The following is a 223,716-nucleotide window of genomic DNA, read 5'->3' on the forward strand; positions in this document are numbered from 1 at the left end:
ACAATCTCTTTGGGCTTCGGTCACTTGTTGGCCATCCTTGGCCCTCCGTTTTCCAAACATAACGGTGGACCAGTTCAGTTGGGGAGGCTCAACTTTCTGCGGAACTTGCACCTAGATGGTTATGCTTTGGACCTCGTTGGAGTTGCGGCCATTGTTGCCAATGCGCCTGAACTCGCCGCTGATGTCAGCAACCCTAAGAGACTCAGAACGGGATCTGGCTGCCTTGGCGCGAGAAATATCTGGGGGTCTCCCAACTTAGGCTTGGGAATTTCGAAAATGCTGTGGAAGCCTATCAGGGCGCACCAGCTGCAGGTGCGCCCATCAGTGCCCCATCACTTTTATTCCAAACGGTCTCGCGCGATCACCTGGGCAATTGGGAAGAGGCAGAGCAGCTTATCGAAGAACTGAAAAAATTATGGCTTCACTTTCCGTTCCAATTTGTCGTGGACAGGATCTTTCGTACCGACAGCAAAACGCGAAACTCAGTTCTTGAAACACCAAGTAGATACTGACGAAACTTGTTAAGAGGATTACCTAAATCAGCGTTCAAATTTCTGGTGGCAAAGCCCTGCTCGAATCAAAAATGTTGCGCTGAGCACGAGTGGTTGGTTTTGGGAGCTTCACATCGCTATGCTGAAGGCCCTTTCAAGCAGCAAGAATGTGAAAGTTGCTACTGATCATTTCGTGAATGCGAGCGACAGGTTTGTCGCGCGTTGCAGAGAATACGCTCTGCAGCGAAACTCGCAGGCGCAGCGAACGGCAGCTTCGACTGGCTGCAGCGCGGCGACCGAGTGTTGTGCTCAACGGCAGCTATGGGCCAGAAAGCGGCCATGAGCCTTTCATTTGATGACTCTCGAATGATAGCTCAGAACCAACTTTGATCGATGCTGTTCTTTGTACCAATGGCTGCTATTCATCAGGTGACGTGCCTTGCAAACCCGCGATAATGCCACGAAAGTCGCCGACCAAGTTGGACGTAACAGATTGATTCCTGGGGCTATCTCACATCAACAGAATTTCGACGTTATTCTGAGTGGAGCAAGAAGCCTAAGCCCCCAAAAGAAAAGAGACCCATGGGCCTCTCTCCATAAGCTTAGCGCCTTACATCATCTTTGCTTCCTGCGCGCAACAAACCCTGTCAAAGCAATTGCAGTTAGGAGCAAAGGAAGCCCGGCAGGGACTGGAACAGGCGAAATAGCCACATCGTATGTGGAGCCAGCGGAGCCGGATAAACCTTTGATCGAAAACGTGTAGGAGCCCGCCGCTATGTTGGAAAAAATGGACGTTCCTGCCACGATGTTGCTCGTGAAATTCACCGATGTTGTCGTAGTGCCATCGTAAAGCGAGAACCGTGCCTCACGGTCGGCTTCATTGTTCTCGGAACCCTGACTACAGTCGCTGCCGTCGAAGCCTTCACAATCATCGATATCTAGCCCGTCCAAACCTAATAGGTTCACGAAATCCAAATTGAAATTCTTTAGAGATGTAAATGAAAAAGCGTCTACTCCATCGACGATCCTACCGGCTATACCGATAGTCCCGGTAATGAGGCCAAGAGCTTGAGTGCCGTTGACGTCGCCTACAGCATTGCCGTTACCCCGGTTTTTATTGCTTTCAATGATCAGAAAGTCCGGTTGAACAGTTACGGCCGAAGCCGAAGTTCCTGCGGCAACACCAGAAATCGCTATGGCTGAAGCTGCCAGAATCTTCAATTTCATTACACCCTCTTAATCGTTACGCTTTTATTTGCCGCTAGGCGAAACTCACTTGCTACTGTGCCAAGTGCCACAAATGCTCCCCGGAACAACTATTTCGGGAGGAACTCTCAGAGGCTACAAAGACATGTTTCTGCCTTAAACCCAACATTTGTTCACAGTTTCGTCGGATTTTGCGTTGAATTTGGGTGGTCAACTAAACAAAGTTTTAGTTTGAGGGCAATTTGTGCTCAAAGGGAAACAATTCGGTAAAGATTCGTCCAACTTGCTTCCACTCCTGCAAAGGACTTTGGTGTCTCGCCGTTTATTGGTTCTGAAGCCGTGCATTGTACGGCAGCTATCGTAGCTTCGAACCAATGGCGGTTGGTCCGCTTTGCGTTGGAAGCCCATTTTGGTCGCGGCGTAAAAATGGGCAAAAGGTCAGCACCGCCAACTTTGGGTACAGCGTCGATCTCGCGGGCGTATCAAATGGCTGGTTCGGTTAAGTCTGGTGTTCCCATTACTAATCCTCCGAACCGCAAAGCCCCCCTACAAAGACAACCCGGCGCTGGCGAGGGACAAAATAACAGGATGCTGTGCGGCCTTTGAGATTTGCCACATGCCCTGAGCCGTCGTTGATCCCACTTCAGTCTTTCGCTCTTGCGGCAGGTCGCAGACCGCACATTCCGGACGTTCAAAGCCCGGTGTCGGATGGCCGATAAGCGGACTTTGCCGCCTTTCGGTTGCCCTTGCTGAATGTCCGCATCTCCAATAATGATCCGACGCTTCGCCGGGTCAGTTGGTGACGACGGGGATCGCCACCCTGTAGCGTGGTGGTCAGGGTATTCCGAAATGTGCCTCACTCAGCTTGTTGGGGCTTGCGTTTAGGGAAGCGTGAAAAAAGTCGACCATCGGTTACTGCAAAGCCCAAAGCAATGATGGCAAATCCAATCCACGCATTCGGCTCCATCTTTTCACCCAGGAAAACAACACCCAAGCCAATAGCAAATGGAGGGATCAGCAACGTAACTAAAAGAAGGTTGGCGGCACCGGCTCGCGCAAGGATTGCGAAATAGAGCACATAGGCCAATGCTGTTGATAATGCGGCCATCCCAATGAGCGCCGCCCATACACCTGTTGACAGAGCCAAGTTTGGCGGGCCATCCATCACGAGAACAATAGGGATCATAAGCACTGTGCTGCCGATCAGCATACCAAGTGCATTCACATGTGGTGGTTGGCCAGAAAGAGCAGTTTTGCCCCAGACACCGGCAAAAGCATAAGAGAGCGTCGCCCCAAGGATAGCCAGCTGTGCCAGATTGCTCGGATTGAACTCAGTTAATGCACTTGGCCCCATAATGAACGCCACCCCTAAAATACCTAGGGTAGCACCTGCTACTTTCTTCGGAGTCAGCGGCTCGTCCTTAAGAAGCAAACCCGCCACGACTGCTGCGAACATTGCTGTCGTGGCATTCAGGATTGAGGCCAGCCCGCTGTCGATTTGCGTTTGTCCCCAGAAGATCAACGAAAAAGGGATTGCGTTGTTGAGTGCTCCCATTACGAGGTAAGCGCCCCATACGCGAGGGGTGCGTGGGACACTCAGTCCTTTGAACATGACGATTAGCGCAAGGATAGGAACCGCCCAAACAACCCTGTGCAACGTAATTGTAAGTGGTGGCACCTCGGACAGTGCAACCTCGCCAAAGAAGAACGACCCGCCCCAAACAGCCGCGAGCAGAAGCAGCATGACGCTGGCTCTCAAATCCATCGTTGGCAGGGTTTGCGTTGTCATATCTAACTCTTCCGTCACTAGCGTTCCAGCTAACGGACTAGCTTGGGCAACCCTGATACCGCGACCCGTTTCTTGCGGAAAAGGCCCTGTGCAGGACAAAGCGCACCACGCAATCCCAAGTTTGCATCTTCTCTGACGCATCGATGGTCGATGTATTAAGGGGCCCCATGAAGAAAAAACCGAGACTCCTGACCTGACCAGAACCGAGTATTGGAGCAATACAATCAAGATGAGCTTGTCCAAGTTTTTCATCCTGTGCGTTTTGCAGGATAAAGAACTGCACGGCAATGAAATCGCCAAAGAGGTCGAACGCCGCACCAAAGGTTGCTGTACGCCAAAAGAAGGCACGATATATCCGGTGCTTAAGCAATTCATAGATGGCGGTTACGCGACACTCGAACCGGAGGTTGTATCTGGTCGTGAGCGAAAGATTTACGCTGTCACTGAAAAGGGCCGGAAGGCCTTTCAGGCCGCATTGGCAGAGTGGATGAAAATCAACCGTTGCTTGCAGGACTGTTCCTGATGGCTGCAAAGTAGGGAAAATTCCAACTTGAAGCTTTGATGCTCGATGCATCGAAAGGCAAAGTTACGGATATTTTAAGCTTCAGAATCTGTCCATTTGTTCACCGCGTTACAGCCCTGCTGGAAGCCAAGAACATTCCCTATGAGCTGGAATTCATCAGCTTGAGCGGCAAACCGCAGTGGTTTTTGGATGTATCGCCCAATGGGCAAGTGCCTGTATTGATAAAAGAACGTGGAGACGCGCTTTTCGAGAGCGACGCGATTTTCGAGTATCTTGAAGAGACGTATCCCGCTCTCCAGCCTGGACTTTCGCTGGAACAGAAAGCCCATAACCGTGCCTGGGGCTATCTGGCGAAAAAGAACTATCTGGTGCAGTGCGCGTCGAAGCGCAGCGCCGACAAAGATGTGTTGACGGAACGGCGTATCAAACTGGATCAGGCCTTTGATCGCATCGAAAAACAGCTGGGCGACACGCTGTTCTTTTCCGGAGATTCGATCAGTACCGTGGATGTATCCTGGCTGGTTTTGCTGCAACGCGCGGCCGTCATCGAGAAATACAGTGGCTTCGACTTCATTGGCAACCGCCCGAAACTGAAAGCCTGGCAACAAAAACTGATGGAGCCCGGCTTGGCAGAAAAGTCCGTTGCCCACGGGTTCGGGGAAGCTTTCAAGGCATTCTACCTGTCTGACCATACCCATCTTGACCGCACTGCCGCGGAAGTGGCTGCGTAAAGGACAACCCTCACGAGCAAATTTGATCAGGCACCCAACAAAACCGGCGACCACTTTGTGCGTCACAATCCCAAACAACTGAACATGTTCTTCGGCACCGATGATGTTGTGCCCCTATGGGTGGCAGGCATCAATCTGCCGTTAGCCACACCAATCACAGAGGCTTTGCAGTATGTCTCGGGTTGCGATCAGTTTGCATACGAGTTCAACTATGAAGGTATTTTCAAGGCGATCTCAGATTGGCACGAACGCCGCAATGACCTGTCGCTAGATCCTGAAACTTTGTCGCTTTTCCCGGTGTGTTGACCGCAATTTCGCTGATCATTCGTGAGGCGACCGATGAGCGCGATACTGTGTTGATGCAAACGTCGGCCTATCACCAGTTTGGCAAGGTCATTACCTCTGCGGAAGTCGCGAAGGGAAACTTCTGAGCCCCGCTCGTCGCCGTGCTTGTATTGATCGTTTTCGTGCGGAGCTGAATGTCTCGGAACGCCGTGCATGTCGCGTTCCGAGGCAACGTCGATCCACACAGCGTAAGGTACCGCTTGGTCGACTTGATGAAGAACGGTTGGTGGCCGAAATGATCGAGCTGACCCGGCAATTTAGCCGATACGCCTATCGTAGGATCGCGGCTCTGCTGAGAGATGCCGGTTGGCATGCGAAAGTCAAGCTGTTCTTGCTCTACCTCTTTTTTGCGGCAACCGGATAAATGGCAGCGGGTTGGGTCTTTGGATTAGTCGGTTAGCATTTCGATACCTGGTGTCACTACAGAAGCCGCAGAGGCGTTCTGAACCAGAATTTGGTGCCGACGCCACGAAGGATGGCTTCGTTTCGCATGGCCGACTTCGGGCAACGCTTTGATCTCGCGGGCCGAGTACCTGAAGTGAACACAGCGGTCAAAATTTCAAAAAAAGCAATTTGTGTCTGCTACTGATTGATCCGAGTAACGCGAAGTTAGTGTGGCATTGAATTGTTAGCGACATATTCAGCTATAGCTGCCCGGCTGCCACCTTGCCAGATCTGGGTCAGCCACCCGGTAAAGGATTCTGAAAACTGTGTGCCGCGGCCAAAATCACCACAGTACAGGCTTTGCTCAAGCCATAGTCCTGGATCGGTTCTGGCCGCCAACGCGGTTTCAAATAGGTTTTCCCAAAGGGGGTCATTTGGAGAGATTTCGGAGCCATCTTCACGAACTCCTGCACACATCCGGCACCAGAATGCTTCGGCCAGCGCGAGCCCGTTTACAGAAGAGCCGGACGCAAGTGCGTCGCGCAGCGAAGGCAGCAGAAACCCTGGATGTCGTGCCGATCCGTCGAACGCGACCCGTCGCGTTGTATCGTGAATTGCTGTGTTTGCAAATCGCCTCTCAACCAATCCAAGGTACTCTTTCGCGGTCGTTCCCGGGACGGCTTCGACATGAGGCAGAATTTCTTCAGCTTGAGCTTTTCTGAAGAACGCCAAGATGTCCGGGTCCTGCATGCAGTCTGAAATCGTCGGGACATTCAAAATTTCCCCGACATTTGCGAGCAGTTGGTGGCCTCCGTTCAAAATGCGCAGTTTCATTATCTCATAACTATGAACGTCGTGGGTCAACGTTACCCGAACTTGTTCAAGCGGCGGCCGCCCGGCGCAGAAGTCATCTTCGATCACCCACTGGCGAAAATTCTCGTGCGAGACGGGTGCGCGATCATCTACGCCAAGCGCGTGGCACTGCGATACAACTTGGTCAGTTGTCGCGGGCACGATGCAGTCCACCATAGAATTGGGGAACGCGCCGTTCTGGTCGATCCAGTCGGCCAGTTCAGGGTCGGACATGCGCGCCAAGCCAACGACGCAGTTCCGCAGGATGGTCCCATTGCCCTGAAGGTTGTCACAGCTCAATGCAGTAAAAGGTTTGACGCCATTTGCACGACGCTGCTTTAGCGCTGAGACAATAGAGCCGAAGGCCGTGCGCGGCTGGTTGGGGTTTGCCGCATCGTAACGAATATCATTGTGGTCAGTGTTGAACGCACCGGTGTTGGAGTCCAGATAATACCCGCCTTCGGTAATTGTTAGTGAAACGATACGGATGGATGGGTCGGCCATTTTCCGGATTAGAGCGGCATTGCCTGCCTCAATCGGCAAGTAGTCAATCATCGGACCAATTACCTCGGCGGATACACCTTTCGGATCCAGCTCGATCAGTGTTGTTAGACAGTCCTGCTCAAGTAGCTTCTCTCGCATCTCGGCGTCGTAGTCTCGCACACCAGCCCCGATGATCGCCCAGTCAAGGGCCTGCCCCTGCTGCATCAGCTGATGAACGTACCAGGCCTGATGCGCCCGATGAAAATTGCCGAGTCCGATATGGACAATACCCGGCGCGAGGCCGGATCGCTCATATGTAGGGTACCTGACAGTCGCGGGTAGCTCTGAAAGGCTACCAAGTTTCAGCCGTGTTGTAGGTATTGCGTGCGCCAGAGGGTCCATCAGCTCATCCAGTTTCCGCCGTCGACATTGTAGGTTTGCGCGACGATGTATTTTGCCTCGTCCGAGGCGAGAAAAACCGCCATCCCGGTCAGGTCATCGGCCCGGGCCATGCGGCCATAGGGAACCTCGGCCGCGACCTCGAGCTTTTTCTGTCCGGGCGCTTTGCCTTCGTGTTTGGCAAAAAACGCGTCGACCCCGTCCCAATGTTCTCCGTCCACAACGCCCGGTGCGATGGCGTTCACGTTGATCCCTTGCCGGATCAGGTTCAGCCCCGCTGATTGAGTCAGAGAAATGATCGCGGCTTTGCTGGCGCAGTAGACCGCGACCAAAGGTTCTCCGCGCCGTCCGGCTTGCGAGGCCATGTTGATGATCCGGCCTTTGGTGCCGTGCTCGATCATATGGCGTGCCACGGCTTGCATGGTGAACAGAGCACCTGCGACATTGATGTCAAAGACGCGGGCGTAGTCGGAGCGCTCAATTTCGACAATAGGAGCAGCGGTGAAAATTGCTGCGTTGTTGATCAGGATGTCGATGGGACCGAAATGCGCCGCTGTACATGCGACAGCTTCGTCGATGCTTTGCTGATCGGTCACATCCATTTCGACAGCCAAGGCGGCCTCGCCGATTTCAGCCGCTGCAACTTGTGCCCGCCGACTGTCAATGTCGGCAATCGCGACACGCGCGCCCTCTGCCACATAGGCCTGGGCAAAGGCCAATCCTATCCCGCGCGCGGCCCCAGTGATAAGGGCAGTTTTACCAGTCAGTCGGGTCATTCGATCCGCAAACCTTTTGCGTCAAACCGGTGGATGACATCGGCGCGTGGGGTCAGGTGGATGCGATCCCCATGGCGGAAACCAACTTCGCCATCTGCGCGGACGGTGATTGTTTCAGCCAAACCAGTTTCGTGAACATGGAAGAATGTGTCCGAGCCTAGGTGTTCAGAGACGCTGACGACCCCAGACCATTCACCTTCGGTTTCTGAAACTGCGATGTGTTCCGGGCGGATGCCGATGGTTTGGGCGCCGTGTTTTGCGGCTTCTGGACCTTCGATGAAGTTCATCTTGGGTGAGCCGATGAACCCCGCTACGAACAGGTTGCGCGGTGTGCGGTAGAGTTCTAGCGGTGAGCCGACCTGCTCGATCACACCGGCCTGGAGAACGACGATCTTGTCGGCCATTGTCATCGCTTCGACCTGGTCATGGGTGACGTAGATCATCGTCGTAGCGAGGCGTTCGTGTAATTCGCTGATCTCCAGCCGCATTCCGACGCGCAGCGCAGCGTCGAGGTTGGACAGCGGTTCGTCGAACAGGAACGCCGCCGGTTCGCGGACAATCGCGCGACCAATTGCAACGCGCTGACGCTGCCCGCCGGAAAGTTGACCGGGGCGGCGGTCCAGATAATCGGTGAGGTTCAGGACACTTGCCGCTCCCTCGACGCGTTTGTCGATTTCAGCTTGATCCAGTTTCGCCATGCGAAGCGGAAAGGCGATGTTCTTGCGCACCGTCATGTGCGGGTACAAAGCGTAAGACTGGAACACCATGGCCAGACCGCGCTTGGCAGGCGGCACGTCGGTGGCATCAGATCCGTCAATGTCGATGGAGCCCGAGGTGATATCCTCCAACCCCGCGATCAGGCGCAGAAGTGTGGATTTACCGCAACCCGAAGGTCCGACGAAGACTGTGAATTCGCCGTCCTCGATTGTCAGGTCAAGCGGTGGAATGACCTCAACGTCGCCGAAGCTTTTGGTCACGGACTTGAGTTGAATACGTCCCATGAGGAGTGCTCCTTATTTCACAGCGCCGAAGGTCAGGCCGCGGACAAGTTGTTTCTGGCTGAACCAGCCAAGGATGAGGATTGGCGCGATCGCCATGGTCGAGGCTGCACTGAGCTTGGCAAAGAACAGGCCCTCGGGGCTGGAATAGCTGGCGATGAAAGCGGTCAGCGGGGCGGCATCGACAGCCGTTAGGTTCAGCGTCCAGAATGCCTCGTTCCAGGCCAGGATGAAGTTCAGAAGAACTGTCGAAGCGATGCCTGGCACGGCCATGGGCGTCAGAACATAGAGGATTTCCTCTTTCAGCGTCGCACCGTCCATCCGCGCGGCTTCAAGAATTTCACCGGGGATTTCACGGAAGTAGGTGTAGAGCATCCAGACGATGATCGGCAGGTTGATCAGCATCAGCACCACAACCAGACCGCCGCGTGTGTCCAGCAGCCCCAGGCGGATGAACAGCAGGTAGATCGGATAAAGCACGCCCACTGCAGGCAACATCTTGGTCGACAGCATCCACAGCAGGATGTCCTTGGTACGCTTGGATGGCACGAAGGCCATTGCCCACGCTGCAGGCACTGCGATGATTACGCCAAGAATGGTTGATCCGCCCGCGATGATTACTGAATTCCACAGAAACCGCATGTAGTCGGATCGCTCCTGCACGATGGCATAATTCTCAAGCGTCCAGTCGAAGTTCAAGAACAGGGGAGGGCTGGCAATGGCCTGCGCCTCGGTTTTGAAGCTGGTCAGGATGGTCCACAGGATCGGGAAAAAGATCAGCAGACCTATTGCCCAGGCGATAGCCGTGTTCAGTGATTTGCGTTGTGTCGTGACGGCGCGGGCCATGGTCGTTCCTCCTCACGCGTCCAGGTTTTTGCCGACGATGCGCATCAGGAAGATGGCAACGATGTTGGCAAGGATGATTGCGTAGACACCTCCGGCTGATCCAAGGCCGACATTCTGGCTTTCCAGCACGCGCTGGAAGATCAGGTAGGTGAGTGTGCGGGTGCCGAAGGCGCCGCCGGTGGTCACGAATATCTCGGCGAAGATCGACAACAGAAAGATCGTCTGGATCAGAATCACGATGGTTATCGCGCGGCTGAGATGCGGCAGGACGATGTGGTAAAATCGCTTCAGTACCGGGGCACCATCCATTTCGGCCGCTTCCAGCTGCTCACTGTCCAGCGATTGGATCGCGGTGAGCAGGATTAGCGTCGCAAAGGGCAGCCACTGCCACGACACGATCATGATGATCGAGGTCATCGATGCCTCAGAAAGCCAAGATATCGGTTCGGCTCCAAAAAGGCGCCAGAGGTGGGCAAGCAAGCCATTTACGGGGTCCATGAACATGTTCTTCCAGACCAACGCAGACACGGTGGGCATAACAAAGAACGGAGCAATCACTAGGATGCGGACAACGCCCTGACCCCACATAGGTTGATCCAGCAGCATGGCCAGCAGGATGCCCAGAATTACTGTGATCACCAGGACGCCGCCGACGATCACCAGCGTCGCTTGCACCGCGGGCCAGAAAGAGCTTGAGGACACGAACCGGACGTAGTTGTCGAATCCGACCCAGCCCAGGTCACCACCACGCAGGGGCAGGTATTTCTTGAAGGAAAAGTACAGCGTCATCGTCAGCGGCACGAGCATCCAGCCAAGTAGCAGGACCACTGCAGGTGCCATCATCAGGCGCGCGACGGATCGGGAGTGTTGAGTTGCCATAACGCAAACCCTCTCTGTTCAGGCGTTACCCAGCCTGCGAGAAAAACGCGAATTGTGGAAGGGTTGGAGGCGGGGGGCAGACTTCTGCCCGCCCGCGGGGAGAATGCCTCAGTACCCTGCGGCTTCCATTTCTTCGGCAGTGAAGGCCTGCGCTTTCTCCAGCGCTTCTTCCACAGATTGTTGTCCGGCATAGACTGCCGAGAACTCTTGGCTCACCTGTGTGGCGATACCTGCAAACTCCGGGATTGCTGCAAACTGGATGCCAACATATGGCACCGGCTTTACCGTTGGATTGTTCGGGTCCGCCGACAGGATCGAATCCAGCGTCATCTGGGCGAAAGGCACCTTCAGATACTCGGGGTTTTCATACAAAGAGGTGCGTGCTCCCGGTGGCACGTTGGCCCAGCCTTCGTTTTCGGCCACTAGTTCGATGTATTCTTTCGATGTTGCCCATTCGATGAACTGCTTGGCGGCATCCTCTTGCTGCGTGCCTGCAGGAATGGCCAGCGCCCATGCCCAGAGCCAGTTGGAGCGCTTGTCGACACCTTCTGCATTCGGGGCTAACGCAAAACCGACCTTGTCCGCCACGGTCGAGTCGTCAGGATTGGTCACGAAGGACGCTGCAACGGTAGCGTCGATCCACATGCCGCATTTGCCCTGCTGGAACAGCGACAGGTTTTCATTGAATCCGTTGGTGGCATAACCCGCTGGTCCGGATTCGGCCATCATGTCCACGAAGAAAGTCAGTGCTTCGTTCCATTCAGGCTGGTCAAACTGGGGCTTCCAGTCTTCATCAAACCAACGTGCGCCGAACGAGTTTCCGGTCACGGTGATGAAAGCACCGCCTTCACCCCAACCGGCCTTGCCGCGTAAGCAGATACCGTTGATGTCATTGTCGCGGTCCGTCATCGCCGCTGCCGCCTCGCGGATGAACTGCCAGGTTGGCGCTTGCGGCATTTCCAGGCCTGCTTTTTCCATCAGGTCTGTGCGATACATTATCATCGAGCTTTCGCCGTAGAACGGAGCCGCGTACAGTGTACCGTCATTGCTTAGTCCGTTGCGCATTGCAGGCAGGATGTCATCCACATCGTATTCATCGGATAATCCTTCCAGAGGCACCAACCAACCATTTGCGCCCCAGATGGGCGTTTCGTACATGCCGATGGTCATGATGTCGAACTGACCGCCTTTGGTCGTGATATCGGTGGTGACGCGCTGACGCAGCACGTTTTCTTCCAGCGTCACCCACTCGACATCAATGCCGGTCGCTTCGGTGAATTTGTCAGTATAACCCTGCATCCGGATCATGTCGCCATTGTTAACTGTGGCGATTGTGATGGATTGTGCGTGGGCCGCGGCCGTGGCGACGAATGTCAATGCAGTCGCCGCGTGAAGTGCGTGCTTCAGATACATCCCTGTCCTCCCTGAGCTTGGATGTCATGCAGGGAGCGTAATGCGTAAGTTGTCGCGCCGTCAATAAAAACTTTACGCGCGTTAAAAATAGCTGGTCACGCAGAGTCCCTTAATACGAGCCTTGCCGGGAAAAGTATTTCAGTTCGAGAGTTGAATTTTCCACCATTTTCAATGAGTTCGAACAATGTTTCGACACTTCGTCCGGCTACATTGTCGTAGTCATGCGCAGCCGTTGTCAGCGACGGGCAGGTGAATTTTGCGAACGGATGATCGTCATTTGAGGCGACCCGCAGCGTGCAGTCTTCTGTTCGACCGACCCGAATCCCCTGTTCGAAGCAGGCTGCAAGAAAGCCAATGGCCAGCCGGTCATTGCTGCACAATACCGAGTCAGTCCGTAGTTGACGCTCTTCCAGAACTTTGAGCGCGCCTTTGTGCCCGATCTCTTCAAACGCCCATCCTTTGCCGTCGACTTTGATAATTTGAGGCTCGAACCCTAGACGCTCCATCACTTCAACATAGGCCTTTCTTCGTTTGTTGGCGTTCGGGTTTGCAGGAGTGCGCATTTCAAAGAAAGACGGGGGTTCGCCCGTCCGGGTCATGTATTCCACGGTCTGCGACACAAAGCTGAAATTGTCTGACCCGATGAACGCGGCCCCCAGTCCATCAAGATTGCTGTCAAACAGGACAGTCGGAACACTGGCACAAAACTTCTCGATCGCTGAGCGGTCTGAAATTCGTCCTAGTGGTGCCAACAAAACCCCGGCAGGCTTCATAGATTGCAAGCCGTCCAAAATATCGTTTTCCAGCTTTTGTTCTCCGTGAGAGCTGAACAGGGAAGGGCGATACCCAGCCGCGATGCAGCTCTGCTCCAGATAGCGCGCGATTTCGGCAAAGAACGGATCAGCCAGATAGGGCACGACAATGCCGATGTTTTTGGTCAGCTTCCTGTTCTGGTTCACAGCATAGATATTCGGGCGATAGTCAAATCGCTCAAGCGCCTCTTCGATGCGGGCCCGTGTCGTTGGGCGAACGCTGTCGGGATCGTGGAAGTATTTAGACACCGTGGGTCGCGAGATGCCGCTGAGGGCTGCGAACTCTTCCATGTTCTTTATCTTAGTCATACCAGTCTGCCTGCCGATCTTAGCCGCCTTGATCTTATCATACTTTTACATATTCTTTGCGCGCGACAAGAAAATCAATGGCCATACAAGTTCCGTGAATATTGTCAGAAGAACCTGTCTTGAGACGGGAAGGGGCCTTCGTAGCTTCAGATCATGAATAAACGATTGCCATTTTGGTCCTTCAAAACGTCGAAGGCCTTCCGCATGAGCGTGGCATCAAAGTGAGCCAAGAGACAGTGCGCTACTGGTGGAACTATTTTAGCCCGGTGTTCGCACCGGATGTATTGTACGTGATCATATAGCGCGTACTCAAAATCGAGAACGCTTGTCGACGAAGTGTTTGTGAAGATCAATGGAAAACGGCACTACCTGTGGCGTGCCGTCGATCATGAGGGCGAGGTGTTGGAGTCGTGGTCACTAAAACGCCGAAACAAGTAGGTGGCATTGAAATTACTCAAAGAATTGATGAGCCGAAACGGTAACATAGATTAAGGTTTCCCTGATCGCTTCGCATCATATCGGGTCTGGCTCAGACAAGTTTGCGCCTGCGGAAAACAGCAAACGGGCAAGTGATTTAACAATCAGGCTAAGAACTCGTACCGGCCATTCCGACGACGAGAGCGCGATGCCGCGTTTCAGGCACAATCGCAGCTTGCAGAAATTCGCCGCAATTCACTCTTCTTTCTACAGCCACTTCAACCAGGAACGATCCTTCACCAACCGACCGCTTTCAAGCGCAGGAGTTCCACAGCTTTTGCCGAGTGGCGTGAACTTGATGCGGCCTATAGGGCAGCTCTACAGGCCGAGCTGAGACTGGTTCGAATTTGTCTGACAGAGCCCACCGAAGTGAAGGTGACAAAGACCTTCGAAATTGGTGCATCTCCAGCCGATTGGCCAACTATTAATACGCGGGTGGTGTCAGCCCCGCCTGGAACCAACTGACAAGTGTCACCATGGAATAGACCGGCAGGCCCGTCGCCTTCTGAATATCCACCGCGTAGGGGCACATATTTGTGCATTCCAGAACAATTGCACCCAGCTCGGGGTAGTTTGATTGCAGCGCGAGAGCGGCCTCGACATTGTCTAAGCGGGCATTGTCCACATCGAGCGACACCTCGTTTTCAAGAATGGCTCGAGTAAACTCGCGGCCACCTTCGGTGGTGCCGATCGGGGTGTTTTGCGGTACGTGCGCAGCCTGCAAGTGATCCTGGGTAAGCGTGGATGCCGAGATGGTCAAGACCCCGGCACGCTTGCCCGCTGGAAGTGTGCGGTTCACCATTTCGACTTGCATGAGCGAGGATGTGACGACAGGTACCGGTACAGCCTCGGACAGTTCTTTTTGGAACAGGGAAAGAAACCCGCAATTGGTGGTGACTCCGTCCACCCCATCCTTGACCAAATCCTGGGCCGCTTCGATGAACGCATCCAGCATGCCTTCGGCCTTATGACGAACGACCCGTTCGGGTGAGGCATCACGGACAATGCGATACATTACTGGGAATGGCCATGTCTGCGCATTGCCCATATCGCCGGGGATACGGGGAAATCTTGCGTCCAGCATAAGGATGCCGACCGATGCGCCGTAAATGGATTTTCCACCCTGTGCGATCATGCCTGTGCCTCTTCGATTAGGCGGGTCGAAATGACTTCGGACCCTTCCATGTAAATGCTGGAGATGCCGCGACGCACGGCGTCCTGCACCTGATCCATCCGCTTGGCGATGTGAACGCCCAATACACGCGCCGCCTCGTCTGCGTTGCGGTCCAGTAGGGCCTGCATGATCTGTTTGTGCTCGTCTTTTGAACGATGAAGTCGATCCATGCTCATCGATATCCAGCGGATATAGCGGATGCGTTCGTTGATGCGGGTCAGGGTTTGCAGCAGTTCCGCGTTGCCGGACAGTTTTGCTATGCCCAGATGGAACGCTTCGTCTCGGCTAACGGCTTCCTCGACAGTCAGGCCGGTGACGTCGATGCCGGTTGCGAAAAGCGCGTCGCGCAGCGCCTGCAGCTCCTCGTCGGTTGCCTTTGTGCAGGCCGCCCCAACAGCAGCCACCTCGATGATCTTGCGCATCTCGAACAGGTCGAACACGGTCTGGGCATCCAGCGGACGGCAGAAAAAGCCCTGACCCGGGCGAAAATCGAAAAGCCGTTCGGCAACCAGCCGGTTCAGCGCTTCCCGCAGCGGTGTACGGCTGACGCCGAGGTCTTTGGACAGGGCCACCTCATTCAGGCGGTCGCCGGGCCGCAGACGGAACGAAACAGCCATCGCTTTCACCTGATCATAGATGTCGTCAACGCGTGGACCTGCCATGAACTCTGCCCTTTTTCCGGTGCTCCACAGGTGCCACAGGCTGTTCTTGAAATCAATATACAAAACTGTATACAGTTCTGAATGCAGGTGTGAATCGAAGGAATCTCTAACCATGACAGGGACGAACTATCTGACCGGGGCTGAGGCAATGGTGCGTATGCTAGAGGCGCATGGCGTGAAGCATATGTTCGGCTTGTGCGGAGATACCACGCTGCCCTTCTACGATGCGATGGCGCGGATGGATCATGGTATTCAGCACATTCTGACCCGTGATGAACGGCACGCGGCCTATATGGCAGATGGTTATGCGCGCGTAACCGGCAAACCGGGCGTTTGCGAAGGGCCTTCTGGTGGCGGTGCGACCTATATCCTGCCGGGGGTGGTCGAGGCCAACGAAAGCTCAGTACCGATTCTTGCGATCACCACGGATGTGGCGACGACCAGCCGGGGCAAATATCCTTTGACCGAGCTGGACCAACCTGGGTTGTTCCGGCCTCTTGCCAAGTGGAATGCCTCGCTGGACGACGCGGCACGGCTGCCGGCAATGGTGCGGTCAGCGTTCCGGGCAATGACAACCGGCACACCCGGTGCGACCCATCTGGCGCTGCCGTTTGATACTCAGAAGGCGCAGGTGGATGAGGTCGAGATCTGGGCCGACGCACGACACCGCAGTTATCCGGCAGAGCGGGCCGGACCCGATCTGGATGCTATTGAAGCTGCGGCAGAGATACTGGTCAAATCCAAATCTGCCGTGGCCGTCTGTGGCGGCGGCCCGGTCTTGTCCGGGGCCGAAAGCGCATTGCATCGCGTCGCGGGTTTGCTGGATATGCCAGTGGCCACAACGGTTTCGGGGCAGGGTTCCATCGCCGAGACCGACCCGCTGGCCCTGGGGGTCGTCGGGTCGAATGGGGGTGTTCCCGCGACCCGCGCCGTGATCGATCAGGCAGACGTGGTTCTGTTCATCGGATGCCGTGCCGGGTCGGTAACTACAGAACGATGGAGGAGCCCGGCTCGTAATACCACCATCATCCACATAGACAGTGACCCGATGGTGATCGGTGCGAACTATCAGACCGAAGTGGCCATCTGCGCCGATGCTCGTCTGGCGCTGGAGGCACTGGCAAAAGCCTTGGAAGCACGGCAGGACTTGCCAAGCTTCGGCGGCGAAGTTAAGGCTCACGCAGCATGGGAGGCCAAGATGGCCGCGTTCGCCCCGCTAGCCGCAAGCCGTGAGACCCCGATCCGGCCTGAGGCCGTCATGGCCTCACTGATGGGCATCCTCGATGATGATGCGATTGTCGTCGCCGATCCTGGTACACCTTGCCCATATTTCAGCGCGCATTACCGTTGGCGCAAATCTGGGCGGCACTTCATCACCAACCGGGCGCATGGGGCGTTGGGGTATTCGCTGGGCGCGGCGATGGGCGCGCATGTGGGCCGCCCGTCCGTCAAGACACTGTCTGTCATGGGTGATGGGTCGTTCGGGTTTACCTGCGGCGAGTTTGAAACCATGGTGCGGCACAAGATGCCGATCACCTCGATCGTGTTCTCGAATTCCGTCTTTGGCTGGATCAAGGCTGGCCAAGAATCCGGGTTCGGCCAGCGGTACTATAACGTCGATTTCAACCGCACTGACCACGCAGCGGTTGCGTCTGCCTTTGGGGTCAAATCATGGACGGTCAAAGACCCCGACGACCTGCCCAAAGTATTGAAACAAGCCGTCGAACATGACGGTCCCACGCTGGTCGATATCCACTCGCAACAACTTCACGAGGCAGCAGCACCCGTTTCGGAATGGGTTGCGTAAGAGGCGATTGACGGAGTCAGCTGAGCCAAAAACTCCTTCGCGATGGTCGAAAGGGGTCGGCCCTTGGCCGTGATGATAGCGAGGTCCAGCATGACTGCGGGCCGGAAGGGGCGGGTTTGATATCCGCTCTCTCCGTCAAAGTTGACCGTAAACGGATCTATCATTGCGACGCCCATGCCCTGTTTTACGAAACTCAGCAGGTTCTCAGAAAGATGCGTGTGAATCTGAGTTCGCCATTTGCGCCCGGCGCTATGAAAAATGTCACGGGTTCTGCGATGGGTCTGGTGCTCGGGGCCCATGACGATGAAGGGCTCGTTTTCCAGAACCTCCGGCGTCAGCACGTCGTGTTTTGCAAGTGGGCTGTCTTCGGGAAATGTCGCCAGCGTTTCGAATTGAAATACCTGATAGTTCAGCGTGTCGTGCAGGATCGGCATCTCGACAATACCGATCTCAAAAAGGCCCGAGATCACCCATTCCTGAATCTTCGACGAGTATTGCGACTGAAAGCTGACCGCCAGATTTGGGCGACTCTTGGCAAATCGCGCGATTTCTCGGGGCATGAATCCGAACGAGAGCAAATGAGGAGCAGCGACCTGTAACTGACCCGGGTGCTTGTTCTGCAGGTCCGTCACAGCCTGCGCCACATGATCCAACCCGCGCACCACTGTGTCGACTTCGTGATAGAGCAACTCGGCCTCAGGCGTCGGCAGTAGGCGGCCTCTGTTTCGTTCAAACAGCGGCAACCGTGCCTCACGTTCAAGCTGTGCCAGAAGGTTGCTGATCCCCGGTTGCGAGATGCCCAGAACCGAGGCCGCACCGGTCACGGTTCCGGTCTCCATTATGGCGTGGAATGCTTGTAGTTGGCGAAACCTCAGGGGCATCTGATAGCATCACTTTTTCTGATGAACGCTCAAATATATAGTATTTGAAATGATATGCCGGTCAAGGCAGGCTTCTTTTCATCAACAGGGGATGAAATGAGCGATCTGAACCAGAAAATCATTGGGTTTGATCTGTGGCATCTGAAGCTGCCGGTTACGTCGCGGCGGGACCACGGAATTGGCTCTGTGGAAGGCACCTGCGAGATTGTCGTCCTGCGGTTAACGGCAGAGGACGGATCAGAAGGGTTCGGAGAGGCATCACCGTGGTCAGTGTTCACCGGCACGCCCGAAGCCAGCTATGCAGCGTTGGATCGCTATCTGCGACCGCTTGTTGTGGGGGCAAAAATTGGTGATCGCGCAGCAATCATGGCATGTGCGGCGTACGCTGTGGCGCATTGCACCGAAGCCAAAGCAGCGTTGGAAACCGCTCTTCTGGATCTCGCTGGCCGTGTATCTGGTGTTCCGGTCTGGTCTCTGCTGGGTGGTCGCTGCCGCGACGCGATTCCACTCAGCTGTTCGATTGCGAACCCTGAGTTTGCACAGGATATCGATCTCATGTCTCGGCTGAAGGAGGATGGCGTTCGGATCGTAAAGCTCAAGACCGGGTTCAAGGATCATGCGTTCGACATCATGCGACTGGAGCACATTGCGCAGAATTATCCGGAATTCTCGGTACGGGTGGACTATAACCAAGGGCTCGATATCGAAGAAGCTCCGGCACAGGTGCGAGACGCGGCCCAGTTTAATCCGGACTTTATCGAACAGCCGGTGCGCGCGCATCATTACGGTATGATGGCAAGGTTGCGGCAGATGGTCGACGTGCCTCTGTTAGCTGATGAAAGCGTCTTTGGCCCCGAAGATATGGAGCGCGCCGCGCGTGAAAAGATTTGCGACGGTGTGTCGGTGAAGATCATGAAATCGGGTGGATTAACACGCGGCCAAACGGTCGCCCGTATAGCAGCGGCGCATGGTCTGATGGCCTATGGGGGCGACATGTTCGAGGCTGGTCTTGCGCATCTGGCGGGTACCCACATGATCGCGGCGACCCCTGAAATCACGCTTGGATGCGAGTTCTATCAAGCCTCGTATTTCCTGCAGGAGGATATTCTGGAAGAGCCATTTCAGATCAAAAACGGCCAAGTTGTCGTCCCTACAGGGCCCGGGTTGGGCGGCAGGCCCGATGTAGCAAAGCTGAATCGTTATGCCACAGCCAAGGCCGTGGCGGCATGAGCGAAAAAAAGACCATAGCCATTATCGGCGCCGGTATCGTAGGCGTCTCTGCAGCGGTCTGGCTGCAGCGTGACGGTCACGATGTGATCCTGATCGACAAGGCCGGGCCGGGTGAAGGAGCCTCGCATGGTAATGGCGGGGTTCTGGCCTCCTGTTCCATCGTGCCGGTGACAGTTCCCGGCCTTTTGGGCAAGGCACCAAAGATGTTGTTCAGCCCGTCTCAGCCTCTGTTCCTGAAATGGGGATACCTGCCCAAGCTGATCCCGTGGCTGAAAAAATACTTAAGCCATGCAAACGCCGATGATGTCGCGCGGATTGCAGCGGCCCTTGCGCCGATAGTTGGAGACAGCTTGAACGATCACAAGGCTCTGGCTTCTGGCACAGCTGCGGAAAAGTGGATCGTACCGTCAGATTACCTGTTCCTTTACAATGACCGCACCCAATTCGAAGAAGATGCCTTCGGCTGGAGCATTCGGCGCAAGCACGGGTTTGAGTGGGATGAATTGGAAGGCAAGGCTTTCCATGACTACGACCCGGTCTTCAGCCCGGACATCGGTTTCGCCGCCAAACTGTCTGAGCATGGACATATCACGGATCCTGGGCGCTATGTGAAGGACTTGGCCACACATGTCGAGGCGAACGGAGGCCGGGTGATCCGCGCCTGTGTCGAAGATGTCGTGCGTGAAAAGGGCCGCGTCACGGGTGTGCGTGCGAATGGCGAAACCATCCCATGCGACACAGCCATCATTACGGCAGGAGTTTGGTCTGGGCCTTTGGCAAAACGGTTGGGTATTTCTGTCCCGCTTGAAAGCGAACGAGGCTATCATCTTGAATTAGTGGCCCCTTCTGCAATGCCGCGCAGTCCGGTTATGGTCGCGTCGGGCAAGTTTGTTGCCACGCCTATGGACGGGCGGATACGCTTGGCGGGAATTGTAGAGTTCGGAGGGTTGGAAGCTCCGCCCTCGCGCGCACCGTTCGAGTTGATGCGCAAGAATGCGCGCGCGGCTCTTCCGGGTGTGACATGGAAGGAGGAAGTGGAATGGATGGGGCACAGGCCGGCGCCGGCGGACTCGATCCCGATCATCGGCGATGTTCCGGGGATTGACGGCGCGTTCATGGGGTTTGGTCACCATCATATCGGCCTGACGGGCGGGCCCAAAACTGGGCGTCTTCTGGCACAGATGATCGCGGGCAGAACCCCGAACGCCGATATGAGCGTCTACGCACCCTCACGTTTCGCAACATAATAATAGGCTGATGACAAAATGGCAGCTCAATATTCAATAGGGAGAATGTGATGAAAAAACTAACAAACCTTCTGACGGCGACGGCCCTTACGGCCGCCTCAGCCGCACCTGCGCTAGCCGAGAAGTGGGACATGCCGATGGCCTATGCCGCGTCAAACTTCCACTCGGCCACGGGCGCGGAATTCGCCAAGTGCGTGACCACCGGCACCGGTGGTGAGATCGAAATCGTCACGCATCCCTCGGGCTCGTTGTTCAAAGGCGCCGACATCAAACGCGCGATTCAGACCGGGCAGGCTCCGATCGGGGAGCGCCTGCTGTCCGGCCACCAGAATGAAAACGCGTTGTTCGGGTTTGACTCGATCCCGTTCCTAGCCACGTCCTTCGATGACAGCGAAAAGTTGTGGCAAGCCGCCAAACCCTCGCTTGAAAAGCTGCTGGCAGAACAGAACCTGACCCTACTCTACGCTGTGCCGTGGCCGCCGCAGGGGCTGTACTTCAAGAATGAGGTGAACTCGGTCGCCGATATGGAAGGCATCAAATTCCGGTCGTATAATAACGCGACCTCGCGTCTGGCCGAGCTGACGGGGATGCTGCCGGTGACCATTGAAGCAGCTGAAATCAGTCAGGCATTCGCCACCGGAGTTGCAGACTCGATGGTGTCCTCAGGTTCGACCGGCTATGACCGCAAGGTATGGGAAAGCCTGAACTATTTCTATGAGGTCGACGCCTGGTTGCCGCGCAATTACGTGATGGTGAACTCCGACATTTGGTCTGGCGTGTCCGACGCCAATAAGAACGTCATCAAAGCGTGCGCGGAACTGGCAGAATACGCTGGCAACTGGCGGGCCAAGGAATACACCGGCTTTACGCTACAAGGTCTGCGCGATGGTGGAATGACCGTTGGTCCTGCGTCCGATCAGATGGTTCAGGAACTGAAGGAAATCGGCGTCACCATGACCAATGAATGGCTGGAAGCCGCAGGCGACGAGGGCAAGGCCATCGTCGATGCATTCAATTCGTCGCAGTAACTGCACGCGGGCGGCGGTTTTTTCGCCGCCCTTAACCCATCCAATCATAACTTAACGGGGACGGTATGGCGGTATTGCGAGGGCTTCGGTCCGTACTGGATTTCATCTATTTGGCAGCAGGAGTTCTGGCGGCGCTCAGCCTGATTGCCATTCTGTTGCTGATCGTGGTGCAGATGCTGGCGCGCTGGACCGGAGAAGTCTTTCCCGGTGCACCTGATTATGCTGGGTATGCGATGGCAGCTGCCTCGTTTCTTGCCTTTGCCAATGCGTTGAACCGCGGCAGCCATATCCGTGTTTCGATCTTGCTGAACGCAGTTCCGGAAGGCGCGCGGCGCATCCTTGAAATCTGGTGTTTTGCCATCGGCTCCGCGGTTATGTGGTACTTCTGCTGGTACGCCTATCGCTTCGTCTACTGGAGCTGGAAGTTCAACGATATTAGCCAGGGGCAGGACAAAACCGCGCTTTGGATTCCACAATCCACCATGCTGATCGGCGCCGTGATCCTTGCAATCGCTCTGACCGATCACCTCATCCACGTCATCTTCAAGGGCGATCACCGCATCGTCCGCGATTTGGCTGATCAGAGCCACGGGGAATAAGAGCATGGAAAACCTGTCTGTCATCATACTCTTCCTCTTTGTTCTCTTTACCCTCCTCGGAACTGGTGTTTGGGTCGGTCTTGCCCTGATGGGCGTTGCCTGGGTCGGGATGGAGTTGTTCACGACCCGCCCCGTGGGCGACGTTATGATCACGACCATCTGGTCAGCGTCCTCGTCCTGGACCCTGACAGCGCTGCCCATGTTCATCTGGATGGGCGAGATCCTTTATCGAACGCGATTATCCGAGGATATGTTCAAGGGTCTTTCCCCTTGGATGGCTCCGCTGCCCGGCGGACTGGTGCATACTAATATTGTAGGCTGCACGGTATTCGCTGCCGTCTCGGGCTCTTCCGCTGCCACCCTGACCACGGTCGGCAAGATGTCGATCCCCGAGCTGCGTAAGCGAAAGTACCCCGAGCGTATGATCATTGGCACTCTTACGGGGGCGGCCACGCTCGGCCTAATGATCCCGCCATCTCTGACGTTGATCGTCTATGGCGTTACGATCAATGAATCGATCACCAAGCTGTTTTTTGCAGGTATCCTGCCGGGCCTCGTGCTGGCCGCGATGTTCATGGGATATGTCGCGATCTATTCCAAGTTTGGCAAGGACTGGAATCCGAACCAGGAAGGTAAGCTGACCTTTTCCGAAAAGCTCAAGAACTCTCGTTTTCTGTTGCCTGTTATCTTGCTGATCGTGGTTGTGATCGGTTCGATGTATCTTGGCTATGCCACCGCGACCGAGGCTGCTGCCTTTGGCGTGATCGGAGGATTGCTGTTGGCCGCAGGGCAGGGGTCGCTGACATGGAAGACCTTCACTGAAAGTCTGATGGGCGCTACTCGGACCAGTGCGATGATTGCGCTGATCCTTGCAGGTGCAGCGTTCCTGTCGCTTTCAATGGGCTTTACCGGCCTTCCACGTGGGTTGGCCGACCTGATCGCCGGGTGGGAACTGACCCGGTTCGAGCTGCTGATGGTCCTGCTGGTGTTCTACATCGTTCTGGGTTGTTTCCTCGACGGCATTTCCTCGGTTGTGCTGACCATGGCGGTGGTTGAACCGATGATCCGCGATGCCGGGATAGACCTGATCTGGTTCGGTATCTTCATCGTTGTCGTTGTCGAAATGGCACAGATTACGCCGCCGATTGGGTTCAATCTGTTCGTGATGCAGGGAATGACAAACCATGAGATGAGCTATATCGCCCGCGCCGCGATCCCGATGTTCCTGATCATGGTGCTGATGGTTTTTATCCTGATCTGGTTCCCTGACCTCGCAACGTGGTTGCCCGAAAACCTGCGCGGGACACCGGGCGGGTAAGGTGGCGCAGTGAAACTGCTGCTCTGGGCGGCGCAAAATGGCCCTTACGTTCTGGTCTCTGGACTGGTCGTGGGGTTGTTGCTGCCGGGACTGGCCGAGCCAATGCGGCCTTTGCTCCCGCCTCTAGTTGCTCTTCTGTTGTTCGTGACCATTCTACGGATGGAGCCAGCGGCCATTCTGGGATCTTTGGCGGATCTGCGTCAGGTCACAACAACAGTTGTCGGGTTTCAGGTTCTAATGCCACTTGCCGTTCTCGCAATAGCGATTGCCGGGGGATGGACGGGAACGGCGGTCATTTTGTCATTGCTGATCATGACCGCCGCGCCCTCGATCTCAGGCAGTCCGAACCTTTGTATGATGATGGGGTATCCCGCCGAGCACGCGATGCGTCTGGTTGTGGTCGGGACAGCCGCGTTGCCCCTGACGGCTCTGCCGGTTTTCTGGCTTATGCCTGAGCTTGGAGATTTATCGGCGGTCCTGAAGGCTGCGTTAAAGCTGTTTCTGACGATTTCTATCGTGACGCTTGTTGCCGTCGGGCTGCGCCTGACCCTTCTAAGCAATCCTTCGCAAACAACGCTGTTGAAACTTGAAGGGTTGGCTGCGATCACGTTGGCAGTTTTCGTCATTGGCTTGATGCCGTCGGTCAGCACAACGGCGTTGAATGATCCGTGGCTTGCCGGGTTCTGGATCGCCTTCGCCTGTTTCTTGAATTTTGGCGCTCAGATCGCCACCTTACGACTTGCACGCAATCGCTTGCGTCCGGCTCAAGCGACCGCAGTGTCTCTGATCGCCGGAAATCGCAACATTGCATTGTTCTTCGTGGCTCTGCCGCCCGAGGTCACGGCGCCGATCATGGTGTTTATCGGTGCCTATCAGATTCCGATGTACCTGACGCCTTTGGTCATGCGCCGGATGTATTGTACGTGATCATATAGCACGCAATCAAAATCGAGACCGCATGTCGACGATGTGTTTGTGAAGAACAATGGCGAACGGCACTACCTTTGGCGTGCCGTCGATCATGAGGGCGAGGTGCTGGAAGCCGTGGTCACCAAAACGCCGAAACAAGTGGGTGGAAAGAAGAAAAACTGATGAGGCGCCACGGTGCTGCCGGTGAAGTCGGTTCAAGTCGTTTTGCGCCATATCGCACCGCGACCAGAGAGCTTGGTGCCAAGGAAAAACAAATGACGGTCAGGCGGTTCAACAATCGAGTTGAGAATTCACACTTGCCGTTCCGGCGAAGCGAATACGCAATGCAGCGTTTCAGGCACTTGCGAAGTTGGCAGATATTTGCCGCAGTACATTCCTCCTTCTTCAACCAGGAAAGATCTCTTGCCAGCCAAGACACTTTCAAGCTGATACGGTCCGCAGCTTTTGCCGAGTGGCGTGAACTTGGCGCGGCCTATAGGGCAGCTCTACAGGCCGAGCTGAGGCTGGTTCGAATTTGTCTGACAGAACACAGCCAGAAGAGGTCAGCCCGACCGAAGGCGAGCTGGCAGAGTTTCCGCCTGAACTTCAGATATGCAGGGCTTGACCCAGAGCCTTCAGACAAGCTTCTTGCAGGCCTTCGGACTGGGTCGGGTGGGCGTGGATGGTTGCGCCGATGTCCTCAAGGCAGGCACCCATTTCGATGGCAATCGAGAACGCAGCCGACAGCTCCGACATCTGCGCGCCGACAGCCTGAATGCCCACAACAGCATGGTCGGTTTCGCGCCAGACCACGCGGACAAATCCGTCTTCACGTTCGCATGTCATGGCTCTGCCATTGGCCGCCATCGGAAAATCGGTTGCGTTTGTGCCGTCAATCTCGCCGGGCAGAGCGCCACAGGTAACGATCTCGGGGTCGGTGAAGCAGACTGCCGGAATCGCGCGTTTGTCCCACGCGACGGTGTGGCCCGCGATATGTTCGGCGACCATTTCGCCCTGCGCCATGGCGCGATGGGCGAGCATGGGTTCGCCTGTAACGTCCCCGATTGCATAGATGCCCCGCATCGAACTCTGACAGGTCTCGTCGATCCGAATGAACGGACCGTCCATTGTAAGCGACAGTTCCCCAACCCCGATACCATGGGTGCGTGGGCGGCGACCAACGGTCACCAGCACCTTGTCGGCGGCAACATTGCCCTGATCCGTGGCCAAAACACCATCGGAAAAGCCTTGCGCCCTGGTGTCGGTCATGACCGTGACACCCAGTGCCGACAGACGTTTCGTCACCGGTTCGGTCAGCGGTTTGTCATAGGTGGGCAGTATACGGGCCTCGGCCTCTACAACTGTGACCTTGGTGCCCAGTTTGGCAAAGGCCGTGCCCAGTTCCAGCCCTATGTACCCGCCGCCAACAACGGCAAGGCTTTCAGGTACGTCGCCCAGCGCCAGCGCCTCGGTTGAGGACAGTATATCGCCGCCAAATGGCAGTGAGGACAGTTCAACAGGGGCCGAGCCTGTGGCGATGACGATATATTCGGCGCTGATTTCGCGGCTTTCTCCCTCGGTATCTGTGACCGACACCGTCTTGCCGTCCAAAAACCGAGCACGGCCTGAAACAAACCTCGCGCCAGCCTTTTTCATCAGACCCGAGACACCGGTATTCAACCGTCGGACGATACCGTCCTTCCAGGCGACGGTCTTGGCGAGGTCGATTTTTGGGGCGGCAGCGGTGATGCCCAGCGGGCCGTCATTGACCGCTGTGATCCGGTGAAACTCGTCGGCCGCGTGGATCAGCGCCTTAGAGGGGATGCAGCCCACATTCAGACAGGTGCCGCCGGGATCGGCCTCGTCGACTATTATCGTGTCGATGCCCAACTGACCCGCACGAATGGCGCAGACATAGCCGCCGGGACCAGCGCCGATGATCAGCAGCTTACATTTCAGGTCCGACATTCAGCCCTCCACAAACAACATGGCCGGGGTTTCCAGCAGGGATTTCAGTTTCTGCACGAAGACAGCCGCGTCCCAGCCGTCGACCACACGATGATCGAAGCTGCACGAGATGTTCATCATCTTGCGCGGCTGGAACTGCTGACCATCCCAAACCGGGCGGATCTGCATCTTGTTGACACCCACAATGGCTACCTCGGGATGATTGATGATCGGTGTGGTGGCCAACGCACCCAGCGGCCCGAGCGAGGTTATGGTGATGGTACCGCCCTGCAATTCCTCGCGCTTGATCGTGCCCTCGCGGGCAGCCTCGGCCAGGCGGGTCAACTCGGCGGCATTGTCCCAAAGGCTACCCGCTTCGGCGTGGCGGATTACCGGCACGTTCAGCCCGTTTGGCGTCTGGGTGGCGATGCCCACATGCACGCCACCATGGCGATGGATGACGCCGGCCTCATTATCGAAACGGGCGTTCAATCCGGGCTGTTCGCGCACCGCTTCAACAATCGCGCGCATCAGGAACGGCAGCATTGTCAGCTTTGGCCTGTGGCCCTTGTACTTGTCATTCAGCGCCACCCGCAGGGCGTCGAGAGACTCGATTTCGACCTCTTCAACGATGGTGATATGCGGGATCTGGCGTTTCGAAAGCTGCATTTTTTCGGCAATCTTGCGGCGCATGCCGATGACGCGCACCTCTTCAATGCCGGTATTGGCGCCACGGGTGATCTGACCCTGCTGAATGCCGCCCGAAGCAATCCACTGATCCAGATCGTTGTGGCTGATCCGCGAGGCCGGACCGGACCCCGGCACCTGGCGCAAGTCGATGCCTTCTTCACGGGCACGAGCGCGTACCGAGGGTGAGGCCAGCGGCTTGGTGCCTTGGGCGCGCGCCACCGCAGGTGCGGCCCGTTCGGGTGCTTTTGCGGGTTCAGGCTTGGGCTCGACCTTCGGATCTGGTTCAGGTTCCGGCTCAACGTCGGTCGCCTCGGCCACGGCAGGCGCATCGCCTTCGTTGCCCTCTCCGTCGACTTCAATGCGGATCAGAGTGGCGCCAACGGCCATCAACTCGCCGATCTCCCCACCCAATTCCAAAACCTTGCCAGCGACGGATGAAGGCACTTCGACTGCGGCCTTGTCGGTCATCACCACAGCCAGAATATCGTCTTCCCTGACTATATCGCCAGGCTTGACCTGCCATTCGGTCAATTCGGCTTCGGCGATACCCTCGCCGATGTCCGGAAGACGGATGATATGTACGCCCATGGTTCAGTCCTCCATGACGGTTTTGAGGGCTTCACCCACCCGCATTGGGCCCGGGAAATACTGCCATTCCTGGGCATGCGGATAAGGTGTGTCCCAACCGGTGACCCGGATAATTGGTGCTTCGAGGTGATAGAAACACTCCTCCTGCACAAGGCTCAGCAGCTCGGCGCCAAAACCGCAAGTGCGCGTGGCTTCATGCACAATCACGCAGCGACCGGTTTTCTTGACCGAGGCGGTGATAGTTTCCAAATCCAATGGCATGAGTGTCCGCAGGTCGATTACCTCGGCGTCAATGCCGGTTTCTTTTGCGGCGGCCTCGGCCACGAAAACCATGGTCCCGTAGGCCAACACGGTCACGTCCGCCCCTTCACAGGTGACCTTTGCCTTGCCCAGGGGCACGATTTCATCCCCTTCGGGTACGTCGCCTTGGGCATGTTTTTTCCAAGTTGTCAGCGGCTTGTCATGGTGCCCGTCAAACGGCCCGTTATAAAGTCGCTTTGGTTCCAGAAAAATCACCGGATCAGGATCAGCGATCGAAGCAAGCAACAGACCCTTGGCATCCACCGGATTTGACGGCATCACCACCTTGAGGCCCGACACATGGGTGAACAGCGCCTCCGGGCTCTGGCTGTGGGTCTGGCCGCCGAAAATTCCACCACCCGTGGGCATGCGGATGACAAGCGGGCAGGTAAAGTCGGCGTTCGAGCGGTGGCGCAAACGCGCGGCCTCACTCACGATCTGGTCATAGGCGGGATAAACATAATCGGCGAACTGAATCTCGATCACCGGCTTCAGACCATAGGCGGCCATACCGATTGCGGTGCCGACGATGCCGCTTTCGTTGATCGGCGCATCAAAGCAGCGGCTCTTGCCGTATTTTTCCTGCAAACCGGCGGTGCAACGAAAAACACCCCCGAAAAACCCTACATCCTCGCCGAACACCACCACACGGTCATCGGCGGCCATAGCCACGTCATGGGCATCACGAATGGCTTCTATCATTGTCATTTGAGCCATCTCTCAATACCCCGCCTGCTGGCGCTGCCGGACCAGATGCGGCGGCATTGTTTCATAAACACCCTCGAACATGTCACGGGGCGATGGAGCCTTGCCGTCGCCCAGGGTACCGACGCTTTCGGCCTGTTTCTGCGTCGCAATGACCTCATCCATGATTTCGGCCTCAGCCTGTGTATGGCGCTCGTCGGACCATTCGCCGATCGTGATCAGATGCTTCTTCAGGCGTTCTATCGGATCGCCGAGCGGCCAGGCGCTGGCTTCCTCACCCGAACGGTAGGCCGAAGGATCGTCCGACGAAGAATGCCCGCCCGCGCGGTAAGTCACATACTCAATCAAGGTTGGGCCCAACCCCCGACGCGCGCGCTCGGCGGCCCATTTGGCGACTGCGTGAACGGCCAGATAGTCGTTGCCATCGACACGAAGCGAGGGGATACCAAACCCGTGGCCGCGCGCGGCAAATGTGCCGACACCACCCCGCGCGATGCCCTGGAAGGTCGAGATAGCCCATTGGTTGTTGACGATGTTCAGAACCACCGGCGCTTTGTATGTGGAAGCAAACACCATCGCCGCATGAAAATCGCTTTCCGCGGTTGAGCCGTCGCCAATCCAACCGGCGGCGATCTTGGTATCCCCAGAAATGGCTGAGGCCATGGCCCAGCCCACCGATTGCACAAATTGCGTGCCCAGATTGCCTGAGATCGAAAAGAACCCGTGTTCTTTCGAAGTGTACATGATTGGCAACTGACGACCGTGCAGCGGGTCATCGGCATTGGAATAGATTTGGTTCATCATCGTCAGCATCGGATAGTCTACTGCAACCAGTAGTCCGGCCTGACGATATGTCGGGAAATTCATGTCACCGGGTTGCAACGCACGAGCAAAGGCACAGCTGATCGCCTCTTCGCCCAGGTGCTGCATATAGAAACTTGTCTTGCCCTGGCGTTGCGCCATCAGCATGCGCTTGTCAAAAGCGCGTAGGGTCAGCATATGGCGCAAGCCGGTACGCAGTTCATCAGGCGTCATTGCCCCTGCCCATTCACCGACGGCCTGTCCCTCTTTGTTCAGAACCCGAACAATCGAAAAAGCCATGTCACGAATGTCATCCGCCGCCACGTCGACCGGCGGCCGCGGAACCTCGCCCGCTCGGGGAATTTCGAAATCCGAGAAATCCGGTGTATCGCCTGGTCGGCAGCCCGGTTCAGGAACGTTCAACGACAGCGGTTTGGTTTTTTCGCTCATGCTGCACCCTCTTGGCGGCGGTCACGGACGTTATTTAGAGTTTCATCGACTATCTGGGCGGCGACCTTTGTGGTCGATTGGCCGGTGCGTTTCGAGGTTGCGAGGATCTCTGCAATTCGCGTGGCGACCTCCTTGAGCCTGGCCTGGCGATATGCCTCACCTACCTTGTGTATTTCACCTGCCACGCTGATGATGCCACCCGCATTGACCACATAATCGGGCAGATAGCGAATTCCGCGCGCGCCAAGGGTTTCGGCAACCGCGTCTTCAGCAAGTTGGTTGTTGGCCGCGCCACAGACCAGACGCGCCGTCAGTCTCTGCGCGCTGTCATGGGTCAGAATGCCACCCAGAGCACAGGGCGCAAAAATGTCCATCTGTGCGTCAAATACTTGATCCACAGGGCAGATATCTGCACGCAGCCGGTCGCGGGCCTGGTCAAGCGCGGCTTGATTGATGTCTGACACGATCAGCGAGGCACCTGCGGCATGCAGTTTTTCCGCCAGGCTCATCCCCACATGGCCCAATCCCTGAACCAGCACGCGACGCCCGGTCAGATCGTCGCTCCCGAATACGTCTTTTGCGCCGACATTCAGGCACTGAAAAACCCCTTCGGCGGTAAAGGGGGAAGGGTCACCGCTGCCATGCTCCCCACCTTCGAGGCCAACTGCGAAATCCGTCTCCTCGGCCACAATCCGAATGTCTTCGGGTGAGAAACCCACATCTTCGGCGGTATAGTACTGCCCCTCCAGCGCGTCGACCGCGCGACCAAAGGCGCGCAGCATTGCCGGGGTTTTGTCTTTACGGGCATTGCCAATGATCACCGATTTGCCACCGCCCAGCCCGAGTCCGGCCATAACATTCTTGGCGGTCATGCCGCGTGCCAGCCGCAACACGTCTTCACGAGCAGCTTCCCGGCTCTCGTAAGCCCACATTCGGCAGCCTCCCGCCGCCGGGCCGCAAACTGTTGAGTGCAAACAGATATAGGCCTGTAACCCGCTACTGGCATCCTCAGCAAAGATCAGGCGCTCATATCCGGGTGGCGGGGTTTCTTCCGTGATGATCAGGGGCATGGTTTCTCTTTTTTAGAAGGGCGGGGCGTAATCACTTCGATCCGTTAGGATCATTTCTTCCAGCCTATTATCCTGCGCTGGGTTGAAAAACCGCTTATCCAGGGTATTCTAAAGCAAACTTGGTGGATTACACTACAAAAATTAGGTTTCATAGTGCCTTACACTACAGATCAAGTAGATCGAGAGATTCTTCGTGCACTGCAAGAAGACGGGCGTATGTCATTGGTCCAACTTTCGGAACGCATTGGCCTGTCCGCCACACCTTGCAAACGCCGGTTGGCGCGTCTTGAGGAATCCGGGCTTATCTCGGGTTACAGCGCCCGCATCGACCGTAAAACGGCGGGCTTTCCGATCACGGCTTTCGTCTCGGTCGAACTCGAGAGGCAGGACGCAGAGAAAGTGGCAGACTTTCAGCGCCAGGTCGCGCTGTTTGACGAGGTAGTGACCGGAACGTTGATGACCGGCGCGCAGGATTTCCTGTTGGAAGTTGCAGTTGAAAGCCTGGAAGAGTTTGAAACGTTCCTACAGACAAAACTAATGCGGTTGCCGGGCTTACGCGTGGTGCGTTCACGGTTCGCGCTGCGTCAATTCATCAGCCGGGCGCGCATCCCGTATTGAAGGTCGGGATCGGTAAGACTCGGCTGCTCAAAGGGACAAGACACCTTTGCGTCACAGATCAAATTGACGGGTTAGTTTTCGAATGCGCGAGGTTCGACTTAACTTAAGCAACTCATAGGGAGATTGATGAACTTCGCGCTCGACAAACCCTTCTTTAAGACCTGGTTCGTGGAAGCTGCAGTGCAGCAATTGCGGGTATACTCAAAGTGGAAGTGGCACTTCGACGAAGTGTTTGTGAAGATCAATGGCGAACGGCGCTACCTGTGTCACGCCGTTGATCACGGGGCGAGGTTCTCGATTCCGTGGCCCCAAAACATCGAAACAAGCGAGCGGCATTGAAATTCTTCATACAATTGATGAGTCGACACGATACTGCTGGTGAAATCGTTTCAGATCGCTTCGCGTCATATCGCGCGCGCTCAGAGAGCTTGGTGTCAGGGAAAAACAGCAAACGAGCAGGCGGCTCAACAATCGAGTTGAGAACTCACACTTGCCGTTCTGACGAAGAGAATTCGCAATGGAGCATTTCAGGCACATGCGAAGTTTGCAGAAATTTGCCGCAGTACACTCCTCCGTCTTCAACCATCTCAACCAGGAAAGATCTTTCACCAGCCGAGACACTTTCAAGCTGAACCGCGCCGCCGTTCTGGCCGAGTGGCGTCAACTTGGCGCGGGCTAAAGGACAGCTCTACTGGCCTGGCTGAGGTTGGTTCAAATTTGCCTGACAGCACCGTCTGCTTTGGATCAGTTGCGAAGCAGCATCCCGGCGCTTGGGTATTGTCCGCAAAAGGCAGATTGCGTTGAGTTCGGTTCCTTCGTTTGCTTTGCTTAAACTGGGTGGCGATTACTACACCGATCCAGACTGAAGCAGCTTCAGAAACTACTAAATCAGATCGCATCTTGTATTTGGTTGGCAGTTCACCAAAATCGGCGGTCAAGTCTCGAAACTTTGTTTCGTTTTTATTGCGAAAAACGAAACATCATGACAGCGCAAGCGCGATAGTTTAGGTGTTCACAATAACCAAAAAACAAAAGTCTCGGTGAAATCCGTGGAACAAGTTGCCTTTACGTTTGAAATGGGTGTGGTTTGCGTGTTGTTAGCCTTCACCGTCTTCCTGTTCGTTTCAGAAATTGTCAGAATTGACCTCTCAGCCATACTGGTTCTGGTTCTCGTCGGTCTTCTCAGCTACGCACCGGGGCTTGAGAATCTTGCGGATGTTACGCACCTGTTCGATGGATTCGCTTCGAACGCTGTGATTTCTATAATCGCGGTCATGATTGTCGGTGCTGGTTTGGACAAAACCGGTATCATGAACAAGGTTGCTGCGGTCATTCTCAAATATGGTGGCACAGCTGAAAACCGGGTATTGCCGATCGTTTCAGGTACGGTCGGGGTTATTTCTTCATTCATGCAGAATGTCGGGGCGGCTGCGTTGTTTCTGCCAGTCGTCAGCCGCATTTCCTCGAGGTCCGGAATACCCCTATCCCGCCTGCTGATGCCCATGGGGTTTTGCGCAATCCTTGGCGGCACGATGACAATGGTTGGCTCATCTCCGCTGATCCTGTTGAACGACCTGGTCCAAACTGCAAATGAGGGCCTGCCCGAAGGCCAGAAAATTCAACCTTTCGGCCTCTTCTCGGTGACGCCAATCGGTGCGGTCTTAATCCTGACCGGGATCGGGTACTTTCTGCTGTTGGGACGCTGGGTACTGCCCGGAGATGCCGGATCTGAAAATACAGGCACAGGGCAAGGTACGCAGGAATACCTGCAGCGGGTTTACGGGTTGCAGGCGGATGTTTTCGAGGTAATCGTGCCGGAAAAGAGCCCGCTGGTTGGGCAGATACTGGCTGACATAAACCATGAAAACCATCTCTACATAATATCCACATTTTATCGCGGCAAAACTTCTATGGTCCAGGTCCTGACGGCCGAGATCGCTGCCCCGTGCAGGCTTGCCATCATAGGAAATCGCCTGGTTGTCGAGCAGTTCGCAGAAAAATTCGATCTGACTGTTCTACCTGAACTGGATATCTTCGTCGAAGAATTTGCACCAACAAATGCTGGAATAGCCGAAGTCGTTGTGACACCTGACAGCAAGCTGATCGGGAAATGCCCCCGCGAGCTTTTGTTTCGCAAGACATATGGCATGTCACTGCTCGCTATTCACCGAGGAGAAGAAACGCTCAGCCATGTAGAGACTGAAACGCATGAGTCCACTCAGATCGGGCTAGAAGAATTTCACGCTGGTGACATGCTTGTTGCACATACAAGGTGGGACAACCTGATGCGGATTAAACGGGACCCTGACTTTGTGGTCGTGACAACGGATTTTCCGCAAGATGAATTGCGACCACAGAAGGTCGGTTGGGCTTTGGCCTTTTTTGCGATTTCGCTGTCACTGATACTGTTTACCGACGTTCGTTTATCCCTTTGCCTTCTGACAGGTGCAGCCGGAATGATGCTCACGCGTGTACTCAGTGTCGATGAGGCGTATCGAGCGGTGGGATGGAACACGGTTTTTCTGCTGGCATGCCTTATACCGCTGGGACAAGCGGTGCAAAATACTGGTACTGCGGCGTGGATCGCCCAGCAAATCATGATCATTTTGAACGGTTGGCCCATTTGGGCGCTTCAAGCTGGCGTCGCGATACTGGCCACGACGTTTTCACTGGTTATGTCAAATGTCGGAGCCACTGTCCTGCTTGTGCCTCTTGCCGTTTCGATTGCGGTAGCCGCTGGCGGTAACCCAGCCGTCTTTGCGCTAACTGTTGCGATTTCGACCTCGAACAGCTTCATCATACCCACCCATCAGGTAAACGCACTGATTATGGGGCCGGCGGGTTATAAGGTAATGGACTTTGTGCGATCCGGAGGCGTTATGACCGTTCTGTTCCTGGTGGTTTCCCTGCTGATGCTCAACGTGATTTACTGAACATCCTGATCGGTCTTGTCAGAAGGCCTCTTGAGCCGGGCAGAGTGCCTCCGCAGCCTCTGCGCATGACTAAACGATCACCATTCAAACACTTAATAACCAACCCCGAGCTTAAGCGATTATATCGGTGCAAGGCCTCTCGTTGGCAGCCTTCCGAAGGTGGACTCCCGGCTTTCGAGAGCATTCTGAGCCGTTGCGGGTTGGCGGGCATTCTGAGCAGAAATGGCCGCGAGAAGGCGCTGCGTGCTGTCGTTGAGTTTGGTCATGGAATACGTCCCATCTTGGTTTCGGTGATGGGGAAGCCGGTTCGAATACCCAAAAATATTCGGGGTTTTATAGCCGATTTCCGGGGGGCAACGGAAGGAAGGGAAAGGGGGTGCCAGGCTCAGGAACCAGCAGCAATCGAGCCGCTGTTTGTGCTCTCCGGATGTGCTACACCGTAGCACGCTCGAATCGAAAACCCCCGGAAACGCCGTGAAATCCGAGGAAATCGTGCTACACGACATTTAGAAGTGCATGGAGTTAACGCTTTGAAAGATAACGCACAAAAAGCGGCGCGTTTAAGCGTGGCACCCATGATGGATTGGACCGACCGCCACTGCCGCTACGTGCACAGGCTACTGAGTGGACAAACCTTACTCTATACCGAAATGGTAACGGCTCCGGCGCTGGTGCGGGGTGGCGCGATGCACCTGTTGGACTACAACCCACAAGAGCACCCGGTTGCGCTGCAACTGGGTGGTTCCGACGCGCAGGAACTGGCACAGGCGGCGCGGTTTGGGGCGGATGCGGGCTATGACGAGATCAACCTGAATTGCGGTTGCCCCTCGGATCGGGTGCAATCCGGTACGTTTGGGGCGGTACTGATGAAAATGCCGGGGCGGGTGGCGGAATGTGTCTCCGCAATGCGGGAAGCGGTGGATGTCGACGTAACCGTGAAATGTCGCATCGGCGTGGATGAACAGAACCCCGAAGAGGTGCTGCCCGCGTTTCTGGAACAGATCCGTACCGCGGGGTGCCAGCGGGTGACAATCCACGCGCGCAAGGCATGGCTGCAGGGGCTCAGCCCGAAAGAGAACCGGGATATTCCGCCCCTGGACTATGATCTGGTGCTCCGGATGAAGGCGGCGTTTCCTGATATGCATATCTCGATCAACGGTGGCGTTGTTTCGCTGGATGAGGCGCGAACGCATCTCGATGCGGGGCTGGATGGCGTCATGATCGGGCGAGCCGCCTATCACCAGCCGACCGATATTCTTGCCGAGGCTGACACTGTGATCTTCGGAACAGGGCAAGTGACTGACCCGACTGAAGTTGTTCAAAAAATGGTGCCCTATGTCGAAAGCCACCTTGCCGATGGGGGGCGGTTGCATCAGATCACCCGTCATATGCTGGGCCTGTTCGCCGGGCGTCCCGGCGCGCGGGCGTGGCGGCGAGCCTTGTCCGAAGGCGCAGTACATGAGGGCGCTGGCCCCGAAGTGATGCTGCGGGCGCTGGAGCACGTGGCGCCTTTGGCCGAGGTTTGAAGGAACGAAGATCGGTAAGGGGGAAAGATGCCCGAGACGATGTTGCTGGCCCAGATGCTGGGCCTATTGCTTGTGATCGGGGCGCTGGCCGGAGTGCTGGCCGGATTGCTGGGCGTTGGCGGTGGAATCGTGCTGGTACCCGCGTTTTTCTATGCGTTCCAGACGCTTGGATATGGCGGCCCACAGCTGATGCAGCTGTGTCTGGCGACGTCTTTGGCGACGATCATTGTAACCTCGATTCGTTCCGTGCTGGCGCATAACAAGAAAGGCGCGGTGGACTGGGATATTCTGCGCGGCTGGGGGCCGGGCATTGCCGTGGGCGCAATTATTGGCGTGCTTGTGGCCACGGCGCTGCGGACCGAGGCGCTGCAGGCGCTGTTCGGTATTCTTGGGATGGTCATCGGGGCCTATCTTGGGTTGGGAAAATCCGAGTGGCGGCTGGGTGATGCAATGCCCAAGGGCATCCGCCGCGCGGTGCTGTCCCCATCAGTGGGCTTTCTGTCGGTGCTGATGGGGATCGGAGGTGGCAGTTTCGGTGTGCCGCTGATGAGCCTGTTCAACACGCCGATCCACCGCGCTGTGGCCACGGCAGCCGGGTTCGGCGTGATTATCGCGGTTCCTTCTGTTCTGGGCTTTCTGTTCCTGGATATCGCACCGGAACACCGCCCACCGTTGACCATCGGTGCGGTCAATCTGGTTGCCTTTGCTATTGTCGTCGCCATGACCATGATCACCGCGCCCTGGGGGGTGAAGCTGGCCCACGCCATGGACCCCAAACCGCTCAAGCGCGTCTTTGCAGTGTTCCTGACGCTGGTCGCCCTGAACATGTTACGAAAGGCGCTGGGATTATGAGCGATTTTCACGAAAAGGGCTGGATCAAGTTTCCCTACGACCCCGTGCTGGCGGATTGGGTGGGGCACGCTTTGCTGGCGGCCCGCGCCTCTGTCACTGACCCGACCCATGCACAATGGATGGATTGTGAAGGGACGTGGTTCATCGGTGTGGACGCATTGGACAACGACATTCAAGGTCGGGTCGGGCAGTCAGGCGCTCTGTCCGGGCAGGCCATGGACTACATCACTCAACAGTACGGAGAGCTGCCGTTGCACAAGGGGCAGGTCTCGGTGATCTATCCCGGCTATCCGCAGCCTCGGCGGGGTGAAAGCGAAAGCGCAGCGCGGTATCGCCTGAAACGGGACGCGGCGCATGTGGATGGGTTGCGCCCGATGGGGCCGGACCGTCGTCGGCGAGTGGATGAGCCTCATGCCTGGATACTGGGCATTCCCCTTACGGACGCCAGCGTGGATGCTGCACCGCTGGTGTTGTGGGAGGGCAGCCACCAAGTCCTGCGCGCCGCGTTTGCCCGTGCATTGGACAGTCATCCCGACGACAGCCTGCATCAGGTCGATATCACCGACATTTATCAGGCGGCCAGGCGCGAGGTGTTTGATACCTGCACGCGCATCGAACTGCCCGCCAAACCTGGCGAGGCCTATCTGCTGCATCGTCATTGCTTGCATGGGGTGGCACCGTGGGGTGCGCATGCATCGGCCGGGCCGGATGGACGGATGATCGCCTATTTCCGCCCAGAATGCGCTGGGGGAGTAGCCGAATGGATCGAATCCGCCTAACGTCCTGCCATTATTACGGTTTGGAGGCTTTGCCAGATGATTACGGTCCACAGAAATTCCGACGGCGCGCTGCTCGAGGTTGAGCTGTCCGGCGAAGTGACCAGCAAAGATTACAGTGAAGTTCTGGTTCCCGCGATTGAGTCCGCGCTGGCCGACAATGACACGGTGCGCCTGCTAGCCGTGGTTCAGCCCGAGTTCAAAGGCTACGACCTGGGCGCTGCTTGGGCGGACACCAAGCTGGGTCTCAGCCATTGGCGTGGGTTCGACCGGATAGCCGTGGCTGCGGATCAGGGCTGGGTGCAGACCGGTATCCGTCTGGCTTCTCCGATCCTGCCATGCCCGGTTCAGGTCTTCGAACTGTCGGAACTGGAGGCCGCACGCCGCTGGATGCGCGAGTCATTGGGAGCCATCCATGTAATCGACCTGGGCAGCCCCTGTGTTCAGGTCAGCCTGCTGGGAAAGCTGGACCCTGAGGAATATGCGCGCGCCGAGCTGGATCTGGACAATCTGCTGGTCGGCAAAAACGGTTTTCGGTTGCTGGTTGATCTGCGCGAATTCGATGGCTGGCAGGGACTTACGGCGCTGGCGTCACACTTCCAATTGGTGCGCAAACACGCCGGGTTGTTGAACCGCGCCGCCATCGTGGGGGACAAAACCTGGCAGCATATCGCGCAGAAAGCGGCCAGCCATATTCTGGGGACGCGCACCCAGTTCTTTCCCTCGGAAGAGATCGAAAACGCCAAATCCTGGCTTGCCGCCGGATGAGGCGGTAAAGGGAGGCTTAAACTGACGTGAGGGTAAGCCGCCTTATTCTTGACTGGTTGGTCAAAAAATGACTACACAGAGCGTGTTCTTCCGCCGTACCACTTCGGAAGGACGCAAATTCTGAAGCGCGCCGCTGTGGACTGCCACTCACTCACCACAAGTGTTCGAACTTGTCCCCCTCGAAGTTCTTACCAGCCTGCAGCGGCGCAGGTTCAGTCCAGACGGATTTCCAGAAATAGTTAAGTGTTATTCACACGCGCGGAACGACCACCGCGGCGCTTGGCCAGACGGGGTTTGCGCGAGGGCAGTTGATCCATGATTTCTGCACGTTCGGTGCTGTCCATTTTGGACCAGCGCGAAATCTCATCAATCGTGCGAAAGCAGCCGGTGCAGATGCGTTCGGTCGGGTGTACGACACAGATTTGGACGCACGGGCTTTCAACCTCGTTCCTTTTCCAAACCATGTCGGTCATTGGCGTACTCCGTCCGTTACAGAAAGCGCAGCCGATCCAGCGCTCCTTGCAGAATATAGCCTGCGGCAACGTGATCGATAACCTCTCCGCGACGTTTTCGTGTCGTATCCGCCTCTAAAAGCGCTTTTTCGGCCGCAACGGTGCTGAGCCGCTCGTCCCAGAAACCGATCGAAACTTCGGTCAGGCGCGACAGGTTGCGGGCAAAGGCGCGGGTCGATTGGCAGCGGGGGCCTTCGGTTCCGTCCATGTTTTTCGGCAGGCCGAGGATGACGCCACCGATCTCGCGGTCGGCGATGATTTCAAGCAGGCGGGCGGAATCCAGCGTGAATTTCTTGCGCCGCACGGTTTCCAGAGGGCTGGCCACGCCGCGCATTCGGTCCGACACCGCCACGCCAATGGTTTTTTCCCCTAGATCCAGCCCCATAAGCGCGGTCGTCGGCGGCAGCGCGGTTGCGAATTCCTCGAACGCGTCGTGGATCATTGTGCGATCCCGGCCTGTAATGCGGCGGCGTCGATCAGTTCAAGAGCATCGGCGTTACCTGCAAAGACTTCCATCGCCTCGTTTTTGATATCGATGGCGCGTTGACCTTCGCCCAAAACGCCAAGGGCTGCGATCAGACGGGCCCATTCCTCGGGCGAGCCACCTTCGCTGGCAAGGCGTTCAGACAGTTGGTCGACCATGCCCCTGATCATCTCTTGCCGCTCTTCCGGAGTCAGCGCGGCGGCGGCATCAACATCATCCTGACTGGGACCGGTGGCAGCGGGGGCGGGGATGTCCGGCGCGTTGAATACACCCGCGCGGAAGGCCAGCTCGTCCAGTTGCGCGCGGATGGCCTCCGCCCATGGTGCGCCGGCAGGAGCATCGCGCAGGGCATCGACCCAGACTCGGTATCCAACGTCGGGGCGCCCGATCTGAACCATCATCTGCCCCAAATAATACTGGGCCGGACCATGACGCGGGTCGCGCTGCAGTGCCTGCTTCAGCGCCTCTTCCGCCTCGGGCGACACATAGCCGCCCGCGGACAGGATCAGCATCTCGGCCAAATGCGAATATGCATCGGCCGGAACCTCATCGCCGGACAGTTCAATCACGCGTTTCTGTGCTTTGTAAGCGGCCGGAAAATTGCCTGCATTCGCCTCGTGCTGCGCCAGCAGGATATGGCCCTGCAGGTCGTCCGGGCGTTCTGCAACAGTGTCACGCAATTGCCCCAAAAGATTGGCATAACTTTCGTCCAGCTGCGGCAACTCGGCGGGTTGCGCTGCGGCTTCGGCCTCGGCCTGGCTGGGGCGGTCGGCACGCAGAGCTTCGGCCTGTTCCTTGCGCAGGGACAGAGGCTGATCCGGAAGACCGGCGGCACCCATCTGGCGGTACATTTCAGCACCGCCGCCCACTACGATCATAGCTATGACAACAAAGGCGGCAATGGTGGCCCATACCGGTGCCCCGGCCTGTTTGGTTCCGGCCTGCATCTGTGCGTCTGCGGCCAGAATGCGACGCGAGATTTCAGTACGGACCCGTTCGGCATCGGCCTCGCCGATCACACCGCGCGCCAAATCCTTGTCAACGCCAGCCAACTGTTCACGATAAACGCGCAGGTCATATGCCGCTGCGGGTTCGCGTGTTTTGCGACCACGCAGCAAAGACAGGCCCAAGATCAGCGCCGTCAGCAGCGCGGTTAAAATTGTGACGACCAGGAACGACATAGCTACTCCGATATGGCTGCCCTGACTTAGACCTCTCGGCGGGGCGAAAAAAGGGGCAAATGGCCGCGCGAGGACGTCATGTCGCAATAATCGGGCGGATGTCGCAATAGTTCGATATTGTGGCGTTGTGTGGCAGGGCTAAACTGTCCGCACGCGGCATACCTGCGCCAATCACCGAACCGGATGGATTCGCTCATGAAACACTACTCAGCCTTTGCTGTGGCGCGGGAGGCCCTGCGCTATCACACCGGGTGGGAGCGCGCGTGGCGCTCACCCGAACCCAAGAAACGCTATGACGTCATCATCGTTGGCGCTGGGGGGCATGGTCTGGCGACCGCCTATTACCTTGGCAAGAATTACGGCATCCAGAACGTTGCCGTCATCGAAAAAGGCTGGCTGGGCGGCGGTAACACCGGCCGGAACACGACCATCATCCGGTCGAACTACCTGCAGGATCCGTCGGCAGCGATCTACGAAAAAGCGCGCGGCCTATATGAAGATTTGAGCCAAGATCTGAACTATAACGTCATGTTCAGCCCGCGCGGTGTCATGATGCTGGCCCAGACCCAGCACGAAATTCGCGGCTACCAGCGCACGGCGCACGCCAACGCTCTGCAAGGCGTCAAGACCGAGTGGATCGGCCCCGAGCGCGTGAAGCAGTTGGTGCCGATTATCAACATCGACGGCCCGCGCTATCCGGTTCTGGGCGCGCTGTGGCAGGAACGCGGTGGCACCGCCCGTCACGACGCCGTGGCCTGGGGATATGCACGTGCGTGTTCGGCCATGGGGATGGACATCATCCAGCAGTGCGAAGTCAAAGGCATCCGTTCGGATAACGGCCGGGTTGTCGGCGTTGACACCACCAAAGGTGCCATCGACTGCGACAAGCTGGGCATCGTGGTCGCGGGCCATTCCGGTCAGTTGGCCGAGATGGCGGGCTTCCGTCTGCCGCTGGAGGCGATCGCGCTGCAGGCGCTGGTGTCCGAGCCGATCAAACCTTGCATGGACGTGGTCGTGATGGCCAACACCGTGCACGGATACATGTCTCAGTCCGACAAGGGCGAGATGGTGATCGGCGGCGGCACCGACGGGTTCAACAACTTCACCCAGCGCGGCAGCTTCCACCACATCGAGGAAACCGTCCGCGCACTGGTCGAGACCTTCCCGATGATCTCGCGCCTGAAGATGCTGCGCCAGTGGGGCGGGATCGTGGACATGACCGGCGACCGCTCGCCCATCCTGTCGAAAACACCGCTGCAGGGCTGCTTTATCAACGGCGGCTGGGGTACCGGTGGCTTCAAGGCAATCCCGGGGTCCGGTTGGGGCATGGCACAGCTGATGGCCACCGGCCATTCACCGCTGACCGAGGCCTTTTCGATGGACCGCTTCAAAGAAGGCCGCTTCATCGACGAGAGCGTTGCCGCCGGGGTGGCACACTAAGGGCTCTGCCCAAGGTGGCCAGCTAACAAAATTCAGGTCGGCCCATGTGCCGACCGACCGCCAAAAAGGATGACCATATGCTGATCCTGAATTGCCCGTATTGCGGCGTTGATGCCGAAGAAACCGAACTGGCCGCTGGTGGTGAGGCGCATCTGAAGCGCTTCGGTCCAGGCTCGTCGGATGACGATTTCCACGATTACCTGTTCATGCGTGAAAACCCCAAAGGTGTTCACTTTGAACGCTGGCGCCATGCGAATGGCTGCGGCAAGTGGTTCCACGCCGCCCGCTGCACGAACACTCTGGAAGTGTTCGGCACGTACTCGGCCCAAACCACTGAGCCGCCGCAAGAGATCAAGGACGCCATCACCGCCAAACGTCCGGGATGGACATGGAGAGAGTTTTCCTGATGCTCCGTCTTTTCAAAAATACTCCCGCCGGAGGCTTTGAAGCCTCCACCTGCGAAAGGTCCGCAAAATGAGCACCCGTCTCGCAAAACAGGGCCGGCTGATTAACCGGTCGAAACAGGTCACTTTTACCTTCAACGGCACCTCGATGCAGGGCTATGAGGGCGACACGCTTGCCTCGGCCCTGCTGGCCAACGATCAGATGATGGTGGGCCGGTCGTTCAAATACCACCGTCCGCGCGGTGTCGTCGCCAGTGGTGCCGAAGAGCCGAACGCTTTGGTCGGTCTGGGGCAGGGCAACCGGTTCGAGCCGAACCAGCGCACCACCACGACCGAGCTGTTCAATGGGTTGACGGCGATCTCGCAGAACCATTGGCCGAACCTCGAGTTCGACATCGGCGCGGTGAACACTGTATTCGCGCGCTTCCTGCCGGCCGGGTTCTACTACAAGACGTTCATTCATCCGAAACCGTTCTGGAAACACGTCTACGAACCCTTCATCCGTCAGTCCGCTGGTTTGGGCAAAGCGCCCGACAAGGACAGCCGTGACGCGGACACCTATGAGCACTTCTACCACTTCACCGATGTTCTGGTGATCGGTGGCGGTGTGGCTGGCCTGCAGGCCGCGAAAGTTGCGGCGCAATCCGGTGCCAAGGTCATGCTGATCGAGCAGACCGCGCATTGGGGTGGCCGTGCTCCGGTTGATGGCGGTACTATCGACGGTGAGCCTGTGGATAAGTACGTGGAACAAGTGGTTTCCGAACTGGAAGCAATGGACAATGTCACCCTGCGCAATCGCTGCATGGGTGCAGGCGTCTATGACCACGGCTATGTGCTGGGCTATGAGCGCCTGACCGACCACACCCCGGGCGTCCAAGGTCCCCGTCACCGCCTGTGGCGCATTCGCGCCAAGCAGGTTGTGACCGCCACCGGTGCTATCGAACGTCCGCTGTCTTTCGCGGGCAACGATGTGCCCGGCGTGATGCTCGCCGCGGCCATGCGCGATTACGTTGTGAACTGGGGCGTAACCCCGGGTGAACGCGTGATCGTCGCCACCAACAACGACGACGCCTACCGGACCGCGATTATCCTGAAACAGGCCGGAGTGGACGTTCTTCGTATCGTCGATGCGCGGACTGCGGCGGGTCCGCTGGCTGAAGAGGCGCGTCAACTCGGAATCCGTGTCGATCCGGGCAAAGCTATTGCCAAGGTCAAGGGCGGCAAGCGCGTTAAAAAGGTCGCGCTGTGCAATCAGGAAGGCATCGGCGGCGCTCGCGAAGAAGTTGAATGCGACGCGGTTGCCATGTCGGGTGGCTGGTCTCCGGTCGTGCACATGTGGTCGCATTGCGGTGGTAAGCTGATCTGGGATGAGGCAAACGCCCATTTCCGCCCTGATCCCTCACGTCCACCTCTGGGAGCAGATGGCGAAGGGTTCGTTCTGGCAGCTGGGGCGTCGAACGGTCCGCTGGCATTGGGTGAAGTTCTGGCCGACGCGCATGCTTCCGGTAAGGCGGCAGCCAAGGCGGCTGGCTTCAAGCCGAAGAACACCAAGGCTCCGCAGGGAGAAACCACGGCAGAGGCCGCGATGGAGCCGGTCTGGCTGATGCCTGCCAATGCCGAAGTCCAATTGCGCATGAAGTCCTGGTTGGATTTCCAGAACGACGTCAAAGTCTCTGACGTCCAACTGGCGGCGCGCGAAGGCTATGAGAGTGTCGAACACACCAAGCGTTACACCACGTTGGGTATGGCGACCGATCAGGGTAAGCTGAGCAATATAAACGGCTTGGCAATCCTTGCTGATGCACTGGATGCGGAGATTCCCAAGGTTGGAACCACCACATTCCGTCCTCCTTACACGCCCATCTCACTGGCGTCGATTGGCGGCGAGGCACGTGGTGATGTGTTCCAGCCGATCCGCCGCACGCCGATGCATGACTGGCACGACAAGAACGGCGCCGATTGGGAGCCGGTCGGACACTGGCGCCGGACTTATGCCTATGTCCGCCCCGGTGAATCCGTGCATGACGCCGTGAACCGCGAGGTAAAGAACACTCGTGAAAACCTCGGCTTGCTGGATGCTTCAACGCTGGGCAAACTGATCGTCAAAGGCCCGGATGCTGGTAAGTTCCTGGACATGTTGTACACCAACATGATGTCCACGCTGAAGGTCGGCAAATGCCGCTATGGTCTGATGTGCTCGGAAAACGGTTTCCTGATTGACGACGGTGTTGTTGCCCGTATCGATGAGGACACCTGGCTGTGCCACACAACCACCGGTGGATCCGAGCGTATCCATGGCCATATGGAAGAGTGGCTTCAGACCGAGTGGTGGGACTGGAAAGTCTATGTCGCCAACGTGACCGAGCAATACGCTCAGGTTGCCGTGGTCGGCCCCAACGCCCGCAAGGTGCTGGAGAAGTTGAACGCGCAAGCGGGCGGCGGCATGGATCTGTCGAAAGAGGCGCTGCCCTTCATGGAATGGCGTGATGGCAAGATCGGTGCGTTCGATGCGCGGGCCTACCGCATCTCGTTCTCGGGTGAGCTGTCCTATGAAATTGCGGTCCCTGCATCTCAGGGTCAGGCGTTCTGGGATGCGCTGATCGCGGCAGGTCAGGAATTCGGTGTCATGCCTTACGGCACCGAGTGCCTGCACATCCTGCGGGCCGAGAAGGGCTTTATCATGATCGGGGACGAGACCGACGGCACCGTGATTCCGCAGGATCTGGGACTGCACTGGGCACTGTCCAAGAAGAAAGAGGACTACCTCGGCAAGCGCGCCCATTCGCGCACCCATATGGCCGATCCGGACCGCTGGAAACTGGTGGGTCTTGAGACTGTGGATGGTTCCGTCATCCCGGACGGCGCTTACGCAGTCGGTGACGGCGTCAACGCCAATGGCCAGCGCAACATGATCGGGCGTGTGACCTCGACCTACTATTCGGCCAACCTGGGCAAGGGCATCGCCATGGGCCTGATCAAACACGGTCCCGACCGCATGGGCGAAATCGTCGATTTCCCGGGCACGGATGGTAAAACCTACAAAGCCAAGATCGTAGACCCGATCTTTTTTGACAAAGACGGGGAGAAGCAGAATGTCTGAACCCATAAGCGCACTGAACCACGCCAGCTATGACGGCATCGCCAAGATCGAGGAATGCGGCCTGCAGGGGATGATCACCTTGCGGGGCGATCTGTCCGACAAGGTACTGGCAAAGGCCGTCAAGGACGCAACCGGGCAGAAAATGCCCGGTCAGCGCGAAGCTCTGGTCAACGGCGATACCGGCGTCTGCTGGATGTCCACTGACGAGTTGCTTGTGCTTGTTTCTTACGCCGAGGTCGAGGCCAAACTGGCCGCAATGAACAATGCGCTTAGCGGCACACATGCGCTCGCCGTCAACGTCTCAGACGCGCGTGCGGTGTTCCGTATCTCGGGCGCAAACGCGCGTGAGGTCATGGGCAAGGTCGCGCCGGTCGATCTGTCGGCCGAGGCATTCCAGCCCGGCCAGATCCGCCGCTCGCGGCTGGCGCAGATAGCGGGCGCGTTTTGGATGGATGATGCCGAAACCTTCCGCGTCGTCTGTTTCCGCTCGGCCGCAGATTACGCGTTCAAACTGCTGAAGGTTGCGGCGCAGCCGGGCAGTGAGGTCGGGGTTTACTGACCTTACGATGTGTCGCCCAGAATTAGGACCGCCCGGACACTTCGGGCGGTCTTTCTTGTTTCCGAGCAGTCTTAATCTTGTAAAAACCCTCTTTCAACACTGAGTTGGTCGGTGGAATCGCGTTGCACCTAATTGGAGAAAGTGGTTCTTTGGCTTCGCGCAATGCGCGACAGAAAGTTGTTTTGGGGGAATGTCGAAAATTAAAGAAGTTGGACTGTTCATAAATGCAGCCATCTTCGCAGAAGAAATATAACACAGTACGGAAAAGTCTTGTTGGCCTCTTCGCAGACAAGAATCGAACTACATGAAATCACAGATAAATGCGACCCAAAGTGCGTGCGCAAACAATAGAAACGAGGTATACTTAATGAAGCGCATGTCCCTTATTCTGGCTTTTGGCTTGTGTACGACGGCAGCCCACGCGGCGGTACAGAGTTACGAGTGCGACCTGCGCAGCACAAAGGATCAGGGTTGGGTTCCAGACAAGGTTTATCTGAGCGTAGATGCGGAAAACAAACGTGCGCGGGCCTATGATGGCGCTGTGCGCGCTTCAAACGAACTTGCAGGGATAAAGGCGAATACTCCAGTTGATGCGCAGTTCAAGAAGACGCGGAAAGGTGAGTACCGATTGTCCTGGCGGGTTACCCTGCGCGCACTCGCTACAGGCGATTACCGGGTCAGTTACACGGCGACGCTTGATCCAGAGCGAAATACCATAGGTTTGAAGGTCGGTTTCCCGCAGGCCAACGTCTCGACCCGCCCTTATGGCAAAGGGGTGTGCAAGCCGATTGCCGGAGACGTTCTGTATTAAAGAAGGCGTATGCTGGCGGGTGAAAGAGGTTTTTTAACCCGTTAGCAAGAACGTTTCAAAGCCGGACACAGCCGGGTCGCGCGTCAAGCTTTCAAAGCTGACACCTGATTGGGTGCCGGACTTGCAATCGGAATAGAACGAAAGGAGGTCCGCGATTTCCTGCATGCGGGCCTTTCGTATGTCTGGTTCAAGTAAACCGCCGTGGGTCGAGAGATACAGTGCGGGGCGGTGTTCCCTCAACCACGGGATCAGCGTTGGCAGCACTGTAAACTCCGCGCCCTCGATATCCATCTTCACCAGCGACACGCCAGACAGATCGTTTGTGGTCGCGAACTGATCCCACGCAATGGTCAACGCATCAGACCCATGCGGGCCGTCATGCAGGAGGGAACTGGTGGAGTCGCCCGGCTCTCCGCGCACCGAAGCCATGCGGGCCACGCTGAACCGGTCTGACAGCGCCACCCCAAAGGCCGAGACGTTGCGAATGTCGTTCAGATCAAGATTCCACGCCAGATGCCGGAATGCGGTGGGGTCGGGTTCGAAACACCAGACATGTCGTGCCTTGCGGGCACCGTACAGGACTGTGGGGCCTATCCAGGCACCGATGTCCAGATAATCACTGTCCGGCGACAGATACTTGTCCAGCACCGCGAAGGTTTCCGGCTCCCATGCACCGGCAGAGGCCTTGCGCCAGAATTTCGAGTGATATGGGTCCAGACGAAACGGCTCATTGTTCAGATTGCCCGCATAGTATCCGCGGGCGCGGTAGAACATTTTGCGCGCCTGTGTCAGCATCGCCTGCCTCCGGGTTTTATGATCTCTGCCCTTGACCTGCGGCGCTTGCCAAAGCATTTAACCCTTGGGAACCGCAACTTTTATTTTACAGGGGGCCGAGATGGCTTTTGAACTTCCTGATCTTCCTTATGCACATGACGCGCTGGCAGCCAAGGGTATGTCCGCGGAAACGTTGGAATATCACCACGACCTGCACCACAAGGCCTATGTCGACAACGGCAACAAGCTGATCGCCGGCACCGAGTGGGACGGCAAGTCGCTGGAAGAGATCATCGTTGGCACCTATGACGCAAACGCTGTTGCGCAGAACGGTATCTTCAACAACATCAGCCAGCTGTGGAACCACAATCAGTTCTGGGAGATGATGGGCCCCGGTGGCAACGCCATGCCCGGTGAGCTGGAAAAGGCACTGACCGAAAGCTTCGGCTCGGTTGACGAATTCAAATCGCAGTTCAGCGCCGCTGGTGCCGGTCAGTTCGGCTCGGGTTGGGCGTGGCTGGTCAAGAACGCCGACGGCTCGCTGGCCGTGACCAAAACCGAAAACGGTGTGAACCCGCTGTGCTTTGGTCAGACCGCGCTGCTGGGTTGTGACGTGTGGGAGCATTCCTACTACATCGACTTCCGCAACAAGCGTCCGGCTTACCTGACGAACTTCCTCGACAATCTGGTGAAATGGGAAAACGTTGCATCGCGGATGTAATACTTGACCCGACGAGGGTTCATAAAGGGCTTGCTGGCGGCCACGCTGGCAGGCCTTTTTATTGCCGCCTGGGGGTTTTTCGTTGAACCTCTAGTGCGGCTGCGCGTGCGCAAATGGCGTGTAAAGCGCGCGGATTGGCCCGCCAAGCCTCTGAGGATCGCAGTTCTTGCCGATCTGCATGTCGGAGAACCCTATGTCGGGCTGGCCCGGGTTCGGCAGGTAGTGCAGCGGACCAACGCTCTGGCGCCTGATCTGATCTTGTTGCTGGGCGACTATGCTGGCCATCACAAGTTTATTTCTGAACAAGTTGACGCCAAAGATCTGGCCCCAGAGCTTGCGAAACTGGAGGCGCGAAACGGAGTCTACGCCGTTCTGGGCAATCACGACTGGTGGGCTGATCTGGATGCCCAGCGACGCGGCGCAGGACCGAACAAATTTGCCGAGGCGTTTCAGCATCAGGGCATCAGGGTTCTGTCCAACGAAGCGGTTCGGCTGGACGATTTGGGCATCTGGCTGGCTGGTCTGGAAGATCAGCTTGCATTCAGACACAACGGAAAAGGCAAAGGGTTGGATGACTTGCCAGGAACGATGGCGCAGGTCACCGATGACGCGCCCGTTGTGATGATGGCTCATGAACCCGACATCTTCCCCAAAATGCCCGAAAACGTGGCGCTGACCCTGTCCGGGCACACGCATGGTGGTCAGGTGCGTTTGTTTGGTTGGTCGCCCGTGGTGCCCTCGAGATTTGGTAACCGCTACGCATATGGGCATGTTCGCGAAGGCAATCGTGATCTGGTTGTGTCGGGGGGGATCGGGTGTTCGATCCTGCCAGTGCGTTTTGGTGTGACGCCCGAGATCACGGTGATCGAACTGTCGGCCTGACAGGAGAAAACCCGCCGATGAAGAAAGTTTCATCCTGAGACGGGATTGCACAACGCCCCGCAGTACTTACCTTAGGTTAGGCGGAGGGAGAGACCGCTAACCATTTGAAACAGATTCAGGCGACGCACCGGATCAATCTGGTCGCGTAGCGGTGAACCTTTGCCTGATGGATGAGGGATGGCCGTAACAGCCATAACAAGGAGAGCACGATGGTCGCACTTGAACAGGGAACTTGGGTTGTCATTGCCGATGGGGAAAAAGCTTTGTTTGTTGAAAACATCACCGATGCCGAAGACCCCAATCTGGTCGTTGTTTCGGTTGAGGAGCAGGACGTGTCCTCACGCCCGACCGACCGGGCAGGGCGGCGTTTTGATACCGGGCCGAACCAGAAATCGGCAGTTGAAGAACCAAACTGGAAAACCCATGCAAAATCCCTGTTTGTTCAGGATGTTGCCAATCTGTTGAACCGCAAGGGGCTGAAGGGGGCATTCAACCGTCTGGTGCTGGTTGCCAGCCCGCACGTTCTGGGCTTGCTGCGCCGTCGCCTTCACAGCGAGGTTCTGGCCAAGGTTGTGGCCGAGGTCGATAAGACCCTGACCAACCATCCTATTCACAAGGTTGAAAAGCTGCTGACCAGCCGCCTGAGCCCGGCAGCCTAGACAATGCAAGTGCAACGGGCGGTTTGAATCCGCCCGTTCCCAGATCAGGTCAGGAAACCACGCAGGGTGGACATTGCGCCTGTCGGATCATCGACCCAGGTGATGAAGTCCGCCAGCGATCCGTCGGCAAATCCCTGACCGATAACCTGCTGCAACAGATCGCGCAGTGCATCCCAGTAGCCATCCACATTCATAACCAGAATGGGTTTTTCGTGCAGGCCAAGTTGTCGCCATGTCAGGGCCTCGAACAGCTCGTCCAACGACCCCGGACCACCGGGCAGAACCACTACCGCATCCGCATTCATGATCATGACCTTTTTGCGTTCGTGCATCGTTTCGGTGATCACAAAACGGGTCAGGTCGGTCTTGCCGACTTCGCGCCGTAGCAGGTGAACCGGGATCACGCCGAACGTATCGCCTCCGGCGGATTGAGCAGCGCGCGCGACCTCGCCCATCAGGCCGACATCCCCGGCGCCGTAGACCAGCCGCCAGCCTTCCTGCGCCAGCAGGGTGCCGAAGGTCTTCGCGGCGTCGGAATAGGCGGAATTTGCGCCATTACGTGACCCGCAATACACACAAACAGATTTCTGAGTCATCGTGAACACTCTCCGGGGTTGTGCCTGAGGTTTTGACCCCTGATAGCGGGATTGATAGATTGGCTCAACCGTCAGGCAGAACGTGTTTTAGACAAAGCACTTGCGCTGCGGAGTGAAAGGAAAAACATGAACGCCGAGTCGGGAGAGACAAGCTCTGGCACCGTCGTCTGGGGTGTGATCGCCGGTATCGTGGTTGTGGTCGGAGCAGGCGGGTTGTTGCTGTCCGGCATGCGTGGTGACGCGCCCGAAGAGACCGCACCGCAGGTCGAGGTTGCGGTTCCGAGCACCGAAGACAACACCTTGTCTGAGCCCGCCGAACAAGAACTCGAAGCCGAGGCACCTGCAGGCGAGGAAGACGGCGCGGCAGAGGCTACGTCACAGGTCACCCCTTCTCTGGACCAGATATTTGTCGAACCGGACGGAAATACGGTTCTGTCCGGCACGGCCGAGCCTGGCGCTGAGGTTAACGTGCTGTTGGATGGTGAGCCGGTCCACAGTTTCACGGTCGACCCCAGCGGCCAGTTTGCCGAATTCCTGTCGATCCCGTTTTCCGACACCGCGCGCGGGCTGACGCTGGAAACGCAGGGTGAACAGCCGGTACGCTCGGATGACTATGTCATCGCGGCCCTGCCAGCGTCTGAACCGGGGGACGAACCCACAGCGCCTGTTGAAACCGCGGAAAATGCAACTGCCGGACCGGAGAGTACGGAAACCGAAGACGTCGCAGCATCAGATACAGTCGCTGCACCCGCGCCAACCGAAACAGGCAATGCACCCGCGCCAGAAGCTGAGGCCGAACAGACGACGCAAGCCGCCGAAGAAGATGCTCAGCCCCAGGGGGTCGCCGTATTGCGATCCGGCGAAGACGGCGTCGAACTGGTGCAGGCGCCCAGGGTACAATCGCAGGCGCCGGATCAGGTCGCTCTGGACACGATTGGCTATTCCAATACCGGTGATGTCGAGCTGACGGGCCGGGTGCCGGACGGTTCGGTTGTACGTCTGTATCTGGACAACCGGCTGGTGGATGATTTGACCCCAGCCGAAGACGGCAAATGGCGCAGTGAACTGGATGGTGTCGAACCCGGTGTCTACACTCTGCGTGTGGATGAGGTCGGTGCGGACGGCACGGTGGTCAGCCGCCTTGAAACCCCGTTCAAACGCGAGCCGCAAGAGGTCTTGCGCGCGGCTGAGGCAGCCGATGAGGCGGAGCTTTCTCCCGACACACCATCGATCCGTTCAGTGACCGTGCAGAAGGGCGACACGCTCTGGGCCATTTCGCGCGAACGGTTCGGCGATGGTGTTCTGTATGTGCGGCTGTTCGAAGCCAACCGGGATGCGATCCGCGATCCTGACCTGATTTATCCCGGTCAGATATTCACGATCCCTGAATGAACCCTTTGCCTCTGGCCCTTTCCAGGGCAGGGACTATCTCTGACCGCAGATCAGGTAAGTGATGAGACGAACAGCTCCAATGCACTCCGACGACATGCCCCAAACTGACGAGCGCCAGTCCGGTTGGCGCACGATCCGCAAGGTCGCGCCATATCTATGGCCCGAGGATGAGACCTGGGTTAAACGTCGGGTCGTGATCGCACTTTCGATGCTGGTGCTGGCCAAGCTGATCGCAGTCTACACCCCGATCCTGTACAAGGGCGCAGTCGACGCGCTGGCCGGTGAGGGCGTGCCGCCGCTGGCATTGGGGGCCGTGGGCCTGACTGTTGCTTATGGTGTGGCGCGGATGATGACCGTTGGTTTTCAACAGTTGCGCGACGCGGCCTTTGCCCCGGTGGGGCAGCGCGCCTTGCGTGCACTGGCCTTGGAGACGTTCCAGCACATTCACCAACTATCGATGCGCTATCACGTGACGCGCCGCACCGGGGGCCTCAGCCGGATCATTGAGCGCGGTGTCAAAGGCGTAGAGTTTCTGCTGCGCTTCCTGCTGTTCTCGATCGGGCCACTGATCCTGGAACTGCTGCTGGTGGCGATCATTTTGATGTGGCTGTTCGATGTCTGGTATCTGGTCGTCGTGGCCGTGACCATCGGCTTCTATATCTGGTTCACCTTCGCCGTCACCGAATGGCGCGTGAAGCTGCGACGCGAGATGAATGATCAGGACACCGAGGCCAACCAACGCGCCATCGACAGTCTGCTGAACTTTGAAACCGTCAAGTATTTCAATGCGGAACAGCGCGAAGCTGAACGCTATGACGTGTCGATGAAGGCTTATGCCGGGGCGGCGCTGAAAACGGCTTACTCGCTGGCCTTCCTGAATTTTGGTCAGTCTTTCCTGATTACATGCGGGCTGATCGGGGTGATGGTTCTGGCGGCTGTTGGGGTTCAGAACGGCTCGTTGACCGTGGGCGATTTCGTCATGGTCAACGCCTACATGATCCAGATCACCGTGCCGCTGAACTTTCTGGGCACGGTGTACCGGGAAATCCGTCAGTCTTTGGTGGACATGGGGCAGATGTTTGACCTCTTGGAGCAACCCGCCGAAGTTACCGACAAACCCGACGCGCCGGACCTAGTGGTCAATGGCGGTGCGGTTACGCTGGACAATGTCCATTTCGGCTATGACGCGGATCGGGAAATTCTCAAGGGCATCTCGCTGACGGTACCGGCGGGTCAGACGGTGGCTATCGTCGGGGCGACGGGCTCGGGCAAGTCCACCATCGGGCGGCTGCTGTTCAGATTCTACGACGTGACCGGCGGTGCGCTGAAGATCGACGGCCAGGACGTGCGTGACGTGACGCAGAACAGCCTGCATTCCGCCATCGGTGTGGTGCCGCAGGACACGGTGCTGTTCAACGACACCATCCGCTATAACATCGCCTATGGCCGCGACGGTGCCTCGCAGGAAGAGGTCGAGGCCGCCGCCAAAGCCGCCCAGATCCACGATTTCGTCGTTACGCTGCCCGAAGGGTATGACACCAAGGTGGGCGAACGTGGGTTGAAACTGTCGGGTGGTGAAAAACAACGGGTTGGCATCGCCCGCACGCTGCTCAAGAACCCTCCGATCCTGTTGCTGGACGAGGCGACCTCGGCGCTGGATACCGATACCGAGCAGGACATCAAGGACGCACTGGCCCGGGCCGGGGAAGGGCGAACCGTGCTGACCATCGCGCACCGTCTCAGCACCATCGCAGTGGCTGATCGCATCGTCGTGCTGGAGCAGGGCGAAATCCTTGAACAGGGCACCCATGACGAACTGCTGCAACGCGAAGGCCGCTATGCGCAGTTGTGGAGCCGCCAGCAATCGGACGCTCAGGCCGCGTGACCTGCGCGGCGCGGGGATGTGCTATGATAACCGCGTATAGGAGGAGGTGGTGTGATGCGAAAACTCGTTCGATTTGTAGCTATAGCAACCGCGCTCGCCATTTTGACGCCGGCTTTTGCAGCCGCTGATCCCATCGTCGGCGTCTGGAAAACCGAGCCGGACCGGAAGAAGCTGATCTCTCATATCAAGATTTCGGCCTGCGGAGACAAGTTCTGCGGCCAGATTCAGTCGGCCTATGACACATCCGGCAAAGAGGTGCAGACCCCCAACATCGGTAAGAAGCTTTTCTGGGATGTGGCCAGCGAAGGCGGCGGTAAATACGGTGGCGGGGATTTCTGGATTCCCATGGTCAATGTGGACGTCGTGCCGCAGATGACGCTGAGTGGGGACACCCTGACCGTGCGCGGATGCGAGCACGCCGTCTGCGGGCATCAGAAGTGGACCCGTTTGTCTAAGTGATACACTTGTTCCGGCAGGGTTCTGTTGCACGAATGTACAACATTTCGGTTACCAGTCTGATCGTGGCTGATTGTCATTTGATCAACGGTGTTGGAAGGGTATGACGAGCCGTACCAACAGAGTGGTGTTGGACAGTAAATCAGGGAAACACCTAATGAAGAAGTTTTTTGCTGCGCCGATCATCTTGGCGTCAGTTTTCGCGTCGACTGCGTCCGCCGAGGATCTGGTTTTTCTGCTAGGCAATGAAAGCAGCGTTGATCTGGTCGAATTCAACGTCTCGTCAAGTGCGTCGGACAATTGGGAGTCGAACCTGCTGCAGGGCGATTTCATCGCGCCGGGATACGAGGCGGACGTACTGATTGCTGACGGCCTGACCACCTGTGTTTACGACATTCGCGGGGCGTTCTCAGATGGATCCACAGCCGAAGAGTATGGCTTGGACCTGTGCGATCTGGGTGAATACGTCTTTACGGACTAAGCCGATTTGAAACGAAGTATGGCGAGCCGTCGGGCACGCCATATTTTATTCTGCTGCTTTCAGGGGCGGACCCGGCGGATGCTCGTTTTTTTGAGCATCCTTGGTTGCAGGAGGTGTTTCGTCGTCCCAAACAACTTCGGTCGCTTGTGCCTGATGGACGGCTTTGCCAATTGCCATATCCTGCGCGATCTGGCTGGACTTGCCAGATGTCGCGCGGGCAAGCACCCGGCCCAACCATACCGTATAGGTCGTCACCCATACCCGTAGCGCCAGCAGCGAAGGCGTCACGATCAGCGTCAGAACCGTCGCGATTCCCAGCCCGAACACCACCGCAGTCGCCAGCTGTTTCCACCACAGCGCAGTCGGGCTGTTGATCGAATAACCGCCATTGATGAAGTCCAGCGACAGGCCAAACATCATTGGTGTCAGACCGGCCATCGTGGTGAGGGTGGTCAGCAGAACCGGGCGAATGCGTGCCTCGGCTGTGCGAACAATCGCCTCGATCCGGGGCATATAGCGGCTGTATTCCTGATAGGTGTCGATCAGAACGATGTTGTTGTTCACCACGATTCCCGCCAGCGCCACGATGCCCGTACCGGTCATGATGATCGAGAACGGCTGCTGCATGACGATCATCCCGATCAGAACCCCTGTGGTCGACAGCACGACCGCCAGCAGCACCAGCACCGAGTTGTAAAGCGAGTTGAACTGAGCCAGCAGGATCACGAACATCAGACCCAGCGCGCCCAGGAATGCGCTTTGCAGGAAGGCGCCGGATTCTTCCTGATCCTCCTGATCGCCGGTCCATTCCCAGCTGACCGCGCTCGAGAACGGTTCGGTGTTCAGCCATTCGGTCAGCAGAGCGATACGCTCGTTCGGGTTGACCAGAGCAAACCGCGCTTCGCTGTCTTCGATCGCGGCGCGCAGGTCATCGACACTGTCTGCTCCGGTTAATTGGAACAGCTCGTATACCGAGCCGTCCGGGCCGTTGATGGTTGTCCCGTTGGATTCGGCGCCTTCTTCGATTGCGCGGACAACGGCGAGACGTTGTTCGATTCCATCCGGACCATCAACTACCACCTTGGACAAGCCCGGCTCAACATCCGCCTTCACGTCGTAATACCGCTGCTGGTCGATCCGGTTGATCTCGGCCAGTTTGGCCACTGGTTGGCGAGTGACGAAGTTCGACAGCGGCACCAGCCCGTCGGGGGTACGTACCTTGAGCGAGTCCAGCGTAGACAGCACCCGGTCTTCCTCGGGTAGGCGGACGCGGATTTCGACCTCTTCATCGGTGCTGTCGGGGCGCATTTCGCCCAGCAGGATACCGCGGGTCACCAATTGCACCATGGCGCCGACGGTGGCGACGTCGGCTCCGAACCGACCCGCCTTGGCAACGTCCACGTCGATCTGCCAGTCGATGCCGGGCAGGGGCATGGTGTCTTCGATCTTGATCAGGCCCGGTGTTTCGTCGAACACAGCCCGCGCGGCTTCGGTGGCGGTGGTCAATTCTTCCCAACCGTCAGCCTTGATGCGCAAATGTACAGGCTTGGCCGAGGCCGGCCCCTGTTCCAGCGGCAGGATTTCCACGATGAAACCGGGCAGTTTGGCGAGTTCCATGTTCAGCTCGTCCAAAACGAAGTCACCATCATATTCCGGAGCGATGATTTCGCGGTCGAACAGCCCGAATAAGGCGGGCTCGGTTTGCTTGGGCCGGTCTTCCCACGGGGTGATTTCGAACTGTACGCGACCTACGGTATCGGCCGGGGCCTGCGCGCCGCCGTTGTTCTGATTCAGCCCCCCTTCACCGGCAAAGGCGAACACGTTGGTCACGGCCGGGTGCGCACTGATCACTTCTTCGGCGGCCAGTACCAATGCGTCTTTTTCCTGCAGCGACAGGTTGCCCCGCGCGCGGACATAGGCGGTGGCCTGTTCCGGTTCGGTTTCGACGAAGAACTCCACGCCACGGTTGTTGTTCATGAAATAGGTCATCACCCCCACGACGCTGAGGGCGATGACGGCAATCGAAACCACAGGCATGATCGGGTTACCGACCAGGAATTTGACCACGTAGCCGAATGGCGTGTGCTCGCGCGCGGTATGGACGCGTTCTTCGTGATGGCGTTCGATCTTGGCGGCGCTCAGGGTCACCGAACCGGCAAAGCCGCCTGCGATGAACAGCAGTGCACCCGACACCACGCCCCCGGGCAACAGGTAATCGGGGTTCAGCATTTGCATTGCGCCAAGGAAGATCATGTAGAGCGACGGCGGCACCAGCACTGCGCGCACCCACCAGGGGGCTACACCGCGCAGCCAGTTGGAGGTGCGGTCGAAGGTGCGGCTCATCCGTCCGGACACACCGCCGACGACCGGCAGGTAGATCAGCGCGACGATCAGTGACGAGGACAGCACAAAGATCAAAGTGATCGGCAGCATCTTCATGAATTCACCGGGCACACCGGGCCAGAACAGCATCGGAAGGAAGGCACACAGCGTCGTCGCAGTGGACGACACGATGGGCCAGAACATCCGCTGTGCCGCCTCGACATAGGCGTGCATAGGGCCGATGCCTTCGCTGATGCGCTTGTCGGCGTATTCCACGACCACGATGGCCCCGTCGACCAGCATACCGACAGCCAGGATCAGCCCGAACATCACCATGTTCGATATGCTCACACCCATGATGGCCAGAAACGCAAAGCTCAGCAGGAACGATGTCGGGATCGCAAAACCCACCAGCAGCGCGGCGCGCGTACCCAGAGAGGCCAGAACCACGATCATAACCAGCGCAATGGCGGTCAGAACCGAGCCCTCAAGCTGGCGCACCATCGAGTCGACGATACGGCTCTGGTCGTTCGAAGTGCCGACATCGACGGCTGCACGCAGTTCGGCGGGCCATTTCTCCTGTGCGGCGGCGAGGGCTTCTTGCACCTGCGCCACGGTGTCGATCAGGTTAAAGCCTTTGCGTTTGACCACCTGCAGGGCCACGGTGGATTCGCCGTCGAACCGGGCGGTGCCTTCGCGGTCTTCGAAGGTATAGTTGATCTGCGCCAACTCACCCATTGTCACGACGCGGTCACCATTCACCTTGACGGGCAGGCTGTAGACATCCTCGGCGGTTTTGAACGACGACGGGATTTTGACCGAGAATGTACCCTGCGCGGTATCGACCTCTCCTGCGGCGATCAGTTGGTTGTTGTTTTGCACGACACTGATCAGTTCATCCGCCGACACGTCATAAGCCTCGAGCCGCAGGGGGTCGATGATGACCTCTAGCAACTCATCGCGATTGCCTGCGATCCCGGCCTCAAGCACCGAATCCAGTGCTTCCAGATCGTCCTGCAAATCTTTTGCAATGCGCGCCATCGTGCGTTCGGGTACGGCACCGGTAAGGTTGACGATGACGATGGGGAACTCGGAAAAGTTGATTTCGAACAACGAATACTGCTCGGCCCCTTCCGGGAAATCAGCTTGCGCGCTGTTCATTGCGTCGCGCACATCCGCCATGATGGCGGTTTTGTCCCAACCAAAGTCGAACTCGAGCGCGATACCGGCGTATCCTTCTGCCGCGGTGGCGGTCATTTCCTTCAGACCGTCCAGATCCGCCAGCTCGGTTTCCATCGGCTTGATCAGCAGATTCTCCGAGTCCTCGGCGGAAATGCCGGGAAACTGGACCGAGACGAAAAGGGCCGGGATTTCGATATCCGGTTCACCTTCCTTGGGCAGGCTGACATAGGCAAACCCGCCGACAACCAGCGAGATCGCGATGAAGGCCAGGACCATGCGGGCCCTGTCAGCGGCCCATCCTACTAAACCTGTCATTGTGCAGCTTCCCGATAGGTGGGCTTGACGGTGACACCCTGCGTCACGAACTCCTGCCCGACAACGATGACATCTGCGGTTTCCGGCAGCCCGTCGACCCAGACGCCTTCGGCGGTGTCGCGCAGCAGGCGGATCGGCATGAAACCGACTACGTTTTCAGCGCCTACGGTGCGGACGCCAACCTGACCTTCGTTGTTCAGTGTCAGGGCAGATTGCGGCAGAAGATGCGCCTTTGCCCCTTCGGCCGAAATGCGGATATCGGCAGTTTGACCGTCGCGAATGTTGAGCTCTGAATTGGGGACAGTGATCTCAACCTCGAATGTGCGGGTGGTTTCATCCGCCGACCGGCTCAGGAACGTGACACGACCAGCGACCTGAAGACCGGTAACAAGCTGCGCCGAGGCTTCTGAGCCGACAAGGATCTTGTTCACGTCGACCTCGGGCACGAAACCGACCAGTTTGATCGGGTCTAACTGAATGACCGTGGCACAGAGCGAGCCGGGTTGCATCAGGCTGCCCAGTTCCGCTGTGTCGCTCTCCAGCAGCCCTTTGAACGGGGCTTCGATGGTCTGGCGGTCAATCTCGCGCTGGGCGGCCTTGACCTCGGCGATGGCGGCTTCGATGCCGGCTCGCGTGGCTTCCAGACCGGCCTCGGCAGTCTTTACACCGGCTTCGGCCGAACGCATCGCGGCCTCGCTGGAAATCCGGCGGGTTTCCGATCCGAACCCGGTTTCCGACAGTTTCTGGGCTGCCGTCAGATTGATCTGTGCCTCAGCGACTAAGGCATGGGCCTCTTCCAGGCGGGCCTCGGCCTCGGGGATTCGGCTTTCCGCCTCAAGTCGGGCAGCTTCAGCCTCGGCCAAGCTGGCGGGGCGGGTGCCGGGGTCCAGCTCGCACAGTAGGTCGCCCGCTTCGACGAAGGTTCCCTTGCGCTTGGGTTCCGAAATCACCGTCGAGGTCGTTTCGGCCAGAACTTCAACCTGACGGTTGGCCTTTGTTTGCCCGCGCAACAGCACGGCGCTGTCAATTTCCCGTGCTGCGGATCGCAGGACAACAACGCCAATGGCGTTCTGGTCTGACGTCACGTCGTCTGCTGATTCCGTGTTGGATGCCGTGTCTGCCTCAGAGTCGCCGCGACCGGCGAAGGCAAACAGCGCGTCCCGTTCGAAGACCAGAAAGAACAGCGCTGCAATAACCAAAATTGCATTCACGAATGAAATCAAACGCATACAAAGACTCTCCCAGAATTCGCCGCCGATTGTCCTACGGCGTGTATGCCTGAAAATGGGGTCAGGCGCGTACCATTTCTACACTAAACTGGATAGTTCGGATTATTTTTTTGCGCAAGGACGGCGTGTCGCGGTGAAAATGTGCGAATTCCGGCCCTTGGCTTGGCAAAGACGGCGGGGTATGACATGGCGCCATATGAACTGGTTACAGCCCGGGGAGCAGGATGAGCGACACCGACAGTTTTATTGATGAGGTGACCGAAGAGGTCCGCCGCGACCGCCTGTTCCTGCTGCTGCGCCGCTGGGGGTGGGTCGGCGTTCTGGCCGTGATCCTGATCGTGGGCGGTGCCGCCTTCAATGAGATCCGCAAGGCCCGGACCACCAGTCAGGCAGAAAAGCTCGGCGATGAGATTCTGGGCGCGTTGACGCAGAATGACTCGGCTGAACGTGCGGCCAGCTTGGCCAGCATCGATGCGGTCACACCCGGTGGCGACGCCGTCCTGAACTTGCTGTTGTCCTCGTCGCAGATCGAGGCTGGATCACGCGAAGAGGCTGTGAACAGCCTGAATGCCGTCGCGGTGCAGGGCGATCTGCCGGAAATCTACCGTGCCATTGCTGCTTTCAAGGCGCTGCTGCTGCAAAGCGACACCCTGCCGGTGGCCGACCGGCGCCAGCAGTTCGAAGCACTCGCTGCTCCGGGGGCACCATTACGGTTGCTGGCCGAGGAGCAGCTGGCTCTGATCGACATCTCCGAGGGCAACGCCGATGCGGCGATCGAGCGGCTGCAGGCGATGCGTCAGGACGCAGAGATCGGTGTTGACCTTCAGCAGCGTGCTGCACAGTTGATTGTCGCGCTTGGCGGCGAACCGGAACCGCTGGTGGCCCAACAGGGCTGATACAGCGGCAATAATGAATGACAGGCGAGTTCGGAGCATCATGGTGACAAGTCTTTTCTCCCGCATTGGATTGTCGGTTGCGGCATTATCGCTGACGGCGCTTGCTGCCTGTGAAGAGCCCGAGGTCATACTGCCCGGCCCGCGTGAGGATATCCGCCCGGCCTCGGATTCCGAAGCCACCGAAACACGAGGCTCGAAGCCGATCAGCCTTCCGGCGCAAAAGGCGAACGCGAACTGGTCGCAAAGCGCCGGAACGCCTGCCTATCGCACTACCAATGCTGCCTTGCGTGCCACGCCACAGCGCGTTTGGTCCACCTCGATTGGTGATGGAGATTCGCGGAAACGGCGCATCACCGCTGAGCCCGTCGTTGCTGGTGGTTTGATCTATACGCTGGATTCCGGCGCAACCGTATCCGCAGTGACACCGCAGGGGCAGGTGGCGTGGAGCAAGAACCTGATCCCGCCAACCGACGGGGATTCAGATGCGACGGGGGGCGGGCTGGCGTATGCCAATGGTGCGCTCTACGTGTCGTCGGGGTTTGGACGGCTGACGGCTCTGGATGCGAAATCCGGCGCGATCAAATGGCAGAAACGCCTGAATGCTACTGGCAGCGGTGCGCCTCTGGTCAATGAGGGCCTGCTGTATCTGGTTGCGGGCGACGAAACTGGCTGGGCCGTGAACACCAAGGATGGCCGCATCGCCTGGCAGATTCAGGGCACACCGAGCGTCGGCAATGTACTCGGTGCCCCGGCTCCGGTCATTGCGTCTGAGTTTGCGGTCTTTGCCTTTGGCTCGGGTGACGTGGCCGCGACCTTCCGCAAGGGCGGCATCCGTCGCTGGAACGCTTCGGTTGCGGGTGGACGCCGGGGACGTGCTGCGGCGCAGATCGTTGATGTGACTGGTGGACCCATGGTCGTTGGCGACAAGATCTATATCGGTAACCACTCGGGTCGGACCGTGGCGTTCGACACGGGCTCGGGCGAGCGGGTCTGGACTGCGGATGAAGGCGCGGTTGATACGGTCTGGCCAGCGGGCAACAGTCTGTTTCTGATCAGTGATCGCAGCCAGCTGGTTCGGCTGAACATCGCGGACGGTTCCATCGTCTGGGCGCAGGACCTGCCGGGTTTCGTCAAAGATAAGCGGGGACGGCGCGGCCCGATCGTCGCCCATTACGGCCCGATTCTGGCAGGTGGGCGGATAGTCATCGCCTCTAATGACGGGTTCCTAAGGTTCTACAACCCGGTCGACGGCACGCTGGTCAACAGAGTAGAGGTGCCAGGCGGTGCCACCACGGCCCCGGTTGTGGCTGGGCAGACGCTTTATGTCGTGTCGTCCAAAGGTGATCTACACGCTTTCCGTTGACCGAAAGATGCGTTAAAGGGCGCGTCTGAGTCTTGAAAGTTGAGTATCATGTCGCTGACCCTCGCCATCGTGGGGCGCCCGAATGTGGGCAAATCCACCCTGTTCAACCGCCTTGTGGGCAAACGACTGGCCTTGGTCGACGACCAGCCCGGGGTAACGCGTGACCTGCGCGAAGGCGAAGGGCGTCTGGGCGATCTGCGTTTTACTGTGATCGACACGGCGGGTCTTGAGGACGCGACCGACGACAGCCTGCAGGGCAGGATGCGCCGTCTGACCGAGCGCGCGGTGGACATGGCCGATGTCTGCCTGTTCATGATTGACGCCCGCGTGGGCCTGACGCCCACCGATGAGATGTTCGCCGAGATTCTGCGCAAACGATCCAAGCACGTGATCCTTGCCGCCAACAAGGCTGAGGGCAACGCGGCGGATGCCGGTGTGCTTGAGGCCTATAACCTTGGCCTTGGTGAACCCGTTCGCCTGTCGGGGGAACATGGCGAGGGGATGACCGACCTTTATGCGCAGTTGATGCCTCTGGCCGATGCAGCGGCGGAGAAGGCCGAGGATGACGCTCCGGAAACTGATATCCAACTGGATGAGGATGGAGAGGGTGAAACCCCTTTGATCACTGCGGCCAAGCCACTGCAGGTCGCGGTCGTGGGGCGTCCGAACGCCGGAAAATCGACCCTGATCAACAAGATCGTTGGCGAAGACCGTCTGCTGACCGGCCCCGAGGCCGGGATCACGCGCGACGCGATCAGCCTGCGGTTCGACTGGGCCGACCCGGATGGTGACAGCACCCCGATGCGGATTTTCGACACCGCCGGGATGCGCAAAAAGGCCAAGGTGCAGGAAAAGCTGGAAAAGCTTTCGGTGTCCGATGGCTTGCGCGCCGTGAAATTTGCCGAAGTTGTGGTGGTACTGCTGGACGCAGCCATTCCGTTCGAACAGCAAGACCTGCGCATCGCCGATCTGGCGGAACGCGAAGGCCGCGCCGTGGTCGTTGCAGTGAACAAGTGGGACATTGAAGAGGACAAGCAGGAAAAGCTGCGCGATCTGAAAGAGTCCTTCGAGCGCCTGTTGCCGCAACTGCGCGGCGCGCCGCTGGTCACCGTGTCGGCCAAGACCGGCCGCGGGCTGGAGCGACTGCGCGCTGCAATCCTGCGCGCTCATGACGTTTGGAATCGCCGTGTTCCCACTGCGGCGCTGAACCGTTGGCTGACGGCCATGCTCGAACAGCACCCGCCGCCAGCCCCTCAAGGCCGCCGGATCAAGCTGCGCTATATGACACAGGCCAAGACCCGTCCCCCCGGGTTCGTGGTCATGTGCTCGCACCCGGACAAGATGCCGGACAGCTATACGCGCTATCTGGTCAACGGCCTGCGCGAGGATTTCGACATGCCGGGAACGCCGATCCGCCTGACGTTGCGCGGGCAGGGTGACAAGAACCCCTATAAGGGGCGGCGAAAGAAAAACGCGGGCGCGTTGGCCAAACATCTCAAGGGTCGCGCGTAACTGCGCCAATTTTCAGCATTTTTGGTTGAAGGGCGTGACAGTCCCGTTGCCGCAGGCTAGCATTCGCCTGTGTGCATGTGTTTCTGTGCGCGTGACTTGAATTCGAGGAAGACGCAAATAGTTTCGATGTGAATTTAACTTGGCCAATCGTGGGGACAGGCTGAATGAACTTGCGGGAATATACACGACAATATGCGGTGCAGGATAACCGGCTGGCCGCCCTAAGCTATTTTGGAACATTCGCGGTTTATTTCTCGTCGCTGGCGCTGGCCATCGCGTATGTCGACCGCTGGTATGTCATGATCCCCGCTGGGGTTGTGTTCGCCTTTTCCGCTGTGCGCCTCTATGTGCTGCAGCACGACTGCGGTCACCATTCTCTGTTCGAAACTCGTGAACAGAACGAATGGGCCGGGCACGGGCTGTCTCCGTTCACCTTCGCGCCGTTCGAGGTAATGAAGCAGAACCACAACCTGCACCATGCGGGCATCGGCAATCTGGAACATCGCGAAACCGGTGAGATTCATACCATGACCCTGCGCGAATGGAACGAGGCGGATTGGAAAACCCGATTGTTCTATCGTCTTTATCGCAACCCGTTCGTTCTGGTCCCGGTCGGTGCACTGTTTACCTATTTCATCCGCTATCGCTGGCCCAAGAACACGGTGCGGTTCGGGGTCAAGGGCGTGGTGTTGCACAACCTGTCCATCGTGGTGTTTCTGGGCCTGCTTTACCTGATCGCAGGCACGACGGGCATTCTGGTCTGGCTGGTCTTCTCTCTGCTGGGTGGGATGCTGGGCGTGTTCCTCGTCTATCTGCAGCACAATTTCGAGGACACCTATTGGGACCGCCGTCCGGACCTCGATCCGCAACTGGCGGCGCTGCAGGGCTCGTCGGCATTGGATTTCGGCTGGTGGTTCGACAACGCCGTAGCGTGCATTACGTTACACGATATTCATCACTTCAACGCTCGCATTCCGTCTTACCGGTTGCGGGCGTGCCACTATAACCTGCCGCCCGAATACACGCCGCGCCGGATCAAATTCCCCGAGGCCGTGGCGGCGCTGAATTTGAAACTCTGGGACGAGGATGCCAAACGCCTCGTGCCATTTCCGAAAAAGGACACAACCGGTACGCTGGCGCACAGCAGTTGATACTTTGCGGCGGCTTTGATCGCCCATCGGCTTGCTGTTGTGTATATACGGTGTATATATAGTTGTTTACAGGGAGAAAGAAAGGACAAAAAATGACCGCAGTGACAGAAGTTAAGGGTGTGGGTGAGGCGATGGCACAGGCGCTGAGCGCCAATGGTTTTAAAACCGCCGAAGCCATAGCCAAAGCCAGCCCAGCTGACCTTACCAAAGTCCCCCGAATTGGGGCGGCGCGGGCTCCGCTTCTGATTGCTGCTGCGAAAGAAGCGATTGCGGCCAAACCAGCTGCAGCCAAAACTCCGGCCAGAAAACCTGCGGCGGCCAAACCAGCTGCAGCCAGGACTCCGGCCAGAAAGCCCGCAGCGGTCAAAACAGCTGCTGCCAAAACTGCAGACAGAAAACCCGCAGCAACAAAGCAAGCCGCTGCAAAAACTACCACTCGCCGCAGCCCGGCGCGCAAACCGGCCACGCGCCGCGCTGCGCCGCGCAAAACTGTAGCAGCTGCAGCCGCCGACAAACGCGCAGAAGAGGCCGCGCGCAAAGCTGCAGAAGACGCCGCGCGTAAGGCCGCCGAAGAAAAAGCCGCTGCCGAGGCCGCCGAAGCAAAAGCCCGCAAGAAGGCCAAGGCAAAAGCCAAAGCCGAAAAGGCCGCCAAAAAGCTGCAAGAGATGGAAGCCGTGTTCTCGAAGGCCAAGGACAAGGTGAAAGCCAAGTCGAAAAAGGACAAAAAGTCCAAGAAGGACGGCAAGAAAAAAGATCAGAAGAAAAAAGACGACAAGAAGAAAGAAAAAAACAAAAACAAAAAGAAGGATAAGAAAAAGGCGAAGAAGTAAGCCCTCTCCGCCCTTTGGATTATCGAACCGGCGCTGCTTTCGGCGCCGGTATTTCTAGGCCAGCGAGCCGTCCAGTTGCAGCGTCAGCTTGCCACCCAGATAGGGGGCCAGAACCTCGGGCAGGGTCACGGTGCCGTCGGCATTCTGGCCGTTTTCCAGCACGGCGATCAAGCAGCGCCCAACGGCTAGACCTGAGCCGTTCAGTGTATGGACATATTCCGGCTTGCCGCCGCCCTCGGGGCGGAATCGCGCATTCATGCGACGGGCCTGAAAGTCACCGCAGGTCGAGACCGAGCTGATCTCGCGATAGGTGTCCTGACCCGGCAGCCACGCCTCGATGTCATAGGTCCGGCGCGCGCCAAAGCCCATGTCACCGGTGCACAGGATCATTGTGCGATAGGGAACGCCCAACTTTTCCAGAATACCCTCGGCACAGCGCAGCATACGCTTTTGTTCCTCATCCGATTTATCCGGATGAGTGACCGAAACCATCTCGACCTTTTCGAACTGGTGTTGGCGCAGCATCCCGCGGGTGTCCTTGCCCGCAGATCCGGCTTCGGAGCGGAAGCACAGCGAATGCGCGGTGTAGCGGCGGGGCAGGTAGCTTTCCTCGATCATCGTATCGTTGACGATATTGGTCAGCGAAACTTCGGAGGTCGGGATCAACCACCAGCCTTCACGGGTCTGATAGCTGTCCTCGCCGAATTTTGGCAGTTGGCCGGTGCCCTGCATCATCTCGGACAGAACCAGAACCGGTCCATTAACCTCGGTCAGTTCGTTTTCGTTGATATGCGTGTCCAGCATGAATTGGGCCAGCGCCCGGTGAATCCGGGCGACGCCACCGGACAGCAGTACAAAGCGCGAGCCCGAGAGTTTGGCAGCGGTCTCAAAGTCCATACCGTTCTGCACGGCTTCGATCTCGAAATGCTCTTTTGGGGCAAAACCCAGCTCGCGCGGGGTGCCCCAGCGGTTGATCTCGACATTGTCGTTCTCATCCGCGCCTGCGGGCACGTCCTCGGCGGGCAGGTTGGCAATGCGGATCAGCTGGTCCGTCAGCAGAGCGTCCAGGTCCTTGGCCTCGGTTTGCATCCGGGCAATCTCGGCCTTTTTCTCGGCTACCAGAGCGCGCAGCCGTTCGAACTCGGCCTCATCGCCGCGGCCCTTGGCAGCTCCAACCTCTTTGCTGGCCTTGTTCTGTTCGGCCTGCGCCGTTTCAGCGGCAAGAATCTTGGCGCGGCGGCTTTCGTCCAGCCTGAGCAAATCTGACGACACCGGCGCGTCCCCACGGCGCGCAAGAGCGGCGTCGAAGGCGGCTGGGTTTTCGCGAATGGCGCGGATGTCGTGCATGGTTCAGATCCTTAAATGCGTGAATCACTGAAACCGCTTATGCACCATCTAAAAGGCAGGGTGTAGCACCGGTTACGACTTATCCGCACCCGCGAGCGATTCATGCGCCAGCTGCCCATCCCATTCCCCGGTTGGGATTTTTGGCTCGGGTGGATCGGCCATGTAAGAGGGCGTCATGATCTGCACCCCGTTCTCGTTGAACACGGCCACGATATTGCGATGCAGGTCCGATCGAATTTTCGGGATGATACTACCGCGAGTCGTGTAGCCGTTGATCTGGTAGTTGATCGCGTAATCTGCCAGAGCGGTCCACAAAACAAAGGGTTCAGGTTTTACCTTGATCCCTTTGGTGCGATGGGCGGCCTCTATTAGCATGGCCTCGACCTTTTCCGGGGGCTCTTCATAGCCGATGCCGACAGTGGTGTGCAGCAGCAACCCGTTGCCATCGGTCTTCTTTGAGAAGTTCACCACATCCGAGTTCATCAATTGTGCATTGGGGATTGAGATCAACTCGTTCTTGATTGATTTCAGATGCGTCTCCATCAGCTTGATTTGAACCACATCGCCGATATGATCCCCGATCTGGATACGGTCCCCAATAGAGGTCGAGCGGCGATAGATCACGAACAGCCCTGCCAGCATGTTCGACACGACTGAGTTTGCACCCAGCGAAAGCATTGCGCCGACAAGAATGGTCAAACCTTGAAACGCGGCCGAATCCGAGCCGGGGATGTAGGGGACGGCAAAAACCAACGCGATCAGGATGACAACGACGCGGGCGATATTGAAAGTAGGGCTGACCCAGTGTTTCTCGAAATCACCCAGATCGAACGAGCCTGCCTCGACCGCATCAAAGAACACGCGCATACCCCTGATGATATACGTTGTGACCCACGCGATCAGACCCAGCATGATCAGATTGGGGAAATAGCTGATGATTCCCCTGAAAATCAGCAGGACCGGCTCGGTCAGATAGGTCAGCAGCAATTGCGCGAAATAGCGAGTTTCTGCAAAAGCCAGAAGAACGAAGGACAGGTAGTAGTAAAAGCCCAAGAAGAAGATCACCAGCAGGACGAAGTTCAGCCCATACCGGACCAAAGCAGCAATCGCCTCGGCCTGAACGCTTTTGGCGGTGGCGGTTTCCACGTCTTTCAGGTGGCGTTTGACGAATTTTAGCGTGCGCCGTCTGATCCTGCGATGCAGCCACAGGATCGTTATGACAAAGACGGCAAATCCGACCGTCCAGGCCGCGGCCTCTATAGTGCCTGATACCCGCGCTTGTTCACTTCGGTTTGCGCGATAGGAGATGATGGCCGTTTCAATGGCGCGCCCATGCAGAAAACTGAGGACATCCAGTTCCATCTGTTCCAAATCAGCGTCGGCGGTGGTGACTATCGAAACCGAAACACCGTCGACAAGAATATGCGTGCCGAGATCCGTATCCTCATACGTCACAACGACGTCGGAGCTTTCTGAGGATTCGGCGACCTCTATGATGTTGTTCTGAACGGTTACCGCGCGTTCCGGAGCGGGAAGTGCGCTGGAGCCGCGAAGAAAGAACAGCGTGTCGCCGTCGACAATTACCGGCGCCTTGAAAACTTCGGTGTCGCTTATCTCGGTGTCCTGTGGTTCAGCCGGTGCGTTCTGCGCAGCGATTGGATTGGACAGAAGGACAATGACAACGGTCGAAAGCAACAGATGCATCAACAACTGGAAGGGTTTGATGTTTCTAGTCATTCGGCCTCCTTGCCTCTGACTAAATCCATGTCGGCGGGCGTTCCTAGGACATATCTGCAACGCTTTAGAACATCCTTGGCACCGGCTGCACAGAACCGATACGTTCCGGTACCGCCTTTGCTTGCAAACGGCGGGTTCAAAGCATAGGTTCTCGCCAAATTCGCGGAGCCCCTCCGCATCTCCAAACCAAAAGGAATATCCCATGGAAGGTGGCGCAATCGCCCAGTTTCTCCCGCTTATCCTGATCTTTGCGATCATGTATTTCCTGCTGATCCGTCCGCAGCAGAAGAAGATGAAGCAACATCAGGCCATGGTCGAGGCCGTGCGCCGAGGTGATCAGGTCGTCACTCAAGGTGGATTGATCGGCAAGGTGTCGAAGGTCAAGGAAGGCGAGAACGAAATCGAGGTCGAACTGGCCGAGAACGTCAAGGTTCGTGTGGTCAAGTCGACCATCGCTCAGGTTCTGAACAAGACCGAACCGGCAAAGTAACTTCGCGCGACAATTCCTTGAAAAGGCAGGGTAATGCTGCAAATTGATACCTGGAAGCGGGTTCTGATCTGGCTGGTCTGTGTGACCGGTCTGCTGATGGCCCTGCCGAATGCGTTTTATACGCGCGTCGAGCAATCCAACGATGCCAAGGCCGCGATTGAGCTTGGCATCGACACCCCTGAAATGCAGGCGCAGGCGGCGCAGTGGCCGAACTGGCTGCCGTCGTCGCTGGTCAATCTTGGCCTCGACCTGCGCGGCGGGGCGCATCTGCTGGCCGAAGTGAAGGTCGAAGATGTCTACGAATCCCGGATGGAGGCGATGTGGCCCGAGGTGCGCGACGCGCTGCGGGACGAGCGCGCAACCGTCGGCACGATCCGCAAACAGGAATCGGCCCCCGATGAGATTCGCGTTCGCATCAGCCAGCCCGAAGGGATGTCCCGCGCGCTGGAGGTTGTGCGTGGTCTGGCCCGTCAGGTTCAGACGCTGACTGGCGTCGGTGCCACCGATATCGAGGTGCGCGCCGAAGGTGACACTCTTGTCGTGCAACTGTCAGAAGCCGAGAAGCTGGCCTCGGACGACCGCACCGTGCGGCAAGCCCTGGAAATCATCCGCCGCCGGATCGACGAGGTTGGCACCCGCGAGCCTACCATTCAACGCCAGGGCGCGGACCGTATCCTGATCCAGGTTCCGGGTATCGGTAGCGCGGGTGAGTTGAAGGGGATCATCGGCACCACGGCGCAGCTGACCTTCAATCCGGTTGTCGGGCGTGGCACTGACCCGGACGCCGTTCCGGGCATCGGGCAAGAAGTGGTTCCGTCAATAGATGAAAACGGCGTGTACTACATCATCGAATCCGCTCCGGTTGTAACCGGTGAGGAACTGGTGGATGCACAGCCTTCGTTCGACCAGAACGGCCGCCCAGCGGTCAGCTTCCGGTTCAATACATCCGGCGCGCGCAAGTTCGGCGACTACACCCGTGACAATATTGGCGCGCCTTTCGCCATCGTGTTGGATGACGAGGTGATCTCGGCTCCCGTAATTCAGGCGCATATTGCCGGTGGGTCCGGTATCATAACCGGGAACTTCACCGTCGAGGAAAGCACCAATCTGGCTGTTCTTCTGCGTGCCGGTGCTTTGCCTGCCGGGCTGGAGTTCCTTGAAGAACGCACCATCGGCCCCGAGCTGGGGCAGGACAGTATCGACGCGGGCAAGACCGCAACCATAGTGGCCTTTGTCGCGGTTTTGAGCTTCATGGCACTCAGCTATGGTCTTTTCGGCGTGTTCGCCAACATTGCGCTGATCATCAACGTCGGGCTGATCTTTGGCCTGCTGTCGCTGATCGGGGCGACGCTGACCTTGCCGGGTATCGCAGGCATCGTTCTGACGGTGGGTATGGCGGTGGACGCCAATGTGCTGATCTTTGAACGTATTCGCGAGGAACTAAAATCCGCCCGAGGTCCGGCGCGTGCCATCGAGCTGGGTTATGAAAAGGCGCTGTCGGCTATTGTCGACGCCAACGTGACGACGTTCATTACCGCCGTGATCCTGTTTGCCATGGGCAGCGGACCGGTGCGCGGTTTCGCGATCACGCTGGGTCTGGGTATCCTGACCTCGGCCTTCACCGCGATCTTCGTAACCCGCCTGATTGTCGTGATGTGGTTCGAGCGCCGCCGTCCGAAAATGATCGAGGTTTGACATGAGACTGAAACTGGTACCCCAGAACACCTCGTTCGATTTCTTCAGCCGCTGGAAAGTCTGGTTGGGCATCTCGGCCTTGATGATGGTTGTGGCGTTCACGTCCTTCATGCTGCAGGGGCTGAATTTTGGCATCGACTTCCGCGGCGGGACCACGATCCGGACCCAGTCCACGCAAGAGATCGACATCGGCGCCTACCGTGACGCCATCGCGCCGCTGGAACTGGGCGATGTGACGATCACCGAGATTTTCGATCCAACCTTCGGGGCGGACGAAAACGTCGCCATGATCCGAATTCAGGCGCAGGCGGATGCCGAGGCGGTCTCGGCCGCCACCGTCACCGCCGTTGAAGAAGCGCTGAAGGTCGCTGTGCCGGATATCGAATTCGTTTCCGTCGAATCCGTGGGTCCTAAAGTCTCGGGCGAGTTGATCCAAACCGCCGTGATCGCGGTTATGCTCGCCATCGGGGCGGTGTTGGTCTACATCTGGCTGCGCTTTGAATGGCAGTTTGCGTTGGGGGCCGTGGCCGCGCTGGTGCATGACGTGATTCTGACCATCGGGATCTTCTCAGAGCTGCAGATCCGCTTCGATCTTGCCATTATCGCAGCGCTTCTGACCATCGTGGGCTATTCGCTGAACGACACCGTCGTTGTTTTTGACCGCGTTCGTGAAAACTTGCGGAAGTACAAAAAGAAGGACCTAAAAGAGGTTCTCAACATCTCGATCAACGAAACGCTCAGCCGGACAGTGATGACCTCGGTTACCACGCTGCTGGCGCTGATTTCGCTCTATGTGCTGGGCGGCGACGTGATCCGTGGCTTTGTCTTCGCGATGATCTGGGGTGTAATCGTGGGGACCTATTCCTCGGTCTTCGTGGCTTCGACCATCCTGTTGTGGCTGGGGGTCAAACGCGACTGGTCCAAGCCTTCCAGTACGGCGGGCAATCAATTTGCCAACATCGACGCCTGAACTTTTCGGCCAGTCCCCAACGGGGCTGGCCATTATCCTTTGCGCCGCCTTCCTCAGCGGGGTCGTGCGCGGATTCTCGGGCTTTGGCACCGCGCTTATTTTCTTACCTGTCGCTACGCCTTTTCTTGGTCCATTTGGCGCCCTGATAGGCTTGACCATCATGGATATTTTTGGCCCGTTGCCGAACCTGCGCAGAGCATGGAAAACCGTACATCGCATGGATCTGGTGCGATTGTTGGCGGGGTGCGCGCTTATGCTTCCTGTGGGGTTATGGCTGTTGACCATGGTCGAGCCCGAGGTATTTCGCTATACCGTCAGCCTGTTGGCGCTTTTCATGCTGGCTGTGTTGATTCTCGGTTTGCGGTACCACGGCCATGTCGGTAGGGGCATGGTCACGGGCATCGGCGCAGCGGCTGGGTTTCTGGGTGGCGTGGCGGGCTTGCCCGGCCCGGCGGTGATCCTGTTCTACATGTCGCGCCCCGTTCCCGTCGAGGTGATCCGCGCCACGATCCTATTGTTCCTGTTTGGGTTCGACTTTCTCATACTTGGTTTTCTGACTGGGATGGAGCGCGTGACCTGGGCGGCAGTTGCACTGGGGCTTGTGTTGGCGGTGCCGAATCTGTTTGGCAATTGGCTGGGCGGTTGGTTGTTCCGACCCGCCTATGAAAAACTCTATCGCGCTGCGGCCTATTTGGCGATCGCGGTTGCGGCCTTGTCGGGGCTGCCGCTTTGGGGCTAGAAGGTGCCCATGCGCCTGAATGAGATCACCTATAACAACGCTGTTCCGGTTGATGGCTATGGCCCCGGCTTTTTCCGCATTGGCGGGCAGGTTTACAATGGATCTGTTCTGACGGGGCCGGTCGGAACCGCAGACTGGGGCGGATACACGGATGATGCGCCGCTGCTGGCGTTGTCAGAGGCGGTGGACGTTCTGTTCATCGGCACCGGAGAAACGCTGACGCATATCCCGTCCAGCCTGCGTGCGGCGCTTGAGGACGCGGGAATGGGGGTGGAGATCATGAACTCCCCGGCCGCTTGCCGCACTTACAACGTGCTGCTGTCCGAAGGCCGACGTGTTGCATTGGCGTTGTTGCCGGTCTGACCCTGCCGCAGAGCCTGCGGCAAATCTTGCCTTTTGCCTCTGTCAGCAATCAGATAAGCGGAACCCATGACACTGACTGTGACCGATCTGGCCATCGCCCGCGGCGGCGTTCCTGTCCTTGAGGGGGTGAGCTTTGCGCTGCAACCGGGCAAGGCGCTGATTCTGCGCGGGCCGAACGGAATCGGCAAAACAACATTGCTGCGCACGCTGGCCGGGTTGCAGCCGCCGCTGGCCGGGCAGATTGACGGGGCCGAGGATCAGATCGCCTACGCCTCACATTCCGACGGGCTGAAGCCGACCCTGACGGTGGCGGAGAATCTGACCTTCTGGGCTTCGGTTTTTGGTACCCCTGAGATTCAACCTGCGCTGGACGCCTTTGCGCTGAACGAACTGTCGGATCGCCACGCAGGCAACCTGTCGGCAGGGCAGAAACGGCGGTTGGGGCTGGCGCGGATGCTGGTTACCGGGCGACCGATCTGGATGCTGGACGAACCCACCGTGTCGCTAGACAAAAACGCCGTGCAGATGTTCGCCGATGCCGTGCAGGCGCATCTGGGGCAGGGGGGCTCGGCCCTGATCGCCACTCATATCGACCTCGGCCTGGATGGCGAGGTTTTGGACGTCGGCCCCAACAAGGCGAAACCCAAACCCATCGAAGATTTCGACGGAGGCTTCCTGTGATCGCTCTGTTGCTGCGTGACCTGAAACTGGCCTTCCGCGCGGGCGGGGGCTTTGGTCTTGGTCTGGCGTTCTTTCTAATCGTGACTGTTCTGGTGCCGTTTTCGGTGGGGCCGCAATCTTCGCTGTTGTCCACTATCGCCCCAGGCATCCTGTGGCTGGGCGCGCTGCTGGCCTGTCTGCTGTCGCTGGATCGCCTGTTGGCACTGGATTGGGAAGACGGTTCGCTGGACCTGTTGGCCACCGCGCCGCTGCCGCTGGAATCGGTGGTTTCGATCAAGGCACTGGCCCATTGGCTGACCACCGGTCTGCCGCTGGTTCTGGCCGCGCCGTTTCTGGGGGTGCTGCTGAACTTGCCAGTGCCTGGGTTTTTCTGGCTGGTGATTTCTCTCCTGATAGGCACTCCGGCCATGAGCGTCATCGGCACCTTCGGCGCGGCCCTGACCGTGGGCTTGAAACGCGGCGGGCTGCTGCTGTCACTGCTGGTATTGCCACTTTACGTGCCGACCCTGATCTTCGGTGCCGAAGTTGCGCGCCGTGGGGCAACGGGGATGGAGACTCAAACGCCACTGCTGATGCTGGCGGGGATCACGGCGGCCACGATTGCCCTTTTGCCCTTTGCCAGCGCAGCCGTCTTGCGCATCAACCTTCGGTGACGCGTTCAAACTTTGACCAATGTCAATTGAGAACGCACCCGACTCGGACTAGATAAGGCCCATGTCTATCGCAGCCAAAGCCAACGCCCTCTGGGAATACGCCAACCCGCGCAAGTTCCTTGCCACCAGCGAACGGGTGATGCCGTTTTTCTGGGTGACCTCGCTTGCGTGCATCGTGGTCGGACTGGTCTGGGGGTTCTTCTTCACGCCGGATGATTACAAGCAGGGGTCTACCGTCAAGATCATTTACCTGCACGTGCCCGCGGCGCTGATGGCGATCAATTGCTGGCTGATGATGCTGGCAACCTCGCTGGTCTGGCTGGTGCGGCGTCACCATGTCAGCGCGCTGGCCGCCCGTGCGGCGGCCCCCATTGGCATTGTCATGACGCTGATCGCACTGGCGACCGGGGCAATCTGGGGCCAGCCGATGTGGGGCACATGGTGGGCCTGGGATCCGCGCCTGACCTCGTTCCTGATCCTGTTCCTGTTCTATCTGGGCTATGTTGCCCTTTGGGAAGCCATCGAAGACCCCGATACAGCTGCTGATCTGACCTCGGTCCTTTGTCTTGTTGGCTCGGTCTTTGCGCTCCTCAGCCGCTATGCGGTGAATTTCTGGAATCAGGGCTTGCATCAAGGCGCGTCGGTAATGCGCGCGGCGGCTGTGACCGGGGCTGATACCGAAGAGAAAGTCAGCAACATCTATTTCTACCCGCTGCTGCTGTGCATCGTCGGGTTCGTGCTTCTGTTCATCGCGCTGGTTCTGTATCGCACCGGCACGGAAATCCGGGCGCGCCGGATCAAGGCGCTTTTGGCGCGGGAGAGGGTAAACGGATGATCCCTGATCTTGGAAAGTATGCAGATACGGTTCTGTGGTCCTATGCGGCCTCGATTGCACTGCTGGCGCTGCTGATCGTGTTCAGCATTGCACGCGGGCGAAAGGTTCGGGCCGAAATGGAGAAGGTCGAACAAAGGATGACGCGCAATGGCTAAGATCTCGCCCCTGATGATTGCGCCTCCGGTGATTTTCGGCCTGTTCGCGGTCGCGGCATTGGTGCAATTGCAAGATGGGTCAGATGATACTCTGCCATCGGCCCGTCAGGGCCAGCCTGCGCCGCCTGTTGTTTTGACCGAGTTTCCGGGCAAGACTATGTTCGATGATGCGACCCTGCGCGATGGCGAGGTCAAGCTGGTCAACTATTGGGCCAGCTGGTGCGCGCCCTGCCGCGCTGAACATCCGAACCTAGAGGCGTTGTCCCAGGAGGGCATTCCCGTCTACGGCATTAACTACAAGGATTCACTGGACAATGCCGAAGCGTTCCTTACTGATCTTGGCGACCCGTACGAAGCCATCGGACGGGATGAGCAAGGACGCATGGCGCTGGACTGGGGTCTGTATGGGGTGCCCGAAACCTACGTGATCGATGGCGAAGGCACGATCATCTTGCGATTTGCCGGGCCGATCACCCAGCGCGTGATCGAAAGCACCATCCGGCCCGCGCTAGAGAAAGCAGGTCAGTAAATCGGACCGTTACTAAGCTGAGCGTGCCTGCTGCACGCGCATTGTTTCTGGACGGTAGCAAGGATCGATACGAACCGATCAAAAGCCCCGGCTCATCGTCCGGGGCTATGATTTTTTAACCAGTTTTTGCCAGGTTTCTCAGCACGTATTGCAGAACGCCGCCGTTCTCGATGTATTCGATCTCGGGTGCGGTATCGATGCGGCACTTGAGGAGGATAGTCGTCTCGGCGCCGTCGGCATAGGTGATGGTGCAGGGCACCTCTTGCAGCGGTTCGACCGAGTCGAGGCCGTGGATCGAGACGGTCTCATCCCCCTTTAGCCCCAGCGATTTGCGATTGTCGCCACCAGTGAATTCAAACGGGATCACCCCCATGCCGACCAGGTTCGAGCGATGGATACGCTCAAAGCTCTCGGCGATCACGGCCTTCACGCCCAGCAACGCGGTGCCTTTGGCGGCCCAGTCACGGGACGAGCCTGCGCCGTATTGCTCACCGCCAAACACCACCAGCGGCGTACCCTGCGCCTGATAGTCCATCGACGCGTCATATATCGAGGTCTGCTCGCCATCCGGCCCCTTGGTATAGCCACCCTCGACGCCGTCCAGCATCTCGTTCTTGATGCGGATATTGGCGAAGGTGCCGCGCATCATAACCTCGTGGTTGCCCCGGCGCGAGCCGTAGGAGTTGAACTCGCGTGGTTGCACCTGACGGTCCATCAGGTACTTGCCCGCAGGCGAGGTGGTCGCAAAGGACCCGGCGGGCGAGATGTGGTCGGTGGTGACCATATCGCCCAGAATGGCAAGAACCTTGGCGCCTTCGATATTCGAGATCGTGCCCGGCTCAGGCCCCATGCCTTGAAAATAGGGCGGATTCTGGATGTAGGTAGAAGTAGGCGGCCAGTCATAAGTTTCCTGTTGCGGAACCTCGACCTCTCGCCATTTCTCGTCGCCCTTGAAGACATCGGCATATTTCGACTGGAAGGCGTCACGAGTGACGGTCTGTTCGACCAGTTCCGCAATCTCGCTTTGGGTCGGCCAGATGTCCTTCATGAAGACGTCATTGCCATTCTTGTCTTGACCAATCGGTTCCGAGGTCAGGTCAATGTCCATGGTGCCGGCCAGCGCGTAGACGACCACCAGCGGCGGCGACGCCAGATAGTTTGCGCGCACGTCCGGGGAAATACGGCCTTCGAAGTTGCGGTTGCCTGACAGGACCGATGTGGCGACCAGATCGCCCTCGGCAATCGCTTCGCTGATTTCTTTCTGAAGCGGGCCCGAATTGCCGATACAGGTGGTGCAACCATAGCCGACAAGGTTGAAGCCGATGGCGTCCAGATGTTGCTGCAGGCCAGCCGCCTCGAGGTACTCTGACACGACCTGCGAGCCAGGGGCCAGAGATGTTTTAACCCACGGCTGACGGTTCAGGCCCAGCTCATGCGCTTTTTTCGCCACCAGACCGGCGCCGATCATCACGTAAGGGTTCGAGGTGTTGGTGCAAGAAGTGATCGACGCGATCACGACCTTGCCCGACTCCATGCCGTATTCTTCACCTTTGACTTCGACCTGCTTACCCATCGGGCGTTTGAAGGTTTTCTCCATCTCGTTCAGGAAGGCCGCCTTTGCGTCAGTCAGGGCAACATAGTCCTGAGGGCGTTTCGGACCCGAGATCGCGGGCACGATAGTGCCCATGTCCAGCGACAGTGTGTCGGTGTAGATGGGCGCATAGTTCTCATCGCGCCAGAAGCCGTTCTCCTTGGCATAAACTTCGACCAATGCCAGACGATCCTCATCACGTCCGGTATTGCGCATGTAGCGCAGTGTCTCACCGTCGATCGGGAAGAAGCCACATGTCGCGCCGTATTCGGGGGCCATGTTGGCGATGGTCGCGCGGTCGGCGAGCGGCAGGCGGTCCAGACCTTCGCCGAAAAACTCGACGAACTTCCCAACTACACCCTTTTCGCGCAGCATCTCGACCACTTTTAGAACCAGATCAGTTCCGGTGGTTCCTTCGACCATAGAGCCGGTCAGCTCAAAGCCCACGACCTCGGGGATAAGCATCGAGATCGGCTGACCCAGCATTGCGGCTTCAGCCTCGATTCCGCCCACGCCCCAGCCCAGAACGGCCATGCCGTTGACCATGGTGGTATGGCTGTCGGTGCCGACCAGCGTGTCGGGGTAGGCGACCTCTTCGCCGTTCTGATCAGTGTCGGTCCAGACTGTCTGGGCTAGATATTCAAGGTTAACTTGGTGGCAGATACCGGTGCCGGGGGGGACAACGCGGAAGTTGTTGAACGCCGACTGGCCCCATTTCAGGAACTGGTACCGCTCCATGTTCCGCTCATATTCCCGATCCACATTCATCTGGAAGGCGCGCGGATTACCAAATTCGTCGATCATCACCGAGTGGTCGATGACCAGATCCACCGGGTTCAACGGATTAATCTTTTGCGCGTCACCACCCAACCCCTTGATCCCATCCCGCATTGCAGCCAGATCGACCACTGCGGGAACGCCGGTAAAATCCTGCATCAGCACGCGTGTTGGTCGATAGGCGATCTCGCGCGGGTTCTTGCCACCATTGACTGCCCATTCGCCGAACGCCTTGATGTCATCGACCGAGACGGAAAAGCCGTCATCCTCAAACCGGAGCATATTTTCCAGCACTACTTTCAACGCGGCAGGGAGTTTCGAAAAATCGCCCAATCCGGCTTCTTGCGCGGCGGGAATCGAATAATAAGAAATGGATTTGCCATTCACGTTCAGGTTGCGGCGTGTCTTGGCGGTATCCTGTCCGACTGTTATGGGCATGTGTTGGCTCCCTCTCAAATGACTTGGGTAACGGGGTTCGCTAATAGCAATCTTTATTACCTTTCGCCCCGGTTCAAGGACCAAGACGCGCAAATGCGGTTTGGTGCCACCGCTTCATGCACCGGTGAAGGGAGGGGCGGTTTCAAGAAACCTTGATTGGAGGGTGAGGTCCAAAGAGTTTAAACCATTCAGGTGCCTTATCGGTCGCAAACAGAAGAATAATCAGCCTGAGGTCAAACATGCTTAGATCCGCCGTCATTGCCGCCGCGCTTTCTCTTGCTCTTTCTGTGCCAGCGGCGGCTGACAACAACCCCGTGGTGGTCGAGTTGTTTACTTCGCAGGGCTGTTCGTCCTGTCCTCCGGCCGACCGGCTGATGCATGACCTTGCCAAACGCGATGATGTGATCGGTCTGGCCTTGCATGTGGACTATTGGGATTACATCGGTTGGGAGGACGAATACGCCAACCCCAATCACACCCAACGCCAGCGAGCTTATGCGCGTCAGGGCGGGCGCTCGATGATCTATACGCCGCAGATGGTGATAAACGGCCAGCATGACGTGGTCGGCGCGCAATCGCGCGAGCTGGAGCGTTTGATCAAGGCGCATCTGACGGCCGCACCCGAGGCAGAAGTTGTGGCAACCCGGTCGGGCGATGAGGTGACCATCAATGTCACCCCGGTCGAGTTGTCCGCAGGTGAGGCGTTTGATGTTAGGGTCGTACAATACTCCCCGATGCGCCACGCTTCGATCCGGCGAGGAGAACTGGCCGGGCATGAGCTGGACTATGCCAATGTCGTGGAGTCCTGGCAGTTGGCCGGGCAGTGGGACGGGGCCGCGCCGCAACAGTTTTCCGCTGAGTTGCCCTCGGACCTTCCGACGGTTGTTCTGGTGCAGAGGATCGAACACGGCCCGATCGTTGCTGCCGCCAGGGTCAAATGATCAGGGCATGTCCTCGGGCTGCACGCCCAGCCCGTTCCAGGCTTTCCAGCGCCTGTGAATCCAGAACCACTGACCCATATGCTGCCGGACCACGGCCTCTAGGTCATCATTGGTGAACTGGGTCATGGTTTTCGGATCGGTATGCGGAACGGGATCGTGCAGCACGATCTCAAAATCAATGCCATTGGGCTGGCGAATAGCGTAGCAGGGGATCAGCTCGGCCTTGTATTTCATCGCTAGCTCTGCGTTCAGAACCGAAGTGACTGCGGGTTTTCCGAAAAACGTCAGTTCCTCTCCGCCATGGGCATGAAGGTCCGAGACGATGGCGATGATGCCGCTTTTCTTTAGCGAACGTACCATTTCAACCATGCCGCGACGGCCCTGTTCGAACATGGGTGCGCCGGTTTTGTAGAACGCATCCACATAAGCTTCGTTGAAATACGGGTTTGCCATACGGCGATACAGGCACCCGATCGGCTTGCCGCTGCGGGCCTGAAGGGCAATGCGGGCGGCCAGGTAGTGGCCGAAATGCGCCGTAATCATCATCACCGGGCGTCCCTCGGCCACGGCCGCGTCAAAGGCGGCAACACCGGGGCCAGAGATTTTGGCAGTGCTCTGACGCTCGGTGAATCCTTCGGGCGAGAAATGCTCCATGATCGCGCGGCCCGCATTGTCGGGAACGGCGCGGCAGATGCGCTTTACCTCGGCGTCCGACAGGTCGGGGCAAGTCAGTTTAAGGTTCCTGCGCACGCGCTCGGTAAACCCGACCAGCGGAGCAAGGCCGCGTACGATGGTCCCCATCGTTGCGATGCGCCATTCATAGGGCAGCAAGCGCATCGCGCCGATCACGCCTTTCAGAAACAGACCGGTGACATAATACTTTCGAAGTGCCCCGCGGCTTAGTTCCGACTTTTCGACGGGCATAATCTGGTCTCACCGGCTGTTGCGAATTGCCGGGTCAGACATACAAGGCACATTCCCTGACCACAAGCGTTCCAATGGCTTGAGCCGTTCGCCTAGTCTTCACTTTCTTCTTCGATCAGCGTTATTGTCCCTCCATCCACAAGGGCACGGATTGCGCCCACGATCTTCGCCATCGCTTCTTCGGCGTCGGATTGCTTGACCTTTCCACCTTCCGAGACCTCTTCACGCAGGTTATCTGCCATCCGCGTGGACATGTTGGACAACATGAATTCGGCCGCGGTCTTGTCGTCATCCACCACAGCGCCTGCCAGTGCGGTGACCAGATCGACCTGATCAACTCCGCGCAGAATCGCGGGGACGTCGCGGGGTAGGATCCGGGATGGAATATGCGCAAAAGTAAAGATCGAACGGCGCACGACGCTGGCGAAATCCGAATCCTCCTCGTCCAGCGCGGTGAGCAGACCGTCCCGGGTGGATGCCGCCGATTGGTTCAGGATCGCACCCACCCTTGCGCCAGGACCATCCGAAAAGGCCTGAGACGGGCGCTGATCCAATTGCGCCGCCAGCGACCAGCCGATCCGCTCGACCGCTTCGGGGGTGACATTAGCGGTTTTCGAGATTGCATAGGTGATCCGTCGTGCGACCGGGCCGGGTAGGTGACCCAATAGTTGTGCGGCCTTCGCGGTCTCCAGTTTGGACAGCATCACGGCGGCAATCTCGGTGCTTTCCGCCTGCGCTATCACTGCGAGTTCCTCGGTAGGGATTTCACGCAGGCGCTGCCACGGATCACCGATTTGGCGCACCCCGGCAACTTTGCGCAGCCGCGCCGCCGTGGCCGAACCAATCTTACCATCCACCGCATCTAGCGCCCCCGCCAGACCATGCGGGAAGGACAGGCCGACGCTGTCCAGCGCCTCGGCAAATTCCTGTGCCACGGCATCCAGAGTGATGCGATCGACAAGACCCATCCGACCCAGTTGATGAGTCAGTTTCTCCTGCAGATCATCGGGAAGCTCTTCCAGCGGGATGTCAGCACCTTCATTCAGCAAAAGTCTCACAACGATGGCGGCCTTCTGCCGGTTGCTGAGGGCACGGGGAACGACACGCGGCGCTCCGTCCTTCTGATCTGCTACCGAAGCCGCCCCCGGTGCCACCTGTACTAAAGTGTTCGTATCCTGCATCTGCCTGCGGTGCCAAAGTTGCGTTCTACAGGCAGAGTACGGAGAGTCGGGTAAAGAAAGACTGAAGTTTAGTAGTTATAAGTCAGCCCGGTTCGGATCGCCTCGCGTAGGGACGCCTCGGCCCAGGTGCCTTCACCACCACGCGCCTTAATCTCGCGCCACTGCTCGATGGCCAGATCGGTCTTCCCCTCGGTCACAAATCCCTGACCCATATAGCTGCGGGCAAGGATGTTGTCGGGGTTAGACTCGATGGCGTTGGTGTAGAAGATATTGGCCAGCTCAAGCTCGCCCATCTTGCGGTAGGTGAAACCCCAATAGGTCAGTACACGATCGTCGTCCTGATCCATGATACGCAGAATGTCCTGCGCATTCTCGAACTGTCCATCATAGGCCAACTCGCGTACCGCGTCGTACAGCTCATCCTGGGTGAAGTTGGTCTTGTTCGGTTTGACGCAGCGCCCTGCATCTTTGTCATAGACGCGGCCGAACAGGCATTTCTTTGTCGTGTTGGTCGGTTTTGGCGGGGTGGTGGCACCGCCACCGCCGGCCGCATACAGGGCCGGTGTGAAGGCAAAGGTCTGAAGGGCAATAGCTGAAACTAATACGAGGCGCATTTTCCTACTCCGTTCTTAAAGCTGCTCTGATCAAGCATAGCGCGATCTGATAAAAAGCTAACAATCGGCTGCTCGCTTTTATTCACAGGTAGGAAAGAATTTCTCAGCTGTTGACGATTTCTTCGCAGTTCTGAGAGTCTGCGTCCCAATAAGTGCCCGGTGCGCAGGATTGGGTTTGTTTAGAATGGCCACTGCAGGCCAGAGCGACGGATGCGGAACATCCAAAGACCAAAGCGCAGATAAGCGTGCGGATCATGTTGTTTCTCCTGTTCGGAAATACCCGCGCACTATAGACGATTTTGCCCGTGTTGGCAAAAGACAAAGGCCCGGATCGCATCGTGCAACCCGGGCCTCTTTGAACCGCTTGGTCGGTCAGGAATTATTCGCCGAAGACGCGGGCGAAAATCGTGTCGACGTGCTTGGTGTGATAGCCGAGGTCGAATTTCTCTTCGATCTCTTCGGGGCTCAGCGCAGCAGTTACGTCGGCGTCCGCCAGCAATTCCTCTTTGAAATCGGTGCGGTGTTCCCAAACCTTCAGCGCGTTGCGCTGAACCATGGCATAGGCATCTTCGCGGCTGACACCAGCTTGGGTCAGCGCCAGAAGCACCCGCTGGCTCATGACCAAACCGGGGAACTTGTTCATGTTCTCGATCATGTTCTCGGGGAAGATCAGCATCTTGTCGATCACACCGGTCAGACGGGCCAGCGCAAAATCCAGCGTGATCGTGGCATCCGGCCCGATCATGCGTTCGACCGAGGAATGCGAGATATCGCGCTCGTGCCAGAGAGCTACATTCTCCATCGCCGGGATCACCGCTGCACGCACCATACGTGCCAGACCGGTCAGGTTCTCGGTCAGCACCGGGTTTTTCTTGTGCGGCATCGCCGAGGAGCCCTTTTGACCCATCGAGAAGAACTCGGCCCCTTCCAGCACCTCGGTCCGCTGCATGTGGCGGATTTCGATGGCGACGTTTTCGATGCTGCTGGCGATGACGCCCAGCGTGGCGAAAAACGCGGCGTGGCGGTCGCGCGGGATGACCTGCGTGCTGATCGGCTCGGGCACCAGACCCAGCTTGTCGCAGACATGTTCCTCGACCTGAGGGTCGATATTGGCAAAGGTGCCGACCGCGCCGCTGATCGCGCCGGTGGCGATCTCGGCACGCGCATCGCGCATCCGGGACAGGTTGCGGTCCATCTCGGCGTAGAAGCGGGCAAAGGTCAGGCCCATTGTGGTTGGCTCGGCGTGGATGCCGTGGCTGCGACCGATGCGGACGGTGTCCTTGTGTTCAATCGCGCGGCGCTTCAGAGCGGCCAGCAGACCTTCAAGATCGGCGATCAGCAGGTCTGCGGCACGGGTGAGCTGCACATTGAAGCAGGTGTCCAAAACGTCCGAGCTGGTCATGCCCTGGTGGACAAAACGGGCCTCTTCACTGCCGACATGTTCGGCCAAGTGAGTGAGGAAGGCGATGACGTCGTGTTTGGTGACGGCTTCGATTTCATCAATACGCGCCACGTCGAATTCCACGTCCTTGGCTTTCCACACGGTCTCGGCATTTTCACGCGGGATCACGCCCAGATCGGCCATGGCGTCGCAGGCGTGGGCTTCGATCTCGTACCAGATGCGGAACTTGGATTCGGGCGACCAGATGGCGACCATATCAGGGCGGGAATAACGTGGGATCATTGGCGGCTGCACCTTATCGTAATTTGGCAGGAGGCGATGCCGCGGGGTTTAAACGCACCCGCACAAGGGAACAAGACACGAGTGCGCAGATGAGACGGTTTGCCCTGATTTTGACGCTTTCAATCGAGCTTTTGGCCGTCCGGGGACGTCAACTGACCAAAAATAGAATTCCAGAGAGCTGGTAGAAAAACTGGTATTAAGGCAGGTCGTTTTGCGCGGCTGTGGGTGCCAGATGAGTTTCGGCTCTCTTCCCGAGACACCGAGGGATTCAGGTCCGAGTATGAGAGGCTGGACAAGCCCGGCCAGAAGCGGGCAATCTGATGTCAATGAAATCATCAGGTTATTGAGATATGCGTTTTTTTTCTGGCTCTTCCTTGGCTGCGTGCGCCGCCCTTTGGCTTGGGGTTGCGGCACCGGCCTCGGCGGACACCCCGATCACCTATACCGATGCTGGGCGCGCGTTGTTCAGTTTAGCGGTACCCGACTTCTGGGCTGTGCGCACTGGCGGCCCGCGCGAGATCGAGGACACCGAACTGGGGGACCCGCGTGCCGTAGCGCGCGTTATGGGTTTGCGGCCGGTGACAGATGACAATGTCTGGATGGGGTTCGTCTCTCCGGCGGGCGTCGCTTCGATTGAGGGCGGTTTGCGGTATCTGGAGGACATCGACAAGTTTCTGGTCAATGAGCCGACGGTCTCAAGCACCACCGACACTCGGATTGGCGGGTTGCCTGCGCGTGTGATCCGCGGCACCGGCATCCGGGACGGGCGCGGCATCAACTTCACGGCTACTGTGATCGACCTGCCAAAGGGGCGCGTGGCCGTTGTCGTGGCGATCCTGCGCGACGGTGCCGATCCAGCCTATGCCGACGTTCTGAACGATGTTTTCGCGTCGTTCCGTGCATTGCAGTAAGGAGAGGCGCTGATGACCACCAAACCGATCAAACGCCTGTTTCTTGCGCTGGGTCTTGGAGCCGCGAGTTTTTCCCTGTCGGCCTGTGATGGTGTCACGGTTGGGGTCGGGTATGGTTATGACCCGTTCTATGACTCGATGCTGTGGAACGACTATTACCACGATGTAGATGTGGATATTGATATCGACAGACCGGTACGACCGAACCCGCCCGGGGCTAAGCCACCGGTGCGGCCTAAACCGCCGATCGCCAAACCTCCAGCCCGACCGCGCCCCCCTGTGGCGCGTCCACCGGTTGCGCGACCGCCCGTTGCTCGGCCGCCCATTCATCGCCCGTCGCCGCGTCGATAGCGTTTTCGGGTCAGGCCAGCAATTCCGTTGTGATATGGGCTGATCCTTCCAGCGTTCTGTGAACGGGGCATTTGTCTGCGATTTCCAGCAGCCGCGCGCGCTGTGCCTGATCCAACGGGCCTTCAAGCCGGATTTTGCGGCGGAATTGGTCGATCTTGCCGTCTCCGGCCAATCCGGCATCCTGCCCGTGTACCTTGTTGTGGCAGACATCGACAGTGATGCCCGTCAGAGGCCACTGCTTGCGCCGCGCATACATGCGGATCGTCATCGACGTACAAGCCCCCAAACCCGAAGATACGAACCCGTAAGGCGACATACCTTTGTCGGTTCCGCCATACGAGGCAGGCTCATCCGCCACCGCGTGGTGTCGCGGGCCGGACTGGATGTCCTGCAGGAACCCCGAAGGATCAACCTCGGTCACGCGCACCACGCCCTCGGGCGCGCCGGGGGGCGGTGCGGGTGGGCTGAGGGGAATATAGCGCGTCACCCATGCTGCAATCACATCGGCTGCGTATTCAGCGTCCGAGGCGCGGGTGATCAGGTGATCGGCATCGTCCAAGGTGACAAAGCTCTTGGGGTGTTTGGCGGCAAGAAAGATGGTGCTGGCATTGTCGATGCTGACGGTTTCGTCGCGCGGTGCGTGCAGGATCAGCAGCGCCGCTTTCAGGTCGGCAATCGCCTGGGTCAGAGCGGATTCCGAAATGTCGTCGACAAAGGCCTTGCCAATGCGAAAGGGGCGGCCCCCCAGCATGACCTCGGCCGATCCATCCTGTTCGATCTGGGGCAGGGCGCCCTCGAAATGATGGGCGACATGGCCGGGATCGGCGGGCGCGCCGAGCGTGACCACCGCCTTGACGCTGGGGATACCGGCCCGGGCGCGCAGGACCGCGGCCCCACCAAGGGAATGGCCGATCAGCAGGGCCGGGGCCATGTCGCGCCCGGCCAGATAATGCGCGGCGGCAATCAGGTCTTCGACATTCGAGGTAAAGGTGGTGTTGGCGAACTCTCCGCCTGAATGCCCGAGCCCGGTGAAATCAAAACGTAAAACGGCAATACCCATCGCGGCAAGCCGGGCGGCGATGCGACGAGCGGCCGGGATATCCTTGGAGCAGGTAAAGCAATGCGCAAACAACGCGGTTGCCAGCACCGGCCCATCGGGCAGATCAAGGCGTGCAGCCAACTGGTTGCCGTCGTGACCGGCAAAGGTAATGCGTTCGGTGGGCATGGTTATTCCTTACGTGTCGGGATGAACCCAATACTGTGTACTTCGATCTGGCGGCTCAACCCCAATGTAAGACGCGTCACGGGAAGGTGAGTGAGGAGTATATGAATTAGTGGATTTGACGCTTCGCTGAGGAGGTTCAATGTTTGTGATGAAAGATCCATCAAATATTCGTTTTAACTATTCATCATGAACCCGCATGTATTAGCCACCGCAAGTTTTCAGCCAAGGAGGCTAACATGGCACATACCGCATCTGCCCCGCGTGGCGCAGTTTTTCGCCCCGACCTTTTGATCGTCATCGTCCTGACCGGAGTCCTGGGATTCACGCTGGGTCAGAACTGGCCGACGGCACCAACCACAGCCGAAGCCACCATCCCGTCTGAGGACTGGCACGGAAACGTGCGCCGCTCAACCTGGCCGGATTGAGGCTTTACACCTGTCCCATCAGCTGCGGATCGAACGGATAGGTCGTGAGGTTCTCATACCCATCCTCGGTGATCAAAACCTGATCCTCAAGCTTGATCGAGAAGTCGCCGCCAACCTCTCCGACGGCGGCTTCGACACACAGGACCATGCCGGGCTCGAGCGGATAATCGTAAGAGCCCGCCACCGCCTTATCCGGATAAGCGACCAGCGGCCATTCATCACACAGGCCGACGCCGTGCATCAGGCAGCCATATTTCTGCACCTGAAACTTGTCGTCCAGTTTATGTGCGTTGGCGGTCAGTTCAGGGATCATCACGCCGGGTTTCAACATCTCCATATTGGTCATGATGTGTTCATGGGCGTGCTGCATGGCATAGACCATGTCGGGGCGAGGTTTCTGATCCCCGATCCACCATGTGCGAGAGATGTCGATGCAGATGCCGTAAGATCCGATCAGGTCGGTATCAAAAGCGATGATCTCATTCTTCTGCGTGATCCGAGGCCCGCATTCTTGAAACCACGGGTTGGTGCGCTGCCCCGAGGCCAGCAGGCGGGTTTCGATCCATTCTCCGCCGCGGCGGATGTTCTCGGCATGAAGAACTGCCCAAATATCATCTTCCGAGGTCTTGCCGTCGCCCACTTTGGCGCGGGCAAACTTCTCCATCTCGGCCACGGCGGTTTCGCAGGCGTGATTTGCGCAGCGCATCGCCAGAATCTCATCCGGGCCCTTGATGGCGCGGGTTTTTTCGGTGACCTCTTCGCCCTCCATGATCTCGAACCCCTGCGCCTCCAATGCGCGCAAGCCGTGCAGCATGATCTTGTCGACGGCCAGACGTTTGTTGTCGCCGCCATGTTCCTCGATCAGCAGCCGCACTTCGTTCGAGAACGCATCGGCTGCCACATCCACCTTGTCGCCCCTGTCGAAGTAAAACAGATCCGCGCCTGACCGCTGTTCGCGGACCAACGGGTTGAATTTGGACAGGAAGGGTGAGTTCTTATAGTCCCAGATGACCATATAGCCATCAGCACACAGCAACACTGCGCGGAACGGGTTATGAGTGTTCCACAGCTGCATGTTTGTACTGTCGGTGGCGTAACGGATGTTGAGAGGATCAAACATCAACAACCCGCCAAAGCCCCGGTCAACGATGGCCCTGGTCAGGCGTTTCCACCGGTGTTCCCGCATCCGGGCCAGGTCGGGCAGAGCCAGCCCGGCGGCCTCCCATTCCGCAAAGGCCAACTGTGTCGGACCGATCTCGATCCGGTCGTTGTCGTTTGGGGTCCCATCGCCCAGTGTTGTGCCCTTGGTCGGGTCGATTTTGCGGTTGTCGCGGTAATGCCGGTTCATGGTGGGTCTCCCTGCCTGAGTTTTAGCGTGAAGAATCATTTCCCAAGCGTCTTGAAGGTTTGCGACGGCGCATCCGTCGCTTTTGGGCCGACAATCGGGTGAACAGGTGTTAGGTCGATGTCATGACGATCCTGCAGACCTCAATCCCTTATGACCCGTTAATGCCGCGCCCGTTGCCGGGAATCCAACCGGCAAGCATGGACGACTGGCTGCATTGCGATGATGCGTTTGCCGGGCAGATGCAGCGGCGCGAGGCGCTTTTGAAGAAGCGGCGACCGGATGTTCTTGCGCTGGACCCCGCAGCTGAACCTGCGGCGCAGGAACTTTTGGACCTGGTTCTGGAGCACGCCTATCCTGGCAGTACAGATCAGGTTTTCCGTCCGGACGGGCAGGTCGTCGAAATCGACCACACACGCCCGCTGGATACGTTGTGTCGTCTGGTTCAGGAGGATTTCTGCATCCTGCAAAAGCACCGGGATGAACACGTCCTGACCGGTGCCATTCTGTGTTTTCCCGCCAGTTGGTGCTTGTCGGAAAAGTTCATGCGACCATTGATCGATATTCACATCCCGGTGTCCGGCTACGACGCCAATATTGCGCGGCGGGTGCAGCGCCTGTTTGACGGGATACAACCGGGGCGGCCGCTCTGGCGGTTCAATGCTTTGTGGTATGAAGATGCCGAACTGCACCAACCCCGCAGCGCCAATGATCGGCGCGAGGTTGGCGATCCGGGGGCTGCCCGGTTCCTGCGCAGCGAACGTCAGACATTGTTGCGCCTGCCGGAAACGCGGGCGGTGGTATTTACGATACATACCTACGTGTTGGAGGCGCAGCGCCTGTACAAAACGGAAAACCCCGCCTGATGGCGGGGCCTCCTAGGAGGGTATTGAAGTTGAGTTCTACATGCCCAACGCATTGGCGACACCAGCGAAAGCTCCGCTTGTGCTGAGAGCGGAGATTGCGACGGTGTAGGCAAGAACCTGAGTGTTCAGGCGAAAATCTTCGCCCCTGATCAGGTTCACCGCGGCCACAGAGACCGCAATGGGTACTGACACGCTGGCCACGGCCCCGGTCAATCCCCAACTGGATAGTCGAAGGATATCACTGGGTTTTTCGTGGTCGAGGGGTCGCGTGTCCTTGTCCCCATCAGTAGGCTGCTCGTTAGTATCTGTCCGAAAAGCGATGCTGAGCAACTGCTCATCAGACAGCTGGATCGGCCGGGCTGCTGGTGTCAGCGCCTTTTTTTGTGGCTCTTCCAGGTTCTCTTCGTCAGATATGTTCAGCCCCGCGAACGGGCCTGTCACTGCCTCGAAAATCTGTTTTCTGTTTCGTTGTTTTGAAGGCGCCAAAGTGTCGAAAGCGCTCATGAATTGTTCAACGGTCAGAATGGTGTTGGGTGACAGCCACTCGACACGCTGCGTCGCGCAGATGTCAACCATCCGATACAGGACGACCACCAGCATGAGCTCGGAGATTTCGCTGTCATCCAACAACGGAGATACCGGTGAAAGCGTGATCGTCAGCCGGTTCTTCGGCAGTGTCACGACTGGTCTGTTCACTGTCTTTAGCCCCGCAGCACGGTCCAAGCGCCCGAACCGGTCTTCTGCGGCGACCACCTGAGTGTCCAACGTGAGGCGAACCAAATACTGGCTGGATACGATGCTGGCCTCGGTCTCGCTCAGCACGTTTTTGCGTTCGACCAAGTGGCCATAGTCTCCCAAAGTCGTTGCAACGATGGCGCCGAAACGCTCAATCGCGCCCTCGGTTTCCCCGTTGAACTGAAGACCGCCGTGATAGCTGTGCTGCGAAGTCACCACGCATTCCTTTGTCGTATCTTGTCCTGAGAAACAGGTTAACAACGGATCTGGGGCAGAATTTGGCGAAAATGGAAAAAAAAGAAAAATCAGAAGGATTGATTACTCTTTGGAAACCTAGACATTTTAGCGGCCACTTAAGATCTGTGGCAATAATGTGGCCGGATTGCGGTGGCTTGGCGTTGGAAAATGGTGCGTCTCACCCGTCGATTCGGGCAGCCATGATTGCAATGGATTGCTGATAGACCGAGGCTGCGTTCCATTCCTGAATCACCTTGAAATTGGGTTGCCCCAGTTGATAGCCGCGCCCCGGTTTCCAACCTTTTTGACGAAGAAAATTCGCTGTTGAGGCTAACGCATCGGTCATGTTGTAGAAATCCACGCGACCGTCGCCGGTGGCATCAACCCCATAGGCTAGTGCATTGCCTGGTAGAAACTGAGTGTGCCCCAATTCGCCGTGCTTCGCCCCCTTGGTGGCCGTCGTAATGCTGCCTTGATCGACCAGTTTCAGTGCCCCGATGGCATGGGGGATAAAGAACTCGGATCGGCGACAATCATAGGCCAGTGTCGTAATTGCGGAAACAACCTGACTGTCGCCCATAAAGTTCCCGAATCCGGTTTCCATTCCGTGAATGGCGATCAGCACACCGCTGGGGACACCGTATTGTCGTTCCAGAGCGGCGTAGAATTGCGGGTTGCGCGCCTTGCGCTTGCGCCCCTGCGCCACGATAGTATCGGCACCGCGCACTCGCATGAATTTGTCCAGGGAATACTTGAAGCTTTTTTGGTTGCGGTCCGCCGCGATAGTGCGCGTGGCATATTGGGTTTGCGCCAAGGCTTGCAGCCCCTTCTTTTTCACACCGGCCCGCTTGGCTTGCCTTGCGAAATCCTGCTTCCAGGACTCGAAGCCGCTGCTGGTGTTGCCGCAGGGGGCAGCGGTAGCAAGCGTTGGTAAGGACAGGGCGAAAATCAAGGCAAATCGAAACATCAGCGAAATCCGGTCAAACAATGGCTAAGATTAAGGGTAAGCTGCATCTTGCGATCCGCAAAGCAGTTAATACAGGTCCAGCTCTCCGGTATTTTTCATAGACTCGAACCACTCCTCGGGCGTTTTGTCGATTTTGGCGTGTTTGACCATCATCGCGTTCATATTCGGTAGGTTCGACGAATCCGGCCATTTTTCCGGCTGCCACAGGTTCGAACGGACGACGCATTTGGGGCAATGGGCGAACACCGTTTTGACAAGGATAAGCAGGGCCAGCTTGGGCGCATGATCCTTCACTGCCATCCCGTTCAACAACTCAGGATCGGCGCAGATCCGGGCGACGCCGCGAATGCGCAACGTTTCCATCTTGCCGGGGACAAAAAAGATCAGGCTGACGCGCGGGTCCAGCAGGACGTTATGAAAGGTGTCCACGCGCTTGTTGCCTGGGCGGTCCGGGATGGCGATCAGCGTATCCGAAATGACCTGAACGAAACCTGCCGGGTCTCCGCGCGGCGAAATATCCAGATGCCCGCCCGGATTGGCCGAAGCGATCAGGCAAAATGGTGAGGCCGCGATAAAGTCGCGGCACATCTGATCCAGCGCCGATATTTCCTTGGCGAGGATCTGGGGCAGAGGGGCACCGGTTATTCGCTCGAGTTCTTCTGCCGAAGTCACGAAGTTCGAGAATTGCGAGAAGGGGTCGTCAGTTCGCATTGAATCTCTCCTGACCGGAATGGTCACAAATGTGTAAGATTGTGCCAAACGAAACAAGGGCGCCCGATTGGACGCCCTTGCAGATGAAAACCCGGAACCGGATTAGCAGCTGTAGTACATGCCGTATTCAACCGGGTGTGGGGTGTGCTCGTAGGTTTCAACCTCTTCCATCTTCAGTGCTATGTAGCCGTCGATCTGGTCTTTGGTGAACACGTCGCCCTGCAGCAGGAAGTCGTGATCCGAAGCCAGCGCTTCCAGAGCCTCGCGCAGCGAGCCGCATACGGTCGGGATGCCGGCCAATTCTTCGGCAGGCAGATCGTACAGGTTCTTGTCCATGGCTTCGCCCGGGTCGATCTTGTTCTTGATGCCGTCCAGACCGGCCATCAGCAGAGCGGCAAACGCCAGGTAGGGGTTCGCAGCCGGATCGGGGAAGCGGGCTTCGACGCGCTTGGCTTTCGGGCTTTCGGTCCACGGAATACGGACACAACCCGAACGGTTACGGGCGGAGTAGGCGCGCAGAACAGGGGCTTCGAAGCCGGGGATCAGACGCTTGTAGCTGTTGGTCGCCGGGTTGGTGAAGGCGTTCAGGGTCTTGGCGTGCTTCAGGATGCCGCCGATGAAGTACAGCGCTTCGTCCGACAGGTCGGCGTATTTGTCGCCGGCGAACAGAGGCTTTCCGTCTTTCCAGATCGACATGTTCACGTGCATACCGGTGCCGTTGTCGCCCGCGATCGGCTTCGGCATGAAGGTGGCCGATTTGCCGTAGGCGTGTGCAACGTTGTGGATGACGTACTTGTACTTCTGTAGTTCGTCGGCTTGCTTGGTCAGGCTGTCAAAGATCAGACCCAGTTCGTGCTGGCACGATGCAACCTCGTGGTGGTGCTTGTCGACCTTCATGCCCAAACGCTTCATGGTCGACAGCATTTCCGAACGCAGGTCCTGTGCTTCGTCGATCGGGTTGACCGGGAAGTAACCACCCTTGACGCCCGGACGGTGGCCCATGTTGCCCATTTCGTACTCGGTGTCGGTGTTCCACGACGCGTCTGTTGCATCAACTTCGTAGGATACTTTGTTGATAGTGTTCGAGAAACGGACGTCGTCGAACAGGAAGAATTCCGCTTCGGGGCCCATATAGGCGACGTCGCCGATGCCCGATGCTTTCAGGTACGCTTCGGCCTTCTGGGCAGTGCCGCGCGGGTCACGCTCATAGGCTTCGCCGGTGTCGGGCTCGACAACCGAGCAGTGCACACAGATGGTTTTTTCCGCGTAGAACGGATCAACATAGGCACTGTCGGTATCGACCATCAGTTTCATGTCCGATGCTTCAATCGACTTCCAGCCCGCGATGGACGAACCGTCGAACATGAAGCCTTCTTCCAGGAAGTCTTCGTCAACCTGGTCGGCCATCAGGGTCACGTGCTGCAACTTGCCGCGCGGATCGGTAAAGCGAACATCGACGTATTCGGCGCCTTCGTCCTTGATCAGCTGAAGAACTGCGTCCTTGCTCATACTCTCTATTCCTCTGATTTGAGTGCGTTCGATTACAGAGCTTCCGAACCGGTCTCGCCGGTACGGATGCGAATGGCTTGTTCAACGGGCGAGACAAAGATCTTGCCGTCGCCGATTTTGTCCGTCTTAGCCGCAGAGACGATAGCGTCGATGGCGGCATCGACCTGATCGTCATCCAAAACGACCTCGACTTTCACCTTGGGCAGAAAGTCCACGACGTATTCCGCGCCACGATAGAGTTCGGTGTGGCCTTTCTGGCGGCCAAAACCTTTGACCTCGATCACGCTGAGGCCCTGGACACCCACGTCCTGCAGCGCCTCTTTCACTTCGTCCAGTTTGAACGGCTTGATGATCGCTTCGATCTTCTTCATCCCGGGCTCCCTATAACACTTGTCAGGATGGCACTGATCACGTCTAAGATCGGTCGGCAATCTGATTGCGAAAATGGCGGCGCGCGCTTGCCGAGAAAATAGGCGGCAGGTGAAATTTTGATCGACTTGCACAAAAAGTAATCAGAATTGAATCGCTGAGGGATTTGAGATGACGGAATTGCTGACTGCAGCGCAAATGCGGACCATCGAACAGGCCGCAATTGAGTCCGGTGAAGTGACTGGGCTGGAGTTGATGGAGCGGGCCGGGCAGGGCGTTGTCGAGGCGATTTTTGAAGAGTGGCCGGAACTGGCAAAATCGCCTGGCCGGGCTGTGGTTCTGTGCGGGCCGGGGAACAATGGCGGTGACGGATTTGTTGTCGCGCGGCTGTTGAAAGAACAGGGTTGGGAGGTCGAAGCCTTTCTGTATGGCAACCCTGAGAAGCTTCCTGAAGATGCGCGAGCCAACTACGAGCGCTGGCGCGTGTTGGGCGCTGTCGGCGATCTTCGAAGTAAGGGGCCACTTTCAAAAACTAAGGAACCAGACCTAATCATTGACGCTGTTTTTGGAACCGGGCTAGCTCGCCGTATTGAAGGGGAGCTTGCGCAAGTTTTGCAGTCTTTCGACGCCTTGATCGAAGCAAGGGGGATCAAAGTTGCCGCCATCGATGCTCCGTCTGGGCTTTGCTCAGATAGTGGCAAGTCGCTTGGTGTGTTCGCGGTCGCTGATCTGACAGTCGCGTTTCACCGGGCCAAGCGGGGTCATTATTTAGATCGCGGACCAAATCAATCGGGTCGGCTGGTCGTGAAATCAATTGGCATAAATGAAGTTTGGAATGAGAAGGCGGACGGGGCGATCTTAGGTTTGGTTGAAGGCGTACCAAAACGTTTAAAAAAACTTCCTCAGACTCACAAATACGCGCATGGTCACGCCCTCATCCTCTCTGGCGGCTCCGCGAAAACCGGGGCCGCGAGGCTGGCGGCGCGGGGGGCGTTGCGCATTGGGGCGGGTTTGGTGACCTTGGCAGTGCCTCCGGCTGCTCAGATGGAGGTTGCGGAACAGGTGACGGCCATCATGTTGCAGCGGGTTGAAGGCAAGGATGGCCTGATTGACGTGCTTAAGGATGAGCGGCTGAATGCTTTGTGTCTAGGTCCGGGATTGGGCTTAGAACGCGCGCAGGAGTTGGTGCCTGTCGCCCTTGCGGCCCGACGTGCGACGGTTCTGGATGCCGACGCGTTGACGGCGTTTGCGGATGATCCGATGGAGTTTCTTTCGCTACTCCACGAAAACTGTGTTCTGACGCCACATGGCGGAGAATTCTCGCGGCTGTTCCCGGACATTGCCGAAAAGCTGGCAGCAATACCAACCAAAGGTCCGGCCTACTCCAAGGTGGATGCTACGCGTGAGGCCGCAATAAGGGCAGGGTGTGTGGTGCTGTTCAAAGGGCCGGACACGGTGATCGCCGCGCCGAACGGGCAATGTTCGATCAATGCGGCTTTCTACGAACGCGCCGCTCCGTGGTTGGCAACCGCAGGATCGGGCGATGTGCTGGCTGGGTTCATTGCGGGATTGTTGGCCCGTGGTTTCAGCCCGATGCAAGCGGCGGAGACGGCAGCATGGCTGCATGTGGAGTGCGCGCGTGCATTTGGCCCGGGTTTGATTGCCGAAGACTTGCCCGAACAACTGCCTAAGATTCTTAAAGAACTGAATACTTGATTGCTTGAGCGGTAATTGGCCGATCTACCCGATGATCGGCGGCAACTGGCCGATGGGTTTGTGCTGCGATCAAAGCGAGTGTTTGCCAGTCGCATGGCCGGGCGTCAGAATTCCTTAGGCGTGGATCTCTGGCTGCGGTGTTGTGGCAGATAAATTGTTGATTAAAATAGAAATTGCGTCCGGCTTTCGCGATCTGAGTGGCAGGTTTGCAATACTTTGAAAGTATCGGTTTCAACTGCTGGAACGTCCGCGATAACTACGCGATTCAGGGGCAACGGAAGCCGGAATTTTGAAGGTGAATGAAATGACGCAGAAACTAAAACTGTCCTCAATGGCGGCTGTGCTGGCCGCGACAACGGCAATTCCTGCCGCAGCCGAATTGAAGTACGAAAATAGCAGCGGCGGCTATGTGCTGTTGTACGGTCAACTCGATCCGGCGATCGTATCCGTTGATGACGGCGAAGAAACAGAAACTCGTTTGCTGGACAACGACCTTTCCAACAGCCGTGTCGGCCTGCGGCTGATGCAGCCCTACGGAAGCAACGAGTTCATGTTCCGCTTTGAAACCGGGCTGGGTCTGCCAAGCACCGGAACGGCCAACCAAGATGGTACCAATACCAATGGTTGGACCCGTGAAGACATCCGCCACGTCGATTTCTCGTTGAAGGGTGGTTACGGCAAGTTCTCGGCCGGTCAAGGTAGCATGGCCTCGGACGGGGCCGCCGAGGTTGACCTGTCCTATGTCGGAACGGCTTTGTACTCGTTCACTAACGATGAAAACGGTGCCTTCTTCTATCGCGGGACAGACGGTGTCCTGAGCGATATCACAGTGGGTGACTCGTCCAGCAACTTTGATGGCGCGCGTCGCGGGCGTATTCGCTATGACACGCCCGATTTCAACGGGTTCTCGGCCGCGATTGCCTATGGTCAGAACATCCTGTCCAGCAGCGATGACGACGACTATTACGATATCGCGATTTCCTACGGAAACACATTCGCCAATGGCGTCGAGTTTGCCGCCAGTGTGGCATATGCGGTCCGCGATTTCGATGATAGCTCGGGTGAGCGGAAGGATACAATCGGGTCCGCTTCGGTTCTGTTGCCCAGCGGGTTCAGCTTTACGGCCGCATTGGGCACGCGTGACGACACGGCGACAGGGGCCAGCGATCCTGACTATTGGTACACCAAACTGGCCTATGAAGGAGACTGGGTGTCCTGGGGCAAAACCGGTGTCGGTATCGATTACTTTGACGGCTCGGATTTTGAAAACTCCGGGTCCAGCACCAAATCCTGGGGCATCGCTGTCGTGCAGCGCATCGACAGCATCAATACCGATGCGTACCTGAAATACCGCAACCACGATTTCGACGACACGGTCGACTTTGACAACAACGAAGCATGGGTTTTGGGCGCGCTCTGGAAATTCTGATCCAGCCCATATGACAAACAAGCGCCCCGGTTATGTCCGGGGCGTTTTTTTGTTCAAATCGTCGGTAAAACAAGGCCGATTGGGCATTGCCCCCTTGCACGTGGGCGGCTGGGCAAATAGAAGGCGTCAAATTTGCCCGGCGCGCCGTTTTGCGCGCCCCGAATCCTATGGGGACTACCATAATGCAGGTTACCGAGACGCTGAACGAAGGTCTGAAACGCGGTTACAACATCGTCGTATCCGCGGCTGAGCTGGATGACAAAGTGAATGAAAAGCTGGTCGAAGCGCAGCCTGAAGTCGAGATGAAGGGTTTCCGCAAAGGCAAGGTGCCGATGGCACTGCTGAAAAAGCAGTTTGGTCAGCGCCTGCTGGGTGAAGCGATGCAGGAAAGCATCGACGGCGCCATGAATAAGCATTTTGAAGCCAGCGGTGACCGTCCTGCGCTGCAGCCCGAGGTCAAAATGACCAACGAGGACTGGAAAGAGGGCGACGACGTTCACGTCGAAATGTCCTATGAAGCACTGCCCGAGATTCCAGAAGTTGACCTGAAGTCGGTCGAGCTTGAAAAGCTGGTCGTCAAAGCCGATGACGCGGCCGTCGATGAAGCACTGAACAACCTGGCCGAAACCGCTCAGAACTTCAAAGCGCGTCGCAAAGGTTCCAAAGCCAAGGACGGCGATCAGGTCGTGATCGACTTCGTTGGCAAAGTGGACGGCGAAGAGTTCGAAGGTGGATCGGCCGAAGACTACCCGCTGGTTCTGGGTTCCAACAGCTTCATCCCCGGCTTCGAAGAGCAGTTGGTTGGTGTGAAGGCCGAGGAAGAAAAAGACGTCAACGTCAAATTCCCGGAAGAATATGGTGCCGAGCATCTGGCCGGTAAAGACGCTGTCTTCACCTGCACCGTGAAAGAGGTGAAGGAGCCCGTTGCGGCCGAGATCAATGACGAGTTGGCCACCAAGTTCGGTGCCGAAGATCTGGAAGCGCTGAAAGGCCAAATTGCAGAGCGTCTGGAAGCCGAATACGCAGGTGCATCGCGCGCGGTTATGAAGCGCGCTCTGCTGGATATTCTGGACGAGAAGGTTTCTTTCGACCTGCCACCCTCGCTGGTTGAAGCAGAAGCCAAGCAGATTGCGCATCAGCTGTTCCACGAGGAAAACCCGGATGTGGAAGGCCACGACCACGGTGAGATCGAGCCGACCGACGAGCACAACAAGCTGGCCGAGCGCCGCGTGCGTTTGGGCCTGCTGCTGGCCGAACTGGGTCAGAAGGCCGAGGTCGAGGTTACTGATGCTGAAATGACCCAAGCGATCATGAACCAGGCGCGTCAGTACCCTGGCCAGGAACGTCAGTTCTTTGAGTTCGTGCAGCAGAACGCTCAGATGCAGCAGCAACTGCGCGCCCCTATCTTCGAAGACAAGGTCATCGACTACATCGTCGAACTGGCTCAGGTCGCTGACAAGGAAGTCAGCAAAGACGACCTGCAGAAAGCCGTTGAGGCACTGGAAGAGGAGTAACCCTCTTTCGCCCATCTACAACATGGGCACCAAAAAAAGCGGAGCCGCCTGGTAATCAGACGGCTCCGGTGGATGGCTTTTGTACTATGAGGTGAGGGGGTCAAGCCTCATGAGCAAAAGCACGGGGGGTACTTAGCAGAGCGCTTTTCTGCTCTGGCGTGAAACGGTCCGAAAGGGCCTCGATCAATTTCAGTACATCGTTGACCTCATCTTTCGTCCTTGCCGAATGCATCTGTTCGACAAAGTATTTTTCAAGCTCGGTCAGCGGCTGGTGATCAACATTGGCAGGAGATTCGGTCCGGCTGCGGGCAAAAAGTGCAAGGGCCTGTTCTTCCGTCAGAAAGACATCATGTTCGATCCCCGCATAATCGCGAATACCCGTGATACGCTCGTCCGAACAATCCATCATCGCAGCCATTGCAACCACCTTGCCCATCGGTTTGGCGGTGCCGAGGTAGTCATAGGGTGCGTTGCCCGATCGCTGCAGGACGCGGTTCATGACCGGATCAATCACGGCGATTGAATCCAGCACACCAGCCGTTTTTGCGTATTCGAACGAACCGATCATGACTTCGCTGGTGACATAAGAAACTGAGTTCTTGCCGCGTCCGCGGCCAAGTTTTTTGGTGTCGACGCAAAACCGTGTCGCCTCCCAAACCTGCGAGCTGCGCAACGGCGGTTCTCCATCCAGGATCGAATTGAATACGTCCGACAACATATGCGGCCCTGTGGTTTGCAACAGGCGCATGCACCCAACGACGTCCCCCTCGTCGTTGATGCTGACCACGTGTGCGGGATTCAGGTCGTCGAACAAGTCCCGTTCGCGGCCATCCACGATGTTGACTTCCCAGCCCAAGCGATCTCCGAACACGCGTGCCCGCAGTTTGAACATTTCGTCCAGGACGTCTTTAAACTTATGTTGGTTGATACCATCAATTACGATGATCATTTCCATCCCCCTACAGTCTGGTTACCGTGACTCAAGAGTTAACCAAGTCGTGGACAGAAACTATTGGGGATTTCCCGTATTTTTGCGTTTTTTTCGCTTACCCAGGCGCAATTAGGCCCAGACCTATGGCCCTGCCTATGGCCTGCGGCGTGGTCAACGCACCCAGTTTTTCGCGACCCGAGCGCATGTGAACCTCGACGGTTCGGTGCGAAATCGACAGAATATCGCCGATATCCTGCTGCGATTTACCCTCGGCCACCCATTGCAAGATCTCTTTTTCGCGCGTGGAAAGAGACGGCAAGTAAAGCGCTTTGGCGAGCACGCCTGACTGCATAGTCGTGTCATGTGCATGTACGGCGGCCATTTGAAGATCGCCCATAACGTGCTTTTTGAGTGACTCCCACTCATGGTCAGAGCAGTCGCGCGTGACGCTGAGTATTCCGCATTCGCCATAAGGGCCACGGACCGGAACCGTCAGTCCACGCGGCGTAATACCAAAATCGTGGGCGTCACGGAAGACGGCGTTGAATTTCTCATCGTGGTTGAAGCGATTCCAATCGACCGGGGCGATGCTGAGAACGGACTGATAAATCGTCGGATCGAAATGGTGATACCCGTGGCTTCCATAATGAATCTTCCATTCGTCAGGATAATTCGCATACCCCTGAACGTCCCCTTTGACAGGGTTCATTGTGGCATAAGACGCATAGTCGAAGCCGAGTTCCTCGCAGACAGAGTTTATAATATCTGCGGTCGACTTCTCCTGATGGTCGAGCGCGGCCAAGTCTATGAGTTTCACCTGTCCAACCTTTGTGCGGCACTTCTCATCCCCCAAAGTGCCAAGTCCGTCCGAATTCATGTCCACGTTGCGTCAACCGATGCATTAAGTGCAAGGGTAATGTTCGTATCGCACAGGCTTAATGCGTGCTTCGCGCAACAGAAAACAGCGAATCCTCCCAATTTCGGAGGAAATCCACCTAATTTGACGCGAATTCGCGTCGGATGTCCATGATTATTGCCCAAGAGGCAATGGCTGCTATTGAGGTCGCAGTCCGGTTTCGACCAACATGCCCTGTGCTTTGGCCTCTGGATAATACCCTTTGGCATACAGAAATATCGCCCGTTGCTGGTCACCGTCCGACAGCAACCACGCACCGCGCAGGTACTTACCCGCAAATTTGAGGTTGGTGTCCGCGTCCAGCAGCCCCTGTGCATTCCCAGAATAGCCCATCGAGCGCGCGGTGGCGGGTAGAATCTGCAGCAGGCCGTAATAGGGACGGTTCACAGCCCAGGGGCGATGGGTGCTTTCCCGGATCGCGAGCTTGTGCACCAGCTCGCGCGGAACTTCGTAGTGGTCCGCCCAACGGTTGATTGATGCGCGCAACTCGGGCGTCTCGTTGGGGTATAGCGGCGGATCGAACGTATCCTGTGTCTGCGTGCCCGGCCCGCCGCAGGCAGCGAGGGGAGCTGTCAACAAAATGGCCAAGACGCTGCGGCGCAAGAATGATGTCATCTGTGTACTCCGAAATTCAGGCTGCGATGATAGGAAACACGAAGCTGCATGCAAGCGCAGGTCCAATTTCTGGCTGAATTTCGCCCGTTGGGCGTGTGTACAAAAAAAGGCCGCACAATTCGTGCGGCCTTCTCAAATCTCACTTCAGCCGGATCAGGCTTTGGCTTCGTCTTCTTCAGCCGAGACTTCTTCGGCGACCAATTCTTCGTCTTCCGAAGCGGCGGAACCGATGTCGTCGAACAGTTCTGCGATCTCGAATTCGGCAGCGGCTTCTTCTTCAGCGGCCAGTTCCTGGATCGATTTGCCCGACGCCTGCAGTTCGGCTTCTTCTTCCGATCGGGCGACGTTCATCTTGATCTCAACTTCGACCTCGGGGTGCAGTTTGACTGCCAGCGAGTGCAGACCCAGTTCCTTGATCGGTGCGATCAGGGCGATCTGTTTCTTGTCGACCGAGAAGCCAGCTTCGGTTGCGGCGTCTGCGGCGTCACGCGGGGTGACCGAGCCGTACAGAGCACCGGCATCCGATGCCGAGCGAATCACGATGAACTGCTGTCCGTCCAGCTTTTCAGCCAGCGCTTCAGCTTCTTTCTTGGTTTCCAGGTTGCGCGCTTCAAGCTGCGCTTTCTGGGCTTCGAACGAGGCGATGTTCGACTCGGACGCGCTCAGCGCTTTGCCCTGGGGCAGCAGGAAGTTGCGGGCGTAGCCGGGCTTGACGTCAACGACGTCGCCCATCTGACCCAGTTTCGCAACGCGTTCCAGAAGGATAACTTGCATGTCAGTCTCTCCTTACTTCACGGCGTAGGGCAGCAGGGCGAGGAAGCGGGCGCGCTTGATAGCACGGGCCAGTTCACGCTGCTTTTTCGCCGAAACGGCGGTGATGCGCGAAGGTACGATCTTGCCACGCTCAGAGATGTAGCGCTGCAGCAGACGGGTGTCTTTATAGTCGATTTTCGGCGCGTTCTCACCCGAGAACGGGCAGACCTTGCGGCGGCGGAAAAATGGTTTTGCGGCCATGGTTTATGTCCTTTCGTCAGGCGTTGATCAGCGGCGCTCGCGGCGGCCTTCGCGCTCATCGCGCTTCTGCATCTGGACCGAGGGGCCCTCGGCATGCTCGTCGACCTTGATGGTCAGAACGCGCATGACGTCTTCATGCAGGCGCATCAGGCGCTCCATTTCCTGAACGGCGCCAGCGGGGGCGTCGGTTTTCAGGAAGGAATAGTGACCCTTGCGGTTCTTGTTGATCTTGTAGGCCATCGTCTTGACGCCCCAATACTCGCTGTCGACGACGTTGCCGCCGTTGTCAGCCAGAACTGTGCCGAAATGTTCGACGAGGCTTTCCGCCTGCGCGTTGGACAGGTCCTGACGCGCGATCATTACATGCTCATACAGTGGCATGTGCACTCCTGTTTTTATCAAGGCGCATTTCATAGGCGGGGCCGTTTTATCCTTCGCGACCCTGCCACGAGAGGCTGCGCGATTCATGTGATTTGCGAAGGATGGCCCCATATACACGTTTCAGCCTGAGGGGCAAGCCCTGCCACAGGTGCCTTGGTGAAGTCGCGCTATTTCCATTGCGCTGCCCAAATCCTGACGTTTTTCGGCTCAAAGTTGTTTTCATACCGGGGATTATCCGGAGAAACCGGACCCAGGACGGCAACCTGAAAACAGGGTGAGAGATATGACCGCGATGAATACGAATACATTCGAAGAGTCCGCAAACACCGCGAACTATGAGAAATCTGTACCAGTGCTGATCGGGTTCGAGCCGAACTGGAAGGTCCGAATGGTTCTGGCGCGCGTTGCAGGGGCGTTTCTGATCGTGATGGCGTTTTCAATGTGGCTGATGGAGAGTTCCGCCATGGCGACCGAGGTCTGGCCGATCAAACTGGCCGCATCGCTGTTGTTTCTGCTGGTTGGGGTCAGCCTGCTGACGGTCCAAATCCTCGACGCCCGTCCTGACGCCTATTTCGACCCAATCCGCCGTGAAGTTAGGGTGCTGCAAAAGAATGAAAACGGACGTCCGCAAACCGTTCTGCGCCGCAGCTATGACACGCTGGGTGGCGCGCGCTTTGCCGACGAACAGGTCGAGTTGTTCGACGTCGATGGTAGCTTGCTGATGAAGCTGCCGCTGCAATCGGCGGATGTCAGCCGAGCGCTAAAGGGTCAATTGAGCGGAAGTGTAACAATCTTCGCCTAAGATTTATTCTGTTCACTAAAGAACAGAAACTGTGAGAGAATGATACTTGTGTGCTGCCTTTAGGCAGCACATTTTTGTTATCGAGCAACCCAACAGGTTTGCATTCACAAAATTGCGGAGTTTGTCATGAAATCCACCCTTATTGCTGCTGCACTGGCCGTTTCGGCGACCTCGGCGTTTGCAAGCGCCGAGAAATACACTCTGGACCCCAGCCACAGTCAGGTTGTCTTCAGCTATAACCACCTCGGTTTCTCGACCACAACCGGCATGTTCTCGGGCTTTGAAGGCGAGATCATGTTCGATCAGGAAGACCCCACCGCATCCAGCGTTTCCGTTTCGATGCCCGTAGTCGAGATTTTCACCGGTTGGAAACCGCGCGAAGATCACTTCATGACCGAAGATTTCTTCGGTGTGGCCGAAGGTGACATGATCACCTTTACCTCGACCGGTATCGAGGTCACCGGCGAAGGCACCGCCAACATTACTGGCGACCTGACCATGAACGGTGTAACCAAATCGGTCGTGCTAGATGCCAAGCTTAACCAGGTAGCTGAGCACCCGATGGCGAACAAGCCTTGGGCGGGCTTCGATGCGACCACCACGCTGGTGCGCAGCGATTTCGAACTGGGTCAATTCGCACCGTTCGTCGGCGACGAAGTTGAAGTTCGGATTTCGATCGAGGCACAGAAGGCTGAATAAGCCAGTTTCGATCCTCTGAAACGAAGCCGCCGGGGTATTGCCCCGGCGGTTTTTCTTAGCTCTCGCGCTCGGCTGTCAGGTTGACTGAGACTGCGACCCCAAAGCCCAGCGATTCTTCGGTTGGTTGAGAGGTGCCAACGTCGAAATCCAGACGGTTCAGTTCCAATTCTCCGACCATCGCGGCGGTGTTCTCCTGCAGGTCAAGGGTGAATGGCAGCGCGACGTCCACCGATTTGTCGCGGATTGTCAGGGGGCCACGCGCCTCATACCCAGTGTCTGTCTTGTAGATTTCAGCTTTGAATTGGGCGGTCGGGAACTGGGCGCTGTCAAAGAAATCGGCGGCCATGGCCTGATCTGTCACCGTTCCCAATGTCAGTGACGTGATGGAGACTATTACATCCACGGATCCAGCCAGCCCCGGTTCCGCCGGATCTTCAAAAGCGATTGCGGCGGTCCATTCGGCGAAACGGCCGGTCACCGGGCTGCCCAACTGGGTGATGGTGATGGACAGGTCGCCGTCCTGCACTTGCCAGTCCGATTGAACTTCGGTCAGTTCAGCGGTATCGGTCGCTGCGACGGAGTGGTCCGAGAAGACGCCGATGGACCAACCACCGGTCAAAACCGCCACCCAGACCCCCAGCGCCGCAATGGCGGGGATCATTGAATGGTGCTGAGCCGGAGGCTCGGGCGCGTCCGACTTGCCGGGCAGCATGCGGCGCAGGGTGCTGTCCTTGTCGACCACATGGTGCTTAAGAGCCCCGGCAATATGCATGACCAAGGACCCGGCCAAAACCCAGATGAACAGCCAGTGCAGGCCGGACGTCACCTCGGAAACAAAGGGCGATTTGGGCACGAAAGGCAGGTTTTGCCCGAAGGGCCACAGGATCGGCGCGAACCCTTCTGAAGCAGCGTGGTGCAGCCAGCCCGTCAGCGGCACCAGAACCAGCGAGGCATAGAGCATCCAGTGAACGGTTTCGGCGGCGAAGGCTTCGGGTTTATTCTCTGCGTTCAGCAGGCCCGGCTTGGTCTGCGTCACGGCCCACAGGATACGGGCAAGGGCGACAAAGAAAACTGTGACACCCACGGTCTTGTGCAGCGAGAACAGGCGCGTTGCCCGAGCGATATCGTCCTCGGTGGTCGGGATTGAGGGGTCATAGATCGCGTGGGCCAGATCATTGGCGATCCATCCCAAAGGTAGCGCCGTAAAGATCAGCAGGGCGGTCAGCCAATGGAACGTCTTGGTCACGCTGCCATAGCTGGAAAAGGTATTGGTTGAGGGCATCTGTTGCTCCGGGCTGGGGTAGCTGGGTTCAACCTAAAGCCATGGGATCAGGACTCAATAGCGGGATGCGCACATCAAAAGTGCCACAGTGCAGAGGTCATGCAATGCTTGTGCCGCGTCCACACTCGGTTTACACCCCCCGGCAACCTAACGTCATCCAAGAGGTCGCAATGACACGCGCATTCGTTTTTCCGGGGCAGGGCGCCCAAACCATCGGGATGGGCAAAGCTCTGGCCGAGGCTTACCCGGCAGCTCAGGCTGTGTTCGACGAGGTCGACGAAGCGCTGGGTGAAAAGCTGAGCAGCCTGATCTGGGAAGGTGACATCGCGGACCTGACGCTGACGCAAAATGCGCAGCCGGCGCTGATGGCAACCTCGATCGCCGCGATGCGCGCGCTGGAAGCCGAAGGCGTTTCGGTTACCGATGCGGCCTTTGTTGCGGGGCACTCGCTGGGTGAATACTCGGCATTGGCTTCTGCTGGTGCTTTGTCGGTTGCTGACACGGCGCGTCTGCTGCGCACACGTGGTCAGGCCATGCAAAGCGCCGTGCCAGTAGGCGAGGGCGCAATGGCCGCAATTCTCGGCCTTGATCTGGACGCCGTGCGCGCAGTTGCCGAAGAGGCGGCCCAGGGAGAGGTCTGTCAGGCCGCAAACGACAACGACCCGACCCAGGTTGTCGTTTCGGGCTCCAGAGCTGCCGTCGAGCGTGCGGCAGAAATCGCCAAGGAAAAGGGTGCCAAGCGCGCTGTGATGCTGCCGGTGAGCGCTCCGTTCCATTGCGCGCTGATGCAACCTGCAGCTGATGTGATGGCTGAAGCTCTGGCCGCCGTTGAAATCAAGGCACCCGCCGTGCCGCTGGTTGCGAACGTGCGTGCTGAAGCCGTTACCGACCCAGACCTGATCCGTCAGTTGCTGATCGAACAGGTCACAGGCTCGGTCCGCTGGCGCGAAAGCGTGCAGTACATGGCCGCGCAGGGCGTGACCGAGGCGTGGGAGATCGGCGCGGGTAAAGCGTTGTCGGGCATGATCCGCAAAATTGACCGCGACATCGCAGGCAAGGCCGTTGGCACGCCGGAAGACGTGCAAAAGGTCACCCAGGCCAAATCGTAAGTTGAAAACGTCTCGTTGGGACGCACCAAGAGGGAAACCGAATGTTTGATTTGACAGGTAAGAATGCGCTGATCACCGGCGCTTCTGGCGGTATCGGGGGCGATATCGCGCGCGCACTGCACGCGGCGGGGGCCACTGTCGGGCTGTCTGGTACGCGGATCGAGCCACTGCAGGCGCTGGCGGATGAGTTGGGCGAACGCGCCCATGTCCTACCTTGTAACCTGGGCGACCCCGAAGCCGTCGCAGCGCTGCCGAAACAGGCGGCGGATGCGATGGGATCGGTCGACATTCTGGTCAACAACGCGGGCATTACGCGGGACAACCTGTTCATGCGGATGTCAGACGAGGAATGGCAGAGCGTGATCGACGTGAACCTGACCGCCACTGCCAAGCTGTGCAAAGGTGTGCTGCGCGGCATGATGAAGGCGCGCTGGGGCCGGATCATAAACATCTCGTCTGTGGTGGGTGCAACCGGCAACCCGGGTCAGGTCAACTATGCCGCGTCTAAGGCGGGCATGGTCGGCATGACCAAGTCGCTGGCCTATGAGGTCGCAAGCCGCGGAATCACGGCCAACGCGGTGGCTCCGGGTTTCATCACTACGGCCATGACCGATAAGCTGACCGACGATCAGAAATCTGGCATCCTTACGCAGGTTCCAGCTGGCCGCATGGGCGATCCATCGGAAATTGCCGCGGCAGTTCTGTACCTTGCCAGCCCCGAAGCGGGTTATGTCACAGGAACAACCTTGCATGTGAATGGCGGTATGGCCATGTTGTGATCGCAGACCGAGACAGGCGCGAAAGCGTTTGCCTCGGGCGTTGTCTGTGTTATAGGCGGCGCATGTATGCAGGGGTCGGCCAAACGGTCGGCCTTCTACTTTCCCGGTAATCGGGGACCCAAACCGCCCAGACCGGGCAAATCAAAGCCAGCCTGAGCGGGCAAGGGCTGAACCGGGCATTAAGCCCTGAAATGGAATGAGGAATAGACATGAGCGACGTCGCAGATCGCGTTAAAAAGATCGTTGTTGAGCACCTGGGTGTTGAAGAAGACAAAGTAGCCGAGAACGCTTCGTTCATCGACGATCTGGGTGCAGACAGCCTGGACACCGTTGAACTGGTCATGGCCTTCGAAGAAGAGTTTGGCATCGAAATCCCGGATGACGCAGCCGAAACCATCCAGACCTTTGGCGACGCCGTCAAATTCATCTCTGAAGCGTCCTAATCGCTTCGAAATCTTTAAAAACGGCGCTTCCGGGCAACGGAGGCGCCGTTTTTTTGTGCCTGTCTGGATTTCGGACTTGCCAGGGTGAGGCTGCGTTCGCAACGATCACTCTGAGGCAAAAAAACTTGAGCGGGCAGGGCATGATACGATCCACCCCGACGATAAACACATCGCGCCTGATGCTTTGCGGCATGCGGCCCGAGGATTTCAACCGGTTCGCCGAGATATGGCGTAACCCCTGCATCGTGCGCCATATCGGCGGCAGGCCACGTTCGCGCGGTGAGGCGTGGGATTCGTTTTTGCGCAACGCGGGGCATTGGCAGATGGCCGGGTTCGGGCAATGGGCCGTGTTGCAGCAATCGAATCGGCTGATGATCGGTCAGGCGGGATTTTTCTATGGCAACCGTGCGCTGGGAGAAGATTTCGACAGTTTTCCCGAAGCCGGGTGGATTCTGGTGCCCGAGGCGCAGGGGCAGGGGTTGGGGTTTGAGGCGGCCCAAGCAGCGCATGACTGGTTTGATCGCATCATGCCCGGTCCATTGGTAGCAATGGTAAATTCGGCGAATGCAGTCTCGCAGAAGCTGGCCCAAAAGCTGGGTTACACAGTGACGCGTGAATGCGAATACAATGGCGCTCCGGTTGTGCTGCTGCGCCGGAACGGGCCACCCGCTCGCATGTAGTCTCAACTTGGGTGCAATGCCGCAAAATGATCTCAGTTTGCCGAAACTGGCGGCATTAGAGACTATGCAGGTCTGTATGATATACTGAATTGCAATGCGATTGAGCGGAGGAGCGTGCTCATGAGGATTTATCCCACTATGGAACTGCAGAACGGTCGGTGTGTATCACTGGAAAAAGGCCGTCTGGACGAAGCTATGATTTGGCACGTGGACCCCGTCGAAACTGCGCGTGGGTGGTCAGCCGCTGGTGCGGATTGGATGCAGTTGACTGACTTTGACGCGATTGAAGGCCGGGACACCAATGCCGAGTTGATTGAAGAGATCATCCGCTCGTCTGAGATGTCGGTGCAACTGGCGGGCGGCATGCGTACCCGTGAGCAAGTCGAACATTGGATTGACAAAGGTGTAGCGCGTATTGTCTTGGGTACGCTTGCAGCTTGGGATCCGATCCTGGTCAAGGAACTTGCCAAACTTTATCCGGATCAGATCGTTCTGGCTGTGGATGTCTGGCAAGGGCAGGTGATGACCGAAGGCTGGCGCAGCCAAAGTGCGTTCACCCCGGAAGCATATATCGAGGCGTTCGCCGACACTCCGTTTGCCGCTATTCTGGTGACGGATATCGACAGCGACATGGAGGATGTCGAGGCGCAATTGGGCCTGATCTCTGGGCTGGCTGAGAAGTCCCGTACGCCGGTTATCGCCAGCGGTGTGGTGCGTACTGCTGACGATATCTCTCGCTTGGCGTATATTCCGAACATTGCGGGTGCAATTGTCGGACGTGCACTGTTCCACAAATCGATTGATCTGGCCGAGGCATTGGAAACGGCTCAGGCAGCACACGAACCGGTTGCTCAATTCCAGTAATGGGCTGACAAGAAGGAAACCGCCTGTCGTCCACTGCGGCGGCAGGCGGTTTTTGCATTTAGAACCGTTCTCGTGATGGCGAGCAGTGTTTCATTCTGTTTCGGCAGGTTGATGCCGGAAGGGAATATACCGTGGCTCTTGCCCCCGGACCCCGGGCCGGGGTATGAGCGGTTCTCAAACAGGAAGCAGGCAAGAGGCATTTCATGCGCAGAGTCGTTGTAACCGGTCTGGGATTGGTCACTCCGTTGGCCAGCGGGGTCGAGGAAACCTGGTCGCGGCTGCTGGACGGAGAATCCGGTGCGGGCCCGATCACTCAGTTCGACGCTGAGGCAAGCGGGGTCACCACGACCTATGCCTGCGAAGTGCCGCGCGGAGACGGTACGAACGGAACGTTCAACCCCGACGATTGGATGCCGCCGAAAGAGCAGCGCAAGATCGAGGATTTTATCCTGTATTCAATCGCAGCGGCAGATATGGCCTGTCAGGATGCGAACTGGTTGCCCGAGGATGAAGAGGATCGCCTGCGCACCGGCGTTCTGATTGGTTCGGGTATCGGTGGTCTGGGTTCCATCGCGAACACGGCCAATCTGATCCGCGACAAGGGTCCGCGCCGCGTTTCGCCCTTCTTTATTCCCGGCGCGCTGATCAACCTCGCCTCGGGTCAGGTCTCGATCCGACATGGTTTCAAAGGTCCGAACCATTCGGTGGTGACCGCCTGTTCGACCGGCGCACATGCCATTGGCGACGCCAGCCGTATCATCCGTGCTGGTGACGCTGACGTGATGGTTGCAGGTGGCGGCGAGGGTTGCATCTGCGAGATTGGTATCGCGGGCTTTAACGCGTGCAAGGCGCTGTCGACCAAGTACGCCGACGATCCGAAGAAAGCGAGCCGCCCTTATGATGTCGACCGTGACGGGTTCGTCATGGGTGAGGGTGCGGGCATTGTTGTGCTGGAAGAATACGAGCATGCCAAGGCGCGTGGCGCGAAGATTTACGCAGAGGTTCTGGGCTATGGCATGTCCGGTGACGCCTATCACATCACCGCGCCGTCTGAGGATGGTGATGGGGCAGAGCGTTCCATGAAGGCCGCCCTGCGCAGTGCAGGGTTAGAGCCAAAGGATCTGGATTATATCAACGCGCATGGGACTTCGACCATGGCGGATACGATCGAACTGGGCGCGGTGGAGCGTCTGCTGGGCGATCATTCGGGCAACGCCACCATGTCGTCGACCAAATCGGCCACGGGCCACCTGCTGGGCGCGGCTGGCGCGATAGAGGCGATCTTCTCAATCCTTGCGATCCGCGATCAGGTGGCCCCGCCGACGATCAATCTGGACAACCCGGCGGTTGAAACGCCGATTGATCTGGCGCCAAATGCCAAACGCGAACGTGTGATCAACGTTGCCTTGTCGAATTCGTTCGGTTTTGGCGGTACCAATGCCAGCGTGATTTTCGGAAAGGCTAGCTAAATGTGGCGGGCTTTGGCATCAAACGCGCTGACCATCCTGGTGGTCGGCCTGTTTCTTATCGGCGGTCTGATCCTTTGGGGGCAATCGCAGTACAAGGCCGAAGGCCCGCTGGAAACCGCCATATGCCTACAGGTGAAAAGCGGGTCGAACATGACTCGCGTCAGCCAGCAGTTGGAAGATGAAGGTGCCATCAGCAGCGCCATGATATTCCGGATGGGCGCGGATTACACCGACAAGGCGCAGCAGTTGAAAGCGGGCAGTTTTCTGGTTCGCGAAGGCGCGTCGATGGCGCAGATCATCGAAGATATTACCAGCAGCGGTGCCAGCACCTGCGGGTCCGAGATTGAATATCGCGTTGGTGTAACTAGGGTACAAACCCGGGTGCGTGAGTTGAACCCAGCCACTCTGGAATTTGTTGAGATTGCCAGTTTCGAGGCCGGTGAAGAGGAAGCCCCCGCAGAATATGCTGAAAAACGTCAAGATGCCGACACACGATATCGCGTTTCGGTGGCCGAGGGCGTGACCTCGTGGCAGGTAGTCGAGGCGCTTAGGGGCATTGACGCTCTGACCGGTGAGGTGTCCGAAGTTCCAGCCGAGGGCATGCTGGCACCCGACAGCTATGAACTAACCCCGGGTGATGACCGAGCTGCCGTGCTGCAGGACATGCAGGCGAAGCAACAGTTACGGATCAACGCGGTTTGGGAAAGTCGACAGGACGATTTGCCGATCAGCAGCCCCGAAGAGATGCTGATCCTGGCCTCAATCATCGAGAAGGAGACCGGTGTTCCACATGAGCGCGGCCAAGTGGCCAGTGTCTTTGTGAACCGGCTTGAGAAAGGTATGAAGCTGCAGACGGACCCGACCGTGATCTACGGTGTCACTAAAGGTCAGGGCGTTCTGGGCCGCGGTCTGCGCCGCAGTGAATTGCGCCGCGCAACTCCTTGGAATACCTATGTGATTGACGGTTTGCCGCCCACACCAATCGCCAACCCCGGCCTCGCAAGCCTTGAGGCCGCGGTGGCACCGGAGGATACAGACTATGTGTTCTTTGTTGCGGACGGAACTGGTGGGCACGCGTTTGCGGAAACTCTGGATGAGCACAACCGCAACGTCGCCAAATGGCGAGAAATAGAAGCCGAGAGAAATAGCTCGAGCAACTAAGAAAAGGGTCGCGTCGAAAAACGCGGCCCTTTCTTTTTCTTATGCAGCGGGACGTCTGCGTGGGCGGCGACGTTTTGACGACACAGGTTTCAACGTCGAATTCGCTCCGTGCGGTCTACGCCCCCGTAACCCACTGCGATTGCGCGGTTTTTTGGGTTCGGCGTATTCAGGCATGGTGCCGCTGGCGACTGGAATTTCAATCTTCATCAGCTTTTGAATCTGCAGTAGCTGGTCCAACTCATCCGGCGCGCAGAAGGCAATGGCTTCGCCTTCACGACCGGCGCGGGCCGTGCGACCAATGCGGTGGACATAGTTGTCTGGCACCTCGGGCAGATCATAGTTGATCACATAGGCAACACCCGGAATGTCGATGCCACGCGCGGCGACATCGGTGGCGACCAGCACGTCGATCTCTCCGGCGCGGAAAGCCTTGATCGCGCGGTCGCGCTGGCCCTGACTTTTGTTCCCGTGGATTGAGGCGGCGTTGAACCCGTCCGCCACAAGGCCTTTCATCAATTTTTCGGCCCCGTGTTTTGTACGGGCAAAGACCAGCGTCAGGGCGTTCATGTCTGCCGAAAGGACTTCGCGCAGCTTCCGCGGTTTTTCAGCCCTGTCGAGGAAATGAACAGACTGCGTGATCTTGTCTGCGGCCTTGCCCGGGGGCGAAACCTGCACCCGTTGCGGGTTGGTCAGATAGGACTGGCTGAGTTCCTCCATCAGCTTCGGCATTGTCGCCGAAAACAGCATGGTCTGACGCGGCGTGCCTAAAGCGGGCTCGATTTTGCGCAAGGCGTGAATAAAGCCCATGTCCAACATCTGATCGGCCTCATCCAACACCAGATGGCGGACTGTGCTGAGGTCGACGGCGCCACGTTCCATCAGGTCGATCAGGCGGCCCGGCGTAGCGACCAGAATATCGGTGCCGCGCGACAGGAACGAGATTTGCTTGCCGATGGATTGCCCGCCGACAACGGTGGCCACGCGCAGTTTTGTTTTCCTGGTCAGGTTGCGCAGGCTTTCGGCGATCTGGTTCACCAATTCGCGGGTCGGCGCCAGGATCAGGGCCTTTACCGTTTTAGGCGCAGGCTTACCCGGCTGAGCCAGCAGGTGGTCAATCAGCGGCAGGCCGAAGGCCAGCGTCTTGCCGGTGCCGGTTTGGGCCAGCCCAAGTATGTCGTGGCCCTGCAGGGCCAGCGGGATTGCCTGATTCTGGATCGGCGTGGGTTGGGTAAAGTTTGCGCGTTGCAGCGCGTCATTCAGGGCCGGGGCAAGGCCCAGCATGTCAAAATCGAACAAGTATCATTCCTTTACAACCCGTGATGACTGGTCACCACGGACAAGTGAGACTAGCCACGCAAGTTGCGCGACCGGCAGGGTTTTTGCGAAGCCTCGCGGCGCACAGGCGAGTCCTGTGCATCCGGTCGTCGCATCAAGAACCCTGCGTGAAGGGGAACTGGAAAAAAGTGGGGCGCTGTGGGGCCGGATTGTCGACCGTGTATGCTCACGCGTCAGCGCTGTCCTGTGGGGCACATGCTGGTTTAGTGTGGGAATGTCAAGGGTTGGTCTGAAATGAGGGGGTAGGCTCGGCCGCTTCCACCTGGGGTCGGCCGACGAAATTCAGAATCCTGTACGCAGCGTAACTTTGAAATTCCAAGACGGTTTTGGCTTCAAATTGCCTATAAAACTACCAAATTTCAGAGACATTGGTTCATCATGGGCAAACTATCAAAAGGATTTCCTGCAATGAATGCAAAGGTACTTGGGGCCTCCATTTTGTCTGTGGCACTTGCCGCGTCTTCTGCAATCGCGTGTTCCCGGATCGTCTATGAAACCGCAGATGGATCCTTCCTTACGGGGCGGACGCTTGATTGGTTTGAAGATACCGCGACAGACCTTTGGGCTTTTCCTCGCGGGATGGAGCGCGATGGCGGTGCCGGTGAAAACTCGATAAAGTGGACTTCCAAATACGGGTCGGTCGTTGCGACCATCTATGATGGTGCAACTGTTGATGGAATGAACGATGCCGGGTTGGTTGGCAACGCACTCTATCTTGCCGAAGCCGATTACGGCACCGAGACTGCCGGGGATAAGCCACGCCTGTCTGTTGGCGGCTGGTTGCAGTACTTTTTTGACAACTTCGCAACGGTCGAAGAAGCCGTGGCTGCAATGGAACAGGACCCGTTCGTGATTGTGGCTCCGATGCTGCCAAGCGGACATGAAGCAGGCGGGCATGTGGCGCTATCCGACGCGTCCGGCGACAGCGCAATTTTCGAATATCTCGACGGCGAGTTAGTCATCCATCATGGCCGCGAGTTTACGGTTATGACGAACTCTCCGACGTTTGACGAACAACTTGCCATCACGACCTATTGGGGCGAAGTCAACGGCCTCTCGTTTTTGCCGGGAACGCATCGGTCTTCCGATCGGTTTGCACGGTTGAGCTGGAACCTGAATGCGGTGCCTTCATTCGAAGACAAGAACGACGCAACGGCGGCGGTTTTTTCTTTGGTTCGCTCTATTTCCGTGCCGTTTGGTGTGACAGACCCCGATCGTCCTAACATCGCGTCAACAACATGGCGCACTGTCGCCGACCATGAGCTAGGGCGGTATTATTACGAGAGCGTGTTCAGCCCGACACTGTTTTGGGTGGATATCGAAAACCTTGATCTTTCAGAAGGGGCATCAACACTGAAGCTGGAGCTTGGTGAAAAGCCTATCCTTGCAGGTGAGGTCTCAGCCAGCTTTGAGCATTCCGAGCCATTTCGCTTTCTCGGTGATACGTAAGGTACTCTTGTTGGGGTACGATCACTGACGGCACGGTCCAACCCGCACGGGGGCTTTTAACAATCTCCGTGCGTAGCCCGTTGCGCCCGTGTTGCGTGAAATCTTGACTTTGCGTTCTTATTCTCGTATAAGTTGTGTCATGCTAGAAGAAGTGGGCAACGGCCCCGGGGCGACCCGGTGGCCGTTTTTCGTTTCTCTCGTGCGGAAAAACTCACGCATGAGGTCACAGGCAAACATGACTTTGATTACCCCGGAAGAGCGGATGTCCCAGACGGCAGAACTTTTGCAGTCGCTTGAGACATCCATTCGCGGTTTGCGCCAGGCAGCGGAAGAACTGCGCAGGCAGATCGGAGCCGGGGAGGATGCAGACCTTGCCGGAGCAGGCAAGCAACTTGGGCAGTTAGAGGGGCTGATCCGAAGTTGTCAGAAAGTGGAGACAAGCTTTGTCGAACAACATCACAGACAAGCCGGAATTGCCCAAGGGGGGTATGCGCTCGACCTTGAGCGCGCTCGATTTGAAATCGGGTGCAGGTTGGCTCGCCTCCGAAGATGCTGCGGTGCGGGACAGATTTCTGAGTGAGATCGGGGAGGGGGGGCTGTGCGCCCTCCCTTTCCTGTTTGAATTCTGGGCGCTACCGCACCAGTTGCCGCCCGAGGGCGACTGGCGTTCCTGGGTGATGATGGGGGGGCGGGGAGCTGGCAAGACGCGTGCCGGGGCCGAGTGGGTGCGGTCGTTGGTTGAAGGGGCTAGGCCGCTGGATCGTGGTGAAGCCAGCCGCGTTGCTTTGGTTGGTGAGACTTTCGACCAGGTGCGCGATGTGATGATCTTTGGCGATAGCGGGATCCTGCAGTGTTCACCGCCGGATCGACGACCTCAGTGGAAGGCATCCGAGCGCAAGCTGGTCTGGCCCAACGGGGCCGAAGCGCAGGCGTTTTCGGCGCATGATCCCGAAGGGCTGCGCGGTCCTCAGTTTGATGCGGCCTGGGTGGATGAACTTGCCAAGTGGAAGAAGGCCGGGGAGACTTGGGATATGTTGCAATTTGCGCTGCGGCTGGGGGATCAGCCTAGGGTCTGTGTGACGACCACACCGCGCAATGTGAAGGTTTTGAAGGATTTGCTGGCGTCGCCCTCTACCGTTCAAACCCATGCGCCGACCGAAGCTAACCGGGCCAATCTGGCGGAGTCGTTTCTGGACGAGGTGCGTGCGCGCTATGCGGGCACGCGGCTGGGGCGGCAAGAGTTGGACGGAGTGCTGTTGTCGGATGCTGAGGGGGCGCTGTGGACCGGTTCGATGCTGGAGGCGGCGCGGGTGGGCCGAGTGCCTGCGTTGGATCGCATCGTGGTGGCATTGGACCCGGCGGTAACGGCGGGGGCGGATGCGGATGCTTGCGGGATCGTGGTTGTGGGCGCGCAGCTACAGGGGTCGCCCGAGGAGTGGCGCGCCTATGTGCTGGCTGACCGGACGGTACAGGGCGTTGGTCCGGCAGGCTGGGCGCAGGCAGCGATTGACGCGATGGATGAGTTCGGGGCCGAACGGCTGGTGGCCGAGGTCAATCAGGGCGGGCAACTGGTCGAAGAGGTGGTGCGACAGGTGAATCCAATGGTGCCTTATCGCGGGGTGCGTGCGTCACGTGGGAAAGTTGCGCGCGCGGAACCTGTGGCCGCGCTGTACGAGCAGGGGCGGGTTCGCCACGTGGCCGGGCTGGACCCGCTGGAGGAGCAGATGTGCCAGATGACCGCGCGGGGGTTCGAGGGGCAGGGCTCACCCGACCGGGTCGACGCGCTGGTCTGGGCGCTGCATGAGTTGGTGGTGGGGCCTGCGGGGGCGTATCGGCGACCGAGAGTGCGGAGTTTGTGAGGTATAGCTGGGGCGCAAGTGTCTCGCTATTGGCAGGCTAATGCGCATTCGTTCTTGTAAGGGGTTACTTTTGGGAAGTAATTGAAAGTATAACTTTATTGCTCAGCCCAAAATCGTAGGGTGCCTTGCAGAATCGGAACGTTGGGCACCTGCTGCTTCGGTGAATTTATGTCAGTTTCTTCAGTTGTTAAGACGACCGCCGGTGCATTGGCTTTGGGGTTTTGTCTGCATGGATGTGCGCAGAAATCCTCAGTCGAAGTAGCTTCATTGGAGACTAGGCAGCCGGTTGAAATGCGACTGGCTATCGGAACTTTTGTCGAATTCTGCTACCGATCAGCACCAGACTTTTTGGGTTTGGAAGAAAAAGCGTTGTCTGGCAGCTACATACGCGCGCTAAACGGTTGGCTTGAACACTCGGATTATTCGTTAGACTTGGTCACACGTGATCATCAAGAATACAGAACATGTCAATTCGCGTTTACTTCAAGCCAGTCTGAGGTTGACTTTGAAGGTCACATGAAAGGTCCATTCAGCGCCAGAGAAATCTCCACAAAAGAATTTCGTCGTCTCTTTGACCAAAAAGGTTACGAAATGCCTCTTGGTGGGGTGACCCGAAAAACGTTCGTAAGCAAAACCGAGTTCGAGGATCGTGTCCCGGCGGTGTTTTATGGGTTCGTTTTCGATGCACCAGGTGTTGCCGCGAGCAATTCCTACTTTGGTTTGATCCTTCAGACTAACAAAAATTGAAGTTTATACATCATGGCCAATTCAGGTCGATCACTAAGCTGGCATGATGAATTGTTGGCAAATTGGTCTCGACGTCGAATTTTTCAAGAGTTTTACAGTCTGCCGGTACCTATGTGTAGACCAAGACCAACCTGTTGCCTAACCCCCGTACGCCCCATTCCCGAGGCTTAAACTTCTTTCCCTCATAACTCCTTTCAACGAGCCGGACACAGCGGCGACAGAAAGGAGCATCTGGACATGGTATTCGATTTCTTGCGTCGTGGAGCGGCCGGGGAAGCACCCGAGGCAAAGGCCAGCGCGGCGAGCCCCGTGGTGGCTTGGCAGACGGGCGGGCGCGCGGCGTGGAGCCCTCGGGACACGGTAACGCTGACACGGACGGGGTTTTCGGGAAACCCGGTGGGGTTCCGCTCGGTCAAGCTGATTGCCGAGGCGGCGGCGGCACTGCCCTTGGTGTTGCAGGATCAGGCGCATCGGTTCGATGTGCATCCGATGCTGTCGCTGATGCGCCGTCCGAATGCGGCACAGGGGCGAGCGGAGTTGATGGAGGCGCTTTTCGGGCAATTGCTGCTGTCGGGCAATGCATATGTTGAGGCTGTGCAGGCCGAAGAGGGCCTGCCGGTAGAACTGCATGTACTGCGATCCGACCGGATGAGCGTCGTACCGGGAGCGGACGGTTGGCCCAAGGCGTATGACTATGAGGTCGGCGGTAAGAAGCACCGGTTCGCGGTGGAAAATATCTGCCACATCAAGTCCTTCCATCCGCAGGACGACCATTACGGGTTTTCGCCGATGCAGGCGGCGGCGATGGCGATTGACGTGCACAACAGCGCATCGCGGTGGTCGAAATCGCTACTCGATAATGCGGCGCGGCCTTCGGGGGCGCTGGTGTGGAAGGGTGATGGCCATGGGGTAATGGCCGAGGATCAATTCCGGCGTCTTTCGGACGAGATTGAGCAGAACTATCGCGGGGCGCGGAATGCCGGGCGACCGATGGTTCTGGAAGGGGGGTTGGATTGGAAGCCGATGGGGTTCTCTCCGTCCGATATGGAGTTTCAAAAGACCAAGGAAGCCGCCGCCCGCGAGATCGCGCTGGCCTTTGGGGTCCCGCCGATGTTGCTGGGGATCCAGGGTGACGCGACCTATTCGAACTATCAGGAGGCCAACCGGGCGTTTTACCGCCTGACCGTGCTGCCCCTGGTGACGCGGGTGGCGGCTGCGGTGTCTGAATGGCTCTCGGGCTATACCGGTGAGGACCTGATGTTGAAACCTGATTTGGATCAGGTACCCGCATTGGCTGCCGAGCGGGATGCGCAATGGGCGCGGGTCAGCCGGGCCGAGTTCCTGACCGATGCGGAAAAACGGTCTCTGCTGGGCCTACCGGCGCTGGCGGAGGGTGCGGATGAGTGAGGGATATCCGCCATTTGATTGTGCGCCGGGCCTGCGCCTGGCCGCGCATGAGCGGGTGGCCGAGATTCAGCACGCGCATCTGTGCCGTCGGCTGGATCAGATCGAAGAGATGATGGAGCGGTTGGAAAAGCGGTTGTGGCTGACGGTCTACGGCGTCGCGGCGGTAATCCTGGCGCAAGTGTTTCAATCGTTCCTTGCGGCATCGCCGTGAAATCAGAGGCTTACGAGGAGGTGTTCATGGATTTGGAGCGCAAGTTCGCACGGTTCGGAGACGGGCTCTCGGTATCCGAGGATGCGGTGATCGAAGGGTATGCCAGCCTGTTCGGGCAGGTCGATCAGGGCAGCGATGTGGTGCAGAAAGGCGCCTATCGCGGCTCGCTGGCCGGGCTGGAAAAGGCGGGCCAGCGGGTCAAGATGCTGTGGCAGCATGACCCGGCACAACCCATCGGTGTCTGGGATGAAGTGCGCGAAGACGACAAGGGTCTTTGGGTAAAGGGACGCCTGTTGGAAAGCACGCAGAAAGGCCGTGAGGCGGCAGAACTGATCCGAGCAGGTGCGATGGACGGGCTGTCGATTGGCTATCGCACCAAGCGGGCTGTGAAGAATGACAAGGGCCAGCGGCTCTTGACCGAACTGGAGCTGTGGGAGGTGTCGTTGGTAACCTTCCCGATGCTGTCCAGTGCGCGGGTAGCGGCAAAGGGCTATGAGCTCGACACCGACGAGACCCTGCGCAGTATTGCCGAGGTGTTCAAAACCGCCCGGCAGGAGCTGGCGCGGACCTAGCGCGCCTCAAACCCACCCAAGAAATGGAAGTGCTGATGAGCAAGACCGAAACGCCGGCCTTGACCGGAGAGGGTGCGCCCCTGGTTCAGGAGGTGAAGCAGGCGATGGCTGGCTTCGTGAATGAACTCAAGGGCTTGAAGGATGAAGTGGAAACTAAATTGCAACAGACAGAAGAGCGACTGACCATGCTGGATCGTAAATCAACCATCGCGGCGCGTCCGCACCTTGCGGCCTCGATCGAAGACGGCGCACCGCATCAGAAGGCTTTTGATGCCTACGTGCGTTCGGGCGAAGATGACGGCCTGCGCGGGCTTGAGATGGAGTCGAAATCGCTGTCCAGCGCGGTCAACAGTGATGGCGGCTATCTGGTCGATCCGCAAACCGCCGAGATCATCAAGTCGGTTCTGAAATCCACTGCCTCGATCCGCTCGATTGCGTCGGTGGTGAATGTCGAGGCGAACTCGTTCGACGTGCTGATCGACCACACTGATGTGGGCGCAGGCTGGGCCGAAGAGACTGCGGCCGCGACTGAGACCGCGACCCCGTCGATCGATCGCATCTCGATTGCACTGCACGAGCTGAGCGCCCTTCCCAAAGCCTCGCAGCGTCTGCTGGACGACAGCGCGTTTGACGTCGAAGGCTGGCTGGCCGGTCGTATCGCCGACAAGTTCGCCCGCGCCGAGGCGTCGGCCTTTATCAACGGCGACGGTGCAGACAAGCCCAAGGGCATCCTGAACCACACCAAGGTCGATAATGATGTCTGGGCCTGGGGCAATATCGGTTATGTGCCGACCGGTATCGATGGTAGTGTCGAGGCGGACGCGATTGTCGACGTAGTCTATGCGCTGGGTGCGCAGTACCGGGTGAATGGCACCTTCGTGATGAACTCGAAAACCGCGGGTCTGATCCGCAAGCTGAAGGACAGCGATGGCCGCTTCCTGTGGTCGGATGGTCTGGCGGCAGGTGAGCCTGCGCGTCTGATGGGTTATCCGGTGCTGATCGCCGAGGACATGCCGGACGCGGCGCCCGACAGCTTCTCGATTGCCTTTGGTGACTTTCAGGCCGGATACACCATCGCCGAGCGTCCCGACCTGCGCGTCCTGCGCGACCCCTTCAGCGCTAAGCCGCATGTCCTGTTCTACGCAACCAAGCGCGTCGGCGGCGACGTGAGCGACTTTGCCGCGATCAAGTTGGTGAAATTCGGCACTGCCTAAGCGGTGGCGGATCCCGGGGCGCTGGGTAACTGGCCCTCCGGGCGGCGGGTACGGGCCGGGGTGAGATCCCCTGCGTTGTCTAGCTGCTCCCCTCCGTCCGAGCAACGTGGGGCGGCGCGTGCCCGCCAAATTCCTGAAGTGACGACCCCGGAGGGGGCCGAGATTGCGGAGTGAATGGATGATGTTGATCGAAGAAACCGCCATCGCGGATGCGGCGCTACCGGTGGATCAGTTCAAGGCGCATCTGCGGTTGGGCACTGGCTTTGCCGAGGACAATGTGCAGGACGAGGTGTTGAAGGGCTTTTTGCGGGCCGCCATCGCGGCGATCGAAGCGCGCACCGGCAAGGTTCTGATCGAGCGCGGTTTTTCGTGGAGCCTGAACAGTTGGCGGGATCAGGCGGCCGAGGTTCTTCCGGTGGCTCCGGTAGCGTCGGTTGACGCGGTGACCGTGACGGATGCGGCGGGTGGCAAAAACATCGTAGACGCGGGCGTGTACCAGTTGGAAAAAGACAGCCAGCGCCCCCGGTTGCGCCCAGCGGGCTCAAACCTGCCGGCGATTGCGACGGGCGGCGCTGTAAAGATCGCATTCACCGCCGGCATGTCGCCCGATTGGGGCGGTTTGCCCGCTGATCTGGGGCAGGCGGTGCTGCTGTTGGCGGCGCATTATTACGAATATCGCGATGAAACGTCGCTGGGTGCAGGTTGTATGCCCTTTGGCGTGACCAGCCTGATCCAGCGCTACCGCACCGTGCGTTTCGGCGCAGGAGTAGCGCAATGAAGACGCCGCGACTGAACCGAAAGCTGGTGCTCGAGGCGCCGGTGCGCAGCGCTGATGGTGCAGGTGGGTACACCGAGACCTGGCAGGCGTTGGGAGCAGTCTGGGCCGAGGTCACCGCGCGCAGCGGGTCCGAGCGGCAGGTGGGCGGAGTACCCGTCTCGCGCGTTGGATACCGCATCGTAGTGCGCGGCGCGCCGGAAGGATCGGTGATGCGCCCCTCGCCGGATCAGCGTTTTGCGGAAGGCACACGGCGTTTTGTCATTCGTGCCGTCGCCGAACGCGACCCGCGCGGCCAGTACCTGACCTGTTTTGCAGATGAAGAGGTGGCGGCATGAGCTATGGCGTTTCAGCCGCTTTGCAGGCGGCGGTGTATCAACAACTTTCTGGCGATGCGAAGGTCAGCACGCTTTCCAGTGGCGCAATTTATGACGCGGTTCCAACCGGATCGGTGCCCCACACCTATGTGACGCTGGGCCCGGAAGAGGTGAAGGACGCCTCGGACCGGACAGGCGTAGGTGCTGTGCATCGCTTCACGGTGTCGGTGATGTCCGAAGCCGCTGGGTTCGGTGCCGCCAAGATGCTGGCGGGCGCGGTGTGCGACGCACTGGAAGAGGCCGCGTTGACGATGGATCGGGGCCGCCTTGTGGGGCTGTGGTTCGAACGGGCCTCGGCCCGGCGAACCGGAACGGGCGGTGCGATCCGCCAGATCGACCTGAGATTCCGCGCCCGCGTGGAAGACGACTAAGCAATCAACGGAGAGAGTATATGGCTGCCCAGAACGGAAAAGACCTGTTGGTCAAAGTGGATATGAACGGCTCGGGCCTGTTCGAGACCATCGCGGGGCTTCGGGCCACGCGGGTCAGTTTCAACGCGGAAAGTGTGGATGTCACCAGCCTTGAAAGCCAGGGTGGCTGGCGCGAGTTGTTGTCGGGGGCAGGGGTGAAGTCCGCTGCGATCTCGGGTTCGGGTGTGTTCAAGGATGCAGATACCGATGAGCGCGCGCGACAGCTGTTCTTTGATGGTGAAACACCGAATTTTCAGGTGATCATTCCCGATTTCGGCATCGTCGAGGGCGCGTTTCAGGTGACAGGCATCGAATATGCGGGCTCGCACAATGGTGAGGCGACCTATGAGATGAGCCTGGCCAGTGCCGGCGCGCTGGCCTTTACGGCGTTGTAATCCGATGGCCAATCCGTGGACGGGCGAGGTGGCTTTGACCATCGATGGGGAACGGCGGGTGCTCAAGTTAACGCTGGGCGCTTTGGCGGAGTTGGAACAGGAATTGGGGACAGGTTCCTTGGTGGATCTGGTGCAACGGTTCGAGGCTGGCGCCTATTCCAGCGGCGACGTTCTGGCGCTGATCGTGGCGGGGCTGCGGGGCGGTGGGGCCGATGTGGCACGGGCCGATCTGTTGAGCGCCGAGATCCAGGGCGGCCCGATGGCGGGCGCGCGCGCAGCGGCAGAGCTGCTGGCACGGGCCTTCATGATGCCGAAGCAGACATGAGCGGGTTTGACTGGCCCGCACTGATGCGGGCCGGGTTTATCGGCCTGCGCCTGACGCCGGATCAGTTCTGGCGTCTGACTCCGGCAGAGCTGCAGTTGATGCTGGGGCAGGGCGCGGGGATGTCGTCAATGAACCGGTCGGGTTTGGATGCCTTGCTGGAGGCCTACCCGGACAAGACACAAGGAGAGCGTGATGACGGATCGTGACGGGTTGGACGACCTGCAGGAACGGGGCGAGGCGCTGGGCGACTCGCTGGGGGATGCGGCGTCGATGGCGGCGGCTTTCGACAACCAGATGAAACGGATCAGCGCGGCGTTTGAAGAGACCGGCAAGGATGTCGCCACACTGGAACGCGGCATGTCCGGCGGGTTACGCAAAGCCTTTGACGGCGTGGTTCTGGATGGGATGAACCTTTCGGATGCGTTGGACATTCTGAAAAACTCGATGATCCGGACGGCCTATTCGGCTGCGATCAAGCCGGTGACAGATCATTTCGGCGGGATGCTTGCCAACACGGTTGGAGGGTTGGTGCAGGGTATTCTTCCCTTTGCCGATGGCGGCAGTTTTTCTCAGGGGCGGGTAATGCCTTTCGCCAACGGCGGTGTGGTCAGCGGGCCGACCACGTTTCCAATGCGGGGTGGCACCGGACTGATGGGTGAGGCCGGCCCTGAGGCAATCATGCCCCTGGCGCGCGGTCCGGATGGCAAACTGGGTGTGCGCACCTCTGGCGGTGGGCGCGGGGTGAATGTGGTGATGAACATCACAACCCCCGACGTTCAGGGGTTCCGGCGCAGCCAGGGCCAAATCGCCGCCCAGATGAGCCGCGCCTTGGGCCGCGGTAATCGAAACAGGTAATACGAGGGAGCAGGTCATGAATTTTCACGAAGTCAGATTTCCCGCCAGCCTGAGCTTCGGCTCGGTTGGCGGCCCCGAACGGCGCACCGATATCGTGACGCTGGCCAACGGGTTTGAAGAGCGCAATACGCCTTGGGCGCATTCCCGGCGGCGCTATGATGCCGGTTTGGGGATGCGTTCGTTGGACGATATCGAAACGCTGGTGGCGTTCTTTGAGGCCCGTCAGGGTCAGATGTTCGGCTTTCGCTGGAAAGACTGGTCCGATTACAAATCCGGGGCGGCAACGGCAAACGTGTCCCAAGACGATCAGGTCATTGCCCGCGGCGATGGCACGACGACCGAGTTCCAATTGGTCAAGTCCTACAGTTCCGGCGGCTTCAGCTATGTCCGTCCGATCATCAAACCTGTCCTCGGCACAATCAAGATCGGCCTCGAGCAGGACCAAATGCGCGAGGGTGTCGATTTCGAGGCAAACCTCTCCACTGGCAGGATATTGTTTTCCGCCCCGCCGCCCGAGCAGGTAGAAATCACCGCGGGGTTCGAGTTCGACGTTCCGGTTCGTTTCGATACCGACAGGATTCAGACCAGCGTCGCCAGTTTTCAGGCCGGCGACGTGCCCAATGTTCCTGTGGTCGAGGTACGTGTCTGATGAGCGGTGATAAGCAAGGGCTGCAGACCCATCTGCAAAGCGGGCTGACCACGACCTGCCGGTGCTGGTTGATCCGCCGTTCCGACGGGCAGGAATATGGCTTTACCGATCATGACATGGAACTGAGCTTTGACGGCATGACCTTCAAGGCCAGCACTGGCCTGACGGCCTCGGCAATCGAGCAGGCGACCGGATTGTCCATCGATAATTCCGAAGCAATGGGCGCTTTGTCTGATGCCGCCATCATGGAAGAGGATATCGAATCCGGTCGGTTCGACGGCGCGAAGGTGTGTGCTTGGTTGGTCAATTGGACCGCGCCCGAACAGCGTGCGCTGCAGTTCAGGGGATCGATCGGAGAGATGCGCCGCGCAGGGGGCGCGTTTCACGCCGAATTGCGTGGCCTTACGGATTTGCTCAACCAACCCATGGGCAGGATCTACCAGAAACCTTGCACAGCAGTTCTTGGCGACAACGCCTGCAAGTTCAACCTCGGCATTTCAGGTTTCAGAGCCGAGGCCGAAGTTGTGAGTTTGATCGCTGGCAGCGCCCTGCAACTGAAAGGCGCCAGCGGATGGGACACGGGTTGGTTCAAACGCGGCAGATTGGACGTGGTGTCAGGACAGGCAGCCGGGCTATGGGACACGATCAAACAGGATGAGCAGATCACTGGTGGGCGCAGTGTTTCGCTTTGGTCCGGGATCACCGGAGGACTGGCTGTCGGAGATCGGGTCAGGTTGACGGCCGGATGCGACAAGAGCATGTCTACCTGTCGTTTGAAATTCAATAATGTGCTGAATTTCCAAGGATTTCCTGATCTTCCGGGTGAAGACTGGATGATGGCGGTGCCAAAACAAGGCAATCCGAATACCGGGGGAAGCAGACGATGAGTACGAGCAGGCAGGATATTGTGGATGAGGCACGCAGCTGGCTGGGGACTCCGTATGTGCATCAGGCATCGGTCAAGGGGGCGGGGACGGATTGTCTGGGCTTGCTGCGGGGTGTGTGGCGCGCGCTGCTTGGGCATGAACCAGAGGCGGTTCCAACCTACAGTATGGACTGGTCCGAACCTCAGGGAGAGGAACGTATGTGGTCAGCAGCCCGCCGTCACCTGATCGAAAAGATCCCACACGATGCGGCTGTGGGTGACGTCCTGTTGTTCCGGATGCGCGATGGAAGCGTGGCCAAACACGTCGGCATCGTCAGCGCGACAGGGAACTTACCGCGATTCATTCACGCCTATTCCGGCTATGGCGTTGTCGAAAACACGCTGAGCGACCCCTGGCGCCGCCGGGTCGTCGCCTGTTTTGAATTCCCGCTGGAGGATAAGTGAATGGCTACAATAGTTCTGTCCGCAGCAGGGGCCGCGATCGGCGGAGCGGTTGGCGGTACCGTTGCGGGGCTTTCAACGGCTGTTATCGGCCGTGCTGTGGGTGCAACGCTGGGACGGGTTATCGATCAAAGGCTGATGAGCCAATCAGTCATGGGGGGCGGCAGCGAAGTTGTTGAAACCGGACGTCTGGACCGGTTTCGTCTGACCGAAACCGGGGAAGGCGCCCCCGTCGCCACGGTTTTCGGACGTATGCGGGTAGGCGGTCAGGTCATATGGGCGTCGGACTTTCTGGAAACCAAAAGTACCAGCACAACCACGCAATCCGGTGGCGGTGGAGGCGGCGGCAAGGGCTCTCCCAAAGCGCCCGAGGTCACGACGACCACGCACAGCTACAGCTACTCGATTTCTCTGGCCATCGCGGTGGGTTCCGGTCAGATTTCGGATGTTCCGCGTATTTGGGCCGACGGAGAAGAACTTGAGCGCGCAAGCCTGCACATGCGGGCGTACCCCGGCGATCAATTTCAATTGCCCGACCCCTTGATCGAGGCCATTGAGGGCCCGGGCATTGTTCCGGCCTATCGTGGTACGGCCTATGTGGTGATCGAGAACCTGCAACTGGCGCAATTCGGAAACCGCGTGCCGCAGTTTTCCTTTGAAGTCGTGCGTCAGGAACAGCCGGGTTTACCGGATACACCGGACGCCTTGTCCAGAACGATCCGCGGCGTTGCACTTATGCCGGGCACTGGCGAATACGCGTTGGCGAGCGAACAGGTCAACTACACCAAAGGGGTGGGGCAAAGCTGGGCTGCAAATGTCAATTCTGCCTCGGGGGTGCCGGATCTGGTAACCGCCACCCGATCCCTGCAAGCAGAGTTGGGGTCCTGCGATGCGGCCTCGTTGATCGTGTCCTGGTTTGGCGATGATTTGCGGTGTGGAACCTGTCAGCTGCAGCCGAAGGTTCTGCACAAGGACGTCGAGGGCGAGAATATGCCCTGGCAAGTGGCCGGGGTGTATCGCAACACTGCCAAGCAGGTTCAGCACAAGGATGGCTTGCCTGTCTATGGCGCAACGCCCGCAGACCAATCCGTGGTACAGGCGATCCGACACCTGAAGGGCTCCGGCAAACGTGTCATGTTCTATCCGTTCATTCTGATGGATCAGCTTGAAGGCAACGTCCTGCCCGACCCGTGGTCCGATGCCGGCAGCCAGCCGCACCTGCCGTGGCGCGGCCGGATCACTCTAAGCGAGGCTCCGGGACGCGTCGGGTCACCGGATCAAACCGCCGCAGCAGACGCGCAGGTCGCCGCGTTCTTTGGTTACGCGCAGGCCAGTGATTTTGTCGTTGGCGACGGTGAGGTGTCTTATACCGGACCGCAGGAATGGGGCTTGCGACGGTTCATTCTGCACTATGCGGCCCTGTGCAAAGCTGCCGGTGGAGTAGACTCTTTCTGTATCTCGTCCGAGATGCGCGGCTTGACACAGATCCGCGGCGCGTCCGGTTTCCCCGCCGTGGCACAATTGCGGGCGCTTGCCGCCGCTGTGCGCGCGATTTTGGGCTCAGAAACCAAAATCGGCTATGCGGCGGATTGGAGCGAATACTTCGGCTATCAACCCAATGATGGTTCGGGCGACCGCTACTTCCATCTCGATCCGCTGTGGGCTGACGGCAACATCGATTTTGTTGGCATCGATAACTACATGCCGTTGTCCGACTGGCGCGATGGGGTGGACCATCTGGACGCCAAGGCCAGGGCTGATGCGATCTATGACCTCAATTACCTTCGTGGCAATATCGAAGGCGGTGAGGGTTATGACTGGTACTATGCCACACCGGAGGAGGCTGAAGCCCAGATCAGGGCGCCGATCACAGATGAGGATCACGGTGAGCCGTGGATATGGCGATACAAGGACCTGCGCAACTGGTGGTCAAACCGGCACCACGAGCGCATCGGAGGCGTTCGGCAAGAAAACCCGACGGATTGGGCGCCCGGGTCCAAACCGATCTGGTTCACTGAACTTGGTTGCGCCGCCATCGACAAAGGGTCCAACCAGCCGAACAAGTTTCTGGACCCCAAATCCTCGGAATCCAGTCTGCCGAAATACTCCAACGGCCTGCGCGACGATTTCATGCAGGTGCAATACCTGAAAGCGATGTTGGGCTATTGGTCGGATCCGGCGATCAACCCGGTTTCGGACGAATATGGCGGCCCGATGGTGGACATGACGAACGCCTATGTCTGGGCCTGGGACGCGCGTCCCTTTCCCACCTTTCCCAACCTCCGCAGCCAGTGGAGCGATGGTGTGAACTACCCCCGTGGGCACTGGCTGAACGGGCGTTCTGGAACGCGCACGCTGGCTTCGGTTGTCACGGAAATCTGCCACGGTGCTGGGGTGACTCATATCGATGTATCGCGCCTGTATGGCGTGGTGCGGGGATACGCGATTGAAGACGTGTCCAGCGCGCGTGCGGCGCTGCAGCCGCTGATGCTGCGCTATGGTTTTGACGCGATTGAACGGGACGGTGTGTTGCTGTTTCAAATGCGCGATGGTCGCAGAGCGATTGAACTGGACAGTGATCTGCTGGCCGACAGCGCGGACATTGAAGGCCGTATCGAGCACCGTCGTGAGGCGGAGGCCGAACTGACGGGCCGTGTACGATTGCGGTTTGTGCAATCGGATTCCGACCATGACGTCGTGTCAGAAGAGGCCGTTCTTCCGGATACACGCACGCATTCCGTGTCGGTGAATGAGGTGCCTCTGTCGATGACGCGGGCCGAAGGTCGTCAGACGGCCGAACGCTGGTTGAGCGAAGCGCGAGTTTCACGCGAGACGGCCCGGTTTGCGTTACCGCCGTCAATGTTGCATCTGGGTGCGGGTGACGTCGTCACTTTGACCAAAGATGGACAGGGTGCGCGGTACCGAATCGACCGTCTTGAGCAAGCCGATCTGCAACTGGCCGAGGCCGTGCGGATCGAACCCGGTGTCTATGCGCCGTCTGACCTGCCTGACGACGAGGTAACCGCAAAGCCCTTTTTCGCGCCGGTTCCTGTTTTGCCCGTATTTATGGACTTGCCTCTGATCACCGGGTCGGAAGCACCGCACGCCCCTTATCTGGCCGCCTCTGCAAACCCCTGGCCCGGCAGCGTTGCCGTCTACTCGGCAGCCAGTGACGAAGACTATGCATTGCAAGAGGTCATCTCGGGGCAGGCGGTCATCGGGTTCACCGAAACGCCGCTCATGCGGGCCAGTGCCGGTATCTGGGACGAAGGTGCGCCGCTGCGTGTCAATCTGGTCGATGGCTTGCTGGAATCGCGCCCGCGTAACGCTCTGTTGAACGGCGCCAATCTGGCTGCAATCGGCGATGGCACTTCAGGCAACTGGGAGGTTTTCCAGTTCGCTGACGCAACCCTGCAGGATGCAGGCATCTATACCTTGTCCGGGCGATTGCGCGGCCAGTTGGGAACTGATGCAGCCATGCCCGATAACTGGCCCGTAGGATCGATGTTCGTTTTGCTGGATCAACGGGTCTATCAGACCGGCCTGCTGCGGTCGGAGCGGCGGGTGTCAAAACACTATCGAATCGGCCCTGCGACGCGAGGGTATGACGACCCGTCTTTTGTGCATATTGTCGACGCCTTCGATGGCAACGGGTTGCGCCCCTATGCGCCGGCGCATCTCGGGGCGGTTCGCTCGGGCATAGGCGACCAGGTGTCATGGATACGCCGCACCCGGCTGGACGGGGACGATTGGGCGGGTCTGGACGTGCCACTGGCGGAAGAGAGCGAATCCTACTTTGTTCAAATTCGCGTCAACGGCACGCTTGTGCGGGAACAGGTTGTGAGTGAACCGTCGTGGTTCTATTCGACCGCGGCACAAGCGGCGGATGGGGTAAGCGGGGCCTATGAGGTCCGGGTGGCTCAGGTCTCGGCCAGCTATGGACCGGGGCTGACCACCAACCTGACAGTCGGGTAATCCACGTCATGCGCCCTGTCTTGCACGGAGATGTCAGCGCCGCAGCGCGTGTCCTGCTGGCCACGCCGCCGCTGGACCGAGATCGTCTCTGCACCCGCATGATCCACGAAGCGGAACTGGCCGACAAACATGTCGGCCAGACCGGGCGGCTTCATCCATTGTTCGGCAATGGCTCGTTGATGGCAGCGGCGCGCAACAGGCGGTTGGCGGATGAGCCGGGTTTTGACGACCTGCAATATTGTCAGTGTTTTGAGACGGTTCTGCACCATCTGATCCGGTTTCAGATTAGCCGGACGCACAGCTGACGCACTTGGTCGCGGCGAGATCGAGGTTCAGCCGGCCTTTGGGAATCTCGTCGCCGCAATCCTCGCAATACCCAAAATCCCCTTCTTGAATGCGGATCAGCGCGGCCTGCAAACGCCACGTTTCGATATCCCGATTGGCCTGCTGCGCCTTGGCCATCGCCTGATTCTGCAGCGCGTCCATTCTGCTGAGGCGCCCGACGGCCTGCTGGTCCAGTTCAACAATGGCCTGCGCGTCTTTTTCCGTTGCCGAGTGATCTGCAATCTCGGCCAATCGCGCCTTTATCCTTGCCGTAAAGCCTGCCAATTCAGTGTCATTCATTTTCGTTACCCTGCAGATCACGGGTTTGCGTTTGGTGTTTTTACCACTAAATGGCATTCTAGGCGCAGCAAAGGATCAAAAACCATGTTGGAAAAGCGCAGTCACGTGAGACCGGTTGATCCGGTCTGGACCCGTATCACGACCGAAGCTCAGGCAGCCGTCGAGAATGAGCCGTTGATGGGCGGTCTGGTACACGCCTGTATCCTGCACCACCGCAGCCTCGAGCGGGCCCTGTCCTATCGGGTGTCGGCCAAGCTGTGCTCGAACGAAATGTCGATGATGGTACTGCGCGAAATCGTGGACGAAGCCTATGCAGATGACCTGTCGCTGATTGAGGCCGCGCGCGCGGACCTGATGGCTGTCTATGAGCGCGACCCGGCATGCCACCGTTTGCTGCAGCCAATCCTATACTTCAAAGGGTATCAGGCGATGCAGGCCTATCGTGTGGCACATTGGCTGTGGACCAAAGGCCGCCATGATCTGGCGTATTTCTTCCAGATGCGCTCGTCCGAGATTTTCGGGATCGACATTCATCCTGCTGCCCGCATCGGCAAGGGCATCATGATCGACCATGCCCACTCTATCGTGATCGGTGAAACGGCCGTGGTAGGCGATAACGTCTCGATGCTGCATTCGGTTACGCTGGGCGGAACCGGTAAGGAAGAAGAGCAGCGCCATCCCACGATCGGCGACGGTGTTCTGATCGGGGCCGGGGCCAAGGTTCTGGGCAATATCGAGGTCGGCCATTGCAGCCGCATTGCTGCCGGTTCAGTAGTTCTGCAAGAGGTGCCCGCCTGCACGACAGTTGCCGGTATACCGGCCAAGATCGTAGGCGAAGCCGGGTGCGATCAGCCGTCGATCTCGATGGATCACATGCTGGGCAAAGACAAGTAAACCGGTACTAATGAACGAAAAAAGCCGCCTCGGGGCTGAGGCGGCTTTATTTGTTCTTGGGGTGGATCAGGCCAGCATGACCATCGGGTTTTCCAGATTGTCGACAATGGCCTGCAGCAGCTCGGCTCCCAGTGCACCGTCGATTACCCGGTGATCGACCGACATGGTGACCGACATCACGGTGGCCACGGTCAGTTCTCCGTCATCGCCGACAACCGGCTTTTTGACGCCGGAGCCTACGGCCAGAATACCGGCATGAGGAGGGTTCACGATGGCGTCGAAGTTGTCGATGCCAAACATGCCGAGGTTCGAGATCGCAAAGGTGCCGCCCTGATACTCATGCGGCGCCAGCTTGCGCTCGCGGGCGCGGGAGGCGAGGTCTTTCATTTCGGTCGACAGCGCGGACAGGGATTTTGTGTCGGCATCCTGCAGGACTGGCGTGAACAGGCCGCCTTCGATCGCTACGGCGACCGCCACATCCGACGGCTTCAGTTGCAGAACGCGATCCCCAGCCCAAACCGCGTTGCAGGCCGGAACCTGTTGCAAAGCGTTTGCGACGGCCTTGATGATGAAATCGTTGACGCTTAGCTTCACGCCACGGCTTTCCAGTTGCTTGTTCAACTGGCTGCGGAATTTCAGCAGCGCGTCCAACTTGATGTCGCGGCGCAGGTAGAAATGCGGGATGGTCTGCTTGGCTTCGCTGAGGCGCGCAGCAATGGTCTTGCGCATACCGTCGAGCTTGATTTCCTCGAATTCCCGACCTTCATACATCTTGGCCACCACGTCCGCCGATGGACCTGACGGAGCGGCTGCGGGTGCAGGTGCTGCAGCCGCCGAGGCAGGTGCTGCTGCCGGTGCAGTCGCAGTCGCGCCTTCAACATCCGCTTTGACAATGCGGCCATGCGGACCTGTGCCGGTTATCTGCGACAGGTCGAGGCCTTTTTGCGCTGCGATCCGACGGGCCAGAGGCGAGGCAAAGATCCGACCACCATCTGCCTTGACCGGAGCTGCCGGGGCAGGGGCGGGCGCCTCGGACGCCGCTGGCGCGGCAGCCTCGTTGCCCGCAGCGGCTGCGGGGGCAGCCGCGGGAGCCGAGGCAGGTGCAGCCGCGATATCATCTGCGCTTTCTCCATCTTCCAGCAGAACCGCGATGGCGGTGTTGACCTTGACCCCTTCCGATCCTTCGGGGATCAGGATCTTGCCGATGGTGCCTTCGTCGACGGCCTCAAACTCCATCGTGGCCTTGTCGGTTTCAATCTCGGCTAGCAGGTCTCCGGAGGAGACAGTGTCGCCTTCCTTGACCAGCCATTTGGCCAGCGTGCCTTCCTCCATGGTCGGTGAAAGGGCGGGCATCAGAATTTCGGTGGGCATCTGTCTGTCGCTCCTTACCGGTAGGTCACTTGTTTGACGGCGGCGATCACCTCTTCGGTGGTGATCAGCGCCAGCTTTTCGAGGTTCGCGGCGTAGGGCATCGGAACATCCTTGCCGGTGCAGTTGATGACCGGCGCGTCGAGGTAGTCGAACGCCTCCTGCATCACCACGGACGAGATGTAGCTGCCGACCGAGCCTTGCGGCCAGCCCTCTTCGACGGTCACCAGACGGTTGGTTTTCATCACCGAGTTGATGATCGCGCCGGTGTCCATCGGGCGGATGGTGCGCAGGTCGATCACCTCGGCGCTGATGCCTTCCTCGGCCAGCTTGTCGGCGGCTTCCAGAGCGTATTGCATACCGATGCCGAAGCTGACGATGGTCACGTCCGAGCCTTCACGCCAGATGCGGGCCTTGCCCAGCGGGATGGTCAGGTCGTCCACCTGCGGCACGTCGAATGAGCGACCGTAGAGGATTTCATTTTCCAGGAAGATCACCGGGTTGGGGTCGCGGATCGCCGATTTCAGCAGACCTTTGGCGTCGGCGGCCGAATAGGGCATCACAACTTTCAGGCCGGGGATTTGCATGTACCAAGCCGCGTAGTCCTGGCTATGCTGTGCCGCCACGCGGGCCGCAGCACCGTTGGGACCACGGAACACGATGGGGCAGCCCATCTGACCGCCGGACATATAAAGCGTCTTGGCCGCGGAGTTGATGATGTGGTCAATCGCCTGCATGGCGAAGTTGAAGGTCATGAACTCGACAATCGGTTTCAGGCCACCAAAGGCCGAGCCAACCGCGATGCCGGCAAAACCGTGCTCGGTGATCGGGGTGTCGATCACCCTTTTAGGGCCAAACTCGTCCAGCAGGCCTTGCGAGATTTTGTAGGCGCCCTGATATTCGGCGACTTCTTCACCCATCAGGTAGACATCTTCGTCGCCACGCATTTCTTCGGCCATCGCGTCGCGCAGAGCTTCGCGGACGGTTTCGGATTTCATCTCGGCATCTGAGGGCCAATCGGGCGACAGGTCCACGACCGGAGCAGCGGGAGTTGCAGCAGGAGCAGGGGCCTCAACCGCCGCCGGGGCAGCCTCGGCCACCGCAGCGGTTGCGGGGGCAGCTGCAGGCAGAGCGGAGGCGTCTTCGCCGTCTTCGACCATCACCGCGATGGGGGTGTTGACCTTGACCCCTTCGGTGCCCTCGACGATCAAGATCTTGCCGACGATACCTTCATCGACCGCTTCGAATTCCATCGTTGCCTTGTCGGTTTCGATCTCGGCCAGGATATCGCCCGAGGATACGGTGTCGCCTTCTTTTACCAGCCACTTCGCCAGTGTGCCTTCTTCCATCGTGGGTGAAAGGGCGGGCATGAGAATTTCGGTTGCCATGTCTTATTCGTCCTCTCAGGCGTAAATGTCAGTCCAAAGCTCTTCAACCGAAGGCTCGGGGCTTTCTTTCGAGAATTCAGCGGCCTGATTGACGACCTCTTTGATTTCCTTGTCGATCGCCTTCAGGTCATCTTCAGTGGCGTGTTTGCCAGTCAGCAACAACTCGCGCACGTGTTCGATCGGGTCGCTTTGTTCGCGAACCTTCTGAACCTCCTCGCGGGTGCGGTACTTGGCCGGGTCGGACATCGAGTGGCCGCGGTAGCGGTAGGTCTTGATCTCCAGGATATAAGGGCCTTTGCCCGCGCGGCAGTGGGCGACGGCTTTCTCGCCGGCTTCCTTGACTGCCAGAACATCCATGCCGTTGACGATCTCGCCGGGGATGCCGAAGGCCTCGCCGCGATGGTAGATGTCCTTGGTCGAGGTCGAACGCGCCTGAGCGGTGCCCATGGCGTATTGGTTGTTCTCGATCACGAAGACCACCGGCAGATCCCAGAGGGCGGCCATGTTGAAGGTCTCGTAGACCTGACCCTGGTTCGCCGCGCCGTCACCGAAATATGTGAAGGTCACACCGCCGTTTTCCTTGTACTTGTCGGCAAAAGCCAGACCGGCGCCCAGCGGAACCTGCGCGCCAACGATGCCGTGGCCGCCGTAGAAATGCTTCTCTTTCGAGAACATGTGCATCGAGCCGCCCTTACCCTTGGACAGCCCCCCGATGCGCCCGGTCAATTCGGCCATCACGCCGCCCGGCTCCATCCCGCAGGCCAGCATGTGTCCGTGATCGCGATACGAAGTGATACGCTTGTCGCCTTCCTTGGCCGCGGCCTCGAGGCCGACAACAACGGCTTCCTGCCCGATGTAGAGGTGGCAGAATCCACCGATCAGACCCATGCCATAAAGCTGACCGGCCTTTTCCTCGAATCGGCGGATCAGAAGCATTTCGCGGTAGTAGGTTTTAAGCTCTTCCGCAGAAACATTTGGTTTCTTTGTGGTTTTTCGCGCAGCCATCGTGGCGATCTCCCCCTTCCGGACAGATAGTTTAGCGTTAAACTATCTCATAAAGCATTTGCGGCTTTCTGGCGAGGGTAAATGTGACGCAGCGTCCGATCCTGCGGAAACAGGCCAAATACTTGTTGTGTAAGATGCTGTCGGGCCGAGATTTCTTGTCGAAAAACCTGATCCGGATCAGCGAATGACAATCTCGTCCGAGCGGATCATGCCTAGAACCGAGCGTGCCTGCTGATCCAGTAGGTCGAGATCCAGATAGGAGTCCGAAAGTCGACGGGTCAGGTTTTCCATTTCGGCGATCTCGGCCTTGAGTGTGGCCAGGTCGCGTGACAGGGCGTCCCGTTCCGCGGCAATCTCGACCCGTCGGAACAGGCCATAGTCGCCCTGCACGGCGGCAAAGGTGAAATACACACCCAGCATAAATGCCACCATGAAGAAAACGACTGCGCCCAAACCGGGCCGATGGGAACGGGACACTCTGTTTACCGCCGTATGAATTGCCTCAATAATGTGCCCTTTGCGAGCATCTGATCACACTATGTCACAGGTGATTCGGGTTGTGAATCCCTTGGCCCCTACTTTTTTGGAAATGTTGGACAGCCTTTGTCAGCGCAATGCCTCAAGGACTTGATTGCGTGTCAGGGTCTGCTCTTCCATGCACGCCCAGTAGAACAATGGCGCTGCACTGCCGTCGCTTTTCAACTCGGGCTCGCAGGTGGCATCGCGGGTTTGCAGCCAAGCGCGCTGTTCATTCAGCAGGGCCTGACCGTCTCCGCGTGCGTCCGCCCTCGGCTTGACTTCTTTCCAGATCCGGTTGAGCTCGCGGTCGGCGATTTCCCATTTCTCCTTAGCGCAGAAATTTGCGTTCAGCTGGGTCTGCCCGCCGCAACTGGATTGGGCAACAGCGGGCAGGGGATACAGGGCAACGATCAGGCACGCAAAAACTCTCATGGCAATACTCTCCACCGGTAAGCGGAGAGATTACCACGTGTTCCGACAACCGGCCAATTTGCGCGAGGCTTAACCTTCCAGAGCTGCGACGCCGGGCAGGGTTTTGCCTTCCATCCATTCAAGGAATGCGCCACCGGCGGTCGAGATATACGAAAAGTCCTTGGCCGCACCCGAGGCGTTCAGCGCGGCGACAGTGTCACCACCACCCGCGACTGACACCAACTGGCCCGAGCGGGTCAGCGCGGCGGCTTTCAGTGCTGCGGCATTGGTGGCGGCGTCAAAGGGTTCGATTTCAAACGCGCCCAGCGGGCCATTCCAGATCAGGGTCTGGCTTTTGGCGAAAATCTCGTTGATGGCTGCAACGCTTTGGGGGCCTGCGTCCAGGATCATGCCGTCATCGGTGCATTGATCGGCGGGCAGGATCTGATGCGGGGCGTTGGCCTCGAACTTTTCCGCAACAACGATGTCCGTGGGCAGAACGATGGTGCAGCCCGCGCTTTCGGCTTTGCCCAGGATTTCGGCCGCAGTGTCTTTCATCGCTGTTTCGGCTAGCGATTTGCCCACGTTCAGGCCCTGAGCGACAAGGAACGTGTTTGCCATGCCACCGCCGATCACCAGATAGTCCACCTTGGTGATCAGATTGCCCAGCAGTTCCAGCTTGGTCGAAACCTTCGCACCACCGACCACGGCGGTTACAGGACGCTTGGGTGCGCCCAGAGCACCTTCCAGTGCCTCCAACTCGGCTTGCATCAGGCGGCCAGCGCACGAGGGCAGCAGGCGCGCGATGGCCTCGGTCGAGCTGTGCGCGCGGTGGGCGGCCGAGAACGCATCGTTGCAATAGACCTCTCCCAGCTTGGCCATGCCCGCAGCCAAATCGGTGTCATTCCTGGTTTCGGCTGCGTGGAAGCGTGTGTTTTCAAGCAGCAGAACCTGACCGGGTTGCAGTGCTTCAGCGGCCAGTTCGGCCTCGGTGCCGACACAATCGGCCGCGAACAGAACTGTGGTGCCAAAGGCATCCTGAAGCGTGGGAATAAGTTGCTTCAGCGACAGGTTCTCGCGGCGCTCACCACCCGGACGCCCGAAATGTGCCAGCAAGATGGGCTTACCTCCGGCCGCCAGAATATCGCGGACGGTCGGCACAATGCGCTGAATACGGGTTGCATCGGTCACGACCCCGTCCACCACGGGCACGTTGATATCGACGCGCACCAGCACGCGTTTGCCGTTCAGGTCCATGTCGTCGAGAGTTTTCCAGCCCATCGTGCAATCCTCGGAAATGTGAAACAGATTTAGGCGGTTCTTTTCCTGCATTTTGCCCTCAGGTCAATGCGTCACTTGGCATTCATGCGCGTGGCGAATAGGTATTTGCGCAATACCAAACGACAGGAGGGCCTCATGGCCGAGATCAAGGATCCCGAAAACACTATCATAATCGAACTGAAGGGCGGCAATGTCGTCATCGAGCTGCTGCCGGACGTGGCACCGCAGCACAGCGCACGAATGAAAGAACTGGCGCGCGGTGGTGAGTATGACAACGTGGCCTTCCACCGTGTGATCGACGGTTTCATGGCGCAGACCGGCGACGTGCAGCACGGCGATATGGAAGACGGGTTCAACCTGCGTATGGCGGGCACCGGTGGCTCGTCGCTGCCGAACGTTCCGGCTGAGTTTTCGAAACTGCCGCATGACCGTGGCACGCTGGGCGCGGCGCGGTCGCAGAACCCGGACTCGGCCAACTCGCAGTTCTTCATCAACTTCAAGGACAACCACTTCCTGAATGGTCAGTATACCGTTTACGGCCGCGTCATTGACGGCATGGAGCATGTGGACGCAATCGTACGTGGTGAGCCGCCTGCGAACCCGGATCGCATGATCAGCGTCAAGGTGGCTTCGGATGTATAAACTGGCCGCAGCTTTCACCCTTTTGGCCAGCCCTGTGTTGGCCACCGGGCTTCAGATCGAGATCGAAGGTGAGGGCGCCAATGGCATCGTCAACGTCGACCTATTCGAAGACCTGGCTCCCCAACATGTCGAACAGATCAGTGCTTTGGCCGCTGAAGGCAAATATGATGGCGTGGTGTTTCACCGCGTGATTGACGGCTTCATGGCTCAGACCGGTGACGTTGAATTCGGTCGTATCGGCGGCGATATGCGCCGTGCCGGTACCGGCGGGTCGGATCGCCCTGATCTGCCTGCCGAGTTCTCGGATTACAACTATGACCGTGGTGTCGTGGGCATGGCCCGTGCGCAGGACCCCGACAGCGCGAATTCGCAGTTCTTCATCATGTTCGAACCGGGCCCATTCCTGAACGGCCAGTACACGGTTGTTGGTCAGGTGACCGAGGGCATGGACGTGGTCGATGCTATCAAGCGGGGCGATGGCCCCAACGGTGCTGTGATCGGTCAGCCCGACATGATGAAAAAAGTCACCGTCACCGAATAAGTTAAAAAGCCCCGACGCTTAGCGTCGGGGCTTTTTCAGGATCAGTCGTCGCCCATCGCCTGCCAGATCAGCGCTCCGATGGCGGCGCCGATCAGTGGGGCGACCCAAAACAGCCAAAGCTGACCAAGGGCCGGCGCATCCGCAAACAGGGCCACACCGGTGGACCGCGCCGGGTTGACCGACGTGTTTGTCACCGGGATCGAGATCAGGTGGATCAGCGTCAGGCACAGACCAATGGCGATCGGGGCGAAGCCGTCGGGCGCAAAGTTGGATGTCGCGCCAAGAATGACGATGATGAAGAATGCGGTCATCACGATCTCGATCACCAATGCGGACATCAATGAATAGCCCTCGGGCGATGCTTCGCCATACCCGTTCGAGGCAAATCCGCCGACACCCTCGAATCCCGGAGCACCGCTGACGATCAGATACAGGACAGCCGCGGCGGCAATCGCGCCGATCACCTGCGTGATCCAATAGGGGATCAAGTCCCTGGCAGGAAACCTACCGCCCATCATCAGGCCAAGACTGACGGCCGGGTTGAAATGCCCGCCCGAGATATGCCCGACCGCATAAGCCATGGTCAGAACCGTCAGGCCGAAGGCAAAGGAAACGCCCAGCCAGCCGATGCCCACATCCGCGACTCCTGCCGCCAATACGGCGCTGCCGCACCCGCCCAGCACCAGCCAGAACGTGCCGAAAAACTCGGCCATGAGTTTTGATGACATGAAAATCCCTCCTGAAAACACTGATTTAAGGTTAATTTAAAAATCGCATTTTGTGAAACGTCAGGGAACGGGGAAATTTCAAACCGGCTGTTCAGAAATGAACTGGCGATGTTGGCCGGGCGGCTATCCCCAACTGACCGGGTCCAGCCGGAACAGTTTCGACAATTGTTCGTATACCTCAGGTACGGCGGCTTTCAATTGCCGTGGCTGTTCGAAGAACACCTCGACCGAGACTGCAAAAAACTCTTCGTGACCCACCGCGCCATAGGGATCAATAACAGTGTGCTGGCCGTGTTCCACGGCGCGCACATGGGCGTCGTATGCGGTTAGAAAGACGCGCTCCCACTCGGCAAAGCTCTGCCCGTTGCTGAGGATCGGAACGCCGTTAGTATCGCCGGAAAGGTCGTCGATCTGGTGCGCAAACTCGTGCAGGACAACATTTTGCCCGTCATGGTCGTTTGCGGCGCCTTTCCGGCTGTGCGACCACGACAGGATTACCGGCCCACGATCCCAGCTTTCGCCGGTGCGCACGATTTCCTTCTCGCTGACAACAAAGCCGTCCTGCCTGCGTTGGCGGGACTTAAAGGCGCTTGGATAGATCAGGATCGTCGTCAGGTGATCATACCAGAGGTCGCTGTTCACCAGCAGCAGGCTGGCCTGCGCGGCGATGGCCAGTTCCATCTCTTCGGTGACCTCCAGCCCGTCGCACCCGTGAAATTGCACCTGATCCAGAAACAGGTTCACCTTGCCGTCCAGCTTGGTCCGCAAATCAGAGGGCAAGCGGCGGATCAATGGCACTTGCTGTTCGATCACCCTGCGCTGGTGGTCGGTCAGGGGGGTGGCCAGCAACTCTTGTCGCGCCTGCGACTTGGACCAGTGGCGGTACAGGAAAAAAACCGCGATCAGCAGAAGGATCGAGAAAAAGATCAGCATGTCAGAACCCTATACCGACCGGTCCCGGCGGCAAGAGCAAAAGAAAAACGCCGCAGGATGACCTGCGGCGTTTGATCATTCGGTTGTCGGATCAGCGTTACTGCTTGACCTCGGCCGCCGGGTTGGCGCCAGCCTTGGCGCTGCGGCCCGGGTTCAGCGGGTCGTCCTGCCGCTGCACCGAACCTTCGAAATGGGCGCCGCTTTCGATGGCGATGGTCTTGTGGATGATGTCGCCTTCGACACGCGCGGTCGAAGTCAGGCGGACTTTCAGACCACGCACCCGGCCCACGATGCGGCCGTTGATCACGACATCATCAGCGGTGACTTCGCCCTTGATGGTGGCGGTTTCACCGATGGTCAGCAGATGCGCGCGGATGTCGCCTTCGACTGTGCCTTCGACCTGAATGTCGCCGGTGGTTTTCAGGTTACCAGTGATGTGCAGGTCCGAGGACAGTACCGACGCCGGAGGCTTGGGCTTGGGCGCGGTGCTGGCCTTGTTTTCTGCCGGTGCAGGGGTCGCCGGTGTGGCCGGAGCGGCAGGTTTCGCCGCCTCGGGTGCATTGGATCCGGGCTCGTTGATTTTGCTCTTAGAAAACATTTCTCGCAGCCTTGATGTAAGTCATTGGGTTTACAGGTTTTCCGTTTACGCGCACCTCATAGTGCAGATGCGTGCCGGTAGACCGTCCGGTGCTACCCATATCAGCAATATGATCCCCGCGCGAGACCCTTTGACCAACCTTGACGCGGATCTTGGTGTTATGGGCATAAAGTGTCTCAATCCCGAAGGCGTGACGGATCTTGACCAGCCGCCCGAAACCGGATTGCCAGCCAGCATGTGTGACGACACCATCTGCGGTGGCAAAGATATCCGTGCCCTGAGCGCCGGCGAAATCGACACCATTATGCATGCGCCGCCCGCCGGTTTTAGGATCCCGGCGGCTGCCGAATCCGCTGGTAAACCGCACCACGGACTTCACCGGATTGGCGAACGGCGCTTTCTCGGCGGCAAGGCGGTACAGGTTCAACTGATCCATCTGTTGCAGCAAAACATTTGCGCGAATCTCGTCGGGGGTCAGGTCCTCGCCGCGCGTGCTGAAAGAGATAGGGGTCAGGGGTCCGCCCATACCGCTGTAACCGCGGCGGACCTCTTCAATGATACGGTCGGTAGGCATACCGGCCTGACGGAACATCTTGTCCAGTGGTTCGACCGAGATCACCATCGCCTCTTCCAGCTGGCGGAATATCTCGTCGCTGCGTTCCTGCATCAGCTGGATTTCCAGCTCAAGTTCATCGCGCTGGTGCAGCGCGTCCTTGGCATCGGCCGCGATCTGGTCGCGCTCTTGCGCGGTGCGGGCCAGTGCCGCGGTCATAAATGTCATCTGTTCGGGGGTGGCCACGGCGGTCACGTACATGTCGCCGTCATCTGCCTCGACCTGGACGCTGGCCAGTTCGGTACGGGCTTCTTCGCGCTGTTTCATCGTGGCGCGCAAAGTTGTCTGGATCACTTCGATCCCGGTCTCAAGCTCGCGACGACGGTTTTCCGAGGCCAGCAGTTCTGACTGCATTGCCGAAATTTGTTTCAGCGCAGCGTTGAACCGATCCTGCGCGGCCAGTGCTTCTTGAGCACGCGCGTCGCGTTCGACGGACAGGATGTTCAGGCGTTCCTGATAAGTCGCCTGATCCCGCTTGGCCTGTTCGCGGAAGTTGCCCGATCCGATGCTGTCCATAAGCAGGATCGCCGTGGCGACCGCTGTCCAGCCGACGATCACCGCCACACCGGCGACGGCTGCGATCTGAGTTTCCGAGCTGAGCCGGATGAACCGCGTGTCGTTGTCAGATTTCAGGAAAACCCGGCGTTCCGGGAATTGCCGCTCGAGCAGTGAGTGTAGTTTGATTGCCAGACGAGTTCGCACGCGTCTTCACCTCTCATCCCCAAGATCGGGACCGGTTGTGAGTGATGTCCGTCCCTTGGGCGAACTGCATAGAGGGCACTTGTGCGTTGGGCAAGTTTGTTAACTAGTTCACACAACAAAGCAGGTAATTCCCGCCAATTCTCGGCGGGAAATTGCCGATGACGTCAACTTGAGCAGGCCTATTGCGCGGCACCGGGTGGTGGCAGGTCTTCAGTCAGCGGCCAATAGAAGTCGGGCGGCAGCCCGGCCTCGGCGCGTTTCTCCTCGTTGAACGGGGGTTTCAGCGCCCCGTGGAAGTAGCACCGCACCAATTTGTGAAACACGTCCTTGGGGTCGGCATTTTGACGCCCGCACAAGAAATGGAACCATTTCGAGCCATAGGCAACATGGCCTACCTCTTCGGCATAGATGACTTCCAACGCGGCGATGGCCCTCTCGTCCTTTGCCTTGCGGAAGATGTCGATCATGCCGGGGGTGACGTCCAGCCCGCGCGCCTCAAGCACCATGGGCACTACGGCCAGTCGACCCATCAGGTCTTCGGCGGTGTCCTCGGCTGCGCGCCACATGCCGGCATGGGCGGGCAGGGCGCCATAGTGGCTGCTCATGCCTTCCAGACAATCGCAGATCATCTCAAAATGGCGCGATTCTTCCTCGGCGCATTTGACCCAGTCGTCATAGAATCCAGTCGGCATTGGTACATGACCAAAGCGGGCGATGATGTCCCAATGCAGGTCCACCGCGTTCAGTTCGATATGCGCGACCGCGTGCAGCAGTGCGATGCGTCCCGCCTCGGTTCCGGGCTTGCGTTTCGGAACCTCGCGCGGAGACAGCAGTTCCGGCCTGCCCGGTCGCGCTGGTTGCAGCGGAGGTGTCGCGGTACCGATCGCAATCGCGGGCACGCCCTCCTTACGCGAGGCGAACCACGCGGCCGCATGGCGTTTGGACAGGGCGGTTTTTTCCCGCCCGTCCGCCGTGGTCAGAACTTCGGTCGCCATCTGGGTCAGTGTTTTCGACACCGGGTCTCTCCGCTTGGTCAGGTGTGCGGGTCTTAGACCGGATGGCGACCGTGGTCGAGAGGGGTCACAGGGCGCGCACGGCCTCCAGCACCTCGTCCACGTGGCCGGGTACTTTGACCTTGCGCCAGACACGGGCGATTTTGCCCTCGGCGTTGACGATGAAGGTCGAACGCTCGATCCCCATCGACTTTCGCCCGTACATGTTCTTTTCCACCCAAACGCCATAATCCTCGCACGTCGAGGAGCCCTCATCCGACAAAAGCGGTGTGGTCAGGTTGTGCTTGGCGACGAATTTGTCGTGCTTGGCGACGCTGTCGCGCGAGATGCCGAAAACGTGAGCACCGGCATCGGCAAAGGCTTGAAGTTGTTCCGAGAAACCGATGGATTCCTTGGTGCAGCCCGGCGTATCATCACGGGGATAGAAGAACAGAACCACGGTGCCGCCGCGCAGGGCCGACAAGGTGACCTCGCCGCCTCCGTCGCGGGGCAAAGTGAAATCAGGGGCGATGTCTGAAACGTCGGGCATTGGAAACTCCGCTAAAGTTTTTTAAGGGCTGCCCGAGATCATAGGGCGACGCAAGCGGGTTGGAAGGCGTGGATAGAAAATTGGTGCAGCACGAAGACAAAAGTGCGACGCAGCCCGGGAAACCCCCGCGCCGCCGGTCGCGCCGCCGTATCGCTGCACATTTTTCCATCTGGACATGTCTGTTGCTGGGTTTGCTGGTGTTCGCGGGCTGGTTCTTTTTGTTTGGTCAGAACCTGCACGCGCCGGAATGGGTGCGAAAAAAGGTCGAGCAGCGGCTGGAACAGAGCTTGGGCGGTCTGAAGTTCCGCTTTGGCGATGCCAGCTTCATCGTCAACGAAGAATGGCGCCCCCGTCTGAAACTGACGGATGTGACGATCAGCGACGCCGCCGGGCAGCAGATCGCGCGGGTTTCGGATTTGCGGACCCGGCTGTCGATGCGCGGTTTGCTGCGGGGGCAGATTCGTCCGCGCCGCATTACTGTGCGGGGCGCGCAATTCGACCTGACCAGGGGTCTGGACGGCGCCCTATCGCTGACCGTCGGGTCGGGAAGCGCCCCGGTGCAGAAGGCACCAGATCTGGCGCAACTGATCGAGCAATCGGACGATGTGTTTCTTTCGCCATTGTTGTCGGGGCTGCGTTCGGTCGATTTGGAATCCCTGACGCTTGACTACAAAGACCTGCGATTGGGCCGCGCCTGGGTGTTTGACGGCGGCCACATTACGGCCACCCGCAACGGTGATGAAATGCACTTGGCTACCGGGTTCTCAGTCCTGACCGGGAGGGACTATGCCAGCTCGATCGAGGCGAACTACACCAGCGTCCTGGGCACGCCAGAGGCACGGTTTGGCGTTGCGATCACTGATTTGCCCGCCGAAGACCTTGCTGGCCAGACACTCGCGTTGTCCTGGCTGCAGGTTCTCAAAGCTCCGATCTCAGGCGCGCTGCGCGGCAGCGTCGATAGTAACTCGGCGCTGGGGCCAGTATTCGCAACTTTGAATCTGGGGGCAGGTGCGGTGCAGCCGACACAGGAAACGCGCCCGATCCCGTTCGAGTCCGCCAGCACTTATTTCACCTACACCCCCAGCCGTCAGGAACTGGATTTCAACGAGGTGTCGGTGGTTTCCGCCTGGGGGGCGTTTCAGGGCGAGGGCAAGGCCTTTTTGAACGGGATAGAAAACGGTGCGCTGGAAAGCCTGACCTCGCAGCTGAGTTTCAGCAGCATCAATATCAACCCGGCCAATCTGTTCCCCGAGTCGCTGAAGCTGGCACGGGCCGAACTGGATATGCAGATGAAACTAGCGCCTTTCGATCTGCGCCTGGGACAGATCATGGTCCAAGATGCCAATTACCGGCTGCTGGGCTCGGGCAAGCTGACCGGAGAGCCGGAAGGCTGGGCGGTACAAGTGGATGCGCATCTGGACCACATGAACGCGGATCAGCTGTTGAACTACTGGCCAGACCGTCTGGCGCCGAAGCCGCGGACATGGGTTGCGGAGAACCTCTATGAGGGTCAGTTCTCGGACGTTGATTTTGCCTTGCGTCTGAAGCCCGAGAACAAGCCGGAAATCTATCTGGATTTCGGGTTCGATCAGGCAAAAATTAGATTTGCCAAAACCTTGCCGCCACTTGTTGACGCCCAGGGACAGGCCAGCCTTATCAATCGCAGGTTCACTGCCACGGCGGAATCGGGTCACGTCATCGCCGATCAGGGCGGCGCGATTGATGCCACCGGCACTTCTTTCATCATCCCTGATACCGGCATCAAGGGGATATCGCCGTCGATCACGCGGATCGCCGCCAAAGGCAGTGCCACGGCGGCGCTGTCACTTCTTGACCGGCCGCCGTTGGAGTTGCTCACCAAGGCTAACCTGCCGGTTGATTTGACGGACGGCGAGGTGAGCCTGACCGGAACGCTTTCTCTGCCGATGAAGAAGGGCTTGAAATTCGAAGACACCGAATTCCATTTCCTGGGCGAGATTGATGACGTGCAAAGCGACAAGCTTGTTCCGGGGTTTTCGGTCAGTGCGGATCGGCTTGATCTTCAGGGTGATCAGACGGCGGTCGTGGTTTCGGGCGAGGGGCTGTTTGGCGATGTTCCGCTTCGGGCCACATGGCGGCAACCCATCGGTGGCACCGAACCGCAACGCAGCGAGTTGACGGGGCAGATCGAACTGTCCCCCCGCCTGATGACCGAGTTGAAGGCCGGTCTTCCGAAGGGGATGCTGACCGGGCAGGGTACCGCAGAAATCGCGCTGGGTATTGGCGCGGGAACACCGCCGAAACTGACGGCGTCGTCCAATCTGGCAGGTGTCGTGCTGGCCGTTCCAGAACTGGGCTGGCGCAAGGGGGCGGGATCAACCGGTTCGATGACCGTTGCGGCGACGCTGGGCAGCAACCTGCGCGTGGATGAACTCAAGCTGGACGCCGCCGGGTTGCGCACCACCGCGTCGATCTCGTTCCGGGACGGGGATTTCGACCGTGTGCAGTTCAGCTCCTTCGACTTGGGCAATTGGCTGGCGGTTCCGGCCGAACTGGTCAATAGCGGCGGTGTGGTGCCGGATATCCGTGTGCTGGGCGGGGTGATGAATCTTGGACGCGCGACATTTGGCAGTGGCGGCAGTGGCGGAACCTCCGGACCCGGCCCCCGTCTGGATGTGACGCTGGATCGCCTTCAGGTCACCGAGACCATAGCCCTGACCGGGTTCAAAGGCGCGTTTCAGACCACCGGGGGCGTTAACGGCGCCTTCACCGCCAATTTCAACGGCGGGGCTGCGGTGCGTGGACAGGTCTCGCCGCGTGCAGGCCGCAGTGCGGTAACGCTGACTTCGGGTGATGCGGGTTCGGTTTTGCGATCTGCCGGTATGATCACGCAGGCCCGCGGCGGATCGATGAACCTGCAACTGGAACCGGTCGCGGGCCCCGGCAACTACGATGTAAACCTGAAAATCTCCGACACGCGTATCAAGGACGCCCCTGCGATGGCCGCGCTGCTGAATGCCATCAGCCTTGTTGGTCTGTTGGATGAAATGGCCGGGCAGGGAATCTTTTTCGGAACCATCGAAAGCCGGATGCGTATCACGCCAACGCAGGTCAAGGTTCTCAGCGGCAGTGCGGTCGGGCCGTCGATGGGCTTGTCCTTTGACGGCACCATCGACACGGTCAACGGATTGCTGAACTTACGTGGCGCGATCTCTCCGATCTATCTGGTCAATGCGATTGGTAGTGTCTTTACCAAGAAGGGCGAGGGCATCATTGGCTTTAACTATACCCTGACCGGGCCGCTGCGGCAGCCGAAAGTGTCGGTCAACCCACTATCCGGATTGGCGCCGCTGTTCCTGCGCAACCTGCTGAGGCCGCCGGCACCCAAAGTCACTGACGGACCAAACGCGCTGCCGATCAAACCGGATGAACCGAAACGAACTTTCGGTGCACCCGCATCAGACCGTTGAACTGGGAAGTCGGGCGCTGTATGGCGCGGCCATGAAACTCAGCGATTTTGATTTCCACCTGCCCGAAGACCTGATTGCCACGCGGCCCGCCAACCCACGGTCTTCGGCGCGTATGTTGGTGGCCAACGGTGATGCGGTGTCGGACGCGCATGTGTTTGATCTGCCAGACTGGCTACAACCCGGCGACCGGCTGGTGTTGAACGACACCCGCGTCATCCCTGCTCGCCTGAATGGCCGCCGTCACCGCGACAGCGCGCAAGGTCCGGTGTCTGCTGCGATTGAGTCCACCTTGCTGGACCCGCAGGCCGACGGCACATGGGCAGCGTTGATCAAACCGCTGAAAAAGGTCAAGCTGGGCGAAGAGATACAGTTTTCCGACGACCTTAGCGCCATGCTGGATCGTGTCGAGGACGGGCAGGCTTTTCTACGGTTTAACCTGACGGGTGATGATTTCGACACCGCCCTGGAGCAGGCGGGTGCTATGCCACTGCCGCCCTATATCGCCGCCAAACGCCCGGCGGATGAGCAGGACAAAACTGATTACCAGACGATCTGGGCGCGCAACTCGGGCGCGGTTGCGGCCCCCACAGCCTCGTTGCATTTCGATCAGGCGCTGATGCAAGCGCTTCACGCGCGCGGCGTCACGTTCAGTCATGTGACCTTGCATGTGGGCGCTGGCACCTTCCTGCCGGTCAAGGTCGAGGACGTAACCACGCATAAGATGCACGCCGAATGGGGCCGGGTCAGCGCCACCGCAGCCGAAGAAATACGCGCCACCAAGGCAGCTGGCAGGCGGGTCATTCCGGTTGGAACCACGGCGTTGCGGCTGATCGAAAGCGCAGCGCGTTCGGGTCAGATCGAGCCGTGGGAAGGCGAAACGGACATTTTCATCTATCCCGGCTTCCAGTTTCATGTCGCGGATGCGCTGATGACCAATTTCCACCTGCCGAAATCCACATTATTGATGCTGGTTTCGGCCTTGATGGGGCGGGATCGTATGCGCGATGTCTATATCCATGCGATAGAACGGAAATATCGGTTCTTCTCCTACGGGGATGCGTCGCTTTTAATCCCCTAAACGGCGCGATGGCGGGATCGCGCGTCCGCAATGTCGTAGACAAGCGGGTTCTGAGCCGTTTTTCATATCAAAACGAATCCTTAATGCCGGTCGGCAAATAATACGGAGACCCCAATGCTTCAGGTCCTTTCCAGCGCGTGGGCGCTTCTTCTTGGTATGGGGCTTCTGATGGTCGGCAACGGCCTGCAGGGTACAATCCTGGGTGTTCGGGGCGAGATCGAGGGGTTTTCAACCCTTGAGATGTCATTCGTGATGTCGGCCTATTTTTTGGGTTTTCTAGGCGGTTCACGCTTTGCGCCCGAGATGATCCGAAGAGTGGGGCATGTACGGGTGTTTGCGGCACTGGCCTCGTTCATTTCTGCTGTCATGATCCTGTATCCGTTGATGACCAATCCACTTGTTTGGATTCTTGGACGCTTTGTAATCGGGTTCTGTTTTTCTGGTGTGTATGTCACCGCGGAAAGCTGGTTGAACAACGCTGCCAGCAACGAAAACCGAGGTCAGGCCCTGTCGCTGTACATGATTTTTCAGATGATTGGCATCATCACTGCACAGGGGTTGGTCGTGTTGGGCGACCCGGCTGGATTTGACACATTCGTCGTCGCGTCCATTTTGGTTTCAGTGTCCTTTGCGCCCATTCTGCTATCGATCTCACCAACGCCGGCCTTCGACACGACCAAGCCGATGACACTGCGCGAACTGTTCAATAGTTCGCCGCTGGGCTGCGTGGGCATGTTCCTTCTGGGTGGTGTGTTCTCGGCGCAGTTCGGTATGGCGTCGGTATACGGCGCTCGCGCAGGTCTGACGCTTGTTGAGATTTCCACGTTTATTGCTGCTTTCTACGTCGGTGCATTGGTGCTGCAGTACCCGCTGGGCTGGATGTCAGACCGAATGGATCGTCGTTTTCTGATCATGCTGGCTGCAGGGGTAGGGGCCTGCGCTGCTGCAGCGGGTATGCTGTTCGGCGTCACTTTCCCGATCCTGCTGGGTGCGGCCTTTGTGATTGGCGGCATGTCGAACCCGCTCTACTCGCTGCTGATCGCCCACGTGAATGACTTTCTGAGCCACGAAGACATGGCCGCGGCCTCAGGTGGTCTGCTGTTCATCAACGGACTTGGGGCCATCGCCGGTCCGCTTATCACTGGCTGGCTCATGGGGGACGCGGTTTTTGGCCCTTCGGGCTTTTTCCTGTTCATCGCAACCCTGTTGGTCACGATGGCGGCCTACGCGCTTTATCGTACGACGCAGCGTGCCGCGATCCCCGTTTATGAGACCGGAACGATGTCGACGTTCTATCCGACGGCCTCTCCGGTCGCTCTTGAAGTAGCCCAAGAAGTAGCCATCGAGGCGGCCGAAGCCGAGCAGGAAACGCAAGATGTTGCCTAGGACACAAGATTATGACGCAAGTGTTGCAATTTTTTACTGTTACAAATCTGTAAAACGTCATTAAATAACCTTACGTCCCTGGGGAGGGCAACACGACGGAGTTAGGGCAATGGTAGGGCCTGAAGACGTATTGAGTTTTTGGTTAGATGAGGTTGGCCCCGAGGGGTGGTATCTACAAGACGACGCCTTGGATGCAGACATTCGCGAACGGTTTTTGACCACCTGGGAAGCCGCGAGTGAAGGCAAGTTTTCTCTTTGGCTAACATATCCCAGCGGGTCACTGGCTTACATCATTCTGATGGATCAGTTCCCGCGAAACATGTTCCGCGGCAGCGCCAAGGCATTCTCGACGGACCGCGCGGCCTTGTCGTCGGCCAAATGCGCGGTGGACAAGGGGTGGGACCTCAAGATTGACGAACCGGCGCGGCAGTTCTTCTATCTGCCGATGATGCACTCGGAAAACCTGTGCGATCAGGAACGTTGTGTCCGTCTGATGTGCCAGAACATGAAGGACAGCGATCCAAGCAACCTGTTACACGCACGGGCCCATCGCGAGGTGATCCGCAAGTTCGGGCGGTTCCCTTATCGCAACGAAGCGCTTGAACGCCCGATGACCGCGCACGAAGCGGCCTATGTCGATATGGGCGGGTACGGTGCCACCGTGCGGGAACTGCAGTCCGCTGGCTAGGACGACGGCACGCATCCCCGAACAGCAATAATTCGGTTGGCAATCACGTCGGCCGATTTTTCTATGGCAGTGTTGATCAGTGCATCCGGAGACTCGGTGATTTCCGCGATGCGGGATTGCGATTCCTGCATTCTGGCTTCCAGATTTTCCAGCGTTACCAATGCCGTGGAAATCCGCACTTTCTCGGCGATGTCTGTCACATTGCCGCCTGTTTGAAGATTGGTAAGATCGCTGCGCAGGGCGGCAAGTTCACCCCGAACACCGCGGATTTCATCCTTGAGAGGCGCGACAATCTCTATTTTTTCTTCAAAGACCGTGGTGATGCCTTCCACGGTCGATGCCAGTTTCCACCCCAGAAATAGGCAGAGCGCCACCAGAATGAGGGTGGCGTTGAGCAGAGCAAGCATCAGATCCTTGAGTGTTTTGGCCATCGTAAGCCTTTCGAATGACTTGTGTTAAGGAATGAGCGGGCGGGCCCGATACCTATGTTCTAGCCATTGAGAAGTGCTCGGTATAGGCTGAAAGCTGCAGAAACAGATGCCGTTGACCCTGCGTCGCTTTTGTCGCGGGGATGGTGTGTTGATGCGTTGTGAAAATTAGTTTAATGGTAAACTAAATTTCATTCGACCTGTGCCGAGAGGAAACCATGGCTGCACAATCTTTTGATCTGATCGTAATCGGCGCCGGTCCGGGCGGCTATGTCGCGGCTATCAGGGCTGCACAGCTGGGCCTGAAAACAGCTGTGGTTGAGCGGGAGCATCTGGGTGGTATCTGTCTGAACTGGGGCTGCATCCCGACAAAGGCGCTGCTGCGGTCATCCGAAGTATTCCACCTGATGGAACGCGCCAAGGATTTCGGCCTGAAGGCGGACAAGATCGGTTACGATCTGGACGCGGTCGTCAAGCGCTCGCGCGGTGTGGCGGCACAGCTTTCAGGTGGTATCGGTCATCTGCTGAAGAAAAACAAAGTCACCGTGGTGATGGGTGAGGCGACAATCCCCGCCAAGGGAAAGGTTTCGGTCAAAACCGACAAGGGGACCGAAGAGCTGACCGCTAAGAACATCGTTCTGGCTACTGGTGCCCGGGCGCGCGAGTTGCCGGGACTAGAGGCGGATGGCGATCTGGTCTGGACCTACAAGCACGCGCTGCAACCGCCGCGGATGCCCAAGAAACTGCTGGTCATCGGCTCGGGCGCGATCGGCATCGAATTCGCCAGCTTCTACAACACGCTGGGCGCCGATACGACCGTGGTCGAGGTCATGGACCGCGTGCTGCCGGTCGAAGACGCCGAGATCAGCGGTTTGGCCAAGAAGGCGTTTACCAAGCAGGGCATGACCATCATGGAAAAGGCGATGGTCAAGCAACTGGACCGCGCCAAAGGCAAGGTCACCGCGCATATAGAGGTAAAAGGGAAGGTCGAGAAACACGACTTTGACACCGTGATCTCGGCCGTCGGGATTGTGGGCAACGTCGAAAACCTGGGGCTTGAGGCTCTGGGTGTCAAAATCGACCGCACCCATGTGGTCACAGATGAATTCTGCCGTACCGGCGTTGAAGGTCTGTATGCCATCGGCGACATCGCTGGTGCGCCGTGGCTGGCACACAAAGCAAGCCATGAAGGTGTCATGGTGGCGGAATTGATCGCAGGCAAACATGCGCATCCGGTGAAACCGGAAAGCATCGCAGGCTGCACTTATTGCCAACCGCAGGTCGCGTCGGTTGGGTACACCGAAGCGAAAGCCAAAGAACTGGGTTATGACATCAAAGTGGGCCGTTTTCCGTTCATCGGAAACGGCAAGGCCATCGCGCTGGGTGAGCCCGAAGGGCTGATCAAGACGGTCTTTGATGCCAAAACGGGCGAACTGCTGGGTGCGCATATGATTGGCGCGGAAGTGACCGAACTGATTCAGGGTTATATCGTTGGCCGACAGTTGGAGACCACGGAAGAAGACCTGATGAATACGGTCTTCCCGCACCCGACACTATCGGAAATGATGCATGAAAGCGTTCTGGACGCATATGGGAAGGTTATCCATATGTGATCAGGGGCAACTGCCCGTGTCAGAGGCACCGCCATTTCGGCGGTGCCTTTTTTCTTTAGCGGGTCAGAGCTTCCAGAATGCGTGCCCAGGACCGGATGCCTTTGTGAAAGCTCTTCACGTCGTATTTCTCGTTTGGCGAGTGGATGGCGTCGTCGTCATTGGCAAAGCCGACCAGCATCGAATCCAGTCCGAGTTCTGTGTTGAAATAGCCCACGACAGGGATCGAGCCGCCCATACCGGTGAACACGGCCTCACGACCCCATTCGTCGGATAGCGCGCCACGGGCGGCTTCGAACTCGGGGCGATCGAGGTTCATGACCGAGGCAGGGGACCCTTCCAAGTCATTGTCCCATTTGACTTTTGCGTCGGGCGACAGGCGGTTCTCAACATGTTTGCGGACCTTGTCGCGCAGGGCGTCCGGGTCCATGTCACCGACCAGACGGCAGGTTATCTTGCAATGCGCCTGCGACGGGATCACGGTCTTCGAGCCTGCGCCGTTATATCCGCCCCACAGGCCGTTGACCTCAAGCGTCGGGCGGGCCCATTGCTGTTCCAGCGTCGAATAACCTCTTTCGCCATGTGGCTGGGAGTATCCGACCGAGTTCAGGTATTCGGTCTCGTTGAAACCGCAGCTTTCCCATTGGCGCAGCTGGTCGGCGGGCACTTCGTGAACACCTTCATAGAAGCCTTCGACCGCCACGCGCCCGGTTTCGTCGTCATAGAACGAGGCGACAATCTTGGACAGTTCCCGCAGCGGGTTCAGGCCGGGGCCGCCATAATGGCCCGAGTGCAGGTCGATCCGCGGACCAATTACAGTGAATTCGTCCTTGAGCATCCCGCGCAGTTGCGAGGCAATCGACGGCACGCCACGCGACACCATCGAGGTATCGCAGACCAGAGCCAGGTCAGCTTTTAGCTCGGCCGCGTTTTCACGCAGGAACGGCACCAGGGACGGAGAGCCCGACTCCTCTTCGCCTTCGAAGAAAAAGGTGATGCGGCAAGGCAGGGTGCCGTGCACCGCTTTCCACGCCCGGCAGGCTTCGACAAAGGTCATCAGCTGACCTTTGTCATCCGAAGAACCGCGGCCCCGAATGACCGGGCCGTTTTCGGTGTCTTCGATAGCCGGGTCGAAGGGATCGCGGTTCCACAGCTCCAGCGGGTCAACCGGCTGTACGTCATAATGCCCGTAGAACAGGACATGTGGCGTGTTGCCGTCTTCTCCGACATGGCCAACAACCATCGGGTGGCCGGATGTCTGGCGCTTTTCGGCTACGATGCCAATACTTTGCAAGTCGGCAACCAACCAGTCGGCGGCCTGATCTACCTGCGCGTTATAGGCAGGGTCGGTGGAAATCGACGGAATGCGCAGCAGTTCCATCAGGCGGTCGATCGAGGTTTGCAGATCAGTGTCGATGCGATTCAGAACGGCGTCCAGCGACATGGGGTTCTCCTGCTTATTTGAGATTTGCCGGAACCCTATCAGCGCCGTCGGCGCCGTCCAGTGCGCATTGTCGGGAATGCGGTATAATATCGGAAACACTTACGTGGGGCTGCGTCGTTTCCTCGCGTCTGATGGCCGTAACTTTACTTGTCGGAACGACCGTGAGGGGATATTTGATGCAAATCAAATGTGTGATCCCAATGTCGTTTATACGTGATAGGCACAAGGGAACGCATCGGCGCAAATCTGGATTCGTCTGGTCAACGCGTCAGAAAGGACGTCCGGCCGGTGAAGGCATTGGTCGGGCACGTAAGGAGATACCGGTGGACTATACTGCTCAGCTCGATACAGCGATTGCCAGGCTGCATGATGAAGGACGTTACCGGACTTTCATCGATATCGAACGCCGGAATGGCCATTTCCCGCACGCGGTGCGGACGCGCCCGGACGGGTCGCAGCAGAACATCACCGTATGGTGCGGCAATGATTATCTGGGCATGGGGCAGAACCCGGTTGTACTGAACGCGATGCATGATGCTGTTGATGCGGCCGGTGCGGGGTCGGGCGGTACACGCAATATCTCGGGCACCACGGTCTACCACAAACAGCTTGAGGCCGAGCTGGCCGATCTGCACGGCAAAGAGGCCGCGCTGCTGTTCACCAGTGCCTATATCGCCAATGACGCGACGCTGAGCACGCTGCCGAAACTGTTCCCCGGCCTGATCATTTATTCCGACGCGCTGAACCATGCCTCGATGATCGAAGGCGTGCGCCGCAACGGTGGTGCCAAGCGTATCTTCCGTCACAATGACGTTGAGCATCTGCGTGAGCTGCTTGAGGCAGACGATCCCAAGGCGCCCAAGCTGATCGCGTTTGAATCCGTTTACTCGATGGATGGCGATTTCGGTCCGATCGAAGCGATTTGCGATCTGGCGGATGAATTCGGTGCTCTGACTTACATCGATGAGGTTCATGCTGTTGGCATGTACGGCCCGCGCGGTGGTGGCGTGACCGAGCGTGATGGTCTGGCGCAGCGTATCGACATCATCAACGGCACCCTGGCCAAAGCCTTTGGCGTGATGGGGGGCTATATCGCTGCCAGCGAGAAAATGTGTGACGCCGTGCGCTCTTATGCGCCGGGCTTCATCTTTACCACCTCGCTGCCGCCGGCGGTCGCTGCAGGGGCGGTGGCCTCGGTTGCTCACCTCAAGGTCTCGCCAGAACTGCGCGAGCAGCACCAGACACAGGCGAAGATCCTCAAGCTGCGGCTCAAGGGACTGGGTCTGCCACTGATCGACCACGGCAGCCACATTGTTCCTGTGATCGTGGGTAACCCTGTGCACACCAAAATCCTCAGCGATCGGTTGCTAGATGACTTCGGTATTTACGTGCAGCCCATCAATTTCCCAACCGTACCCCGCGGAACCGAGCGTCTGCGGTTTACCCCGTCACCGGTTCATGGGCCTGACGAAATGAACCGTCTGGTGCAGGCTATGGACGAACTTTGGTCACATTGTGCGCTAAATCGCGCCGAACTTGCTGGTTAACCTCACGCTAAAGTGTGCATCGTGTTTGCCGCGTGTTAAGCTTAGGCTAACAAAACTAGCGGACGAATCGTTAATGGGATGATTCGCCGTTGGCGCGAAACACGCGCAGGCAGAATGGGGCAGCAGGGATGATTGGGCGCAGATCTCAGCGCGATTCCGAAGGTGATACCGACGTCAGGCCGAAGGGCTATGACGATTACGAGGTACGGCTTGGCGACATGATGCGCGGCGAACGCGCCACCATGGGCAAGTCTCTTCTGGATGTGCAGCGGGAATTGCGGATCAAAGCCAACTACATCGCTGCCATCGAAGACTCGAACCCAGAGGCGTTTGACACACCCGGCTTCATCGCCGGGTATGTGCGTTCTTATGCCCGTTACTTGGGGATGAACCCGGATGAAACTTTCGCCGCCTTCTGCAAGGAGAGCGGGTTCGAGGTTGCGCATGGCATGTCTGCTGAGGCGTCTGTTGTCCGCAAACCTTCGGGTGGCCTGCCCGCGCGGGGGCCGATGGGGCGCGATCCCTTCATCTCACCCAACACGCCTTTCGTTCCGGGCAAGGAATCTCTTGTCAGTCAGATTGAACCGCGGGCGATTGGTTCTTCTCTGGTTCTGATCGCCGTTATCTGCGGCATTGGCTATGGTGGCTGGTCGGTTTTGAACAAGATCCAACAGGTACAGGTCAGCCCGGTTGAACAAGCCCCGGTGGTTCTGTCTGATCTCGATCCGTTGGATACCGCTGGTACGGTGAATACCGAGGTTGCAGTTGCCGATACCCCCAGTGCCGAGGCGCTGGACCGTCTGTATCGCCCTCAGGCTTTGGACGTTCCGGTTCTGGTCGCCCGCGACGCGCCGATATCCACGCTTGATCCGCGCACAGTTGGCGCGTTCCAGCCGCAGGAACTGCCCAAGGTTGAAGTGGCCGAGGTTCATACCGTTGAACGCCCGGCCTTGCCGCAGGTGGTCGAACGGATTGACACAACGCTCAAGATCGTCGCGGTCAATCCTGCCTGGATGCGGGTCACCGCCGCTGATGGCAGTGTGATTTTCGAGGGCACCCTTGGCACAGTCGAACAGGGCAGTGTGTATGAAGTGCCTCTGACCGAAGAGCCGCCGTTGCTGCGCGCGGGCGCGTCGGGGTCTGTGTTCTTCTCGATTAATGGTGAACATTTCGGTCCGGCCGGTGCGCCGGGGACCGTTGCCAAAGGCGTGGTCCTGTCCAAGGATGCCGTGGCCGAGACCTATGCCGTCGCGGATCTTCCGGCCGATCAAAACAGCACCATCACGCAGCTGGTAGCCGAGTTTCAGGCGCAGGGCACCGAAGACACCGCCGAGTGATCTAGCCATTGCGATGCCCCGGTAGGCGGACTATTTAAAACCCAACTCAGGCTGTCTTGGACCCGTCCCCATGTCGCTCAATCACGTTCGCCCGTGGCGCAATATTTATCGCCGCAAATCCCGTCAGGTCATGGTCGGTGACGTTGCCATTGGGGGCGATGCCCCGATCGCGGTCCAGACGATGACCAACACGCTGACAACCGATGTGGCGGCGACCGTGGCGCAGGTGCAGGCAGCCGCTGAGGCAGGTGCGGATATCGTGCGGGTCTCGGTCCCGGATGAGGCATCGTCGAAAGCCTTGAAGGACATCGTGCGCGAAAGCCCGGTGCCGATCGTGGCCGACATCCATTTTCACTACAAACGCGGGATCGAGGCTGCCGAAGCCGGTGCCGCCTGTCTGCGGATCAATCCGGGCAATATCGGTGAAGAAAAGCGGGTGAAAGAAGTCATCAAGGCCGCACGCGACCACAACTGCTCGATCCGCATTGGCGTGAACGCGGGCTCTCTGGAAAAGCACCTGCTTGAGAAATACGGTGAGCCGTGCCCCGAAGCGATGGTGGAAAGCGGGTTGGAGCATATCCGTATTCTGGAAGACAACGACTTTCACAACTTCAAGATCAGCGTGAAGGCCAGCGATGTGTTCCTGTCGGCTGCCGCTTATCAGGGCATTGCCGAGGCCACAGACGCGCCCATCCATTTGGGCATCACCGAGGCCGGAGGGCTGGTGTCAGGTACGATCAAATCGTCCATCGGCTTGGGCAACCTGCTGTGGATGGGGATCGGCGACACGATCCGCGTCAGCCTGTCCGCCGATCCTGTCGAAGAGGTCAAGGTCGGATATGAAATCCTGAAGTCCCTGGGCTTGCGCCATCGCGGCGTGAACATCATCTCGTGCCCCTCCTGCGCGCGGCAGGGATTCGACGTCATTAAGACGGTCGAGGCGCTTGAACAACGGCTTGAGCACATCAAGACGCCGATGAGCCTTTCCATCATCGGCTGTGTGGTGAACGGCCCGGGTGAGGCTCTGATGACCGATGTCGGCTTTACCGGCGGCGGGGCCGGGTCGGGAATGGTATACCTGGCGGGCAAGGCGAGCCACAAGATGTCCAACGACCAGATGATCGATCACATCGTCGAAGAGGTCGAGAGAAAAGCGGCAGAACTGGACGCAGCGCAGGAAGCGGCCGAATAGGTGCTTGGCGCGTCTGAGGGAACATCTTCGCTGCGAAATCTGCAGTGGATGTGGATCCGTTTCACCCGCGGATCGCGCATCTTTTCTTGGGCGCCAAAGACTTCGCAACACCTCTGGGACTGCAGCACCCGCCCAAAGGGCAGGGCTGAATTCCTTGCTATTTGGCGGATGAGTGCTTTGCGTGCAGGTCGAACCAGCCGATGATAACCGCAAACAGGTTGTCCGGTGCACTCTGCGATGCAAAGTTCAGGCCCTTTTGAACCTTCATTGCATCCTCATACGAAATCCAATCCCCCGGAAGGTCTTCACCGAACAGACCGGACGCGCCTGATGCGAACTGGTGATCGGACACTTGCCCATGCTGCGAGTTTGCCGGGATGGATTGAAACTCCACATATTTTTGATTGGAAAACTTGAACTTGTCGTACCCGTGCTCGTAGAGCGTCTGGAGCATCTCCGAGCTTCCGTTCTCAACCGAGATATAAGGCGGCAGGTTTTCCAGCGACATGAGCTGCGAAAGGGCAACGCTGTCAAAGCCTTCGATGTCGATCTTGGCGTAGCGGATCTGTTTCGAAACGTCCCGAAGTTCGTTCGAAAGGTCAACCGCCGGAACGACGATCTTTTCGGACCCTTCCGCCCGGCTTCCGATCTCTTCGTCGACGGAACTCCAGGCCGTGTTGAATTTGTTCACATAGAACGTGACCTCGTCCGTGCTGCCGTCGGTGACCGCGAAGTTTCTGATGTCGACGCCATCGACGCCAAGCTCTTCAAATTTCTCCGACACGGCAGCGCAAAGATCGGGAATGGCCTCAACGGCAATGACGTGGAAACCCCTTTTGCGATAGTAGAACGTATCCGTCCCGTCATTCATGCCGATATCGACGATGATGCCCTGATCCGCGGCGGGAAACGGCGTTTCAGCGGCCGTTTCGGCTTGGGGTACTTTGCTCAGGGGCGCGGTTTTACGAGAGGTCTGGTTTTTTCCGCGAAGAGTACGGCCAGCCTCACGCACTTTGGCCGCTGCTCGGGACAAACCTGATTTTCTGTTATTGCTCATGCGTGCCTCTGGCTTTGGATCAAATACTTCGCTGGTTCAATGCCCGAGACCAAGGAAGCGATCAATACAAAAGTTGTGAACTTGAACCTAGGCAGGAGGCGGCGGTCGGAAAACGCGCTGATTATTGCTGAATTCTGTACCTGCGGGGAATGTCTGAATCTCGGGACGAGCCAGCAGTGTGCTGGTCAGACTTGTGCCTCAATTGCCTTTCACAACACGTTATAGTTGATTGGAGTGTTTATGATTTCATTGATACGTCGCCTTTACCGAGAGAGACGCAGGCTGATTGCCATTGCATTCATGTCGTTCATCGCTGGGCTTGTCCTGGGCATGAATGACGACCGGATTCTGTTCGGCATCCCGTTTCAACCGGTATATGGTCTAGCTTTCGTAGCGATCATTACGCCTGTGTTGATGGTTATCGCGTTGGTGTTTCCGAATATCCGACACACCACGGAAGCCGTTGCTTATTCACTTCCGTTTGTGTGTTGGATGAAGCTGTACGGCACCAGTTCCCAAGGTGCTGCGCTTCAGAACGTGATCACGGTCCTGTCGATCCTGTTCCTGTATCTGGAGTTCGCCGTTTACGCCGGTGGTTGGCTTGATCGGTATCTGCCTGCAACAAGAAGGACGTTTTCCAGCAAAGTTAAAACGGGGCTCAGCCCAAAGGAGCTGCGGCCTTTTTTGGTGGTCACGCCCGACACAGTAGACACTTACGGCCGGCAAAACACGGTGTCGATGGCCTGGGTTGAACCCGGCGTCAGCTTTATAGAGACCGAGCAATTCGATGATCACTGCCGGATACAGGAAATGACGAGGATCGAGATCTGCGAACCTGACATGCGTTTTCGCGGCCGTTTCGAGTCGCTCAGTTCCAAGGCGGGCGCAAACGGCACGAGCGGGGTGCTTGAGAGAACGTTCAACAAAACATCAAAGGGAACGCAACTGGTGTCCAGCCGCAGCTATGACCTGTCGGCGCCGATCATGGGTTTTCGACTATGGCTGGATGACAGCTTTGGGCGTCGCGACGACGAATACGTTCTCAGAGCCGAACAGATGTCCGGGCTGTAAGAAGGGAAGGGGGCGGTCAGACCGCCCCAAGCCCATCAGCTCTGATCCGCGCGCACACCATCGGCGATCTGCTGCATTTGTGCGGCGGGAAGAAAGCCGCGCAGCATTTCGGTACCCAGCACAAAGGACGGCGTGCCAGAGATATTCATCCGCTGCGCCAGAGCGCGGGTCTGTGCGATTTCCTCGGTCACCTCGTCGCTGTTCATTGCCGCGATGATCGCGTCACTGTCCAGCCCAAGGCCGTCTGAAATACGGCGCAAGGTGACCTCGGTCGGTTCTCCGCTGAATTCCAGCAGCGCATCGTGGACCTGTTTATAAGCATCGTCGCCAGCAACTTGTTTCGTGGCGACAGCAAAGCGCGAGGACATGACCGAAGCTTCGCCTAGAATCGGAAGCTCTTTAATTACCAAGCGGATATTGCCGTCTTCTGCCAGCAGGCTGGCTACTTCGGGCACGGCCCGGCGGCAGTAACCGCAGCGATAATCCATGAACTCGACAAGGGTGATGTCGCCGTCCGGATTGCCACCAACCCAGCTGTACCCGTCATTGAACAATTCGTCAGCATTGGCCTGAACCAATTCCTTGTCTGCTGCGGCCTCGGCAACTGCATTGCGCTGCTCGAGGATATCGATCGCCTCAATGATCACTTCGGGATTCTCCAGAAGGTACTCGCGCACCTGTTTGCCGAACTCGGCCTTTTCAGCCTCGCTGAGTGCATTCAGGTCCAGCGCCTGTGCCGGCCCGGTTATCATGGAAAGCCCCAGAAGGGCGGGTGCTGCATGTCTGAGGATCATTTCCGTTTCCTTTTTGCTTTCGTTGCGCGTTCCGAGGCAATCAGCACATCCTGTGCCCGTTGCCAACCCGGTGATCCTTCGGGCAATTGCCTGACGGCGCGTTTTGCATGGATGCCCGCGTCGGCCATCCGGCCCTGCAAGGCATATCGTTCTGCGGTCACGGCCGAGGCCATGCCATTGTTCCCGACCTTCGCATATGCGACCCCGAGGTCCTGCATCAGACGGGCATTTCGATAGTCTCTCTGCCTTGCTTTTTCAAGTACTTGCAGGGCGCTCTTCGTCTGACCCTGCGCCAACATGGCCCGGCCGTAACCGGCCAGAATCAAGGCGTCGTACGGGGCCATTTCAACCGCCTCGCCATAGGCAGCAACCGCCTCTTGTACCTGCCGGTTTTCCAGCAGAATCTGGCCTTTGAGTTCATAATAGAACGGATCGTTCGGACGAACGGCCAGCGCGGCGTCTATCGCCGCGCGCGCCTTTGCCAGATCGCGGTTTTGGTGATGGGCTGCAGCCTCACGCATCAGGCGGATATCCTCTGCGCTTTCTTCCTTTGCGCGTCGCAGGGTCCAGCCCGGCGACCGCAGGAACGCGGACAATTTGCCTTTGACACGGGCGAACCAGTAATCGGCATTCGGGTCTGGCTGTGCCCTGTCCTCGAATTGTTCCATAAACGCCTCGGCAGCGCGCAGGCGTTCCCGGCTGGTGGGGTGAGACCGCATATAGGGGTCCTGATTGATTGTGCTCAGCAATTCCTGACCAGCGAACTTGCGGTGCAGGGCCACCATGCCGCTGGGCGAGATACCGGCCCATCTGAGATAGCTGGCGGCGCTCTGGTCCGCCGAGGATTCTTCGGCCCGCGTATGCCCCAGAAAGCCGCGCAACGCGGCGCTTTGGGTTCCTGCCGCAATGCCTGCCGCGGCTTCGCCGCCACCAGCGGCGGCGGCTATCAGCGCAAGCGCGGTGCCCAATCCTGCATTTCGCTGAGCCGCGCGCAGGTTTTCTACCCTTCGGGCCAGATGCCCATTCGCGATATGGGCGGCCTCGTGTGCGATGACGGCCTGCAGCATCTCGGGGCTTTCGACAGTCAGAATCAATCCGTAGTTAACGTAGATTGCACCGTAGTCGATCACGAAGGCGTTAAACGTGCTGTCATTGACCACCAGTATCCGGACCCGGTTGGTGTTCAGCCCGGCGGCCCGCAGAACAGGAAAGGCCAGTTCACGTAGCCCGTGTTCGATATCTGGGTCTCGGATCAGACTTTGCGCGGTCGATGGCACAGCGCTTGCCATCCATGTCGCTGCAACCAGCAACAGGGCCGGGATTGACGCCAGCCTGGATAAGCGTTCAAAAGCCATGGCTGCAACATGGGAGATGGGCATGAGAAACTCAACCCGATCCGGGGTCGATCCCTTCATCGTGATGGATGTGATGGAGGCCGCACGCAAAGCCGAAGAGGCCGGGCGCCACATCATCCATATGGAGGTCGGACAACCCGGCACCGGTGCACCCAAAGGGGCAACCGCAGCCCTTGCCAAGGCCATGGATCAAGCCCCGCTGGGCTATACTGTTGCATTGGGCCTGCCTGCGCTGCGGCAACGGATCGCACGGTTGTACGGCGAGTGGTACAATGTCGATCTGAATCCCGAACGCGTGGTAATCACGCCTGGGTCGTCGGGTGGGTTCTTGCTGACCTTTACGGCGCTGTTCGACAGCGGGGATCGTGTGGGAATCGGTGCGCCGGGTTATCCGTCTTACCGGCAGATTCTCAAGGCGTTGGGTCTGGTGCCGGTCGATCTGCCGACCGCGCCGGAAAACCGTCTGCAGCCGGTGCCTGCGGATTTCGCCGGGCTCGATCTGCAGGGTCTGATGGTGGCATCGCCCGCCAACCCGACTGGAACGATGTTGGATCATGCGGCGATGGGTGCGCTGATCGAAGCGGCGCAGCGGCAGGGAGCCTCTTTCATCAGCGATGAAATCTACCACGGTCTGGAATATGAGGCTAAAGCCGTCACGGCGCTGGAGTTGGCGGATGATTGCTATGTGATCAACTCATTCTCCAAGTATTTTTCGATGACCGGCTGGCGCGTGGGTTGGATGGTCGTGCCCGAGGATCAGGTGCGTGTTGTCGAGCGCATCGCCCAGAACATGTTCATCTGTGCTCCGCACGCCAGTCAGTTGGCCGCACTGGCCGCGATGGATTGCGAAAGTGAGTTGAAGGCTAATCTGGATGTCTACCGCCGCAATCGCGCGCTGATGCTGGACGGGTTGCCCAAGGCCGGTTTCACGAACATCGCACCGCCGGATGGGGCCTTCTATGTCTACGCGGATGTTTCCGAGCTGACCGATGATAGCCGCGCCTTTGCAGCCGAGATTCTGGACAAGGCCGGGGTTGCCGTTACGCCGGGTCTGGATTTCGACCCGGCGCGCGGGCACCACACGTTGCGGTTTTCCTATGCGCGGTCGTCGGAAGATATCGAGGAAGGCCTGCTGAGGTTGCGTCGTTTCATGGCCGAACGTGGTGCGATCACCGAGCAGGCCTAGGGCGTTCACAAAACCGCACGGGTCAGGTAGGCTGGCGGTCAAACGATCTCGGGATAACTTGAGGCTATGAGCAGGATTTTCTACGCCATCACGCTGATCTGGGCGCTGATCAGTACTGCGTATGCGCAGGACTTCAATGCACTTGCGCGCGTCGTGCCGGATCAAAGCCGCATCACTGATGACGGCCGCGCGGGCGTTCGGGTTGAGCTTGGGCTCAGCCAGGGGGTGCCGTACCGGGTCTTCACCTTGCGCGATCCTTACCGCATGGTGCTGGATTTTCAGGAGGTCGACTGGACCGGGCTGGACGCCGAAACCTTCTTGCGGACCGACCGGATCAGCGGCGTGCGGTTCGGGGCCTATGTTCCGGGCTGGTCGCGCATGGTGTTGGAGCTTGGTGCGCCGTTGGCCGTCGATACCTCAGATCTGAGGGTGGATGAGGTCACGGGGAGGGCGCATTTGTCGTTGAACCTGCGCGGCACCGATTTCGACAGTTTCGCCGCCGGTGCCGGTGCGCCGCGTCAACCGGGCTGGGACCTGCCGGAACCTGCGGTGACACCGGCGAGACCCGGTCGCGACGGTACGGGCCCCTTACTGGTAATGCTGGACCCCGGTCATGGCGGGATTGATCCGGGGGCTGAAGCCGGGGGCACCAATGAGAAAACCCTGATGCTGACTTTCGCGCGCGAACTGCGAGAAACGCTATTGCGGGCAGGGAGTTATCAGGTGGTATTGACCCGAGTTGATGACCATTTTGTCAGTCTGGAACGCCGCATCTCACTGGCGCATCGGGCGCAAGCAGATGTGTTCATTTCTCTGCACGCAGATATCCTTTTGGAAGGGCGCGCGCATGGGGCCGCGGTGTACACATTGTCCGAGGAAGCCTCGGACGTGGCGAGCCAAAAACTGGCCGAGCGCCATGACCGGAGCGATCTGATCTCGGGTGTTGATTTGAACGGCGCGGACGATCAGGTGACGGACATCCTGCTTGACATCGCACGGCAGGAAACAAAACCGCGCACGGACGCCTTGGCGCTGTCGCTGGCAGATGGAATGGCGCAGCAGGGCGGGCCCATGAACAGCCGCCCGATCCGCTCGGCGTCATTTTCGGTTCTCAAGGCCGCAGATATTCCGTCTGTTCTGATCGAGCTTGGATTTCTGTCCAGCCCCAGAGACTTGAAAAACATCCAAAATCCCGAATGGCGCAAAGGTATGGCACTTGGTATCCTGAACGGGTTGGAGCGATGGCGGCAGGATGATCTGGTCAAACGGTCCCTGATTGGCCAGTGACCCTGCGGCACAAACCGGCTAATATTGGCCATCGTGTTTTGACCCTGCGCCGGGGCATCCCTATATAGGCGGCAGCGCGAGTAAAAGGCAGCAACGTGATCCGTTTCATTCTTTCCGTTTTCGGGGCGATCTTCAGCCTCGTCACCTTGGGTATCTTCATGGCCGCGTTGGTAATCGGCGCGGTGTTCTGGATGTATGGCCGTGACCTGCCCAGCCATGAATCGCTGGCGCAGTACAAGCCGCCGACGATCAGCCGGATTTACTCTGGTGAAGGACAGCTGATCGACGAGTTTGCGCAGGAACGCCGTCTGTTCACGCCGTCCGAGGAAATACCCGATCTGGTGAAACAGGCATTCATCTCGGCCGAGGACAAGAACTTCTATAGCCATCAGGGCTATGACCCGCGGGGTATCATCGCCGCAGGGGTCGAGGCCGTGAAGTCCAAGGGGGAAAACGTTCGCGGTGCGTCCACGATTACCCAGCAGGTGATGAAGAACTTCCTGCTGTCCGGTGACCGCCGCGCCGAGCGCAAGATCAAAGAGATTATCCTCGCCACGCGGCTTGAGGATACGCTGGACAAGGAACAGATCCTCGAACTCTATATGAACGAGATTTTTCTGGGCCAGAACTCTTATGGCGTGACCGCCGCTGCCCAGACCTATTTCAACAAAACGCTGCAGGAATTGGCCCCGCATGAGGCCGCGACCCTGGCCGCGATGCCCAAGGCACCTTCGGACTACCATCCGGTGCGGCAAAAAGAACGCCTGCTGAATCGCCGCAACTATGTTTTACGGGAAATGCGGCAGAACGGCTTTATCGATCAGGCGACCTATGACGCCGAGGTTGAGATGCCGCTGCGTTCGGTACAGAACGGCGACTTCGAAAGCTTCCGCACCGCGCTGCCGCCGCGCGATTATTTCACTGACGAAATCCGCCGCCAACTGAGCGAGGATTTCGGTGAGGGTGAGTTCTTTACCGGCGGCTTCACCGTCCGCGCCTCGGTCGATGAGGAAATGCAGGTCGAGGCCGCCAAGGCCCTGCGCACCGCCCTACAGAAATACGACCGGTCGCGCGGCAAGTGGCGCGGTACGGGCGAAGTGATCCCCGAGGCGAAATTGGCCGACGAAGCCCAATGGCGCGACGCGCTGGCAATCATGGAAATCCCCCGCGACGTGGTGTTGCCGGCGCAATGGTACCCGGCAGTGGTTCTGAACGTGGCCGAACAGTCGCTGACCGTGGGCATTGAAAACGGCCCGGCGGATGGTGTCATTCCGCGGTCCGACATCAAATGGATGCAGGGCGACTTTTCTGCCAACTTCAAACGCGGCGACGTCATTCTGGTAATGGCCGGGGAAGAGGGGCAGTGGTCCGCTCGTCAGGTGCCCGAAGTGCAGGGCGGCTTTGTCGCGATGGACGTGAACTCGGGCCGTGTTCTGGCGATGCAGGGTGGATTTTCCTATCAGGATTCGGTGTTCAACCGCGCCACGCAGGCACAGCGACAGCCAGGGTCGAGCTTTAAGCCTTTCGTCTACGCCGCCGCGCTGGACAGCGGCTATAGCCCTGCGACCATCGTTGTGGACGCCCCGATCGAGGTGAATACACCGCAGGGCTTGTGGCGCCCCAAGAACTCGTCGAACAAATTCTACGGTCCGACGCCGTTGCGCACGGGGATCGAGCAATCGCGGAACCTGATGACCATTCGTCTGGCGCAAGAGGTCACGATGCCGGTTGTGGCGGGGTACGCGGAACGGTTCGGTGTTTACGACCGCATGGGTGCTTTCCTTGCCAACTCGCTGGGATCCGAAGAAACCACGCTGTACAAAATGGTCGCTGCCTATGCGATGTTCGCAAATGGTGGGGAACGGGTCGAACCCACTCTTGTTGATCGTATTCAGGACCGGTTCGGCAAGACGATCTACCGTCACGACGACCGCCAGTGTCTGGATTGCAACTCGGCTTGGCTGGAACCTGATGAATCCCCGACTATCGAGACCAACCGCTCTCAGGTCATGGACGCGATTACTGCTTATCAGCTGACCTCGATGATGAAGGGTGTGGTGGATCGCGGTACGGCATCCCGTGTCGTCAATCTGCCGGTGCCGACCGCGGGTAAGACCGGAACGACCAACGAATCCAAGGATGCGTGGTTCATCGGGTTTACCTCGAACATCGTGGCGGGCTGCTATATCGGTTATGACCGTCCACGCCCGATGGGTCAGGGGGCCTACGGTGGCACCATGTGCGGCCCGGTGTTCCAGAGCTTTATGGAAAAAGCGGTTGAGAAATACGGGGGCGGCCCGTTTGAAGTGCCCGAGGGTGGACATTTCATCAAGATCGACCGCTTCAGCGGCGCACGCCTACCTGCGGATGCGACCGGCGACTATGTCGTGGCCGAATACTTCCGCGATGGCGTCGATGGCTTTATCGACCGAGTGTATGACGGTGGTTTCGCCATGGGATCAGACCTGCCGCTGTTCGAGGAAGCCAGTTCGGGCCGTCAGGTCACCACGTCGACCGGTAACACCGTCACGGTTGGGCCCAATGCAAGCCAGGGCGATCTTTCAACCGGCGGCCTTTACTGACAACAGAAGTGTTTAGGGTCACCGCTGTCTTGTGGTGGCCTGAACCTCTTGCTATCACGCAGGCCTGATTGAGCTAGTTGGAACAAGACCATGCGCGCCGAAACCCAGAATACCGTGGCGGAAATCGAAAAGTCACTGGAGCTGCTGGCGCAGCGTATGGACTATGAAACCGCGCCTCATCGCCTTGAGGAATTCAATGCGCGTGTCGAGGATCCCAACCTGTGGGACAATCCCGAGAACGCACAAAAACTGATGCGCGAGCGTCAGATGCTGGTGGATGCGATTGAGACCTATGAGTCGATCAAGACCGATCTAAGCGACAATATTGAACTGATCGAACTGGGTGAGATGGAAGAGGACCAAGAGGTCGTCAACGACGCCGAGGACGCCATCAAAAAACTGGGGGCGAAGGCCGCCAAGAAAGAGCTTGAGGCGCTGCTGGATGGCGAGGCAGATGGCAATGACACCTTCCTTGAAATCAACTCGGGCGCAGGCGGTACCGAAAGCTGCGACTGGGCCTCAATGCTGGCGCGGATGTATGTGCGTTGGGCCGAGAAAAAGGGCTATACGGTCGAGCTGCAATCTGAGACCGCAGGCGAAGAGGCGGGGATCAAATCCGCGGCCTACAAGATTTCCGGCCATAACGCCTATGGTTGGTTGAAGTCCGAAAGCGGTGTGCACCGGCTGGTGCGTATCTCGCCCTATGACTCGGCGGCTAAGCGGCACACCTCGTTCAGTTCGGTCTGGGTCTATCCTGTGGTCGACGACAATATCGAGATCGAGGTCAACCCGTCCGATATTCGCATCGATACCTATCGTTCGTCCGGTGCGGGCGGTCAACACGTGAATACCACGGATTCGGCGGTACGGATCACCCACATCCCGACCGGGATTGTCGTTACCTCGTCCGAAAAATCGCAGCACCAGAACCGGGATATCGCGATGAAAGCGCTGAAATCGCGTTTGTATCAGCAGGAGCTGGACCGTCGCAACGCCGACATCAACGCGGCGCATGAGGCCAAGGGCGATGCGGGCTGGGGAAATCAGATCCGGTCTTACGTGTTACAGCCCTATCAGATGGTCAAGGACTTGCGCACCAACCATGAAACCTCGGACACCAAAGGGGTACTGGACGGTGATCTGGATGGGTTTATGGCGGCAACGCTGGCGTTGAACGTGGCAGGCAAAAGCCGGTCCGAGGCGCGGGGCGAAGGCTAACTGCAGACCTGCGGGATACAAGTGATGAGCATGATCAAAGGCCACTGGCAACTGATCGTGATTGTCACGTTGGTGTTTGCGCTCTGGCATACTCCGGTCGTGCTTCCGCTGAAGATTCTTGTCGTTTTCCTGCACGAGCTTTCGCACGCAATCGTGGTTGTCGTAACCGGCGGATCGGTGGAAAGCTTCACCATTTCTCCGCGACAGGGTGGGCTTGTGATGGCCCGAGGTGGCAATCGCTTTCTGACCCTGTCGGCGGGCTATCTCGGATCATTGGCACTTGGCATGGGGCTCTTGTTCATTGCGCTGCGCACGCATTGGGACAGGGCCGTGCTGGGCGGTTTCGGCGGGGTCATGCTGTTGGTGACCCTACTTTACGTCCGCGAGCCATTTGCGATGCTGTTCTGTGGTGTTGTTGGTGTTGGGATGTGCGCCATGGGCTGGTATCTGAGTCGTCCTCTATGTGACCTGTTTCTCCGGATCATCGGACTGACCAGCATGATCTATGTTCCCTATGATATTTTTGACGACACGATCCGCCGCTCGGGCATACGTTCGGACGCGTATATGTTGGCCGAGGAATTCGGTGGCACCACCATGCTGTGGGGTGGTGTGTGGCTTATCCTCAGCCTCTTGTCGATCGTTCTGTGCATGAAATATTTCCTTGGGCCCGACAGCAACTTGAGATTTGGCCAGTAGCCCTGCCGATCACCAGCCGACTTTGCCAAAAGATGTATTCAAACAGTGGGTTTAAATAGAGAAGTGCCCCGGCTAGGCTGATCCCCGAGGAGGCACGAGCCGGGAATGGATCTGAGCCAAACGACTGCAATCGACTTGTTGAACGCGATCGCCGCAGGGCGGTTGTCAGCAGTAGAAGTGATGCAGCGGACTTTGGCGCGGATCGACGCGGTCAACGGGTCGGCAAATGCCATTGTGGCCTTGCGCGATCCAGATGATTTGCTGGCCGAGGCACGTGCATTGGATACCGGGCCAAACCGGGGGCCGCTGCATGGGTTGCCGATTGCGGTCAAGGATCTGGTCAATGTTGCGGGGATCGTGTCCTCTCAGGGTTCGCCCGTTTTTAAGGATCATGTGCCGCAGAACGATGACCTGATTGCCGCTCGGATGCGGGCGGCGGGGGCGATCCTGATTGGCAAGACCAATGTGCCGGAGTTCGGGCTGGGGTCTCATACCTTCAACCCGGTCTATGGGGCAACGCGCAACTCCTATAACTCGGCGCGGACCTGTGGTGGGTCGTCAGGCGGTGCGGCTGTTGCGCTGGCGACCGGGATGGTCGCCTTGGCGGACGGGTCAGATATGATGGGCAGTCTGCGTAATCCGGCCGCATGGAACAATGTCTACGGGTTTCGGCCAAGCTGGGGGCGGGTGCCGTCCGAACCTGTGGGCGACGGGTATCTGCATCAACTGTCCACGCTTGGCCCCATGGCGCGCAGCCCCGAGGATTTGGGCCTGTTGCTAGATGTGATCTCGGGGCCAGATTCGCGGCAGCCTAATGGGAACAAAAGCCAAACAGTGTCGCCGGTTCAGGCTGCCGATATGCACGGGCTGCGGATCGGTTGGCTGGATGATTGGAGTGGGGTCTATCCTTTTCAGGACGGCATTCGCGAGTTATGCCGGGACGCGCTGGATGTGTTTGCGCAACTTGGGGCCGAGGTTGTTCCGATTGCTGCGCCTTTTGCGGCCGACCGGATTTGGGACAGTTGGATCACGTTGCGCGCGTGGAGCGTGGCCGCCAGCCTTGCAGAGTTGTCGGAACAACGAGCGGCGTTGAAAGACACCGCGCTGTGGGAACTGGACCGGGGGCTGGCCCTGACTGCGATGCAGGTGCACGAGGCCAGCGTCACACGATCAGAGTGGTTCCGAATTGCGGTGGAACTGTTTCAAAACTACGACGCGCTGGTCCTGCCGTCAGCGCAGGTCTGGCCGTTCGAGATTGAAACGCCTTACCCGACGGATATCGCCGGGACAGAGATGGATACCTATCATCGATGGATGGAGGTCATGGTACCGGTCAGTCTGATCGGCTTGCCATGCCTGTCAGTGCCCGTTGGCTTCGGGGCCGAGGCGCTGCCGATGGGGATGCAGGTCTTTGGCCCGCATGGATCGGACCCACATATCCTGTCAATCGGTGCGGCCTATCACGCCGCAACCGGGTGGCCGCAAAAACGACCGGCCTGATTTCAGGGCCGGCAAGGGAGGAGAGACATAATGGACAAACCCTTCGGCGTTCCGGACATGGGGCCGGTGGACATGGGAATGCTGCGCGAAGCGTTGCACAGGGCTTGGGTCGATTTCCGGCGCGCGCCGGTTTTTGGCTTGTTGTTCGCCGCTTTCTACGTGCTGGCGGGATGGGCGATCGCCTGGGTTACGGTGCAGACAGGTACCTCGTACTGGCTGGTGCTTGCGGCGATCGGGTTTCCCCTGCTGGGACCATTCGCTGCGGTCGGGCTGTATGAAGTGTCGCATCGGCTGGAGCAGGGGGAGACTTTGGATTTCAGCGCCATTTTCGGCGTTGTCATACAGCAGGGGCGGCGTCAATTGCCCTCGATCTGCGCGATCATCGTGGTGATGTTTCTGTTCTGGTTCTTTCTGGGCCATATGATCTTTGCCCTGTTCATGGGACTGTCGACGATGACCAATGTCTCGACTTCATTGGAAGTGTACTTCACCGCCAACGGGCTGACGATGCTGGCTGTGGGAACCGCCGTGGGCGCGGTGTTTGCGACGATCCTGTATATGATCACGGTGCTTTCGATCCCGATGCTGTTGGACCGGGAACTGGATTTCGTGACCGCCATGATCGCCAGCTTCGCCTATGTGCGGGACCATCTGGGTGTGATGCTGGTCTGGGCTGCGTTCATCGCGATCCTGACGTTTGTGGCGATGATACCGTGGTTTTTGGGGCTGTTGATCGTGTTGCCGCTGTTGGGTCACGCAAGCTGGCACCTGTATCGGTTAATCACTCAGTCGTCCGATCAGGGTGCGGGATGAATTATCCGACGACCTGCTGAACAGGCCTTTCCGAGCGGCGTGCGGTGCGCGCCGCCGCCAGTATCGCCGAGGGGTTTTCACCCAGATGGCGCAGAAGAATCCGTCGGGTCGTTGTGGCGCTGGCAGTGGTTTTCGACAGGCAGATCGCTACGCCGCGCCACCGGTTTGAGTTTCCGTCCGACCCGCGCGTCACCAGATAAATCCGGCTATTCTGCGACGCTCGGCTGGACATCAGGATATAGATCTGCCGCCCGGCGCAGGCGGCGATCCCCTGAACCTCGCGGTCGTTCGGGGCGGCTCCGGGCATTCCGGGACGTGGCTCGTATCCTCGCACAAGCGTACATTGCGGCAGTCGGCGCGCGTGAAACAGCCTGTGCCGCGAAGGCTGGGTTTCGTCCAACTCGGTTTCGGTGGCATAATAAAACCCGGCCGGGAACAGGCTTTCGGTCAGCGTCGTCGGGCCAGAGCCCAGGAAATCGGTCAAGGCCGAGGCTGCCGGGTGCTTGGGCGCGTGGTCAATCTCGTCCAGTGGCCGCAGCAGAATACGGGCGTCGACTTCGAAAAAACGGCAGATACGGTCCAGCACATCGGGGCGGGGAAAGCTTTCGCCACCCAAGTATCTGTTGAATTGCGTGCGGTTAATCCCGAGTTGTCGGCAAAGTTCGGATACCGACGTGTACTGTTGTGCAAGAAGCCTGAGGTTCGCACCGAACATACGGCGCAGCTCGTCCGGGTTACGGATGGAATTGGTCATAGGCGTCCCAGGTTCTCGCGACTTGTTTCGATATACGCAAGGTGATCGACCGACAGGGCGATACTACGTAGAAATCGTACAGATGACACGAACGGGCGCATCCCAACGCCTCGTCTTATCCAGAGGCTAACGTTCAATGCTATAAACGCAATAGGCTTTATTTTATTTTGCGTGATCTTTTTGGCTTTATTGCACCTGGCACGTTCACGGTGGCCAAATTCGGTCGACGAACCGAATTCCCCACCCTTGCCGGACGCGCCGACAGGGTGGGGGCAATACTCACTCGCCGCGCAGCAGGGCTGCGACGCCGGTGCGGGCAACTTCGACCAGGCCCAACGGGCGCATCAGATCGGCAAATGCGTCTATTTTGTCCGGTGCTCCGGTGATTTCAAAGATAAAGGAGTTCAGTGTGCTATCGACCACGTTAGCGCGGAAGATATCGGCCAGCCGCAGTGCCTCGACCCGTTTGTCGCCGGCGCCGACAACTTTGATGATCGCCAGCTCACGCTCGACCGAGTCTCCTTCAACGGTCAGGTCATGCACGTCGTGGACTGTCACGATACGGCCCAACTGGGCCTTGATCTGTTCGATCACCTGCGGTGTGCCGGTGGTGACGATGGTGATACGGCTGAGGTGACCGGTGTGGTCCACCTCGGCCACGGTCAGGCTTTCAATGTTATAGCCACGGCCCGAGAACAGGCCGATCACACGGGCCAGAACACCGGGTTCGTTTTCGACTAAAACCGCAATCGTATGGCGTTCCTGAACATCCGAGAAGGTGGGCCGTAGATTATAGGCCGAGTGGCGGGTGGAGCCTTTTTTGATATGTAGGGCAGACATTTATGTCCCTTTCATCATCCATGTGGTGTCGGGCGCGCGGGACGCCCGACAAAATTCGTCGAATTTTAAACCAGCACCGAGCCTTTGGAATCGATCACGCCCTGCGTCTCGGCCTCGCCCAGCAGCATCTCGTTATGCGCTTTGCCCGACGGGATCATGGGAAAGCAGTTCTCGTGCTTTTCAACCAGACAGTCAAAGATCACCGGGCCGTCATAGTTGAGCATCTCCATGATCGCGTCATCCAGATCGGCGGGATCGGAACACAGGATGCCTTTGGCGCCAAACGCATCGGCGAGTTTGACGAAATCGGGCAGGGCTTCGGACCACGATTGCGAGTACCGCTCGCCATGCAACAGCTCCTGCCACTGGCGGACCATACCAAGACGTTCGTTGTTCAGGATGAACTGTTTCACCGGCAGGCGGTACTGAACCGCGGTGCCCATTTCCTGCATGTTCATCAGCCACGAGGCTTCACCGGCCACATTGATCACCAGCGCGTCCGGATGCGCCATCTGCACGCCAACAGAGGCAGGGAAGCCATAGCCCATCGTGCCCAGGCCGCCCGACGTCATCCAGCGGTTGGGATCTTCAAACCCGAGGTATTGCGCCGCCCACATCTGGTGCTGGCCAACTTCGGTGGTGATGTAACGGTCGTGGTTTTTGGTCAGCTCTTCAAGTCGTTGCAGCGCGTATTGCGGCTTGATGGTCTTTTCGCTGTTGGTGTAGGCGAGGCAGTTGACCTTGCGCCAGTCGCTGATCTGTGCCTGCCATTGCTTGACGGCGGCCGCGTCGGTCTTGCGACCGCGTGCCTTCCAGACCTTGAGGATATCCTCGAGCACATGGCCTACATCGCCGACAATCGGTATATCAACACGGATGACCTTGTTGATCGATGACGGGTCGATGTCGATATGCGCCTTCTTCGAATTCGGCGAGAACGCGTCGATCCGACCAGTGATACGGTCATCGAACCGCGCGCCGATATTGATCATCAGGTCGCAGTCATGCATCGCGAGATTGGCTTCGTACAACCCGTGCATCCCCAGCATGCCCAGCCAGTTCTCACCCGATGCCGGATAGGCACCCAGACCCATCAGGGTCGAGGTGATCGGGAATCCGGTTGCGTCCACCAGTTCGCGCAGCAACTGGCTGGCCGCCGGACCCGAGTTGATGACGCCGCCGCCGGTGTAGAAGACGGGCTTCTTTGCTGTCTCCATAGCTGCGACCAGTTCGGTGATCTCTTCCAGATCGCCTTTCAAAACCGGCTGATAGTGCGAGGTCGAGGGTTTGGGGGGCGAATACTCGCCCGAGGCAAACTGCACGTCCTTGGGAACGTCGATCAGCACCGGACCGGGGCGGCCCGAGGTGGCGACGTGGAACGCCTCGTGAATGGTATCGGCCAGCGAATCCGTGTCCTTCACCAGCCAGTTATGCTTGGTGCAGGGGCGGGTGATGCCAACGGTGTCGGCTTCCTGAAAGGCGTCAGAGCCGATCATGAAGGTCGGGACCTGTCCGGTCAGAACTACGATTGGGATCGAATCCAGCAATGCATCCGTCAGACCCGTCACCGCATTGGTCGCGCCTGGACCGGATGTCACAAGGGCTACGCCGGGTTTGCCTGTCGACCGCGCATAACCTTCAGCGGCGTGGATCGCGCCCTGTTCATGCCGCACCAGGATGTGACGGATGTCGTTCTGCAGAAATATCTCATCATAGATCGGTAGCACGGCGCCGCCGGGGTATCCGAATACCGTGTCCACGCCCTGATCCTTGAGGGCCTGAACCACCATTTTTGCGCCGGTCATCTCACGTGTCATCTGCTTTGCTCCGTTCGCGACATGTGTCTTGCGTTTTGCATAAAAAAAGCCCCCGAGATTTTTCGGAGGCGCATGGGTTCGATTATGGTTTACCGTTACCGGCCCATGCGCGTTGTTCCTACGATTACGACTAGCGCTTTCATCGCCAGAGGCTCCTTTTTTGCGTGCTGGGACATTATGAGCGGTGCGACGGGGCGTCAACAGTCAATTGCACCAATTTTGTAACCTGATGGGTGGATTTTGCGACATTTTATTGCGCAGATTGACGCAGGTTGGGAATATCCGCCAATTAAGGTCTGTGGGAAGGGAGAGAATCCGAATTCACACTTGTCAGATTACGCCAGTGCAATGTCTTAAACTGACATGAGGCCCTCCTGTCCCTGATGCACGCTATTCCCAAAGAGTGCGTTCAGGGAGGTGGTTCATGTTGGCGGATTTGGTGGATCTTGGTCGATATCCCATCGATTGCCCGGGCTCGCGCGCCTATGATCAGTTGATTTCGGATCTGCGACGGGAATTGGATGAGGACGGGTGCGCGGTTTTGCCAAGGTTTGCCCATGAGGCGGGGCTTGAAGCGCTGGTCAAAGAAGCAGTCGCTGTCGCGCCCCGGGCGCACCGGTCTTTCAACAGGACAAACGCCTATTTTACCAAGGATGATCCGAGCTTTGGGATCGGCCACCCGATACGCCGTTTCTTCGACCGCTCGAACGCGTTTGTTCCGGCAGATAACTTTCCCCAAACCGGCCCATTACGTCGCATATATGAGTTCGAGGGCTTCATGCCGTTTATACGTGACGCTCTGAATGAAACTGATGACCGGTTCTTTCGCTACGACGATCCACTGGCCGATGTGATCATCAACGTGGTGGAAGAGGGGCAGGGGTTCCCGTGGCATTTCGACACCAACAACTACACTGTCACTTTGGCCATTCAGAACGGTGAGGCCGGGGGAGCATTTGAATATGTCCCAAACCTGAGAACTGCTGCGGATGAGAATTTCAGAGAAGTGGCGTCCATTCTGGACGGGGATATGTCGAGAGTGCGTGAACTGAAACTGCAGCCGGGTGATCTGCAGATCTTCAAGGGGCGATATGCGTTGCACCGGGTGGCTCCGGTAGAGGGCGCGCGCAACCGCTATGTCGGGATATTCTCGTTTGTCGAGGCCGAGGGGATGTGCGGCAGCGTCGAACGCACGCAGCAACTCTATGGGCGGGTTTTGCCGCGTCATCATGAACGAGAGGGGCTGAGAAAGGATCAGTTGCTGGACTAAGATGTGCTAGGCTATGGCTGAGTTATTCTGCGGCCGGAGGTACTGGTGCCAGAGATATTGCAGCTTACGCCTTTTGTTCTGTGTTCATCCTTGCAGAAGCAGATTGAATTCTATTGCGACCGTTTGGGGTTTTCCTGCGGGTTCCGGCAGGACAATTACGCGTTCCTGTCTTTGGGCTCTGTGGCCATCCGGTTGCTGGAATGCCCACCGCGCGACGACGGCCTGCCGTTGGGGGATGATCAATCGTTTTACATAGATGTGGATGGGATCGACGAACTGTATGAGAACCTGAGTACGCGATTGGCAGATCTTCCCAATGGACGGGTGCGCCCACCTTTCGATCAGCCCTATCAGCAACGCGAGTTTCATGTCATCGACGAAGATGGCACGCTGGTGTTTTTTGGTCAGGACATCCGCCCGAGAGGTTAGGCGCTCCCGCCCGCTGTCAACGCGCCTGCGGCACATCTCCGCCGGTTGGGCCGGGCAGCGCGTGCCGCGCTGCGGGTGCGCCTAGAAGCCTGGGCTGGTGCCTTGCAGTACCCCATGTTCAAGAGCGTAGCGGGTCAGGCCGGCGGTGGAGGAAATCCCCAGCTTGCGCTTGATGTTCTTGCGGTGGGTTTCCACCGTGCGCACCGAGATTTCCAGTGCCAGGGCGACCTCTTTGTTGGATTTACCCTGTGCCAGTTCCAGCAGGATCGTCTGTTCGCGCCCAGTCAGCGCCTCGCGTGCGCTGTCTTTCTTGGGTTCCAGTGATCCGCTTGCCCCGGTGCACAGGTATTGCTCGCCGCGCATCACAGCATCGATGGCCTGTTTGATCTCGTCTGTCGGGACGTCTTTCAACACATAGCCCTTGGCACCGTGGCTGAGCGCGGTCGAGATGTATTCCGGGCTGTCATGCATCGACAGGATCAGGATGCGGGTGTTGGGCAAACGCTCGAGGATCATCTCGGTTGCGCTGAGACCGCCGAGACCAGGCATGTTAAGATCCATCAGGATGACATCAGGGGAAAGGTCTGTAGCCTGGTCAACAGCCTCCTGACCAGTGCCGAGCGTGCCGACTACCGCGATTTCGGGATAGCTTTCAAGGATCGACTGGATCCCTTCGGCCACCATCGGGTGATCGTCTACAATGAGTACTCGGATTGTCATGTACCGGCCTTTCGGTTCGGAGATGCATCTTCCCGCGGCGGGAGCAGGTGGCTGAGCGGCAGACTGGCCTCGATCACGGTGCCGCCACGCGGGCCGCGTGATGACAGAATGCGCAGGGAGCCGTCAAGCTGTTCGATACGTTCCTGCATGTTGCGCAACCCGATCCCGGTGCTTGCCTGACCCTGTCCGTTGGGCAGGCCCCGACCGTTGTCGGTGATGCGCATCGTGGCGCCTTTTTTATGGCCGCGCAGGTCGATATTAACACGGGTTGCGCCAGAATGGCGTTCGATATTCGTCAGGGCCTCTTGCGCGATGCGGTAGAGGGCGATCTTGCTGTCCTGATCCAGACGGTTTCGGAACACCACCGTCGTGAACTCGGTCTCGATCCCAGTGCGTTCTCGGAAATCGTCGGTCAGCGTTTTCAGGGCGGGGCCGAGGCCCAGATCGTCCAAGACGCCGGGGCGCAGATCGCGGCTGATGCGGCGGACTTCGGTGATGGCGGTGCCGAGGTGGTCGATGCCCTTGTCCAAGGGCGCGCGGGCGCCATCATCGTCTCCGCGATCCATCCGTCGCCTTGTGTTGTCCAGCGCGTAACGAACCCCGACAAGAATTTGGCTGATCCCGTCGTGTAATTCGCGCGCTACGCGGCCGCGCTCTTCTTCCTGCGCGTCAAAAACCCGCTGGGTCAGTTCCTTGAGCTTGGCATCTGCCAGCCGTCGCTCGCGGACATTGAGCAACATGCCCGAGGCAAAGACAATCAGCACGGCGGCCACAACGATACCACCAATATACAAGAAGGTGCGCTGTACGCGCGCTTCGACTTCTGCCCGGGCGTTGGCGACGGTCGCCACGATATCGTCGATGAAGACGCCGGTGCCGACGGCCCATTGCCAATCCTGCAGGCCGACGACGTAGGCGATCATCTGCGCCTCTTCCCCGGTCGAAGGCTTTTGCCACATAAAGCTGTGCCAACCAGCCCCTTGCCGGGCGAGGCTGATGAACTCGTCCACAATCGGGATGCCGTCGCTGTCTGTCAGGCCCTCCCAGTTGCGGTTGATGAACTCGGTTTGACGCGGGCTAACGAGGTTGTTGCCGTCATAGTCATAGACGAAAAAGAATCCGTCTTTCCCGTAGATCATTGCGGACAGGATCTGCGTTACCAGTTTTTTGGCGACATGATCATCAGGCGAGGCACGTCCGTAGATATAGGCGAAACCGTTCCTGGCCTGCGTGACGTAGTTCTTCAGCTCTTCTTTCTTGGCTTCGATCAACCGGCGCTCCAGCGCCTGAATCTCGCGCTCGGCGGTTGCGCGGGATTCATGGGCGACCAGCAACGCAATTGCTGCCACGGCCACGACCAGTGGAATTGCCGCAACAAGCGACAGCTTCTGGCCATAGGTCAGTGAGATCAGGTTTCGAAGTCCCCTCATGGTCGAATCGATACGCAAGCGCGCGGGAAAATGCAAAATTTTTGGGTCACACGCGCATTATATTGGCCAGAAATCTTGGGAATTCTTTGTAACTTGCGCGTTTTCAGTCGTTGAGGCCCGAAAAACCCGGCCGTCTACGCAGTAATAGGTATTCACATTCATGACCTGCCCCTTAGTCTGACGCGCACTGACAACGACTGCGCCCGGATTTTTGTCCGGGTTTAGAATATGTAGGGGAGGAACACTCATATGGATCGTCGTTCATTTCTGAAAACATCTGCTCTGGGCGGCTCGGCAGCTGCGGCCACCACGCTGGCAGCTCCGGCCTATGCGCAGGGTAATCGTACCCTGACCATGGTGACCTCGTGGGGTCGTGGTGCGGCAGGTGTGTTTGACAGCGCGCAGCGGTGTGCAGACAGCATTAATACGATGTCGGATGGCAGCCTTACGATTGACATCAAAGCCGCCGGTGAACTGGTTGGCGCGTTTGAGGTTTTTGACGCCGTATCGTCGGGTCAGGCCGATATGTATCACGCGGCTGACTACTACTTCGTCGGTCAGCACCCTGGCTATGCCTTCTTCACCGCCGTTCCCTTCGGCATGACCGCGCAGGAACAGGTGAACTGGTACTACCATGACGGCGGCATGGAGCTACATGACGAACTGGGTGAAATCTTTGGTTTGAAATCCTTCCTCGCCGGGAACACCGGCGCGCAGGCGGGCGGCTGGTTCTCGAAAGAGATCAACGGCCCCGAAGATTTCCAGGGCCTGAAGTTCCGGATGCCGGGTCTTGGCGGGCAGGCATTGGGCAAGCTGGGTGCATCCGTTCAGAACATCCCCGGTTCCGAAGTTTACCAGGCACTGTCCTCGGGCGCGATCGACGGCACCGAATGGATCGGTCCATGGGCCGACGAAAAGATGGGCTTCCAGGAAATCACCAAGACTTTCTATACAGCGGGCTTCCACGAGCCGGCAGCGGGTCTTTCCCTGGCAACCAACCGCGATGTCTTCGATGAGCTGACCCCGGCGCAGCAAAAGATCATCGAGCTTGCCGCCGCCGAAGCGCACCAGTGGAACCTGGCGCAATTCCTTGCCAACAATGGTGCCGCTCTGCAGCGTCTGCAGTCGGGTGGCGTGAAGGTTCTGGCATTCCCGGACAGCGTTTGGGATGCCTTCGGTCAGGCCAGCCAAGAAGTTCTGGATGAAAACATGGGTGATGAACTGTTCAAGAAAATCCACGACAGCGCGATGGCGTCGATGGCCGCGTCGTCGGCTTGGTTGAACCTGTCGTCGGGTGCTTACACCACGCAGCGCGACCGCGTACGCGGTTAATTCTTGAAACTATGCTAGACTGGTTTCCCCGCAATAGTGGGGAAACCTTTCCTGTTGCACATGCGCGGTTCGGACAAAGCCGCAAACAATAGCAGTGCAACCGATACGACCTGGGGACAACATGCAGGACGATAACGGTATCTCGTTCTTTGGCGCCCTGTGGAACGGACTGATCTGGTTCGTTCAGAACATCGCCGAAGCCTTCTATAATTTCGGATACGCCATCACGCATCCGCAACTCTGGCTGAACTGGTCGGACAAAGAAGCAATCATGCGCTTTGTCTATTACGGCGGATCGGTCGAGTTCTTCTTTGTGGTATTCACCTTCTTTCTGGTTTTGACGGCCATCGGGTTCTACTACCGGAGCTTCATGTGGGCGATGGTGCGCGTCCTCGAAGGGTTCGCCAACACGACGGGGCGTTTCTTTGCCTGGGCGGGACTGCTGATGGTGATTCAGCAAATCGTTATCGTTTTCATGCAACGGGTGTTTGCGCGGCCGGACATGTCTTTTGGTCTGGGCATACCGTTCAATCAGGACATCAGCTGGTACGCGGAAGAGCTGAAGCTTTATAACGCGATGGTCGTTTGCCTGTGCTGCACCTACACCTTCGTTCAGGGCGGTCATGTACGTGTCGATCTGGTCTATGCCGGGATCAGCCACCGGGCCAAGCGCGTGATCGATATGCTGGGATCGTTGTTTTTCATGATGCCCATCGCCGTGCTGACATGGATGTATGGCTGGTATTTCATGTGGCGGCACCTGATCGTACCGAAACCATCGGCCAGTGACGCGCTGGATCGGTTGATCGCGAAGTCCCGCGCGCTGCGGTGGAACGTGGAAACCATCGGGTTCAGCCCAAACGGATTCAACGCTTATTTCCTATTCAAAATCCTGCTGGTCTGCTTCGCGGCCATGGTGTTCTTGCACGCGATCGCCTTCCTGTACCGATCGTATCTGGAATACGTTGAAGGACCGGACAGTGTTGGAAAATACCTCGACAAGGACACCCTTGGCGAGGGTGAAGAAGCCTACGAAGGCGCACATTAAGGACGGAGACCAAGACAATGCTATTCGGACTTGATGGCGTCGAGATAGGCCTCATTATCGTATTCTTTTGCCTTTTCGGAGGCATCCTTTCCGGTTTTCCGGTGGCCTTTGCCATTGGTGGGGCAGGGATCATTTCCTTCGGGATCATCGCGGCGCTGGACAGTGCAGGGCTGTTGATCCACCAGGCGATTGACACCGGATCACAAGCCTATCGGGATCTGGTCAATTCAGGGGTTAAACCCGATACCGTTTCCGTGTTCCGATATCCGGACTTACCGAGGATCGCCGAGCCGGTTTTTGTGCAGGGTTGGGAAACCGCGTTGGACCGCAACGTCTCGTTCATCGTGAACCGTATCAACGAGCGTGTTCTGGCAGGTCAATCCATCGAGACCCTGCTGGCTGTGCTGATGTTCGTGCTGATGGGTATCACGCTGGAACGCTCGAAGATTGCCAACGACCTGCTGACCACGATGGCGCGTGTCTTTGGCCCCCTGCCGGGTGGTCTGGCCGTGTCGATCGTGGTTGTGGGCGCGTTTCTGGCGGCTTCGACCGGGATCGTGGGCGCGACCGTTGTGACCATGGGCCTGCTGGCGCTGCCGACCATGCTGCGGAACAACTATTCGCCAGAACTGGCGACTGGTGTGATTGCGGCCTCGGGAACGCTGGGACAGATCATTCCGCCCTCGATCGTGATCGTTCTGCTAGGCACGCTGGCCGGAGATCTGTATTCCACCGCGCAGGAAACCCGCGCTGTTGAGGCCGGATGCACCGATGCGTTGACCTATCTGGGTGAGCCTGCTGTTGTCTCGGTGGGTACTTTGTTCCAGGCGGCGCTATTGCCGGGGATCATGCTGGCCTTGCTCTATGCGCTTTACGCCTTTGGTTATGCGCTGCTGAACCCGGAAAAGGCACCAGCGGTTGAGATGACGGGCGGAAGCGGTGAGCCGATCACCCGTGCCGAAGGGCTGACCTGGCTTCTGGGGGCGCCGGTCGCGCTGATCGTGGGCGCGGTTCTGCTGGGCAGCGCCGGTGTGATAGGCAGCCAGAATATCAATGTCTCTGCGTTTTCGGATATCGGCGCCGGCGCCTCGCTGCGCACCAACGTGTCGGCGGAGTGTCAGGCATCGATGATCGAGCTGCACGGGCAATCTGCATGGGATCAGGCCGTAGCCGAGCAAGAGGCTATCGACGCAGCCGGTGGAACGGCCGCGTCCACACGCCTGAGCGAGGAAGAACTGGCCTCAGCTCTGGAAGCCAAGATTGCCGCGGCTGCTCCGATTGGCAATGGTGTTGCCGTGGTTGTGGTGCTGCTGGGTCTGACCTTGCTGATGGGACGCGGTATCGCACCGTCGAAATCGCCGCAGCCGCTGATCGTCGGCACCATTGGCCTGCTGCTGATGCTGCTGGTTGATTTGGTCTTGATCGCGCCGACGACCTCGTCCGGGGCCACGTTCCTGTTGCTGGCGGTACCGTTTGCGCTGGCCATCTACGGGTCTAAGGAGGCGGCGATACGGTGTTCGAGCAACGATCTGATCCGGGTGGTCTTCCCGCCGCTGGTTCTGATCATCGCAGTGCTCGGATCAATCCTTGGGGGTATCACCAACCCGACACCGGCGGCTGCGCTGGGGGCAGGCGGGGCGATCATGCTGGCGGCTTATCGCAAGCTGCAGGATCAGGAGCGCTCGGGCAAAGTGATCATCTGGTCGACCTTTGCCGTCATCATCTGCCTTGTTCTGGGTGTAAACTTCGATCTGCGCGTCAACCAAGGCAACGTAACGGTGGAAACCTGGATTGCCTTCGTTCTGGCCTATGCAACGTACCTGTATGCGCTGTTTGGCCTGATCTACGGCTGCTGGGTCCTGTTCTCCAGTGGAGTGCTGACCCCGGTGGTGCGTGAGACGGCCAAGGTGACCTCGATGGTCTTTACCATCCTGATCGGGTCGCAGTTGCTGAACCTTGTGGTGATCTCGTTCGGAGGTGAGCACTATATCCAGCAGTTCCTCAAGAGCTTTGACAACGAGTTCACGGTCTTCCTGATCGTGATGCTGGTGCTGTTCATTCTTGGGTTCGTGCTGGACTTCCTCGAAATCATCTACATCGTGATCCCTATTGTGGGTCCGGTGATCTATGGCGGGTCATTCGATCCGAAATGGGTGACGATCATGGTGGCGGTGAACCTGCAGACCTCGTTCCTGACGCCTCCGTTCGGCTTTGCGCTGTTCTACCTGCGGGGGGTCGCGCCGAAAGAGGTGACAACAGGTCATATCTATCGCGGTATCGTGCCTTTCGTGATCATTCAGGTTGTTGGGATTGCGATCCTGTGGTTCTTCCCGTCGATTGTGACCATCGTACCGGATCTGATCCCAAACTGATATGTTGCTGTGATTAAATAGAAAAGGGGGCCATATGGCCCCCTTTGCTTTGGTGAATTGCGGAAGGGACCAGCCCCTTCTTGGCCTGCAGCCAATTTAACCCCGAGGTGTTTTAGCCGGAGGAAAGGTGGATCAGGTGAACTGGATCAGGTCCCAACGATTGCCGAAAGGGTCGCGCCAGACGGCAACTGTGCCATAGGGTTCGTGTCTTGGGTTTTCTTCGAAATGGACACCCTTGGCGCGCATTGCGGCGTGGTCGCGGTCAAAGTCATCCGTTTGCAGGAAGAAGCCAACGCGTCCTCCGGTCTGATTGCCGATGGCGGCGGTCTGGTTCAGACCGTCAGCCCGGGCCAGCAATAGGGAGGCACCGGCTGAACCCGGAGGTGTCACCAGCACCCAACGTTTACCGCCGCCCAGATCAATGTCCTGCGTCAGGGTGAAGCTCAGTGTGCGGGTGTAGAATGCGATGGCGGTATCGTAATCCGGCACCACAAGGGTGACGGCGTGTAGGCTCTGATGCATGAATGATCACCCTTTGGTCGGGTGGCGGTCGGGCAGCTGAATGCCTGCGACCTGTTCCGCGATTGGGGCCGTAGAAAGGGGGTGATGGCTGGCCTCGGCCAATGCGGCCGGATTGTCGACGCGGTTCCAATTGCCCTGCATATAGGCCTCAAGCCCCGAGAAACGCGCTTTGTATCCCATCTTGGGACTGCCAGGCACCCAATAGCCGAGATAGACATAGGGCAGGCCAGCCTCGCGCGCGATGTCGATATGATCGAGGATCATATGGGTGCCCAGCGAGTTTTGGGGCTGTTCCGGGTCATAGAAGGAATAGACCATGCTAAGCCCGTCATCCAGAACGTCGGTCAGGCTGACGGCAATCAGTTGATCGGTTTCGGGGTCGGCATATTCCACCACGCGGCTGCGGATCGGGGTTTCTTCGATCATGGCGGCGAATTCAAACACGTCCATATCGGCCATGCCGCCATCGGCGTGGCGGCTATCGAGGTAGCGGCGAAACAGATCGTACTGTTCATCTGTTGCCCAAGGCGAATTTGCCCGGCGCCGCAGGTTCGCATTGCGTTTGGCGGTGCGTTTCTGGCTTTTGCTGGGGCGAAAGGCCGAGACGTCGATGCGGGCGGACAGACAGGCTGCACAATCGGTGCAGGACGGGCGGTAAAGTACGTTCTGAGACCGGCGAAACCCCTGTTGCGACAGTGAGTTGTTCAGCTGATCGGCCCCTTCGCCCTGCAGGGCGGTGAACAGCTTGCGCTCCATCCTGCCCTCAAGGTAAGGGCAGGGCTGGGGTGCCGTCACATAGAATTGCGGCGCGATTGGCAGCGTGTGTCGCATGAAGGTTCCGTGTTTCCTGAGATAGGATGATAACAACGGTTCCTTGAGCCGCCAAGTGATTCAATCGGCTGATTTTTATGCCCGCTGGTTGATCATTACCGTACCGAGGAACGCATCGGTCAGGCCCTGACAGCGCGCGCTGGTCAGCATCATTATGACGGAAATGATCTGAACCACGAAAAACGCCATGCTGATGAAATATCCGGCAGTGTGGGCCACGGCCTTACCCGTATCCATGCGAGATCCAAAGGCGTCGCGCAGTTCGATCCCCATGAACCGCATCCCCAGCGTTGCCGATCCGTTGGCAATCGTGACGACGCGATAGACGAAACTGATCACTCCATAGATCAGCGGTAAAAAGAACAGCCCCGCGCCGAATGTCAGAAAAACCGGCACGATGCACAGCAGTGAGATAAAGGCGATGTCAAAAAGCCATGCAACAAAGCGCTTGGTTGCAACCGATTGATAGAATTCGGGTTGGTTGTCTGGATCAGGCAGGTGAGTCATTCAGTGTAATCCGCGTCGTTGATTGGGGTCACCCTGTCCCGAAAGACGGGACAGGGCAAGATTGGATCACGCGCGCTCGCCGTTTTCAGCCTCGTCGCGGCTTTCGCGGACGCGTTCATCCATGAACTGATCAAACTCGGCCTTGTCCTTGGCTTCGCGCAAACGGCGCAGGAAAGCCTCGAAGTCCTGCTGTTCCCGCTCCAGACGCGCCAGAGTGTCGGCCTTGTAGGCGTCAAACGCGCTGTTGCCCGAAGGCTTCATCGCGCTCATGTGGCTGTGCCAGGATTTGCGGCGGCTGCAGGATTTGCTGAACATGCGTTTGCTCCAGATCATGTAGGCCAGAAGGGCAAGGCCAACGGGCCAGAAGAAGATGAAACCAAGGACCATGACGGCGATCCAGGCGCCCTTGCCCTTGTCGTCAAGCCAGGCTTCGATACGGTGCAGCCATCCCGGGTTTTCAGGGACGGCGGGGTCGGATAGTGCAGTCATTTGTGGTCTCCGGGGTTGATGTTAATCGTTTTGACATTGTTAAGATGGGGAGCGCGCGGCCCGTTGCAAGGGGTCGATGTGAAAAAGATTCACATTAGGTGCGGCGGGACCTTCTTCGGTTGACCTTCGCCCGGATCGGGCGCAGGTTTTGCGCATGCAGAATACAGAACAAAAATCACCTCCGACGCTGGACGAAATTCTTTCTCTGGAAAAGCAGGTCTGGGCTGCGCTGGTTGACGGCAATGCCTCGGCCGACCGGGCGCTGCTGAGTGCGGATTTTCTGGGAGTGTATCCGACCGGCTTTGCCAATCGGGATGATCATGTTGGGCAGTTTGCCGATGCGCCGACCATGGCCCGGTATGAGTTGAGCGAGACGAAACTACGGGTTCTGACCCGTGACATCGTGCTGTTGACCTATCGCGCGGACTATCAGCGCCCCGGATCAGATACGTGGGAGGCGATGCTGATCTCATCCCTGTGGGAGCGGCGCCTGGACGTCTGGGTCAACAGTTTCAGCCAGGATACCCCGGTGGAGGCGCAATGACCGGCCCGCTGAACATCCACCGCGTTCCGCGTGCCTTCGATGCCTCCTTGGGTGAAGAGGCGCTGAATGCGGTTTCCGACGTTTCTCACGAACAGGGCGAGTTGATTGCAGGGGCGGCAGGGTCCAGCCCCTACTTGAAGAGCCTGATCGAGCATGAACGCGGATGGTTGCCGCAAGCCCTTCAGCAACCCGATCAGGCGCTGGCCGAGGTCATGGCTGCGGCAAAAGCCTTGCCGCCGGATCAGTTAAAGCCGGGATTGCGTCAGGCAAAACGGCAGATGGCGCTGTTAACCGCGCTGGCTGATCTGGCCGGGGCGTGGCCGTTGGAGAAGGTCACAGCGGCACTGACGGATTTCGGTGCGTTGGCTGCGGATGTGGCCGCCAAGGCCGAGATTGCGGCGCTGATCCGGCGCGGCAAGCTGCCCGGTATGGGGCCGGATGATGTCGAAACCGCCGCCGGGATGATCATTCTGGCGATGGGTAAGATGGGCGCACACGAGCTGAACTACAGTTCGGATATCGACCTGATCGTGCTGTTCGATGAAACCCGCTTTGACCCGGATGATTTCTACGACGTTAGGCACGGCATGGTGCGGGCGACGCGGAATTTCTGCGCCACGCTTAGCGACAAGACCGCCGATGGCTATGTATTTCGCACCGACCTGCGCTTGCGCCCCGATCCGGCGGTGACCCCGGTCTGCATGGCGGCTGAGGCGGCCGAACGGTATTATGAAAGCCTCGGCCGCACATGGGAACGCGCTGCGTATATCAAGGCACGCGCCTGTGCCGGCGATTTGGCGGCAGGACAACGCTTTCTGGATACGCTGCGACCCTTTGTCTGGCGCCGCCATCTGGATTTTGCCGCCATTCAGGACGCTCACGACATGCGCCTGCGCATTCGTGAGAACAAGGGCACCGGCGGAGCGCTGACGATCCCGGGCCATGACATGAAGCTGGGGCAGGGCGGTATTCGCGAGATTGAGTTTTTCACCCAAACCCGCCAATTGATCGCCGGGGGCCGCGACCCTAATCTGCGGGTGCGGGGCACCGTGCCTGGTCTGGCCGCGCTGGCTGAAAAAGGTTGGATCCTCCAGGAGGTTTCCGACAAGCTGACCGACCACTACCGCGCCCATCGCGAGGTCGAGCATCGCATCCAGATGGTTCATGACTCGCAGACCCACAAGGTGCCTCAATCGCAGGACGGGATCGAACGCATTGCCTGTCTGATGGGGATCGGCAGCGCCGAGTTGACCGCCGAATTGACGCGCCGCCTGACCGAGGTTCATGAACTGACCGAAGGGTTTTTTGCCCCCGGCTCTTCAACCACAGCACCGGCCAAAGAAGCCGAGTTCGACCAAAGCGTTCTGGCCCGCTGGCCCACCTATCCGGCGCTGCGCTCACAGCGGGGCGCACGGATATTCGAACGGCTCAAGCCCGAACTGCTCTCGCGTTTGTCGAAAACCGCAAAACCGGATGAGGCGCTGATGGCGTTGGACGGGTTCCTGTCAGGCTTGCCCGCCGGGGTACAGCTGTTTTCCCTGTTCGAAGCCAACCCACAACTGATCGATTTGCTGGTGGATATCGTGGGGACCTCGCACGCGCTGGCCGAACATTTGTCGCGCAATGCAGCCGTGTTCGATGCGGTGATTGGCGGCAGTTTCTTCGCTGACTGGCCCGGGCAGCCGGTGTTACAGGCCGAACTGTCACAGGCGCTGGCGCATGAGGCGGACTATGAAACACAGCTCGATTACGCCCGCCGCTGGTGCAAGGAATGGCATTTCCGCATCGGGGTTCACCATCTGCGCGGGTTGATAGACGGGGCGCAAGCCGGGCAGCAATATGCCGAACTGGCCAGCACGGTAATCGCTGCGATCCTGCCCTGTGTGACCGAGCAATTTGCCAAGAAACACGGACCTGCGCCGGGACGTGGGGCGGCTGTGCTGGGCATGGGATCGATCGGGGCGGGGCGGATCAATTCTCAATCCGATCTGGATATGATCGTAATCTATGACCCGCAGGATCAGGACATGTCCGACGGCCCGCGCCCACTGGCCACGCGCACCTATTACGCCCGTTTTACGCAGGCGCTAATCACCGCGCTGTCGGCACCGATGTCTCAGGGGCGGCTTTACGAGGTCGACATGCGCTTGCGCCCCTCGGGCAATCAGGGGCCGGTGGCGACCAGCTGGGCCAGCTTTACCAATTATCAACAGAACGAAGCCTGGGTGTGGGAGCATCTGGCCCTGACCCGCGCCTGCGTGGTGGCTGGAAACGCTGGGCTGGTGCAGGATATCGAGACCTTCCGCGCCGATTTCCTGAAAAAGCCCGAAGATCGCGGAAAGGTCCTGCGTGAAGTGGCCGAGATGCGCGCTCGTCTCGCGGCAGCCAAATCTCCGGCCGGGATATGGGATGCCAAGAACGGTGCGGGCCGGATGATGGATATCGAGCTGATGGCGGAAACCGGGGCGCTGTTGTCGGGCGTCGCGCAGCGTGACGTACAGTCCGGGTTGGACGGTGCTGTCGCTGCGGGATTGCTGGATGTCGCTCAAGCGCAAACGCTCAACGATTGCTACGAACTATGCTGGTCAGTGCAATGCGCGGCCCGGCTGCTGTCGGGCAAGGTGATCGAGGCCGACAAGATCGGCGAGGGTGGTGCAGCATTCCTGTGCCGCGCGACCGGGTTCGAACAGGTCGAACAGCTTCAGGCCGCCTTGCAGGACAGTTATACCACCGCCGCCGGGATCATCGGCAGCGTGATCGAGGAGGGCAAAGATGCCGCGCAGTGACGATCCGAATGATCACAAGGGCCTGATCCGTGAGGCTTATCGCATCGACGGCATCACGCTGCCCGAATGCCGCAGCATCTTCCTGGACTGGGCGCTCAGCCTGCCGGCAGAGCGGGACCAAAAGCAGGCTCTGACCGAATTGCACGCCGCCTACGCCGCGCAAGAGGCCGATCACCCGATGACTCAGGTACTGGCCGAAGGGCTGCAATCGGCGCAGGCACCGAAACGGCGCGGCGGCTGGCGATCCCGGTCCCGCTAGGGCTTTCCCCCCGACGCGTTCACCACTAAGAGGGCGTCATGACCCAAGCCACCGACCGCCCCCGTATCCGCCTGAAACCCAAAGCCAACGCGCGTGGTTTGCGCCATGGCTTCCCGTGGGTCTATGCCAATGACATCGTCACCGACCGCCGCACGCGCAAAATCCCGGTAGGTGCCTTGGCGGTGCTCGAGGACGAGAAACGGGCGCCCATCGCATTGGTTGCGGTGAACCCCGAGTCCAAGATCATGTGCCGCGTTCTGGATCGCGATCTGGATGCCGAGCTGAACGCCGAATGGTTCGAAACCCGCCTGCGCCGCGCGCTGGAGATGCGCGAGCGCCTGTTCGACGCACCGTATTACCGCCTGATCCATGCCGAGGCGGACGGCTTTCCCGGCGTGATCATCGACCGGTTCGGGGACGCCTGCGTTATCCAACCTAACGCTGCCTGGGCCGAGACGCACCTGGACAAGCTTACCGATGCTTTGGTCCGTGTCACCGGCGTGACGACGGTGTTGAAAAACGCCTCGGGCCGCACCCGCGGGCTGGAGGGGCTGGACGACGAGAACCAAACTCTGCGCGGCGCCGCGCCCGATGCACCGCTGCGGGTGCCGATGAACGGGGCTATTTATATGGCCGACCTGACCGGCGGTCAGAAAACCGGCCTGTTCTACGACCAGCGTCCCAACCATGCCTTCGCCGCGCGGCTGGTACAGCCGGGCGCGCAGGTGCTCGACGTGTTCAGCCATGTGGGCGGGTTCGGTCTGGCCATGCTGGCCGGAGGGGCGGCTCAGGCTCTGTCCGTTGACGGTTCTGCCGCAGCACTTGAACTGGCCACACAGGGGGCGAACGCCTCGGGCTGTGCCGACCGTTTCCAAACCCGGCAGGGCGACGCCTTCGACGTCCTCACGCAACTGGGCGAGGAAGGCGCGCAATTTGATGTGGTCATCTGCGACCCGCCCGCCTTTGCGCCCTCGAAACAGGCGCTGGATGCAGGGCTTCGCGCCTATGAACGCGTGGCGCGGCTGGCGGCACCTTTGGTAAAGCCCGGCGGTTATCTCGGCCTGTGTTCCTGTTCCCATGCCGCCGATCTTGGCCGTTTCCGCGATTCCTCATCGCGCGGTATCGGCCGGGCAGGGCGGCAGGCACAGCTGGTCCACACAGGCTTTGCCGGACCTGATCACCCGCAATTGCCGCAACTGGCAGAAAGCGGTTACCTCAAAGCTGTGTTCTATCGGCTGTGAGGGCGGTTCTGGATACCTGCGTCATCTACCCCACGGTGATGCGAGAGATGCTGCTGGGCGCGGCCAAGCGCGGTCACTTTCAACCTCTTTGGTCGGCCCGTATCCTCGAGGAATGGGCCCGCGCCGCCCGCAAACTCGGCCCTGATGGCGAGGCACAGGCTCGCGCCGAAATCGCCCTGACCCAAGCGCATTGGCCAGACGCGGAGCGCGCGGCGCAACCGGGCCTCGAACAGCGCCTCTGGTTGCCGGACAGCGCCGATATTCACGTTCTCGCCACGGCCATCGCAGCCTCGGCGGACGTCATCGTCACCGTCAACGCCAAGGATTTCCCAAGAAATATTCTGTCGGATGAGGGGCTTGAGCGGCGCGACCCTGACAGCTTGCTACACGGCTTCTGGCAAAACGACACTGATGGCATGATCGATCTTGCGAACCGGGTGCTGGCCGAGGCCAACCGCCTGTCCGGAGACCAATGGACATTACGCGCCCTGATGAAAAAGGCGCGTCTTCCAAGACTGGGGAAAGCCTTAACTCACTAAGCAGGATCTTCCTTCATCTAGCTGAATAAATCCCGGAGAGCGCGAAAGGCTGACCTCCTCGCGGCCCAAACCTATCCGCCGGCGCCCCAACGCTGTTCAAGCGCTTCCAGCGCCGCAATCCGCTCATCGGTGTTCGGATGGCTCATCAGCCAAGCTGGAACCACTCCGGCGCGTTGCTGGGTCAGGCCCTCCAACTTTTGAAACAGGGATTTCTGCGGCCCGATCCCAATACCGGCCTTGGTCAGCAAAGCAGCGGCATATTCATCGGCCTCATACTCATCCCCGCGCGACAGGCGCGAGGCCAGAAGATGCGTCAACATGTTGGCAATCCACGCGCCGATGAAGGGAATGAACCGGTTCAACAGCATCATCAACGCGGCCCGCAACGCGTTCTGGCCGGAAAAATCGATCATCCGCCTCCGCGCGTGTCCCAAGGCCACATGCCCCAGCTCATGCGCGATGACACTAGCCATTTCTTCGGCCGAGACCTCTCCGTTCCGAAACTTGCGGTAGAACCCACGGGTGATAAATATCCGCCCGTCCGGTGCGGCCAGCCCGTTCACCGGGTCGATCTCGTAGATGTAGACGGGCACCCGGTCGATCTCCAACGCCGCCGCCAGCCGGTCGGTCATGCGTTTCAGCGCAGGATCGGCCAGTTCGGTCGATTTTGCGTCCAGTTCCCTGTGTGTACGCCAGACAGAAATCCGGTACATCACAACGGCGTAGGCTATGGCCAGCAGGATCGGGGTTAGGCGAAGCATAAGGTAAATATGGGTAAACGCTGGTTGTGAGACAATATCGGTTTGGGCAGTTTGTCTGCTTTGCGCGACAAAGCAGCAATCCGCGCACTACGTAAAATTGACCACTAGACTGTTAGTGGGTGCTTTTCCGAAAGAGAATCTGGGCAATTCCTAGCGTCGGGGGAACTTGCGTTCAGCTTCACTGATTAAAGTGTAATTGGTGGCCCAAATGGATTCGAACATTGGGGTGGCTTGGTCGTGGTATAGTAAAATGGCTGTTTCCAAGTCCCCATTTTTCAATGCATCGGAAATTGACCCGGATAGATCAACTAAAACTAGAACCTGTGCTACAGACTCTTTCAAACGCCTTTTTTCTTCTTCATTTAGATCAGCGTTCGTGTCCAAGTGTGCAGATAGCCTTTTAAACTTAGGTAATAGCAGGCTTTCTGCTGCTTCACCCAACAATGCGGCATGGGTCCCGTAACCCAAATCACCTTCGTTCCACCCGCCTTGAACAGCGATGATGGCATTTGCCTGTAGAAAATAGAGGTGCCTGCTGTTTTGCTCGAATTCTCGAAATAGTCTTAGCGAATTTTGGGCCCGGATCAGTTCAACTCGCTCGTCGGATTCGGATTGTCCTGACGCTGCATCCGGACTCCCACCGAACAGTATTAGAAAACTGACAATGACTCCCAAAAACCGCGAAGCTCGCATGTTTCACTCTCCCAATCTATCGAGAGGCCAAACGTCAAGTTTGGTGAGACGCACTTTAACACAGTGCTGTGAAAAAGTCTGCCTTGGGGCTCAAAGCCGCAATCCGCCAATCTTCACTTAACGCGTCAATTCTCGCATCCCCTGTTCCAGTCCGGCCAGCGTCATCGGCACCATGCGGTGTTCGAAAATTTCCTGAATCATGCCGATCGAGTGGGTGTAGCCCCAGTATTTCTCGGGCACCGGGTTGATCCACAGGTTCGATGCCCACTGTTCGCGGGCGCGCTGCAGCCAGACCTGACCAGCCTCCTTGTTCCAGTGCTCGTTGGCACCGCCGGGATAGGCGATCTCGTAGGGGCTCATCGAGGCGTCGCCGACGAAAATGCACTTGTAGTCCGAGCCGTAGGTCCGCAGTACCTCATGCGTTGGGGTCTGCTGATCCCAGCGGCGGCGATTGTCGCGCCAGACGCCTTCATACAGGCAATTGTGGAAGTAGTAATATTCCAGATGCTTGAACTCGGTCCGCGCCGCCGAGAACAACTCTTCCACCACCTTGATATGCGGGTCCATCGAGCCGCCCACGTCCAGAAACAGCAGCACTTTGACCGCGTTGTGACGCTCGGGGCGGGTTTTGACGTCCAGATAGCCGTGCTCGGCGGTGGCGCGGATGGTGCCGTCCAGATCTAGTTCCTCGGCCGCACCTTCACGTGCCCAGCGGCGCAGGCGTTTCAGCGCGACCTTGATGTTGCGGGTGCCCAGTTCAACCGTGTCGTCCAAGTTCTTGAATTCGCGCTTGTCCCAGACTTTCACCGCACGCTGATGGCGGCTTTCCTTCTGCCCGATGCGCACTCCCTCTGGATTATAGCCATAGGCCCCGAACGGAGACGTCCCGGCGGTGCCGATCCATTTGTTGCCGCCCTGATGGCGGCCTTGCTGTTCTGCCAAACGCTCACGCAGCGTCTCCATCAGCTTGTCAAAACCGCCAAGCGCCTCGATCTCGGCCTTTTCTTCTTCGGACAGGTGTTTTTCGGCCATCTTGGCCAGCCAGTCGGCGGGGATGTCGACGGCCTCGAGCACCTGATCAAAGCTGATCTCGTTCAACCCCTCGAAACTGGCGGCAAAGGCGCGGTCGAACTTGTCGATGTTGCGTTCGTCCTTCACCATCGAGACGCGGGCGAGATAATAGAATGCCTCGACATCATAGGTGGCCAGACCCTTTTTCATGCCCTCCAGAAAGGTCAGGTATTCGCGCAGAGAAACGGGAATGCCAGCTTTGCGGAGGTTTTCGAAAAAGGGCAGGAACATCGCTTACCCCACGAACCTTACGAGGATCAGCGACAGCACCAGCCCGGTAAGGGCAAAGGCAATGCCATAGCCGGCAGCGTATTGGGCCATGTCGGCACCATTGCCATTGCGTTTGCGTGCCGTCAGCGCCCCAAGGATCGCCCCCAGTATCGCCATTCCCAAAACCACGACCATGCGTTATCCGCCCCTGTTGTTGCGAGGTCCTTCCGCAACGTCCTGCATCAGCGACCGGACCACCGTTTCCGAGCCGAAGCCGTAGCGTGCCCATCCTAGACTGTCCAGCCTGACGGAACGTGCCTGAGCGGTCCGGCCTGCCTGATTTAGCGCTTCGGATTTCAGCAGCAGCAACGTGGCCAGTTGCGATGCGTTTTCGGCGCGTGTCATCACGTCGATGGCCTTGTCCAGTTCAGGCAGAGCTTCGGGGCCTTTGCCCTGCGCCAGCGCAAAGGCAGCGGTTTGGGTGGTGACATAGGCCTGATGGACCTCGGTGCCGGGAGTGGCGCGCAGAAATTGCAGGGCAATCTGATAGTTGCGCAGCGCCTCTTGTGGGTTATCGAACTGTTCCATACGGCCCATCACATAATAGGGATAGGCGCGGCGGTGGTCGGTCCAACCTTGTTCCTGCCCGATCCGGGCGGCCAGTTTGGCGTCTCTCAGACGTCTTTTTACCCCGCGTGTCGGTCGCAGAGATTTCTGAACCGCGTTGATCCACTCTCGCGGTGTCTCGGAAACCGGTTGTGCAGGCAGAGCGTCTCCGCGCGGGTTCAGGCGGCTGAGTACGTCGGGCAGGGCGGATTCAACTTGTTCCCGGGTCATGCCGCTGCGTAGTTCGGGCGCATAGGCCGTGCGCAGGATCAGCATGTCGAAACCCGTTAGAACGGTGTGGATATTGTCGTCGTTAAACACCGAATCCGGTAGGTGGTACAGGTCGTTCAACGGCCCCAGCGCCTGCGCGACTTCTTCGTGCAGACAGTCGCGCTTTTCCTGCGGGCTGACGTCATAGGGGATGAAAATACCCAGGCGCTCGCGGCTGCGCAGGCGGGACCAGCTGCTTTTCTGTTTGCGTCGGTCGCGGCGGTATTCCTGGAAACTTGAAGAGTTGGGCACCACGAAACAGGCCGCCTGCGGCAGGATGGCATGGATTTCGTCCTGACTGACAGCCTCGATGGTGATGTTGGCCGTACCGTCCGAGATTTGACTGATGTCTATTCCAGCTTCACGGCGCAGGCGGTTCAGTAAGCGGGTTAGGTCACGCTGCATCGACGGAGTAGGGGCACCGGTCAGGCGGACGGTGATCGGGGTTTCGAACCGCGTGAACACCGGTAACTGAGCGCCCCCTTCCAGCGCGAAATGCAAGGATACGAAATCAGCCGCGATATTTGCGTTCGATCTGCCCGCAGGCGTGGGGGTCGAACGGGTAAACGCTTTGGCTGGCGGCAGTTTTTCCTCGATGACCTGAACGCGGGTCGGGACTTCGCTTGTCTCAACAGTCGCGCAGCCCGTCAGCGCCAAAGCGGCAATGATCGCGGTCCAACGCATCATGGACGCTGGTACCGGATGAATGGCGTTTGCTTGCCGATGCGGTCATACAGCTTGCGGGCGGTGTGATTGAAATCCTGTGTCAGCCAGTAGACGGACGGGGCTCCCTGACGATCGGCCTCATCATAGACAGCTTGGATCAGAGCGCGACCGACGCCGGTGCCGCGTGTCTCGGGCCGGGCGTAAAGGTCCTGCAAGTAGCAGACGGGTTCAACTTTCCAAGCGTGGCGATGAAACAGGTAATGGGTCAGACCAACCAGTCGCCCATTCGTCTCGGCGACAAAGCACGAAAACTCATTCGGATCGTCGCCCAGTAGGCGTGCGAAGGTGGTGTCATAGACCGCATCCGGCACCGTTGTTTCATAGAAGGCCAGATAGTCGCGCCACATGTCCGACCAGTCTGGGCGGTCTTCGGGCTGCAACGCGCGGATGGTCAGAGAGTCAGCCATTCAGAATGTCCCGTCTTGTCCGGTCATACATAGCCCGGACACACCGGACCGCCATCTGCAATGCTGACAGGCAGGCCAGCGCAAAGCAAGCGGCGATCACCGGTTGTTCTATGCGCTCAGCGTTTGGCACGCGCCATGAACGCGAGACGTTCAAAAAGATGCACGTCTTGTTCATTCTTCAACAAAGCACCGTGTAGTTTGGGCAGGGCGTTGGCGCCATCGCGTTTCAAATCCTCGGACGTCAGGTCCTCGGCCAGCAACAGCTTCAGCCAGTCCAGGACCTCGGATGTCGAAGGTTTTTTCTTTAGGCCCTGCGTCTCGCGGATTTCATAGAACTGGGTGAGCGCGGTGGTCAGCAGCGCATCTTTGATGCCGGGGTGGTGCACCTCGACGATCCGGCGCATGGTCGCCTCGTCCGGAAAGCGGATGTAGTGGAAGAAGCAGCGGCGCAGGAAGGCGTCCGGCAGTTCCTTTTCGTTGTTCGAGGTGATGATGACGATGGGGCGGTGCCTTGCACGGATGGTCTCACCGGTCTCATAGACGTGGAACTCCATTTTATCGAGTTCCTGCAGGAGGTCGTTGGGAAACTCGATATCGGCCTTGTCGATCTCATCGATCAGCAGAACGACCTTTTCGTCGGCCTCGAACGCCTGCCACAGTTTGCCTTTGCGGATATAGTTCGAAACGTCATGCACGCGCTCATCGCCCAATTGACTGTCGCGCAGGCGACTGACCGCATCATATTCATACAGGCCCTGCTGCGCGCGGGTGGTGGATTTCACATTCCACTCGATCATCTTAAGCCCCAGCGCATCGGCTACCTGCTTCGCCAGCTCGGTCTTGCCGGTGCCGGGCTCACCCTTGACCAGAAGCGGACGTTCCAACGTCACGGCAGCGTTTACCGCAATGTTCAGGTCGTCGGTGGCAACATACTCTGCGGTGCCTTGGAAACGTGCGGTCATGGGCCCCTCGTGTGGTTTCGCGCAATCTGTGCCGTTCGGGTTACAGAGAGGCGATGATTTTGACAAGCGGGGCCGCGACGTCCTGCACCGTGAAATAAACCGCGCCTTCGGTCCTTTTGGCGTGATTCGACTGAAATCGGATGCCCCTTTGGTTGTGATTTGCCGCAAAAATGCCCAATGAATTCCGCAGAAAAACAAGCTTTTGTTGTTACATGTATCATATTTAGACAAGTCAGAAACGTGACGTATCAAGACGACGTTTGTGTAGTGACATTCGCACGTGCGTCAGATAAACGCTCCGCAGAAGGGAGAGCCAAATGTCTGGTGAAACAACTGCAACCGACGTTTCTGGCCATACCGAGGGAGCAAAGATGAAGCAGGAAGTTTTTCTGCCGGAGGATTACTGTCCGGCCGAAGATGAGCCTTTCATGAATGACCGTCAGCTTGAGTATTTCCGCCGCAAGCTGCTGGATTGGAAGAATGAACTTTTGGCGGGCAGCCGCGACACGATCGAAGGGCTGCAGGGCAACACCCGTAACATTCCGGACGTTGCTGACCGCGCAAGCGAGGAAACCGACCGCGCGCTGGAGCTGCGCACCCGCGACCGTCAGCGCAAGCTGGTGGCCAAGATCGACTCGGCCCTGCGCCGCATTGACGAGGGTGAATACGGCTATTGCGAAATGACGGGCGACCCGATCTCGCTGAAACGTTTGGACGCGCGTCCGATCGCGACCATGACGCTTGAGGCGCAGGAGCGCCACGAGCGCCGCGAAAAGGTCCACCGCGACGATTGATCGCTGGAAAACTCGGGAAAACACCAGCGCCGGGGCCTGTGGCCTCGGCGTTTTTGCGTTAAGGCGGTGCCATGAATATCGACGGTCTGAAATTCAGTGTCATCGGCGGCGGCATCGGCGGGCTGGCGGCTGCTCTGGCGCTGCGGCACCGCGGTGCGCAGGTGACTGTTCTGGAGCAGGCTCCGGCCCTGACCGAGGTCGGCGCAGGATTGCAGATCAGCGCCAACGGTGTCGCGGTTCTACGGGCGCTTGGCGTGGTGGGGAGCGTGCCCGAGGACGGGCAGCTGTCCCACGGAACGACGCTGCGCGATTATCGCAAGGGCCGCGTGATCAGTAGGGTTCCTGCGCCTGCGGCTGGTCCGACCTACTATTACCACCGTGCCGATCTGCTGGACCTGTTGCACCGGGCGGCGCGGGATGCGGGGGTTGATATCCGGCTTGGCGCGCGCGTGACAAAGGTTGTCAAGCACCCAAGCGAGGCCGATGTGGTGCTGGAGGGCGGCGAGCGGTTGCGGTCGGAATGCGTCATTGCCGCAGATGGCGGGCGCAGCACGATCCGACCGATCCTGAACGGCACCGAGGCACCTCAGTTCACCCATCAGGTCGCTTGGCGGGCAACGATCCCCTGGTCGCAACGCGAAGAGATGCCACGTGCATCGCTGACTATGGGTCCTGGGCGCCATGTGGTCACCTATCCGCTGCGCGATCAGCGTCTGATGAATGTGGTGGCGATTGAAGAACGTTCGGACTGGCGCGAGGAAGGCTGGCGTCTACAAGGCGACACCGATGATCTGCGCGCGCGCTTTGCAGATTTCGGCGGCCCGGTGCACGATATTCTGGCCGAGGTGACCGAAACCCACCTGTGGGCCCTGTTCCTGCGCCCCGTTGCGCAAAGCTGGCAAAACGGGCGTTTAGCGCTGCTGGGCGACGCGGCCCATCCCACGCTGCCCTTCCTGGCGCAGGGCGCATGTCTGGCGCTGGAGGATGCGTGGATTCTGGCCCGTGCTTTCGAAGATCAATCGGGTGTGAAACAAGCCCTTACCGCCTATGAAACGCAGCGCCGCCCCAGGGCAAGGCAAGTTGTTGCCTCCGCCGGAGCAAATGCGCGCAAATTTCACCTGCGCGGACCAATGCGATTGGCGGCGCAGATGGCTCTGATGGCCGTTGGGGCTCAATTGGCGAAGAAATACGAGTGGATCTATAGCTTCGACGCGACGGCGTGAACAGTTACAGGTCGAGGTCAACCCAGACCGGCACGTGATCCGAGGGCTTTTCGTGCCCGCGCACCGCTGAATCAATCTGACAGTCGCGCATCAGATCGGCAGCCTGCGGTGTCAGCAAGAAATGGTCGATTCGAATGCCGTCATTCTTGTTCCATGCCCCGGCCTGATAGTCCCAAAAGGAATAGTGCCCCGGCCCCTGAATGCGCGCTCGAAAAGCCTCGGTGAACCCAAGGTTCAACACTTTGCGAAACGCGGCGCGGCTTTCGGGACGGAACAGAGCGTCCTCGCGCCAGGCATCCGGACGGGCTGCGTCCTCGGGCTGTGGGATGATATTGTAGTCGCCCGCCATCAGCGCCGGTTCCTCGCTGGCCATCAGGTCACGCGCGCGGTAATAAAGCCGCTCCATCCACGCCAGTTTGTAATCGTATTTCGGACCTGGGGCCGGGTTGCCGTTAGGCAGGTACAGCCCGCAGATACGCAGCGCCTTTTTGCCAATTACCGTGGCCTCGATCCAGCGCGCCTGTTCGTCATCGTCGTCGCCGGGCAGGCCGCGAGATACGTCTTCAAGCGGTAGCTTTGACAGGATTGCCACGCCGTTGAAGCTTTTTTGCCCATGCGTTTCGACGATATAGCCGCGTTCCTCGAAAATCTCGCGCGGGAAGTTTTCGTCGACCGACTTGATCTCTTGCAGCAGTACAACGTCGGGCTGCGCATCATCCAGCCACCGCGGAAGGGCCTCGGCCCGCGCTTTGATGCCGTTGATGTTGAACGTGGCGATTTTCATGCGCGATCCTCCGGCTGGCTGCCGGTCGATCTATCCCTCAACCGCGCGGGCAGGGCAAGGTCACATTGAAAATGAAGTACCGCAACCGCAGGACGAGGTGGCGTTTGGGTTCTCGATCACAAACCTTGCGCCGATCAGTTCCTGCGTGAAATCGATTACGGCGTTTTCCAGAAACGGCAGTGAAATCGAGTCGACAATCACCTTTTGGCCTTTGCCTTCCAGTACAAGGTCGTCCTCTTTGGGTTCATCCAACGCGATTTCGTATTGAAATCCGGAACATCCGCCGCCTTCCACTGCGACGCGCAGGGCCTGACCCTGATCCGCTGCACCGATTTCGGCGAGGCGGTCAAAGGCGCGTTCTGTGACTGTGGGGGGCAGATTCATGCCAGTCTCCAAAGGTTTATTTCCTTTACTCCTTACAATATAGAAAGTGCAAGGACAGGCGACAAGGATATGGCCTTTGGACAGAGCAGGTTTTGCCTCGGACCCGGGCCGCGCAAGAGGGCGGCTTGTTCCAGAGGAGGAAAGCAGTTTCCGGTCATGCTTTCAGCGCGACCGGGACAGGATCATTCATGCCAGTGCTTTTCGGCGGCTCAAACACAAGACGCAAGTGTTTGTGGAGCATGAGGGCGACAGCTACCGTACACGTCTGACCCATTCCATCGAAGTGGCACAAGTGGCGCGCACGATTGCTGGCGCGCTTGGCCTGAACCCGGAACTTACCGAGGCAGTGGCGCTGGCGCATGACCTGGGGCACACACCCTTCGGCCATACCGGAGAAGACGCTCTGCACGCGTTGATGGAGCCCTATGGAGGGTTCGATCACAACGCGCAGGCCATTCGGATCGTCACCAAGCTGGAACGGCACTACGCCGAATTCGACGGTTGCAACCTGACTTGGGAGTGTCTTGAAGGCATTGCCAAACACAACGGGCCGGTCGAAGGAGAGTTGCCGTGGGCGTTGGCCGAGTGCAACGAAGGTTTCGATCTTGAGCTGCACACGCACGCCAGTGCCGAGGCGCAGGTGGCCGCACTGTCAGACGACATTGCCTACAACAACCACGATCTGCTGGACGGTCTGCGGGCCAACCTGTTTACGGATGATGAAATCCAGCAATTGCCGATTGTGGGCGACTGCTATGCAGAGGTGGACCGGAAATACCCTGGTCTGGATCCGTATCGCCGCAGGCATGAAGCGCTTCGCCGGGTGTTTGGCGTCATGGTGTCAGATGTGATCGACACCTCGCGCGGGCTGATCGCCGCGTCAGGGGCGCAGACAGTCGAGGAGATCCGGCACTTGGGATTTCCGGTGGTTCAGTTCTCCAACGGTTTGTGGGCGCGGCTCAAGGAAATTCGCGCTTTTCTGTTCACGCGGATGTACCGCGCGCCCAGTGTGATGGAGGTGCGCGCAGAGGTCAGTGCAGTCGTGCAGGACTTGTTCCCGATATACCTTAATGATCCCAAGCAGATGCCTGCGCGCTGGCACGAAGATATCGAGGCGGCCGGCGATGAAACGGCGCTCGCCCGGATTGTGTCGGACTATATAGCCGGAATGACGGACCGCTTCGCGCTACAGGATCACAAAAGGCTGACGGCCCGGTAATTACTCAACCCCGATATAGGCCAGCGCCCACACCTGTTGACCAGATTGTTTTTGCGCCAGTTCCGCATCTTCGGTCGGGGGAAAGACGATCATGGTTGGGCCGTATCCGCCAATTCCCATCGGAGCCCCGTCGGCATGGGTGGCAACAATGGGCTGATGCGCGGTGACGCTCTCCCAAGCGATTTCGGACTGATAACCATCCAATGCCATTGGCTTTGCGGTTTTGCCCGCGGCACCCGCCATCGTCATCACGTCCGACAGCAGCGGGCCCGAAAACGCGATGTCGCGCTGATTGCCTTCGGGGCCGTAGGTGATCGTGATTTCGACCTGTTCCAGATCATCCAGCAGGGCGGCGTCAAACCCGGCGGCTCCGTCGTGCTGAACCTCAAGATACCCCAAAAGGCCGCCGTCATTCTCACCCCGGGCCGGCAGGTTGGTCTCGGTGACCGCTCCGCCAAGTGTCAACAGAACGTGACCCTGAGGCGCAGGCATCTCGGCCCAGACCGGCAGCGATGTGGTCAGGGCGATGGCAAGGGGCAGGGCTAGGCGCATGAAACGGTCTCCGGGTTCGTATTTCCTGTGACCTTAGCCCCGTTTACGGTTAATCCAAGCGGAAACTGATCGCTTGCATTGACCTTGCTGCTTTGCGTGGTAAACCGCCGAGCAAGCAAAAGGACATCCGAAATGAACCTGTTTTCCGAGATCCGCGGCCTTGTATTGGACGCGCTGGCACAGATGCAGTCCGAAGGCGCGCTGCCCGAGGGGCTGAGCTTTGACAACGTGGCGGTCGAACCGCCGCGCGACGCCGCGCATGGCGACATGGCAACCAACGCTGCGATGGTGCTGGCGAAACCGGCCAAGATGAAACCGCGCGACATTGCCGATGTGCTGGCCGGGAAGCTGGCGGCGGATGACCGGATCACCAGCGCCGAGGTGGCGGGGCCCGGCTTTTTGAACCTGCGGCTTGCGCCGTCGGTCTGGCAGGGTGTGCTGGCAGCGGTGCTGGGGAAGGGCACCGACTATGGCCGCTCGACCATGGGTCATGGCCAGAGGGTGAACGTGGAATATGTCTCGGCCAACCCGACCGGTCCGCTGCATGTGGGCCATACGCGGGGCGCTGTGTTCGGTGATGCTCTGGCGAGCCTGCTGGCCTATTCCGGCCATGACGTGACCCGCGAATACTACATCAACGACGGCGGCGCGCAGGTGGATGTGCTGGCGCGGTCAGCGTACGAACGATATCGCGAGGCCAATGGCCTGAGCCCTGAGATTGCCGAAGGTCTCTATCCCGGTGACTACCTGATCCCGATCGGTGAGGCGCTGAAAGAGAAATACGGCGACAGCCTGATCGACAAGCCCGAGGCCGAGTGGCTGGATGAACTGCGTGAGTTCTCGACCGACGCGATGATGGATCTGATCCGGGCCGACCTGAAGGCGCTGGGTGTCGAGATGGATGTGTTCTTCTCGGAGAAATCTCTTTATGGCACGGGCCGGATCGAGGCTGCGCTTCAGTCCCTGACCGAAAAGGGCCTGATTTACGAAGGAGTGCTGGAACCACCCAAAGGCAAAAAGCCCGAGGATTGGGAACCGCGCGAGCAGACCCTTTTCAAGTCCACCGAGCACGGTGATGACGTCGACCGCCCGGTCAAGAAATCGGACGGCAGCTGGACCTATTTCGCCCCGGACATTGCCTATCACTATGACAAGGTGACCCGCGGATTTGACGCTTTGATCGACGTGTTTGGTGCGGACCATGGCGGCTATGTCAAACGGATGAAGGCAGCCGTTTCGGCTCTGTCCGATGGTAAGGTGCCGTTGGATATCAAGCTGACCCAGTTGGTGAAGCTGTGGAAAAATGGCGAGCCGTTCAAGATGTCCAAGCGGGCAGGGAACTTTGTCACCCTGCGCGATGTGGTCGATCAGGTGGGCCCGGACGTGACCCGCTTCGTCATGCTGACCCGCAAGAACGACGCGCCCCTAGATTTCGATTTCGATAAGGTGCTGGAGCAGAGCCGTGAGAACCCCGTGTTCTACGTGCAATACGCCCATGCCCGCGTCATGAGCGTGCTTCGCCGCGCGGCTGAGGCAGGGATTGCCGCCGATGATGCGACCCTTATCGGGGCGGATCTGAGCAAGAACGACCATGCCTCGGAACTGACCGTGGCCAAGAAGCTGGCCGAATGGCCCCGCCTGGTTGAGATTGCCGCGCGCACCAACGAGCCGCACCGCGTTGCCTTCTATCTGTATGAGCTTGCGGGGGACTTCCACGCGCTGTGGAACAAGGGCAACGATGAAACCCAACTGCGGTTCATCCAGGATGGCGATGTTGCCACAAGCCAGTCAAAAATCGCATTGGCCCGGGCTGTTTCTGTTGTGATTTCAGCGGGCTTGGGTATTCTTGGCGTCACTCCGGCGCAGGAGATGCGGTAACTAACACCGCCCGAACCGCCGGAACGAGGCAGACAAGAAATGACCCGCGCGCCATGTTTTAAGGCGCTATCGGGCGGTGAGGCGGATATGGCAAGTTACGATTACTCGGGGCAGATGCGCCCCGAGCAGATGCATTACACGAATCAACCGAATCCTGAGGATGGGTACGAGTATTCCGACGACATGCACGGATATGAAGAGGCCCCGCGCGCAGCGGGGCTGAGCCGTATCGTCAATGCGATGGGCGCGGTTGCGTCCCTTGCTCTGGTCGCCGGGATCGGCGTTTGGGGCTACAAGTTGGTGATGCGCGATGTGTCCGGTGTGCCGGTCGTGCGGGCCATCGAGGGGCCGATGCGCGTTCAGCCCGATAACCCCGGCGGAACGCCTGCGGATCATCAGGGTCTGGCCGTCAACGCCGTGGCTGCGGTGGGAACCGCCGCACCGCCTGCGGACCGTCTGATCCTTGCGCCGCGCCCAGTTTCACTGACCGATGAAGACACGCCGGTTGAACCTCTGAAACCCACTCCGGCTGTGCATGTGGTTCAGGAAGAGATATCCAACCAAGAGGCCGCCGAGCTGCGTCAGGATACGGTGGATGCTCTGGTTTCCGAGCTGGCAGGGGACGCGGCCCGGATTGACGAACCGACGGCCGAAGGCGTGCAACTGGCTGCCTTGTCCTTGCCCGACGAAGAGCCTGCAATCGATCCCACGGATCTGGCCGCACAACTGCCCGATCCAGAACTGGCCGCATTGCCTGGGGTCCGCCGGTCTTTGCGCCCGATCACGCGCCCGGCCCGCGCAACGCCCAGCCGCATCACTCCGAACAGCAGCACCGAAGACGCGATCAATGCCGCCGTCAAAGCTGCTGTTGGGGTGGATATTGATCCTGACACGCTGTCCAAAGGCACCCGCATGGCGCAGCTTGGCGCTTATGAAAGCTCGGACGTGGCGCGCGCCGAATGGGATCGACTGAATGGCCAGTTTGGGGATTATATGGATGGAAAACAGCGTGTTATCCAGAAAACCTCACGCGGCGGACGGACCTTTTATCGGTTGCGCGTTCTGGGGTTTGACGACCTGAGCGACTCGCGTCAGTTCTGTGCTGCGCTTGAGGCGAGCGGCGCCGATTGCATCCCGGTGGCCGCTCGGTGAGTTTTGGTGCGGCCATTACCGACGCCGAAGGCCTGCGCCTGACGCCACAGGAAAAGAGACTGTTTCGCGAGATGAACCCGTTCGGGTTCATTTTGTTTGCGCGCAATATCGACAGCGCCGATCAGGTCCGGACCCTGTGCGATGAATTCCGCGATGCCGTGGGCCGCAATTGCCCCATCACAATCGATCAGGAGGGCGGTCGGGTCCAGCGCCTGCGCGCACCACTGGCCCGCGAATGGCTGCCACCACTGGATCACGTTGCGCGGGCCGGGGAACAGGCCGAACGGGCGATGTATCTGCGGTATCGTCTGATCGCCGATGAGCTATTCGGGCTGGGTATTGACAGCAATTGCGCCCCGATGGTTGATCTGGCGCGGGACAATACGCACGCGTTTCTGAAAAACCGCTGCTATGGTTCTGATCCCAAACAGGTTTCGCGGCTGGGAAAGGCCGTTACCAGGGGCCATCTGGATGGCGGCGTTTTGCCCGTCATCAAGCATATGCCGGGCCATGGTCTGTCCACGCTCGACAGTCACCACGACCTGCCACACGTGGACCTGACACAGGACGCGCTGGAACAGGTCGATTTCGTGCCGTTCCGCGATCTGAACGATCTGCCGATGGGGATGACGGCGCACCTGGTCTATGACCGGATCGACCCGCAACCAGCGACGATCTCGCCGACAATGATCGGCCTGATCCGCGACAAGATCGGGTTCGACGGGTTGATTATGACCGACGATATCTCGATGAAGGCCCTGAGCGGTGCGCCCGAGGACATTGCCCGTCAGGCGCTGGACGCGGGGTGTGATGTGGTTTTGCACTGCAATGGCACGTTTGACGCCCGCGCCAAGGTGCTGGACGCGGCCGGACAAATGACCGAGCAGGCCGCGAAGCGCGCAGAAAAGGCGCTGACGATGCGGCAAAAGCCTGCGGAACTTGACATCCAGGCCGCCGAGGCGGAACTATCTGCCCTAATGGGCGGGCAGGTATATGAACGATAATCTTTTCAGCGAAGACCCGGTCTCGGTCGCGGATCGCCTTGCGGCCGAAGCACTGATCGTTGACGTCGACGGCTTCGAAGGCCCGCTGGACGTGCTGCTGACCCTGTCGCGCACACAAAAGGTTGACCTGCGGAAAATCTCGGTACTGGCGCTGGCGCAACAATATCTGGCCTTTGTCGAAAAGGCCCGAGCACTGCGGATTGAACTAGCGGCTGATTATCTGGTGATGGCGGCCTGGCTGGCTTTCCTGAAATCCCGTCTGTTGCTGCCGCCGGACCCGGATGACGAAGGCCCGTCGGGTGAGGAACTGGCAGCGCACCTGGCCTTTCAGTTGGAACGCTTACAGGCTATGCGGGATGCCGCCGCCCGCCTGATGGCACGCGATCAGCTGGGCCGCGATTTTTTCAAACGCGGGCAGGGCGAGGACGTCACCCGCATCCGCACCGTGACTTATTCTGCCACTCTGCTGGACCTGATGCAGGGCTATGCCCGCATTCGCACGCGTGACGAATTCCGGCCTTTTGTCATGGACCGCGACGCCGTATTCACGATGGAACAGGCGCTGGAACGGATGCGCCCTCTGATCGGGTTTGCCGGTGCCTGGACGGATATGGAGACATATTTGCCCGAGGGTTGGGACGCCGACCCGGTCCGGCGCCGGTCGGCCACGGCGGCGACCTTTGCAGCCTCGCTGGAGTTGGTGAAAGAAGGACATATGGAAATCAAGCAAAGCGAAACCTTTGCCCCGATCCATCTGCGTAAGAGGACCGAAACTCGTGACTGACGCCCCCGAAGACGAAGGCACCGGCACCCTGTTCGAAGCTCCGCCCGTTGCGGAACAGGAACGTATGGTCGAAGCCGTGCTGTTCGCCAGTGCTGAACCGGTGACGGTTGGTGACCTTGAAGCCCGTATGCCCCATGGCAGCGATGCAACACAAGCGGTTGAAATGCTTCAAAAACGCTATCAAGGGCGTGGCGTTCGCGTGGTCCGCGTGGGCGAGGCCTGGGCCATCCGCACAGCCCCCGATCTAGGCTTTCTGATGCAGAAGGAAACGGTTGAGACTCGAAAGTTGAGTCGGGCCGCCATCGAAACGCTGGCCATCGTTGCCTATCACCAGCCCTGCACCCGGGCTGAGATCGAGGAAATCCGCGGCGTTTCGGTTTCGCGCGGGACCATCGACCAATTATTGGAAATGGAGTGGATCCGGCTGGGCCGCCGCCGCATGACACCGGGCCGTCCGGTGACCTTTGTGGTGACACCGCATTTCCTCGACCATTTCGGGCTGGAGAACGCCCGCGATCTACCAGGCCTCAAGGAATTGCGCGCCGCAGGGTTGCTTGAAAACAGGCCACCGCCGGGCACTATTCCCTTGGGGGAAGGGCGTGAGGACGAAGAAGACGAGGATCAGACCGAATTGTTCGAGGAAGAGTGATCACATAGCCCTTTTGTTGTCACATGAGACCCCTATGTTGGACAGCAGGAAACGGAGTTGAGCAATGAACGCCAATCGGATCATCGACATGATCGTACGTCAGGTCATGCGCCGCCTTGTCAGTAAGGGTGTGGACAAGGGCTTTGACATGGCCAGCCGTATGGGTGGAAAGTCGGATCAACAGCCTGACGACCCCAACCGCGCGAACAGCAGTGGCCCGCACCCGTCGCAGAACCTGAGACAGGCACAGCGGATGACCCGCCAAATGCGCCGGTTCATGAAGTTCTAGCCAACAGCCTTGAAATGTTTGGACAGTTTCAGCCCCTGTCCCTGATAGTTTGACGCAATGCCCGCGCCGTATAGCTGCGTGGGCATTTCTGCCATCTTCTCATAGACAAGCCGCCCGACGACCTGGCCGTGCTCCAGCACGAAGGGCGCCTCGTGGCAGCGTACTTCCAGTACACCGCGCGACCCGGCACCGCCGGCTTCGGCGTGGCCGAAGCCGGGATCGAAGAAACCGGCATAATGCACCCGGAACTCACCGACCATCGCCAGATAGGGGGCCATTTCGGCGGCGTACATCGGTGGGATGTGAACGGCCTCGCGGCTGACCAGAATGTAGAACGCACCGGGGTCCAGAATAATGCGGCCATCGCGGGTGCGTACCTCTTCCCAGTATTCCTGAGGGTCGTATTCGCCGATCCTGTCCAGATCGATGACGCCGGTATGCGGCTTGGCGCGGTAACCCACCAGATCGGTGTCGGGCAGTTGCAGGTCGACGGAAAAACCCAACCCATCCTGAATTACCGCCGGGCCATCGACCAGCGGCGACTCGTTGTGGAGCGCCATCAACTCTGCATCGCTGAGCACCGCCTGACCCTGCCGGAAGCGTATCTGATTCAACCGCATTCCCGGACGCACCAGAACCGAGAATGAGCGCGGACAAATTTCGGCATATAGCGGTCCGGAATAACCCGCCGGCACTCGGTCAAATTCCGTGCCGCCATCGGTGATGGTGCGGGTCAGTAGGTCAAGCCGCCCGGTAGAGCTTTTGGCGTTGGCAACAGCGGTCACGCTGGCGGGCAAGGCCAGCGATTCCATAAGCGGCACCAGGTAAACGCAGCCTTTCTCAAGCACGGCACCGTCGGAAATGTCTATGCGGTGCATCTCGAACTCGGCCAGGCGGTCGGCGACCGAGCGCCCTTCGCCTGCCAGAAACGACGCGCGGACGCGGTAAGCTACTGTTCCCAGGCGTAAATCCAGGCTGGCCGGTTGAACCTGAGCAGGGATGATCTGAGGGCTGGAAGTGATTTCACCGCGTTCAATCATGCCTTCGATCTGTTGGTTTGGGCATACGCCAGTCATTCCGATCCCCCCTGATGCCAGAGCGGGATCTGGCCTGTCTGCCATAAACGTCGGTGTGATTTGGTCGGGCTAGCAGGACTCGAACCTGCGACCTTCCGTCCCCCAGACGGACGCGCTACCAGGCTGCGCCATAGCCCGACGTTGAGGTGTTCATAAAGACTTTCCCGGCGGGGGCAAGAGGAAATCATCGCCTTTTTTCTTATCCCGCCGATCGGTTTTCAATGCGGTTCAGAACGGCGCGCAGATCTTTGGCCACCGGTGCAATCTGTTTCAGCAACTGGTCGTCGAATTCGGTTCGATTCCACGCCTGCGTTGCGATTCCTCCCAGCAGGGGGCTTTCATCCAGATATTCAGGCGCGGCCATCGGGGTGGTTTGTTTCGGTGCTGGGGGACTGGGCGGCGGGGTCTCTGCTGTTTGCGGGGACGTAGGTTCGGGAGATGAGTCGCCCAAATCCAGATTGATCTGTTCGCTGGTCGGCGCAGAGTTTGAGTTGAAGGGTACGACAACGCTGTCGTTTTTCGGGGCTTCTGGCTCGGCCACCTCGTCCAGCCCCTGCGAAAGCGCCGCAACATATGCCACGCCCTGTTCGCGCAGGATTCGTTGAACGCCCTTGATGGTGATACCATCCTCGTGCAGCAGTTTTTTGATGCCACCCAGAAGGCGCATGTCGTTGGGCCGGTAATAGCGTCGACCCCCGGCGCGTTTCACCGGTTTGACCTGATTGAAACGACTTTCCCAGAATCGCAGGACATGAGCCTGAACGCCCAGCCAATCCGCAACTTCACTGATCGTGCGAAACGCGTCGGGGGACTTGCTCATAACCTTGCCGTCCTGATCTTATTTGCGGTTCCCTGCCGCGACGCGATCCTTCATCAGGTGCGACGGGCGGAAAGTCAGAACCCGGCGGGGCTGAATCGGAACCTCTTCGCCGGTTTTGGGGTTACGGCCGATCCGAGCGGTCTTGTCCCGAACGCTGAAAGTGCCAAAGGATGAAATCTTTACCTGTTCGCCACGCACCAGCGCATCGGACATGTGGTTCAGAACGCTTTCGACCAGTTGCGCGCTCTCGTTGCGTGACAGGCCAACTTCGCGAAAGACGGCCTCGCTCAGATCCATTCTGGTCAGTGTTTTATCGCCCATACCATTTCCCCTGTTGATACCAAAGAATATGGTGGAGGCAATTTCACTGTCAATATCAATGAATTGCAGGCCTGTGTGTAAGCCGTTTTGCGCCGGTTACCAGCGCAGGACAACCGCACCCCAGGCCAAACCGCCACCAATGGCCTCGGTTACGATCAGATCGCCTTGCTTGATCTGGCCACGCTGTTTGCCCACCGACAGCGCCAGAGGAATTGACGCGGCTGAGGTGTTGCCGTGGTCCTGTACGGTGACGACCACGTTTTCCATCGGCAGGCCCATTTTCTTGGCAGTGCCCTGTATGATGCGGATATTGGCCTGATGCGGCACGATCCAGTCGACATCCGAATTGCCAAGGCCCGCGGTCTCCAGGGCGGTTTCCGCAGTTTTTGTCAGTTTTTCAACGGCATGGCGGAAAACCTGATTGCCCTGCATCCGCAAATGGCCGGTCGACTGAGTCGACACGCCGCCGTCCACATACAGCAGGTCCTTGTACCGGCCATCCGAGTTCAGGTCGGTGGCCAAAACGCCGCGATCATCGGATGTGCCCGTGCCTTCTTGCAGCTCAAGAACCAGCGCACCGGCACCATCTCCGAACAGCACGCAGGTCGATCGGTCGGTCCAATCCATGATTCGCGAGAAAGTCTCGGCCCCGATGACCAGAACCCGTTTGGCCTGACCGGACAGGATCAGAGCGTTGGCGTTGCTGAGTGCAAAGACGAAACCAGCGCAGACGGCCTGAACGTCAAAGGCAAAGCCCTTGGTCATGCCCAGACGCGCCTGAACCATGGTTGCAGCAGACGGGAATGTCAGATCGGCAGTCGAGGTTGCCACAATGATCGCGTCGATGTCTTCCGCAGTCAGACCCGCATCGGCTAGCGCGGCCTCGGCGGCTTTGGTGGCCAGATCCGAAGTGGATTCATCATCGGCTGCAAAATGGCGGCGTTCGATCCCCGAGCGGGTCTTGATCCACTCATCCGTTGTATCGAGCGTCTTTTCAAACTCGGAATTCGGAACGACGCGCTCTGGCAAATAATGTCCGACACCTACGACAACTGAACGGCCTGCCATGCTTGGGTACTGCCTTTTTTGTTATTCGCCGGCCTTTGGCGGCGTGTGGGCGGCATCTTGTGCAAGCTCGGCTGTTGATGCAACCCGTGCCGCCAATTTTTCGGCGAAGCCAGACTGGGCGAGGGTAAAGGCCAGTTTGACTGCCGCTGAGACTCCGGTGGCATCGGCGCCACCATGCGACTTGACCACGATTCCGTTGAGGCCAAGGAATACCCCGCCATTCACACGGCGCGGGTCGATACGTTTTTTCAGACGGTTGAGCGATGTGATCGCCAGAACCGAGGCCAAGCGCGATAGGGGCGAGTATTTGAACGCCTGACGTAACAGGTCGCCAATCAGGCTGGCCGTGCCTTCGCCGGTCTTGATCGCGACGTTGCCGGTAAAGCCATCGGTTACAATGACATCTGCCTTGTCACCGGGAATGTCGCTGCCTTCGACGAAGCCGACAAATTCGAAATTCGCCTGCTCTGCGAACTCGGCGATCATTGCGTGGGCTTCTTTCAGCTCGGCGCGGCCCTTGTGTTCTTCTGTGCCCACATTCAGCAGGCCTATGCGCGGACGTTCCAGCGCCATGCCGTTACGGGCATAAGACGCGCCCATCAGCGCGTATTGCAGCAGATCCTTGGCGTCGGCCCGCACATCCGCGCCCACATCCAGCATCACGTTGAACCCTTGCGGGTTGCGCGACGGCCACAGAATCGCAATTGCCGGGCGGTTCACGCCCGGCAATTTACGCAACCGCATCATCGACAATGCCATCAGCGCGCCGGTATTGCCGCAGGAGACGGCGCCATGGGCTTCGCCATTGCGCACCGAATCCAGCGTCGACCACATCGAGGTCTGTTTGCCGTTGCGGACAACCTGGCTGGGCTTGTCCTCCATCGTGACTACGTCGGGGCAATCACGAAAAACGACGCGCCCCTGCAGGACACGCCGTTTGGCGACAAGTTTGCGCAGCCTTTGCTCAGGCCCGTGCAGGATGAACGCGATGTCGGGGTTTATGTTTGCCGATTTGGCGATGCCCGCAACCACGGTTGCGGGCCCCGAATCTCCGCCCATAGCGTCAACCGAGATGGTAATCCGTCCGGCGTGCGTGGGCTGTTCAGTCATGCCTTGCCTTCGCTTTTAAAAGGCTTAGGCCGCGTCTTCGTCCAGATCGATTTCGTCGGCTTGTGCGACGACTTCACGATCATCGTAGTGACCGCAGGACGCGCACACGTGGTGCGGGCGCTTCAGCTCGCCGCAGTTCGGGCATTCGTTCGGGTTTGCAGCAACCAGAGCGTCGTGTGCGCGGCGGTTGTTGCGACGCGACTTGGAAACTTTGTTCTGTTGGACGGCCATGGTCTCAACCTTTGTCTAACTAAGGGCCGACAGATTCGCTGTGGCCGGGTTTCATTCTTCGTTTTTCTCGTGGTTTGACGCGCGTTTAGGGTACGAGCCCCACGTTGTCCAACCCAAATTCCGATGAGCGCGCGAAAATACTGCGATTCTCGGTATGTTCAAGCGATTTTTCTGAGCGCCTGCTATGACAGGAAAACAGACCTATGTCACTCGTCTTTTTTCAACGCATCGCGCAATCCTGCCAACCCGGCAAACGGCTTGACGTCTTCATCGGTCATCGCCTGTTTTCCCGGCTCGGTAAAGTCGGCCTGGCCCAGCTCGGCGCCTTCTTTGCGCGGGTATTGGGGCAGGGCCAGCGACAGCGCCTCGATCATCACAAGTGCCGGGTCGATCTCAGCGCCCAATTGTTCAGTCTCGTCATTTTCGGGGATTTCGAACTCGGGCTCTTCGGGATCAACCCAGTCGGCAATGAATACTCGGGTTACGGGGATGTCGATGCGGGTGGTCACCGGTTCCAGAGTCACCACGCAGGGCTGAACTACTGTAGCGCCCAATTTTGCATTCAGCGCCCAGTCGCGTTTGCCCTGTGCCCTTACGTCACCCACAAAGCTGAGTTTGCGCAGGCCAAGCAAGCCCAAGTCGTCCCTTATCGCCTCCAACGCCTTGTTGTCCGGGCGCAAGTCAAAAGGCGTGGCTGCGTTTTGGGGCAGGTCGGCCACCCGCAGAGATGTCTGGTTGCTCATTCGTGACCCTTTCCTGTGTTGAACCGGGGCTGCGGTTTGATGTAAGCGGATAGGGCCCGCAAAGGGCCAAGGCAAGAGGGTGTAAATGTTGAAGGTTGTGAACAGGTTGAAACCGGCGTCCAGAACGCTTGTCTTTGCGGCCTGTCTGGCGGCGGCCAGTGCATGTACTCCGGTCTTCAAGAATCACGGGTATATCCCGCCCCCTGAGGATCTTGCCGAGATCAAAGTGGGTGTCGACACCCGTGACAGTGTTCTCGAAACCGTTGGTGCGCCAAGCTCATCCGGAGTGGTGCGCGATTCCGGGTTCTATTACGTCCGGTCACGCGTTCGTCACTATGGCCCGAAAAAACCCGAAGTTGTCTCGCGTGAGCTGGTGGCAATCAGCTTTGATGACCGTGGCGTCGTTCGGAACATCGAGCGGTTCGGGCTTGAGGACGGTATCGTTGTTCCGCTGGATCGCCGCATTACCGAATCGACAATTCAGGGTCAGGGCTTTATTCGTCAGCTCTTGGGCAACATCGGCAACTTCAACCCAGCCAATATTCCCGGCGCGTCGCAGTAACGAATGCCATACCTTGCTATGGTCACATGGCAGTCACACATGATGTGATAGTGACACAGCAAGACGTAACGGGTCAGCAACCGCGGAGGATGCGACCATGGCACTATTGCTTGGTAAAGGCCGATATCGCGCGCGATTGGCGCAGACACCGCAGGATGTGACGGCTGCCCAGCGGTTGCGCACGATGGCTTTCGGATCCGATCAGACTGATCAGGACGCATTCGATTCGATCTGTGCCCATATCCTGGTCGAAGATATGCGAGAAGGCAGGCAGTTGGTCTGCTGTTTTCGTATGCTGACCATGGAAGACGGCTCCGAGATCACCCGCAGCTATTCGGCGCAGTTTTATGACCTTTCTGCCCTTCAAGGGTTCACAGGGCGGATGGTCGAGATGGGACGCTTCTGCATTCATCCCGACTGGACCGACCCGGACATTCTTCGCGTCGCATGGGGGGCAATGACGACCTATGTCGATCAGAACAACGTCGAGATGCTGTTTGGCTGTTCCTCTTTTGCAGGGACGGAAACAGCGGATTATCTTGATGCCTTTGCCATGCTGAAACAAAGGCATTTGGCGCCAAAACGCTGGCTGCCGCGGGTCAAGGCACCGGATGTGTTTCGCTTTGCCGCCCGTTTGCGCCGCCGCCCGGATGAGAAAATGGCAATGCTGCGGATGCCACCCTTGCTGCGCACCTACCTGATGATGGGCGGCTGGGTCAGTGATCATGCGGTGGTGGATCGCCACATGAACACACTGCATGTCTTCACCGGGCTCGAGATTGGCGCGATTCCGCCGGCCCGGAAACGTCTGCTGCGGGCAGTGGCCAGGTAATCCAAGTTGACGCTTCGGTCCTGCCGGTTTAGCTGGCAGGCATGGCGAGAATTCCTTTGTTGCAGATGTCCGGCATATCCCTGACTTTCGGGGGCGATCCGGTGTTTTCCGAACTTGATCTGGTGGTTCAACCGGGCGACCGCGTGGCGCTGGTCGGGCGGAACGGGTCCGGTAAATCCACATTGATGAAAGTGATGGCCGGTCTGGTTGAGCCTGATCGCGGCGATATCGTGGTGCCTCCGGGCAAATCCGTCGGATACATGGAGCAGGACCCCGGTATGAAGGGATTTACCACGCTGGGCGACTACGCCTCGAGCGGGTTGGAGCCGGGCGAGCTGTACAAAGTTGAACGCGCCGGCGAAGGACTAAAGTTCGATCCTTCGCGTCCGGTCGAAACCGCTTCGGGCGGTGAGCGGCGGCGGGCGGCACTGGCAAAGCTGATGGCCGAGGCGCCCGACTTGATGCTGCTGGACGAGCCGACCAACCATCTGGATATCGAGGCCATCGCTTGGCTGGAACGTGAATTGGGTGCAACGCGGACAGCCTATGTGCTGATCTCGCACGACCGCGCGTTTCTGCGCGCTTTGACCCGCGCAACGCTGTGGATCGACCGGGGCATGGTGCGGCGGCAAGAGCAGGGGTTCAGCGCCTTTGAGGCGTGGCGCGATAAGGTCTGGGAAGAAGAAGACCAGCAGCGCCATAAGCTGAACCGCCTGATCAAGTCCGAGGCCAAATGGGCCGTTGAGGGCATCAGCGCCCGTCGCAAACGCAATCAGGGCCGGGTGCGGGCATTGCAGGCGTTGCGGGCCGAGAAGGCGGCGCAGATCAAGCGGCAGGGTTCAGCGGCGATGACACTGGAGGCAGGGCCGAAATCCGGACGAAAGGTGATTGAGGCTAAAGGGTTGGCCAAGTCTTTTGACGCGCAGCAGATTGTTCGGAACTTTGATCTTTTGGTGCAGCGCGGCGACCGTGTAGCCTTTGTCGGCCCTAACGGTGTGGGTAAGACGACGCTGTTGAAGATGTTGTTGGGGCAGGAGCAACCGGATGAAGGCTCGGTGACACTGGGCACCAATCTCGAAATCGCGGTTTTCGACCAGACCCGTGCGCAGCTGGACCCCGAAATGAGCCTGTGGGACAGCCTGACCGGCGACCCCGAGATGCGAGTGTCGGGTAAGGCCGATCAGGTGATGGTCGGAGGGCAACCCAAACACGTGGTCGGCTACCTCAAGGAATTTCTGTTCGACGAACGGCAGGCAAGAGCGGCCGTTAAGTCTCTGTCAGGTGGCGAAAAAGCACGGTTATTACTGGCCAAGCTGATGGCAAAGTCCTCGAACCTGCTGGTGCTGGACGAACCGACCAACGATCTGGATGTCGAGACTCTGGACCTGCTGCAGGAACTGTTGGACGATTATGACGGTACCGTCCTGCTGGTCAGCCACGACCGGGACTTTCTGGATCGGGTCGCCACTACTACCATCGCGATGGAGGGCAACGGCCGCGCCACGGTCTATGCGGGCGGGTGGTCGGACTATATCGCGCAGAGGGGCGACCTTCTTCCGAAGAAGGAAGAAAAAATAAAGCCCTCTAAGTCGAAGATAAAGCAGGAGAACCCGTCGAAATCGGGTCTGTCCTTCTCGGAGAAGCACCGGCTGGACAAGCTGCCCGCCGAGATCGAACGCCTTGAGGCCGAGATCGGCAAGCTGGAAGAACTCATGTCTGACCCCGAGCTGTTCACCCGCGAGCCGGTCAAGTTCCAGAAGGCGACCGAAGCACTGGTCGAACGGCAGGAAAAACTGGCCGCCGCCGAGGAAGAGTGGTTGACGCTGGAAGAAAAGGCCGAGGGCGCTTAGGTTCGGTGCAGCGGTCGGGCAGGGTTGCCGACCACCGTTTCTCCGGCAGCGATGTCTTTGGTTACGATGCTGCCCGCGCCGATGGTCGCGTTGTCGCCGATGGTGACGCCGGGCATCAGGATAGCACCTCCGCCAACCCACACATTCCGGCCAATGGTCACAGGCAACCCAATTTCCAGACCCTGCGCCCGTTCGGCCGGGTCTTGAGCGTGCTGGGCGCAATAGATCTGGACGTGCGGGCCGAACATCGTGTCGTCACCGATGCGCACAGGTGCGGTGTCCAGAACCACGCAACCGGCATTGAAGTAAACCCGCGCGCCGAGGTGAATGTTGATCCCATAGGCGCAGTGGAACGGGGCCTCGAAAAAGCAATCCGGTCCGGTGCTGGCCAGCAGCGCCCGTAAGTCCGGTGCCATCGCACCGCGGCTATCCGGTGGACAGGTGTTATGCGCATGAACCACGCGACGGGCTTGCGCGCGCAGGGCGTCCAGTTCCGGGTCCAGACAGCAATACCACTGCCCGGTCTGCATCTTTTCCCGTTCGGTCATGCACCAGACTTACCGCATCCGCAGGGCACCGTCGATGCGGATGACCTCTCCGTTCAGGTAACCCATTTCGACGATGAACCCGGCCAGCCGTCCGTATTCACGCGGGTCTCCCAAACGGGCCGGGTTGGGGACATCGGCGGCCAGTTGCTGTTGCACCTCTTCGGGAAGGCCGGCCAGCATAGGGGTCATGAAGATGCCCGGCGCGATGGCCATCACCCGAATTCCGGTCGAGGCCAGATCACGCGCCATAGGCAGGGTCATTCCAACTACGCCCCCTTTCGAGGCCGCATAGGCCGACTGTCCCTTTTGCCCGTCAAACGCCGCGATCGAGGCGGTATTGATGATCACCCCGCGCGCGCCATCCGGTTCGGGATCGTTCTTGGCCATTTCGACCGCTGCCAGACGCGAGACGTTGAAGGTTCCGACCAGATTGATATCGATGGTGCGTTGGAACGCGTCCAGTGGGTGGGGGCCGTCTTTACCGACCGTCTTGATGCCATAGGCAATGCCGGCGCAGTTTACGGTAGCCGTGATCCGACCCATCCGATCCGTCGCCTGTGCAATCGCCGCCGCGACTGAGGTCTCATCAGTTACGTCCGTCTCCGCGAAATACCCACCGATTTCCGCGGCAACCTGAGTGCCGCGTTCTGCGTCACGGTCAAGGATGGTGACCTGTGCGCCCTGATCCGCGAAATGGCGGGCGGTGGCTTCACCCAGGCCCGAGGCACCGCCGGTGATGACCGCAGCTGTGGTCGACAATTGCATGAAAGATCCTTCCTCTCAGGATATGAACGTATGTTCATTTAATCCGACGGTTTAGATTTTGTCCATCATTTTGACGCCAGTTTTCCGGGAAATCAGGCATTTCTCAAACCTTTCTCAGAAGACCTTTAACCATGCTTAATGCGCGGGTCTCACATCGATATCAGGCGAAATGACGCGTCCAAAGGGCGTCGTGCAAGGAGACAATCGTTATGGTTAAGAGTTTGAAGGTTGGAATTCCCGTGCTGGTGACAGCACCGTTTCTGACAATGATGGCGGCAGGCAGCGCCGCTGCAGCACCCGAGGTGTGCAACTGGAAAACGGCGCGGGACACGGCAAATCGCGGGGACTATCAGGCGATGTGCGATTGCCAGCAGGTGACGCCCAGCTTTCTGAAACGTCTGCAAACGCGGCAGGATTTCCCAGTGACACTGCGCAACACAACCGCGCAGTGCCCGGGTTTGGCAGCTTTGCTGACGGACCAGCCGACAGGCTCGATCAGTGCGTCGGAAAACCGGGGTGAGGCGCGGGGCAATGATCAGTTTGCGGGCTTCGACTCTGACAATGGAAATGACTCGGGTTCGGGCGGCGGAGGTGGGGGTGGTAACCCCGGTAACGGTGGTGGCGATCCCGGTGATGGCGGCGGTGACCCTGGCGATGGCGGAGGTGGTCCCGGTGATGGGGGTGGCAATCCCGGAAATGGCGGCGGCAACGGCGGCAACAACGGCGGCGGCAACGGCGGCAACAACGGTGGTGGCAACGGCGGCAACAATGGAGGCGGAAACGGCGGCAACAATGGTGGTCCCGGCAACGGGAACGGAAACAACGGAAACTCTGGCAATGGCGGAGGAAACAACGGCGGATCCGGCCCCGGAACCGGCAACGGTGGGGGCAACAACGGTCACGGGAATGGCTCTGGCCAAGGCGGCGGGGGTCACGGCAACGGTGGCAGCAACGGCGATGGCAAAGGTGGCGGCAAAGGTGGCCACGGTGGCGGCAAAGGTGGCCACGGTGGCGGCAAAGGCGGCGACGGAAAAGGTGGCGGCAAAGGCGGCAAACGCTAAACCCGCGGATGTTTCAAGCTGAAGTGGTTAAAATAAAAACGGCCACCCGTTTTGGGTGGCCGATTTTTTGTGAGTTTCCGCGGGGATTAGCCTAGTTGCACAAGCGCGTGCCGTTTCTTACCCGCGCTGAGCTTGATCGGGGACGACAGCGCGCCTGCGTCGATCATCAGCCCGGCATCAGTCAGCGGAGCGTCATCCAGCTTGGCACCATTCTCGGCGATCAGGCGCTTAGCCTCTTTCCCCGACTTCGCCAGACCCGACTTAACGATAATCTGCACGATGGACATGCCGTCGCCCAGTTCAGCAGGGCTGAGGGTCAGGGTGGGAAGATCGCCCCCAACACCGCCTTTTTCGAACACTTCGCGCGCGGTCGCTTCGGCGGTCGCGGCGGCTGTGGCCCCGTGGGCAAGGGTGGTCACCTCGTTGGCAAGACGGATCTTGGCTTCATTGATTTCGGACCCTTGCAGCGCACCCAGACGGTCACACTCATCCACCGGCATTTCGGTGTAGAGCTTCAGGAAGCGCCCGACATCAGCATCGGTGGTGTTGCGCCAGAACTGCCAGAACTCATAGGGCGAGCGCATGTCGGCGTTCAGCCAGACTGCACCGTCCTGAGACTTGCCCATCTTCTTGCCGTCGCTGGTGGTCAGCAGGGGTGAGGTCAGGCCATAGATTTCGTGGTCCAACACGCGGCGGGTCAGGTCTATGCCGTTGACGATATTGCCCCATTGATCCGACCCGCCCATCTGCAGAACGCAGCCATAACGGCGGTTCAGCTCAAGGAAGTCATAGGCCTGCAGGATCATGTAGTTAAACTCGAGAAAGCTCAGCGACTGTTCGCGGTCCAGCCGCGATTTCACGGACTCAAACGAAAGCATGCGGTTGACCGAGAAATGTCTCCCGATATCACGCAGGAAATCGAGGTAGTTCAGACCGTCCAGCCATTCGGCATTGTTCAGCATCAGCGCCTTGTTCTCGGCGTCGCTGTCATAGTCGATATAGGCCGAGAACACCTTTTTGATGCCCGCGATGTTTTCGTCGATCTGTTCGGGACCCAGCAGCGGACGCTCATCCGCGCGGAAGGACGGGTCGCCCACCTTGGTGGTGCCGCCGCCCATCAGGGTGATCGGCTGGTGGCCGGTTTTCTGGAACCAGCGCAGCATCATGATCTGGATCAGGCTGCCCACATGCAACGACTTGGCCGTTGCATCAAAGCCGATATAGGCTGGCTTGCATCCACTCATCAGCGCTTCGTCAAGGCCCTGATAATCGGTGCAGTCGGCAAGAAAGCCGCGCTCGATCATCGTGGCGATGAAATCCGATTTGGGATGGTAGGTCATAGCGTGCCCTTTGGGTAGAAGTTGCGGGGCACTGTATAGGCGGCGCGTTGGGTAAGGAAAAGGCACCTTTTCCAACATTACGCGGGCCTGTGTCAGCTTTTGGTTGGTGGCAAGCGGAAGGCATATAGCATTGCGATCAGATTCAGTACCGCCAGCGCAATGATCGGCGTCACTGGGTCGTGTAGATGTGCCACTGCACCAAGGATTGCGGCAAAGACCATCCCGACCAGACCGGCACTGACATCTCCGAGGGCAACCAGATACGGGCGTTCCTTTTCCGAGGTCATTTCGATGATGTAGAGGTAGCGTCCATAGATCACGCCGTTCCCGCCCAATGACAGCAGCAGGATGACCAGAGCATAGATCCAGACATTCTGCGCATAGCCCATGAAGGTGAAGGCCAGTGCCATGATGGCCGAAACCGCCGAGATCAGGCATCCCAGCCACATCACCGGCTTGACCGAGATCCGTCCGCTGAGCCAGCCCCAGATGATCGAGCCGAGCACCATCCCCAGACTGGCCGCCATGACGAAGTAACTCAGCGAGTGTTTGGTCCCTACATGGAACGTCGCCGCATGGATCGTGTAAAAGGGCATCGCCAGTTCCACCGAGACAAAGATCAGCCGGGCCGTCAAAAACTTGCGATACCACCCGTAGGCCATGCCGGTTTTGAACCCGGTCACTAGCTCGACCAGCGGTTTTGGTTTTGCCTTCGGAGCAGGCGCGTGGATCTGTTCCTCTTCCAGCAGGCGGACACCGGCAAAGCTGACCCCGGCGGCGAACATCGCAATGACCCCACACCACAGAACGACGATATGGCGCTGCATCGGTAGGTCCGAGGCCAGAAGGTCCCGGGTCACCCAGACAACAAGGATGGCCAAAATGCCCGATATCGTAGCCTGCGCGAATACCATCCGGTTGCGTTTCTCATTGGGGACGGAAATGCCGTAAATCTGACTGGTGCCCAGACTGGTGATGCCTTGACACAAACCCATGACCAAAGCGGTCGTGAGGAACAGCAGCACTATCATTAAATTGGGCAGATTGGTCGCGAACAGGGCCACGATGGCCAGAATCCCAGCGGTCAGGATGTTGGGCACGTAAACTGCCAATTTCGCGCGGGTCACCCGATTGATGAATGGAGACATAAAAATCTCGGCGATCAGCCGCGACCCGGTCACGAAAGGCAACAGCAATCCGGCGAAAAACGTTGGTGCGCCCAGGGCCAGATACAGGAACGGCAGTACCAGATTGGGATTCACCAACTGCCCGCCAATCGTCGCCAATGATCCGGACCAAAAGATCAACTGGTAATTGCGCCCCTCGGCGGGTTGCTTGGGTGTCTGTGTGTCCGTCATGGCAGTCCGTTTGAGATACAGATAGGCTCAATGGTTACTCAGCCCGTGTCTTCGTGCAACTGTCCCGATGGGTGCGATGTGGTTACAGGCGCGCAGGTTGCGTCAAAAATACACGCGAAAGGTGCATTCTGGCTTGCCTTGGACTGCCTGAAACGTGCAGGTTTGGCGCGCCGCGTCGTGCAGACGACGCCAATAAACACAAGAGGTGAGCGTGAACCGGGCCATCAGGAAAAGCGGGCCGATCAAGGCCCTGGGTGCGATGTCTGGAACTTCGCTGGACGGTGTGGACACGGCAGTGGTCGAAACCGACGGAAACAGGATCATCGGCTTTGGCCCCAGCGGCTATCGCGCCTATTCCGATGCCGAGCGCGCCGATCTGCGCGCCGCCCTTGGCCAATGGCACGGCCCGGCGGTGGACCGGGCGGCCGAATTGGTGACCTTTGCCCATGCCGAGGCGCTGTCGGAGTTTGAAGACGTCGACTTGATCGGTTTCCACGGCCAGACCCTTGCGCACGAACCAAGCGGACAGGGAACGTTGCAGGTGGGTGATGGCAAAGGTCTGGCGCAAGCGCTGGGCGTGCCAGTGGTCTGGGATTTCCGCAGCGATGACGTGGCGATGGGGGGCGAGGGCGCTCCGCTGGCGCCGTTCTTCCACTTTGCTTGTGCCAAGTGGATCGGCGCTGCCGAGCCGCTTTGTTTTCTGAACCTCGGTGGGGTCGGGAACCTGACCTATGTAGACCCCAGCTTTGACGGGCCCGAAAAGCCGGGCGCGCTGCTGGCCTTCGATACTGGCCCCGCAAATGCGCCTGTGGACGACCTGATGCAGGCTCGGCTTGGCCTGCCGATGGACCGCGACGGCGCAGTCGCGCGGGGCGGGACGGTTGAAACCGGGGCGCTGGAGCTGTTTCTGGCCGAGCCGTTCTTTACCCGGATGCCGCCAAAGTCGCTGGACCGCAACGATTTTGCCGAGATGATCGGACTGGTGCAGGAGCTTTCTGACGCCGATGCCGTGGCCACCCTGACGGGAATGTGTGCAGTCGGCGTGGTGCAGGGGATGGAGCACTGCCCAAAACCGCCTTCGCGCGTGCTGGTGACCGGCGGCGGACGCCACAATCCGGTGCTTATGGAAATGCTGCGGGTGTCGCTCGAGTGTCCGGTTGAACCGGTTGAGGCCGTGGGTCTGGACGGCGACATGCTCGAGGCGCAGGCATTTGCCTATCTGGCCGTGCGCGTGGCTAGGGGGCTGCCGACCTCTTGCCCGGGTACGACGGGGGTCAAGGCCCTGGTCGGAGGCGGGGTGTTGAGTGCGGTTTGAGGTTGAGAGATGAATTTCGACAGTGAACAGAGCGTTGTCGCAGACCTGAACCTCAGACCGCAGGACCGTTTCTCGAACCCAAAAGGTTATGCCATCGAGACAGAGTATGATGTGCCCTATTGCTCGTTCAAGATCAACGCACCGAAAACCTCGGGGGTATACTGGATATTGGCAAATGATGCGGTTGTTTACATCGGCAGGGCAAAAAACCTGCACAACCGCCTCAGCGTCCAATACGGTACGGTTTCCCCACGGCATCCGTTTAAGGGCGGGCAACTGCAAAAGTGCCGAACCAACGCGAAGATAAATTCCATCTTATCCGAAGGTGGACATGTTTCTTTCAGGTGGCGGGCTTGCAAGGACTATGTTGAACAGGAGCATGCGTTGTTAAAGTCACCTGAAGCCAGACCGGCTTGGAACCTGCGTGCGTAACTGTGGGCGCGACCGTTACATGATGCCATCTTTGTGGGAAGGCATCCCAGGTAAAAATTCATCTGAGAGACTTTGCATACTCACCCGCAAATTTCGGGTACCCATCCGAGGTTGATTTCAGGTGTGCTCGTGTCCAGTCGTGCAAGGCCGGTAATTGGTGGAAAGGCACATTCGGAAAAGCATGGTGTTCCGCGTGATACGGCATGTTCCAGGCCAGAAATCGGACGATTCGGTTGGTGAAGGTCGTGCGCGAGTTTTCCAGCATGTTAGCGACAGGGGGGCATAACCCGTGCTCGGCCAACAGGTAGAGGCGCAGAAAAGGTTGCCCGATCAGGACCGGACAGAGCCACAACCAGAAAAAAAGCGGCGTGTAGAACAGGCTGAGACCTACGAAGGTGTAGAGAGCCAACAATAGCCGTGCCTCGATCCGCATAGCACGGTGTTGGGAGGCGGGCAGGTAAGGCGCATCGATCTGGCCAAAGGCGTTTTGCAGCAGAGTCTTTGCCATTCCGGTCCAATAGGGCCAACCGCTGAGATAGATCAACAATTCGGGCCAGTTGTCTGGCCGCGGTTTACCCGCAAGCTCGGGGTCTTTTTCCGGGTGGTTGGTCCATTTGTGATGCGCCAGGTGGAAATATCGAAACCATTTGAAAGGCAGGGCAATGGGGATCGAGACCAGATGCCCGATTATGTCGTTCAGCCATCCATTGCGAAACGGTGTCTTGTGGGTGCATTCATGGCTGAGAGTGAAGAGGAAGACCAACAGCACCCCTTGGGGCACCAAGAACACAGTCCAATACGGAATTTTGAGCGCGATCCAGGTCGTCGTAGCCGCCAGCACAGCGATGTAAAGCGCAAGATGCCGTAGCCCGGCTGTGTTCGAGCGACGTTGCAAGTCGTCTTTCGCCTCGGGCGGGATCGACGATATGAGTTCGCGGTGATCCATGCCTTAGCTGCGGGGAATATCAAAAACCGGCTCAGCCAGAACAAACCCGTCGAACTCGAACCCTGGAGAGACGGTGCAACTGACCAGAGTGAAGTCTCCGGTGGTTTGCGCCGATTGCCAGTGGTTCTTGGGCACGATGACCTGCGGTGCACCCTTGGTCAGGTCCGGGGTCAGCAAATGGTCGGTCGCGGGGCCGTCATCCGTTGGGCTGAGCGACAGGGTCAGCGGCGCACCGGCGTGGTACAGCCAGATCTCAGTCGCATCTACGCG

220 protein-coding genes, 1 tRNA gene and 4 pseudogenes (1 of these 225 only partly in view) are annotated in these 223,716 nt (G+C 58.5%); 127 read left to right on the top strand and 98 right to left on the bottom strand.

Translation table 11 applies throughout. The features are described from left to right. Positions 1-1,106: 1,106 nt before the first annotated feature. Together ACR0IM_RS00005 and ACR0IM_RS00010 are read right to left on the bottom strand one after the other, a co-directional pair. Positions 1,107-1,718 carry a hypothetical protein gene (locus tag ACR0IM_RS00005; protein WP_480596367.1) on the bottom strand — a complete coding sequence of 204 codons (612 nt, stop codon included), beginning with the start codon at positions 1,716-1,718 and terminating at the stop codon, positions 1,107-1,109. An 835-nt stretch (positions 1,719-2,553) separates the two neighbouring features. Next, entirely contained in the window at positions 2,554-3,486 is a 933-nt protein-coding gene (locus ACR0IM_RS00010; RefSeq protein ID WP_480680486.1) for a DMT family transporter, read from the bottom strand. Between the two features lie 229 nt (positions 3,487-3,715). On the opposite strand from ACR0IM_RS00010, the gene ACR0IM_RS00015 reads away from it, so the two are divergent. From ACR0IM_RS00015 to ACR0IM_RS00030, 4 genes and pseudogenes are all read left to right on the top strand, one after another. Continuing rightward, complete coding sequence (locus ACR0IM_RS00015) at positions 3,716-4,009, top strand: PadR family transcriptional regulator (RefSeq protein ID WP_480680487.1); 294 nt, start codon at positions 3,716-3,718, stop codon at positions 4,007-4,009. 38 nt (positions 4,010-4,047) lie between these two features. Continuing rightward, the gene (locus tag ACR0IM_RS00020; RefSeq protein WP_480680488.1) at positions 4,048-4,740 is read left to right on the top strand and encodes a glutathione S-transferase family protein; all 693 of its coding nucleotides are present in this window, start codon (positions 4,048-4,050) and stop codon (positions 4,738-4,740) included. A gap of 84 nt (positions 4,741-4,824) precedes the next feature. Then, positions 4,825-5,046 (top strand): hypothetical protein, encoded by a 222-nt coding sequence (locus tag ACR0IM_RS00025; RefSeq protein ID WP_480680489.1) that lies wholly within the window; start codon positions 4,825-4,827, stop codon positions 5,044-5,046. 112 nt (positions 5,047-5,158) lie between these two features. Further along, positions 5,159-5,410, top strand: a pseudogene (locus ACR0IM_RS00030) (IS3 family transposase); the annotation flags it as partial. Between the two features lie 284 nt (positions 5,411-5,694). On the opposite strand, the gene ACR0IM_RS00035 reads toward ACR0IM_RS00030, so the two are convergent. From ACR0IM_RS00035 to ACR0IM_RS00065, 7 genes are all read right to left on the bottom strand, one after another. Next, positions 5,695-7,206, bottom strand: a complete 1,512-nt coding sequence (locus tag ACR0IM_RS00035; RefSeq protein ID WP_480680490.1) for a mannitol dehydrogenase family protein — start codon at positions 7,204-7,206, stop codon at positions 5,695-5,697. Further along, positions 7,206-7,979, bottom strand: a complete 774-nt coding sequence (locus tag ACR0IM_RS00040) for an L-iditol 2-dehydrogenase (RefSeq protein ID WP_480596351.1) — start codon at positions 7,977-7,979, stop codon at positions 7,206-7,208. Before ACR0IM_RS00040 ends, ACR0IM_RS00035 begins: the two co-directional genes overlap by 1 nt. Continuing rightward, the gene (locus ACR0IM_RS00045; RefSeq protein ID WP_480596349.1) at positions 7,976-8,980 is read right to left on the bottom strand and encodes an ABC transporter ATP-binding protein; all 1,005 of its coding nucleotides are present in this window, start codon (positions 8,978-8,980) and stop codon (positions 7,976-7,978) included. The genes ACR0IM_RS00040 and ACR0IM_RS00045 overlap by 4 nt, the downstream gene beginning before the upstream one ends. Before the next feature lie 12 nt (positions 8,981-8,992). Further along, complete coding sequence (locus ACR0IM_RS00050; protein WP_480596347.1) at positions 8,993-9,823, bottom strand: carbohydrate ABC transporter permease; 831 nt, start codon at positions 9,821-9,823, stop codon at positions 8,993-8,995. A 12-nt stretch (positions 9,824-9,835) separates the two neighbouring features. Continuing rightward, entirely contained in the window at positions 9,836-10,702 is an 867-nt protein-coding gene (locus tag ACR0IM_RS00055) for a carbohydrate ABC transporter permease (protein ID WP_480596345.1), read from the bottom strand. Between the two features lie 108 nt (positions 10,703-10,810). Then, positions 10,811-12,115 carry an ABC transporter substrate-binding protein gene (locus ACR0IM_RS00060; RefSeq protein WP_480596343.1) on the bottom strand — a complete coding sequence of 435 codons (1,305 nt, stop codon included), beginning with the start codon at positions 12,113-12,115 and terminating at the stop codon, positions 10,811-10,813. A 95-nt stretch (positions 12,116-12,210) separates the two neighbouring features. Continuing rightward, on the bottom strand, positions 12,211-13,236 hold the full coding sequence (locus ACR0IM_RS00065) for a LacI family DNA-binding transcriptional regulator (protein WP_480680491.1): 1,026 nt from the start codon (positions 13,234-13,236) through the stop codon (positions 12,211-12,213). A 173-nt stretch (positions 13,237-13,409) separates the two neighbouring features. Between ACR0IM_RS00065 and ACR0IM_RS00070 the strand changes: the two are divergent. Then, positions 13,410-14,010, top strand: a pseudogene (locus ACR0IM_RS00070) (IS6 family transposase); the annotation flags it as partial. Positions 14,011-14,137: 127 nt separating this feature from the next. Here the strand turns inward: ACR0IM_RS00070 and ACR0IM_RS00075 are convergent. Beyond that, positions 14,138-14,848 (bottom strand): aspartate/glutamate racemase family protein, encoded by a 711-nt coding sequence (locus ACR0IM_RS00075; protein ID WP_480596339.1) that lies wholly within the window; start codon positions 14,846-14,848, stop codon positions 14,138-14,140. Further along, positions 14,845-15,549, bottom strand: coding sequence for a GntR family transcriptional regulator (locus ACR0IM_RS00080; RefSeq protein ID WP_480596337.1), 705 nt, complete (start codon positions 15,547-15,549; stop codon positions 14,845-14,847). The genes ACR0IM_RS00075 and ACR0IM_RS00080 overlap by 4 nt, the downstream gene beginning before the upstream one ends. Before the next feature lie 112 nt (positions 15,550-15,661). Here ACR0IM_RS00080 and ACR0IM_RS00085 point away from each other — a divergent pair, with 112 nt between their 5' ends. Next, positions 15,662-17,356: a thiamine pyrophosphate-binding protein gene (locus ACR0IM_RS00085; protein WP_480596335.1), complete on the top strand. Its 1,695-nt coding sequence runs from the start codon at positions 15,662-15,664 to the stop codon at positions 17,354-17,356. Here the strand turns inward: ACR0IM_RS00085 and ACR0IM_RS00090 are convergent. Beyond that, a complete protein-coding gene (locus tag ACR0IM_RS00090) occupies positions 17,317-18,237 on the bottom strand; it encodes a LysR family transcriptional regulator (RefSeq protein WP_480596333.1) in 921 nt (306 codons plus the stop codon). The genes ACR0IM_RS00085 and ACR0IM_RS00090 overlap by 40 nt on opposite strands. A 96-nt stretch (positions 18,238-18,333) precedes the next feature. Between ACR0IM_RS00090 and ACR0IM_RS00095 the strand changes: the two genes are divergently transcribed. The 7 genes and pseudogenes from ACR0IM_RS00095 to ACR0IM_RS00125 form a co-directional block, all read left to right on the top strand. Continuing rightward, entirely contained in the window at positions 18,334-19,467 is a 1,134-nt protein-coding gene (locus ACR0IM_RS00095) for an enolase C-terminal domain-like protein (RefSeq protein WP_480680492.1), read from the top strand. Continuing rightward, positions 19,464-20,714 carry an NAD(P)/FAD-dependent oxidoreductase gene (locus ACR0IM_RS00100; RefSeq protein WP_480680493.1) on the top strand — a complete coding sequence of 417 codons (1,251 nt, stop codon included), beginning with the start codon at positions 19,464-19,466 and terminating at the stop codon, positions 20,712-20,714. Before ACR0IM_RS00095 ends, ACR0IM_RS00100 begins: the two co-directional genes overlap by 4 nt. A 50-nt stretch (positions 20,715-20,764) precedes the next feature. Next, positions 20,765-21,742, top strand: coding sequence for a TRAP transporter substrate-binding protein (locus ACR0IM_RS00105; protein ID WP_480596326.1), 978 nt, complete (start codon positions 20,765-20,767; stop codon positions 21,740-21,742). A 65-nt stretch (positions 21,743-21,807) separates the two neighbouring features. Beyond that, positions 21,808-22,341 carry a TRAP transporter small permease gene (locus ACR0IM_RS00110; RefSeq protein ID WP_480596324.1) on the top strand — a complete coding sequence of 178 codons (534 nt, stop codon included), beginning with the start codon at positions 21,808-21,810 and terminating at the stop codon, positions 22,339-22,341. A gap of 4 nt (positions 22,342-22,345) precedes the next feature. Continuing rightward, positions 22,346-23,659: a TRAP transporter large permease gene (locus tag ACR0IM_RS00115; protein WP_480596322.1), complete on the top strand. Its 1,314-nt coding sequence runs from the start codon at positions 22,346-22,348 to the stop codon at positions 23,657-23,659. Positions 23,660-23,668: 9 nt separating this feature from the next. Further along, positions 23,669-24,586, top strand: a complete 918-nt coding sequence (locus ACR0IM_RS00120) for a hypothetical protein (protein WP_480680494.1) — start codon at positions 23,669-23,671, stop codon at positions 24,584-24,586. Between the two features lie 15 nt (positions 24,587-24,601). Further along, positions 24,602-25,056 (top strand): annotated as a pseudogene (locus tag ACR0IM_RS00125) (DDE-type integrase/transposase/recombinase); the annotation flags it as partial. Between the two features lie 118 nt (positions 25,057-25,174). Here ACR0IM_RS00125 and lpdA (ACR0IM_RS00130) read toward each other — a convergent pair. From lpdA (ACR0IM_RS00130) to ACR0IM_RS00150, 5 genes are read right to left on the bottom strand one after another with little or no spacing between them, the layout of a single operon-like run. Then, a complete protein-coding gene (gene lpdA, locus ACR0IM_RS00130) occupies positions 25,175-26,536 on the bottom strand; it encodes a dihydrolipoyl dehydrogenase (RefSeq protein WP_480680495.1) in 1,362 nt (453 codons plus the stop codon). Further along, positions 26,537-27,793 carry a dihydrolipoamide acetyltransferase family protein gene (locus tag ACR0IM_RS00135; RefSeq protein WP_480680496.1) on the bottom strand — a complete coding sequence of 419 codons (1,257 nt, stop codon included), beginning with the start codon at positions 27,791-27,793 and terminating at the stop codon, positions 26,537-26,539. 3 nt (positions 27,794-27,796) lie between these two features. Continuing rightward, complete coding sequence (locus ACR0IM_RS00140) at positions 27,797-28,810, bottom strand: alpha-ketoacid dehydrogenase subunit beta (protein WP_480680497.1); 1,014 nt, start codon at positions 28,808-28,810, stop codon at positions 27,797-27,799. A gap of 3 nt (positions 28,811-28,813) precedes the next feature. Further along, complete coding sequence (locus ACR0IM_RS00145) at positions 28,814-30,049, bottom strand: thiamine pyrophosphate-dependent enzyme (RefSeq protein WP_480680498.1); 1,236 nt, start codon at positions 30,047-30,049, stop codon at positions 28,814-28,816. After that, a complete protein-coding gene (locus ACR0IM_RS00150) occupies positions 30,046-31,119 on the bottom strand; it encodes a Leu/Phe/Val dehydrogenase (RefSeq protein WP_480680499.1) in 1,074 nt (357 codons plus the stop codon). Before ACR0IM_RS00150 ends, ACR0IM_RS00145 begins: the two co-directional genes overlap by 4 nt. Positions 31,120-31,269: 150 nt before the next feature. Between ACR0IM_RS00150 and ACR0IM_RS00155 the strand changes: the two genes are divergently transcribed. The 7 genes and pseudogenes from ACR0IM_RS00155 to ACR0IM_RS00185 all read left to right on the top strand — a co-directional run bounded on the left by ACR0IM_RS00155 (position 31,270) and on the right by ACR0IM_RS00185 (position 38,592). Then, positions 31,270-31,737 (top strand): Lrp/AsnC family transcriptional regulator, encoded by a 468-nt coding sequence (locus ACR0IM_RS00155; RefSeq protein ID WP_480596374.1) that lies wholly within the window; start codon positions 31,270-31,272, stop codon positions 31,735-31,737. Positions 31,738-31,914: 177 nt separating this feature from the next. Continuing rightward, positions 31,915-32,416, top strand: a pseudogene (locus ACR0IM_RS00160) (IS6 family transposase); the annotation flags it as partial. Positions 32,417-32,786: 370 nt separating this feature from the next. Then, positions 32,787-34,670, top strand: a complete 1,884-nt coding sequence (locus tag ACR0IM_RS00165) for an SLC13 family permease (RefSeq protein WP_480596308.1) — start codon at positions 32,787-32,789, stop codon at positions 34,668-34,670. A gap of 530 nt (positions 34,671-35,200) precedes the next feature. Further along, the gene (gene dusA, locus ACR0IM_RS00170; RefSeq protein ID WP_480680500.1) at positions 35,201-36,196 is read left to right on the top strand and encodes a tRNA dihydrouridine(20/20a) synthase DusA; all 996 of its coding nucleotides are present in this window, start codon (positions 35,201-35,203) and stop codon (positions 36,194-36,196) included. A gap of 27 nt (positions 36,197-36,223) precedes the next feature. Then, positions 36,224-37,048: a sulfite exporter TauE/SafE family protein gene (locus tag ACR0IM_RS00175; RefSeq protein WP_480597059.1), complete on the top strand. Its 825-nt coding sequence runs from the start codon at positions 36,224-36,226 to the stop codon at positions 37,046-37,048. Next, positions 37,045-37,827 carry a hypothetical protein gene (locus tag ACR0IM_RS00180; protein ID WP_480597061.1) on the top strand — a complete coding sequence of 261 codons (783 nt, stop codon included), beginning with the start codon at positions 37,045-37,047 and terminating at the stop codon, positions 37,825-37,827. Before ACR0IM_RS00175 ends, ACR0IM_RS00180 begins: the two co-directional genes overlap by 4 nt. Positions 37,828-37,863: 36 nt before the next feature. Continuing rightward, positions 37,864-38,592: a SpoIIAA family protein gene (locus ACR0IM_RS00185; protein ID WP_480597063.1), complete on the top strand. Its 729-nt coding sequence runs from the start codon at positions 37,864-37,866 to the stop codon at positions 38,590-38,592. A 239-nt stretch (positions 38,593-38,831) separates the two neighbouring features. Here ACR0IM_RS00185 and ACR0IM_RS00190 read toward each other — a convergent pair whose 3' ends face one another. Genes ACR0IM_RS00190 through ccmI form a run of 3 tightly spaced genes read right to left on the bottom strand, consistent with a single transcriptional unit; the run spans position 38,832 to position 40,769 of the window. Beyond that, complete coding sequence (locus ACR0IM_RS00190; RefSeq protein ID WP_480597066.1) at positions 38,832-39,065, bottom strand: DUF1289 domain-containing protein; 234 nt, start codon at positions 39,063-39,065, stop codon at positions 38,832-38,834. A 16-nt stretch (positions 39,066-39,081) separates the two neighbouring features. Next, complete coding sequence (gene ruvX, locus ACR0IM_RS00195) at positions 39,082-39,546, bottom strand: Holliday junction resolvase RuvX (RefSeq protein WP_480597069.1); 465 nt, start codon at positions 39,544-39,546, stop codon at positions 39,082-39,084. Further along, entirely contained in the window at positions 39,543-40,769 is a 1,227-nt protein-coding gene (ccmI, locus tag ACR0IM_RS00200; RefSeq protein WP_480680501.1) for a c-type cytochrome biogenesis protein CcmI, read from the bottom strand. Before ccmI ends, ruvX begins: the two co-directional genes overlap by 4 nt. 195 nt (positions 40,770-40,964) lie before the next feature. Between ccmI and ACR0IM_RS00205 the strand changes: the two genes are divergently transcribed. The 5 genes from ACR0IM_RS00205 to ACR0IM_RS00225 all read left to right on the top strand — a co-directional run bounded on the left by ACR0IM_RS00205 (position 40,965) and on the right by ACR0IM_RS00225 (position 47,083). Then, a complete protein-coding gene (locus tag ACR0IM_RS00205; RefSeq protein WP_480597073.1) occupies positions 40,965-42,209 on the top strand; it encodes a sarcosine oxidase subunit beta family protein in 1,245 nt (414 codons plus the stop codon). 77 nt (positions 42,210-42,286) lie between these two features. Then, positions 42,287-42,616: a sarcosine oxidase subunit delta gene (locus ACR0IM_RS00210; protein ID WP_480597076.1), complete on the top strand. Its 330-nt coding sequence runs from the start codon at positions 42,287-42,289 to the stop codon at positions 42,614-42,616. 67 nt (positions 42,617-42,683) lie between these two features. Next, on the top strand, positions 42,684-45,713 hold the full coding sequence (locus ACR0IM_RS00215; protein WP_480680502.1) for a sarcosine oxidase subunit alpha family protein: 3,030 nt from the start codon (positions 42,684-42,686) through the stop codon (positions 45,711-45,713). After that, complete coding sequence (locus ACR0IM_RS00220) at positions 45,706-46,272, top strand: sarcosine oxidase subunit gamma (RefSeq protein WP_480680503.1); 567 nt, start codon at positions 45,706-45,708, stop codon at positions 46,270-46,272. The genes ACR0IM_RS00215 and ACR0IM_RS00220 overlap by 8 nt, the downstream gene beginning before the upstream one ends. Positions 46,273-46,639: 367 nt before the next feature. Beyond that, complete coding sequence (locus ACR0IM_RS00225) at positions 46,640-47,083, top strand: hypothetical protein (protein ID WP_480640049.1); 444 nt, start codon at positions 46,640-46,642, stop codon at positions 47,081-47,083. Positions 47,084-47,116: 33 nt separating this feature from the next. Here ACR0IM_RS00225 and ACR0IM_RS00230 read toward each other — a convergent pair whose 3' ends face one another. Beyond that, positions 47,117-47,878: an FkbM family methyltransferase gene (locus tag ACR0IM_RS00230; RefSeq protein WP_480680504.1), complete on the bottom strand. Its 762-nt coding sequence runs from the start codon at positions 47,876-47,878 to the stop codon at positions 47,117-47,119. Positions 47,879-47,978: 100 nt separating this feature from the next. Between ACR0IM_RS00230 and ACR0IM_RS00235 the strand changes: the two genes are divergently transcribed. From ACR0IM_RS00235 to ACR0IM_RS00245, 3 genes are all read left to right on the top strand, one after another. Beyond that, a complete protein-coding gene (locus tag ACR0IM_RS00235; RefSeq protein WP_480680505.1) occupies positions 47,979-48,578 on the top strand; it encodes a superoxide dismutase in 600 nt (199 codons plus the stop codon). Between the two features lie 3 nt (positions 48,579-48,581). Continuing rightward, positions 48,582-49,460, top strand: a complete 879-nt coding sequence (locus ACR0IM_RS00240) for a metallophosphoesterase (protein ID WP_480680506.1) — start codon at positions 48,582-48,584, stop codon at positions 49,458-49,460. Between the two features lie 209 nt (positions 49,461-49,669). Continuing rightward, positions 49,670-50,119, top strand: a complete 450-nt coding sequence (locus tag ACR0IM_RS00245; protein WP_480640055.1) for a host attachment family protein — start codon at positions 49,670-49,672, stop codon at positions 50,117-50,119. A gap of 44 nt (positions 50,120-50,163) precedes the next feature. On the opposite strand, the gene ACR0IM_RS00250 is transcribed toward ACR0IM_RS00245, so the two are convergent. Then, complete coding sequence (locus ACR0IM_RS00250; RefSeq protein WP_480640057.1) at positions 50,164-50,715, bottom strand: LOG family protein; 552 nt, start codon at positions 50,713-50,715, stop codon at positions 50,164-50,166. Positions 50,716-50,841: 126 nt separating this feature from the next. Between ACR0IM_RS00250 and ACR0IM_RS00255 the strand changes: the two genes are divergently transcribed. From ACR0IM_RS00255 to ACR0IM_RS00270, 4 genes are all read left to right on the top strand, one after another. Further along, a complete protein-coding gene (locus ACR0IM_RS00255) occupies positions 50,842-52,107 on the top strand; it encodes a LysM peptidoglycan-binding domain-containing protein (protein WP_480680507.1) in 1,266 nt (421 codons plus the stop codon). Positions 52,108-52,186: 79 nt separating this feature from the next. Continuing rightward, positions 52,187-53,992, top strand: coding sequence for an ABCB family ABC transporter ATP-binding protein/permease (locus tag ACR0IM_RS00260; protein WP_480680508.1), 1,806 nt, complete (start codon positions 52,187-52,189; stop codon positions 53,990-53,992). 54 nt (positions 53,993-54,046) lie between these two features. Then, on the top strand, positions 54,047-54,451 hold the full coding sequence (locus ACR0IM_RS00265) for a DUF2147 domain-containing protein (protein WP_480593303.1): 405 nt from the start codon (positions 54,047-54,049) through the stop codon (positions 54,449-54,451). 154 nt (positions 54,452-54,605) lie between these two features. Beyond that, the gene (locus ACR0IM_RS00270; protein WP_480593305.1) at positions 54,606-54,929 is read left to right on the top strand and encodes a hypothetical protein; all 324 of its coding nucleotides are present in this window, start codon (positions 54,606-54,608) and stop codon (positions 54,927-54,929) included. Between the two features lie 45 nt (positions 54,930-54,974). On the opposite strand, the gene ACR0IM_RS00275 is transcribed toward ACR0IM_RS00270, so the two are convergent. Both ACR0IM_RS00275 and ACR0IM_RS00280 read right to left on the bottom strand, forming a co-directional pair. Further along, positions 54,975-58,748 carry an efflux RND transporter permease subunit gene (locus tag ACR0IM_RS00275; protein WP_480680509.1) on the bottom strand — a complete coding sequence of 1,258 codons (3,774 nt, stop codon included), beginning with the start codon at positions 58,746-58,748 and terminating at the stop codon, positions 54,975-54,977. Beyond that, entirely contained in the window at positions 58,745-59,977 is a 1,233-nt protein-coding gene (locus ACR0IM_RS00280; RefSeq protein WP_480680510.1) for an efflux RND transporter periplasmic adaptor subunit, read from the bottom strand. Before ACR0IM_RS00280 ends, ACR0IM_RS00275 begins: the two co-directional genes overlap by 4 nt. A gap of 224 nt (positions 59,978-60,201) precedes the next feature. Between ACR0IM_RS00280 and ACR0IM_RS00285 the strand changes: the two genes are divergently transcribed. The 5 genes from ACR0IM_RS00285 (at position 60,202) to ACR0IM_RS00305 (ending at position 65,729) form a co-directional block, all read left to right on the top strand. After that, positions 60,202-60,873: a hypothetical protein gene (locus tag ACR0IM_RS00285; protein ID WP_480593310.1), complete on the top strand. Its 672-nt coding sequence runs from the start codon at positions 60,202-60,204 to the stop codon at positions 60,871-60,873. Positions 60,874-60,913: 40 nt separating this feature from the next. Beyond that, positions 60,914-62,236: a PQQ-like beta-propeller repeat protein gene (locus ACR0IM_RS00290; RefSeq protein WP_480640071.1), complete on the top strand. Its 1,323-nt coding sequence runs from the start codon at positions 60,914-60,916 to the stop codon at positions 62,234-62,236. A 48-nt stretch (positions 62,237-62,284) separates the two neighbouring features. Beyond that, the gene (gene der / locus ACR0IM_RS00295) at positions 62,285-63,748 is read left to right on the top strand and encodes a ribosome biogenesis GTPase Der (protein WP_480593314.1); all 1,464 of its coding nucleotides are present in this window, start codon (positions 62,285-62,287) and stop codon (positions 63,746-63,748) included. Between the two features lie 164 nt (positions 63,749-63,912). Beyond that, complete coding sequence (locus tag ACR0IM_RS00300; protein ID WP_480593316.1) at positions 63,913-64,899, top strand: fatty acid desaturase; 987 nt, start codon at positions 63,913-63,915, stop codon at positions 64,897-64,899. Between the two features lie 92 nt (positions 64,900-64,991). Further along, complete coding sequence (locus ACR0IM_RS00305; RefSeq protein WP_480680511.1) at positions 64,992-65,729, top strand: helix-hairpin-helix domain-containing protein; 738 nt, start codon at positions 64,992-64,994, stop codon at positions 65,727-65,729. A gap of 54 nt (positions 65,730-65,783) precedes the next feature. On the opposite strand, the gene serS is transcribed toward ACR0IM_RS00305, so the two are convergent. Continuing rightward, positions 65,784-67,076, bottom strand: coding sequence for a serine--tRNA ligase (gene serS, locus ACR0IM_RS00310; protein WP_480593321.1), 1,293 nt, complete (start codon positions 67,074-67,076; stop codon positions 65,784-65,786). A 72-nt stretch (positions 67,077-67,148) separates the two neighbouring features. Beyond that, complete coding sequence (locus ACR0IM_RS00315) at positions 67,149-68,813, bottom strand: mechanosensitive ion channel family protein (protein WP_480680512.1); 1,665 nt, start codon at positions 68,811-68,813, stop codon at positions 67,149-67,151. Between the two features lie 202 nt (positions 68,814-69,015). On the opposite strand from ACR0IM_RS00315, the gene yajC reads away from it, so the two are divergent. From yajC to ACR0IM_RS00365, 10 genes are all read left to right on the top strand, one after another. Then, on the top strand, positions 69,016-69,303 hold the full coding sequence (gene yajC / locus ACR0IM_RS00320) for a preprotein translocase subunit YajC (protein WP_170399935.1): 288 nt from the start codon (positions 69,016-69,018) through the stop codon (positions 69,301-69,303). 33 nt (positions 69,304-69,336) lie between these two features. Continuing rightward, positions 69,337-70,998 (top strand): protein translocase subunit SecD, encoded by a 1,662-nt coding sequence (gene secD / locus ACR0IM_RS00325; RefSeq protein WP_480593327.1) that lies wholly within the window; start codon positions 69,337-69,339, stop codon positions 70,996-70,998. A gap of 1 nt (position 70,999) precedes the next feature. Further along, positions 71,000-71,968, top strand: a complete 969-nt coding sequence (gene secF, locus ACR0IM_RS00330) for a protein translocase subunit SecF (RefSeq protein WP_480593329.1) — start codon at positions 71,000-71,002, stop codon at positions 71,966-71,968. Continuing rightward, positions 71,949-72,707: a TSUP family transporter gene (locus ACR0IM_RS00335; RefSeq protein ID WP_480640078.1), complete on the top strand. Its 759-nt coding sequence runs from the start codon at positions 71,949-71,951 to the stop codon at positions 72,705-72,707. The genes secF and ACR0IM_RS00335 overlap by 20 nt, the downstream gene beginning before the upstream one ends. Before the next feature lie 9 nt (positions 72,708-72,716). After that, positions 72,717-73,070, top strand: a complete 354-nt coding sequence (locus ACR0IM_RS00340; RefSeq protein WP_480640080.1) for an Mth938-like domain-containing protein — start codon at positions 72,717-72,719, stop codon at positions 73,068-73,070. Between the two features lie 66 nt (positions 73,071-73,136). Beyond that, complete coding sequence (ccmA, locus tag ACR0IM_RS00345) at positions 73,137-73,751, top strand: heme ABC exporter ATP-binding protein CcmA (RefSeq protein WP_480680513.1); 615 nt, start codon at positions 73,137-73,139, stop codon at positions 73,749-73,751. Beyond that, entirely contained in the window at positions 73,748-74,404 is a 657-nt protein-coding gene (gene ccmB, locus ACR0IM_RS00350) for a heme exporter protein CcmB (protein ID WP_170399925.1), read from the top strand. Before ccmA ends, ccmB begins: the two co-directional genes overlap by 4 nt. Before the next feature lie 61 nt (positions 74,405-74,465). Further along, complete coding sequence (locus tag ACR0IM_RS00355) at positions 74,466-75,239, top strand: heme ABC transporter permease (RefSeq protein ID WP_480593337.1); 774 nt, start codon at positions 74,466-74,468, stop codon at positions 75,237-75,239. Beyond that, positions 75,236-75,394: a heme exporter protein CcmD gene (gene ccmD / locus ACR0IM_RS00360; protein ID WP_480593339.1), complete on the top strand. Its 159-nt coding sequence runs from the start codon at positions 75,236-75,238 to the stop codon at positions 75,392-75,394. The genes ACR0IM_RS00355 and ccmD overlap by 4 nt, the downstream gene beginning before the upstream one ends. Further along, positions 75,387-75,923, top strand: coding sequence for a DsbE family thiol:disulfide interchange protein (locus ACR0IM_RS00365; RefSeq protein ID WP_480680514.1), 537 nt, complete (start codon positions 75,387-75,389; stop codon positions 75,921-75,923). Before ccmD ends, ACR0IM_RS00365 begins: the two co-directional genes overlap by 8 nt. A 115-nt stretch (positions 75,924-76,038) precedes the next feature. On the opposite strand, the gene acnA is transcribed toward ACR0IM_RS00365, so the two are convergent. Continuing rightward, positions 76,039-78,729 carry an aconitate hydratase AcnA gene (gene acnA / locus ACR0IM_RS00370; RefSeq protein ID WP_480680515.1) on the bottom strand — a complete coding sequence of 897 codons (2,691 nt, stop codon included), beginning with the start codon at positions 78,727-78,729 and terminating at the stop codon, positions 76,039-76,041. Between the two features lie 239 nt (positions 78,730-78,968). On the opposite strand from acnA, the gene ACR0IM_RS00375 reads away from it, so the two are divergent. Then, positions 78,969-79,670 carry a DUF1223 domain-containing protein gene (locus ACR0IM_RS00375; protein ID WP_480640087.1) on the top strand — a complete coding sequence of 234 codons (702 nt, stop codon included), beginning with the start codon at positions 78,969-78,971 and terminating at the stop codon, positions 79,668-79,670. Here ACR0IM_RS00375 and ACR0IM_RS00380 read toward each other — a convergent pair whose 3' ends face one another. The 5 genes from ACR0IM_RS00380 to purB form a co-directional block, all read right to left on the bottom strand. Next, a complete protein-coding gene (locus tag ACR0IM_RS00380; protein WP_480680516.1) occupies positions 79,671-80,594 on the bottom strand; it encodes a lysophospholipid acyltransferase family protein in 924 nt (307 codons plus the stop codon). It abuts the gene before it with no gap. Between the two features lie 92 nt (positions 80,595-80,686). Further along, the gene (locus ACR0IM_RS00385) at positions 80,687-81,775 is read right to left on the bottom strand and encodes a flagellar motor switch protein FliG (RefSeq protein WP_480593349.1); all 1,089 of its coding nucleotides are present in this window, start codon (positions 81,773-81,775) and stop codon (positions 80,687-80,689) included. 68 nt (positions 81,776-81,843) lie between these two features. Further along, the gene (locus tag ACR0IM_RS00390) at positions 81,844-82,389 is read right to left on the bottom strand and encodes a tetratricopeptide repeat protein (protein WP_480593351.1); all 546 of its coding nucleotides are present in this window, start codon (positions 82,387-82,389) and stop codon (positions 81,844-81,846) included. A 103-nt stretch (positions 82,390-82,492) separates the two neighbouring features. Then, positions 82,493-82,645 (bottom strand): chitin-binding domain-containing protein, encoded by a 153-nt coding sequence (locus tag ACR0IM_RS00395; protein ID WP_480680517.1) that lies wholly within the window; start codon positions 82,643-82,645, stop codon positions 82,493-82,495. 123 nt (positions 82,646-82,768) lie between these two features. Then, on the bottom strand, positions 82,769-84,073 hold the full coding sequence (gene purB / locus ACR0IM_RS00400) for an adenylosuccinate lyase (RefSeq protein WP_480680518.1): 1,305 nt from the start codon (positions 84,071-84,073) through the stop codon (positions 82,769-82,771). A 350-nt stretch (positions 84,074-84,423) separates the two neighbouring features. Between purB and ACR0IM_RS00405 the strand changes: the two genes are divergently transcribed. Beyond that, the gene (locus tag ACR0IM_RS00405; RefSeq protein ID WP_480593355.1) at positions 84,424-84,984 is read left to right on the top strand and encodes a hypothetical protein; all 561 of its coding nucleotides are present in this window, start codon (positions 84,424-84,426) and stop codon (positions 84,982-84,984) included. 12 nt (positions 84,985-84,996) lie between these two features. After that, entirely contained in the window at positions 84,997-85,335 is a 339-nt protein-coding gene (locus ACR0IM_RS00410; RefSeq protein WP_480640097.1) for a hypothetical protein, read from the top strand. A 10-nt stretch (positions 85,336-85,345) separates the two neighbouring features. Here ACR0IM_RS00410 and ACR0IM_RS00415 read toward each other — a convergent pair whose 3' ends face one another. Continuing rightward, positions 85,346-86,560 carry a bifunctional alpha/beta hydrolase/OsmC family protein gene (locus ACR0IM_RS00415; RefSeq protein ID WP_480593359.1) on the bottom strand — a complete coding sequence of 405 codons (1,215 nt, stop codon included), beginning with the start codon at positions 86,558-86,560 and terminating at the stop codon, positions 85,346-85,348. Positions 86,561-86,796: 236 nt separating this feature from the next. On the opposite strand from ACR0IM_RS00415, the gene ACR0IM_RS00420 reads away from it, so the two are divergent. Further along, positions 86,797-86,985: a hypothetical protein gene (locus ACR0IM_RS00420; RefSeq protein ID WP_480640101.1), complete on the top strand. Its 189-nt coding sequence runs from the start codon at positions 86,797-86,799 to the stop codon at positions 86,983-86,985. A gap of 4 nt (positions 86,986-86,989) precedes the next feature. On the opposite strand, the gene dddP is transcribed toward ACR0IM_RS00420, so the two are convergent. Continuing rightward, the gene (gene dddP, locus ACR0IM_RS00425) at positions 86,990-88,333 is read right to left on the bottom strand and encodes a dimethylsulfonioproprionate lyase DddP (RefSeq protein ID WP_480680519.1); all 1,344 of its coding nucleotides are present in this window, start codon (positions 88,331-88,333) and stop codon (positions 86,990-86,992) included. Between the two features lie 122 nt (positions 88,334-88,455). Here dddP and ACR0IM_RS00430 point away from each other — a divergent pair, with 122 nt between their 5' ends. After that, complete coding sequence (locus ACR0IM_RS00430; protein ID WP_480680520.1) at positions 88,456-89,196, top strand: heme-dependent oxidative N-demethylase family protein; 741 nt, start codon at positions 88,456-88,458, stop codon at positions 89,194-89,196. Between the two features lie 36 nt (positions 89,197-89,232). Here the strand turns inward: ACR0IM_RS00430 and ACR0IM_RS00435 are convergent, their stop codons facing one another. From ACR0IM_RS00435 to ACR0IM_RS00455, 5 genes are all read right to left on the bottom strand, one after another. Beyond that, the gene (locus ACR0IM_RS00435; RefSeq protein ID WP_480640107.1) at positions 89,233-90,147 is read right to left on the bottom strand and encodes a hypothetical protein; all 915 of its coding nucleotides are present in this window, start codon (positions 90,145-90,147) and stop codon (positions 89,233-89,235) included. Between the two features lie 199 nt (positions 90,148-90,346). Then, entirely contained in the window at positions 90,347-91,135 is a 789-nt protein-coding gene (locus ACR0IM_RS00440) for a lytic murein transglycosylase (protein WP_480593370.1), read from the bottom strand. A gap of 66 nt (positions 91,136-91,201) precedes the next feature. Next, entirely contained in the window at positions 91,202-91,846 is a 645-nt protein-coding gene (locus ACR0IM_RS00445) for an MSMEG_1061 family FMN-dependent PPOX-type flavoprotein (protein WP_480593372.1), read from the bottom strand. Between the two features lie 102 nt (positions 91,847-91,948). After that, entirely contained in the window at positions 91,949-93,355 is a 1,407-nt protein-coding gene (glnA, locus tag ACR0IM_RS00450) for a type I glutamate--ammonia ligase (RefSeq protein ID WP_480593374.1), read from the bottom strand. A gap of 32 nt (positions 93,356-93,387) precedes the next feature. Beyond that, complete coding sequence (locus tag ACR0IM_RS00455; protein WP_170354532.1) at positions 93,388-93,726, bottom strand: P-II family nitrogen regulator; 339 nt, start codon at positions 93,724-93,726, stop codon at positions 93,388-93,390. 169 nt (positions 93,727-93,895) lie between these two features. Here ACR0IM_RS00455 and ACR0IM_RS00460 point away from each other — a divergent pair, with 169 nt between their 5' ends. The 3 genes from ACR0IM_RS00460 (at position 93,896) to tig (ending at position 98,383) form a co-directional block, all read left to right on the top strand. Beyond that, positions 93,896-95,440: an NAD(P)H-hydrate dehydratase gene (locus ACR0IM_RS00460; protein WP_480680521.1), complete on the top strand. Its 1,545-nt coding sequence runs from the start codon at positions 93,896-93,898 to the stop codon at positions 95,438-95,440. A 304-nt stretch (positions 95,441-95,744) separates the two neighbouring features. After that, positions 95,745-96,869 (top strand): porin, encoded by a 1,125-nt coding sequence (locus ACR0IM_RS00465; protein ID WP_480640114.1) that lies wholly within the window; start codon positions 95,745-95,747, stop codon positions 96,867-96,869. A gap of 182 nt (positions 96,870-97,051) precedes the next feature. Then, a complete protein-coding gene (gene tig, locus ACR0IM_RS00470; protein WP_480640116.1) occupies positions 97,052-98,383 on the top strand; it encodes a trigger factor in 1,332 nt (443 codons plus the stop codon). 100 nt (positions 98,384-98,483) lie between these two features. On the opposite strand, the gene ACR0IM_RS00475 is transcribed toward tig, so the two are convergent. The 6 genes from ACR0IM_RS00475 to rpsF form a co-directional block, all read right to left on the bottom strand. Further along, the gene (locus tag ACR0IM_RS00475) at positions 98,484-99,332 is read right to left on the bottom strand and encodes an acyl-homoserine-lactone synthase (protein WP_480680522.1); all 849 of its coding nucleotides are present in this window, start codon (positions 99,330-99,332) and stop codon (positions 98,484-98,486) included. A 97-nt stretch (positions 99,333-99,429) separates the two neighbouring features. Beyond that, positions 99,430-100,131 (bottom strand): helix-turn-helix transcriptional regulator, encoded by a 702-nt coding sequence (locus ACR0IM_RS00480; protein ID WP_480593384.1) that lies wholly within the window; start codon positions 100,129-100,131, stop codon positions 99,430-99,432. 237 nt (positions 100,132-100,368) lie between these two features. After that, positions 100,369-100,845 (bottom strand): transglycosylase SLT domain-containing protein, encoded by a 477-nt coding sequence (locus tag ACR0IM_RS00485; RefSeq protein WP_480680523.1) that lies wholly within the window; start codon positions 100,843-100,845, stop codon positions 100,369-100,371. A 153-nt stretch (positions 100,846-100,998) separates the two neighbouring features. Then, positions 100,999-101,619 (bottom strand): 50S ribosomal protein L9, encoded by a 621-nt coding sequence (gene rplI, locus ACR0IM_RS00490; RefSeq protein ID WP_480680524.1) that lies wholly within the window; start codon positions 101,617-101,619, stop codon positions 100,999-101,001. A 12-nt stretch (positions 101,620-101,631) separates the two neighbouring features. Beyond that, positions 101,632-101,859 (bottom strand): 30S ribosomal protein S18, encoded by a 228-nt coding sequence (gene rpsR, locus ACR0IM_RS00495; RefSeq protein ID WP_005608650.1) that lies wholly within the window; start codon positions 101,857-101,859, stop codon positions 101,632-101,634. Positions 101,860-101,886: 27 nt separating this feature from the next. Then, positions 101,887-102,240 carry a 30S ribosomal protein S6 gene (gene rpsF / locus ACR0IM_RS00500; RefSeq protein WP_039529890.1) on the bottom strand — a complete coding sequence of 118 codons (354 nt, stop codon included), beginning with the start codon at positions 102,238-102,240 and terminating at the stop codon, positions 101,887-101,889. Between the two features lie 283 nt (positions 102,241-102,523). Between rpsF and ACR0IM_RS00505 the strand changes: the two genes are divergently transcribed. Both ACR0IM_RS00505 and ACR0IM_RS00510 read left to right on the top strand, forming a co-directional pair. Beyond that, positions 102,524-103,042: a hypothetical protein gene (locus ACR0IM_RS00505; protein ID WP_480593391.1), complete on the top strand. Its 519-nt coding sequence runs from the start codon at positions 102,524-102,526 to the stop codon at positions 103,040-103,042. A gap of 126 nt (positions 103,043-103,168) precedes the next feature. Beyond that, the gene (locus tag ACR0IM_RS00510) at positions 103,169-103,741 is read left to right on the top strand and encodes a YceI family protein (protein ID WP_480593394.1); all 573 of its coding nucleotides are present in this window, start codon (positions 103,169-103,171) and stop codon (positions 103,739-103,741) included. A 55-nt stretch (positions 103,742-103,796) separates the two neighbouring features. Here the strand turns inward: ACR0IM_RS00510 and ACR0IM_RS00515 are convergent, their stop codons facing one another. Then, positions 103,797-105,023, bottom strand: a complete 1,227-nt coding sequence (locus ACR0IM_RS00515) for a cytochrome b/b6 domain-containing protein (protein WP_480680525.1) — start codon at positions 105,021-105,023, stop codon at positions 103,797-103,799. 170 nt (positions 105,024-105,193) lie between these two features. Here ACR0IM_RS00515 and fabD point away from each other — a divergent pair, with 170 nt between their 5' ends. The 7 genes from fabD to mltG all read left to right on the top strand — a co-directional run bounded on the left by fabD (position 105,194) and on the right by mltG (position 111,528). Then, positions 105,194-106,132, top strand: a complete 939-nt coding sequence (gene fabD, locus ACR0IM_RS00520) for an ACP S-malonyltransferase (protein WP_480593400.1) — start codon at positions 105,194-105,196, stop codon at positions 106,130-106,132. 41 nt (positions 106,133-106,173) lie between these two features. Then, on the top strand, positions 106,174-106,911 hold the full coding sequence (fabG, locus tag ACR0IM_RS00525) for a 3-oxoacyl-[acyl-carrier-protein] reductase (protein ID WP_480640124.1): 738 nt from the start codon (positions 106,174-106,176) through the stop codon (positions 106,909-106,911). Positions 106,912-107,120: 209 nt separating this feature from the next. Continuing rightward, the gene (locus ACR0IM_RS00530; protein WP_008756330.1) at positions 107,121-107,354 is read left to right on the top strand and encodes an acyl carrier protein; all 234 of its coding nucleotides are present in this window, start codon (positions 107,121-107,123) and stop codon (positions 107,352-107,354) included. A gap of 140 nt (positions 107,355-107,494) precedes the next feature. Continuing rightward, complete coding sequence (locus ACR0IM_RS00535) at positions 107,495-108,034, top strand: GNAT family N-acetyltransferase (RefSeq protein ID WP_480593406.1); 540 nt, start codon at positions 107,495-107,497, stop codon at positions 108,032-108,034. Between the two features lie 120 nt (positions 108,035-108,154). Next, the gene (locus ACR0IM_RS00540; RefSeq protein WP_480593408.1) at positions 108,155-108,898 is read left to right on the top strand and encodes a 1-(5-phosphoribosyl)-5-[(5-phosphoribosylamino)methylideneamino]imidazole-4-carboxamide isomerase; all 744 of its coding nucleotides are present in this window, start codon (positions 108,155-108,157) and stop codon (positions 108,896-108,898) included. A gap of 203 nt (positions 108,899-109,101) precedes the next feature. Further along, on the top strand, positions 109,102-110,367 hold the full coding sequence (fabF, locus tag ACR0IM_RS00545; RefSeq protein WP_480593410.1) for a beta-ketoacyl-ACP synthase II: 1,266 nt from the start codon (positions 109,102-109,104) through the stop codon (positions 110,365-110,367). Next, entirely contained in the window at positions 110,368-111,528 is a 1,161-nt protein-coding gene (gene mltG, locus ACR0IM_RS00550; RefSeq protein WP_480593412.1) for an endolytic transglycosylase MltG, read from the top strand. Positions 111,529-111,567: 39 nt separating this feature from the next. Here mltG and ACR0IM_RS00555 read toward each other — a convergent pair whose 3' ends face one another. Beyond that, positions 111,568-112,824 (bottom strand): DEAD/DEAH box helicase, encoded by a 1,257-nt coding sequence (locus ACR0IM_RS00555; RefSeq protein WP_480680526.1) that lies wholly within the window; start codon positions 112,822-112,824, stop codon positions 111,568-111,570. Between the two features lie 447 nt (positions 112,825-113,271). Between ACR0IM_RS00555 and ACR0IM_RS00560 the strand changes: the two genes are divergently transcribed. From ACR0IM_RS00560 to ACR0IM_RS00650, 19 genes are all read left to right on the top strand, one after another. Next, the gene (locus tag ACR0IM_RS00560) at positions 113,272-114,312 is read left to right on the top strand and encodes a linear amide C-N hydrolase (RefSeq protein ID WP_480680527.1); all 1,041 of its coding nucleotides are present in this window, start codon (positions 113,272-113,274) and stop codon (positions 114,310-114,312) included. Between the two features lie 488 nt (positions 114,313-114,800). Beyond that, positions 114,801-116,171 carry a DNA-packaging protein gene (locus ACR0IM_RS00565; RefSeq protein WP_480681425.1) on the top strand — a complete coding sequence of 457 codons (1,371 nt, stop codon included), beginning with the start codon at positions 114,801-114,803 and terminating at the stop codon, positions 116,169-116,171. A gap of 168 nt (positions 116,172-116,339) precedes the next feature. After that, positions 116,340-116,918 carry a hypothetical protein gene (locus ACR0IM_RS00570; RefSeq protein ID WP_480680528.1) on the top strand — a complete coding sequence of 193 codons (579 nt, stop codon included), beginning with the start codon at positions 116,340-116,342 and terminating at the stop codon, positions 116,916-116,918. Between the two features lie 237 nt (positions 116,919-117,155). Further along, entirely contained in the window at positions 117,156-118,325 is a 1,170-nt protein-coding gene (locus ACR0IM_RS00575) for a phage portal protein (RefSeq protein WP_480680529.1), read from the top strand. Beyond that, positions 118,318-118,536 (top strand): GTA head formation protein, RCAP_rcc01685 family, encoded by a 219-nt coding sequence (locus ACR0IM_RS00580; protein WP_480593420.1) that lies wholly within the window; start codon positions 118,318-118,320, stop codon positions 118,534-118,536. Before ACR0IM_RS00575 ends, ACR0IM_RS00580 begins: the two co-directional genes overlap by 8 nt. 26 nt (positions 118,537-118,562) lie before the next feature. Then, positions 118,563-119,108: an HK97 family phage prohead protease gene (locus ACR0IM_RS00585; protein ID WP_480680530.1), complete on the top strand. Its 546-nt coding sequence runs from the start codon at positions 118,563-118,565 to the stop codon at positions 119,106-119,108. Between the two features lie 35 nt (positions 119,109-119,143). Continuing rightward, the gene (locus ACR0IM_RS00590) at positions 119,144-120,322 is read left to right on the top strand and encodes a phage major capsid protein (RefSeq protein ID WP_480680531.1); all 1,179 of its coding nucleotides are present in this window, start codon (positions 119,144-119,146) and stop codon (positions 120,320-120,322) included. Positions 120,323-120,500: 178 nt separating this feature from the next. Further along, positions 120,501-121,100, top strand: coding sequence for a head-tail connector protein (locus ACR0IM_RS00595; protein ID WP_480640138.1), 600 nt, complete (start codon positions 120,501-120,503; stop codon positions 121,098-121,100). Further along, positions 121,097-121,435: a head-tail adaptor protein gene (locus tag ACR0IM_RS00600; RefSeq protein ID WP_480680532.1), complete on the top strand. Its 339-nt coding sequence runs from the start codon at positions 121,097-121,099 to the stop codon at positions 121,433-121,435. The genes ACR0IM_RS00595 and ACR0IM_RS00600 overlap by 4 nt, the downstream gene beginning before the upstream one ends. Further along, positions 121,432-121,845 (top strand): DUF3168 domain-containing protein, encoded by a 414-nt coding sequence (locus ACR0IM_RS00605; RefSeq protein WP_480593430.1) that lies wholly within the window; start codon positions 121,432-121,434, stop codon positions 121,843-121,845. Before ACR0IM_RS00600 ends, ACR0IM_RS00605 begins: the two co-directional genes overlap by 4 nt. Positions 121,846-121,865: 20 nt before the next feature. Continuing rightward, positions 121,866-122,279 (top strand): phage major tail protein, TP901-1 family, encoded by a 414-nt coding sequence (locus ACR0IM_RS00610; RefSeq protein ID WP_224889277.1) that lies wholly within the window; start codon positions 121,866-121,868, stop codon positions 122,277-122,279. A 4-nt stretch (positions 122,280-122,283) separates the two neighbouring features. Continuing rightward, positions 122,284-122,604 carry a gene transfer agent family protein gene (locus ACR0IM_RS00615; RefSeq protein ID WP_480593432.1) on the top strand — a complete coding sequence of 107 codons (321 nt, stop codon included), beginning with the start codon at positions 122,284-122,286 and terminating at the stop codon, positions 122,602-122,604. Next, entirely contained in the window at positions 122,601-122,810 is a 210-nt protein-coding gene (locus ACR0IM_RS00620; RefSeq protein ID WP_480640145.1) for a rcc01693 family protein, read from the top strand. Before ACR0IM_RS00615 ends, ACR0IM_RS00620 begins: the two co-directional genes overlap by 4 nt. Beyond that, positions 122,797-123,459 (top strand): phage tail tape measure protein, encoded by a 663-nt coding sequence (locus ACR0IM_RS00625; RefSeq protein ID WP_480593436.1) that lies wholly within the window; start codon positions 122,797-122,799, stop codon positions 123,457-123,459. The genes ACR0IM_RS00620 and ACR0IM_RS00625 overlap by 14 nt, the downstream gene beginning before the upstream one ends. A gap of 16 nt (positions 123,460-123,475) precedes the next feature. Beyond that, positions 123,476-124,108, top strand: coding sequence for a phage distal tail protein, Rcc01695 family (locus tag ACR0IM_RS00630; RefSeq protein ID WP_480593438.1), 633 nt, complete (start codon positions 123,476-123,478; stop codon positions 124,106-124,108). Beyond that, on the top strand, positions 124,108-124,995 hold the full coding sequence (locus ACR0IM_RS00635) for a DUF2163 domain-containing protein (protein WP_480640147.1): 888 nt from the start codon (positions 124,108-124,110) through the stop codon (positions 124,993-124,995). Before ACR0IM_RS00630 ends, ACR0IM_RS00635 begins: the two co-directional genes overlap by 1 nt. After that, positions 124,992-125,438: a C40 family peptidase gene (locus tag ACR0IM_RS00640; protein ID WP_480680533.1), complete on the top strand. Its 447-nt coding sequence runs from the start codon at positions 124,992-124,994 to the stop codon at positions 125,436-125,438. Before ACR0IM_RS00635 ends, ACR0IM_RS00640 begins: the two co-directional genes overlap by 4 nt. After that, on the top strand, positions 125,439-129,410 hold the full coding sequence (locus tag ACR0IM_RS00645; RefSeq protein WP_480680534.1) for a baseplate multidomain protein megatron: 3,972 nt from the start codon (positions 125,439-125,441) through the stop codon (positions 129,408-129,410). It begins immediately after the preceding gene. A gap of 8 nt (positions 129,411-129,418) precedes the next feature. Continuing rightward, positions 129,419-129,715 (top strand): DUF7742 family protein, encoded by a 297-nt coding sequence (locus ACR0IM_RS00650; protein ID WP_480593447.1) that lies wholly within the window; start codon positions 129,419-129,421, stop codon positions 129,713-129,715. On the opposite strand, the gene ACR0IM_RS00655 is transcribed toward ACR0IM_RS00650, so the two are convergent. Continuing rightward, the gene (locus tag ACR0IM_RS00655; protein ID WP_480593449.1) at positions 129,696-130,034 is read right to left on the bottom strand and encodes a TraR/DksA family transcriptional regulator; all 339 of its coding nucleotides are present in this window, start codon (positions 130,032-130,034) and stop codon (positions 129,696-129,698) included. The genes ACR0IM_RS00650 and ACR0IM_RS00655 overlap by 20 nt on opposite strands. An 84-nt stretch (positions 130,035-130,118) precedes the next feature. Between ACR0IM_RS00655 and cysE the strand changes: the two genes are divergently transcribed. Continuing rightward, positions 130,119-130,928 (top strand): serine O-acetyltransferase, encoded by an 810-nt coding sequence (gene cysE, locus ACR0IM_RS00660; RefSeq protein ID WP_480593451.1) that lies wholly within the window; start codon positions 130,119-130,121, stop codon positions 130,926-130,928. A 66-nt stretch (positions 130,929-130,994) separates the two neighbouring features. Here the strand turns inward: cysE and ACR0IM_RS00665 are convergent, their stop codons facing one another. From ACR0IM_RS00665 to ACR0IM_RS00690, 6 genes are all read right to left on the bottom strand, one after another. Then, positions 130,995-132,299 carry a pyruvate dehydrogenase complex dihydrolipoamide acetyltransferase gene (locus ACR0IM_RS00665; protein WP_480680535.1) on the bottom strand — a complete coding sequence of 435 codons (1,305 nt, stop codon included), beginning with the start codon at positions 132,297-132,299 and terminating at the stop codon, positions 130,995-130,997. A 14-nt stretch (positions 132,300-132,313) separates the two neighbouring features. Further along, on the bottom strand, positions 132,314-133,684 hold the full coding sequence (locus ACR0IM_RS00670; RefSeq protein ID WP_480593455.1) for a pyruvate dehydrogenase complex E1 component subunit beta: 1,371 nt from the start codon (positions 133,682-133,684) through the stop codon (positions 132,314-132,316). Positions 133,685-133,699: 15 nt separating this feature from the next. After that, the gene (pdhA, locus tag ACR0IM_RS00675) at positions 133,700-134,689 is read right to left on the bottom strand and encodes a pyruvate dehydrogenase (acetyl-transferring) E1 component subunit alpha (protein ID WP_480593457.1); all 990 of its coding nucleotides are present in this window, start codon (positions 134,687-134,689) and stop codon (positions 133,700-133,702) included. Positions 134,690-134,866: 177 nt separating this feature from the next. Beyond that, entirely contained in the window at positions 134,867-135,166 is a 300-nt protein-coding gene (locus ACR0IM_RS00680) for an FtsB family cell division protein (protein ID WP_480593459.1), read from the bottom strand. Between the two features lie 129 nt (positions 135,167-135,295). After that, complete coding sequence (locus ACR0IM_RS00685; protein ID WP_480680536.1) at positions 135,296-135,640, bottom strand: lysozyme inhibitor LprI family protein; 345 nt, start codon at positions 135,638-135,640, stop codon at positions 135,296-135,298. A 69-nt stretch (positions 135,641-135,709) separates the two neighbouring features. After that, a complete protein-coding gene (locus ACR0IM_RS00690; protein WP_480640768.1) occupies positions 135,710-136,900 on the bottom strand; it encodes a phosphoglycerate kinase in 1,191 nt (396 codons plus the stop codon). A 135-nt stretch (positions 136,901-137,035) separates the two neighbouring features. On the opposite strand from ACR0IM_RS00690, the gene ACR0IM_RS00695 reads away from it, so the two are divergent. Continuing rightward, positions 137,036-137,542: a peptidylprolyl isomerase gene (locus ACR0IM_RS00695; RefSeq protein ID WP_480593461.1), complete on the top strand. Its 507-nt coding sequence runs from the start codon at positions 137,036-137,038 to the stop codon at positions 137,540-137,542. Then, a complete protein-coding gene (locus ACR0IM_RS00700; RefSeq protein WP_480593463.1) occupies positions 137,535-138,083 on the top strand; it encodes a peptidylprolyl isomerase in 549 nt (182 codons plus the stop codon). The genes ACR0IM_RS00695 and ACR0IM_RS00700 overlap by 8 nt, the downstream gene beginning before the upstream one ends. A 41-nt stretch (positions 138,084-138,124) precedes the next feature. On the opposite strand, the gene aqpZ is transcribed toward ACR0IM_RS00700, so the two are convergent. The 6 genes from aqpZ to ACR0IM_RS00730 all read right to left on the bottom strand — a co-directional run bounded on the left by aqpZ (position 138,125) and on the right by ACR0IM_RS00730 (position 143,199). Beyond that, positions 138,125-138,811: an aquaporin Z gene (aqpZ, locus tag ACR0IM_RS00705; protein ID WP_480680537.1), complete on the bottom strand. Its 687-nt coding sequence runs from the start codon at positions 138,809-138,811 to the stop codon at positions 138,125-138,127. 123 nt (positions 138,812-138,934) lie between these two features. Next, entirely contained in the window at positions 138,935-139,744 is an 810-nt protein-coding gene (locus ACR0IM_RS00710) for a M90 family metallopeptidase (protein ID WP_480680538.1), read from the bottom strand. Between the two features lie 97 nt (positions 139,745-139,841). After that, positions 139,842-140,342 carry a bactofilin family protein gene (locus tag ACR0IM_RS00715; RefSeq protein WP_475209009.1) on the bottom strand — a complete coding sequence of 167 codons (501 nt, stop codon included), beginning with the start codon at positions 140,340-140,342 and terminating at the stop codon, positions 139,842-139,844. Continuing rightward, positions 140,332-141,657: a DUF5930 domain-containing protein gene (locus ACR0IM_RS00720; protein ID WP_480640169.1), complete on the bottom strand. Its 1,326-nt coding sequence runs from the start codon at positions 141,655-141,657 to the stop codon at positions 140,332-140,334. Before ACR0IM_RS00720 ends, ACR0IM_RS00715 begins: the two co-directional genes overlap by 11 nt. A gap of 179 nt (positions 141,658-141,836) precedes the next feature. Next, positions 141,837-142,652 carry a ferritin-like domain-containing protein gene (locus ACR0IM_RS00725; protein WP_480681427.1) on the bottom strand — a complete coding sequence of 272 codons (816 nt, stop codon included), beginning with the start codon at positions 142,650-142,652 and terminating at the stop codon, positions 141,837-141,839. An 85-nt stretch (positions 142,653-142,737) separates the two neighbouring features. After that, positions 142,738-143,199: a peroxiredoxin gene (locus tag ACR0IM_RS00730; RefSeq protein ID WP_480680539.1), complete on the bottom strand. Its 462-nt coding sequence runs from the start codon at positions 143,197-143,199 to the stop codon at positions 142,738-142,740. 68 nt (positions 143,200-143,267) lie between these two features. Here ACR0IM_RS00730 and ACR0IM_RS00735 point away from each other — a divergent pair, with 68 nt between their 5' ends. The 4 genes from ACR0IM_RS00735 to ACR0IM_RS00750 all read left to right on the top strand — a co-directional run bounded on the left by ACR0IM_RS00735 (position 143,268) and on the right by ACR0IM_RS00750 (position 149,800). Continuing rightward, positions 143,268-146,648 carry a YhdP family protein gene (locus ACR0IM_RS00735; RefSeq protein ID WP_480680540.1) on the top strand — a complete coding sequence of 1,127 codons (3,381 nt, stop codon included), beginning with the start codon at positions 143,268-143,270 and terminating at the stop codon, positions 146,646-146,648. A gap of 31 nt (positions 146,649-146,679) precedes the next feature. Continuing rightward, on the top strand, positions 146,680-147,726 hold the full coding sequence (gene queA / locus ACR0IM_RS00740) for a tRNA preQ1(34) S-adenosylmethionine ribosyltransferase-isomerase QueA (protein ID WP_480681428.1): 1,047 nt from the start codon (positions 146,680-146,682) through the stop codon (positions 147,724-147,726). A gap of 114 nt (positions 147,727-147,840) precedes the next feature. Further along, positions 147,841-149,112: an MFS transporter gene (locus tag ACR0IM_RS00745; RefSeq protein ID WP_480680541.1), complete on the top strand. Its 1,272-nt coding sequence runs from the start codon at positions 147,841-147,843 to the stop codon at positions 149,110-149,112. A 109-nt stretch (positions 149,113-149,221) separates the two neighbouring features. Beyond that, a complete protein-coding gene (locus ACR0IM_RS00750; RefSeq protein ID WP_480593488.1) occupies positions 149,222-149,800 on the top strand; it encodes a DUF924 family protein in 579 nt (192 codons plus the stop codon). Here ACR0IM_RS00750 and ACR0IM_RS00755 read toward each other — a convergent pair. Beyond that, complete coding sequence (locus ACR0IM_RS00755; protein WP_480680542.1) at positions 149,797-150,231, bottom strand: hypothetical protein; 435 nt, start codon at positions 150,229-150,231, stop codon at positions 149,797-149,799. The genes ACR0IM_RS00750 and ACR0IM_RS00755 overlap by 4 nt on opposite strands. 215 nt (positions 150,232-150,446) lie before the next feature. Here ACR0IM_RS00755 and lpdA (ACR0IM_RS00760) point away from each other — a divergent pair, with 215 nt between their 5' ends. Then, positions 150,447-151,841 carry a dihydrolipoyl dehydrogenase gene (gene lpdA, locus ACR0IM_RS00760; protein WP_480680543.1) on the top strand — a complete coding sequence of 465 codons (1,395 nt, stop codon included), beginning with the start codon at positions 150,447-150,449 and terminating at the stop codon, positions 151,839-151,841. Positions 151,842-151,896: 55 nt separating this feature from the next. On the opposite strand, the gene ACR0IM_RS00765 is transcribed toward lpdA (ACR0IM_RS00760), so the two are convergent. Further along, on the bottom strand, positions 151,897-153,282 hold the full coding sequence (locus ACR0IM_RS00765; RefSeq protein WP_480680544.1) for a M20/M25/M40 family metallo-hydrolase: 1,386 nt from the start codon (positions 153,280-153,282) through the stop codon (positions 151,897-151,899). Positions 153,283-153,605: 323 nt separating this feature from the next. Between ACR0IM_RS00765 and hemA the strand changes: the two genes are divergently transcribed. The 3 genes from hemA (at position 153,606) to ispG (ending at position 157,358) form a co-directional block, all read left to right on the top strand. Then, positions 153,606-154,829 (top strand): 5-aminolevulinate synthase, encoded by a 1,224-nt coding sequence (gene hemA / locus ACR0IM_RS00770; protein ID WP_480593499.1) that lies wholly within the window; start codon positions 153,606-153,608, stop codon positions 154,827-154,829. A gap of 128 nt (positions 154,830-154,957) precedes the next feature. Then, positions 154,958-156,166: a helix-turn-helix domain-containing protein gene (locus ACR0IM_RS00775; protein WP_480680545.1), complete on the top strand. Its 1,209-nt coding sequence runs from the start codon at positions 154,958-154,960 to the stop codon at positions 156,164-156,166. Positions 156,167-156,236: 70 nt separating this feature from the next. Beyond that, positions 156,237-157,358 (top strand): flavodoxin-dependent (E)-4-hydroxy-3-methylbut-2-enyl-diphosphate synthase, encoded by a 1,122-nt coding sequence (gene ispG / locus ACR0IM_RS00780; protein ID WP_480680546.1) that lies wholly within the window; start codon positions 156,237-156,239, stop codon positions 157,356-157,358. A 157-nt stretch (positions 157,359-157,515) separates the two neighbouring features. Here the strand turns inward: ispG and ACR0IM_RS00785 are convergent, their stop codons facing one another. After that, positions 157,516-158,415, bottom strand: a complete 900-nt coding sequence (locus ACR0IM_RS00785) for an FkbM family methyltransferase (RefSeq protein ID WP_480593506.1) — start codon at positions 158,413-158,415, stop codon at positions 157,516-157,518. A gap of 240 nt (positions 158,416-158,655) precedes the next feature. On the opposite strand from ACR0IM_RS00785, the gene ACR0IM_RS00790 reads away from it, so the two are divergent. Further along, complete coding sequence (locus ACR0IM_RS00790; RefSeq protein ID WP_480680547.1) at positions 158,656-159,486, top strand: hypothetical protein; 831 nt, start codon at positions 158,656-158,658, stop codon at positions 159,484-159,486. Between the two features lie 35 nt (positions 159,487-159,521). Here ACR0IM_RS00790 and ACR0IM_RS00795 read toward each other — a convergent pair whose 3' ends face one another. Further along, the gene (locus ACR0IM_RS00795; RefSeq protein WP_480593510.1) at positions 159,522-160,280 is read right to left on the bottom strand and encodes a DsbA family protein; all 759 of its coding nucleotides are present in this window, start codon (positions 160,278-160,280) and stop codon (positions 159,522-159,524) included. Continuing rightward, a complete protein-coding gene (locus ACR0IM_RS00800; RefSeq protein ID WP_480593512.1) occupies positions 160,277-161,659 on the bottom strand; it encodes a M48 family metalloprotease in 1,383 nt (460 codons plus the stop codon). The genes ACR0IM_RS00795 and ACR0IM_RS00800 overlap by 4 nt, the downstream gene beginning before the upstream one ends. Here ACR0IM_RS00800 and ACR0IM_RS00805 point away from each other — a divergent pair. The 7 genes from ACR0IM_RS00805 (at position 161,658) to ACR0IM_RS00835 (ending at position 170,920) form a co-directional block, all read left to right on the top strand. Then, positions 161,658-162,821: a pyridoxal phosphate-dependent aminotransferase gene (locus ACR0IM_RS00805; RefSeq protein ID WP_480593514.1), complete on the top strand. Its 1,164-nt coding sequence runs from the start codon at positions 161,658-161,660 to the stop codon at positions 162,819-162,821. The genes ACR0IM_RS00800 and ACR0IM_RS00805 overlap by 2 nt on opposite strands. Positions 162,822-162,887: 66 nt before the next feature. Further along, positions 162,888-164,108, top strand: coding sequence for an N-acetylmuramoyl-L-alanine amidase (locus ACR0IM_RS00810; protein ID WP_480640180.1), 1,221 nt, complete (start codon positions 162,888-162,890; stop codon positions 164,106-164,108). Between the two features lie 95 nt (positions 164,109-164,203). Beyond that, complete coding sequence (locus tag ACR0IM_RS00815) at positions 164,204-166,690, top strand: penicillin-binding protein 1A (protein ID WP_480640181.1); 2,487 nt, start codon at positions 164,204-164,206, stop codon at positions 166,688-166,690. A 90-nt stretch (positions 166,691-166,780) separates the two neighbouring features. Next, the gene (gene prfB, locus ACR0IM_RS00820; RefSeq protein WP_480680548.1) at positions 166,781-167,908 is read left to right on the top strand and encodes a peptide chain release factor 2; all 1,128 of its coding nucleotides are present in this window, start codon (positions 166,781-166,783) and stop codon (positions 167,906-167,908) included. Between the two features lie 24 nt (positions 167,909-167,932). Continuing rightward, positions 167,933-168,607, top strand: a complete 675-nt coding sequence (locus ACR0IM_RS00825) for a M50 family metallopeptidase (RefSeq protein WP_480680549.1) — start codon at positions 167,933-167,935, stop codon at positions 168,605-168,607. Between the two features lie 105 nt (positions 168,608-168,712). After that, on the top strand, positions 168,713-170,107 hold the full coding sequence (locus ACR0IM_RS00830; protein WP_480680550.1) for an amidase: 1,395 nt from the start codon (positions 168,713-168,715) through the stop codon (positions 170,105-170,107). Positions 170,108-170,137: 30 nt separating this feature from the next. Continuing rightward, positions 170,138-170,920, top strand: a complete 783-nt coding sequence (locus tag ACR0IM_RS00835; protein WP_480640184.1) for a DUF2189 domain-containing protein — start codon at positions 170,138-170,140, stop codon at positions 170,918-170,920. Between the two features lies 1 nt (position 170,921). Here the strand turns inward: ACR0IM_RS00835 and ACR0IM_RS00840 are convergent, their stop codons facing one another. From ACR0IM_RS00840 to ACR0IM_RS00850, 3 genes are all read right to left on the bottom strand, one after another. Beyond that, on the bottom strand, positions 170,922-171,674 hold the full coding sequence (locus tag ACR0IM_RS00840) for a helix-turn-helix domain-containing protein (RefSeq protein ID WP_480593529.1): 753 nt from the start codon (positions 171,672-171,674) through the stop codon (positions 170,922-170,924). Between the two features lie 279 nt (positions 171,675-171,953). Then, complete coding sequence (gene ilvN / locus ACR0IM_RS00845; RefSeq protein WP_480593532.1) at positions 171,954-172,514, bottom strand: acetolactate synthase small subunit; 561 nt, start codon at positions 172,512-172,514, stop codon at positions 171,954-171,956. A gap of 65 nt (positions 172,515-172,579) precedes the next feature. Further along, complete coding sequence (locus tag ACR0IM_RS00850; RefSeq protein WP_480593534.1) at positions 172,580-174,331, bottom strand: acetolactate synthase 3 large subunit; 1,752 nt, start codon at positions 174,329-174,331, stop codon at positions 172,580-172,582. A gap of 424 nt (positions 174,332-174,755) precedes the next feature. On the opposite strand from ACR0IM_RS00850, the gene ACR0IM_RS00855 reads away from it, so the two are divergent. Next, a complete protein-coding gene (locus tag ACR0IM_RS00855) occupies positions 174,756-175,601 on the top strand; it encodes a HalD/BesD family halogenase (protein ID WP_480680551.1) in 846 nt (281 codons plus the stop codon). A gap of 45 nt (positions 175,602-175,646) precedes the next feature. Continuing rightward, the gene (locus tag ACR0IM_RS00860) at positions 175,647-176,030 is read left to right on the top strand and encodes a bleomycin resistance protein (RefSeq protein WP_480680552.1); all 384 of its coding nucleotides are present in this window, start codon (positions 175,647-175,649) and stop codon (positions 176,028-176,030) included. Between the two features lie 81 nt (positions 176,031-176,111). On the opposite strand, the gene ACR0IM_RS00865 is transcribed toward ACR0IM_RS00860, so the two are convergent. Together ACR0IM_RS00865 and ACR0IM_RS00870 are read right to left on the bottom strand one after the other, a co-directional pair. Further along, a complete protein-coding gene (locus tag ACR0IM_RS00865) occupies positions 176,112-176,750 on the bottom strand; it encodes a response regulator transcription factor (RefSeq protein ID WP_480593543.1) in 639 nt (212 codons plus the stop codon). Beyond that, complete coding sequence (locus tag ACR0IM_RS00870) at positions 176,747-178,180, bottom strand: cache domain-containing protein (protein ID WP_480640188.1); 1,434 nt, start codon at positions 178,178-178,180, stop codon at positions 176,747-176,749. The genes ACR0IM_RS00865 and ACR0IM_RS00870 overlap by 4 nt, the downstream gene beginning before the upstream one ends. Before the next feature lie 249 nt (positions 178,181-178,429). Between ACR0IM_RS00870 and ACR0IM_RS00875 the strand changes: the two genes are divergently transcribed. The 3 genes from ACR0IM_RS00875 to ACR0IM_RS00885 all read left to right on the top strand — a co-directional run bounded on the left by ACR0IM_RS00875 (position 178,430) and on the right by ACR0IM_RS00885 (position 182,932). Continuing rightward, complete coding sequence (locus ACR0IM_RS00875) at positions 178,430-179,512, top strand: TRAP transporter substrate-binding protein (RefSeq protein ID WP_480680553.1); 1,083 nt, start codon at positions 178,430-178,432, stop codon at positions 179,510-179,512. Between the two features lie 121 nt (positions 179,513-179,633). Continuing rightward, positions 179,634-180,560: a TRAP transporter small permease subunit gene (locus ACR0IM_RS00880; protein WP_480680554.1), complete on the top strand. Its 927-nt coding sequence runs from the start codon at positions 179,634-179,636 to the stop codon at positions 180,558-180,560. A 17-nt stretch (positions 180,561-180,577) separates the two neighbouring features. After that, positions 180,578-182,932 carry a TRAP transporter large permease gene (locus ACR0IM_RS00885; RefSeq protein WP_480593553.1) on the top strand — a complete coding sequence of 785 codons (2,355 nt, stop codon included), beginning with the start codon at positions 180,578-180,580 and terminating at the stop codon, positions 182,930-182,932. 132 nt (positions 182,933-183,064) lie between these two features. Here ACR0IM_RS00885 and ACR0IM_RS00890 read toward each other — a convergent pair whose 3' ends face one another. The 4 genes from ACR0IM_RS00890 to ACR0IM_RS00905 form a co-directional block, all read right to left on the bottom strand. Next, complete coding sequence (locus tag ACR0IM_RS00890) at positions 183,065-183,454, bottom strand: VOC family protein (protein WP_480593556.1); 390 nt, start codon at positions 183,452-183,454, stop codon at positions 183,065-183,067. A gap of 6 nt (positions 183,455-183,460) precedes the next feature. Continuing rightward, entirely contained in the window at positions 183,461-184,285 is an 825-nt protein-coding gene (locus tag ACR0IM_RS00895; RefSeq protein WP_480680555.1) for an arginyltransferase, read from the bottom strand. A 75-nt stretch (positions 184,286-184,360) separates the two neighbouring features. After that, the gene (locus ACR0IM_RS00900) at positions 184,361-184,792 is read right to left on the bottom strand and encodes an RDD family protein (RefSeq protein ID WP_480593564.1); all 432 of its coding nucleotides are present in this window, start codon (positions 184,790-184,792) and stop codon (positions 184,361-184,363) included. A 66-nt stretch (positions 184,793-184,858) separates the two neighbouring features. After that, positions 184,859-185,281, bottom strand: a complete 423-nt coding sequence (locus tag ACR0IM_RS00905) for a DUF2852 domain-containing protein (protein ID WP_480593566.1) — start codon at positions 185,279-185,281, stop codon at positions 184,859-184,861. A 154-nt stretch (positions 185,282-185,435) separates the two neighbouring features. On the opposite strand from ACR0IM_RS00905, the gene ACR0IM_RS00910 reads away from it, so the two are divergent. From ACR0IM_RS00910 to ACR0IM_RS00930, 5 genes are read left to right on the top strand one after another with little or no spacing between them, the layout of a single operon-like run. Next, positions 185,436-185,825, top strand: a complete 390-nt coding sequence (locus ACR0IM_RS00910; protein ID WP_480593568.1) for a DUF4440 domain-containing protein — start codon at positions 185,436-185,438, stop codon at positions 185,823-185,825. Further along, the gene (locus ACR0IM_RS00915; RefSeq protein WP_480680556.1) at positions 185,822-188,611 is read left to right on the top strand and encodes a [protein-PII] uridylyltransferase family protein; all 2,790 of its coding nucleotides are present in this window, start codon (positions 185,822-185,824) and stop codon (positions 188,609-188,611) included. The genes ACR0IM_RS00910 and ACR0IM_RS00915 overlap by 4 nt, the downstream gene beginning before the upstream one ends. Next, the gene (locus tag ACR0IM_RS00920; RefSeq protein ID WP_480593572.1) at positions 188,598-188,870 is read left to right on the top strand and encodes a hypothetical protein; all 273 of its coding nucleotides are present in this window, start codon (positions 188,598-188,600) and stop codon (positions 188,868-188,870) included. The genes ACR0IM_RS00915 and ACR0IM_RS00920 overlap by 14 nt, the downstream gene beginning before the upstream one ends. A gap of 38 nt (positions 188,871-188,908) precedes the next feature. After that, entirely contained in the window at positions 188,909-190,111 is a 1,203-nt protein-coding gene (locus tag ACR0IM_RS00925) for an RSP_2647 family RNA methyltransferase (RefSeq protein ID WP_480680557.1), read from the top strand. Next, positions 190,108-190,650 carry an RSP_2648 family PIN domain-containing protein gene (locus ACR0IM_RS00930; RefSeq protein WP_480593576.1) on the top strand — a complete coding sequence of 181 codons (543 nt, stop codon included), beginning with the start codon at positions 190,108-190,110 and terminating at the stop codon, positions 190,648-190,650. Before ACR0IM_RS00925 ends, ACR0IM_RS00930 begins: the two co-directional genes overlap by 4 nt. 71 nt (positions 190,651-190,721) lie before the next feature. Here the strand turns inward: ACR0IM_RS00930 and ACR0IM_RS00935 are convergent, their stop codons facing one another. The 7 genes from ACR0IM_RS00935 to ACR0IM_RS00965 all read right to left on the bottom strand — a co-directional run bounded on the left by ACR0IM_RS00935 (position 190,722) and on the right by ACR0IM_RS00965 (position 196,356). Next, on the bottom strand, positions 190,722-191,411 hold the full coding sequence (locus ACR0IM_RS00935) for a M48 family metallopeptidase (protein ID WP_480680558.1): 690 nt from the start codon (positions 191,409-191,411) through the stop codon (positions 190,722-190,724). Between the two features lie 150 nt (positions 191,412-191,561). Then, positions 191,562-192,104 carry a hypothetical protein gene (locus ACR0IM_RS00940; protein ID WP_480640194.1) on the bottom strand — a complete coding sequence of 181 codons (543 nt, stop codon included), beginning with the start codon at positions 192,102-192,104 and terminating at the stop codon, positions 191,562-191,564. Positions 192,105-192,221: 117 nt separating this feature from the next. After that, the gene (locus ACR0IM_RS00945; protein WP_480680559.1) at positions 192,222-193,406 is read right to left on the bottom strand and encodes a vWA domain-containing protein; all 1,185 of its coding nucleotides are present in this window, start codon (positions 193,404-193,406) and stop codon (positions 192,222-192,224) included. Between the two features lie 3 nt (positions 193,407-193,409). Continuing rightward, positions 193,410-193,580, bottom strand: a complete 171-nt coding sequence (locus ACR0IM_RS00950; RefSeq protein WP_480589491.1) for a hypothetical protein — start codon at positions 193,578-193,580, stop codon at positions 193,410-193,412. A gap of 3 nt (positions 193,581-193,583) precedes the next feature. After that, entirely contained in the window at positions 193,584-194,948 is a 1,365-nt protein-coding gene (locus tag ACR0IM_RS00955) for a DUF2927 domain-containing protein (protein ID WP_480680560.1), read from the bottom strand. Next, the gene (locus tag ACR0IM_RS00960; protein WP_480680561.1) at positions 194,945-195,394 is read right to left on the bottom strand and encodes an N-acetyltransferase family protein; all 450 of its coding nucleotides are present in this window, start codon (positions 195,392-195,394) and stop codon (positions 194,945-194,947) included. Before ACR0IM_RS00960 ends, ACR0IM_RS00955 begins: the two co-directional genes overlap by 4 nt. Before the next feature lie 116 nt (positions 195,395-195,510). Further along, a complete protein-coding gene (locus ACR0IM_RS00965; protein WP_480680562.1) occupies positions 195,511-196,356 on the bottom strand; it encodes an AAA family ATPase in 846 nt (281 codons plus the stop codon). A 371-nt stretch (positions 196,357-196,727) separates the two neighbouring features. On the opposite strand from ACR0IM_RS00965, the gene dksA reads away from it, so the two are divergent. Together dksA and ACR0IM_RS00975 are read left to right on the top strand one after the other, a co-directional pair. After that, on the top strand, positions 196,728-197,150 hold the full coding sequence (gene dksA, locus ACR0IM_RS00970; RefSeq protein WP_480589500.1) for an RNA polymerase-binding protein DksA: 423 nt from the start codon (positions 196,728-196,730) through the stop codon (positions 197,148-197,150). 71 nt (positions 197,151-197,221) lie between these two features. Further along, a complete protein-coding gene (locus ACR0IM_RS00975; RefSeq protein WP_480680563.1) occupies positions 197,222-198,373 on the top strand; it encodes an FAD-dependent monooxygenase in 1,152 nt (383 codons plus the stop codon). A 4-nt stretch (positions 198,374-198,377) separates the two neighbouring features. Here the strand turns inward: ACR0IM_RS00975 and xth are convergent, their stop codons facing one another. Beyond that, positions 198,378-199,157 (bottom strand): exodeoxyribonuclease III, encoded by a 780-nt coding sequence (gene xth / locus ACR0IM_RS00980; protein WP_480680564.1) that lies wholly within the window; start codon positions 199,155-199,157, stop codon positions 198,378-198,380. A gap of 60 nt (positions 199,158-199,217) precedes the next feature. After that, the gene (locus ACR0IM_RS00985; RefSeq protein WP_170325221.1) at positions 199,218-199,541 is read right to left on the bottom strand and encodes a HesB/IscA family protein; all 324 of its coding nucleotides are present in this window, start codon (positions 199,539-199,541) and stop codon (positions 199,218-199,220) included. Between the two features lie 76 nt (positions 199,542-199,617). On the opposite strand from ACR0IM_RS00985, the gene ACR0IM_RS00990 reads away from it, so the two are divergent. Then, the gene (locus ACR0IM_RS00990; protein ID WP_480680565.1) at positions 199,618-200,760 is read left to right on the top strand and encodes a deoxyguanosinetriphosphate triphosphohydrolase; all 1,143 of its coding nucleotides are present in this window, start codon (positions 199,618-199,620) and stop codon (positions 200,758-200,760) included. Here the strand turns inward: ACR0IM_RS00990 and ACR0IM_RS00995 are convergent, their stop codons facing one another. Further along, complete coding sequence (locus ACR0IM_RS00995; protein WP_480640200.1) at positions 200,761-201,312, bottom strand: putative pterin-binding protein; 552 nt, start codon at positions 201,310-201,312, stop codon at positions 200,761-200,763. It lies immediately after the preceding gene. 132 nt (positions 201,313-201,444) lie between these two features. Here ACR0IM_RS00995 and argS point away from each other — a divergent pair, with 132 nt between their 5' ends. From argS to ACR0IM_RS01025, 6 genes are all read left to right on the top strand, one after another. Next, positions 201,445-203,190: an arginine--tRNA ligase gene (argS, locus tag ACR0IM_RS01000; protein WP_480680566.1), complete on the top strand. Its 1,746-nt coding sequence runs from the start codon at positions 201,445-201,447 to the stop codon at positions 203,188-203,190. Between the two features lie 39 nt (positions 203,191-203,229). Beyond that, positions 203,230-204,342, top strand: a complete 1,113-nt coding sequence (locus tag ACR0IM_RS01005; protein WP_480640202.1) for an SPOR domain-containing protein — start codon at positions 203,230-203,232, stop codon at positions 204,340-204,342. Beyond that, on the top strand, positions 204,339-205,346 hold the full coding sequence (nagZ, locus tag ACR0IM_RS01010; protein WP_480640203.1) for a beta-N-acetylhexosaminidase: 1,008 nt from the start codon (positions 204,339-204,341) through the stop codon (positions 205,344-205,346). The genes ACR0IM_RS01005 and nagZ overlap by 4 nt, the downstream gene beginning before the upstream one ends. Then, positions 205,336-206,130, top strand: a complete 795-nt coding sequence (locus tag ACR0IM_RS01015) for a segregation and condensation protein A (protein ID WP_480640204.1) — start codon at positions 205,336-205,338, stop codon at positions 206,128-206,130. The genes nagZ and ACR0IM_RS01015 overlap by 11 nt, the downstream gene beginning before the upstream one ends. Then, positions 206,123-206,779 carry an SMC-Scp complex subunit ScpB gene (gene scpB / locus ACR0IM_RS01020; RefSeq protein WP_480680567.1) on the top strand — a complete coding sequence of 219 codons (657 nt, stop codon included), beginning with the start codon at positions 206,123-206,125 and terminating at the stop codon, positions 206,777-206,779. Before ACR0IM_RS01015 ends, scpB begins: the two co-directional genes overlap by 8 nt. A gap of 64 nt (positions 206,780-206,843) precedes the next feature. Continuing rightward, a complete protein-coding gene (locus ACR0IM_RS01025) occupies positions 206,844-207,068 on the top strand; it encodes a hypothetical protein (RefSeq protein WP_480640205.1) in 225 nt (74 codons plus the stop codon). Here the strand turns inward: ACR0IM_RS01025 and ACR0IM_RS01030 are convergent. From ACR0IM_RS01030 to ACR0IM_RS01065, 8 genes are all read right to left on the bottom strand, one after another. Beyond that, a complete protein-coding gene (locus tag ACR0IM_RS01030; RefSeq protein ID WP_480640206.1) occupies positions 207,065-208,144 on the bottom strand; it encodes a 2'-deoxycytidine 5'-triphosphate deaminase in 1,080 nt (359 codons plus the stop codon). The genes ACR0IM_RS01025 and ACR0IM_RS01030 overlap by 4 nt on opposite strands. A 61-nt stretch (positions 208,145-208,205) precedes the next feature. Then, positions 208,206-208,282, bottom strand: a tRNA-Pro gene (locus ACR0IM_RS01035). Between the two features lie 61 nt (positions 208,283-208,343). Further along, positions 208,344-208,964, bottom strand: a complete 621-nt coding sequence (locus tag ACR0IM_RS01040; protein ID WP_480589476.1) for a MerR family transcriptional regulator — start codon at positions 208,962-208,964, stop codon at positions 208,344-208,346. Positions 208,965-208,982: 18 nt separating this feature from the next. Then, the gene (ihfA, locus tag ACR0IM_RS01045) at positions 208,983-209,285 is read right to left on the bottom strand and encodes an integration host factor subunit alpha (RefSeq protein ID WP_008755922.1); all 303 of its coding nucleotides are present in this window, start codon (positions 209,283-209,285) and stop codon (positions 208,983-208,985) included. A 96-nt stretch (positions 209,286-209,381) separates the two neighbouring features. Further along, the gene (locus ACR0IM_RS01050; protein WP_480640208.1) at positions 209,382-210,353 is read right to left on the bottom strand and encodes a beta-ketoacyl-ACP synthase III; all 972 of its coding nucleotides are present in this window, start codon (positions 210,351-210,353) and stop codon (positions 209,382-209,384) included. A 21-nt stretch (positions 210,354-210,374) separates the two neighbouring features. After that, complete coding sequence (gene plsX, locus ACR0IM_RS01055; protein WP_480589474.1) at positions 210,375-211,463, bottom strand: phosphate acyltransferase PlsX; 1,089 nt, start codon at positions 211,461-211,463, stop codon at positions 210,375-210,377. Positions 211,464-211,487: 24 nt separating this feature from the next. Next, positions 211,488-211,694 (bottom strand): 50S ribosomal protein L32, encoded by a 207-nt coding sequence (gene rpmF, locus ACR0IM_RS01060; protein WP_008756996.1) that lies wholly within the window; start codon positions 211,692-211,694, stop codon positions 211,488-211,490. Positions 211,695-211,900: 206 nt separating this feature from the next. Next, on the bottom strand, positions 211,901-212,437 hold the full coding sequence (locus ACR0IM_RS01065; protein ID WP_480589473.1) for a YceD family protein: 537 nt from the start codon (positions 212,435-212,437) through the stop codon (positions 211,901-211,903). An 85-nt stretch (positions 212,438-212,522) separates the two neighbouring features. On the opposite strand from ACR0IM_RS01065, the gene ACR0IM_RS01070 reads away from it, so the two are divergent. From ACR0IM_RS01070 to ACR0IM_RS01080, 3 genes are all read left to right on the top strand, one after another. Continuing rightward, positions 212,523-212,999, top strand: coding sequence for an outer membrane protein assembly factor BamE (locus tag ACR0IM_RS01070; RefSeq protein ID WP_480589472.1), 477 nt, complete (start codon positions 212,523-212,525; stop codon positions 212,997-212,999). A gap of 97 nt (positions 213,000-213,096) precedes the next feature. Next, entirely contained in the window at positions 213,097-213,831 is a 735-nt protein-coding gene (locus ACR0IM_RS01075; protein ID WP_480589471.1) for a GNAT family N-acetyltransferase, read from the top strand. A gap of 41 nt (positions 213,832-213,872) precedes the next feature. After that, positions 213,873-215,681 carry an ABC-F family ATP-binding cassette domain-containing protein gene (locus tag ACR0IM_RS01080; protein WP_480680568.1) on the top strand — a complete coding sequence of 603 codons (1,809 nt, stop codon included), beginning with the start codon at positions 213,873-213,875 and terminating at the stop codon, positions 215,679-215,681. Here ACR0IM_RS01080 and ACR0IM_RS01085 read toward each other — a convergent pair. After that, positions 215,678-216,229 (bottom strand): sugar O-acetyltransferase, encoded by a 552-nt coding sequence (locus ACR0IM_RS01085; RefSeq protein WP_480680569.1) that lies wholly within the window; start codon positions 216,227-216,229, stop codon positions 215,678-215,680. The genes ACR0IM_RS01080 and ACR0IM_RS01085 overlap by 4 nt on opposite strands. Positions 216,230-216,238: 9 nt before the next feature. Further along, a complete protein-coding gene (locus ACR0IM_RS01090; protein WP_480680570.1) occupies positions 216,239-216,994 on the bottom strand; it encodes a 3-hydroxyacyl-CoA dehydrogenase in 756 nt (251 codons plus the stop codon). A 209-nt stretch (positions 216,995-217,203) separates the two neighbouring features. Here ACR0IM_RS01090 and ACR0IM_RS01095 point away from each other — a divergent pair, with 209 nt between their 5' ends. Next, positions 217,204-218,055: a hypothetical protein gene (locus tag ACR0IM_RS01095; RefSeq protein WP_480680571.1), complete on the top strand. Its 852-nt coding sequence runs from the start codon at positions 217,204-217,206 to the stop codon at positions 218,053-218,055. Positions 218,056-218,141: 86 nt separating this feature from the next. Here the strand turns inward: ACR0IM_RS01095 and tyrS are convergent, their stop codons facing one another. Continuing rightward, positions 218,142-219,395, bottom strand: coding sequence for a tyrosine--tRNA ligase (gene tyrS / locus ACR0IM_RS01100; RefSeq protein ID WP_480680572.1), 1,254 nt, complete (start codon positions 219,393-219,395; stop codon positions 218,142-218,144). A 92-nt stretch (positions 219,396-219,487) separates the two neighbouring features. After that, the gene (locus tag ACR0IM_RS01105) at positions 219,488-220,753 is read right to left on the bottom strand and encodes an MFS transporter (RefSeq protein WP_480680573.1); all 1,266 of its coding nucleotides are present in this window, start codon (positions 220,751-220,753) and stop codon (positions 219,488-219,490) included. Positions 220,754-220,964: 211 nt separating this feature from the next. Here ACR0IM_RS01105 and ACR0IM_RS01110 point away from each other — a divergent pair, with 211 nt between their 5' ends. Further along, positions 220,965-222,068 carry an anhydro-N-acetylmuramic acid kinase gene (locus ACR0IM_RS01110; RefSeq protein ID WP_480680574.1) on the top strand — a complete coding sequence of 368 codons (1,104 nt, stop codon included), beginning with the start codon at positions 220,965-220,967 and terminating at the stop codon, positions 222,066-222,068. 9 nt (positions 222,069-222,077) lie between these two features. Continuing rightward, the gene (locus ACR0IM_RS01115; RefSeq protein ID WP_480680575.1) at positions 222,078-222,500 is read left to right on the top strand and encodes a GIY-YIG nuclease family protein; all 423 of its coding nucleotides are present in this window, start codon (positions 222,078-222,080) and stop codon (positions 222,498-222,500) included. A gap of 58 nt (positions 222,501-222,558) precedes the next feature. Here the strand turns inward: ACR0IM_RS01115 and ACR0IM_RS01120 are convergent, their stop codons facing one another. Then, on the bottom strand, positions 222,559-223,446 hold the full coding sequence (locus ACR0IM_RS01120) for a fatty acid desaturase (protein ID WP_480680576.1): 888 nt from the start codon (positions 223,444-223,446) through the stop codon (positions 222,559-222,561). A 3-nt stretch (positions 223,447-223,449) separates the two neighbouring features. Further along, positions 223,450-223,716, bottom strand: the 3' portion of a protein-coding gene (locus ACR0IM_RS01125; protein ID WP_480589462.1) for a cupin domain-containing protein. It continues 153 nt past the right edge of the window; 267 of the gene's 420 nt are visible here — the last part of the coding sequence; the start codon falls outside the window, past its right edge; its stop codon occupies positions 223,450-223,452.

This window comes from Ruegeria sp. BF6 (assembly GCF_056538665.1).

Excerpts from the sequence above, each read along its gene's own strand:
- ACR0IM_RS00135 (WP_480680496.1), bottom strand. The coding sequence starts at position 27,793 with ATGGGCGTACATATCATCCGTCTTCCGGACATCGGCGAGGGTATCGCC.
- ACR0IM_RS00090 (WP_480596333.1), bottom strand. The coding sequence starts at position 18,237 with ATGCCCCTGAGGTTTCGCCAACTACAAGCATTCCACGCCATAATGGAG.
- ACR0IM_RS00565 (WP_480681425.1), top strand. The coding sequence starts at position 114,801 with ATGCGCTCGACCTTGAGCGCGCTCGATTTGAAATCGGGTGCAGGTTGG.
- ACR0IM_RS00455 (WP_170354532.1), bottom strand. The coding sequence starts at position 93,726 with ATGAAGAAGATCGAAGCGATCATCAAGCCGTTCAAACTGGACGAAGTG.
- secD (WP_480593327.1), top strand. The coding sequence starts at position 69,337 with ATGCTGCAAATTGATACCTGGAAGCGGGTTCTGATCTGGCTGGTCTGT.
- lpdA (WP_480680495.1), bottom strand. The coding sequence starts at position 26,536 with ATGTCGGACCTGAAATGTAAGCTGCTGATCATCGGCGCTGGTCCCGGC.
- ACR0IM_RS00265 (WP_480593303.1), top strand. The coding sequence starts at position 54,047 with ATGCGAAAACTCGTTCGATTTGTAGCTATAGCAACCGCGCTCGCCATT.
- pdhA (WP_480593457.1), bottom strand. The coding sequence starts at position 134,689 with ATGGCTGCGCGAAAAACCACAAAGAAACCAAATGTTTCTGCGGAAGAG.
- ACR0IM_RS00945 (WP_480680559.1), bottom strand. The coding sequence starts at position 193,406 with ATGTTCCTGCCCTTTTTCGAAAACCTCCGCAAAGCTGGCATTCCCGTT.
- ACR0IM_RS00600 (WP_480680532.1), top strand. The coding sequence starts at position 121,097 with ATGAAGACGCCGCGACTGAACCGAAAGCTGGTGCTCGAGGCGCCGGTG.
- ACR0IM_RS00870 (WP_480640188.1), bottom strand. The coding sequence starts at position 178,180 with ATGAGGGGACTTCGAAACCTGATCTCACTGACCTATGGCCAGAAGCTG.
- ACR0IM_RS01015 (WP_480640204.1), top strand. The coding sequence starts at position 205,336 with ATGAACGATAATCTTTTCAGCGAAGACCCGGTCTCGGTCGCGGATCGC.
- ACR0IM_RS00255 (WP_480680507.1), top strand. The coding sequence starts at position 50,842 with ATGAACGCCGAGTCGGGAGAGACAAGCTCTGGCACCGTCGTCTGGGGT.
- ACR0IM_RS00025 (WP_480680489.1), top strand. The coding sequence starts at position 4,825 with ATGTTCTTCGGCACCGATGATGTTGTGCCCCTATGGGTGGCAGGCATC.
- argS (WP_480680566.1), top strand. The coding sequence starts at position 201,445 with ATGAACCTGTTTTCCGAGATCCGCGGCCTTGTATTGGACGCGCTGGCA.
- dksA (WP_480589500.1), top strand. The coding sequence starts at position 196,728 with ATGAAGCAGGAAGTTTTTCTGCCGGAGGATTACTGTCCGGCCGAAGAT.
- ACR0IM_RS00805 (WP_480593514.1), top strand. The coding sequence starts at position 161,658 with ATGAGAAACTCAACCCGATCCGGGGTCGATCCCTTCATCGTGATGGAT.
- ACR0IM_RS00835 (WP_480640184.1), top strand. The coding sequence starts at position 170,138 with ATGGACAAACCCTTCGGCGTTCCGGACATGGGGCCGGTGGACATGGGA.
- ACR0IM_RS00810 (WP_480640180.1), top strand. The coding sequence starts at position 162,888 with ATGAGCAGGATTTTCTACGCCATCACGCTGATCTGGGCGCTGATCAGT.
- ACR0IM_RS00505 (WP_480593391.1), top strand. The coding sequence starts at position 102,524 with ATGACCGCGATGAATACGAATACATTCGAAGAGTCCGCAAACACCGCG.
- ACR0IM_RS00655 (WP_480593449.1), bottom strand. The coding sequence starts at position 130,034 with ATGAATGACACTGAATTGGCAGGCTTTACGGCAAGGATAAAGGCGCGA.
- ACR0IM_RS00830 (WP_480680550.1), top strand. The coding sequence starts at position 168,713 with ATGGATCTGAGCCAAACGACTGCAATCGACTTGTTGAACGCGATCGCC.
- ACR0IM_RS00695 (WP_480593461.1), top strand. The coding sequence starts at position 137,036 with ATGGCCGAGATCAAGGATCCCGAAAACACTATCATAATCGAACTGAAG.
- ACR0IM_RS00220 (WP_480680503.1), top strand. The coding sequence starts at position 45,706 with ATGTCTGAACCCATAAGCGCACTGAACCACGCCAGCTATGACGGCATC.
- ACR0IM_RS00385 (WP_480593349.1), bottom strand. The coding sequence starts at position 81,775 with ATGCAGGATACGAACACTTTAGTACAGGTGGCACCGGGGGCGGCTTCG.
- ACR0IM_RS00085 (WP_480596335.1), top strand. The coding sequence starts at position 15,662 with ATGACAGGGACGAACTATCTGACCGGGGCTGAGGCAATGGTGCGTATG.
- yajC (WP_170399935.1), top strand. The coding sequence starts at position 69,016 with ATGGAAGGTGGCGCAATCGCCCAGTTTCTCCCGCTTATCCTGATCTTT.
- ACR0IM_RS00985 (WP_170325221.1), bottom strand. The coding sequence starts at position 199,541 with ATGAATCTGCCCCCCACAGTCACAGAACGCGCCTTTGACCGCCTCGCC.
- ACR0IM_RS00250 (WP_480640057.1), bottom strand. The coding sequence starts at position 50,715 with ATGACTCAGAAATCTGTTTGTGTGTATTGCGGGTCACGTAATGGCGCA.
- ACR0IM_RS00765 (WP_480680544.1), bottom strand. The coding sequence starts at position 153,282 with ATGTCGCTGGACGCCGTTCTGAATCGCATCGACACTGATCTGCAAACC.
- ACR0IM_RS00610 (WP_224889277.1), top strand. The coding sequence starts at position 121,866 with ATGGCTGCCCAGAACGGAAAAGACCTGTTGGTCAAAGTGGATATGAAC.
- ACR0IM_RS00055 (WP_480596345.1), bottom strand. The coding sequence starts at position 10,702 with ATGGCAACTCAACACTCCCGATCCGTCGCGCGCCTGATGATGGCACCT.
- ACR0IM_RS00395 (WP_480680517.1), bottom strand. The coding sequence starts at position 82,645 with ATGATCCGCACGCTTATCTGCGCTTTGGTCTTTGGATGTTCCGCATCC.
- ACR0IM_RS00635 (WP_480640147.1), top strand. The coding sequence starts at position 124,108 with ATGAGCGGTGATAAGCAAGGGCTGCAGACCCATCTGCAAAGCGGGCTG.
- ACR0IM_RS00365 (WP_480680514.1), top strand. The coding sequence starts at position 75,387 with ATGGCTAAGATCTCGCCCCTGATGATTGCGCCTCCGGTGATTTTCGGC.
- ACR0IM_RS00910 (WP_480593568.1), top strand. The coding sequence starts at position 185,436 with ATGCAGAATACAGAACAAAAATCACCTCCGACGCTGGACGAAATTCTT.
- ACR0IM_RS00035 (WP_480680490.1), bottom strand. The coding sequence starts at position 7,206 with ATGGACCCTCTGGCGCACGCAATACCTACAACACGGCTGAAACTTGGT.
- ccmD (WP_480593339.1), top strand. The coding sequence starts at position 75,236 with ATGATCCCTGATCTTGGAAAGTATGCAGATACGGTTCTGTGGTCCTAT.
- ACR0IM_RS00715 (WP_475209009.1), bottom strand. The coding sequence starts at position 140,342 with ATGTTTTCTAAGAGCAAAATCAACGAGCCCGGATCCAATGCACCCGAG.
- ACR0IM_RS00410 (WP_480640097.1), top strand. The coding sequence starts at position 84,997 with ATGACCACCAAACCGATCAAACGCCTGTTTCTTGCGCTGGGTCTTGGA.
- ACR0IM_RS01090 (WP_480680570.1), bottom strand. The coding sequence starts at position 216,994 with ATGCAATTGTCGACCACAGCTGCGGTCATCACCGGCGGTGCCTCGGGC.
- ACR0IM_RS00305 (WP_480680511.1), top strand. The coding sequence starts at position 64,992 with ATGACCGCAGTGACAGAAGTTAAGGGTGTGGGTGAGGCGATGGCACAG.
- ACR0IM_RS00290 (WP_480640071.1), top strand. The coding sequence starts at position 60,914 with ATGGTGACAAGTCTTTTCTCCCGCATTGGATTGTCGGTTGCGGCATTA.
- ACR0IM_RS01075 (WP_480589471.1), top strand. The coding sequence starts at position 213,097 with ATGGCACTATTGCTTGGTAAAGGCCGATATCGCGCGCGATTGGCGCAG.
- ACR0IM_RS00595 (WP_480640138.1), top strand. The coding sequence starts at position 120,501 with ATGATGTTGATCGAAGAAACCGCCATCGCGGATGCGGCGCTACCGGTG.
- ccmI (WP_480680501.1), bottom strand. The coding sequence starts at position 40,769 with ATGTCGTTCCTGGTCGTCACAATTTTAACCGCGCTGCTGACGGCGCTG.
- ACR0IM_RS00585 (WP_480680530.1), top strand. The coding sequence starts at position 118,563 with ATGGATTTGGAGCGCAAGTTCGCACGGTTCGGAGACGGGCTCTCGGTA.
- ACR0IM_RS00150 (WP_480680499.1), bottom strand. The coding sequence starts at position 31,119 with ATGCCCCTGATCATCACGGAAGAAACCCCGCCACCCGGATATGAGCGC.
- ispG (WP_480680546.1), top strand. The coding sequence starts at position 156,237 with ATGTCGCTCAATCACGTTCGCCCGTGGCGCAATATTTATCGCCGCAAA.
- ACR0IM_RS00215 (WP_480680502.1), top strand. The coding sequence starts at position 42,684 with ATGAGCACCCGTCTCGCAAAACAGGGCCGGCTGATTAACCGGTCGAAA.
- ACR0IM_RS00010 (WP_480680486.1), bottom strand. The coding sequence starts at position 3,486 with ATGACAACGCAAACCCTGCCAACGATGGATTTGAGAGCCAGCGTCATG.
- ACR0IM_RS00605 (WP_480593430.1), top strand. The coding sequence starts at position 121,432 with ATGAGCTATGGCGTTTCAGCCGCTTTGCAGGCGGCGGTGTATCAACAA.
- cysE (WP_480593451.1), top strand. The coding sequence starts at position 130,119 with ATGTTGGAAAAGCGCAGTCACGTGAGACCGGTTGATCCGGTCTGGACC.
- ACR0IM_RS00900 (WP_480593564.1), bottom strand. The coding sequence starts at position 184,792 with ATGACTCACCTGCCTGATCCAGACAACCAACCCGAATTCTATCAATCG.
- ACR0IM_RS01070 (WP_480589472.1), top strand. The coding sequence starts at position 212,523 with ATGTTGAAGGTTGTGAACAGGTTGAAACCGGCGTCCAGAACGCTTGTC.
- ACR0IM_RS00800 (WP_480593512.1), bottom strand. The coding sequence starts at position 161,659 with ATGCCCATCTCCCATGTTGCAGCCATGGCTTTTGAACGCTTATCCAGG.
- ACR0IM_RS00380 (WP_480680516.1), bottom strand. The coding sequence starts at position 80,594 with ATGCCCGTCGAAAAGTCGGAACTAAGCCGCGGGGCACTTCGAAAGTAT.
- ACR0IM_RS00145 (WP_480680498.1), bottom strand. The coding sequence starts at position 30,049 with ATGAGCGAAAAAACCAAACCGCTGTCGTTGAACGTTCCTGAACCGGGC.
- ACR0IM_RS00230 (WP_480680504.1), bottom strand. The coding sequence starts at position 47,878 with ATGCTGACACAGGCGCGCAAAATGTTCTACCGCGCCCGCGGATACTAT.
- ACR0IM_RS00995 (WP_480640200.1), bottom strand. The coding sequence starts at position 201,312 with ATGCGCCTAGCCCTGCCCCTTGCCATCGCCCTGACCACATCGCTGCCG.
- ACR0IM_RS00925 (WP_480680557.1), top strand. The coding sequence starts at position 188,909 with ATGACCCAAGCCACCGACCGCCCCCGTATCCGCCTGAAACCCAAAGCC.
- ACR0IM_RS00390 (WP_480593351.1), bottom strand. The coding sequence starts at position 82,389 with ATGCGCCTCGTATTAGTTTCAGCTATTGCCCTTCAGACCTTTGCCTTC.
- ACR0IM_RS00040 (WP_480596351.1), bottom strand. The coding sequence starts at position 7,979 with ATGACCCGACTGACTGGTAAAACTGCCCTTATCACTGGGGCCGCGCGC.
- ACR0IM_RS00795 (WP_480593510.1), bottom strand. The coding sequence starts at position 160,280 with ATGATCCTCAGACATGCAGCACCCGCCCTTCTGGGGCTTTCCATGATA.
- ACR0IM_RS00755 (WP_480680542.1), bottom strand. The coding sequence starts at position 150,231 with ATGGCCAAAACACTCAAGGATCTGATGCTTGCTCTGCTCAACGCCACC.
- serS (WP_480593321.1), bottom strand. The coding sequence starts at position 67,076 with ATGCACGACATCCGCGCCATTCGCGAAAACCCAGCCGCCTTCGACGCC.
- ACR0IM_RS00110 (WP_480596324.1), top strand. The coding sequence starts at position 21,808 with ATGGCGGTATTGCGAGGGCTTCGGTCCGTACTGGATTTCATCTATTTG.
- ACR0IM_RS00180 (WP_480597061.1), top strand. The coding sequence starts at position 37,045 with ATGAGCGATTTTCACGAAAAGGGCTGGATCAAGTTTCCCTACGACCCC.
- ACR0IM_RS00245 (WP_480640055.1), top strand. The coding sequence starts at position 49,670 with ATGGTCGCACTTGAACAGGGAACTTGGGTTGTCATTGCCGATGGGGAA.
- ACR0IM_RS00895 (WP_480680555.1), bottom strand. The coding sequence starts at position 184,285 with ATGCGACACACGCTGCCAATCGCGCCGCAATTCTATGTGACGGCACCC.
- ACR0IM_RS00445 (WP_480593372.1), bottom strand. The coding sequence starts at position 91,846 with ATGCGAACTGACGACCCCTTCTCGCAATTCTCGAACTTCGTGACTTCG.
- ACR0IM_RS00185 (WP_480597063.1), top strand. The coding sequence starts at position 37,864 with ATGATTACGGTCCACAGAAATTCCGACGGCGCGCTGCTCGAGGTTGAG.
- ACR0IM_RS01080 (WP_480680568.1), top strand. The coding sequence starts at position 213,873 with ATGGCGAGAATTCCTTTGTTGCAGATGTCCGGCATATCCCTGACTTTC.
- ACR0IM_RS00485 (WP_480680523.1), bottom strand. The coding sequence starts at position 100,845 with ATGACATCATTCTTGCGCCGCAGCGTCTTGGCCATTTTGTTGACAGCT.
- ACR0IM_RS00080 (WP_480596337.1), bottom strand. The coding sequence starts at position 15,549 with ATGGCAGGTCCACGCGTTGACGACATCTATGATCAGGTGAAAGCGATG.
- ACR0IM_RS00275 (WP_480680509.1), bottom strand. The coding sequence starts at position 58,748 with ATGACAGGTTTAGTAGGATGGGCCGCTGACAGGGCCCGCATGGTCCTG.
- ACR0IM_RS00590 (WP_480680531.1), top strand. The coding sequence starts at position 119,144 with ATGAGCAAGACCGAAACGCCGGCCTTGACCGGAGAGGGTGCGCCCCTG.
- ACR0IM_RS00420 (WP_480640101.1), top strand. The coding sequence starts at position 86,797 with ATGGCACATACCGCATCTGCCCCGCGTGGCGCAGTTTTTCGCCCCGAC.
- ACR0IM_RS00440 (WP_480593370.1), bottom strand. The coding sequence starts at position 91,135 with ATGTTTCGATTTGCCTTGATTTTCGCCCTGTCCTTACCAACGCTTGCT.
- ACR0IM_RS01095 (WP_480680571.1), top strand. The coding sequence starts at position 217,204 with ATGGTTAAGAGTTTGAAGGTTGGAATTCCCGTGCTGGTGACAGCACCG.
- ACR0IM_RS00965 (WP_480680562.1), bottom strand. The coding sequence starts at position 196,356 with ATGACCGCACGTTTCCAAGGCACCGCAGAGTATGTTGCCACCGACGAC.
- ACR0IM_RS00375 (WP_480640087.1), top strand. The coding sequence starts at position 78,969 with ATGCTTAGATCCGCCGTCATTGCCGCCGCGCTTTCTCTTGCTCTTTCT.
- ACR0IM_RS00920 (WP_480593572.1), top strand. The coding sequence starts at position 188,598 with ATGCCGCGCAGTGACGATCCGAATGATCACAAGGGCCTGATCCGTGAG.
- ACR0IM_RS00270 (WP_480593305.1), top strand. The coding sequence starts at position 54,606 with ATGAAGAAGTTTTTTGCTGCGCCGATCATCTTGGCGTCAGTTTTCGCG.
- ACR0IM_RS00950 (WP_480589491.1), bottom strand. The coding sequence starts at position 193,580 with ATGGTCGTGGTTTTGGGAATGGCGATACTGGGGGCGATCCTTGGGGCG.
- ACR0IM_RS00095 (WP_480680492.1), top strand. The coding sequence starts at position 18,334 with ATGAGCGATCTGAACCAGAAAATCATTGGGTTTGATCTGTGGCATCTG.
- ACR0IM_RS00880 (WP_480680554.1), top strand. The coding sequence starts at position 179,634 with ATGCAGGACGATAACGGTATCTCGTTCTTTGGCGCCCTGTGGAACGGA.
- ACR0IM_RS00535 (WP_480593406.1), top strand. The coding sequence starts at position 107,495 with ATGATACGATCCACCCCGACGATAAACACATCGCGCCTGATGCTTTGC.
- ACR0IM_RS00975 (WP_480680563.1), top strand. The coding sequence starts at position 197,222 with ATGAATATCGACGGTCTGAAATTCAGTGTCATCGGCGGCGGCATCGGC.
- purB (WP_480680518.1), bottom strand. The coding sequence starts at position 84,073 with ATGATCCCACGTTATTCCCGCCCTGATATGGTCGCCATCTGGTCGCCC.
- ACR0IM_RS00855 (WP_480680551.1), top strand. The coding sequence starts at position 174,756 with ATGTTGGCGGATTTGGTGGATCTTGGTCGATATCCCATCGATTGCCCG.
- ACR0IM_RS00465 (WP_480640114.1), top strand. The coding sequence starts at position 95,745 with ATGACGCAGAAACTAAAACTGTCCTCAATGGCGGCTGTGCTGGCCGCG.
- ihfA (WP_008755922.1), bottom strand. The coding sequence starts at position 209,285 with ATGGGCGATAAAACACTGACCAGAATGGATCTGAGCGAGGCCGTCTTT.
- dddP (WP_480680519.1), bottom strand. The coding sequence starts at position 88,333 with ATGAACCGGCATTACCGCGACAACCGCAAAATCGACCCGACCAAGGGC.
- ACR0IM_RS00115 (WP_480596322.1), top strand. The coding sequence starts at position 22,346 with ATGGAAAACCTGTCTGTCATCATACTCTTCCTCTTTGTTCTCTTTACC.
- ACR0IM_RS00620 (WP_480640145.1), top strand. The coding sequence starts at position 122,601 with ATGAGCGGGTTTGACTGGCCCGCACTGATGCGGGCCGGGTTTATCGGC.
- ACR0IM_RS00050 (WP_480596347.1), bottom strand. The coding sequence starts at position 9,823 with ATGGCCCGCGCCGTCACGACACAACGCAAATCACTGAACACGGCTATC.
- lpdA (WP_480680543.1), top strand. The coding sequence starts at position 150,447 with ATGGCTGCACAATCTTTTGATCTGATCGTAATCGGCGCCGGTCCGGGC.
- ACR0IM_RS01085 (WP_480680569.1), bottom strand. The coding sequence starts at position 216,229 with ATGACCGAACGGGAAAAGATGCAGACCGGGCAGTGGTATTGCTGTCTG.
- ACR0IM_RS00615 (WP_480593432.1), top strand. The coding sequence starts at position 122,284 with ATGGCCAATCCGTGGACGGGCGAGGTGGCTTTGACCATCGATGGGGAA.
- ACR0IM_RS01040 (WP_480589476.1), bottom strand. The coding sequence starts at position 208,964 with ATGAGCAAGTCCCCCGACGCGTTTCGCACGATCAGTGAAGTTGCGGAT.
- ilvN (WP_480593532.1), bottom strand. The coding sequence starts at position 172,514 with ATGTCTGCCCTACATATCAAAAAAGGCTCCACCCGCCACTCGGCCTAT.
- ACR0IM_RS00405 (WP_480593355.1), top strand. The coding sequence starts at position 84,424 with ATGCGTTTTTTTTCTGGCTCTTCCTTGGCTGCGTGCGCCGCCCTTTGG.
- ACR0IM_RS00105 (WP_480596326.1), top strand. The coding sequence starts at position 20,765 with ATGAAAAAACTAACAAACCTTCTGACGGCGACGGCCCTTACGGCCGCC.
- ACR0IM_RS00285 (WP_480593310.1), top strand. The coding sequence starts at position 60,202 with ATGAGCGACACCGACAGTTTTATTGATGAGGTGACCGAAGAGGTCCGC.
- ACR0IM_RS00665 (WP_480680535.1), bottom strand. The coding sequence starts at position 132,299 with ATGCCCACCGAAATTCTGATGCCCGCCCTTTCACCGACCATGGAGGAA.
- ACR0IM_RS00935 (WP_480680558.1), bottom strand. The coding sequence starts at position 191,411 with ATGCTTCGCCTAACCCCGATCCTGCTGGCCATAGCCTACGCCGTTGTG.
- ACR0IM_RS00645 (WP_480680534.1), top strand. The coding sequence starts at position 125,439 with ATGGCTACAATAGTTCTGTCCGCAGCAGGGGCCGCGATCGGCGGAGCG.
- ACR0IM_RS00955 (WP_480680560.1), bottom strand. The coding sequence starts at position 194,948 with ATGATGCGTTGGACCGCGATCATTGCCGCTTTGGCGCTGACGGGCTGC.
- ACR0IM_RS00630 (WP_480593438.1), top strand. The coding sequence starts at position 123,476 with ATGAATTTTCACGAAGTCAGATTTCCCGCCAGCCTGAGCTTCGGCTCG.
- ACR0IM_RS00670 (WP_480593455.1), bottom strand. The coding sequence starts at position 133,684 with ATGGCAACCGAAATTCTCATGCCCGCCCTTTCACCCACGATGGAAGAA.
- ACR0IM_RS00650 (WP_480593447.1), top strand. The coding sequence starts at position 129,419 with ATGCGCCCTGTCTTGCACGGAGATGTCAGCGCCGCAGCGCGTGTCCTG.
- ACR0IM_RS01025 (WP_480640205.1), top strand. The coding sequence starts at position 206,844 with ATGAACGCCAATCGGATCATCGACATGATCGTACGTCAGGTCATGCGC.
- ACR0IM_RS00005 (WP_480596367.1), bottom strand. The coding sequence starts at position 1,718 with ATGAAATTGAAGATTCTGGCAGCTTCAGCCATAGCGATTTCTGGTGTT.
- ACR0IM_RS00235 (WP_480680505.1), top strand. The coding sequence starts at position 47,979 with ATGGCTTTTGAACTTCCTGATCTTCCTTATGCACATGACGCGCTGGCA.
- ACR0IM_RS00885 (WP_480593553.1), top strand. The coding sequence starts at position 180,578 with ATGCTATTCGGACTTGATGGCGTCGAGATAGGCCTCATTATCGTATTC.
- fabD (WP_480593400.1), top strand. The coding sequence starts at position 105,194 with ATGACACGCGCATTCGTTTTTCCGGGGCAGGGCGCCCAAACCATCGGG.
- ACR0IM_RS00100 (WP_480680493.1), top strand. The coding sequence starts at position 19,464 with ATGAGCGAAAAAAAGACCATAGCCATTATCGGCGCCGGTATCGTAGGC.
- ACR0IM_RS00475 (WP_480680522.1), bottom strand. The coding sequence starts at position 99,332 with ATGATCATCGTAATTGATGGTATCAACCAACATAAGTTTAAAGACGTC.
- ACR0IM_RS00280 (WP_480680510.1), bottom strand. The coding sequence starts at position 59,977 with ATGCGTTTGATTTCATTCGTGAATGCAATTTTGGTTATTGCAGCGCTG.
- aqpZ (WP_480680537.1), bottom strand. The coding sequence starts at position 138,811 with ATGTCATCAAAACTCATGGCCGAGTTTTTCGGCACGTTCTGGCTGGTG.
- der (WP_480593314.1), top strand. The coding sequence starts at position 62,285 with ATGTCGCTGACCCTCGCCATCGTGGGGCGCCCGAATGTGGGCAAATCC.
- ACR0IM_RS00575 (WP_480680529.1), top strand. The coding sequence starts at position 117,156 with ATGGTATTCGATTTCTTGCGTCGTGGAGCGGCCGGGGAAGCACCCGAG.
- ACR0IM_RS01050 (WP_480640208.1), bottom strand. The coding sequence starts at position 210,353 with ATGGCAGGCCGTTCAGTTGTCGTAGGTGTCGGACATTATTTGCCAGAG.
- ACR0IM_RS00515 (WP_480680525.1), bottom strand. The coding sequence starts at position 105,023 with ATGCCCTCAACCAATACCTTTTCCAGCTATGGCAGCGTGACCAAGACG.
- ACR0IM_RS00175 (WP_480597059.1), top strand. The coding sequence starts at position 36,224 with ATGCCCGAGACGATGTTGCTGGCCCAGATGCTGGGCCTATTGCTTGTG.
- ccmA (WP_480680513.1), top strand. The coding sequence starts at position 73,137 with ATGACACTGACTGTGACCGATCTGGCCATCGCCCGCGGCGGCGTTCCT.
- ACR0IM_RS00700 (WP_480593463.1), top strand. The coding sequence starts at position 137,535 with ATGTATAAACTGGCCGCAGCTTTCACCCTTTTGGCCAGCCCTGTGTTG.
- tyrS (WP_480680572.1), bottom strand. The coding sequence starts at position 219,395 with ATGACCTACCATCCCAAATCGGATTTCATCGCCACGATGATCGAGCGC.
- ACR0IM_RS00730 (WP_480680539.1), bottom strand. The coding sequence starts at position 143,199 with ATGCCCGACGTTTCAGACATCGCCCCTGATTTCACTTTGCCCCGCGAC.
- secF (WP_480593329.1), top strand. The coding sequence starts at position 71,000 with ATGAGACTGAAACTGGTACCCCAGAACACCTCGTTCGATTTCTTCAGC.
- ACR0IM_RS00685 (WP_480680536.1), bottom strand. The coding sequence starts at position 135,640 with ATGAGAGTTTTTGCGTGCCTGATCGTTGCCCTGTATCCCCTGCCCGCT.
- ACR0IM_RS00015 (WP_480680487.1), top strand. The coding sequence starts at position 3,716 with ATGAGCTTGTCCAAGTTTTTCATCCTGTGCGTTTTGCAGGATAAAGAA.
- ACR0IM_RS00940 (WP_480640194.1), bottom strand. The coding sequence starts at position 192,104 with ATGCGAGCTTCGCGGTTTTTGGGAGTCATTGTCAGTTTTCTAATACTG.
- ACR0IM_RS00190 (WP_480597066.1), bottom strand. The coding sequence starts at position 39,065 with ATGACCGACATGGTTTGGAAAAGGAACGAGGTTGAAAGCCCGTGCGTC.
- ACR0IM_RS00840 (WP_480593529.1), bottom strand. The coding sequence starts at position 171,674 with ATGACCAATTCCATCCGTAACCCGGACGAGCTGCGCCGTATGTTCGGT.
- fabF (WP_480593410.1), top strand. The coding sequence starts at position 109,102 with ATGCGCAGAGTCGTTGTAACCGGTCTGGGATTGGTCACTCCGTTGGCC.
- ACR0IM_RS00725 (WP_480681427.1), bottom strand. The coding sequence starts at position 142,652 with ATGGCGACCGAAGTTCTGACCACGGCGGACGGGCGGGAAAAAACCGCC.
- ACR0IM_RS00960 (WP_480680561.1), bottom strand. The coding sequence starts at position 195,394 with ATGGCTGACTCTCTGACCATCCGCGCGTTGCAGCCCGAAGACCGCCCA.
- ACR0IM_RS01005 (WP_480640202.1), top strand. The coding sequence starts at position 203,230 with ATGACCCGCGCGCCATGTTTTAAGGCGCTATCGGGCGGTGAGGCGGAT.
- ACR0IM_RS00260 (WP_480680508.1), top strand. The coding sequence starts at position 52,187 with ATGCACTCCGACGACATGCCCCAAACTGACGAGCGCCAGTCCGGTTGG.
- ACR0IM_RS00790 (WP_480680547.1), top strand. The coding sequence starts at position 158,656 with ATGATTTCATTGATACGTCGCCTTTACCGAGAGAGACGCAGGCTGATT.
- queA (WP_480681428.1), top strand. The coding sequence starts at position 146,680 with ATGAAACTCAGCGATTTTGATTTCCACCTGCCCGAAGACCTGATTGCC.
- rpsR (WP_005608650.1), bottom strand. The coding sequence starts at position 101,859 with ATGGCCGCAAAACCATTTTTCCGCCGCCGCAAGGTCTGCCCGTTCTCG.
- acnA (WP_480680515.1), bottom strand. The coding sequence starts at position 78,729 with ATGCCCATAACAGTCGGACAGGATACCGCCAAGACACGCCGCAACCTG.
- tig (WP_480640116.1), top strand. The coding sequence starts at position 97,052 with ATGCAGGTTACCGAGACGCTGAACGAAGGTCTGAAACGCGGTTACAAC.
- ACR0IM_RS00510 (WP_480593394.1), top strand. The coding sequence starts at position 103,169 with ATGAAATCCACCCTTATTGCTGCTGCACTGGCCGTTTCGGCGACCTCG.
- mltG (WP_480593412.1), top strand. The coding sequence starts at position 110,368 with ATGTGGCGGGCTTTGGCATCAAACGCGCTGACCATCCTGGTGGTCGGC.
- ACR0IM_RS00825 (WP_480680549.1), top strand. The coding sequence starts at position 167,933 with ATGAGCATGATCAAAGGCCACTGGCAACTGATCGTGATTGTCACGTTG.
- ACR0IM_RS01115 (WP_480680575.1), top strand. The coding sequence starts at position 222,078 with ATGAATTTCGACAGTGAACAGAGCGTTGTCGCAGACCTGAACCTCAGA.
- ACR0IM_RS00415 (WP_480593359.1), bottom strand. The coding sequence starts at position 86,560 with ATGCCCACCGAACGCATTACCTTTGCCGGTCACGACGGCAACCAGTTG.
- plsX (WP_480589474.1), bottom strand. The coding sequence starts at position 211,463 with ATGACTGAACAGCCCACGCACGCCGGACGGATTACCATCTCGGTTGAC.
- ACR0IM_RS00530 (WP_008756330.1), top strand. The coding sequence starts at position 107,121 with ATGAGCGACGTCGCAGATCGCGTTAAAAAGATCGTTGTTGAGCACCTG.
- ACR0IM_RS00745 (WP_480680541.1), top strand. The coding sequence starts at position 147,841 with ATGCTTCAGGTCCTTTCCAGCGCGTGGGCGCTTCTTCTTGGTATGGGG.
- ACR0IM_RS00865 (WP_480593543.1), bottom strand. The coding sequence starts at position 176,750 with ATGACAATCCGAGTACTCATTGTAGACGATCACCCGATGGTGGCCGAA.
- ACR0IM_RS00640 (WP_480680533.1), top strand. The coding sequence starts at position 124,992 with ATGAGTACGAGCAGGCAGGATATTGTGGATGAGGCACGCAGCTGGCTG.
- ACR0IM_RS00140 (WP_480680497.1), bottom strand. The coding sequence starts at position 28,810 with ATGGCTCAAATGACAATGATAGAAGCCATTCGTGATGCCCATGACGTG.
- ACR0IM_RS00300 (WP_480593316.1), top strand. The coding sequence starts at position 63,913 with ATGAACTTGCGGGAATATACACGACAATATGCGGTGCAGGATAACCGG.
- fabG (WP_480640124.1), top strand. The coding sequence starts at position 106,174 with ATGTTTGATTTGACAGGTAAGAATGCGCTGATCACCGGCGCTTCTGGC.
- ACR0IM_RS00710 (WP_480680538.1), bottom strand. The coding sequence starts at position 139,744 with ATGCTGATCTTTTTCTCGATCCTTCTGCTGATCGCGGTTTTTTTCCTG.
- ACR0IM_RS00225 (WP_480640049.1), top strand. The coding sequence starts at position 46,640 with ATGAAGCGCATGTCCCTTATTCTGGCTTTTGGCTTGTGTACGACGGCA.
- ACR0IM_RS00065 (WP_480680491.1), bottom strand. The coding sequence starts at position 13,236 with ATGACTAAGATAAAGAACATGGAAGAGTTCGCAGCCCTCAGCGGCATC.
- ACR0IM_RS00750 (WP_480593488.1), top strand. The coding sequence starts at position 149,222 with ATGGTAGGGCCTGAAGACGTATTGAGTTTTTGGTTAGATGAGGTTGGC.
- ACR0IM_RS00570 (WP_480680528.1), top strand. The coding sequence starts at position 116,340 with ATGTCAGTTTCTTCAGTTGTTAAGACGACCGCCGGTGCATTGGCTTTG.
- ACR0IM_RS00690 (WP_480640768.1), bottom strand. The coding sequence starts at position 136,900 with ATGGGCTGGAAAACTCTCGACGACATGGACCTGAACGGCAAACGCGTG.
- ACR0IM_RS00430 (WP_480680520.1), top strand. The coding sequence starts at position 88,456 with ATGACGATCCTGCAGACCTCAATCCCTTATGACCCGTTAATGCCGCGC.
- ACR0IM_RS00460 (WP_480680521.1), top strand. The coding sequence starts at position 93,896 with ATGACGGAATTGCTGACTGCAGCGCAAATGCGGACCATCGAACAGGCC.
- prfB (WP_480680548.1), top strand. The coding sequence starts at position 166,781 with ATGCGCGCCGAAACCCAGAATACCGTGGCGGAAATCGAAAAGTCACTG.
- ACR0IM_RS00075 (WP_480596339.1), bottom strand. The coding sequence starts at position 14,848 with ATGATCGCACAGGGTGGAAAATCCATTTACGGCGCATCGGTCGGCATC.
- ACR0IM_RS00205 (WP_480597073.1), top strand. The coding sequence starts at position 40,965 with ATGAAACACTACTCAGCCTTTGCTGTGGCGCGGGAGGCCCTGCGCTAT.
- ACR0IM_RS01065 (WP_480589473.1), bottom strand. The coding sequence starts at position 212,437 with ATGAGCAACCAGACATCTCTGCGGGTGGCCGACCTGCCCCAAAACGCA.
- ACR0IM_RS00540 (WP_480593408.1), top strand. The coding sequence starts at position 108,155 with ATGAGGATTTATCCCACTATGGAACTGCAGAACGGTCGGTGTGTATCA.
- ACR0IM_RS00020 (WP_480680488.1), top strand. The coding sequence starts at position 4,048 with ATGCTCGATGCATCGAAAGGCAAAGTTACGGATATTTTAAGCTTCAGA.
- ACR0IM_RS00890 (WP_480593556.1), bottom strand. The coding sequence starts at position 183,454 with ATGCATCAGAGCCTACACGCCGTCACCCTTGTGGTGCCGGATTACGAT.
- ACR0IM_RS00625 (WP_480593436.1), top strand. The coding sequence starts at position 122,797 with ATGACGGATCGTGACGGGTTGGACGACCTGCAGGAACGGGGCGAGGCG.
- glnA (WP_480593374.1), bottom strand. The coding sequence starts at position 93,355 with ATGAGCAAGGACGCAGTTCTTCAGCTGATCAAGGACGAAGGCGCCGAA.
- ACR0IM_RS00210 (WP_480597076.1), top strand. The coding sequence starts at position 42,287 with ATGCTGATCCTGAATTGCCCGTATTGCGGCGTTGATGCCGAAGAAACC.
- ACR0IM_RS00340 (WP_480640080.1), top strand. The coding sequence starts at position 72,717 with ATGCGCCTGAATGAGATCACCTATAACAACGCTGTTCCGGTTGATGGC.
- ACR0IM_RS00915 (WP_480680556.1), top strand. The coding sequence starts at position 185,822 with ATGACCGGCCCGCTGAACATCCACCGCGTTCCGCGTGCCTTCGATGCC.
- rpsF (WP_039529890.1), bottom strand. The coding sequence starts at position 102,240 with ATGCCACTGTATGAGCATGTAATGATCGCGCGTCAGGACCTGTCCAAC.
- rplI (WP_480680524.1), bottom strand. The coding sequence starts at position 101,619 with ATGCAAGTTATCCTTCTGGAACGCGTTGCGAAACTGGGTCAGATGGGC.
- ACR0IM_RS00315 (WP_480680512.1), bottom strand. The coding sequence starts at position 68,813 with ATGACTAGAAACATCAAACCCTTCCAGTTGTTGATGCATCTGTTGCTT.
- ACR0IM_RS00355 (WP_480593337.1), top strand. The coding sequence starts at position 74,466 with ATGTCTATCGCAGCCAAAGCCAACGCCCTCTGGGAATACGCCAACCCG.
- ACR0IM_RS00580 (WP_480593420.1), top strand. The coding sequence starts at position 118,318 with ATGAGTGAGGGATATCCGCCATTTGATTGTGCGCCGGGCCTGCGCCTG.
- rpmF (WP_008756996.1), bottom strand. The coding sequence starts at position 211,694 with ATGGCCGTCCAACAGAACAAAGTTTCCAAGTCGCGTCGCAACAACCGC.
- ACR0IM_RS00775 (WP_480680545.1), top strand. The coding sequence starts at position 154,958 with ATGATTGGGCGCAGATCTCAGCGCGATTCCGAAGGTGATACCGACGTC.
- ACR0IM_RS00560 (WP_480680527.1), top strand. The coding sequence starts at position 113,272 with ATGAATGCAAAGGTACTTGGGGCCTCCATTTTGTCTGTGGCACTTGCC.
- ACR0IM_RS01105 (WP_480680573.1), bottom strand. The coding sequence starts at position 220,753 with ATGACGGACACACAGACACCCAAGCAACCCGCCGAGGGGCGCAATTAC.
- xth (WP_480680564.1), bottom strand. The coding sequence starts at position 199,157 with ATGAAAATCGCCACGTTCAACATCAACGGCATCAAAGCGCGGGCCGAG.
- ACR0IM_RS00045 (WP_480596349.1), bottom strand. The coding sequence starts at position 8,980 with ATGGGACGTATTCAACTCAAGTCCGTGACCAAAAGCTTCGGCGACGTT.
- ruvX (WP_480597069.1), bottom strand. The coding sequence starts at position 39,546 with ATGATCCACGACGCGTTCGAGGAATTCGCAACCGCGCTGCCGCCGACG.
- ACR0IM_RS00875 (WP_480680553.1), top strand. The coding sequence starts at position 178,430 with ATGGATCGTCGTTCATTTCTGAAAACATCTGCTCTGGGCGGCTCGGCA.
- ACR0IM_RS00905 (WP_480593566.1), bottom strand. The coding sequence starts at position 185,281 with ATGACTGCACTATCCGACCCCGCCGTCCCTGAAAACCCGGGATGGCTG.
- ACR0IM_RS00785 (WP_480593506.1), bottom strand. The coding sequence starts at position 158,415 with ATGAGCAATAACAGAAAATCAGGTTTGTCCCGAGCAGCGGCCAAAGTG.
- ACR0IM_RS00060 (WP_480596343.1), bottom strand. The coding sequence starts at position 12,115 with ATGTATCTGAAGCACGCACTTCACGCGGCGACTGCATTGACATTCGTC.
- ACR0IM_RS01030 (WP_480640206.1), bottom strand. The coding sequence starts at position 208,144 with ATGACTGGCGTATGCCCAAACCAACAGATCGAAGGCATGATTGAACGC.
- ACR0IM_RS01120 (WP_480680576.1), bottom strand. The coding sequence starts at position 223,446 with ATGGATCACCGCGAACTCATATCGTCGATCCCGCCCGAGGCGAAAGAC.
- ACR0IM_RS00850 (WP_480593534.1), bottom strand. The coding sequence starts at position 174,331 with ATGACACGTGAGATGACCGGCGCAAAAATGGTGGTTCAGGCCCTCAAG.